Below are 227,052 nucleotides of genomic sequence, written 5' to 3' on the forward strand. Positions count from 1 at the left end.
AAGGTGTTGTGGGGGGCAAGCTGGGCGAAGCGGGCCTCTTTCAGGCTGGTGTCGTAGTAGGGGGTGAAGCTGTCGACGCCCACCACCGGGTGCCCATCGGCCAGAAGTCGCCGCACCACATGATAGCCGATGAACCCGGCCGCACCAGTGACAAGAATCGGAGACGACATGAAGGGGCCCGCCTGATGATGTGGCGGGCACCATAGTGGATTTTTCGGCAAAGGGGAGGGCATCCGTCGCGCGGCGGACGCCGCACGCTTTGGCCGGGCTCAGATCACGAAGAAGTCGTGGTAGGTGAGCTTGGTCTTGTTGGAGATGGTGGCGATCTTCACCTGGGCTTTCGAGCCGGTGCCGTCCTGGTCGTAGTAGAGGTTGCCGGTCTTCTTGTCGTAGACGATTCGGTCCTCCCGGTCCTGCGCCTTCTTGCCCTCGACGAACATGTCCGATTTGAACTTCTTCGGCTTGGAGAAGGAGCCCGAGCCCAGCTTGGTGAAGTACTTGTTGTCGAGATAGAAATTGTCGTTTTTGGACTTGAAGTCGTAAATTCGATCCACGTTCGTGCTCTTGTTCGGCCGCGTGTCGAACATGAACACGTCCTTGCCGGAGCCGCCATACAGCCGGTCGTTACCAAGTCCGCCATAGATCTTGTCGTTGCCGGAATCGCCGTAGAGTCTGTCGTTCCCGGCATCGCCATACAGCATGTCGTTGCCGCCCTGGCCCCGCAACGTGTCCGCGTAGCGCCCGCCCTTAAGGACGTTGTCGGCGGCATCGGCGGTGAGGTTCTCGTTGTTCACATCGGCAATGTTGACCGTGACCCACTGCTCATAGGTGACGTTAAAGGCATCAGTGACCCGCACCTTGATCATGTGCGACGGCGCCTGCTCGTAATCGAGCCTGACGCCGTCCACGACCGTGAGCGTGCCGTTCGCAGCGAGCGCGAAGCGCCCGCCCGCATTGTCGAGCAGCTCGTAGGTGTAGCTGCCGCTCGGATCGAGCGCCTGGACGGCAATCGGACCGACGGCGCTCGTCGCCTGGGCGCCCTCGCTCACCGCTGCCGAGAGGCTCAATCCCATCGGCGTATCGGGGCGTATCGGCTCGCCGGCAGCGCTGAAGATCTGCTGGTAAACATCATATTGACCATCACCCTCGGCCTGCCACGTGATAATCCAGCCGCCATTGGCCAACCCGGTGACGTGAGGTTCGAAATCATCGCTGTCGGTTGCGGTATTGGCGCGAATCTCGCCGCCGATTTTCTGCCCGGAGGCGCTGTAGCGCTGCATGAAAACGCCATTACCGCCCCAGATGACGACCCAGCCTCCATCCGCCAGAGTTGCGACCTGTGGCTGGCCCTGTTCGGTGGCGATCGTACTCACTCTGGTCTCGCCGTCTCGAGCTATACCGTTGGCATCGAAACGCTGCTGATAGATGTTGTTGGCAGAATGCCAAACGACGACCCATCCCCCATCGGACAAAGCGGTCACGGACGGCTCTATTTGCCCCCCAGCCGCGGTGCTATTGACCCTGACTTCGCCACCACGGGTGCTGCCATCGGCGTTGTAACGCTGCTGGTAGAGATCCACATCTCCAAAGAAATCTTGGGCGGATTGCCAAGTGACGACCCAGCCCCCGTCCTTTAGTGCCACTACCGAGACATTGGTTTGGCTATACTCCGTCGTTGTGTTGATCCTGACCTCACCGCCACGTGTCGTGCCGTTGGCATTGTAGCGCTGCTGATAAACATCGTAGATTCCCGTGCCGTGATCGGATTCCCAAGTGACGACCCAGCCTCCGTCTGACAGGCCTGTTACCTGCGATAGGGTCTGGTTGCCAGCAACTGTGCTGTTGACTGGGATCTCACCACCTTTCAGCGTGCCATTGGCGTCAAAGCGCTGCTGATAGAGGCCACTTCCATTGCCATCCTGACCGAAGGAATTCCAAGTGACCACCCATCCGCCATCTTCAAGCGCGCCCACTGATGGTCCGCTTTTATTGGTGATGTTGTTGGTGCTGACGAGGAACTCCTGGCCGATAGGGCGCCCATTGGCGCCGTAGCGTTGCTGGTAGATGCCCTCGTCCGCCTCGGATTCCCAAGTGACCACCCATCCGCCGTCCTTGAGGAATGTAATCGCAGGGCCTCTTTGATTATCAGGGGTCGTTGTGTTGACGCGCGTCTCGCCGCGCGTATTCAGGATCACGCTCATCGCTTCCATTCCCTTGAGACAGTTCCGTTTGTTCGAAACGGTATTATATAGCAATTACAGAAATCTCAAGGTTGCAGCGGCCGCCAAGGGTTGAGATTGCATCCAGTGCGACAATAGATCGGTCAGCTCCACCTTAGGAAGGAGCGCATCGTGCGAATCCGAAGCTCCGTCTGCGAGCGGCGGGCCCGGTTTTCACTGGCGTGGCCTACCGGCCCGCACGATGCGCTCTTTGGAGAGTTGAGCCCTGCCTGAGCAGGCAGGACGGCGTGATCTACCTTAAATGACGAAGAAGTCCTTGTGGGTCAGGGCGAGGTTCTTCGAGAGGCTGGCGATCTCGACCGCCTTGCCCTTGCCCGAGCCGTCGGCGTCGTAGAAGAGCTTGCCCTTCTTGTCATCGTAGATGACGTAGTCGTTCTTGTCCTTGGCCTTGGACCCGATGGTGAAGTAGCTGCTCTTCAATTGAGCCGGCTTCTTCTCCGTGCCGGACTTGCCGAGCTTGGTGAAGATCGCGTTGTCGAGCCAGATCGAATCGTCCACCACCTTGAAGTCGACGATCTTGTCCTTGTTGGTCTTGGTGTTCGGCTTGTAGTCGAACGCGAAGACGTCCTTGCCTGTGCCGCCGGTCAGCGTGTCGTTGCCCGAGCCGCCGAAGAGCTTGTCGTTGCCGCCGTTGCCGGAGAGCTTGTCCTTGCCGGCATAGCCGTAGAGCTTGTCGCTGCCGGACTTGCCCTTGAGCGTATGGGCACGGTTGGTCCAGAAATCCGTTTCGAGCGTCGCGACGGTGTTGCGATAGTAATCGCTGGCGATGATCTTGAAGGAGACGGGCGCAAGGGCCGCCGACTTGCCTTCAAGGTCCGGGGACTGGGTGAAGACCAGCTTCTTGACCGCCGCATTGACCTGCGCCGGAGAGCCGGTGATCGTGTAGACGCCGGTCACGGGATCGTAGGTGCCGCCGCCGAGGCTCGAGGCCAGGAAGCCTCCCCGCTTCGGATCGCTGACGACGATGGTGACCGAGACGTTGTTCCCGTTCGCGTCGCCGATATTGACCCCTGAGAACGGCATGGCCATGTCCGAGATGGTCTTGCGCTTCAGATCGCCGGTGATCTCGGGAGGAAGGTTCCAGCCTCCCGTCCCGCCGCCCGCGTTCCCGCCATAGCCACCCGGCTGATAGGGCATCCACTTGGTGAAGCTGATGTAGCTCTGATCATTGCCTTCATTGTTATTGCCGCCGCCCCAATTGTCGATCGCGACATAAACCTGCCGGTAAAAATCGTCTGGGAGCGTTTCCGAGGTATTCTTGTAGATGATCGACTGGATGAATTTCGCGGCAATGGTGCCCCGAGGAAACTCCACTTCCTCATCGTAAAATTCACTGAAGGAAAGGTGGATGTTGTATTTGGTGCTGCCCGCTCCGATGACGCCCTTGTAATTGCCGATGGTAATGACGCTCCCGACATTCAGGCCATTGCTGGCGGAGACGCCCATTGCCGTATCGATTTCGAGACGGTCATGAGCCTGGTCAGCCATGAACACGGCGATCTGGATATCGGTGATGCCCCAGCCGCTGTTGACGGTGGAATTGGACCCCCAATCGATATAGGTGCCCACATTCGGGCTGATGCGGTGATAATCGCCATCCAGGTTCGTCGAATAGATGGTTGTGCCCATTGAAACCCTCGCAATTCATTTATTCGGCGCCAACCGCTCGTTCCCGAAACATGAGGCGCTCGCATCAGAATCAGCCGAATGCGGCATGATATAACAAATGAAATATAATAATGCTCAGACGATGGATAGGACTATTCTTCCCTATAGGAAAGATCCCTCACGAAATAACGTGCTGGTTGCATCGCCAATAAAATCGATCAGGAGATCCAAACAAGGACGAGAGGCGATTTCGGAACGCCTGCTGCGAGCCGAGGGTGGGAAGATGGGCTCTGGTCCGACGCTCTAGGTGGCGAAGTCCTTGAGGGAGACGGGCTTCTCCCTTCCGACCTGGGTCTTGAGAGGGTCCGCGCAGCCCGTGTCGAAGTCGTCTTCCACCGGCTCGAACCTGAAGGATTGCCGCTCGCGGGCCATGAAGGCGGTGGGCATCACGGCCTGCATTTCGGCTTCGGCGGCCTTCAGGAAATCATCGTCGTGGCCGGGATAGAGGTGGAAGATCGCCAGTGCCTTCACGCCGGCGGCCTTCGAGAGCTCCACGCCCTTCTGCCAAGTGGAATGGCCCCAGCCGCGGCAATACGAGTATTCGGCATCCGAGAACATGCCGTCGAAGATCATGAGGTCGGTGTCGCGCACGAAGGCGGCGAGATCCGGATCGGGCCAGGGGTCGCTGTGCTCCACGTCGCTGATGTAGCAGACACTGCGGCCCCGGTGGCTGAGGCGGTAGCCGGTGGCGCCGCCCGGGTGGTTGAGAAGATGGGTGTCGATCCGGGTTCCGTCGTCGAAGGTGAGCGGCTCGCCGGCCTTGAAGCCGTGATATTCGAACTGGGCCGGAAGCTGGCCGAGGCGCACCGGAAACAGGGGCGGTGAGAAGAGCCTGCTCAGGGGCTCCATGGCGCTCTCGCCCTCCAGATGCCCGCAATAGGTGCGGATCACGCGCTCCTTGGCGAGAAGCGCCGGCTTGAAGAAGGGCATGCCGCTGATGTGGTCGAGGTGGAGATGGCTGAGGAGGATGTCGATCTTCTCGGGCGCGCTCGGGCCGAGCTCCATGCCCAGGGCCGAGAGGCCGGTGCCCGCATCGAGAATGAAGAGACGCTCGCCGCATCGGACTTCGACGCAGGGGGTGTGCGATCCGAACTCGACGAACTGAGGCCCGGATGCGCAGGTGGAGCCGCGAGTGCCCCAGAACCGGACCTGCAATGCGTCAGAGGATGCAACTCGCCTTACCATGGCAGGATCATGATGTAACGAAAACCCCTCTTATGTGCGCTGGCGCACATGAACCGCGATAAGCTGCCCCTGACATGCACAGTGGGTCAAGGCAGAATGTGTCACGCACTTAACGCCTCCAGACGCCGGGTGCGGCGCTCCATCACGGGCTCGCCCCGCTCGAAATGGATAACCGCATCGAAGGGCGGTTGATCCATGGCGGGCGAGATCGCGGGCGTCACGAGGATCAGGCCGCGCCCGACGAGCGCCCGGCGCAGGTTCATCACCAGCTTGTCGGCTGCCGGTCCCGGCAGGCCGTCGAGGGCCCGCTGGACCACCAGGATGCTCGGCCGGCGCACCAGGCCGCGCACGAGATCGATTGCGGCCAGCTCGGTGAGGGTCAGGTCATCCCCTTGCGGATCGACCGGCGTGTCGAGCCCGATGCGCGAGACCTCGCCGTCGAGGCCGCGCTGGGTGAGCACCCGGCGGGTCACCTCCAGCACCGCCTCGAGAGCGCCGGCCTGATCGGCCGCGATACGGCCGAAGAGCAGGTTGTCCTGAACGCTCGCCGCCGCGCAGAAGCGCGCCTCGTCGTAGAACTCGATCGAGGATTTCAGGCTCACCGGCAGCATGCGGGCGAAATCGGCGCGGGCCACCAGGATGCGCTCCTCCAGGCCCGGCTCGAGCAACCCCAGGCGATGCCGGCTCTCGTTGTAGCGCAGCGCCAGGCCGATCAGGCGCTCCTGATCGCGGGAGGTCTGGTCGCTCCGGCGCTGCTCGTTCCTTCGGTCGACGAGATCCTGGAAATAGGGCCGGTCCGCCGCCGAGAAGAAGGAGAAGCGGTCGAAGAGCGGGGAGCCGTCCGGGATCTCCGCGAAGATCTCGATCATGCTGGTGGCGATGGAGAGGCCCATGCGCGCGAGCGGCTTGGTCAGCTCGTTGGCCTCCAGGATGGCACGCACGAAGGGATGGCTCGCCAGCCGATCCTCCTCGAAGGCATCGCCGATGGGCTTCCCGAACAGGAGGTTCTCGCCGATCGTGGCGTAGCGGTTGTAGCGCGTGGCGCTGAAGGGATCGACGAAGCGGTCGAGATCCTCGGTGGCCAGCGCCGCCTCGACGGCACGGCGCGCCTCCACGATGGCGGCGGCGAGCTTCGGCTCCCTGGCCGGATCGATGGTGCCGGACAGGCCGCGGGCATGGGTCAGCCGGTCGAGCCCGGCGATGGCGATGGCCTCCGACAGGCGGTGGTTGAGTTCGCCCGCCGGTGCGGAGCAGCCATAGAGCAGGTTGTCCCGCAGGCTGCCCTCGATCAGAATCGTCGATCCCGTCAACGCGATGCGCTGGCTGCGCTCCACGGGGTTGGCGGCCGCGAGATCCACGCCGCCATAGGTCAGGCGGCCCATGGAGGGCGGCAGCTGGCCGCTCATGAGCGCCGCAAGCAGCCTCGGGCCCGCATCGCCGTCGCCGACCAGGGCCACATGGGACGGGAAGGCGAGCGTGAGATTGACCGATGCAACGCGCGCCCCGCTCGCAGGATCGTAGGCCGAGACGCCTTGGGCCACGAGCGCGCCGTTCTCCGGCAGGCTGGCTTTGCCTTTGAGGGCCGCACGCAGCTTCAGCGGCGCCAGACCCCTGCCGAGGTCGATGAGCAGCGCCCTGGCCCGCAGGATCAGCCGGTGCCACTGCACCACCTCGCGGGTGCCATAGGCGGCGAGCGCCGCCGCGAGCACGCTGGCCGCGACCGTTCCGGCCGTCAGGGGACGCGTTTGCGAGAACCAGGCGCCGAGCGCCAGAACCGCCAGAGGCGCGATCATGAGCACGGCCGCGGAGGCGGCTTCCATGATCGCCAGGCGGTATTCCTCCCGCATCACCGGGCGGTGGCCGCTCATGAGAGCCTGGCGCACCCGGTCGCGCTCGAAAGGCCCGGTGCCATGGGCACGCAGGGCCGGCAGGCGCTGCTCCAGGTCCGTGAACACGCCCTCGGCCGCATCGCCTTCCCGGCTCCGGGCGGCGGCGGCGTCGAAGCGCAGGAGCGCCCGGCGCGCGCTCACGATCATGCCGAGGGCCAGCACCACCGCCAGAACCGCGCCCAGGTGCCAGTCCATGACGAACACATAGGCGCAGGCCAGCCCGATCATGCCGCCCAGCTTCACCGGGATCAGGAGGCTCGCTCCCAGCACGCCGTTTTCGCGCGCCAGCCCCCGGGAGGCGAGCGCCGAGATCATGGTGATCTCGTCGTGCGAGGCGGAGGGCACTTTCAGAATGATGTCGAGGGCAGCCGACTGGGCCCGCATCAGCATCCGCCCGCCGATGCCGGCCGCCACCCATTCGAGCGCCACCAGGATCAGCCCGAGAGCCAGCGGAACGGCCAGCACGCCGATGACGGCCGCCAGCGCAAAGGTCTCGGGATCGAGGGCAAAGCCGGGAAACAGCACCAGCGATCGCGGCCACAGGTCGGCCGGCGGCGTGAGGGCGATCCGCAGGAAGGCAGCGGGCGCATTCCAGGCATCGGGGCCGCCGGTCGCCCGGTCGACCATCTGCCGGACCAGATCGAGGCCGATCAGGACCAGAAGGCCCGCCAGCATCAGGAGGCCGAAGCCGACCAGATGTCGGACGGGCGAGGTTTTCCAGGCCAGACGCAGCGGGTCGCGCTCGATGACGGCTCCCAAGGGCAGCTCCAATGATCGTTCAGGTTCAGTGACGTTAGCGGAACCTAGAGCATCGGCCCCGAAAGTGAAAACCATTTTGGAACTCACCCGATGCCCGCTTCTCGAAACAGCGCACCGTGTCGGGCGGACCCGAAGGGCCGCGCCAGCGACCCGAAGGGCCACGACAGGGAAAATCGGAACCACTTTTTCGCAGGATGCGCGAGCATTTTTCGACCCGACAGCGGGGAAGCGCGTTCAAGACGTGCGCCCAAACACAAACGAGCTTTCGCCAGGGTCCGGCATCGGGGCGATTTGCCCTCTCGCCATGCCGCGCCTCGACTCTATGTCACCTGCCTTGGCTGCCTGCCATGGAGGATCGGTGAGCCCGCCCATGACGTCCCCTTTGCCGTCCCCCCTGCCGATCGATCCGGTCTTTCAGCTCGTTCTTGAGGTCCCGGTGCGCACCCCATGCCCGGATCTGCCGCGCCGGCTGACGAATCTGTTTCAGGAACTCGCCCTGGAGGAGCCGCCCAGGCCCGTGGAGGAGATCGAAGACCAGATCTGGGCTCTGTGGAGCTCGCACGAGGACCGGATCGCCGAGGAGACCATGGCGGCGGCCGTCGAGTCCTTAAGCTCGGGATCGCTCAAGACGGCCCGGCCGCTGCTCGACCATCTGGTGGCCATGTATCCGGACTGGCCGGAGGCCTGGAACAAGCGGGCGATGCTGGCCTCCATCGAGAAGCGCGATGCGGACAGCCTGCTCGACATCGCCCAGACCCTGCGCCTGGAGCCGCGCCATTTCGGGGCCGTCGCAGGTTTCGGCAATCTCTGCCTGCGCCACGGCCACCTCAACGAGGCGCGTGCCGCCTTCCAGATCGCGCTCGGCATCAATCCCCACATGGAAGACCTGCGCGACATGCTGGAGAACCTGTCGCCGCATCACCTGATGCTGCATTAGAAAATCTTCATCCGCCTTTGCGATCATGCCGCAGGATCGCCGGTCGGGGCGAAACCCTCCCCACGATCATGCCAGCCCCCCGTTCCCGGCATTTGCAACATTCCCCACAGCCGAGCTATCCAGCACTATGGCCCTGCGCGATCTCTTCCTGATGTTTCTCGTCTGCTTCCTGTGGGCGGCCCATACCATCGTCAGCAAGATCGTCGTGTCGGGCATGGAGATCCCGCCCCTGTTCTATGCGGCCGTGCGCTTCGGCATCGTGGCCATGCTCGCTCTTCCCTGGCTGCTGCCGGCGCCGCGGCCGCGATGGCGCATTGTCCTGGTCGGGTTTCTGATGGGCGGCGGCGGCTTTGCCCTGTTCTTCCTCGGCATCAAGAGCGCGAGCCCGTCGAGCGCCGCCGTGGTGAGCCAGCTCGGAATTCCGATCACGGCGCTTCTGTCCATGCTGATGCTGGGCGAGCGGCTCGACGGCCGGCGGGCGCTCGGCATCGTGCTGACCTTCACCGGCGGCGTGCTCGTCATGTGGGACCCGGACGGCGGCTTTCCGCTCTCCGCAGGCCTCCTCCTGGTTCTGGCCTCCACCTGCATCGGATCGCTTGCCGCCGTGATGATGAAGCAGATCAAGGGCGTGAGGCCCCTGCAGTTCCAGGCATGGGTCGGGCTGGCCTCGGTGATGCCGATGGTGCTCCTGACGACGACATTCGAAACGGGCCAGATGACCAAGGCTTTTGAAGCGGGCTGGGGGTTCGTGGGCGCGCTCCTGTTCTCCGCCCTGATCGTGTCCCTGCTGGCGCACACGATCTATTACGGCCTGATCGGGAAATATCCCGCCAACCTGATTGCCCCGCTGCTGATCATGAATCCTCTGCTGACGGTCACCCTGGGCATTCTCGTGACGGGCGACCGCTTCGACGCGAAGATGGCGCTCGGTACGGGCCTTGCCCTCTGCGGGGTCCTGGTCATCGTGCTCAGGCGCAACGGCGCCATGCGGCTGGTTTCGGCGCGATGGAAGCGCTTTCGGTAGCGGGAATCTTTCTTCAGCAAGCGCGACAACGGAGCCGTTGCGGCACGGCCGCGAGGGGATGATACCTTAGGCGCCATGTCCGATTCGTCCGCAGCCCTTTCCCGTCCCATCATCCTGCCCGTCGACGGCCGACAATCGCCGGTCGCGGCCGGTGTTCAGCGCGGCGTGCGCCGCCTGTTCTCGCAGCTCGGCCATGTCACGCTGCCGGAATTCACCCTCGCCAACGGCCGGCGCGCCGATCTGATCGCGCTCGCGCCCGACGGGGCGCTCACCATCATCGAGATCAAATCGAGCGTGGCCGATTTCCGGGCCGACCGGAAATGGCCCGATTACGAGGATTTCTGCGACCGATTCTATTTCGCCGTGCCTGAGACCGTGCCCTTCGACATCCTGCCGGAGGATCGCGGCCTGATCATCGCCGACAGCTTCGGGGCGGCGATCCTGCGCGAGGCGTCCCACCACCCACTGGCGGGGGCGCGCCGCAAGGCCGTGACCCTGCGCTTCGCACACGCGGCCGCATCCCTGCTGCATACGCTCGCCGATCCCGACAGGATCGCCGACGGCAGGCTTTGAGGCCTTCACCTTCTCTCCCAATCCCATCGCCATTTGACGGTAATCTGAGCAGGACATAAAAAGAGCCGGGTTCACGGTCCCGCTATGGCTGAAACGGCAGATACCGCTCACGTCATGATCCGGCCGCCCCTCGCATGGGGGCTCGCCGTCGTTGCCGGATTCGGGCTCGATCGGCTCATGCCTTTGCCGTTCCTGCCGGTCGATTGGCCCGCAGGCTGGCTCGGCGCATTGGTGTTCGTCCCTGCGCTGGCGCTGGTCGCATGGGCCATCGCGGCGATGACCGGAGCTGGCTCGAACGTCCCCACGAACCTGCCGACCACCACCATTGTCGAGAGCGGGCCGTATCGCTTCACGCGCAACCCCATCTATCTCGGCATGTTTCTGGGCCTGATCGGCCTGGGCATCGCATTCAACACTCTCTGGCTGCCGCTGATGCTGGTGCCCTTCGCGCTCGTCATCCGCTACGGCGTCGTGGCCCGCGAAGAAACTTATCTCGACCGTAAGTTCGGGGATGTCTATCGCGTCTATCGCTCGCGCGTTCGGCGCTGGCTGTAGCGATTGTGGGGGCAATCATGGATCAGGTCATCAGGTTTCTGCTCAGCAATTTCACGCTGACGTTTTTCGTCCTCGGGCTGATCGCATCGCTCATTACGCTATTGCGGCAGCCCCGGCCCTGGAGCCGCCCTGTCGTGACGGAGGCCCTGCTGTCCTGGTTCCTGTTCTTCTCGCTCGGAGTCAGCTTTCTCTACAACTTCGTCATGCACGTCTTATTCTCCGAGGTGGCGGCCGCTTTCATCGGATGGCAGACCAGCCCGTTCCAGAAGGAGGTCGGCTTCGCCAGCCTCGGATTCTCCGTCGTGGGATTCATGGCCCTCAGGGGCAGTTTCGGCATGCGCCTCGCCGCGCTCGTGGCCCCCGCCTTCTTTCTCTGGGGCGCCGCCGCAGGCCATGTGGTCCAGATGGTAAAGGTGCACAATTACGCGCCCGGCAATGCTGGCGTGATCTTCTACACGGATATCCTGCTGCCGCTCTTCGGATTGATCGTGCTGTGGATGCAGAGAGGGGCCGGGACCACGCAGTCGCGCATTCAGAGAGCGGCGTTTCCTCGCTGAGGGATCAACGAGGCGCGCGCTTGGCGAGGATGCGCTGCAGGGTCCGGCGGTGCATGTTGAGGCGCCGGGCGGTTTCCGAGACGTTGCGGCCGCAGAGCTCGTAGACCCGCTGGATGTGCTCCCAGCGCACCCGGTCGGCCGACATGGGATTTTCCGGCGGCAGGGCCCGCTCGCCCGGCTGGGCCATGAGAGCGGCGTGGATCTCGTCCGCATCGGCGGGCTTTGCCAGGTAGTCGAAGGCTCCCATCTTCACCGCCGTCACGGCCGTGGCGATGTTGCCGTAGCCCGTGAGGATGACGCCGCGGGCGTCCGGGCGGCGGTTCTTCAGGCGCTCGATCACGTCGAGGCCGTTGCCGTCGCCGAGCCGCATGTCGATCACGGCGAAGGCCGGGGCCTCGCTTTCGATGGCCGCAAGGCCGTCCGCCACGCTTTCGGCCACGCGCACCTGATAGCCGCGGCCTTCCATGGCGCGGGCGAGACGGGTCGAGAACGGCCGGTCGTCATCGACGATCAAGAGACTCTTGTCGGCGCGATCCTCGAATGCGACAGGCGCATCGGCCATCAGACTATCTCCTTGCATCTTCAAGAATTTTCCTTGTTGAGGCGAGCCTTTCCGGCTCCTTCCTCATATGGGAATTCTTGCCCTAACCTTTGAGAGGCTCCAGCGAACCTCCCTGCGGCGAAATTGCCGCACCTCGTTCAAACGCGTGACGCGGCCAAACGATCCGCGCAATGGCGCCCGAGGCCGGCGGGGCAGCGTTCGTCAGGGTCAGTTCAGCCCCCGATCGCTCGATCAGGGTCTTGGCGATGAACAGGCCTAGGCCCAGTCCGCCGCCCTCCTCGCTGTCCTCCGAGCGCTCGGCGGCGCTGCGCGTGGTCACGTAGGGCTCGCCGACCCTGAGCAGAATATCGGGCGCGTAACCGGGGCCGTCATCCCGGATCTCGATGAAAACCTCGTGAGGAGACCAGCAGGCCTCGATCGTCACCTGGCTCTCGGCAAAGTCCGTGGCGTTGTCGAGGATGTTGGACAACCCGTAGACCACCCCGGGATTGCGGCGGCCCATGGGTTCTGGTCCGTCGCCCTTGGTGATCACCTTCACGTCGAAGCCGACCGCCCGCTGCGGCTCGACGATGTCCTCCACCAGATGGCTGAGGGAGATGGTCTCCAGGAATTCTCCCCCGTCGTCCTCGTCCATGGACGTGAGCTTCGTCAGGATCGTGCGGCAGCGCTCCACCTGCTCCTGCAGGAGGCGCAGATCCTCGCCCACCGGGCCTTCCTTGGGCATGGCATGGCCGAGCTCCTTGGTGACCAGCGCGATGGTGGCAAGGGGCGTGCCGAGCTCATGGGCCGCCGCCGCCGCGAGGCCGTCGAGCTGGGACAGGTGCTGCTCCCGGGCGAGCACCAGCTCGGTGGCCGAGAGCGCCTGGGCGAGCTGGCGGGCCTCCTCGGCCACCCGCCAGGCATAGATGCCGGTAAAGGCCGTGCCGAGCAGGATCGCGGTCCAGATCCCCGTCACATAGAGGAAAGGCAGGGAGAAGGTCTGCCCCGGAAACCAGGGCAGGGGCCGATGGATGAGCACGAGAACGGTCGCGCAGCCCACGGCGAGGAGCCCGAGGCCCAGAGTCCGCTCCGGCGTGAGCGCTGTGGCCGAGATCAGCACGGGCGCCAGAAACAGCATGGCGAAGGGGTTTTCGAGCCCGCCGGTCAGGTAGAGGAGGCCGGCCAGCTGCAGGATGTCGAAGGCGAGCAGGGCCGTGGCGACGTTGTCGCTGAGCCGGTGGCTCGCCGGATACTGGATGCGCAGCAGCAGGTTGACCCAGACCGAAGCGACGATCACCAGAAGGCACAGGGCGAAGGGCAGGGGGAACCCGAGGCCGAAGCGGACCCCGATCACCGCCGCCGACTGCCCCGCGACGGCCAGCCAGCGCAGGCGCACGAGGGTGTCCAGGCGCAGGTGCCGGGCGTGGTGCGTCAGGGTCTTCGGCTCGATTCTGGACATCATCGAACAGAATAGGGCTTCGCCCCTGTTCGCCAAGCAGCCTGGTTCAGCCTATTTTCCTACCCACGACTTGGCGCACGACTTGGAACAGGGCCAGAAAGCCCCGGGAAATGCTCTGAAACCAAAGTATGGTGCCCGTTTTTGCAGTGGACGGACAAGTTTGTTGCAATAGGCTGAAGGAACTTTAATCTTAAAATTACGGTTGAGGATAAAGCCTACCGCATTGTGCGAGAACCAGGCACCCGGCCCTTGGGGACACTTAGATGAACTTTTCTTATGTTTGGTACGATACCGCGCACTGGCTTTTGAGCCCCGCCCGTGCGGCCTCCGATTTGACGAAGCATTTCTTTGACAATCCTGGCAATCCGCTCAACAACACCCCCTACGGCCGGACCGTTTCCGCCGCCTGCGAATTGTTCGAACGCACCACCCGCCGCTACGGCAAGCCCGCCTTTAACCTGCCCACAACGGTGATCGACGGGGACGAGGCGGCGGTCATGGAGCGGATCGTGTGGGAGCGCCCGTTCTGCCGAATCATCTCCTTCGAGCGCGATCATCCCGCCGCCCGAAACCAGCCGAAGCTCCTCATCGTGGCGCCCATGTCGGGCCATTACGCCACGCTGCTGCGCGGCACGGTGGAGACCTTCCTGCCGACTCATCAGGTCATGATCACCGATTGGGCGGATGCCCGCATGGTGCCGCTCGCCGAGGGGCGCTTCGACCTCGACGACTATATCGACTACGTCAAGGAGATGTGCCGCGCCTTCGGCCCGGACCTGCACCTGATGGCCGTGTGCCAGCCGGCCGTTCCGGTGATCGCCGCGGTGGCCCGCCTCGAGGCCGAGAACGATCCCTGCATTCCGCGCTCCATGACCCTCATGGGCGGGCCCATCGACACCCGCCGCTCCCCCACGGCCGTGAACCGGCTCGCCGAGGAGCGCGGCATCGAGTGGTTCGAGCGCCACTGCATCACCAAGGTGCCGCCGTCCCATCCGGGCTTCTGGCGCGATGTCTATCCGGGCTTCCAGCAGCTCTCCGGCTTCATGGCCATGAACATCGACCGGCACCTCACCGCCCATTACGAGATGTTCAACCATCTGGTGGAGGGCGACGGCGATTCGGCCGAGAAGCACCGGGAGTTCTATGACGAGTATCTCGCCGTCATGGACCTGACCGCCGAGTTCTACCTCCAGACGGTCGAGAAGGTGTTCGTGAACCACGAGCTGCCCAAGGGCGAGATGATGCACCGGGACCAGCCGGTGGATCTCATGGCCATCCGGCGCTGCGCCATCATGGCCGTCGAAGGCGAGCGGGACGACATTTCAGGCGTGGGCCAGACCCTGGCGGCCCTCGACCTGACCCCCAACCTGCCCTCCGACAAGAAGCTCTATCATCTGCAGGCCAAGGTCGGTCACTATGGCGTCTTCAACGGTTCTCGGTTCCGGTCTCAGATCGCTCCTCGAATCGCTGAATTCATTGAGAATCACGATCGAGAACCAGCCCGGAAGAAGGCGTCAAGAGGCTGATCCTGTTCTTGATACGTTCCTAGGAGCGGCAAACGGCTGCGCTGACAGAATCAGCGTGACAGGGCAGATTGCGGGCATGAAATCCGCCCTGTTCCGCCGCGTTCCTGCGGACCCGCCTCATCTCAAAGTTCTCCATGAGGGGCAGACCTTCAAGGTCGCCCTCAAGCGCCGTCCCACGGCCAAACGGATCACGCTGCGCGTCTCCAACGCGACCGGCGAGGTCGTGCTGTCGATCCCCGAGCGCACCGATGTGGGCTTGGCCCAGAAATTCGCCGACAGCCACAGCCAGTGGATCGCCGCCCGCCTGGCCAAGGTGCCCGAGCGGGTGATCTTCGAGCCGGGCGCGCTGGTGCCCGTCCGCGGCGTCCTGCACCGGATCGTCCATTGGTCCTCGGTCCGGGGCGTGACCCAGGCGACGAAGGGCGGCACTGGGGAGCCGATCATCGCGGTCGCCGGCGACGCGGCCCATGTGGCCCGCCGGGTGCGGGACTTCCTCGAGGCGGAAGCCAAAAAGGATTTCGCCCTCGCGGTGAAGAAGCATACGGCCCAGCTCGGGGTCCCGGCCAAGCGCATCACCGTGCGCGACACCAAGAGCCGCTGGGGCTCCTGCTCGGCCAATGGGGCGCTCAACTTCTCCTGGCGCCTGATCATGGCCCCGCCCTTCGTGCTCGACTACCTGGCCGCCCACGAGGTGGCGCATCTGCGCGAGCTCAACCATTCCCACCGCTTCTGGAAGATCACCCACCAGCTCTGCCCGCGCACCGATGAGGCGGAGGCTTGGCTCAAGACCTACGGCAGCGCCCTGCACCGGATCGGGTGAAATCCCACATCATCCTCCTTTTTGAACCACCAACCTCATCCTGAGGAGCAGACGAAGTCTGCGTCTCGAAGGAGGGTCCAGTGCTCTCTGGACGCTCCTTCGAGACGGGCCTGCGGCCCACTCAGGATGAGGTCGGAGGGAGAGCGGACGGGATGAAGGGTCGATGCCGGTGATGCCATGGAAGGCCTCTTAGTGAGTGACACGCCCCTTGTTTCGGCTTAGTCGGAACCTCCCGTCATCGCTGCTGTCCCGAAGAAATGCTCAAGCCCGACACCCTGGCTCTCACCGTCGTTCTGGCGCTGCTCACTGCGCTCGGTCCCCTATCGACGGACATGTACCTGCCCTCGCTGCCGGCGATCGCCGCAGGGCTTCAGGCGACCACGGGCCAGACGCAGCTCACGCTCTCGGCCTTTCTCCTCGGCTTTGCGGCCGGACAGTTCTTCTACGGGCCGATCTCCGACCGGATCGGGCGCAAGCCCGTCCTGCTCTTCGGTCTCGGGCTCTTCACGCTGGCGAGCCTCATCTGCGCCCTCGCCCCCAATATCGAGACCCTGATCGGAGCGCGCTTTCTCCAGGCGCTCGGCGCGTCAGGCCCCATCGTGCTCGGGCGCGCCATCGTGCGGGATTTCTACGAAGGGCCGCGGGCGGGCCGCGAATTGTCGCGCATGGGCACGATCATGGGCGTCGTGCCCGCAGCCGCGCCGATCCTCGGCGGCGTGATCGAGCGCGTCTCGGGATGGCGGGTGACCTTCGGATTCATGATCCTGTTCGGCATCGCCATGGCGGCCGTCATCAGCCTGCGCATGCCCGAGAGCATCCGCAAGAAATCAGACGTGCCGATTTCCTTCGCGGCGATCCTGCGTGGCTTCAAGCTGCTGCTGGGACACGCGGGCTATCGCACCTATGTGGGCCTCTCCATGCTCACCTATGGCGGGCTCTTCGCCTTCATCTCCGGCTCGTCCTTCGTGCTGCAGCAAATCTACGGCCTGGATGAGCTGTCCTACGCGTTCTCGTTCACCTTCGTGGTGATCGGCTTCATGAGCGGAACGTCTCTCGCGCAGCATCTCGTCGGCCGGCGCGGGCTCGACGGCACGATCCAGCTCGGCGTCACCTGCCTCGCCGTCGGCGGCATCGCCATGCTGGGACTGGTCCTTGCAGGCGTGCCCTCGTCGCTCGGCATCAGCGCCCCGATGGCGATCTACGGCATCGGCGTCGGCCTCACCATGCCGCAATCCATGGCCTCGGCCCTGATGCCCTTTCCCGAGCGGGCCGGCGCGGCCTCATCGCTGCTCGGCATCTGCCAGATGACGTTTGCCGCCATCGTGGGCATCCTGCTCGGTCGCAACCTCGGCGCCTCGGCGATCCCGCTGCCCGCCACCATCGCCACCACGGGTGTGCTGGCGCTGGTGCTGTTCCTCATGACGGGTCGGGCGAGGGGACATCAACCCAAGGGCTGATCCGCCGGGAGGCCGGCGAGGACATCTGTGGCCTTGTGATCGGCATCGACGCCCTCGATGAGGAAGACGTCGCCGCGCGAATTCCTGGTGCGCAGGGGCAGGATCTGCCGATAGGCGGGAGATTCATACCACGCGCGGGCGCTGTCCCTGTCCGGAAACGCGATCATGATCAGGTCTCCCGACCACGAGCCTTCCAGGATTGTCGCCGGCCCGCCGTGAATGATGAACCGGCCGCCGAAGGGCTCCAGCGTGGCGTCGATGCGCCGGAGATAGTCGACGATGTCGGGACCGACATTGACATCGTGCAGATGACCGATGGCATAGGTGGACATGACAGGCTCCTTCCTGAGTGAAAGGAGCATGCCGTGTGGAGATCCTTCTGACGATTACGTCAGAGGTAACGGAAAGCATCAAAGCCCGAACAGCTTCTCGAAGAAGTTCTTCTCGCGGCTCGCGCGCCGTTGCGGCGCGGGCTGAACCCAGCTGCCTTCGCCGTCCGCATTGGCGTAGCGGGGTGCGCCGCCGGCGCCGGCGACGGGAATGTCCGACGGGGCGCGCATGCGCTCGAGGCCCGGCAGAGGAACGGGCTGCTGGTCCTTGAGGGCCGCCGTCATGAAGTTGTGCCAGACTTCCGTCGGCAGGTTGCCCCCGGTCACGCGCTTGGTGAGCGCGCCGTCATCGTTGCCGAGCCACACGCCGGCCACGAGACTGCCGGAGAAGCCCACGAACCAGGCATCCTTGTAGTCGTCGGTGGTGCCGGTCTTGCCCGCAAGGGTCCAGCCCGGGATCTGCGCCTTCTGGGCGGTGCCGATGACGAAGACGTTGTGCATCATCTCGTTCATCTGGGCCACGACGCCCGGGTCGATGACGCGTCCGAGGCCGCCGGCATTCGGCCGCTTGTAGATGAGCTTGCCGTCGGTGGTCTTCACCTGGGCGATCACGTAAGGCGTCACGCCGATGCCGCCATTGGCAAAGGCCGCGTAAGCCGAGACGAGTTCGAGCGGCGTCACCTCGGAGGTGCCGAGCGCGAGCGAGCCGTTGGCCTGGAGCGGCGACGAGATGCCGAGCCGCTGCGCGGTCTGCGCCACGGTCTTGGGCCCGACCTCCATGTTGAGCTTCACCGCAACGGTGTTGAGCGAGAGCGCCAGCGCATCGCGGATCGTGATCGGCCCGCGATACTTGCGGTCGTAATTCTTGGGCGCCCAGCCCTTGTAGGCCACGGGCGCGTCCTCCACCACCATGTCGGGCGTATAGCCCCGCTCCATGGCGGCGAGATAGACGAAGGGTTTGAAGGACGAGCCGGGCTGCCGCCGAGCCGCGATGGCGCGGTTGAACTGGCTCGTCTCGTAATTGCGGCCGCCGACCAGAGCCTTGACGGCTCCGTCCGGCTGCATGGCGACGACGGCGCCCTGGCTCACGTTGAACTTCTGGCCCTTGGCGTTGAGCTCGTCGACCAGCACGCGCTCGGCTGCCGATTGCAGCGCGGGCTCGACGGTGGTGGAGACCACGATGTCGGACTCGATTGTACCGACGAAATCGTCGAGCACGTCCATGACGTAATCGGCCGCGTAATTGGCGGAGCCGGCCCTGTTCGGACGCACGGCCTCGGCCGGGTCGCCCAAGGCCGTCTTGGTCATGCCCGGTGTGATGAAGCCGAGCTCGTTCATGGCCGCGATCACAAGCTGTGCACGGGCCTGCGCCCGCTCCGGATAGCGGTTGGGGGCAAGGCGCGACGGTGACTGGACAAGGCCCGCCAGCACGGCGGCCTCCGAGAGCGATACGCTGCGGGCCGACTTGCCGTAATAACGCTGGGCGGCTGCCTCGACGCCATAGGCACCAGCGCCGAAATAGACGCGGTTCAAGTAAAGCTCGAGGAGCTGGTCCTTCGAGTAGTTGCGCTCGAGCCAGAGCGCCAGGATCGCCTCCTGGATCTTGCGCGAGGCGGTGCGCTCCTGGGTCAGGAACAGGTTCTTGGCGAGCTGCTGCGTCAGGGTCGAGCCGCCCTGCAGGCCGCCGCTGTTGCTCAGGTTACGGTAGAGTGCGCGGCCAATGCCGATGGGGTCGATGCCGAAATGGTCATAGAAGCGCCGGTCCTCGATGGCGATGAAGGCCTTCGGCAGGTAGGGGGGCAGCTCCTTCAGGGTCATGGTGCGCCCGCCCGTCTCGCCACGATTGGCGAGAAGCGAGCCGTCGCTCGCCAGGATGGCGATGTTCGGCGGGCGCTTGGGCACCGCAAGCTGGTCGATGGGCGGAAGCTGGGAGGCGTAATAGGCCACGATGCCGCCGACGCCAATCACGCCCCACAGGCAGAGCACGAGCCCGGCATAGACCAGCTTGCTGAACAGGGAGCGGCCGCCGCGGCGCTTCACCTTCTTGGGGCGTGAAGGCCTGCCGCCTCCCTGTTGAGAAGCTCGCCTGCGCGCCATCGTTCCCCCTGCCCGATCCTCGGGCGAGAGGTGAAAGTCCAGCTCCCCCGCCTGCCCAGCGGGCGCATCGAACACCGGCTCGCGCCGGTCACGTCCGTTCGCCACGTCTTAAAACCCCGCATTGATTGAGCCGGTATAGGGTCCGGCCTTCATGCTCTGAGGCACCCTAATTGTGGCGGTTTAAGGGGCGGTTAACGGGAGTTAACGGCTTCCCGGCCGGAACTGCCGAGTCTGGCCGGCGTTCGCTGCCTTATGAGCGCTTACATTGTCGTGCTGGCAGCATTCGGGGTGGTGGTCCTCCTGACCGCCTGGCTTCCCATGGTCCTGAAGGAATTGCCCCTGTCCTTGCCGATCTTCTGCGTGGGCTTGGGCGCCCTCATCTTCGCCTTTCCCGATCTGCCGGGGGTCTTGCCCCATCCCAACGAGGAACTCGCCATCGTCGAGCGAATGAGCGAGTTCGTGGTCATCGTGTCGCTTATGGGCGCAGGCCTCAAAATCGACCGTCCCTTCGGCTGGAAACGCTGGCGACTGACCTGGCGGCTGCTCGGCATCGCCATGCCGCTCACGATCTTCGCGCTCGCCTGGCTTGGGCAGAGTCTGCTGGGCCTGAGCCTCGCCGCCGCCGTGCTTCTTGCAGCGGCCCTCGCTCCGACCGATCCGGTGCTCGCCAGCGACGTGCAGGTGGGGCCTCCCGGCGACAGCGAGGAGGATGAGGTGCGCTTCACGCTCACCTCGGAGGCAGGCCTCAACGACGGTCTCGCCTTTCCGTTCGTTCTCCTGGCCATCTCCTTCGCGCAGGAGGGGAGCCTCACTAAGGTGGCCGAGTGGTTCGGCTATGCGGTTGTCTGGAAAATCGCGGCCGGCATCGGCATGGGCTACTTGATCGGCCGCGCGCTCGGCTGGCTGACCTTTCACCTGCCGAACCGGGCGAAGCTCTCCCGCACGGGCGCCGGATTCGTGGCGCTCGGCATCACGTGCATTGCCTACGGCGTGACCGAGATGGTCAGGGGCTACGGCTTTCTCGCCGTCTTCGTGGCGGCGCTGGCGTTGCGCGCCACGGAGCCCGAGCACGAGTATCACCAGAAGCTGCACGACTTCGCAGAGGAGCTCGAGCGCCTCATGATGATGGTGCTGCTCGTCCTGCTCGGCGGTGCCATGACGGGCGGAGATCTGTTCAGCGCCCTCACATGGCAGGCTGCCGTGTTCGGCCTGCTGGCGCTGTTCGTCATCCGGCCGCTCGCCGGATGGATCGGGCTGATCGGCACCGACCCGCCGCCGGGCGAGAAGGCGGCCATCAGCTTCTTCGGCATCCGCGGGCTCGGCTCGATCTATTATCTCGCCTATGCGCTGCATCACGCGAAGTTCGACAATGTCCACCTTCTCTGGAGCACGGCCGGGTTCATCATCCTGGTGTCGATCGTGCTCCACGGCATCACGGTCACGCCGGCCATGCGCCGCCTCGATCTGCGACGAAAGCTGGAGGCGAGAGCCGTAGCCTCGCAGCATCCCGGCATCGGCCTGATGTCAGCAGGTCGGGTGCCTTCGGCTCCTACTCGGCGGTCATCGGATTGATGATGGTCCGCACACGTGCAATGGAATCGGCCGGAAATCCCGCCTTTTGAGCGTGCTGACGGATCAACTCCTCATCCGGCGCCCGATAGACGCAGTAGATCTTGTCGTCCGTGACGTAGCTGTGAACCCATTGAATGTCGGGTCCGAGCTCGCGCAGGACATTGCATGAGGTCTGTGAAGCCTGCTGCATGTCTGCAGCAGATGAATTGCCGACGCCCGGCATGTTTCGCTCGATCACGAATTGCGGCATGGCCTGTTCGCCGGTTGCCCGGCGCCTCCCTTGGCCGGGCCAGATTCGGCACCGGCTCCGGCCACACTCTGCTCATCCCTGCCGGGTGGCAATGCCTCAAACGAGGCAGAGCAGTCTTTTGGATCTCGCCTCATCCGCTCGTGTGTGACGGCACACCTATTCCGCAGCCAGCGGCAATTCACCGGTTTCCAGGTCAGCCTGCGCGAGGTCGTGAATACGGCGCAAATCGTTCAGGAACGCCTCGTAGGCCTCCCGCTTCGTCCCCTCGTCGGGCAGGCGCAGCAGGTAGCTCGGATGCACGGTGACGTAGCCCTGGTAGGGGCCGAAGGTCGCGCGTCCCCGCGAGCGGGTGATCGGCGTCGCCTTGCCGGAGAGCGCCAACACGGCGGTGGCACCCAGCGCCACCACGAGCTTCGGCCGCACCAGCTCCAGCTCCTTCATCAGCCAGGGCCGGTAATGCTTCACCTCGCCGGCCGTGGGCTTTGCGTGGATGCGCCGGTGGCCGCGCTGCTCGAACTTGAAATGCTTCACCGCATTGGTGAGGTAGGCTTGGCTCCGGTCGATCCCGGCCTCCTGCATGGCCTTGGTCAGAAGCTTGCCAGCGGGACCGACGAAAGGCCGTCCCTGCAGGTCCTCCTGGTCGCCCGGCTGCTCGCCGACGAAGACGATCTCCGCATGATGCGGGCCTTCGCCGAACACCGCCTGAGTGGCGCCGGGCACCAGCGGTCCCGCCTTGGCGATGATGGCATTGAGCTGCTCGAGGGTCTTCGGTTCCTGATCCCACATGGCTTGAATCGCGCGTTCGGGCGTGCGCTTGGCGGGCATGGTCGCCTCCTGTTCGATCATCCGTTCAACGCGCTTGGCGGCGGTTTGGATCAGACCGGGGATGACGGCCGTCTCGGGCATGTTGCGCCAGTACTTCTTCGGCATCTCGGCCCGCATGGCCGTAGGGTTCACCCGGGCCGGGTTGAACACGCTCTCGTAATAGCCGCGCCAGCCCTCCTCGAAGCTGTCCTCACCGGGCGCGTCCTCGCGTTGCGCGGGCGGGCCGAAGGTCAGGGCGGTGCGATCCCAGCGCGCGGTGCCGATGGGCGTGAGGATCGTCCAGTCCATGGAGCGGAAGCGGTCGACGAAGAAGGGGGCCGCCGCTTCGAGAATGAAATGCTCCGGCTCGAACCATGCGGCGAAGCGCTCGAGAGCTTCACCTCCCATCCGGCGGAACCGCACGAAGGCGTGCATCTTGTGCAGGTCGCGCCGAACGGAGCGTGCCATCAGGTCGATGCGGTGGACCAGCGGGTCGCTCGCAATCTCCAGCAGATCGCGCTCGCCGTTCAGCACCCGCCAGACAAGGCTGTAGAGCAGGGCGTAGCGCTCAGGATCGGTGTGGCAGACCACCTGCTCGATGAGCCGCGACACGCCCTTCGGGATCGAGACCGGCGGTGCGTCGGCGAGGGCCTCGTCGCCGAAGAGGCCCGGCGCGTCGTCGACGGCGAACATCACATGCTGCGGCGCCAACTCCTCGGCGATCAGCCAGCGCACCGCCTTGCGGAAGCCGTGGAGATCCGCGCCGTTCTTCAGAGTGATGCGGTGAAGACTCATACGAACAAGCTCAGCTGTTCCGGCTTCTCGATCAGCCGCTCGCGCAGGTCGAGCGTGTCGAGCTTGGCCTTTGGATGATGATCGGCCGTGATGAGGAAGGGCTTGGCGCGCTTGAGCCCCGAGGTGAGGCGGGCGACATCCTCCAGGCGCAGTGTCGTGTGTTTTCGCGCCACCACGATCTTGTCGACGGCACGCGCCCCGAGGCCCGGCACGCGCAGCAGCATTTCGCGCTCGGCCCGGTTCACGTCGACGGGGAAACGATGACGGTTCTTGAGCGCCCAGGCGAGCTTCGGATCGATGTCGAGATCGAGCATGCCCTTCTCGGCGGATGATGCGATCTCGTCCACGTCGAAGCCGTAATATCGCAGCAGCCAATCGGCCTGGTAGAGCCGGTTTTCCCGCATGAGCGGCGGTGATTTCAGGGGCAGGATCGCGCTCGAATCCGGGATCGGGCTGAAGGCGGAGTAATAGACGCGCTTCATGGCATAGTGGCCATAGAGCTTGGCCGATGTGCGCAGGACATCCGTATCCGTTGTTTCGTCCGCGCCGACGATCATCTGCGTGGTCTGGCCGGCGGGCGAGAAATGGCGACGCTCCTCGCGCGCCTCCTCGATACGCTCGAACATCTGCGCCATGGCGGTCTCGATCGAGGCGCCGTCCTTCTCGGGCGCCAGCTGTTCCAGGCTGCGCTCCGTGGGCAGTTCGAGGTTGATCGACAGGCGGTCGGCCCACAGGCCCGCCTCCTCGATGAGCCAGGGGCTCGCCTCGGGGATCGTCTTCAGATGGATGTAACCGCGAAAGCCGTGATCGCGCCGCAGCTTCTTCGCCACCAGGATCATCTGCTCCATGGTGTAGTCGGGCGAGCGGATGATGCCGGAGGACAGGAACAGGCCCTCGATGTAGTTGCGCTTGTAGAACTCGACCGTGAGCGTCACCACCTCGTCGACCGAAAACTTCGCCCGCTTCACGTTGGACGAGCGCCGGTTCACGCAATAGGCGCAGTCGAACAGGCAATAGTTGGTCAGCAGGATCTTGAGCAGCGACACGCAGCGCCCGTCCGGCGTGTAGGCGTGGCAGATGCCGGTCCCGACCGTCGAGCCGAGGCCATCGGGGTCCGATTTGCGCTTGGGCGCTCCTGAGGAGGAGCAGGAGGCGTCATACTTGGCCGCGTCCGCCAGGATGCGCAGCTTCTTCGAAAGCTTCTCGTCCATGGGCTTTTCGGGATCTTTCGCAGAATTGTTCGTGTTTTGTTCTAGCATGAAGATGGGGCCCTGGCGAGAGCCTCGGGAGAGGGCGGGAGGTCGCATCTCATCTCGCGCGGAAGTCGCCTCGTCCGGAGAGGAAAGCGAGCGGCGTCGATTGTGGGGAAGAAATGGGACCTGGAAGGCCGGAACGTGATCTTTCAGGTCTAACTGTACCCTAATTCTCCTCCTGCACGTTGATGCTGGGCCGGGGCGTCCAGAACAACTTGGCTATCAAAGGAGGTTAGAATGCGCTTATCCCATATTGGAGCTTTGATCGCTCTCAGCTCCCTGCTCGCCTCGCCGGTCCTCGCGCAGACGGCGGCTCCGGGGATCTCTTCTCCCGGTTCCACGGCGAGACCGCCAATGACCGGTTCGGCTCCGCAAACCGGTGCCGCCAGGCCGATGCCCAGCACGACGGCCTCGACAAGCGCTCTGATCGACATCAATACCGCGCCCAAGGATCAGCTCGACAAGCTGCCGCAGATCGGCTCGGCCCGGGCGGACGCCATCATCAAGGGCCGCCCTTACAAGGCCAAGAACGAGCTCGTGGACAAAAAGATCATTCCGCAGAACGCCTATGATGCGATCAAGGACCGGATCATCGCGCACCAGAAGTCATAAGCAGCAAAAAAGGGGCCCGTCGGGCCCCTTTCTCATGCCGGGAAGCGAATTCAGCGGCTGTACTTGAATTCCGGTGCAGCTTTCAGCTGATCCTTGGTCATGTTCAGGAGCGCATGATCCGGCGCGGCGCGGTTGGCATTCGCATTGGCCGATGCGGTCGAGCCTGTGGTTGCCGGAGCCGTCGCGGTGTTGGTCGCCGTCGTTCCGGCTGTGCCGGCCGTACCCATGCCCGCCGTACCTGTCGTGGTGGTCGAAGCAGTTGCGGCGCGGCGCGGCTCGTTCATCAGCTTGATCTGGTCGAAGGGCACGGCCACGTCGTGTTCGCCCATACCCAGGAAACCGCCGACCCCGATGACCACAGCCTGGATCTTGCCGCTCTGATCCACGAGCAGCTCGCTGATGTCCCCGATCTTCTCGTCATTGTTGTTATAGACATCCAATCCCTCGAGCTTGGACGCACGCCATTGCCCCGGCTGCTCCTGGGTCATCCAGTTGTTCGTGCCCATGGACGAGGAGCCGCCTGCAGGGCTGGAGGGTTGGGCCTGCTGGGCCAGAGCCGGCACCGAAATCAAGGCTGTACCAAGAAGGGCCACTGCAAGATGTTTGAACAGCATAGGTTCCTCCTACGATCGGGACGCATATTCACGTCTCCCATTTTCAACGGAGAGGCCATGAATTGGTTCTGATGCGACTGGCGGCATTTCCCAAGAGACCTGCACAAGAGCTGAGCAGCCCAGATTGAGGAATTGCTTGCGCCTGTCGTGAATGCACCTAGACTTGGCCAAGCTTCCTGCCGAATACCCAAAACGGACCGTATGATCAGAACCCTCCTCGACGGCCTCTACCTCTTCGCCGGATATCTGGCAGGCCTTTTCCTGATCGTGATCTTTCTCCTGATGATGATCCTCTCGCTCGGGCGCGAGTTTGGGGTCAACATCGCCGCCGGTGACGATTATGCAGCCTGGTCGATGGCCGCGATGGCCTTTCTTGGTCTGGCCCATACTTTCAGGTCCGGCGAGCTGATCCGCATCGGGCTGGTGCTCGAGCGACTGCCCACCGGTGCGCGGCGTGGCGTCGAGATCGTCTGTCTTCTCATTGGCACTGCGGTGACCGGGTTCTTCGCCTGGTATGCCGTGCACATGACCTATGACAGCTGGCGTTTCAACGACATGTCCCAGGGAGCCGTCGCGGTGCCGCTCTGGTTCCCCCAGCTCGGCTATTCGATCGGCCTGACGATCCTTGCCATCGCCTTCATCGACGAACTCGTGCACGTCCTCAGGGGCCATGGGCCGCGATATGAAAAGCCACCGGCTGAAACGCCGGAGGAGATCGTCAACCGTGCAGCCGAGAGCGGGCTTTAATCGATGTTTCCAGATCTCGGCCTCGTTACCACTGCCGTCATTCTCTTTGGTCTGCTCATCGGTCTCCTGGCCTTCGGCGTCTGGATCGGCATCGCGCTGCTCATCGTGGGATTCGCGGCCATCTTCATGGTCACGCCCGTGCCCATCGGACCGGTGCTCGCCACCACGGTCTGGTCGAGTTCCGCCTCCTGGTCGCTCGCTGCACTTCCGCTCTTCATCTGGATGGGCGAGATCCTCTTCCGCACGCGCCTGTCCGAGCAGATGTTCCTCGGCCTTGCGCCCTGGCTCAACTGGCTGCCCGGCCGCCTGCTGCATGTGAATGTGGTCGGCTGCGGCGTGTTTGCGGCTGTCTCGGGCTCGTCCGCCGCCACCTGCGCGACCATCGGCAAGATCGCTCTGCCGGAGCTCAAGAAACGCGGCTACGACGACATGATGAGCCTCGGCAGCCTCGCTGGCTCCGGCACCCTCGGACTTCTCATACCGCCTTCGATCCCCATGGTGGTCTATGCCATCGCGGCGAATGTCTCGGTAATCCAGGTTTTTCTCGCCGGCTTCCTGCCGGGCCTTCTCGTGATGGCGCTCTATTCCGGCTATATCGGCCTCTGGTCGCTTGCGAACCCGAAGAAGTCGCCGCCGCCGGAGCCGCGCACGAGTTTTGCCTACAAGCTGCGGAGCTCAGCGAAGCTCCTGCCGGTCCTGCTGCTGATCGCCTTCATCTTCTCCGCGCTCATCTTCGGTTGGGCGACGGCCACCGAATGTGCCGCCTGGGGCGTGACCGGCGCCCTCATCCTCGCCTGGTGGTCGGGCACGCTCACCTGGGCGACGTTCCGGGACAGCCTGTTGAGCGCCACGCGCCTGACGGTCACGATCATGCTGATCCTGGCAGGTGCCGCCTTCACCACGGCCGCCATGGCCTATACGGGTATTCCCGCGGCGCTTGCCGCCTGGGTCGAAGCGCTGCAGCTCTCGCCCTACGTGCTGATCGCGGCGCTTACGATCATGTACATCCTCTTAGGCTGCCTCATCGACGGCATCTCGATGATCGTGCTCACCACCGTGGTGGTGCTGCCCATGATCAAGCAGGCGGGTTTCGACCTGGTCTGGTTCGGCGTCTTCCTCATCATCCTGGTGGAGATGGCGCAGATCACGCCGCCGGTTGGCTTCAATCTCTTCGTTTTGCAGAACATGAGCGGGCGCGACAGTTTCACGATTGCACGGGCGGCCCTGCCGTTCTTCTTCCTGCTCGTAGCGGCGGTTGCCATCATCACGGCTTTTCCGAACATCGCGCTGTGGCTGCCGCGGCTCGCCTTTCCGGGATAGATTTCAACATCACCAGAGGAGAAAAATCGAATGAAGCCCATGACACGATTGACCTTGAGCCTTGCCGGCGCGCTGCTGCTCGCAAGCCCCGCCCTGGCGCAGACCAAGTGGAACCTGCCGGCCGCCTATCCGACCGACAACTTCCATACCGAGAACCTGAACGCCTTCTCGAAGGACGTGGCGGACGCGACCGGCGGCAAGCTGCAGATCACGGTTCATGCCAATGCCTCGCTCTTCAAGGCGCCGGAGATCAAGCGCGCGGTGCAGACCGGCCAGGCCCAGGCCGGCGAGGTGCTGATGTCCCTGCACGAGAACGAGGACCCGCTCTACGGCCTCGACGTGGTGCCTTTCCTCGCCACCTCGTTCGACCAGTCGAAGAAGCTGTGGGACGTGCAGCGCCCGGCTGTCGAGAAGAAGCTCGCAGGCCAGGGCCTGATGCTGCTCTTCGCCGTGCCCTGGCCGCCGCAGGGAATCTTCGCCAAGCAGGACATCAACAAAGTCGAAGACCTTAAGGGCGTGAAGTGGCGCGCCTACAACGTGGGCACCGCGCGCATCGCCGAGATCGTCGGCGCGCAGCCCGTGACCGTTCAGGCCGCCGAGCTGCCCCAGGCGCTCGCCACCGGCGTGGTCACCACCTTCATGACCTCTGGCGCGACAGGCTACGACGCGAAGGTGTGGGAGTCGCTCTCCCACTTCTACGACACGCAGGCCTGGATTCCGAAGAACATGACCTTCGTCAACAAGGCGGCTTTCGACGCCCTCGACAAGCCGACCCAGGAGGCCATCCTGAAGGCCGCCAAGACGGCGGAAGAGCGCGGCTGGCGGACGGCTCAGGAGAAGACCAAATGGTATCTCGAGCAGCTGGCCAAGAACGGCATGAAGGTGCAGTCCCCCGGGCCTGAGCTGAAGACAGGCCTGCAGAAGGTCGGCGAGCAGCTCACGGCCGATTGGCTGAAGAAGGCCGGCTCTGACGGTCAGGCCATCGTCGATGCCTACAAGAAGGCGGGGTCGTAGCAGGCTGAAGGGTCAAGCGTCATCCCGGACGGCGCGAGCCGATCCGGGATCGCAAGCAGCATAAGGCGCCATTCTCGTCCAGCCATCCCGGGTTCTGCTACGCAGCCCCGGGATGGCGCGTTTGGAAGAGCCTCAAGCCAGCGTGAAGTTCATCGTGATCTCGGCGTTGAGCACCTTCGACACCGGGCAGGTCTTCTCGGCCGCGCGGGCGAGCTCCTCGAACTTGGCCCGGTCGATGCCCGGCACGTTGGCATTCAGCGTCAGGGCCGATTTCTTGATCGCAAACCCGCTGCCTTCCTGCTCGAGGGAGATCACCGCTTCCGTGGCAAGCTCCGTCGGCGTGAAGCCCGCGCCCTGGAGCTGGAAGGCGAGCGCCATGGTGAAGCAGCCCGCATGAGCGGCGGCGATCAGCTCTTCCGGGTTCGTGCCCTTCTCGTTTTCAAAACGGGTCTTGAAGGAATAGGGCGTCGAGGACAGAACGCCGGAATCCGAGGTGAGGTGGCCGGTGCCTTCCTTGCCCGTGCCCTGCCAGACGGCTCTTGCCTTGCGGTTCATCCTGATCTCCTTTTGCGGTGAGGCTTGGTGATCTAGAACAGAGGATGCCAAGCTCCAGAGGCCGCCTGCCATTGGCGGGAAGTGTTGAGCCATGATGCATCTCAAGGCCCGCCTGCGTCCGCGGCTTCTCGGCTTGGCTGCCGTGGCCTGGGTGGTCTTTGCCGCTCTGCCCTCGTCCTGGACCGAGAACTCACGCCTGCTCGCGGCCTGGGACGTCGGGGTCGTGTTTTACCTCATCCTTGCCGGGATCATGGCCCTGCGCTCCTCCACGGCCAAGATGCAGGAACGGGCGGCGCAAGAGGACGAGGCCGCCGTCGTGGTCCTTGCCCTGACGCTGGCCGCCTCTGTGGCGAGCCTTGCCGCCATCGCCGTGGAGCTGACCGGCATTCAGAACGACCCGACCGGTCAGCAGGCCTTCCGCCTTGGGATCGCGGCCGTCACCATCCTGTGTTCCTGGTTCTTCGTGCACACGATCTACGCCATTCACTACGCGCACGAATATTACGGCGATGGAGGCGAACGCCGCGGTCTGTCCTTTCCGCACGAGAATCGGCCCGATTACTGGGATTTTCTCTATTTCTCGTTCAATCTGGGAGCCGCCGCGCAGACCTCGGACGTGGTGATCGTCTCCCGACGGATGCGCCGCTTGGTGCTCGCGCACACGATCCTGTCCTTCCTGTTCAACACCACGATCCTGGCGCTTGCAGTCAATGTCGGCGCTGGACTGCTCTAGAGCTTATCTCATCCTACGAGCCCTCTCATGACCGGGTTTCCTGATGTCCAATCTCCTTTCGCTTGACCTTCTTGCCCCTCGCATCGAAACCAACCGTCTCATCTTGCGCGGGCACCGGCTCGATGACTTTGCCGATTACATGGCTCTCTGGACCGATCCGGAGGTAACGCGGTTCATCGGCGGCAGGCCTTCGACCCGCGAAGAGGTGTGGGGACGGCTGCTGCGCAATGTCGGGCATTGGGCATCCCTCGGTTTCGGCTATTGGGTCATCGTGGACAAAGAGACCGGACGCTTTCTCGGCGAGACGGGATTTGCGAATTTCCGGCGCGAGATCGAGCCTTCCCTCGACGACATGCCGGAAATCGGCTGGGCGCTTGCTCCCCATGCGCATGGCAGGGGCTATGCGACGGAGGCCGTGGGTGCTGCCGTCGCATGGGGCGACGCGCATTTCGGCTCCCGGCGCACGGCCTGCATCATCGCGCCGGAGAACGCGCCATCCATCCGCGTGGCGGAGAAATGCGGCTACCGGGAGTTCTCCCGCACGACCTACAAGGACAAGCCGACGATCATGTTCGTGCGCTAGAGCATCGAACGCAAAAGCGGACACCGGTTCTGCGTAAAAAGATGCGTCAAGCCAAAAACCTAAAGCATCGGATCGCCTTTGCCTTATGGGTTCGGTGCATCGTCTGCAAAGGCGGCGCCGGCCAGCCGCTCGGCATGGTCACGCACATCCTTGGGCCAGAGCCTGATCAGAGCCTCGAACAGCTTGCGATCCCCGGCAAAGAGCGCGCGCGAGGCTTCCTCGAAACCTGCCTCGTTCCCGGCGAGCGTGGACATGAATCGATAGAGCGCCTCCTGGGCCTGGCGCATCCGGTCCTTGGCCTCGTTGCTGCGACGAGCCTCTTCGACCAGCTTGCGCAGGGCCACGGAGGCTCCCCCAGGCTGGGCGTTGAGCCATTCCCAATGCCGCGGGAGCAGCGTCACTTCACGGGCCACGACGCCGAGCTTGGGTCGGCCCGAGCCCCGGGGCTCTGCCTTGCCGGAAGTCTGCCCCAGCCGTTTCACCACATCGTCCGCTGTTCCGCGGAAATCGACTTCGACGACCCGGCAGGTCTCGTCGTCGAGGATCAGGATCGAGACCCCCTCGTCATGGTCAAGGGAGGCTTTGGCCTTTGCCGCGACAGTCGCGAGATCGCCCGACGCAATCCGGCGCATTCCCGCGAAGGCCGTGTAGGTTTGGTTTTCGGTCGCCATGATCATCCCCTGGCAGCAACAAGCACGACAGAGTTTTATCCGGATTAAATAATCATGTCAATAATACCCGGATAAAATAGGCAGGTGCTAGAGCGCTTCGTTCTCGTCCTTCTCGCCTTCGACGATGCGCCGTGCCACATCGAAGCGGAAACCCGCGCGGGCCATGGCGGCGAGATCCTTGTCGCGGTAAGGCGCGCGATCCCCGGGTCGGAAGGGTCCGAGCTTGCGGCGGCGGGCAAAGGCGCGGGCCGCCTGCTCCTCGTCGCCCTCTTCTCCGTCCAGGGCCGCCGCGATCGTGCCCCGGTCGACTCCCTTGGCGGAGAGCTTCGCCTGAATGGCCCGTGCCGACCCGCCCCGGCGCCGCAGGGTGGCGACGCGGGCCTCCGCATAGCGGGTATCGTCGATGAGGCCGCTGCGCAGGCTTTTCGCCACCACCTCGTCGATCATCTCCTGGAACTCGGCCGGGTCCTCGCCCCGCAGGCGGCAGCGTTTGTCGACCTTGCGGCGAAGGACGCGCCGCAGGTTTTCGGCCGAGGAGGCATAGCGTTCGAGGTAAGACATGGCCGCCCGCTGCAGGTAGGCAGGCGTCACCTTGCGCGGCGGCTTGCGGGTAGGTTTGCCGGTCTCGTCCGTCATTCCGGCTTGATGTCTGATGGGGGCGAGGTCTCGCCCGGTTTCTCCACTTGGCCACGGCGCTGCAGCTGCAGGGCCACGAACCAGCACAGGGCCGCCCAGGCAGCACCCACGGACCAGCCGGCGACCACGTCGCTCGGCCAGTGGACGCCCAGATAGACGCGGCTCACGCCGACCAGCACGGTCATGATGATGGCAAGCCCCATGATGAAGGCACTGACGCGACGGCTCTTCTCCACACGAGCCAGCAGGGCGCCGAGCGTCAGATAGGTGATCGCCGACATCATGGCATGGCCGCTGGGGAAGCTGGCGGTGTAGGTCCGGGTGGCATGAGGCACGAGGTCCGGTCGCGGCCGCTCGAAGCCGAGTTTGAGGCCGGTGGAGAGGAGAGTGCCGCCGACGATGGCGATCAGCACCAGAAGGGCTGCTCCCCGCTTGCCCACCATGAGCAGATAGGTCACCGCTGCCAGCGTGAGAAGCGTCAGGATCGCGTAGCCGCCAAGCCCAGTGAAGTCCCTGGCCGATTCCTCCAGCCAGGAGGGTCCAAGCGGATTGGCCGGGTTCTGCGGATCACGCAGGGCCAGCAGGAGTTGGCTGTCGAGCGCATGGGTCTCACCCTCCTGTACCTCATCGGCAAGGGTGATGAAGGCCCAGGCGAAGAAGCCGCAGGCGGACACGGACAGGAGCGGGCCGATCTCATTGAGCCGCAGGCGAAACCACAGGCGGGTGGCGGGGGCGAGAAGCGTCTTCATGGCCTCATGACATAGGAGGATTGCGACATCTGGCGAGAGGTGCCTGCTGGCGGCACCCGTGTCATCCCCGGCGCGCCGCAGGCGCGGGAAGGGGATCCATGACGCAGCGCTGGGATCACACCTCAAGCCCCTTGCGCCATGCCTTCGGCGCGGTGATGCTCCCGAGGTTGAGCCACTCGGCCATAAGGCGCAGCTCGTCCCCCAGGGCGGGGGCGATCTCCTCCGGCGGAACGGACGATTCCGGGTGTATGGAGTGGACGATGAGATTGCCCGAGGCCCGGTCGGCCTTGAGATCCACGCGGGCGACGATCCGTTCGCCCAGCACAAAGGGCAGGCAGTAATAGCCGAATTCCCGCTTCTCGGCCGGGGTGTAGATCTCGATCCGGTAGCGGAAATCGAACAGGCGCTCCGTACGCGTGCGCTCCCAGACGATGGGATCGAAGGGCGACACGAGCGCTCTTGCCTCGACCCGGCGGGGGATTTTCGCCTGCGGATCGAGGTAGACCGGACCCCAGCCCTCGACCGTGGCGGGCAAGAGGTCCCCCGCCTCGACCAATTCGGGAATGCGCGCCTTGGCGTCCTGCGCCTCCAGGCGGAAATAGTCGCGCAGGCAGCGTTCCGAGGCGATGCCGAGCGCCCGGATGGACAGCCGCAGCAATTCCCGCTGCGCCTCCTCGGTCGAGGGCGTCGGCATGGTGAGGATGTCGGAGGGCAGCACCCGTTCGGGCAGGTCGTAGAGGCGTTCGAAGCCGCGTCGTGTGGCGGTGGTGACATGGCCTGCCCAGAACAGCCATTCGAGTGCCCGCTTTCCGTCGCTCCAGCCCCACCAGGAACCCTGGCCCTTGCCGCCGATGGAGAGCTCGCCGGCGCCGATCGGCCCGCGCGCCTCGATTTCGCGGCGCACCTGCTCGATGAAGGCGCGCTTCTCGCGTCCGAACCGGGCGAGCCCGCCATAGGTGCCCTCGCCCCGCGCGGCGCGCTCCATCCGCCAGCGGAAGAGCGGGTGCAGATCGAGCCGGATCAACGAAGCCTCGTGGCCCCAATACTCGAAGGCTTCCCGCTTTTTGCGATGATAGGCCGTCGTCTCGAGCAGCCCCCGGTCATAGGCGCCAAGCCGCGAGAACAGCGGCATGTAATGGGCCCGCACCAGCACGTTGACCGAATCGATCTGGAGCAGGTGCGAGCGCTGCAGCACACGGCGCACATGGCGCCTGGTGGCACCGGCTGGACGGCCTTCGTGAAAACCCTGAGCGGCCAGGGCGATCCGCCGGGCCTGGGGAATCGTGATATGGGTGCGGGACGGCATGGCGCGAACAATAGAGGAACATGCTCGCTTGTTGCCAGAGGCAGGGCTCCGAAACCGTCAGCGAAGGGTCGGAACCTGTGGACTGAGCCGTCACTTAGCTCAATCTTGAGCCGGAACGCATACCAGCCCTGCAGGCATGGGTTCGACACAGTTTCAGTTTGTCCCTTAGATGAGCCTGCCGAACACGATGGACCCGATGGACCAATCACCCGCAGCCCAGCCTCACAGCGGTGGGCGCAAGACTTTGTCCCACGCCGAGATCCGCACGATCATTTCCGGCGTGATGCTGGCCATGTTCCTGGCGGCGCTCGACCAGACCATCATCGCGACGGCGTTGCCGACCATCGGCCATGAGCTGGGCGACCTGGAGCACCTGTCCTGGATCGTGACGGTCTACCTTTTGACCTCCACTGCCGTGACGCCACTCTACGGCAAGCTCAGCGATTCCTACGGCCGGCGCACCATCATGCTGGTCGGCATCGTGGTCTTCATCATCGGCTCCCTCGCCTGCGCGCTGGCACCCAACATGCTCTTCCTCATCCTGGCCCGCGGCCTCCAGGGCATCGGCGGCGGCGGATTGATCGCGGTGGCGCAGACCATCATCGCCGATATCGTGCCGCCCAGGGAGCGCGGGCGCTATCAGGTCTATTTCGCCAGCGTGTTCATGACCTCGAGCCTGCTCGGTCCGGTGCTCGGCGGGTTCTTCGCCGAGAAGCTGCACTGGTCGGTGATCTTCTGGATCAACATGCCGCTCGGGCTCATCGCCTTCGCCATCGCCCATCGCAGCCTGAAGCGCCTGCCCCGGTTCGAGCGTCCGCACCGGCTCGACTTTCTGGGGGCGGCGCTGCTCGTGACGGCCACCGTTGTCCTGCTCCTCGCCCTGAGCTGGGGCGGCATCCGCTATCCTTGGGGCTCGCTGCCGATTGTCGGGCTCATCGCAGGCTCCCTCGTGCTCTGGGTCCTGTTCGCCCTGCGCATGCGATTGGCTCCCGAGCCCCTGATCCCGCCGGGCGTGCTGCACAATCCCGTCGTGCGCATGGCAACCCTCTCGGCCTGCTTCGGCATGGGCACCTATATCGGGCTCACCATCTATCTGCCGGTCTATTTCGAGGCAGTGCGCGGCCTCTCGGCGAGCCTGTCGGGCCTCGCGCTCATTCCCCTCATGGCCGGGACCGTGGTCGGCGCGACGCTGTCGGGCCGCACCATGGCGAAGGTGAAGCACTACAAGCGCCTTCCCACGGCCGGCCTCCTGGTGGCCATGGCGGCCACCGGTGTGCTCGCCCTCTACGGGCAGGCCCTGTCCATCACCGCCGTCGAAATCGTTCTCGGCATCATCAGCATCGGCCTGGGAACGGTCTTGCCCGTCACCATGGTGACGACCCAGAACGCGGTGGCGCCGCACCAGATGGGAACCGCCACGGGCACGGCCAATTTCTTCCGCTCGCTGGGCGGCGCCTTCATCGTGGCAACCTTCGGTGCCATCGTGCTCAGCGGCTCGGGGGTGACGGGGGCTGCCAGCTTCGAGGCCCTGGGCGAGGCGGCGGCCAAGAGCGGCATCAACCTGGCCGATGTGTTCAGCCATGTGTTCCTGGCGGCCATCGTCGGCTTCGGCCTGTCGCTTGCTTTCCTGCTCGCCCTGGAGGAGCGCCCCCTGCGCGGCGCTGCCGTGAAGGCTGCCGAGGCCGTTGTTGCCGATTGATCAGGGGCGGTTCCGCGAGCGCCGGTAGAGCAGCACGATGGCAAAGACGATGATCAGACCTGAGATCATCATCCCGAAAATGCCGAATGCGCCCTCCGTCTCCGCTGCGCCGGGTGGCGTGGTCTGAGAGGCCGGCGTTTGAGTACCGGGGGTCGTGCTCTGGGTTCGGACAATCAGGGCGTCGTCGTCGATTCGGGAGGCGGGAAGCGGCATCGTCCATCCTGGGTGGCTGTGACCCGGATCAATGATCCTTGAGCCCCAGGGTTTCCTTCATCCTGCGGCGTCGTGGCTGGGGATAGGGCATCTCCCCTGTGGAGAGCTTGCCCGCGAGCGGCACTTCCTTAAGCCTTGCCGTGTTAGGACCGTGCCGGATCATTTTCGAGCATCGCACGAGGGAGGCTGATGAAGGCTGGCATCGACATGGGATTGGCGTCCTCCGCTCCCGGCGGACAATCGGCCTTGCTCGACCTCGAGGAGCTTCTGGCGACGCGCCTGCTCGTCCAGGGCAATTCCGGCTCCGGCAAGTCGCATCTCCTGCGCCGCCTTCTCGAGCAGAGCGCCAACCTCGTCCAGCAGGCCATCATTGACCCCGAGGGCGATTTCGTCACGCTCGCCGACAAGTTCGGCCATGTGGTGGTGGACGCCTCCCGGTCCGAGGGCGACCTGCAGCGCATCGCCGCCCGCGTGCGCCAGCACCGGGTCTCGGTGGTCTTGAGCCTCGAAGGTCTCGATGCCGAGGCGCAGATGCGCTGCGCGGCCGCCTTCCTGGGCGGCCTCTTCGATGCCGAGCGCGATTACTGGTACCCGATGCTCGTGGTGGTCGATGAGGCGCAGCTTTTCGCGCCCGCCGCCGCCGGCGAGGTCTCGGACGAGGCGAGAAAAGTCTCGCTCGGCGCCATGACCAACCTCATGTGCCGTGGCCGCAAGCGCGGATTGGCCGGCATCATCGCCACCCAGCGCCTCGCCAAGCTCGCCAAGAACGTGGCGGCGGAAGCCTCGAACTTCCTCATGGGCCGCACTTTCCTCGACATCGACATGGCCCGCGCCGCTGACTTGCTCGGCATGGAGCGCCGCCAGGCCGAGATGTTCCGCGACCTCGAGCGCGGGCATTTCGTGGCCCTGGGGCCCGCCCTTTCGCGTCGCCCGCTGCCGATCCGCATCGGCGCGGTGGAAACCTCCACCCGCACAGGCACCTTCAAGCTCATGCCGCTCCCCGAGCAGCCCAAGGAAGACGCCCGCGACCTCATCTTCAAGGCCGGCGAAGACGAGGTGGCTGCCCGCCCCGTGATGCCGCGCCGCGCGCCTCCACCGCCGCCGGCGCCCTCAACCAACGATCTCCTGGCGCAACTCGCCCGCACAAGGCCGGCCGCAGCACCCGAGCCGCAAGCGGAGGAGACCGAACAGTCCAAGGCCGAGCGCGACGCTACCCTCGACGCGATCCTGCGCGAGATTTTGGACGATCCGGAGGCGGCCTTCCGCTCCGTAGCCGTTCTGTATCAGGATTTTCTCGTCCGCTGCCGCATCCGCCGCGTCGCCGGCGAGCCGCTGAACCTCAACGCCTTCCGCCGCCGCCTCGCGGTCGCCCGCGCGGGCGTCGACACGGCCACCACTGATGGCACCGAATGGGACCGCGCCGTCGCCTTCGCGGCGGATCTCGCGGAGGATATCCAGGGCATCTACCTGCTCATCGCCCGCGCGGCCATGGAAGGCTCGCCCTGCCCGCCGGACGGCGAGATCGCGCGTGCCTGCGGCAGCCGCTCGCCGGGCCGGGCGCGACGCCTCATCGCCTATATGGAAACCCGCAATATCGTCGTGACCCGCAACGACCCGCGCGGCCTGCGCATCATCGCGCTCCCCGATCTCGGCTGGGAAACCGCCCCCGGCGACCCGAACGCCTTCGAGGAGCCGCAGGGGCCAGAGACGCGGGATCTGTTCGCGGTGGGGTAGGATTGCTGATCGCGTGAGAGGGTCTATGGCAGAGGGAACGTGCAAACTTACTGGAAAGAAGGGTAAGTTCGTTGCTTCGCATTTAATTCCTAAAGCTTTGACCCGTCCAGCTGTATCAGGCGCTCCCTTGATTCAATTTGGGTCTGGACGAAAGCCCACTCGACGCTGGGATAGTTGGTATGATCGAAATCTTGTGATCAGAGAAGGGGAAGACATCCTAACGGATTTAGACACTTGGGCGATTACTGAGCTGCGAAAACATAGACTTGTTTGGAGCGGTTGGGGCCCAATGACAATGTTGAAGGATGATCATGATACGCTCAATGGAACACCATGGGGTATACGCAGGATTAAAACCATTGATACTCAACGGCTGCGCTTATTCTTCTTGAGCCTGTTGTGGCGTGCTGCAGCGACAAGCCGACCTGAGTTCTCCGAGATTGTCATGCCGCCAGAAGATTTAGAGCGGCTGCGATTGATGATACTTCAGGGAACCTCTGAGCCGCTCTCATTCTATCCGATCGCGCTCATTCAACTCTCTACTGTGGGTGAGATTCATAATCAGACGCCGCTTGCAGATGCGAAGCGTGTTCCTGCTACTGGTGACGAACCAGAGAGACTGATCCCGATTTTCCGATTCTATCTCGATGGTCTGATAGCTCACATTCATCGTCAAACTACTGATGATGGCTATGCAGATAGGCTTGGCCCTCTGATTTTGGGGAGCAGCAACGAGGTAGTGATCTCTACTGTGACTTTTGAACGTTCATTTCAGCTTGAGAATTTCCTCACTGTACTATCCGAATCTCTCTGAGATTCGTTTAAGCGGACTTTTTAGAAGAAAGCTCAATGTCTGTGTCTATGCCGTCTTCACAATAGCGTTGAAGTACAGTTGATTCGGCGGAATTGTCACTATCGGGTTAAATGTTGTTGCATCATTGCGCCCCCTCGCCCGTTGATTCGGGTTGAAGGAGGTCAGAGGCCCTGATGTTCCGCTTTTTCGAGACCCGCATCGATTTCCGAAAGAAGCCGCCGGAGGAATCGCCGCCGGATACGCTCTGGGGCTTCTACTGGCACTTCATCCGGCAGGCGAAGGGCTTATTTCTCGCGCTCTTCGCGCTTGGCTTCGTGCTGGCGGTTTTCGAGGCGCTGATCCCCTGGCTCATTGGCCGCCTGGTGAACGCTCTGTCGCACACCTCGCCGGAAGGCATTTTTGACGAGGCCGGGCCGCTGCTGATCGCCATGGCGGCGATCATCCTGCTGGTGCGGCCGGTGGGGACGATCCTGTTCCGGCTGCTCGTCAACCACTCGCTCGCCGTCTCCTTCACCACCATGGTGCATTGGCAGAACTACTGGCATGTGGTGCGCCAGCCTCTCGGCTTCTTCCAGGAGGATTTTGCCGGGCGCATCGCCAACCGGGTGCTGCAGACCGGGCGCCCCTTGCGCGAGACGGTTCTGTCCGTCGCACGCGCGGTCTGGCAGATCCTGATCTTTGGGGCGGCCTCCATCGGTCTCCTCGGCACGCAGGACTGGCGTCTCGCCATCCCCATGGCCGGATGGTTCGTGCTCTATGCCACGCTGCTGGGCTTTTCCGTGCCGCGCATCCAGAAGCGCTCGCGCGTATCGAGCGAGGCGCGCTCCGCCGTCACCGGCAAGGTGGTGGACAGCTTCACCAACATCATGACGGTAAAACTGTTCGGGCGCCGCAAGGATGAGGACGAGTACATCAGCGAGGGCTACAGCCGGCTCAACGACGCCTTCATGAGCCAGCAGCGCATCAACACACTCTACGTGGCGGGCCTCACCTTTCTCAACGCCATCTTCCTGGTCGCCACAGGCGCGGTGGCCGTGTGGCTCTTCAGCGCGGGCCGGGTCGATGCCGGCACCATGACCACGGCGCTGCTGCTCTCGACGCAGATCGTCTCCATGTCCGGCTGGGTGGCCTTCGAGGTCATGGGCATCTTCGAGAACCTGGGCACGGTGCAGGAGGGCATGAAGACGATCTCGCGCCCGCTCACCATGCAGGACAAGCCGAATGCCAGGCCGCTGGCCGTGCCGCGCGGAGAAATACGCTTCGAGAATGTCAGCTTCTCCTATGGCGAGGGCGACACGGTGATCGACCGGCTCGATCTGACCTTGAGACCCGGCGAGAAGATCGGGCTCGTGGGCCGCTCCGGCGTCGGCAAGACCACGCTGGTCAACCTGCTCCTGCGCTTCTTCGAGCCTCAAGGCGGCCGCATTCTCATCGACGGGCACGACATCGCCGACGCCCAGGAGGAAAGCCTGCGCGGAAAAATCTCGGTGGTGACGCAGGACACCTCGCTGCTGCACCGCTCGATCCGCGAGAACATCCTCTACGGGCGGCCGGATGCCAGCGAGGAGGCGATGCGCGAGGCGGCGCGCCAGGCGCACGCCACCGATTTCATCGAACGCCTCGTGGACGGACGCGGGCGGCGCGGCTTCGACGCCCATGTGGGCGAGCGCGGCGTGAAACTCTCCGGCGGCCAGCGCCAGCGCATTGCCATCGCGCGCGTGATCCTGAAGGACGCGCCGATCCTGATCCTGGACGAGGCCACCTCGGCGCTCGATTCCGAGGTCGAGGCCGCGATCCAGGAATCGCTCGCCACGCTCATGGAGGGCAAGACCGTGATCGCCATCGCGCACCGCCTCTCGACCTTGCAGCTCATGGATCGCCTGATCGTCATGGACGAGGCGCGGATCGTCGAGGAAGGCACGCACGAGGAGCTGCTGGAGAACGGTGGCCTCTATGCCGGCCTCTGGTCGCGCCAGTCCGGCGGGTTCCTGCTCGCGCGCAAGGGTGTGCGGGACGAGAGGGTTTGAACAGTAGCCGCGCTATATCCCCCCCCTTGCGGGGAGGGGTGGTCGCGCAGCGACCGGGTGGGATGGTATGACGGGGTGAGGGATTGCTGATGCAGGCGCTGTAGCAGCCTCGCACATTCACTACGAAGTGCTGCGCCTCAACTTTATGACCCCACCCTTAATCCCTCCCCGCAAGCGGGAGGGAAGAGCAACTCTTCCTTTCACATCAGCGCGCTCATGGACTATGGTCGCGCCATTCCCACAACCCCGAGTTATCATCCCATCATGCACAATGACCGTCTGAGCCTTGATTCCGTCGCCCGTCATGTCGATGCCAAGGCCGAGGATTACTGCGCCTTGAGCGACCGCATCTGGGCCACGCCCGAACTCGCCTTCGAAGAGCACCGGTCGGTCGCCGAGCAGATCGCCATGTTGGAGCGCGAGGGCTTTCGCATCACGAAAAACGTCGGCGGCATGGCCACCGCCTTTATCGCAGAATTCGGCAAAGGCGGTCCCGTCGTCGGGATCCTCGGTGAATTCGACGCCCTACCGGATCTCGCGCAGATCTCCGGCGTCGCCGAGCACAAGCCGACCGTGACAGGCGCGCCGGGACATGGCTGCGGCCACAACCTGCTGGGTGCTGGCTCCGCCCTGGCGGCCGTGGCGCTGAAGGATGCGCTTGAGGCGGAGGGCATCGCCGGCACCGTTCGCTATTACGGCTGCCCGGCCGAGGAGAGCGGATCCGGCAAGACCTTCATGGCCCGCGCCGGCCTGTTCGACGATCTCGATGCAGCCTTCTGCTGGCATCCGAGCGTAGTCAACGAGGTGCAGACCACCTCGTCGCTGGCCTGCATCCAGGCCTATTTCCGCTTCAGAGGCCGGGCCGCGCACGCAGCCGCGTCGCCTCATGTGGGCCGCTCCGCGCTCGATGCGGTGGAGCTGATGAATGTGGGCGTGAACTACATGCGCGAGCACATGCCCTCGGATGCCCGCGTGCATTACGCGATCACCAACACCGGAGGCGATGCGCCCAACGTGGTGCAGGCTTATGCTGAATCGCTCTATCTCGTGCGCTCGCCGCACCTGCCCGATGCGGAGCGCCTGTTCGAGCGCGTGAAGAAGATTGCTGAAGGCGCGGCGCTGATGACGGAAACCTCCGTGTCCGTGCAGATCACCGACGCGACCTCGAACGTCGTGCCCAACAAGGCGCTGCAGGAGGCCATGTACGAGAACATGCGCCGCCTCGGACCGCCTGCTTTCGACAAGGCTGATCTCGCCTTTGCGGAAAAGCTTCAGAGGTCGGCTCTGACGGAGGAGGAAATTCTGGCGAGCGTGAAGCCGCATGACATGTCGCTGAAGACCAAGGTGCTGCACGACGGCGTACTCTCGATGCCGACCCGCGAGGAGGTGATGATGGGCACCACCGATGTGGGCGATGTCAGCTGGATCGTCCCGACCGTGCAGTGCCACACCGCCTGCTTTGCCATCGGCACGCCGTTCCACACCTGGCAGCTCGTCACGCAGGGAAATCTGCCCGCCGCGCACAAGGGGATGGTGCTGGCCGCCAAGGCCATGGCGGCCACCGCCGCCGATTGTCTGCGCAACCCCGATCTTGTCGCCCGCGCCAAGGCGGAGCTGCGGGAGCGCACCGGCGGCCGTGCCTATCGCTGCCCGATCCCGGATGACGTCACGCCGGACGATCTGCGGGCGAAAGCGGCCTGAGTTTCGGACATACTCGATCATGCAAACGCCTCGGTCTCTGGCCGGGGCGTTCTTGCATTCAAGCAAAGTCAGCTTGGCGGTCGATGGTCTCGCCGCGGCAGCAAAGCGGGCTTATCTACGCTTCTCAGAAATGGAGAGCGTCATGAAGCTGACCGGAATTCATCATCTCACAGCCGTCACGGCGGATGCGCGCGGCAATCACGCCTTCTACACGCGGACCCTGGGCCTGCGGCTCGTGAAGAAGACGGTCAACCAGGACGATGTGAGCGCCTACCATCTGTTCTACGCGGACGCGAAGGCATCCCCCGGCACGGACATCACGTTCTTCGACTGGCCGGTGGGCCGCGAGCGGCGCGGCACCCACAGCATTGCGCAGACGGCGTTGCGCGTGAACGGCGAGAAAGCCCTTGCCTGGTGGAAGGATCGCTTCGACACCCTTCACGTGCGCAGCGATGAGATCGTCGAGCGTGACGGCCGGCTCTCCCTCGACTTTGAGGATTTCGAAGGCCAGCGCCTGAGTCTCGTCGACGATGGCGGCCAGGGCGACTCCCATCCGTGGGAGCGCAGCCCCGTGCCGGCCGAGCACCAGATCCGGGGCCTGGGTCCGATCCGGATCAGCGTGCCGAAGCTGGAGCGCACGGCCCGTGTTCTGACCGAGGCCATGGATATGCGGGCGGCCCGGGAGTATCGCGTCGGCGACACGCCGGTTCACGTGTTCGAGATGGGTCAGGGCGGTCCTGCCGCGGAACTGCATGTGGCCGTTGAGCCAGGCCTTGCACCGGCCCATCCGGGTGCGGGCGGCGTGCACCATGTGGCCTTTCGCACGCCGGACGAGCGGACCTATCAGGAGTGCTGGGAGCGCCTACAATCCTTGAGGGCGCCATCGAGCGGCCCGGTCGATCGCTATTACTTCCAGAGCCTTTATTTCCGCGAGCCGAACGGCATCCTGTTCGAGATCGCCACAGACGGTCCGGGCTTTGCCACCGACGAGCCGATGGACAAGCTCGGCGAGCGCCTCGCCCTGCCGCCCTTCCTGGAGCCGCGCCGGGCTGAGATCGAAGCGGGACTCAAGCCGCTCTAAAGCATCGGACGTGAATTCGAACTCACGTTCGATGCTTCAAGTTTTTGTTTGACGCATCTTTTCACGCAAAACCGGTGTCCACTTTTGCGTTCGATGCTCTAGAGCCTGAATTCCAGACATTCCGCCGCTTCGTGCAAGCCGCCCTGCTTCCTCAGGGCGGCTCTTCTTTTGAGGAAGGCACCCTCCTTTTGCGGCATTGCGCCTCAAGCGGGCGGCTGCGGATCCATGTAGAAGGTAGACTCTCCCGGGAGTAAGAGTTTATCAATCGTAATATTGTTGTCCTTAGTTTTTTGCTTCCGTTGCAGAGTTGTGTAAGACTTTGCTTAAATTAATCGGTTTCATGTGTTCACATTACTTCTTGTGTAGGGGTTTCCCATGTTTCGCGCCAAGGTGAAGACCGGCTTGGTGGGAGCGCTGTTTGCGCTGACCGCCTTCGTGGGCGTCGCATACGCGGCTTCGCTGGCCGTGCCGACTGACAGGCCGATCCTGACGATCTCGGGCAAGATCGCCGTGACCAACAAGGACAACACGGCCCAGTTCGATCGGAAGATGCTGGAATCCATGGGCTTGGTGACGGTCGAGACCACGACGCCGTGGCATGAGGGCAAGGTGAAGTTCGAGGGCGTCCCGCTCGACAAGCTGATGAAGCAGGTCGGTGCGTCCGGACAGCGGGTCATCGTGGCTGCGCTGAACGACTATACCACCGAGATCCCAATCGATGATTTTGCGAAGTTCAACGTGATCCTCGCCATCAAACGCAATGGCGAATACATGTCCGTGCGCGACAAGGGACCCCTATTCGTCATCTATCCCTATGACAGCAATCCGGACCTGAAGAGCCAGACTTATTATGCACGTTCGGCTTGGCAGGTTGCCAAGATCGACGTCCGGTAGCCGAGGCCAGGCGGAGGCCTCCCATTGTCGCTGCGCGCATTCAAAACGGTGATCGCCCTCGTGATCGGTGGGTTCCTGATCGCCGCCGTCTACATCTCGGTGCTGGTCGTCCAGCGCCAGGGTGCGCTGCGTCAGATCGCCGTGTACAATCCGGCCTGGGAAGCAAGCCAGGCCTCCTCCGAATTCATCCGGCTGGAGCACCGCCTCGCTGAGTTCGCGAGACCTGCAAGCGGCGTCGACAAGGACGAGGTGGCGCTTCGCTACGATATCCTGGCCGGTCGGGTGAAACAGCTGAACGAGGGTGACTTCCAGGCTCTGCTCCAGCGGGATCCTGAGCATCAGGCCATGCTGCGGCGGCTCGAGCTGGCGTTGGAGGGCATGGATCCGCTCATCCAGAACCTGGACCAGCCGGGCAATCTCCAGAAGGTGATCGACGGTCTGAAACCATTCGACGGCGCTCTGGCCCAGATCGCATCGACCGTGCTCATCTATGGGTCCGAGACCGTTCAGAAGGATCAGCAGGAGCTGATCCGCCTGCATTGGCTCTTCTCCGGCATCGCGGCCAGCCTCGTTCTGATCGGGATCGCGTTGATCGTCCTTCTCGACAGGCACAACCGGCTGCTGGGGCGGGCACATCAAGAGCTGCATGTCCTGGCGCATCAGGATGCCCTCACCGGCCTGCCCAACCGCGTCGTGCTCCGCAACCAGCTCGAACATGCGCTGGCCGGGCTCAAGCCGAACGGCCGAACGATCGCCGTGTCCTATCTGGATCTCGACCACTTCAAGGACGTCAACGATTCCTTCGGCCACGAGACGGGCGACGAATTGCTCAAGGCCGTGGCCGAACGTCTCCGGAACTGCATTCCCGCGAGCGAAGGCCACGTCCGGAACCTTATCTCACGGTTCGGCGGCGATGAGTTCGCGATTCTTCAGACCGGAATTCGCAAACCCGGCGAAAGCGCTGCCCTGGCGTCGAAGATCGTCGAGGCCCTGCGGGCGCCGTTCACCGTGAACGGCCAGGAAATCTTCATCGGCACCAGCATCGGCATCGCGCTGCCTCAGGGACATGTCACCCCGAGCCAGATCCTGAAACACGCCGACATGGCCCTCTACCACGCCAAGGCCGATGGCCGGGGCACGTTCCGCTTCTTCGAACCGCACATGGACGTTCAGCTTCAGGCGCGGCGCGCCCTGGAGGTCGATCTGCGCAAGGCCGCGACCAACGGCGATTTCGAGCTGTTCTACCAGCCGCAGATCAACATCGACGACAACGAGATCGGCGGCTACGAGGCTCTCCTGCGCTGGCACCATCCCGAGCGCGGGCTTGTCCCACCCGCCGAGTTCATCCCGGTCATCGAGGATACGGGCCTCATCGTGCCCCTGGGCGACTGGATCCTCGAACAGGCTTGCAGGGAAGCGGCCAGATGGCCGCGCAACATCCATGTGGCCGTCAACCTGTCGCCTGTGCAGTTCCGGAACCGGGGTCTGGTGCAGAGCGTCAGCCGCGCCCTCGTAGCATCGGGTCTCTCCCCCAACCGGCTGGAGCTGGAGATCACCGAGTCGGTGCTGCTTCAGGACAACGAGGTGACCGTCTCGATGCTGCACCAGTTGCGCCAACTCGGCGTGCGCATCGCCATGGACGACTTCGGCACCGGCTATTCGTCTCTCAGCTATCTGCGCAGCTTCCCGTTCGACAAGATCAAGATCGATCAGTCTTTCGTGCGGGAAATGTCCCAGCGGGCCGACTGCCTTGCCATCGTGCAGTCCGTGGCCAATCTGGGCAGCAGCCTCGGCATGCCGACCGTGGCCGAGGGCATCGAGACGGAGGAGCAGCTGCGCCAGATTCAGGCGGCCGGATGCACCGATGCGCAAGGCTATTATTTCGGTCGTCCGCGGCCGGCGCGAGACCTGGTGCATACCCTGGCAGCCCTCAGGCAGGAGGCGCGCGTGGCCTGAGGGCCACCGCATTGATCGGTCCAAGCGTTGCCGGGCATCCTCCTGTTAAGAAGAGCCTCATGAGAAACATCTTCGAGAGCGCCCTGCAGGGCATTCCCCTGTCGGAGCAGGTCACCAACCCGCACATCATCGTCGGGCGGTACAGCTACTACTCCGGATATTATCATGGGCATTCCTTCGACGATTGCGCGCGCTACCTGCTGGCCGACGAGCCCGAGGCCGACAAGCTCATCATCGGCAGCTTCTGCTCCATCGCGACCGGCGCGACCTTCCTGATGCACGGGAACCAAGGCCATCGCCGGGATTGGATCTCGACCTTTCCGTTCTTCTACATGAACAAGGACGGCGCATTCGGCGAGCCGCAGGATCCGTTCCTGCCTGCAGGCGATACGGTGGTGGGCCACGATGTCTGGATCGGCACGGAAGCCATGATCATGCCGGGCGTCCGGATCGGCCATGGGGCCGTGGTCGGAAGCCGGGCCGTCGTGTCCCGCGACGTGGCGCCCTACACCATTGTGGTCGGCAATCCTGCCCGGCCGATCCGCAAGCGGTTCTCCGACGAGGAGATCGCCATGCTGCTGGAGATGGCCTGGTGGGACTGGCCGGTGGAGCGGATCAGGGATGCGATGCCGTTCATGTGCAGTTCGGATATCGCGGGGCTTCACCGCTTCTGGCGTGAAGGATGAAACTCCTGCGGCGGCCCAGAGTCAAATGCCGCATGACCACGCGGTCCTAAGAGAAAATACCTTTCCGCTCTTTCCCGATCCTGATCACCTATGTTACGCAGGATCACATGCCGGAGCGTCAGGCTGGCAGGAGAGTTTCAACAATTCAATTGGGAGCAGGGGGAATGAAGACGTATTGCGAATTCACGTTCGATGCCGCTCACTCGGTGGCTCCCTATTCCGGGCTGCATGGCCACACCTTCATCGTCAAGCTGACCTTCGGCGGTCCGGTGGACGAGGTCTATGGTTGGCCGGTCAACCTCTACGACGTTGAGAACTACATCAAGGAGATCAAGGGCGAGCACGGATCCGGCCTTGATCACGGCAATCTCGATCTCAACCCCGCCATTGGCGTCGCCTCGCTGGAGAACGTCACCAAATATGTCTGGAAGCTGGTCAAGGAACGCTTCCCCGGTCTTGAGGAAGTGGAGCTCAAGCGCGGCATGTCCGGCTCGCAGGAAGGCTGCATCTACCGCGGCGAGGGTGCTGCTGCGGGCAAGAGCTTAGCCGCCTGAGGGCACCACCGCTCAAACACGAGAGCCGCCCCATGGGGCGGCTCTTTTCGTTTCAGCATGAATTGCTGCGATCAGGGCGCATAGCCGAAGGAATAGGAGACCGTGAGGCCGAAGCCGAACTGGTTCTCCGAGCCGAAGCGCTTGACGATGGGGCTGTCGGCGGCATCGCTCACGAGACGCTTATAGGTCACGAAGGCGGTGGTCGACCATTGCTGAGACCAGTCGTAGCTGACGGCGCCGGTCGCGCCCACCGAGGTGATGCCGCCGGAGGGACGATAAGCCGTCACCTGTCCGTTGAGCGCCGCCTCCTCGGGCGTCACACCGAAATAGGTGCGGGTGAATTCGCTGTCACCAAGCGCAAGCCGAGGACCGAGGGACAGGGTGACGGCGCCGAAGCGCTGAACCGCGTCGAGGCCGAAATCGGCCACGAAGCCCTCATGCCCGCCGAAGCCGCGCCGGATCTCGGCACGGGCGCGCAGGAACTCCAGAGGCCAATATTCCACGAACACGCCGGGCTCCACCGCCCAGTCGACCTTGTCCAGGCCGACGAGTTCCCGGTTGTCCTGGTAGTAGCGTCCGCCCACGAAGCGGCCCACCACGCCGACGCGGAAAACCGAATCGTCGAGGAACGAGAAGCTCAGGCCGTCGTCGGGAGCGCTGAAGCGCTCGACCGTTCCCGCGCGGCGGAAGCTCAAGGATGGATAGCCGATGAAGCTGAAATCGTCCGAGCCGGGATAGGACGGTCCCACTCGCAGGTTGCCCTTTACGGTGACGATCCAACCCGAGGAACTCTGGATGGGTTCAGGCGAGAACACGAGGTCTGCGGCCTGAGCCAGGGTCGTTCCGCCGACGAGGAAGGCGAGAAAGGCGAGGGATCGGGCTGTGCGCATGATTCTTCCGGCTCGTTATTCCACCCAGCCGTCGTGACCGCAAAAGGACGTAAGGTCAAGCCAAAGGCTTGCCCTATGGTTTCGCGAGTCTGACCGGCCATGCGGATTTTGCGCAGCGTTGCGTGAGAACCTTTCCCGGAGCTGAGCGGTTGTCAGGGACAGAATACAAGGAGGGCGACTTGTCCCCGAACCGTGCCAGCAGCCGTCCGCAGCCGGACGAATTCTATCCCAAGCCGCCCCCGACGGAGCCCCTGCCCACCATGCCGATCCCGCCGGAGACGCCTGCACCATCCGTTCCGCCCAGCGTTCCATCGTCTCTGCCGGAACAGCCGCCGGAGCCGGACAGGCCGGTCCTTCATCCCATGCCCCCGCCCGAGGTGCCGTGAGACGGCGGATCGGTATTCCTTCAGCAGGGCTGCCCTGGAATTCACACGCCCTGCACGCGAAGATTGTTCTGAACGTGTGAGACGCCCGAAGCGAGTTCGGTCAGATCCTCGGCACGGCGCTTGAGGCCGCGGCTCGTGACGGTGCCGTTGAGGGTGACCTCGCCGTCCTTCACGAGGACTTCGACGTTCGAGGCATCGATGAAGGGGTCCTCGGTGAGGCGCTCGCACACATCCTCATGGATGCGCTCGTCGGACCGCCGGTATCCCTTGGGCCCGCGCCCGCGATGCTGGCCTGTCGCCGGACGCTCGTCATCCCGGCTGGTGCGAACATCGGCATCGTTCGGATCACGATCGCCGAAGGCGCCGTAGCCGGAGCGGGGCCGGCTGTAGCCGGGATCGAAGCCTTCGTCGTCGCGCGGACCGGCCCGCCCATCGTCGATCACGCCACCAGAGAATTCATTGGCGTCGCTGCCATAGCCGCCGGGATATTCCCGGCCTTCGCCGCGGAAGCCCACGGCGCCCTGGGGCACGTCACCGTAGCCGTTGTCATCGTCGAAGGGGTTCCGGTTCCTGCGGCGGGTGTCTACCATGGTGGTTGCTCCTGTGATTGCAGGAGCAACCACCCGGCTTGCCCGTAGTTCCACACGACAATTGTAACGAACGAAGAGCATCTCAGCCCCATGAAAGCTGCGCAGCGCATCAAGCTTTTTGAGGATGTCTATGCCCGCGACGGCGGGCGCTGCGTCTATTGCGGGATCCCCGCGCGACGTCCCGGTCCCGGTGCGAAACGTGGTCCCGATCTTGCGACCCTCGATCATGTGCACCCGAGATCCCTCGGCGGTCCGCTCACCCGCGACAACCTCGTCCTGGCCTGCTCCGCCTGCAACAATGAGCGCGGCACCATGGAAATTGAGGCGTTCCGGGCGCTCAAGGCAAGCAAGCCGACGGCCTGAGCACCCAAAGCCGACGTGGAACAGGGCTGTCCGCGTCGACGTTCGACAGCAAGAATTACCATTCGAACGGAGACAGCGATGAATATCGAAAATCAGGTGCGCGAGGCCATCATCGCAGAGCTGAAGCGCCAGTCGGAGGCTGGCCAGCAGGGCCTTCGCGTCAGGACCGGAGAGGCCGAGACGATCACCATCGAAGGTCAGGTCAATCTCGACGAACTCACCATGGCGGTGGTGGGGTCGCTCGCCGGCGGGCCTTGAGGGTCAGAGCGACGCTATATGTGAGTTGCGCCTGATCGTCTAAGCATGCTCGTAGGATACCAAACGGCGCAGGGAGACCGGCATGGCCAAGCAGGACATCGCGATCAAGACCCAGGATGGAATCGCCAGAGCCAGCCTGTTCCAGCCGAGCCGCCGGCCTTCCTCAGAGGTGCCCGGTGTGATCCTCTACATGGATGCCTTCGGACCGCGTCCCGCGCTTGACGCCATGGCCGAGCGCCTAGCGGATGAGGGCTATATGGTTCTGCTGCCCGATCTCTTCTATCGCCATGGCAATTACGCTCCCTTCGATGCCAGGACGGCCTTCAGCGAAGAGCCCACACGCACGACGTTGCGGGGTATGATCGACGATACCACTCAGGACATGACCCGGCGCGACAGCGCGGCCTTTCTGGAGGCGCTGTCACAAGCAGGAGCCACGGGCCGGATCGGCACCGTCGGCTATTGCATGGGCGGCAGCCGCGCCATCAATGCGGCGGCCGCCTACCCGGACCGCATCGCCGCTGCCGCGAGCTTCCACGGCGGGCGTCTCGCCAGCGACGCGCCCGACAGCCCGCACCTGAATGCGGCATCGATCAAGGGCCGCGTCTATGTGGGCAGTGCCGGGCTCGACGCGAGCTTTCCGCCCGAGCAATCGGCGCGCTTGGCGGAAGCCCTGCGCCGGGCCGAGATCGACCACATCATCGAGAACTATGTCGGCATGGCGCATGGCTGGGCGGTGTCCGACCACAGCGTCTACGACGAGCGCGGCGCCGAGCGGCACTGGAAGCGTCTGCTAGCCTTCTTTGATGAAGCGCTTCGCTAGCTTTGGACTGAGCATCGGATGCTCTAAGCCGGCTTTGAAACCTTCGGCGGCAGGGGGAACAGGCCGATGAAGCGCTGAGCGAGAGCGCGATCGCCCTCAATCTGGAGGGCGCCGGCCTGCTCCAGTGCCTCAAGCGGCTGACCGCCATAGATCGCACCTGCCAGCACAGGCGGTGTGCCTGTGAAGATCAGGTCGGCGTCATCGAGGCCATTCCGGGCGATCTCGATCCTCCCGCCTGCCAGTTGGGCCAGGAAGGTTTCCTCGCCGAGGCGGAAGCCCACCCGCGCGTCCAGTCCCTTCGCCCGCTCCGGGCTGAACATCGTCCTCAAGGACAGCACCAAGGACGCCGTGCTGAAGGGCAGGGTTGGGTCATGCAGGGGCGAGCGTGCCGCCCAGCGGCCGAGCGCCTGGAAGATCGGCTCGCTCTCGTAGCCCCATTCCGTCAGTTCGTAGACCTGGGCGGCAGCCGGCGGCGGCAGCTTGCGCCGTACGAGAATGCCCGCCGCTTCCAAGCCTTCCAGGCGCTGGGTCAGAACATTCGCGCTGATGCCGGGGAGGCTTTCGCGCAGGTCGCTGAAGCGCTTCGGACCCAGCATGAGCTCGCGGATCACCAGAAGCGCCCAGCGCTCGCCAACGAGGTCCATGGCGTGGGCCGTAGCGCAGGCGTCTTCGTAATGGCGCCTGGAGCGGGCAGATGAGTTTCCAGTTATTTTTTCTAACTTCATAGTTGCTATTTATAACTCGCTATGGAATCACTGTCAAAACAAAGCCAGAGGGAGAGACCCGATGTCCAAGCTGATCTTCGTCAACCTACCCGTCAGCGACCTGCCCCGGTCGATGGCGTTCTATGCGGCCCTGGGCGCCACCAACAACGAGCAGTTCACCGACCACACCGCCGCCTGCATGGTCTTTTCCGAGACCATCCACGTGATGCTCCTGACCCATGACAAGTTCCGCCAGTTCACGCCCAAAGCGATTGCCGATGCGAAGAAGACCACGGAGGTGCTGATCTGCCTCTCCGCCGAAAGCCGCGAGGCTGTCGACGACATTCTCACCCGGGCTAACGGCGCCGGCGGCACGGTCGATGTCGGCCCCAAGCAGGACTACGGTTTCATGTACGGACGCAGCTTCGAGGATCTCGACGGTCATATCTGGGAAGTGATGTGGATGGACCTCGAGGCGGCCAAGGAGACCATGGGCGAGATGGCACCGGCCTGACGGTCAATCGACGAAGGTAAAACTGGCAGGCCGATGAGAGCGGCGCGGAACAGGGGAGAGAAGACGATGCGCGTGATGGTGCTGGTGAAGGCCACGAAGGACAGCGAGGCGGGCATCATGCCCACGACCGAGCTCCTCGAGTCCATGGGCAAGTTCAACGAGCAGCTGGTCAATGCCGGCATCATGCAGGCCGGCGAGGGGCTGAAGCCTTCGTCCCAAGGCAAGCGCGTGGCCTTCGACGGCCCGAACCGCGCCGTCATCGATGGGCCTTTTGCCCAGACCCATGAGCTGGTTGCCGGCTATTGGCTCTGGGAGGTCAAGGACATGGCCGAGGCGGTCGAGTGGGTGAAGCGCTGCCCCAATCCCATGCCCGGCCCGAGCGAGATCGAAATCCGCCCAATCTATGAAATGGCGGATTTTGCAGAGGTCATGACGCCTGAGGTTTCCGAACTGCACGATCGGACAAGCGAGAAGCTGGCAAGCCGCTGAAACACCTGTCGGCTGCTGCCGGGTAAAGAGGGAGGGAAACGAATGACCACGATGCCACATACAGCCACGGCAGAGGCCGCTTTCACGAGAAGCGGACTTGTCTGGACAGGACGCGTTCTGAGCGGTCTCGTCGTTCTCTTCCTCCTGTTCGACGGCGCCATCAAGCTGGTGCCGCTTCAAGTGGTGATCGACACGGTGGCGCCACTCGGCTGGCCGACGGATCCCGTGACTTGGCGGGCTCTCGGAATGGTGCTCATCGCCTCCGCCCTTCTCTACGCCTATCCGCGAACGGCATTCCTGGGAGCGGTCCTGATCACCGCCTATCTCGGCGGCGCGGTTGCCACCCATGTGCGGATTGGCAGCCCGCTCTTCAGCCACAGCCTGTTCGGCGTCTATGTGGGCATCGCCCTGTGGGCCGGGCTCTGGTTGCGCGATCCGCGCATCCGGGCGTTGCTGCGCTGACAACCCAACATCTCCCAGGGATCACGTAGAAGGATCATCCGATGTCGAAGATCACCCCTTGCCTGTGGTTCGACGGGAAGGCCGAGGAAGCAGCGCGGTTCTATGTCTCGCTGCTGCCGGATTCCCGCATCGATGCCGTGCTGCCCTACACGGTCGAAACCCCTGGCGGAAAACCGGGGAACATGATGCTGGTGGAGTTCACGCTCGCAGGCGAGAGCTACATGGCCCTGAACGGCGGTCCCTATTTCCAGTTCACGCCGGCGATCTCGCTGTTCGTGAGCTGCGCCGATCAGGCCGAAGTCGACCGGCTCTGGAACGTGCTCCTGGACGGTGGCACGCCTCTGGAATGCGGCTGGGTTACGGACCGCTACGGCGTGTCCTGGCAGATCGTGCCGGCGGTGCTCAGCGCCATGATGAAGGATAAGGACGCCGCAAAGGTCCGCCGCGTCACGGAAGCGATGCTGCAGATGGTCAAGCTCGATGTCGACCAGCTTGAGAAAGCCTTCAACGGGGCCTGAAAGCAGCGTCCGATCAGGCGACAGCACTGGCGAGCTGAATCTGCATCCCGTCGATGACCACGCGGTTGCGGCCTGCCGCCTTGGCCCGGTAGAGGGCCGAGTCCGCCCTCTCGATCACCTCCTGAACGTCCTCGTCGCTGCGGCGGGCCATGGCGCCTCCGACGCTGACCGTGACCGCAATCCGGTGGTCCTGATGCTCGATGGTGAGCGCCTCAATGGCCCGGCGCAGGTTCTGGGCGACGGTGATGATTCCGCCCGCATCCACCTCGTGCACGAGAACCACGAATTCCTCGCCGCCGAACCGCGCCACCTTGTCGGAGGTGCGAAGGGCTTTGGTCAAAGCCGCTCCCACCGACCGGATCACCGCATCGCCGGCAGCATGGCCATAGGTGTCGTTGACGGTCTTGAAGAAGTCGATGTCGAGGATCAGCACGGCGAGAGGACGCTCATAGCGTCGGTAGAGGCTGAACGCGTCATCGGCGAGAAGACTGAAGCCCCGGCGGTTGAGCAGTCCTGAAAGGGCATCCGTTTCGGCCAGGTGGCGAAGGGTGGAGACGTCCTTCGCATGCCGGGAAGAGGTTTCGATCACCTGCTGCTCGGCAGCGCCGGCTCTGCGCAGGAGAGAGCGCAGGGCCGAGGAGAGCTGCACGATCTCCAGCGATCCCGTCACGCGCGGCAGCTGCGTGATGGCCGGGTCGCGGCCGATCCTGTTGGCGGCTTCGATGATGGTCTGCAGGGGGCGAACCACGCTCTTGCCGATGAACAGAGCGCAGACGAGCCCGATGGCCGCGATGGCACAGCCGAGCCCCATGATCATCCAGACGATACCTCGTGTTGCCGCATAGGCGATGCTGTCCGGCTGCCGCGAGATGACGATCCAGCCGAGGCCCGGATAATCCCTGTAGCCCTCGGCGGCGGCAAAGCCCGTCAGCATGGACCCCGCGCCTGATCCGTCTTCGAAGGCACCAGCCTTCGCCTGGCGCATGGACAGCACCTGCTCCTCCGAGAAGGGCTTGCTGCCGATCTGTGGTCCCAGGAGCATCGTTCCATCAGTGGACAGGATCCAGATGGAGCGCCCCTCTCCATAAAACTGGCTGCCCAGGATGGACTGGCGTGTCTCGTCGGCCCATGTCCAGCTCAGATGGACACCGATGACGCCGATGACAAGGCCCGCATCGTCGTGAACCGGAGTGGCCACATCGACGAACCGGAAGGGTTCGTTGTTCGGCGCCGGGCCGAGCAGCTTTGCCAGGAGCTTCGCCTCGTGCACATCGCCTACAGCAGGCCCTTTCAGCCCGTCCTGAAACCAGGGCCGGGCTTGCACAGATTGACCCTCCAGCATGCCCTGCGTGGCTGCCTGCACCGTTCCGTCGGGCGTGGCATATCCGATCCAGGCATAATCCGGGTAGGAGGCCTGGATCCGCTCAAGCGTCTGGCGGATGCCCGCGGGATCTCCGGTCCAGATCGTCTTCAAAGCCGGCATCGCGGCGAGATTGCGGGCCTCCCGGTACCGCTCGAACATGCCACGGTTCAGGATGTTTGCGATCATGGCAGCTTGCTGCGCCTCGTTGGCCATGACGATGCCGCGAACGCGGCTCTGGGCAATATAGGCGGCGCCAGCCGCAACGATGCAGACGAGCCCGAAGCACAAAAAGCCGACCAGCAGGGTTACCTGCTGCCGGAGCGATCGATGGCGCATGGCCAGCATCGCGGCTGTCCGCCGAAGATGGATCATGGGCGTCGAGCCTTACCCTGTCCTGCCTTATCCCAGGACATCTTTCCGGCAGATCGGTTAAGAGAGTCCTTCCGCAGCGTCAATGTGCCTTGAAAATCAAAGCTGAATCTGTGTCGTGGCACTTGGCACGAAATGAAAAAAGGCGGAGCGGTGTTCGACCGCTCCGCCTTTCATAGGATTGGTGGGTTGGTGTTGGATCAGACGTCCAGGTTCGCCACCGAGAGCGCGTTCTCCTGGATGAACTCGCGGCGCGGCTCCACCACGTCGCCCATGAGTTTGACGAAGAGATCGTCGGCGTCGGTGGTGTCCTTCACCTTCACCTGCAGCAGCGAGCGCACGTCGGCATCGAGCGTGGTTTCCCAGAGCTGCTGCGCGGTCATCTCGCCGAGGCCCTTGTAGCGCTGGAGCTGCAGGCCCTTGCGGCCGGCGGCGATCACCGCATTGAAGAGCGAGAGCGGACCGTCGATCTGCATCTCGTCGTTCTTGCGCACCAGCTTGGCCGGTTTCGCATAAACGTCCTGCAGATTGGCGGCGCGCTCGTCGAGCTTCTTCGCCTCCTGGCTGGCGATGAGGGCCTGATCAAGAACGGCCGTCTGCGTCACGCCGCGCACGGTGCGCGAGAAGACATAGCCGCCCTCGCGAACCTCGCCGGTCCAGCCGCGCTCCAGCTCTTCCGAGATCGCATCGAGACGCTGCGCGATATAGGCCGCAGCCGCTGGACCGCGATCCGGGTCTTCGACCACGTCGGGACGCAACGCGCCGGCGGTTGCCGCCTGCTCCACAGCCTTGCGGTTGTAGCGCGTGTGAAGGCTGTTCAGAACCTGCCGCACGAGGCGTGCTTCGTCGATGAGGCCCTTGAGCTGGTCACCCTGGAATTCGACACCGGTTTCGAGACGCAGCGAGGCGTTCTCGATTCCCTCGCCGATGAGATAATCTTCGAGCGCGCGCTCATCCTTGAGGTAGATCGAGGACTTTCCGCGGGTCGCCTTGTAGAGCGGCGGCTGCGCGATATAGAGATACCCGCGATCGATCAGTTCCGGCATCTGCCGGAAGAAGAAGGTGAGCAGCAGGGTGCGGATGTGCGAGCCGTCCACGTCCGCGTCCGTCATGATGATGATGCGATGGTAGCGCAGCTTGTCGAGATTGAACTCCTCGCGGCCGATGCCGGTGCCGAGCGCCGTGATCAGCGTGCCGATCTCCTGGCTTGAGAGCATCTTGTCGAAGCGCGCACGTTCCACGTTGAGGATTTTTCCGCGCAAGGGAAGAACCGCCTGGAAGGCGCGATTGCGGCCCTGCTTGGCGGAGCCGCCGGCGGAGTCGCCCTCGACGAGCAGGAGTTCGCACTTCGATGGATCGCGCTCCTGGCAGTCGGCGAGCTTTCCGGGCAGGGACGCGATGTCGAGTGCGCCCTTGCGGCGGGTGAGCTCGCGCGCCTTGCGGGCGGCCTCGCGGGCGGCAGCGGCTTCCACCACCTTGCCGATCAGCGTGCGCGCTTCCTGCGGATGCTCCTCAAGCCAATTGTTGAGTGCCTCGTTGACCACGTTCTCCACGGCGGGACGCACCTCGGAGGAGACGAGTTTGTCCTTCGTCTGCGACGAGAATTTCGGATCCGGCACCTTCACGGACACGACGGCGGTCAGGCCCTCGCGGCAATCGTCGCCGGTGAGGGAAACCTTTTCCTTCTTCGTCAGGCCGGAGGATTCTGCATAGCCGTTCACCTGGCGGGTGAGCGCCGCGCGGAAGCCCGCGAGGTGCGTGCCGCCATCCCGCTGCGGGATGTTGTTGGTGAAGCAGAGCACGTTCTCGTGGTAGGAATCATTCCACCACAGGGCCACTTCCACGCCGATGCCGTCCTTCTCGGAGCGAATCATCACCGGCTGCTGGATCAGCGGGGTCTTGGCGCGGTCGAGATAGCGCACGAAAGCCTCGACACCGCCTTCGTACATCAGCTCCTCGCGCTTGTGCTCCGCATGGCGCTTGTCGGTGAGGATGATGCGCACGCCGGAGTTCAGGAAGGCGAGCTCGCGCAGGCGGTGCTCCAGGGTGTTGTAATCGTACTCCACCATGGTGAAGGTCTCGGTGGAGGCCAGGAAGGTCACTTCCGTGCCGCGCTTGCCATCGGCGTCACCGACGACGGCCAAGGGCGCGACCGAGTTGCCGTTCCGGAATTCGATTTCGTGGGCCTTGCCGTTGCGGTAGATGCGCAGCTTGAGCCAGCTCGAGAGGGCGTTCACCACGGAGACGCCCACGCCGTGCAGGCCGCCGGAGACCTTGTAGGAATTCTGGTCGAACTTACCGCCCGCATGCAGCTGGGTCATGATGACCTCGGCCGCCGAGATGCCTTCGCCCTTGTGGATGTCGGTGGGAATGCCGCGGCCGTTGTCGGTGACGGTCACCGAGCCGTCCGCATTGAGCGTGACCGTGACTTCCGTCGCGTGACCGGCGAGTGCCTCGTCGATGGCGTTATCCACCACCTCGTAGACCATGTGGTGGAGGCCCGAGCCGTCATCGGTATCGCCGATATACATGCCCGGCCGCTTGCGCACCGCATCAAGGCCTTTGAGCACCTTGATCGATTCCGCGCCATAGGCGTCGGCATTCACGTTGATAGCAGGTTCGGCCATTTGGGATCCTTCAAGGCGCGACGGAACGGAAGGAGCGCGCCAGGGTTTTGATTCGTCAGATCAGTTATTTAGGTGCGAATGGTTGAAATTTCACCCCCACGCGCATACGCGCGCGTGAAAACGGGCGGAAAAATCCACCAAAAACTGCCGAATCAGGGCCCTGAAGGGGTGGCTTGTTGCCTCAGGCTCAGGAGGGGCTCACCGTGACGCAACGGCCGCCGCAGCACCGGCCAGCATGGCGCCAGTGGTCCGGTTCAGGATGCGGATGGCCTTGGGTGTCGTGAAGAGCCGTCGGGCACGGGTAGCGAGCACGATATAGCCGGCAAAAACCATGCCCAGAACCGTCAGGGTCGCGGCAACAAGTTCCGCATAACCCAGCGCCGTGATCCGGGTGAGATCCAGAATGGTCGGCAGGAGCGCGAGATAGAACACGATGGTCTTCGGATTGCCCAGGGTCAGGGCAAGCCCGCCGAGCACGAGCTTGGCCGGGTGTTCCCCCCTGGTCTCCGCCGCCACGTCCCGGGCCACAGCCGGCGCCGACCAGATCTTGTAAGCGACATAGAGCAGATAGGCCGCGCCGACGTACTTAACGACCAGGAACACCCCATGGAAGGCTTGGGCGAGAGCCGCAAGGCCGAGGATCGCGAAAGTCAGCCAGACCACGTCGCCCAAAGCGACCCCGATGCTGAAGGCTACTCCCTCCTTCGGCCCGCGCCCCAGCACCCGCGCCACGATGGCGGCGATACCCGGCCCCGGCGAGGCCGCGGCGATGAAGAGGGCGGAGGAGAAGAGCAGAAGGCCTGCGAGGTCCATGGGTCTCACCCGAAGACGGAAGCGTCGGTGCCGTCCAGCATAGAGCAATCGGGCCGGCGGTACTATTCAGCTCTTGTGATGGGTTCGATCACGCCGGGAGAGACCTGCAGCACGTCGGCGCGGCCCTGGAGTTCGGCGAAGAGGCTCGGATCCGCTCCCGTCATCCAGACCTGTCCGCCGAGGGATTCGAGGGCCGCGAAAAGGCCGGCCCGGCGGCGCGGGTCGAGATGGGCCGCAACCTCGTCGAGGAGCACGAAGGGCGCGATTCCGCTCATGCTGGCCACCAGCCGCGCATGGGCGAGCACGAGGCCGATGAGGAGCGCCTTCTGCTCGCCGGTGGAGGCCGTGTTGGCCGGGATGTCCTTGGGGCCGTGCCGCACGAGCAGGTCGGAGGCCTGCGGCCCCACAAGGGTGCGTCCGGCGGCCCGATCGCGCGGCCGGTAATCCCGCAGGATCGCTCGGTAGCGGTCCTCGGCATCGACGGCGGGGAGCGTGGCCACCAGGGTGTCGAGATCGCCCTCCAGGCCCATCGTGGCGAAGGGAAAAGGGGAGTCCTCCTCACGGGTTTCCAGGATGAGGCTTGCCAGGCGCTCGACCGTCTCGCGGCGGGCGGCCGCGACCGCGATGGCGAGCTCCGCCACCTCGCGCTCCAATGCATCGAGCCAGAGGCGGTCGTCGGGGTTCTCCTCCAGCACGCGGTTGCGCGAGCGCAAGGCCCGCTCCAGCGCATTCACCCGCGTGCCATGCTCGGCATCGACGGCCAACACGAGCCGGTCGAGAAAGCGGCGCCGGTCGCCGGCCGGGCCGCGAAACAGGGCGTCGAGATCGGGGGTGAGCCAGACGATGCGCAGGTACTCGGCAAAGGCCGTCGGCGAGGAGGCCGCCATGCCGTCGATGCGGCAGACCCGTGAGGCACGCGCGGCCTCGCCGGGCGGCTCCAAACCCGTGCCGAGCCGGTGCTCGCCGTAAGGCGCATCGAGGGTGACGGACACGGCGAAGGAGCCCGGCCCCTCCTTGCGCGCCATCTCGGCGAGTTCAGCGCGCCTCAGGCCCCGTCCGGGCATGAAGAGCGAGATCGCCTCCAGCACATTGGTCTTGCCCGCCCCGTTCTCGCCCACCAGCGCCACCAGCGGACGCGAGACGGAAAGATCCAGGCTCGCATAGGTGCGAAAATCCTGAAGGATCAGACGGGCGATTCGGGAAGCGGCGACAGGGGCGGAGGACATGCGCCCCCTTCATTCAGGAGAGGGGGCGAAAGATCAAGCCTCAGAACATGGCGACGCCATAGTAACGCTTGATGATCGTTGCCACCGTGGCCAAGCCGCCGACAAGTCCGCAAGTGGTGAAGACCGATACCTTAAGACCTTCCGAAATGGGGAGCTTCGGTTTTGGGATCAGGAACACGAGGAACGGCAGAATAGGCAGGAAATAGCGTCCTTGAACTCCTTCGATGGGGCCGCGTGAGCCCAGCGGATTCCAGATGAGGTAGAGACTCAAGAAGATCAGTGCGACCGACGAGGTGAAGCCGGCAAAAGTAATCCAGCGCAAAAGCGGTTGGAGAGAGATTCCGTCCATAAGCAGAATGGCAACGAATCCAAGCCCCAGGATGATGTAGGCGGCGCTGGGAAGAGGAGCATCCAACCACCCGAGGACCCCAATAATCTGGGCCAGGTAGGAATCCAATAGCTCATAGAGTGTAGAAAAGGCGAGGTTTGGAATTTCGAGCGGATGGGTCAGAAGAAATGCAAGCTGATCGGCAGGATTGGTGTGGATCAGAAGGCTGTGCTTCACGGCGCCGGCATTGCTGATCTTTGTCCAGATCAGTGGAACGCTAACCATCGCCATGCAAGCGATAACGTACTTCAGAATGAACCGACCACGCTGCGGCTCAATCCACCAGAGCATAGTGAGTGCAGCCAAAGCGACCATGAGATAAGGCAGCTTGGTTGCGGCAGTGAGCGCACCAAGAACCACAACACCAAGAAGGGTCGAGGGGCGGACTTTCGACTTCATGAGTGCTGTTAGGGTCAACGAGAACATCAGCAAGGATCCGGCAATGAGGATCCCGTCCGGCGAAACTGACGCAATCTGATGAAGGGTCATCGGCAGAGCGCCGATCAGAGCTAAAAAGTATTTTCCCGCTGCGGCAAGATGGATCGCCAAAGCGATGGCGATAAGGCAGATCGCTGCATTCAGCAGGCTTGCAAGCTGAAGCGACTGAACCAGGTTGAGATTCAATGCTCTGGCAACCTTGAGGCCGACGGCTTGTGGGAAGAAGACCGCGGGGAAATAGACGGAGGAGTTGAACCGCCTGAGCTTGTCCTTGCCTGTCCAGGCAAAGCCCTGAAAGACTGGCAGTGCTGTGTCCAAAGTTTCGAAGCGCCGCTTGTTGACCTGCGATCCAAGGAGGAACCAGGCCTCATCGACCATGCCTTTGGGATGAAGGCCTGGGACAGCTTCCTCGGTCAGAAAAACCCCCTTCGAGACCTGATAGGCCCGTGCCACGTGCGAGGTCTCATCTGGGTTGCCTAGAGGCTGCCGAAAGAAAATGAGGAACAGAACTGTCGGGACGCAGATCGCCAGATACAGCAGGGGCAGGAAACGAGGAAAGTAAGTGCTGCCTCTCACCATTCTGTTCAAGATCCAATGGACCTGAAAGCCAAAGTTCCCGTTCCTGGGCAGGGGCGAGACAAATGCGGTGCTTTGGTCGCCTGACTTCACATTCGTCATTCTGGGCTACTTAATCGTGATGAGATAAATTCCGAGCGCAATCGATGCCAAGCCCGGGAGAAGAAGGCGCGGTAATTGCTCACCGAAGAACATGGCGCTGACGATCGGGATGAAGGCGAAGGCCAACGCGTTGAACATGAAGGCGACGGAGAGCGGGATGGTTCTCAATGCCGTGATCCACGCTACCGTCGAGACCATATAGAGCGAGAGCGCGCCCGCCACGGCGGCTAGCGGCACGACATTCTGTTGAACCCATTCAACGATCGTCTGACCGGCAGTGAAGGTGAAGCGTAGCGCGGAGTACTTGAAGATCGATTGCCCGATGGCAATCACGATCACGGAAAACAGGGCTAGAGCATAAGCCGTGACGTTCATGCCGCGGCGCCTTCGCGATGTCTCAATGCTTTCGTGGGCCGTTTGGATTTCTCGAGCCGAGGATGAAGAGCGGTGCTTGGGGCCGATTGGATGTCATAGTTGAGAAAAGCCAGCAAAAGCTGCGTACCGATGATGATCGGCATGGCTGCCAGCATCACGGTTCCGGCGCTTGCAAACGTCTCGCTCCGCCAGTTCGCCAGCCCGAAGATCGTCCCGAACGCAAGCAGGGTGAGGCCCAGGAGGAGTTCGATGGACGCGACGCTGAAATCACGCAGGAAATACCTGTAGAAGATTCTCTTGATGAGGTTCTTCGCATGGCCCTTTGTGAAGCGCCAAATCTCCTTGTGCGGCTGCATGCTGCTCTGCTCGTCGGCATAGTGCGCGTGCATGGGGATGTCTACGACCCTGGCCTCGATCACATTCAGACGGAACAGAAGGTCCGATTCGAAAAAATAGCGCTTGCTGATCTTCTCGACAGGCAGGAGGCTCATGAGGCTTGCGTGAATGGCGAAGAAGCCGTTCGTCGGGTCGAAGCTGTGCCAATAGCCGGTCGAGAACTTTGCCATGAAGGAGAGGCCGGCATTACCGATCAGTCGAGCTCGCGGCATGGTCATCACGCCTTCCGGTTCGAAGAACCTGTTGCCCTTGGCGAAATCGGCCTCGGACGACATGATGACGGCGGTAAAAGCAGGGATGAGATGCGGATCCATCTGCCCATCCCCGTCGATCTTGACGATGATGTCCGCCCCATCCTCGGCCGCTTGGACCATGCCAGCGAGCGTCGCTCCACCCACGCCGAGGTTCGTTTCGTTGAAGATCACCTTGATCCGTGGGTCCTTGATCGTCTCACTCACGAATTGGCCCGTCTTCTCAGGGCAGCAATCATCAACGACATAGATGGAATCGATCTCCGGACCGATTTCATCGATCACGGATGCGATGTGCTTCTGGACGCGGAAGCAGGGAATGACCACCGCAATCTTCGTGTTACCGTGAAGCTTGCCTGAATACATCAACGATACTCTGTGAGAAGTATCATCCGTGTAGCCAAAAATCAGACGGGCTACAACAAGATCCGAGCCCATGGGCTCCGAGCTGCGCCAAGGGAAAACGGGCATCCATGCCGACGAATCTTCCCGGAAGATGCCCCCTCAGAGGCCATGTCCATCCAGCCTTGAAACTTGGAGGAATGCCGGCCGCGATGCCGGGACAGATGCTTCCTTCTTGGATGAGAGCATTGTTGGGTGTGGCCCGCTGGGTCCGCACGATGGTCTGGAGAGATGAATAAGGCCAGAAAAACGCCAGGATCAGAGACCCGGCGTCCTCTGGCCTGTTTCCTGCCTGTCAGGGGAGTGGCGTCAGATGGCGGCCTGATGATCCCGGAGGGACGCCAAGCTTCGTCCGGGATCAGGCGGCATCACACCCGCATCGGCATCAGGACGTAGAGCGCGGCAGCGCCGTCGCGGTCCTGGATGATCGTCGGGGAACCGGGATCGGCGAGCTTGAACAGGGCGGTGTCGCCGTCGAGCTGGGCCGCGATGTCGAGGAGATAGCGGGCGTTGAAGCCAATATCGATCGACGCCGCGTCGTAATCGACCTCGAGCTCTTCCGTGGCGCTGCCCGAATCCGGGTTGTTGACGGTGAGCGTCAGGCGACCGTCGCCGAGGGCCAGCTTCACGGCGCGGCCGCGCTCCGACGAGATCGTCGAGACACGGTCCACGGCCTTGGAGAAATCGGCGCGCTCGACCACGAGAACCTTGTCGTTCCCCGCCGGGATGACCCGCTGATAGTCGGGGAAAGTGCCGTCGATGAGCTTGGAGGTCAGCACCACGCCATCGAAGGTCAGCCGCACCTTGGCGGAGGACAGTTCGATGGTGATGTTTTCGGAGCCATCCTCCACGAGCTTGACGATCTCGGCCACGGCCTTGCGCGGGATGATGACGCCGGGCATGCCCTCGGATCCGGTGGGAGCCGGGATCTCGACGCGGGCGAGGCGGTGGCCATCGGTGGCGACGGCCCGCATGACAATGGTGCCGCCCGCATCCAGTGTGTGGAGATAGATGCCGTTGAGGTAGTAGCGCGTCTCTTCTGTCGAGATCGCGAACTGCGTCTTCTCGATCAGGCGCTTGAGGTCGGAGGCGGGAAGGGTGAAGCGATGCGGCAGATCGCCGGCAGCCAGATCTGGGAAGTCGCTCTCGGGCAGGGCCTGCAGCATGAAGCGCGAGCGGCCGGAGCGGATCTGCATCTGGCCCATGTCCGGGCTCATTTCGAGGGAGACCTGCGCGCCGTCCGGCAGTTTGCGCACGATGTCGTAGATCATGTAGGCCGGCACGGTGGTGGACCCTGCCTCCGTGATGTCGGCCGGGATCGTCTCGGTCACCTCGATATCGAGATCCGTGGCCTTCAGGCGCAGGGAGCCCTCTCCGGCCCGCAGCAGCACGTTGGAGAGGATCGGAATGGTATTGCGACGCTCGACGACGCGGTGCACGTGCCCCAGCGCCTTCAGCAGAGCGGCGCGCTCAACGGTAACTCTCATAATCCAGCACCTGATTTCGGTGAATTTCTTGGCCGTTCCCGCGAAGGACGAACTTCCGGCGGGACAAGCAGGGCAGCAAGATTGGCTTTTGTCGGCCGAGAAAGCAAGGCCGGGGCCTTTTCGGCCCCGACGCCAGGGCACTTCCCAGCCCCGTCCGCTTACTCCTGCAGCATCCGCTTGAGGAGTTCGACCTCGTCGGAGAGCGCGTGATCCTCGCCCAGAGCCTTCTCGATCTTGCGCACGGCGTGGAGCACCGTGGTGTGATCGCGCCCGCCGAAGCGGCGGCCGATCTCGGGCAGGGAGCGCAGGGTGAGCACCTTGGACAGGTACATGGCGATCTGGCGCGGTTTCACCACGGCGGCGGTGCGGCGCTCCGAGAGGATGTCGGACCGGGAGACGTTGTAGCGCGAGGCCACCAGCTTCTGGATGTCCTCGATCTTGACCCGCTTGGGCTCCCGATTGCGCACGAGATCGCGGATCGCGGTCTCGGCCGTCTCCAGGGTGATGGCGGAGTTCGTGAGCGTCGCATGGGCCAGCAGGCGGTTCACGGCGCCTTCGAGGTCGCGGCCATTGGCCGTGATGGAGCGGGCCACATAGGCGATCACGCTCGGGCCCACCTCGAAGGTGGGATGGATGGTCTTCAGGGCTTCGATGCGGGTGGTGAGGATCGAGGTGCGGAGCGCCTCGTCGAGGGCGCTGACCTCGACCACGAGGCCGCCGGCGAGGCGCGAACGTACCCGCTCGTCGAGATTTTCCAGATCCGCCGGCGGACGGTCGGCAGCGATGACGATCTGGCGGCCCGCATCGATGAGAGCGTTCAGGGTGTGGCCGAATTCCTGCTGGATCTGCTTGCCCTGGATGAACTGCACATCGTCGATGATGAGCAGGTCGATGCCGCGCAGACGCTCCTTGAAGGCGAGCGACGTCTGCGCCTTCAGAGAGGCGACGAAGCCGTACATGAAGCGGTCGGCCGTCAGATAGATGACCCGGCGTCCTTCAGCGCGCACCGCATGACCGATGGCATGCAGAAGATGCGTCTTGCCGAGGCCGACGCCTGCATGAAGGTAGAGCGGATTGTAGATGGCCTGCCCGTTCTGCGCATGGGCGACGCGGTCGGCTGCCGCATGGGCAAGCGCATTGGAGCGGCCGACGATGAAGCTCTCGAACGTCAGACGGGGATCGAGAGGCGCCCCGCCAAGATCGCCGGCCTCGCCCCGCTCGTCCTGAGAAGAGGGTGCGGAGGGAGCCTTGATGTCATGATTCATGCTCGGCACCGCCATGGAAGGCGCGGGAGCCGGACGCGGAGCTTCGCTCGCCCGGCGCTGAGCCGCAGGATCGCGCCCGAGGGTGCTGCGCACGCCGATGGACACGCGCTCCACGTCACCAGCCTCGGAGCGGTAAACCGCCAGCACCCGGTCGGCATAGTGGGATTCGATCCAGCTCTTCAGGAAGCGCGTGGGGACGGTCAGGTAAGCGCAGCCCTCGATCACCGAATCCAGTTCCAGGCGGCCAAACCAGCTGGCGAAGATATCCTCGCCCAGCTCTGCCCGGAGGCGGCGCTTGACCCGCGTCCAGACCTCAGACGCCGATTGCTCGCCCGGAACATCCATGCCGTTCTCGCTTGGAGCGGCAAAGGTGCGGTGGTCTTCGCTGCGATACATCAATGTCCCTCCACGAGGCTTCCCCTTGTTAAGGTCGGAAACCCCCACGCATGTCCCGTTCTGAACACCAAGGCACAGATGCCTCACAGGTTATTCAGAACGTGGCGCCCCCAATTGTACTAAAGATTATTCGTTCGCTTTTAAGTGGAGATGATCGTCAACTGTCATCCCCTTGGTCTTCACCCAAGAACCTTCAAGTCTTCCCTTGGTAAAGGATGAGCCTTCGCTTGCTTCTTGTGAGAACGAAACAACGACTGATCCCCGCACATGTTGTCTTTGATTCAGGCTTTGAGTGAATGACTTCACGGCGAGCCGTTGAAGCAGGTTGACCTTACACAGGGTGCGGGAGCGCGTGCAATATACCTGAACCGACTCGCCATCTCTCGGATGCACTCGGCTGCGTTCACAGGCTCGTCCACAGGTTTTGAATCTGGGCTGTAAATCGCTGACTCTTCAACTGATTCACTGTGTCATCACAGCCTGTGCGCAGGCACAAAAAAAGAGTTTTTGCGCAACCTTGATTCAGAACCGATTCGCCTCGAATCGAGGGTGATTCTGATGCTTCGCGATGCTTTGCCTGCTAAGATGTTGAACGTGCTGGATCTTTTATGTGCGCTTTGAATCTGGGCTGTGGAGCCTTCACCCTGTCTTGCGGGGATAAAGTCAAGCTCCCGTGTGGATAAAATTTGGGCGTGGATTCCAGCCTCAGAGCACGAAAAAACCCGGCCTCTCGGCCGGGTCCAATCAGTCGTCAAAAGACAGCTTCAAGGAGCTGTTGTTTAGGCGCTCAGCGTCTTGATGCGGCTCGCGAGGCGCGAGACCTTCCGGGACGCGGTGTTCTTGTGCACGATGCCCTTCTGGGCCGCGCGCATCATCTCCGGCTCGGCGGCGCGCAGGGCGGCTGCGGCCTCAGTCTGGTTGCCGGCGGCGATGGCCTCTTCAACCTTGCGGACGAAGGTCCGCATGCGGCTGCGGCGCGACTTGTTGATCGCGGTGCGCTTCGCGATCTTGCGGGTCATCTTCTTGGCGGACACGGTGTTGGCCATGGCCCATCCTCGTTCTTTTTAAAATCCCGATGGCCAAGCTCAAGCCCATTGGAGAGCTCCGGCAGCGATCGGTTGATTGCATGGAAACCGAAGAGCCCGCGGGACGCGCGGGCTCATGTGAGGCGGCTTATAGACGTGATGCTCGCGAACGTCAACGACCATAGGCCTTTGCGCGTCAAAAAAGCGCCAGGGAGGCCTTCTGTAGGGCCTGTCGCCAGGGATTGGCCGGGTCGAGCAGGAGCCTGAGCGCCATCAGGCCCGACACCAGAACGAGGAGTGGCCGGATGAGCCGGGAGCCCAGCCGCATGGCCAGTCGCGATCCCAGCTGGGCCCCGAGCAGGGAAGCCACGGACATGGCAAGACCTATGGGCCAGACCACCGCGCCCGTCGCCGCATAGAGAAGGAGGCTGCCGAAATTGCTCGCAAAATTGACAAGCTTGGTATGGGCGGTGGCCTTGACCACCCCGTAGCCCAGCAGCGTCACGAAGGCGAGCATATAGAAGGAGCCGGCACCCGGCCCGAAGATGCCGTCGTAAAAGCCGATAGCAACAGGAGCGGTGAGTCCGAAAGCGAGAGCCGTCATGCGGGCATGGGCGTCCTCGTCCCTCATCTTGCGCGACAAGGCGAAGTAGACCGCCATGGCGATGAGCATGACCGGGATCAGCACCTCGAGCACGGAACGTGGCAGGAACTGGACGCAGAGCGCGCCGGCGACGCTGCTGAAGAACGCCACCAGGGTGAAACCCCAGGCCTTCCGCCACTCGATCAGGCCTTTACGCCCGAAAGTGTAAGTGGCCGAGGCCGCCGCCACCGAGCCCTGCACCTTGTTGGTGGCGATCGCCTGCGCCGGATCGAGGCCAGCGAGCATGAGAGCCGGTACGGTGAGAAGCCCGCCGCCGCCGGCGATGGAATCCACGAAGCCCGCGAAAAAAGAGATCGCGGCGAGCGCCGCGATCATATCGAAGCCGATGTCGAACACGGATTATCCGTTCTTGAACTCAGGGGCGCGCTTTCCGACGAAGGCCGCCATGCCTTCCTTCTGGTCGGCGGTGGCGAACATGGCGTGGAACAGGCGCCGCTCGAAGCGGATGCCCTCGGAGAGCGACACCTCGTCGGCCCGGTTGATGGTTTCCTTGGTCATCATGACGATGGGCAGTGACATGGACGCGATGGTCTCTGCCGTCTTCAGGGCGTCGTTGAGGAGATCGGCCAGCGGCACCACGCGGGCGACGAGCCCGGAGCGCTCCGCTTCATCGGCGCCCATCATGCGGCCCGTCAGGCACATCTCCATGGCCTTGGCCCGGCCGATGAGCCGGGTGAGGCGCTGGGTGCCGCCCATGCCGGGCATCACGCCGAGCTTGATCTCCGGCTGGCCGAACTTGGCGTTGTCGGCCGCGATGATGAAGTCGCACATCATGGCGAACTCGCAGCCGCCGCCGAGCGCAAAGCCCGCCACCGCGGCGATCATGGGCTTGCGCCGTCCCGACACCTTCTCCCAGCCGGAGAAGAAGTCGGCCATATAGGTGTGCGGATAATTGAGCTCCGCCATCTCCTTGATGTCGGCGCCGGCGGCAAAAGCCTTCTCCGAGCCGGTGATAACGATGCAGCCGATGTTCGGGTCCGCCTCGAAGGCGTCGAGCGCCTGGTTCACTTCCCCTAAGAGCGTGGAGTTGAGGGCGTTCAGGGCCTGGGGCCGGTTGAGGGTAATCAGGGCTACCTTGCCGCGCGTCTCCGTGAGAATCGTCTCAAAAGCCATGGGACATCTCCTGCTCGATGATGGGACACCGGTAGGCGAGGGCGCATGACCCGGCAAGTGAAAATCCGAAATGTACTGCCTTGGGATCAGGAGCGCTTCTGGCATTCCGGGCAGTAGAAGGTGGAGCGGCCGGACTGCACGAGGCGGGTGATCGTCCCTGTGCAATCGGGCGTCAGGCAGGGCTCGTTCTCCCGGTCGTAGACCCGGAAGGAGTGCTGGAAATAGCCCAGCGATCCATCCACCTGCGCATGGTCGCGTAAGGTGGAGCCGCCAGCCTCCACCGCCTCGGCCAGCACATCGCGGATGATGTCGGCGAGCTGATGGGCCTTGTCGGTCGGCTCGCCTGTCTTGTTCACAAGCGACCCCGCCGGGGCCTCCGGGTGGAGCCCGGTGCGGAACAGGGCCTCGCACACATAGATGTTGCCCAAGCCCGCTATCAGGCGCTGGTCCAGGAGGGCGGCCTTCAAGGGCGTGCGCTTGCCCGCGAACAACCGGGCGATGGTCTCGCCCGAGAGCTCGTTGCCGAGGGGCTCGATCCCCATGCTGGCGAAATGCTTCGAGGTCTCGATCTCCGACCGGGGCACCAGATCCATGAAGCCGAAGCGGCGGGCGTCATTATAAGTAACGGTGGCGCCGTTGGAGAGTTGGAAGATCACATGATCATGGGCGCCTAGGCCGCCGTGCTCGTGGTGGAACTCGCCCGGCACCCGGGTCGCTCCGTCCCTCGTCACGAGAAACCGGCCGGACATGCCCAGATGCATCACCAGCACCTCGCCGGAGGAGAGGTCGGCCAGGAGATACTTGGCCCGGCGTCCGAGCGCCTTGACCTCCTGCCCCTCGATGCGTTCGGAAAACCGCTCCGGGAAGGGAAAGCGCAGGTCGGGACGGCGCTGAGTCACTTTCGTGAAGCGGGCTCCCACCATGGCGGGCTCCAGGCCGCGGCGCACGGTTTCGACTTCAGGCAGTTCAGGCATCAACCATCTCTCGGCTTCTTGAGGGCTCTTACATAGCCTTTGGGCCCCGCTTCCGCTATGGATCGCGACACTAGCGCATCGTGCGGAAAAGTGGTTTCCGGTTTTCCGCGCCCAACGATGCGCATTTCAAAGGGTGGAGCATCGGATGGATCCCAAAAGTGCAGGTCCACTTTTGGGTCCGATGCTCTAGGTACGGGAGGTTTGACCATCATGACCGACGAGAACACCCATTTCGGGTTCCAGTCTGTGCCCCTGGGCGAGAAGCAGGGCAAGGTCAACGAGGTCTTCCGCTCGGTGGCCGGCCGCTACGACCTGATGAACGACCTCATGTCCGCAGGCCTCCACCGCCTGTGGAAGGATGCGCTCATATCGACCCTGCGCCCGCCCCGCGACCGTCCTTTCCGCCATCTGGACGTGGCCGGCGGCACCGGCGATGTTGCTTTCCGGATCCTGGATGCGGGTGGGCCGCAGACCCGCGTGACCGTGCTCGACATCAACGGCGAGATGCTCAAAGTCGGCGCCGAGCGGGCCGGTCACCGCTATGAGGGCCGCATCGACTTCGTCGAGGCCAATGCGGAGGAGCTGCCGCTCGAATCCAAGACCTATGATGCCTACACCATCGCGTTCGGCATCCGGAACGTGCCGCGCATCGATGCGGCCTTGCGCGAGGCACACCGGGTGCTGAAACCCGGCGGCCGCTTCCTGTGCCTGGAATTCTCCAAGGTGGACGTTCCGGTGCTCGACAGGATCTATGATGCCTATTCCTTCAATGTCATCCCACGGCTGGGAGGGATGGTGACGGGGGATGCGGAATCCTACCAATATCTTGTCGAGTCCATCCGCCGCTTCCCGCCGCCAGCGGCTTTCGCGCGGATGATCGAGGAGGCTGGCTTCAAGCGCGTCACCCATCGCACGCTCACCGCAGGAGTGGTCGCCATTCACTCCGGCTGGAAGATTTAAAGCGTGATCGGCAGCCTCTTTCATCTTGCCCGCAACCTGCGCGCCGGCTTCGTCCTGGCGCGCGAAGGCGCGTTGGCGCTTGTCGATCCAAGCGCGCTGCCGCCCGCGGCCCGCTTCGGCCTGAAAATAGCCCGTCTTGTCGAACGGCCACAGGCCGGCGACGGCGCGGCTCGGCTGTCCAAGGCGCTGACGCGGCTCGGGCCGTCTTACGTGAAGTTCGGCCAGTTTCTGGCCACCCGCCCGGATATCGTCGGTGTGGCGGCTGCTCGCGACCTGGAGCGCCTTCAGGACCGCATGCCGCCCTTCCCTCGGGCGGAAGCCGTGCGCATGGTCGAGATCGCGCTCGGCCGTTCTATTGACGAACTCTTTCTCGAATTCAGCGAGCCGATTGCGGCTGCTTCCATCGCGCAGGTTCATAAAGCGCGCATCCGCACTGCAGAGGGCCAAGAGACCGTTGCCGTGAAGGTGGTGCGGCCCGGCGTGCGCGAGGGTTTCGCCCGCGACCTGCAGGCCATGCGCGCCGCCGCCCGTCTGTTCGAGCGCGTGGTGCCCGATGCCAAGCGCCTCAAGCCTCTTGAGATCGTCGAGGCCCTGGCCCGTTCCGTCGCCGTCGAGATGGACCTGCGCCTGGAAGCCGCCGCCGTCTCGGAACTGGCGGAGAACACCAAGGACGACCCCGATTTCCGTGTGCCCAAGCCCGAATGGGACCTCACCGCCCGCGATGTGCTCACCACCACCTGGATCGAGGGCATCCGCCTCAACGATCTTGCAGCGATTGAAGCAGCTGGCTTTGACCGGGTGGCGCTCGGGCGCGCGGTGATCCAATCCTTCCTGCGCCATGCCATCCGCGACGGCTACTTCCATGCCGACATGCATCCCGGCAACCTGTTCGTGGACCCGGAAGGCCGCCTCGTCGCCGTCGATTTCGGCATCATGGGCCGGCTCGGCATGAAAGAGCGGCGCTTCCTGGCCGAGATCCTTCTCGGCTTCATCCGCCGCGATTACCTGCGCGTGGCGCAGGTGCATTTCGAGGCCGGCTACGTGCCGCCGCACCACTCGGTGGAGGACTTCGCCCAGGCCATCCGGGCCATCGGCGAGCCGATCCACGATCGCCGCGCGGACGAGATCTCGATGGCGAAGCTGCTCACGCTGCTCTTCGAGATCACGGCTCTGTTCGACATGGCGACGCGCATCGAGCTCGTCATGCTGCAGAAGACCATGGTGGTGGTGGAGGGCGTCGCCCGCAACCTCGATCCGAAGCTCGACATGTGGACCACCTCGGAGCCCGTGGTGCGCGACTGGATCGAACGAAATCTCGGCCCTCTCGGCCGTGCCGAGCAGGCTGGCCGTGGCTTGTGGACGCTGGCCGGCGTGATCGGCGACCTGCCGGAACTGGCGCTGCGTGCCGAGCGTGTGCTCAACCAGCTTGAGGACGTGACGGCCCGCGGCGTGGCCCTGAACCAGGACAGCGTCGCGGCCATCGGCCGGGCGGAGGCCCGCGGCAATCGCTGGGGTGTGGCGGCCTTGTGGATCATCGCCGCCTCGCTGATGATTATGCTGTTCAGAGGCTTCGCATGACGGCGCTTACAGGCAAACGCATCCTCCTCGTCATCGGCGGCGGCATCGCGGCTTACAAGTCCCTCGACCTCATCCGCCGCCTGCGCGAACGCGGCGGCTCCGTGCGCTGCATCCTGACCAACGGTGCACAGCAGTTCATCACGCCGCTGGCGGCTTCCGCCCTGACCGGGCAGCGCTCGCACACGGATCTCTTCGACCGGGAGGACGAGGCTGATATCGGGCATATCAAGCTCGCCCGCGATGCGGACCTCGTCGTGGTCGCACCGGCCACCGCCAATCTCATGGCCAAGATGGCAGGCGGCCACGCGGACGATCTTGCCTCCACGGTGCTGCTCGCCACCACCCTGCCGATCCTGATCGCGCCGGCCATGAACGTGCGCATGTGGCTGCACCCGGCCACGCAGCGCAACCTGAAGGCGCTTCAGGCCGATGGCGTTCACGTGGTCGGGCCGAATGAAGGCGCCATGGCGGAGGCCGAATTCGGCCCTGGCCGCATGGCAGAGCCGCTCGAAATTGCGGCAGCCGTCGAGAGGCTGCTGGCTCCTTCCGGGCCGCTGGCCGGCAGGCATGTGATCGTCACCTCCGGCCCGACGCACGAGCCCATCGACCCGGTGCGCTACATCGCCAACCGCTCCTCCGGGAAGCAGGGCCACGCGATTGCGAAGGCCGCTGCCGAGGCCGGTGCGCATGTCACCCTGATTTCCGGTCCCGTGACCTTGCCCGATCCGACGGGCGTGACGGTCGTGCATGTGGAAAGCGCCCGCGCCATGCTCGAGGCCGTGGAGAAGGCGCTGCCTGCCGATATCGGCATCTTCGCCGCGGCAGTTGCCGACTGGCGGGTGGCGAATGCCGGCGAGCAGAAGATCAAGAAAAAGGACGGTGCCCTGCCTAACCTGTCGCTCACCGAAAACCCGGACATCCTCGCGACGGTCTCGCACCGCACGGACAACCGCCCACCGCTCATGGTGGGCTTTGCTGCCGAAACCGAGCAGGTGGTCGAGCACGCCAAGCAGAAGCTTGCCAGGAAAGGCTGCGACCTCATCGTCGCCAACGATGTTTCGGCGGAAACAGGCGTGATGGGTGGCGACAGCAATACCGTGCATCTCGTCACAGCCTCGGACGTGGAGACCTGGCCGACTCTGTCGAAAACCGATGTGGCGAAGAAGCTCGTCGAGCGCCTGGGCGCGATGGTGGGGAGCGGCAAGTCATGAGCCGCTCCTTACGCATCCAGCGCCTTGCCCATGCGGACGGTCTGCCGTTGCCGCGCTATGAAACCGCCGGCGCGGCAGGCATGGATCTCATCGCGGCCAATCCGTCCAATGCGCCGATTGTCCTGCAGCCGATGCAGCGCGTGCTCGTTCCCACCGGCCTTGTGATGCAGCTCGATCCGGGTTTCGAGGCGCAGGTGCGGCCTCGTTCCGGGCTCGCCTTCAAGCACGGCGTCACGGTGCTCAATGCGCCGGGCACCATCGATGCGGATTATCGCGGCGAGGTGCAGGTGCTACTCGTCAATCTGGGGTCCGAGCCCTTCACCGTCGCGCGTGGCATGCGGATCGCTCAAGTCATCGTTTCGCCCGTCATCCAGGTGGAGCTACTGGAGGTGACGCAGGTTGACGAGACACCCCGCGCCGCCGGCGGTTTCGGCTCCACGGGACTGGGGTAGAGCATCGTGCGGAAAAGTGGACCCGGTTTTCGCTTGCGCGGCCCGCTGGGTCCGCCCGAACGATGCTCTCATTCAAGAAGAAAGCATCGGATGGATACCAAAAGTGCAAGTCCACTTTTGGGTCCGATGGTTTGGGGAGCATCGCCATGAACTTTCTCTCACGCCGTTCGCTTCTCGCCATCGCGGCCGTCACCGATATTGCGCTCCACGCCCGGCCCATGCCGGTTTCCGCCAAGGCACTGGCGGCCCGGCACAACCTGCCGCCACGCTATCTCGAACCGGTTCTCCAGGCTCTCGTGCGCCAGGGCATTCTCAAAGGGGTGCGTGGGCCGCGGGGCGGGTACGAGCTGGCCCGCGAACGGCGGCGGATCACGGCGGGCGACATCGTGCGCATCGCCATGGCGGCCCTGGAGGAGGACGGCTCGTCGCCGATCCCCGAATCGCGTCTGGCCGAGGCCGTCGTCAGCCCCCTGGTCCAGCGCGGCACGGAGGCTTTCCTGAGCGAACTCGACAAGGTCACCGTCGAGGACCTCTGCCAGAAGGCGCAGGCGGAATCGGCTGTCGAGGCGGTCACGACGGTTGATTTCACGATTTGATATGTGAATTATTCCAAATATCGACACTTGCTGCAGAAAAAGATAAGCTTCCTCCGATCTGAAGGAGGATCTCATGGCTGACACCCTCAATGCATCCAGCGCCGGCACGAAGCCCGGACGCGGACGCATCTACGGCTCGATTACGGAAACCATCGGCAACACTCCGCTCGTGCGTCTCAACCGCCTGCCGCAGGAGCACGGTGTCGACGCGGAGATCCTTCTCAAGCTCGAGTTCTTTAATCCGCTTTCGAGCGTGAAGGACCGCATCGGCGTCAACATGATCGAGTCCATGGAGGCGGCCGGTCACATCAAGCCCGGCGCGACCCTGATCGAGCCCACCTCCGGCAACACGGGCATTGCGCTCGCCTTTGTGGCGGCAGCGCGGGGCTATCGCCTGATCCTGGTCATGCCCGAGACCATGTCGCTCGAGCGGCGCAAGATGCTGGCCTTCCTCGGGGCGGAACTCGAACTCACCCCCGGTCCTCAGGGTATGAAGGGCGCAATCGCCCGCGCCGAGGAACTGCTCCGCGAGATCCCCGGTTCGGTCATCCCCCAGCAGTTCAAGAACCCGGCCAACCCTGAGATCCACCGCAAGACGACCGCGGAGGAGATCTGGAACGACACAGAAGGCCAGCTCGACGCCTTCGTGGCGGCGGTGGGCACTGGCGGCACGATCACCGGCGTCGGACAGGTGATCAAGCCCCGCCTGCCGAACCTGAGGGTCATCGCCGTAGAGCCGGAGGATTCGCCGGTGCTGTCCGGCGGCCAGCCGGGCCCGCACAAGATCCAGGGCATCGGCGCAGGCTTCGTGCCGGACGTGCTCGACCGCTCCGTGATCGACGAGGTGGTCACGGTGGGCAACCAGACTGCTTTCGACATGGCGCGCAAACTCTCCAAGCTGGAAGGCATTCCGGGCGGCATCTCGACGGGTGCCAACGTAGCGGCCGCCCTCGAAGTGGCCTCGCGGCCTGAGTTCAAGAGCAAGCGCATCGTGACGGTCGCGTGCTCCTTCGCCGAGCGCTACATCTCGAGCGCACTCTTCGAAGGGCTCTGAGCTGTTCATCCAGCGGAACGATTCAAGGGCGGCCTCCGGGCCGCCCTTTTTGTTGGCGCAGGCTCCAAGCTTGGCCAGAACTTCCCCTGATTCCTCGGGTTCTCCTTGCGACATACGCATTCAAACGATGTTTCCAAGAATATCTGATGGAGTTCATCATGGCGGACCGCAAAGCTCCCCATTCGTTAAAGGACCAAGACGCGGACCAGATCCGCAACGAGCAGCGCGGTGGGAGGGACAGCCCGGTCGATCCCAACCGGGACGGCGGCATCGAAGGCAACGCCACCTTACGACGTGTGTGGAGCCAGCCGGGCGGTGAGGCCGAGGCCTATCGCCAGGGCCAGGCAGGCCAGACCAGCAAGGCCGGGCATGACGGCCATGACGAACTCACGGCCGCCGAAACACCCGAGGCCACCAAGCACCTGAGCGACGCCACCCTGTCGCCGGACGACAAGGACGCCACCGCCGAAGCCATCGAGCGGGCAACCGCCGTCAACGGCAAAGAACAGGGCTGACAGGAGAGTGCCATGGGCAATGCAGGTTACGGCAATCACACCGAAGACACGCAGCAGGATGTCGATTCCAAGCGGCGCGATCCGCAGGGTGATCGCAAGGCTTCCTCCGACAAGCAGTCTGGCGGCAACCAGCCGGCGGCAGGACCTCACAGCAAGCCGTCGCTGACGAATCCGGACTCGACCCCGGGCACGGGCGCTCTGCCTGATGCGGGCGACCGGGATGCGACCGATTCCACGAGTTCATGAGGGACAAGCAGCGATGGCGACACCGGACAAGAAGTCGAACAAGGCAACCGACGAGGATATCAGCGCACCGCGCCTGACACCGCAGGGCCGCGAGAACCCAGAAGCCTCGGGCGAGGATTCGACGAACCCGATGGGCGAGGGGGCTAAGAAAGGGCAGAGCGACAAAGCCGAGGGCTAAAGCACAGGCTCGCCAGCACAGACATCGAGATGGAGCCGCACGGCTCCTCTCTACAATCCTCCGTCTCTCCCATAGACCCGAAAACCTTCACGCTCGCAAAGACGATTGTAGTAGCACTCGATCTCCTGCAGGTTCGGGCGTTCGAGCGGAATGCTCTTCCAGCGGTGGATCGACAGGCCGATGACGATGTCGGCACAGGTGAAGGTTGGTCCGGCGATATAGGCGCCGGTGCGGGCGAGTTCCCGGTCCAGCACCTGAACGGCGGAGCAGAATGCGTTCCAGGATGAGACAATCTGCTTTTCGTCCTGGAAGTGCGGGTTCTTGCGCACGGTTGCCTGGAAGACGTAGCGCCAGGTGTTGTTGAAGTCGGAAACCTGCCAGTCCATCCACTTCTCGACCTGCGCCCGCTTGGCGGGATCGGCGGGAAGCAGGTCGTCACGGCCCTCTCGCGCCGCCAGATAGCGGACGATGCTGTTCGATTCCCAGAAGAGCTGGCCAGCATCCTCAAGCACCGGAATCATGCCGACAGGATTGAGCTTGAGAAAGTCAGGGTCGGTGACGGGCCGCGTTCCGCCACCCCAGTCGATGCGCTCGAACGGCAGACCAAGCTCCATGCAGGTCCAGAGCACCTTCCGCACATTGATGGACCCGGCGTATCCGTGAATCTTCAGCATGCTCCCTCCCGATCTCCGTTCATGAAAAAGGCCGCTCCGGAGAGCGGCCCTTCGAGTGTTGCCAAGGCGCTGTTTTTAAGCGCTGAGCGCTTCCTTCTGCTTCTCGGCGCGCTTGCGATCGTTCGGATCGAGGATCGCCTTGCGGATGCGGATCGACTTCGGCGTCACCTCGACGAGCTCGTCGTCTTCGATCCAGGCGAGCGAACGCTCGAGGGTCATGCGGATCGGAGGCGTCAGGCGCACCGCTTCGTCCTTCGAGGTCGTGCGGATGTTGGTAAGCTTCTTGCCCTTCAGCACGTTCACCTCGAGGTCGTTTTCGCGGTTGTGCTCGCCGATGATCATGCCCTGATAGACCTTCCAGCCGGGCTCGATCATCATCGGGCCGCGATCCTCAAGGTTCCACAGGGCATAGGCCACGGCCTCGCCTGCGTCGTTGGAGATCAGCACGCCGTTGCGCCGTCCCGCAATCTCGCCCTTGTAGGGCTCGTAGGCGTGGAACAGACGGTTCATGATCGCGGTGCCGCGGGTGTCGGTGAGAAGCTCGCTCTGGTAGCCGATCAGGCCGCGGGTCGGAGCGTAGAACACGAGACGCTGGCGGTTGCCGCCGGACGGCTTCATCTCGACCATGTCGGCGCGGCGCTCGGACATCTTCTGCACGACGACGCCGGAATGCTCCTCGTCCACGTCGATGACGACCTCTTCGATGGGCTCGAGGAGCTGGCCGTTCTCGTCCTTCTCGAACACCACGCGGGGACGCGACACGGCGAGCTCGAAGCCCTCGCGGCGCATGGTCTCGATCAGGATCGCGAGCTGCAACTCGCCGCGGCCCGACACGTAGAAGCTATCCTTGTCGGCGGCTTCCTCGATCTTGAGGGTCACGTTGCCTTCCGCTTCCTTGAACAGGCGGTCGCGGATCATGCGGCTTGTGACCTTGTCGCCCTCGGTGCCGGCGAGCGGCGAGTCGTTGACGATGAACGACATGGTTACGGTCGGCGGATCGATCGGCTGCGCCTGGATCGGAATGTCGTTCTCGGGCGCGCAGAAGGTGTCGGCCACCGAGCCCTTCACGAGGCCCGCGATGGACACGATGTCGCCGGCCTCGCCGACCTCGATGGGCTGGCGCTCCAGGCCGCGGAAGGCCAGGATCTTGGACACGCGGCCGTTCTCGACCAGGTTGCCGTTGCGGTCGATCACCTTGATCGTCTGGTTCGGCTTCACCGTGCCGGAGGCGATGCGGCCGGTGACGATGCGGCCCAGGAAGGGGTTCGCCTCGAGCAGGGTGCCAAGCATGCGGAACGGGCCTTCCTCGGTCTTGGCCGGGGGCACGTGCTCCAGCACGAGGTCGAAGAGCGGGGCCAGGCCCTCGTCGCTCGGGCCTTCCGGGGACTTCGCCATCCAGCCGTTGCGGCCGGATCCGTAGAGGATCGGGAAGTCGAGCTGCTCGTCGGTGGCGTCGAGCGCCGCGAACAGGTCGAACACCTCGTTGATGACCTCCGTGTGGCGGGCATCGGGGCGGTCGATCTTGTTGATGGCGACAATCGGCTTGAGGCCGATCTTGAGGGCCTTGGAGACCACGAACTTGGTCTGCGGCATCGGGCCTTCGGCCGCGTCCACCAGCACGATGGCGCCGTCCACCATGCTGAGGATTCGCTCCACCTCGCCGCCGAAATCGGCGTGGCCGGGGGTGTCGACGATGTTGATGCGGGTGTCCTTCCAGACGACCGAGGTCGCCTTGGCCAGGATGGTGATGCCGCGCTCCTTCTCCAGATCGTTCGAGTCCATGGCGCGCTCTTCCACGCGCTGGTTCTCGCGGAAGCTGCCCGATTGCTGGAGGAGCTTGTCGACCAGGGTCGTCTTGCCATGGTCGACGTGGGCGATGATGGCGATATTGCGTAGTTTCATAAGGGGTCTCTCAAAGCAAAGCGGCCCGGCACGCGGCAAGCGTGGCCGCGCCCCTGGCTCGTACCGGGCGGAAATCTGATGCGCTGCAATATAATGATAACAGAGCGGCCGCAATAGGGCAGCTTGGCTCATGTCATTCAAAGAACCAGCACCTTCGGGCCCGCAGCGGGTGGGCTGCGAGCCGTCAGGTGAGATCGAGGGAGGCGTGCTGGGCAGCCCGGCTCGATGGGTGTGGTGAGAAGTGAAGAGCCGGACCTGCTCGTCACGCGCGGTTTGTTTCAGCGGACCTGGATCTGCGCCAGGATCGGCCACCCGCGATCACAGGCGTGCGAGACCTGCGGCGGGACCGCGCCTCGTCCCGCATCTGCGACGCCTCGCGAGCGCGCCCCTCTGTGGACGAGGATGAACCATGATATAGCCCAGCTTAGGACCAAAGTCAAGAACAAAATGAGAACAAGACGTAGCCTCACACCCGCAGCCCTCATCCTGAGGAGGTTGCCTAGGCGACCGTCTCGAAGGAGGCACCAGTGCTCTCTGGACGCTCCTTCGAGACGGTTGCTGCGCGACCTCCTCAGGATGAGGGCAGAGAAACACGAGTCGTGAATCCCCGGCACAAGCTCGGTCATGACAAGCGGGGCGTTATCGCCGTCGCGCTTTCCCTCCAGCGACAGAAGGCCATCGCTTGCCGCCTCGATATGCTCTACACAATGATTGAAGTCATTGGGCGAACGCCTAAATGGCTGAAAGCCCCTGCCATTTCCAAAGCTCAGCATGTCTTCAACAATATCATCGAACGCTCCTCGCATGCTCGGGCCTGAAGCTCTCGCGGCAGCCATAGGGCCATCCAGTCACCGCCAAAGCGCGGGCGGCATCGGATATGCTGCGCGCAAGCCTCCCGTCGGGAGGCGCAGGCTCCATGCACGATAGGCTCGTCCCCGGCCCGGATTTTCTCACCGGCGGCGGTGAAATGGGTGCGCTCATGCGTGCCCATGACTGGTCGTCCTCGCCTCTCGGCCCGCCGGAACATTGGCCGCAGAGCCTCCGGGCCGTGGTGAGCCTGATGCTCACGTCGAAATTTCCCATGTTCGTCGCCTGGGGGCCAAAGCTCGCGTTTCTGTACAACGACGGCTATGTGCCGATCTTCGGTGCCAAGCACCCGCATGCCCTTGGGCTGCCGTTCCGCGATGTCTGGTCGGAGATCTGGCCCGATATCGAGCCGCTGGTGACCAAAGCGCTCGCCGGCGAGGCGACCTTCCACGAGGACCTGCACCTCGTGATGGAGCGCCACGGCTACCCGGAAGACACGTGGTACACGTTTTCCTATTCGCCCGTCCGCGATGAGACCGGCGGGATCGCCGGTATGTTCTGCGCCTGCACGGAGACCACCCAGGAGGTGAAGCTGCGTGCCGCCCTGCGCGCGGAGCAGGACCGGCTTCGCGAGCTCTTCCAGCAGGCTCCGGGCTTCATGGCGATGCTGGGCGGACGGGAGCACGTCTTCGAGCTGGTGAACGATGCCTATCTTCAGCTCGTGGGCCATCGCCGCGACATCATCGGCAAGACAGTCCGCGAGGCCCTGCCCGAGATCGAGGGCCAGGGCTTCCTTGACCTGCTCGACAAAGTCTACGCCGAGGGCAAGCCTTTCACGGGCCGAAGCCTGCGGGTCGGGTTGCAGCGGGAACCAGGGATCGAGGCCGAGGAACGTTTCGTCGATCTGGTCTATCAACCGATTACCGACCGCGAAGGCAGAGTGACAGGCATTTTTGCGGAGGGCTATGACGTCACCGAGCGCGTTCAGGCCGAGGAAAGCCTGCGCGAGAGCGAGGCGCGGTTCCGCAATCTCGCCGACAACGCCCCGGTCATGGTCTGGGTGACGGAAGCCGACGGCACCTGCACCTACCTGTCCCGGAGCTGGTATGAGTTCACCGGCCAGACGCCCGAGACCGGCCTGGGCTTCGGCTGGCTCGATGCGGTGCATCCGGACGACAGCGGCTGGTCGGGCGAGACATTCCGGGCCTCCAATGCCAGGCAGGAACCGTTCCGCGTCGAGTACCGGCTGCGTCGGGCCGACGGCACCTATCGCTGGGCCATCGATGCGGCCGCGCCGCGCTTTTCCGAGGACGGCACCTTCCTGGGCTATGTGGGCTCCGTGCTCGACATCACCGACCGCAAGCAGGTGGAGGAGCATCGCGAGCTTCTCATCAACGAGCTGAACCACCGGGTGAAGAACACGCTCACCATCGTCCAGTCCATGGCGTCGCAGAGCCTGAAGCAGATGAGCGAGGAGAACCGTCCCAAGGTCCAGGCCTTCGAGGACCGCCTCTTCGCCCTGGCCCGCGCCCATGACGTGCTCACCCGTGAGAACTGGGAGGGCGCGGAGCTGCGCGAGATCATCGACGAGGTGGTCGAGCCCTATCTGCGGCAGAAGACGAAGCATTTCGAGATCGAGGGACCACGTGTTCGCATGATCCCGAGAACCGCTCTCGCCATCGCCATGGCGATCCACGAGCTGGCGACGAATGCCGCCAAATATGGCGCGCTCTCCGTCTCGTCGGGATGCGTGTTCATCACCTGGACGGTCACGTCGGACGAGAGCCCGCACCTGGAACTGCGCTGGCAGGAGCGGGACGGCCCGCCGGTTTCACCGCCGACGCGAAGAGGTTTCGGCACCCGCCTGATCGAGCGCAGCCTCGCCACCGACGTGGGCGGCGACGTCCGCCTGACCTACGAGCCTGCCGGTGTGGTGTGTGTGATGAACGTGCCGCTGAATGATGAATCCGGGATGCTGGAGCACCATCCGCGCCATTGAGCGGAATGCTCCCCGTGCGCTGGCAAAGAACATGCAACGCAAACGAAAACGGCCGGGGCTAGCCCCGGCCGTAATGCATTCAGGGTTTTCTCTTACAGCCCCAGCTTCTTCTTGCGCTGAGCCAGGGTCCGCAGCCGCAGAGCGTTGAGCTTGATGAAGCCGGCGGCGTCGCGGTGGTCGTAGGCGACGGCGCCTTCCTCGAAGGTGACGAGATCCTGATCGTAGAGGGTGTAGGGGCTCTGGCGGCCGATGAGATGGACGCCGCCCTTGTAGAGTTTCAGCGTCACTTCGCCGGTGACAAATTCCTGGCTCTTGTCGATCATGGCCTGGAGCATTTCGCGCTCCGGCGAGAACCAGAAGCCGTTATAGATGAGCTCGGCATATTTCGGCATGAGCTCGTCCTTCAGGTGAGCCGCGCCGCGATCGAGGGTAATCGACTCGATGCCGCGATGGGCGAGATGCAGGATCGTGCCGCCGGGAGTCTCGTACATGCCGCGGCTCTTCATGCCCACGAAGCGGTTCTCGACGAGGTCGAGACGGCCGATGCCGTTGATCCGGCCCAGCTCGTTGAGCTTCGCCAGCAGGTCGGCCGGGCCCATCTTCTTGCCATCGATGGCGACCGGGTCGCCTTTGAGGAACTCGATCTTGATGACCGTCGGCGTGTCGGGCGCGGTCTCGGGATCGTTGGTGCGCGAATAAACGTAATCCGGCACGTCCATGGCCGGATCCTCCAGCACCTTGCCCTCGGAGGAGGCGTGCAGAAGGTTGGCGTCGACCGAGAAGGGTGCCTCGCCGCGCTTGTCCTTGGCGATCGGGATCTGGTGGGCTTCAGCGAACGCAATGAGCTGCTCGCGGGAGCGCAGGTCCCATTCGCGCCAGGGGGCGATGACGGTCACGTCGGGCTTCAGGGCATAATAGCCGAGCTCGAAGCGCACCTGATCGTTGCCCTTGCCGGTCGCCCCGTGGGACACCGCATCGGCCCCGACCTTCTCGGCGATCTCGATCTGCTTCTTGGCGATGAGCGGACGGGCGATGGAGGTGCCGAGCAGGTACAGGCCCTCGTATTGCGCGTTGGCGCGGAACATCGGGAACACGTAGTCGCGCACGAACTCGTCGCGCAGGTCCTCGATGAAGATGTTTTCCGGCTTGATGCCCAGAAGCTCGGCCTTCTTGCGGGCGGGCTCCAGCTCCTCGCCCTGGCCGAGATCGGCGGTGAACGTCACCACCTCGCAGCCATAGGTGGTCTGCAGCCACTTGAGGATGATGGAGGTGTCGAGGCCGCCCGAATAGGCGAGCACGACCTTGTTCACGCGCTTGTCGGCCATGGCAAAGGTTCCAGAGAGAAAGGGTACTGGCGGCTTAGCGGGGAAGCCCTTTTTGCGCAACGGGCAATTAGCACGCCGCCATGATCGTGCTGCATTCCTGCCCGGAAAGCCAAAGGCTGCCGTAACCCAGGGGAATGCATTAGGCCTTCATGCGGAGCGAAGAGCCGGCTTCGGAAGTTGGCCTCGCTCTTCCAGGTTTTGTGGTTGCGAGGAACGCTCATGCATCGTCGGCCGGTTCTCGAATTCTGGTACGAGTTCGCCTCGACCTATTCCTATCTCGCGGCCATGCGCATCGAGGCGGCGGCGGAAGCCGCCGGGGTGGAACTCGTGTGGCGGCCGTTCCTGCTGGGGCCGATCTTCAAGGCGCAAGGGTGGGAGACCACGCCTTTCAGCCTCTACCCGGCCAAGGGCCGCTACATGTGGCGCGACATGGAGCGGGAAGCGGCCCGCCTCGGGCTGCCCTTCTACCGGCCCGCGACCTTCCCGCAGAACGGGCTCCTGGCCGCCCGGGTCGCCCTTCTCGGCGCCGACCGGGGCTGGACGCCCTCCTTCACCCGGGCCGTCTACACGGCGCAGTTCGGGGAATGCCGCGACATCGCCGACGCGCAGGTGGTCACGGACATCCTCACCGGCCTCGGCCTGAACCCCGAGGCTATCATCGCCGAAGCCCAAGGGGAGACCAACAAGCTGCGCCTGCGCCGGATGGGCGAGGAGGTGCAGTCGCGGGGCCTCTTCGGCGCCCCGACCTTCTTCGCCGAGGACGGGGAAATGTTCTGGGGCAACGACCGTCTGGAACAGGCCCTCGATTGGGCGGTAACTCAAGGCCGGCGCGGGGAATGGCCGGACTGAGAGCCAGGACAGGCCCCAAATCCTTGAAACCCTTGTGATGCGGGGCCAATTGGGTTAAGACAACCCCTATCCGACAGGTCAGTAACGGTTTCGATTGTCAGGGTGCGTGTTCCGCGCCCTCGCGGTGTTCCGAAAAAACCTGCCGGATCAAGCGTTTCCATCCGTCGATGATACGCCGGCCCGCTCGAAGAGCGGCATGCCTCGGACATGGCCCTAGAAGGGGCGTCCTCAGGCAGCGGCGGCTGGAAACGGCCCGTTAACACGAGCCGCCGGCGTTGCCCCTTTAAACGAGGGCCATTCAGGAGAACCTATGTCTGCAGCTTTGCAACAGCCGAGCCGTGAAGATTTCGCGGCCCTGCTCGAAGAATCCTTCCGCACCTCCGAGATCAGCGAAGGCTCGGTCGTGAAGGGCAAGGTGGTCGCGATCGAGAAAGACGTCGCGGTCATCGATATCGGCGCCAAGACCGAAGGTCGCGTCGCCCTGAAAGAATTTGCCGGCCCGAACCGCGACCAGACCGTGGTTGTCGGCGACGAGGTCGAGGTCTATGTCGAGCGCATCGAGAATGCGCTGGGCGAGGCCGTCATCTCCCGTGACAAGGCCCGCCGCGAGGAGTCGTGGGTGAAGCTCGAGAAGGCCTTCGAGGCCGGCGAGCGCGTCAACGGCACGATCTTCAACCAGGTGAAGGGCGGCTACACGGTCGACCTCGACGGCGCCGTGGCGTTCCTGCCGCGCTCGCAGGTCGACATCCGCCCGGTGCGCGACGTCACCCCGCTCATGGGCGTGGCTCAGCCGTTCCAGATCCTCAAGATGGACCGCCGCCGCGGCAACATCGTCGTGTCGCGCCGTACGGTTCTCGAAGAGAGCCGCGCCGAGCAGCGCTCCGAGCTCGTGGCCAACCTCGAAGAGGGTCAGGTCATCGACGGCGTGGTCAAGAACATCACCGAATACGGTGCGTTCGTTGATCTCGGCGGCATCGACGGCCTGCTGCACGTCACCGACATGGCATGGCGCCGCGTCAATCATCCGTCCGAGGTCGTAACCATCGGCCAGACGGTGAAGGTGAAGATCATCAAGATCAACCACGAGACGCACCGCATCTCGCTGGGCATCAAGCAGCTGCTGGCCGATCCGTGGGAGGGCATCGCCGCCCGCTACCCGGTCCAGGCGAAGCTGAAGGGCCGCGTCACGAACATCACCGATTACGGTGCGTTCGTCGAGCTCGAGCCCGGCATCGAAGGCCTGATCCACGTCTCCGAGATGTCCTGGACGAAGAAGAACGTCCACCCGGGCAAGATCATCTCCACCTCGCAGGAGGTTGAGGTCGTGATCCTCGAGGTCGATCAGGTGAAGCGCCGCATCTCGCTGGGCCTGAAGCAGACGCTCCAGAACCCGTGGGAGGCCTTCGCCGAGAAGCACCCTGTCGGCACCGAGGTCGAGGGCGAGGTGAAGAACAAGACCGAGTTCGGTCTGTTCATCGGCCTCGAGAACGACGTCGACGGCATGGTCCACCTCTCGGATCTCGACTGGAACCGTCCGGGCGAGCAGGTCATCGACGACTTCAAGAAGGGCGATGTCGTGCGCGCCCAGGTTCTCGACGTGGACGTCGAGAAGGAGCGCATCTCGCTCGGCATCAAGCAGCTGGCCGGCGACCCCTTCGCCGAGGCCGGCGAGCTGAAGAAGGGCCAGATCGTCACCTGCGAGGTTCTCGAGGTGAAGGACGGCGGCCTGGAAGTGAAGATCGTCGACACCGACCTCTCCACCTTCATCAAGCGCAACGAGCTTGCTCGTGACCGCGCCGACCAGCGCCCCGAGCGCTTCGCCGCCGGCGAGAAGCTCGATGCCCGCGTCACGCAGTTCGACCGCAAGGCCCGCCGCGTGACCGTCTCCATCAAGGCCCTCGAGGTCGCTGAGGAGAAGGAAGCCATGGCTCAGTACGGCTCGGCCGATTCGGGTGCGTCGCTCGGCGACATCCTCGGCGCCGCCCTGAACAAGGCCGGCAAGAAGTAATCGGTTCTCGATTTTTTCGAGAATCCTACGGATCCCCGGGCCAAAAGCCCGGGGATTTTTTGTTGGGGTATCCAACAGGTGGATGAAGGTGTCATCCCCGGCGGTCCGTCAGGACCGGGAAGGGGATCCACTCACACGCGTGGCGCTATGGATTCCCTTCCCTTCCGCTGCGCTTCGGCCGGGAATGACACTGAGCCTGACGAGATCCCCGTACAAGGCCGGTGGCGCGGTAGAGGCGGCTTGCGTCTCGAAGCCGATGCAGCAATCCGGCCTTCGCGGATCGCGCCGATTATGCCGGAACATATGTCAGCCTGATCACGTCCTCGCCGATTCGGTCGCTCGCCACGAGGCGCAGCGGCGGCCGCGGGCCGGCGAAGAACGGCTTGCCGCCGCCGAGCACAACGGGGTGAAGGTACAATCGATACTCGTCGACAAGGCCTAGATTGGTCAGGCTTCCTGCCAATGTCGGGCCTGAAACTTCGATGACTCCATCGAGCCGGCATTTCAGCTCGCGGATCGCTGCCTCGACCTCATCCGCAACAAGAGTGGCGTTCGGACCGACCGACGTCATCGAGCGCGACACGACCCACTTCGGTTGGGCCCGCCAAGCCGCCGCATACTCGCGCTCGGCCTCGGTCCACTCGGGGCGATTCTCGTCCCAGTATCGCATCGTTTCGTACATGCGGCGGCCGTAGACAGTTCCGGTCAGGCTTCGCACGTCATCGATGAAGTGACGAAAGATCGCCGGTTCAGGGGCAAAAGCCATGTGGTCGACATAGCCGTCCAGCGACTGGTTCAATGCATAGACGAGCCTCGCCATACAGGATCTTCTCCTCGCTCTCTCAAGAAACCGCCGAGGTTACGCGGTGCCGGGGCGGGCTACAATCCGGCTACCCGCCTGCCGCCGTGACCGAGGACCGGAAGTCCTCTTTCCGGCCGTTCCCTGTACGAGAAGGGAAGGGTGCGCAGTCATCGCAGGGTTTTTTGTTGGTCCCCTGTCTTGCCGCCCTATCTGGCTTCGAACTAGGTTGCTCCCCCGCATCCAACGCGAGACGAGTTCGAGAGACCAGACGATGTCCATCGATGCCGAAGCCATTGCCGACCGCCGCCGCCTGCGCCGCAAGCTCTCCTTCTGGCGGGTGGCGGGATTCTCCGGGCTGATCGCCGCCGTCGCGGCCCTCGGCTATGCGGCCGCCGACCGGGCCGGATACGGCGCGATCCAGAGCCAGATTGCCCGCATCTCCATCGACGGCGTGATCACCGGCAACCAGCGCCTGGCCGACCTGATGCGGCGGGTGGGCGATTCGAGCGCGGTCTCCGGCGTGGTGATCTCCATCAACAGCCCCGGCGGCACCACCACGGGCTCGGAGGAGCTCTTCCGCAACATCCGCCGGCTTTCCGAGAAGAAGCCGGTCGTCACCTTCGTGGACGGCACCGCGGCTTCCGGCGGCTACATCACGGCCATGGCGACGGACTACATCGTGGCCCGCGAGACCTCCATCGTGGGCTCCATCGGCGTGCTCTTCCAGTATCCCGATCTCTCCGGCCTCATGGGCCAGGTCGGCGTGAAGCTGGAAGAGGTGAAGTCGACGCCCCTCAAGGCGGAGCCGAGCCCCTTCAAACCCACCTCGCCGGAAGCGCGCGCGGCCATGCAGGCGGTGGTCAACGACACCTATGACTGGTTCAAGACCCTGGTGCGCGAGCGCCGCCGCCTGAACGAGGGCGAACTCTCCACCGCCTCCACCGGTCAGGTTTTCAGCGGCCGTCAGGCCGTGCCCCTCAAGCTCGTGGACAAGATCGGCAGCGAGCGCGACGCGGTGGCTTGGCTCGAGCAGACGAAGGGCGTGACCAAGGACCTGCCGATTCGCGACTGGAAGCCGAGTTCGGATCGGGATCTTTCGGTCTTTGCCATGAGCGCCACAATGGCGGATCTCTTCGGCTTCGAGCGTGTGGCCGAGACCTTGCGCCGGGCATCGGCCCAAGCCGAGATCGCGCGGCTTGACGGCCTCCTGGCTGTCTGGCAACCTTTGGAAAAATAAAGCAACGTCAAAGATATAGCTCATCCATGATAAAATCCGAACTCGTGCTCAAGATCGCTGAGCAGAACCCGCATCTTTACCAGCGCGACGTGGAGAAGATCGTGAACGCGATCCTCGACACCATTGCGGATGCGCTGGCCCGGGGCGACCGGGTCGAGCTGCGCGGTTTCGGGGCCTTTTCGGTCAAGAAGCGCGACGCCCGCACGGGCCGCAACCCGCGCACCGGCGAATCCGTTTCCATCTCGGAAAAGGTCGTTCCGGTCTTCAAGACGGGCAAGGAAATGCGTCAGCGTCTCAATGCTCCGGCCCCGAAGGTGATGAAGGCGGCGGCTGCCCAATAACTCTTGAGAGGTGTTCGTGATTCGCTTTCTGAAGGCGCTCATTCTCCTGCCGGTCGCCATCCTGATTGTCCTGCTCGCCGTGGCGAACCGGGCTCCGGTGACCCTGTCCCTCGACCCGTTCTCGCAGGAAGCACCGGAATTTGCGTTCCAGCTGCCCCTGTTCGCTGTCATCTTCGCGGCCGTGATGCTGGGCGTCCTGATCGGCGGCACGGCCACCTGGCTCGCGCAGGGCAAGAACCGCAAGTCGCGCCGGCAGCTGCGGCGCGAGACCAGGCAGCTGCGCTACGAGACCGAGCGCCTGAAGGCGCAGACGCCCTCCACCACCACCACCCTGCCGGCAACGGTTTCGTCCGCGCCCGCCCGCAGCTTCTGAGACCACCTGAACCATGCGCGTCGTCACCTCCGCCGAGATCGATCGGGTTCTCACCTTTCCTGTCCTGATCGACACCCTGGCCGAGGCCTTTCGTGGCGACATGGTCACGCCCGTCCGCCACCATCACGAGGTCGAGCGTCCGGGTTCCCACGGCACGCTCCTGCTGATGCCGTCCTGGACCGGGCCTGCGATACAGGACGGCTTTCTCGGCGTGAAGGTCGTCACCGTGTTTCCCGAGAACGGCGCCAGGAGCCTGCCCAGCGTGATGGGCTCCTATCTGCTCATGGACGGCACCACCGGTGAGCCGGTCTCCGTCCTCGATGGGACGCGCCTCACCGTCTGGCGCACCGCCGCGGCTTCGGCGCTGGCGGCCCGCTTCCTCGCCCGTGAGGATGCCAGCCGCATGGTGATGGTGGGAGCAGGGGCGCTGGCGCCCTTTCTCATCCGCGCCCATATGAGCCAGCGGCCGATCCGCGAGGTGGCGCTGTGGAACCATCGACCCGAGAGGGCCGAGACTGTCGCGGCCGAGCTTCGCGCTGAGGGCTTGCCGGTTACAGCCGCGACCGATCTGGAAGCTGCGGTGCGCGAGGCCGATCTCGTCTCCTGCGCGACCCTGTCGACTGCGCCCATCGTCAAGGGCGTCTGGCTGAAGGAAGGGGCGCATCTCGACCTCGTGGGCGCCTTCAATCTCAAGATGCGCGAGGCCGATGACGAGGCCCTGCGCCGGGCTCAGGTCTATATCGACACCCCGGCCGCCAAGGTCGAAGGCGGCGACGTGGCCGTGGCCCTGCACCGGGGCGCCATCACCGAGGATCACATCCGCGGCACCCTGACGGATCTGTGCCGCAGCGCCGCGCATCGCGGGCCTGCCGTGATCACGGCCTTCAAATCCGTGGGTGCGGCCCTGGAGGATCTGGCTGCGGCGATGCTGGTGTGGCGCTCGCTGGCAAAACCGTTGTAAACTACCCCCTATGGATAACCTGGTGAAAATCTGCGGGCTCTCTACGCCCGAGACCCTCGATGCCGCCCTGAGCGCAGGCGCGGACATGGTCGGTTTCGTGCGCTTCCCCAAGAGCCCCCGTCATGTGAGCCTCAACCTCGGCCACCGTCTCTCCCTGCAGGCCAAGGGTCGGGCCCAGCGCGTCGTCCTTCTGGTCAATCCGGGCGACGAGGACATCGCCCAGGCTGTCGAGGCCATCAATCCCGACCTGATTCAGCTGCATGGAAGCGAGACGCCTGAACGCGTGGCCGAGATCCGCTCCATGGTCAAACGGCCGGTCATGAAGGCGCTGGGCGTGGCGGAACCTTCCGATCTCCAGGCTCTCACCCCCTATGCCGGCGGCGCCGATCACCTTCTGCTCGATGCCAAGCCGCCCCGCACGGCGGCGGCTCTGCCCGGCGGCAACGGGATTTCCTTCGACTGGGGGCTCCTGAAGGGGCTTGACCCTAAGGTTTCCTTCATGTTGTCAGGAGGCCTCAATCCCGAGAACGTGGCGGAGGCGATCCGGCTGACGAAGACGCAGGCCGTTGACGTCTCGTCCGGGGTGGAAAGCAGACCGGGTCTCAAGGATCCGGCCAGGATCGAGGCCTTCATCAGGGCCGCCCGGTCAGCCTTCGCGGCTGCCCATCACTAGTTAGATCTGCACGTCCTTTTCCAGGCGTGCTCTCATCCTGAAGGCAGGACAGGCCGTGTCAGCTCAAGCTCAACCCAATTCCTATCGCACCGGTCCCGACGAGCGCGGGCATTTCGGCCAGTTCGGCGGCCGCTTCGTCGCCGAGACCCTGATGCCGAACATCCTCGAGCTGGAAAAAGCCTATGAGGAGGCGCGGAACGACCCGTCCTTCCATGCCGACATGGCGTATTTCTCGACGCATTATATCGGCCGTCCGAGCCCGCTCTATTTCGCCGAGCGCATGACCGAGCATCTCGGTGGCGCCAAGATCTACTTCAAGCGCGAAGAGCTGAACCATACCGGCGCCCACAAGGTGAACAACGTGCTGGGCCAGATCCTTCTCGCCCGCCGCATGGGCAAGAAGCGCATTATCGCCGAGACCGGCGCCGGCCAGCATGGCGTTGCCACGGCCACCCTCTGCGCCCGCTTCGGACTTGAGTGCATCGTCTATATGGGCGCGGTCGACGTGGAGCGGCAGAAGCCCAACGTGTTCCGCATGAACATGCTCGGCGCCAAGGTGGTGCCGGTGCAGTCGGGCACCCGCACGCTCAAGGACGCCATGAACGAGGCCCTGCGCGACTGGGTCACCAACGTGGCCGATACCTTCTACTGCATCGGCACGGTGGCGGGTCCGCATCCCTATCCGGCCATGGTGCGCGACTTCCAGTGCGTGATCGGCACCGAGACCCGCGAGCAGATGATGCAGGCGGAAGGCCGCCTGCCGGACTCGCTCGTCGCCTGCATCGGCGGCGGCTCCAATGCGATCGGCCTGTTCCACCCGTTCCTCGACGACAAGGACGTGGAGATCTACGGCGTCGAGGCAGCTGGCCACGGCCTCTCCGGTCTCCATGCCGCATCCCTGACAGGCGGCCGTCCCGGCGTGCTTCACGGTAATCGTACCTACCTGCTCATGGATCGCGACGGTCAGATCGCCGACGCGCATTCCATCTCGGCTGGGCTCGACTACCCGGGCATTGGCCCGGAGCATGCCTGGCTGCACGAGATGGGCCGGGTCAAGTACATCTCCGCCACCGACGAGGAGGCGTTGGACGCCTTCCAGCTCTGCTCGCGCCTCGAGGGCATCCTGCCGGCGCTCGAGCCCGCCCATGCGCTCGCCAAGGTGATCGAACTCGCGCCTAAAAAGCCCAAGGATCACCTGATGGTGGTCAACATCTCAGGCCGCGGCGACAAGGACCTGTTCCAGATCGCCGAGCACCTGGGCAACCAGATTGTGTAAACCCTTGGCATCATGGCCGGGCTCGTCCCGGCCATCCACGTCCTCAACCAGTGAAAAGACGTGGATGCCCGCAACAAGTGCGGGCATGACGACGGAGATTCCGCCCCGCTCCGGCCGGGAATGACACGCGTGTCATTCCCATAGTCCCATGCTAAAGACGCAGCCCATGACCCAACGCATCGAAGCCCGTTTCCAGAAGTGCCGCCAGGAAGGCCGCGCCGCTCTCGTCACTTATGTCATGGCAGGCGACCCGGATCCCGAGACCTCGCTCGCCATCCTCAAGAGCCTGCCCAAGGCGGGAGCCGACATCGTCGAATTCGGGCTTCCCTTCACCGATCCAATGGCCGACGGCCCGGCGATCCAGGCGGCGGGTTTAAGGGCGCTGAAGGTCGGCCAGGACACGGTCAAGACCCTCGACCTCATCCGCCGCTTCCGGGCTGAGGATGCGGAGACGCCCGTGATCCTCATGGGCTATTTCAACCCGATCTATGTCTACGGCGTCGACCGCTTTCTGGCGGATGCCAAGGAGGCCGGCGTCGACGGCCTCATCGTCGTCGACCTGCCGCCCGAGGAGGACGACGAGCTCTGCCTGCCGGCCCTCAAGGCCGGCCTCGCCTTCATTCGCCTCGCCACCCCGACGACCGATGACAAGCGCCTGCCGGCGGTTCTCACGAATACGGCGGGCTTCGTCTATTACGTGTCGATCACTGGCATCACCGGTGCCGCGACGCCTGATTTCGGCAAGGTCGCCACCGCCGTGGAGCGGATCAAGCGCCACACGTCCCTTCCCGTCGTGGTGGGCTTCGGCGTGAAGAGCGGCGCGCATGCGGCCGCGGTGGCGCAAGGCGCCGACGGCGTCGTGGTGGGCTCGGCCCTGATCGATGCCCTGAAGGGCACCCTCGATGCGGAAGATCGCGCAACGGCAGGGTCCGTCGAGGCGGTCACGAAGCTGGTGAAGGAATTGAGCGAGGGCGTGCGCTCGGTGGCAAAACGCGCGGCGGCCTAATACATAAGGCACGTCAGGCCGGCTCAGACCGGCCATGACGAGAGGATTGAAGCGATGAACTGGATTTCCGAAGTCGTCCGTCCGAAGATCAAGACGCTCTTCAATAAGCGCGAGACGCCGGACAATCTCTGGATCAAGTGCCCGGAGACGGGACAGGTGGTGTTCCACAAGGACGTGGAAGCGAACCAGTGGGTGATCCCCGGTTCCAACCACCACATGCGCATCTCCGCCACCCAGCGCCTGCAGCTCATGTTCGACAACGGAACATGGCTCGACGTGGCGCTGCCCGAAGTGGCCGTCGATCCGCTCAAGTTCCGCGACGAGAAGCGCTATGTCGACCGCCTGAAGGACGCTAAGGCCAAGACCGGCCAGCAGGACGCGTTCAAGGTTGGCTTCGGCCGGGTCGAGGACCTGCCGATGACCATCGCGGTGCAGGATTTCGGCTTCATGGGCGGCTCCCTCGGCATGGCGGCGGGCGAGGCCTTCATCAAGGGCGCCGAGACGGCGCTCGAAAAGAAGACCCCTTACGTGCTCTTCGCCGGCTCCGGCGGCGCCCGCATGCAGGAGGGCATTCTCTCGCTCATGCAGATGCCCCGCACCACGGTGGCGATCCGCCGCCTGCGCGATGCGCGCCTGCCTTATATCGTCGTGCTCACCAACCCGACCACTGGCGGCGTGACGGCGTCCTACGCCATGCTGGGCGATGTGCATCTGGCCGAGCCGGGCGCACTCATCGGCTTTGCCGGCCCGCGCGTGATCGAGCAGACCATCCGCGAGAAGCTGCCCGACGGCTTCCAGCGGGCCGAATACCTGAAGGAGCACGGCATGGTCGACGCGGTCGTGCACCGTCACGATCTGAAGCCCACCGTTGCCCGCCTGTCGCGCCTCTTCACCAAGGCGCCGGCTGCTAGCGCGACCGCCATTCCCGCTCCGGCCACCACCGAAATCACGGCTGCGGCTGCCGAGTAAGCGAGAACAGGGCGATGGATTCCTCCGATGCGCTGATCGCGCGCTTTCTCGCCCTGCATCCGAAGACCATCGATCTGTCGCTCGGGCGCATCCAGCGCCTGCTCGCGCAGCTCGGCCATCCGGAGCGCCGCCTGCCTCCGGTGATCCATGTGGCGGGCACCAACGGCAAGGGCTCGACCATCGCGTTCATGCGGGCGATCCTGGAAAGCGCGGGGCTCGCCGTCCACGTCTATACCTCGCCCCATCTGGTGCGCTTCCATGAGCGCATCCGGCTGGGCCAGTTCGGCGGGGGGCGGTACGTCACGGAGGACCGCCTCGTGGAGGCCTTCCGCCGCTGTGAGGCGGTGAATGCCGGAGAGCCCATTACAGTGTTCGAGATCACGACCGCGGCGGCCCTGCTGATCTTCTCCGAAGAGCCTGCCGACGTTCTGCTGCTGGAGGTGGGCCTCGGCGGCCGGTTCGATGCCACCAACGTCATTGACCGTCCGGCTGCGGCCGTGGTCACACCCATCGGCCACGACCATGCTGAATATCTCGGCACGACGCTGAAGGCGATCGCCGGCGAGAAGGCCGGCATCTTCAAGCGTGGCTGCCCGGCGGTGATCGCCCCGCAGGATTATCTGGAAGCAGACCAGACCCTGCGCGACGAAGCCGGGCGCATCGGCGCCTCGCCGCTCCTCGTGGGCCAGCAGGATTTCTCCATCCATGAGGAGGGCGGTCGCCTCGTCTACCAGGACGAGAACGGCCTCCTGGACCTGCCGCGGCCCAAACTTATAGGCCGCCATCAATTCGTGAATGCCGGCACGGCCATCGCAGCCCTTCGCGCCGCCGGCTTCGAGCAATTCGAGGCGCAGGCTTTCGAGGCGGGACTGACCCGCGCCGAATGGCCCGGGCGCCTGCAGCGCCTCAACCGGGGCCGCCTACCGGAGATCGCGCCGCCAGGCTGCGAGATCTGGCTCGATGGCGGCCACAACCCCGACGGCGGCCGGGTGCTCGCCGCCGCCATGGCCGACCAGAGCGAGCGCTCGGATGCGCCCCTCGTGCTGATCGCCGGCATGCTCGGCACCAAGGATTCCGGGGCCTTCTTCAAGAACTTCTCCGGCCTCGCCCGGGAGGTGGTCGCCGTGCCGATTGCCGGCCAGATCGCCGCCCGCCCGGCCGAGGAAGTCGCGGCGATCGCAGGCAGCGTCGGACTCACCACATCGATCGCCTCAAGCGTCGAATCCGCCCTCGCGTCGCTTCACAACTACGTCTGGGATCGCCCGCCCCGGGTGCTGATCTGCGGCTCGCTCTATCTGGCCGGCGAGGTGCTGGCGGCCAACGGGACGCTGCCCGAGTAGCTCACCGTCATCCCTGGACTTGTTCCGGGGATCCACATCTTTGAGGGCATAAAACGTAGATGGCCGGGACAAGCCCGGCCATGACGTCGAATTTGATTGTAGCGACAGCCTCAAGCCGAAGCCTGGATCCAGCGGGAGAGTTCGCCCTTGGGGGCGGCGCCGACCTTCTGGGCGACGACCTTGCCGTCCTTGAACATCATGAGCGCCGGAATCGACCGGATGCCGAGCTGGGAGGAGATCTGCGGATTCTCGTCCACATTGAGCTTGGCGATCTTCACCTTGCCGGCCATCTCGTCCGAGATCTCTTCGAGAGCCGGACCGATCATGCGGCAGGGACCGCACCACTCGGCCCAGAAATCGACCACGACGGGCTCGGAGGATTGCAGGACATCCTGCGCGAAGCTTGAGTCGGTCACCTTTACGGTCGCCATACCATCACCTTTGACGTTGAATGCGACTCATCCGAGCCGCTCGGCTATAGGGCCAAGGTAAGAACCGGCCTGCAGGGAATCAAGCAAGCGCACCGGCCCTCACGCCGCTTTGATGAGGGTAAGTGCCGATTCCAGCTCCGGTTCCATCAGCTCGTGGATGACCGGACCTGCTGTCCAGACCAGAAAGGTGCGGATTTGCCTTCCCGGATAGATCTCGGCGAGCAGCCTCCGGTAGAGGGCGAGCTGCGCCACATAGGATCGCGGCAGCGGCTGGCCTGCCTTAGGCGGTCGGGCCGTGGTCTTGAAGTCGGCCACTAGGATTTCGCTGTCCAGCACGGCGAGGCGGTCGATCTGGCCCGAGACCATGAGGTCGCCCCCGGCCGTCAGCACGCGTCCAGCAATGGGCGCCTCCGCCCGCGAAGCGTTGCCGAACAGAGGCTTCAGGTCTGGATGACCGAGGACATCCAGGGCATTGGTCAGGATCGATTCCCTTAACTCCGCGGCGAGCCGCGGGGCCCGAGCTGTCACGTAGGATCGTGCCATGCTCTCCCGGTGCTCCGGCGCCAGGGCCGGCAGGCGCTCCAGCAGGGCATGGACCAAGGTGCCGCGTAAGCGAGCCTCGGGCGCATAGGGCCCATCGCCCGGCCGTGTCATGCGATCGGCGGCGCCCAGCGCGCTGGACGGGCGGATCGGCGGCAGGGGCTCAGGCTCGGAGGCTGCAGTTTTAGTCAGCCAGTCCGGCACGGCGATGGGATCGAGCGGCGCAACATCCGCCTCAGTCGCCAGCGTGCGCGCCAGGGGCGAGCCGTCGCGCCACACGGAGATCGGGCCATAGGGAGCCTTGTCGAGCTCCAGGCCGCCGGCCTTGGCGACGAGACCGTGGCGGATCATCTCGCACCAGGCCTCCTGCGGCGATTCCTTCTTGCCCGTGAGGTAAGGCGCGATCACCAGCCGGTCCTTGGCGCGGGTCATGGCCACGTAGAGCAGGCGGTTGTGCTCCTCATGGCCCTTGGCGTGCAGGATCTCGCGGGCCTGGGTCATAGCGCTGGAGTCGGACGTCTTGCCCGGCGCCCAGACGGGGATTTTGTCGCCGGTTTTCGTCTGCAGCTGCAGCAGCGGCGGATCTCGGCCCAAGACCTCGCAGCCGTCGATGAGCACCACGACGGAGGCTTCCAGACCCTTGGCGCCGTGCACGGTCATCACGCGCACCTCGTCGTTCACGGAATCGAGGTCGCGCTTGATGGTGTGATCGGCGGATTCGAACCGGCTCAAGAAGTAGGTGAGCGACGGCGTCTCCGTCATCTCGAACTGATGCGCGAAGCACAGGAAAGCGTCGATGGCATCGCCCGCCTCGCTCCCCAGCCGCGCCACGAGCAGCGAGCGCCCACCGCGCGGGCCGAGCAGGGTGGCGAAGAAGCCGAAGGGGCCATGGACTTTGGCGAGTTCGCGCCAAGCGCTGAGTGCCTCGCATCCGCGCATTGCCTTCGCGTCGCCGGCTTCTGCATGACGCGTCAATGCCGCGTGGAGCGATTCCTCTTCCGCGCGATCGGTGGCGATGCGGATGAGATCGTCGTCGTTCAGCCCCACGAGCGGCGATTTCAGCGCGGTTGCAAGGGTGAGATCATCGTCCGGCAGCAGCGCCGCGCAGCCCGCAGCCACGAGATCGAGCACGGCGATATGCTCGCCGATGTTGAGCCGGTCGGCGCCCGCCACCGGCACGCCTGCCTCCTTCAGCGCGCGGATCACCGCTTCAAACGCCGCGCCCCGTTTTCGCACCAGCACGAGGATGTCGCCAGCCTTCCACAGGCGGCCCATTTCGTCGCCCCTGGTGGTCCAGCATTTGACGGCTTGCGCGATGCGCCGCGCCACCACCACGGGGGGCGATTGCTGCTCGGGCTCGTCGACCGGCAGCACCCAGGCCTCGGGTTCTTCTTCATCCGCGGGAGTCTCGACGGGCCACAGCTCCACGAGGCCGGGCGCATGCGGGCGCGCACTCTCGTGTACGGTGCCGATCGCCTTGTCCTCGAAGGACAGGCCCTTGAAGTGACGGTCGACCGCAAATGTCGCGTCCACGGCCGAGAGCACCGCTCGGCCTGAGCGGAACGACATGGTGAGCGACACGTCCTCGAAGGCGAGTTCGGCTTCGCGCACCTTCTGCGACCAGCTGCGGCGGGTCGTCTCGAATTCCTGCGGGGCCGCTCCTTGAAAGCCGTAGATCGACTGTTTGGGATCGCCCACAGCAAACAGCGTACGCACGCGTGTAGCCGCAGCACCGGCGCCGGAAGTGAAATCTTCCGTGATCTTGCGCAGGATCTCCCACTGTTCCGGATTCGTGTCCTGCGCCTCGTCGATCAGCACGTGATCGATGCCGCGATCGAGCTTGTAGAGCACCCAGGCCGTGTCGCCGCGCGAGAGCAGCGCCAGCGTCTTGTCGATGAGGTCCTGGAAGTCGAGAGCGCCAAGACGCATCTTCGCCTGCTCGACGCGCGCGTGGATCTCAGCCGCCAGCGTGAACAGCGCCGTCGTGCGCTCGGCGGCGCGCGCCGCCTTGCGCTTGTCGATGAGCGAGCACACGCGGTCCTGCTCGCGCAGCAGCTCGTCCTTTAGGCTCTCGCTCACATCCTTGGTGAGGAAGGCGGAGCCCTTGCGGGGCGTGCCGCCATCCGTGAGGAAAACCGAGAGATAGTTTTCGAGTTTCTCAGGCAGGTCCTTGGCCTCGGCGGCTGCGATGAGGGATGCGGCGCGCTTCTGATCGGTCGATTTTCCGCCAAGCAGCTCCTGGGCGATGGCCGGCCATGTCTCCGGCTTGAGACCGCCTTCCAGCATGGTGCGCTCGATGGCTTCGAGCGTTTCATCCGAACCCAATCCCAGTTCCTTGCGCAGCCGCGCCGAACCTTTCGGATCGTGCAGGAACGCCTTGCATTTCAGGGCCGCATTGATGGCTGAGGCGAGGGCATCACCCACTGCGTCGACGCTGATGATGTCGAGGGCCTCGGCCAGCGCTGGAAAGTTGCCGCTCGCGGCATCGGCCATCACGTTGGCGGTGGCCTGGGCCAGCATCTCGTCGGTCTGGCTCTCGTCGAGCACGGCAAAGCGCGCCGGCACGTTGGCCTCGAAGGGCACGAGGTGCAGAAGCCGTTCGCAGAAGGCGTGGATGGTGTCGATCTTCAATCCGCCAGGCGTTTCCACCGCGCGGGCGAAGAGCGTACGCGCGAGCTTCACCTGTTTGCGGGTCGGCCTTTCGCCTTCGAGTTCCGTGAGCTCCGCGACGAGGCTCTCCTCGTCGAGCGTCACCCAGCGGCCCAAACGCTCGAAGACGCGGATCGCCATATTGGCGGCGGCCGCCTTGGTGAAGGTGAGGCACAGGATGCGGCCCGGCAGCGAACCGCTCAGCAGCAGGCGCACCACACGATCGGTCAGCACCTTGGTCTTGCCGGCACCCGCATTCGCCGACACCCAGGCGGAGGCGCGTGGGTTCGCGGCGCGGCGCTGCGCGTCCTTGGTGTATTGCGGGATGACGAGATCGGTGCTCATTCGAAGCCCTCAGCCCCGCCGGCACTGGCGAGCGACCATTCCTTCACGCGCGCCAAGTGATCGTATTCCGAGAAGCGCCGCGCATATTTCGGGAAAGGCCGCGAGAGATAAGCGGCTTCACCCTTGGCGTAGCGTACAATCATCCCCTCAAAGCGGCGGCGATGCTCTTCCACGATCTCCGCAACGGGACGCGTTTCCTTGCCCGACGGCCCGATCTCGCGGGGCTTGATCGGTTCGCGTCCGCCGGTGGTGTGGACGTAGATCAGATCCGGCGTCTCCTTCGCCTTGGGCAGGCCTTTGAAGGCGCCTTTCATCAGCATCATGGCCTCCAGCGTGAGCTGCGGCGAGAAGCCGGCATAGACTTCCCGAATGCCGGGCGGCTGGCCGGTCTTGAAATCGATGATGGCGAAGCCGCCGTCGCGGCGGTGCTCGATCCGGTCGGCGCGGGCGCGCAGATGGAAGATGGAGCCATCCGGCAGCGGTACCGACAGCGATCCCGAGCGCTCCGCATACACATCCACAAGCGTGGGACGGCGGGCCTGCTCCCACACCACGAACTCGGTGGCAAGCCGCGTGAAGCGCGGCCACCATTCGGCATAGAGTTCGGGATAGGCTTCGGCGATGTCCGCGAAGGCGTCGGCGCCGAGCGCGAGCAGGATCTCCTGCGCATGTGCGGGCAGGGCCTTCGGATATTGCTCGGCGAATTGGCCCAGCACCTCGTGAATGATCGTGCCGCGATCCGCAGCGCTCGGCGTGACGGCAATCGCGTCGAGGGCGTCGAGCTTGAGGATGTGGCGCGCGAAGATGGAATAGGGATCGCGCACCAGCGTCTCGATTTCCGTGACGCTTAAACTGCGCGGGAACAGCGCCGGATCGGGCTTCGGCCGTGGGCGCGGTAGGGGCGGCGCGGGCTCGGGCGTGTCGAGGGTACGGGCGAGGCGGCGGTAAACCTCGCCGGCCTTCGTCATCTGCTCCCACGTCTCCTTGCCGGTGAAGGCCTTGAGCCGCTGCAGGAAGCGCGAGGGCACCATGGGCGATCCATCGCGCTTGTGGGCGCGCGTGATCACGACGTCGTGGGTGCCGAGCGCCTGCACGAAATCGTGCGCGGTCTGGCCGATGCGCCGCTCCGGCGGCATCAGCCCGACGCGCGAGCGCATGGGCCGGTTGAGGAACGCATCCGTCACCGTGCGCGGCGGCCAGGTGCCTTCGTCCAATCCGCCGAGCACGACGCGATCAACGGAGAGCAGGCGTGCTTCGAGCAGGCCGAGAATCTTCAGGCGGCGATGGGTCGAGCGCGGCGAGGGGCTTAGACTGCGCTGCTTGGCCAGCGCGTTGAAGAAGGTCGGGTAATCGACGAAGCGACCGCTAAGCGGATGGCCTTCCTCCGCGCGGATATCCGAGTGCTCCAGGTCGTCGAAGAGCGCCGCGAGCGCTTCCTTGGAGGCGTCGTCGGCGGATTCCTCCGCGTCGTCTTCAGGGCCAGCCCAGAGCTGCTCGACAGCCCGGCGATGGTGCTCCACCAGGCCCATGAGATCGAGCTTGCCCTCGCCGTGCACGGCAGGTGTGAACGTCTCGAAAGCAACGCCGAGGCGCTGAAGCAGGTCGTCGGCGAGGTCCCAGTCGGTCTCGGTGAGGCGCTTCACCGGACGTGGTGCACGACGATCATTCTCAGAGCGTCGGCTCGCGAGCGCCGCGCGGATGCCATTAATGCCGAGAGCGGGCGCGGGCCCGCGCAGTACGCCGATCTCGAGCACGCTGGCTGCATGTTCAACGGTTTCACGCGACAAGCCCAGACGCACCATCGGATGAGCGAGCAAAGCGAGCAGCCGCACGGGCCGCAAGTCATCGGCCGCCGCTTCGGCGGCCAGTCGCGCAAGACGTCCGGCCGGGGTGTCGGAGAGCGGGATACCGGCGGAATCCTCCACGCTCAGGCCCCAGCGGGCGAGTTCCGCTGTCACGCGCGCGGCAAGAGCGCGATCAGGCGTGACGAGAGCTGCGGTCTTGCGGGGATGAGCGATGGTTTCGCGCAACGCGATGGCGATGGACAGCGCCTCTTCGCGCTCGTCCATGGCCTCGATGATGGCGAGGCCCTCGCAGCCGTTGCGGCTCAAGGAGACACGATCCTCCGTCGAGACCAGCGACCAGCGGTCCGTGGTGTCTGCCGGGCGGAGCGCTTCCGAGAGCAGATGATTGCGCGCTCTCGCCGCCTCCGGCAGCTCACCTATCACGGTGACTGCGGAGCGCAGGATGCGCAGGTGCTTGTCGAGAAGGCGTCGGAGCGAGGCCTGCGGATGACTGTGCACGGGATCCGTCTCGTCGTCGCCGTGGCCGCCGATGGTGGACCAGCTCTCCTCGTCGAGATCGGTGTCGAGGCCGGGCAGCACGATGGCGCCTTTGGGAAGCCGCGCGATCACGCCCATGAGGTTTGCGGTGGCCGGCATGGAGCCGGTGGAACCTGCAACGATGATCGGATGCTCCGGCCGCTCGCGGGTGAGGCGCCGCGCTTCCGCCTCCAGCAGGGCGTTGCGACGCTGCGCCGGATCGCTCGCCTGCCGCTCGGCCAGAATGTTCGGCCAATTCTCGCTGGCGATCTGCACGAAGTGGCGGGTGATCTCGAAATACTTGGAGTAGTCGGCATCCACGGCCAGCTCGAGGGCATGCCAGTCGATGCCTTCCGTGGTGAAGGCATCCATTAGGGTTTCGAGATCGCCCGCGAGGTTCACCGCATCGGCCGGCGAGGCCGGCACCATGAAGGGCACGTCGGGGCCGAGTTGCAGCAGCGCGCGGTCAACTTGAGCCGACCAGCGCTGCACGAGCCGTGTGAGGATGAGACGGCGCTCCAGGGGCGGAATCGGGGGTTTGAGGCTTGCGGCTTCCTGCAGCGGCGTGCCTTCCAGGCCCGTCAGTTCGAACTCGGCCTCGTCGGTTTCCCCCAAGGGCACGATGCGCGGCAGGAGCTGGGCCCGGCCGTCACCGCGCTCGGCAAGGAGCGCGATCAGCGCCCGGGTGGCGCGCCGGTTGGGAACATAGATCGTGATGTCGGCGAGAGCCGCTGGATCGTCGCTTAAGGGACCGACAAGACGGCCGTCGAACAGCGCGTCCACCAGGGTCGGCAGGAATGCGCAACCCGGAGGAATGGAAAAAACGCGCGGATCGGCTGGCACCTCACACTCTCACTGCTTGCTGGCGGCAAGGCATCGTTCGGCCTCGGCAATCGCCTGAGGCTCTCCAACATGCAGCCACTGCCCCTCCAGGCACAAGCCGTAGAGACGGCCGTTGGCGATGGCGCGGTCGTAGAAGGCATTGGCCGAGAACGGTCCGTCCGGCGTGCCGTGCACCAGTTCCGGCTTCACGATGGCGACCCCCGCGTAGGCGAAAGGAGCGCTATCGTCGGACCCGCGACGGCGCAGACGGCCGTCCGGATCCTGGTGAAAATCGCCCCGGCCCTCGAATCCGATGCTTGTGGATAACGGGGCCACGAGCATCAGGATGTCCATCCTGTCCGGATCCCAGGCCTGCACCAAGCGTAGCAGATTCGGCTCTTTGCCTTCGATCCAGAGGGAGTCGGAGTTGAAGGTTATGAAGGGCTCATTGCCCAACAGGGGCAGGGCCTTCTTCACGCCGCCACCGGTTTCCAGCAGCTCGCCGCGCTCGTCCGAGATGACGATGCGGGGCGTCTCGCGGGTGCGCAGGTGCTCTTCGAGCATGTCGGCGAAGTGGTGGACGTTCACCACCGCCGTCTCGACGCCCGCCTCGTGCAGCTTGTCGAGGGCGAAGTCGATGAGGCTCCGGCCCGCCACCTTCACCAGGGGTTTCGGCATGGTGGCCGTGATCGGCAGCATGCGCTTGCCCAAACCTGCGGCGAGGACGATGGCTTTGCGGGGCACGCGCGGAGGGGTCTGGGACAAAGGATTGGCTCAGGATTCGGGAGGGGCTTCATCCGCGGGCGGGATGAGCCGCGGCAGATGGGTCTCATACCAGCCCTTGAGCTTCCCCAGGGCCGGATGGGCGAGGTTGCGGATGAGGTAGGATTCGATCCGCGGCAGGTGTTTGAGGTAATGCGGCTTGCCGTCCCGCCGGTCGAGGCGGGCGAAGATGCCGAGGATCTTGGTGGCGCGCTGGCCCGCCATGATGGCGTAGGCGCGGGCGAAGGCCGACACGTCGAAACCCGGATCGGCCGCCTTCCGGTCGCGGGCATAAAGCCCGATGAGCTTCAGTTCGAGTTCCGGCGGCACCGTCACGCGCGCATCCTGCAGCAGCGAGGCGACGTCATAGGCGGGCGAGCCCAACACCGCGTCCTGGAAGTCGATCATGCCCACACGCTGCAGGCCTTCGCGCCCCGGCAGCCAGATCAGGTTGGGCGAGTGGTAGTCGCGCAGGGTCCAGGTGACAGGCGCGGAGAGAACCTCGCCCAGGGTCTCGGTCCAGAGATTGACGAACTCCGCCCGCACCGAGCCCGAGAGCTGCGTGCCGATGATGTGCGGCACGTACCAGTCGAGCAGCAGTTCCACCTCGATCAGAAGCGCCTCGAGATCATAAGCCGGGATCGTGTGGTCGATGCCATCACTGACGGGCAGCACCTGCGGCAGGGTCTGGCCATGGAGCTGGGCGAGGAGGCGCGTGGCCTCCGCATAGCGGTCCGGGATCGGTCCGCTCTCGTCGGCGACGGGCTCGGCGCCGAGATCCTCGATGAGGAGCAGGCCCGCCTCCAGATCCTCGCCGTAGATATAGGGTGCGCTGAAGCCCAGCGCCCGCAGGCCCTTGTCCATGGCCACGAAGGCGTGAACCGTTTCGGCAAGCTTGGCGATGGTCGTGTAGGGCTTGCCGCGCCGCACGGCGGGCCCGATTGGGCGCGGCGGCGAGATCATCAGGAGCGCGGTCGAGCCGTCGGGCTTCACGAGACGCTCGTAGGAGCGGATCACCGAGGCGTCGCTCATCATGGGCTGGCGCTTGGCATCACCCCAGCCGCAGCGCTCCACCAGGTTGCGATAGGCTTTCATGCGCTGGAGCCGGGACGCGAAGGCGCCCGTGCCGGTCAGCATGACGAGCCGGCCCTTGCCCTGGCCGCCAGGGGCGAAATCGAGGCGGATGTCGAGATGCTCCGGCTTCAGCGCGTCCTCGGCTCGCTCCGGCCATTCGACGAGGGAGATGGCGTTCTCCGTCATCTCGTCCCAGCCCAGCTCCACCAGCTCGTAGCCGCCGGACAGGCGGTAGAAATCCGCATGCACGATGGGGCTGCGCGGGCCGTCATAGACCTGCATCAGGGTAAAGGTGGGGCTCGGGACCTCAAGCTCCGGATCGCCCGCGAGAATGCGCACGAGGGCGCGGGCAAGCGTCGTCTTGCCGGCTCCCAGGCCGCCCGACAGGGTCACGAGATCGCCGGGTTTCAGCTCCTCGGCCAGGATGCCGGCGAAGCGCTCCGTCGCCTCGTGATCGGGAAGCGTCACGATCCATGCGGCCTGCATAAGTTCCTGATCGGGCATGAGGGCCAATCCATTCACCATCGCTGTTCCTACTCGGCTGCGATGGGAGTTAGCGCAGATTGCGCGGATCGGCCATCGGACGGGGTCTCATACCTCTCGTTCGGGAAGATGCAGGTGACCGTGGTGCCCTGGCCTGGCGCGGACGCGATGTCGATGCGCCCGCCATGCAGCTCCACGAAGGAACGCACGATCGATAGGCCGAGGCCCACCCCGCGATGACGGGTGCCGAGCGTATGGGTCTCGAACCGCTCGAAGATTTTCGCCTTGATCTCCGGTGGAATGCCGCGGCCCTGGTCCTTCACCTCGAAGATCACCTCAGCCCCGCGCTTGCGGGCCGAGACGCGGATCGTCTGGCCTGGCGAGGAGAAGCCAACCGCGTTGGAGAGCAGGTTGAACAGGATCTGGCGCACGCGCTTGCCGTCGGCGACAAACGTGCCGATGTCGTCCGGCGTGTCGATGACCAGGTGCAGCGAGGACTCGGCGAGACGATCCTCCAGCCCGCGCATCGCCGCCTCGATGGTGGAGCGGATATCGACGATTTCGGGGCTGAGTTCGAGCGAACCCGTATCGATGGAGGCGAGATCGAGAATGTCGTTGAGGATCGCGAGCAAAGCTGCCGAGGAGCGCATGATGTGGTCGGCGTAATCGCGCTGGCGCGGATTGAGCGCGCCCACGGTCTCGTCGCCGAGAAGCTGCGTGAACCCGATGATGTTGGTGAGCGGCGAGCGCAGCTCGTAGGACACGTGATGCACGAACTCGTCGCGCAGGCGCGAGGCGCGCTCCAGCGCCTCGTTGCGCTCGGTGAGCGCGCGCTCCACGTTCACGCTCGCGGTCACGTCGGTGAAGCTCAAAAGCGTCGCGCCGTCGGGCAGGGGTTGCGCCGTGCAGTCGAGCGCCGAGCCGTCATGCCGCTCGATGCGGCAGGAAAGCCCCATGCGCATGTCGGCGAGACCCGCCACCGCGCCGCGGATGTCGATCCAGGGCTCGTCGCGGGTCGCCAGCGGACGGCAGGCCTTGATCACCGTGTCGATATGCGGATTTGCCGCCGTCATCTCGGCCGCGAGACCCCACATGTCGGCGAAGGCGCGGTTGTGCAGCTTGAGGCGTCCGTCCGAGCCGAACACCGCAACGCCTTCCTTCAGGGTGTCGAGCGTCTCGCTCTGCACGCGGGTGAGCGAGTGAACCTGCGAGGCCAGCTCGAAACGCTCGCTCACATCGTCGAAGAGATAGGTCACGCCGCCCTGAGGATTGGGATTGACGACTACGCGCAGGGTTCGCCGGTCGGGCAGGTGCCACCAGGTCTCCTGCTGCTCGACGGAACGGTAGCCTTGCAGGAAGTCGGTCTTCCAGGCGCGGAAATCTGCCTGTTCGGGGAGTTTCCTGGCCGCGCGAAGGCGGTCGAGAACCTCGCTGTCCGATGGACGCGACGCGAGGAACGCGGCATCGAGGCCCCAGAGACTCTGATAGGCGGAATTGCTGAAGATGAGGTTCTGCGCGCCGTCGAAGATTGCAACCGCCGTGGGCAGCTGATCGAGGGTGCGCACGTGGGCGTCCATCTGGCGCTGTAGATCGGTGCGCACAGCCTCCAGCTCCGACACATCGACCGCGATGCCCGCGCTGCCGCCGGCCGTCGGGCGCTCGATGACGTCGAGCACGGCCCGGTGGCCAGCGACCACAGCCGTCACACGACCGGAATAGGTGGTGCCGGAGAGGCGTTGGCGCCGCGCCTCGTCACGGGTCGGCGCGCTGAGGAGCTCGAGGGAGCGGCCGATGGCATCGTCGAGGTCGCGCGCCTCGACCGAGCGCAGATAGGCCTGGTTCGCCCAGAGGAGCCGGTCGTCCGCATCGCGGATCCAGAGGGGATAGGCGACGTCGTCGAGCAGCATCGTCATGGAGCGCAGATCGCTGCGCGCCGTCGCCAGCTGTCCTTGCACCTTCAGGAGTTCGGCCCGATCCCCGGTCACGTCGCGCAGGCGCAGGATCGCCCGGCCGCCGATGGTGCGGCCTTCCACGTCGATGAAGCGTGTGCCGGTGCAGCGCGCCGTGAGGCGGAAGGCTTGGCCGCGGAGCTTGAGCTGCTCGAGAGCGCCTTCCACGGCGGCCGCATCGGCGGGGCTGAGCCAGGTGCCGAAGGCAAGCGCCCGCTGGGCCGGCGCATTCTCGCCGATGATGGACGGATCGCCCTGGAAGCGCGGTTCGCCGTCGCGACCATGCCAGCTGATCAGGAGCTGGCGCTCCGAGCCCATGAGGAGGGCCGCCAAGTCATCTGCGCCGCGCAAAGCGCTGAGCTCATTGCGCAGGGCCCATTCCACCCGGGCAGCGCGCTTGCGCTCCTGCCACAACAGGAGGGCCACGACGGTCGTCGTCGCGACAAGCCCCATGGACAGGCTGAGATAAACGGTGTTGTGCAGGTTGAAGCCGTGCAGAAAGCCGAGGAGATCGGAGGCTTTTTCGGACAGCGGCTGCAGGAGGTCGTTGGCGAGTGCCGCCTGGGACGTGCCAGTGAGCAACATCAGGGATAGGGACGCACGGGCAGACCCGACGAGGAGGCTTCCCCCGTCTCCGCTGCCATCGTGACGCTCCCCAAGCCCGGCCATGCCGTTGCTGCCCTTCCCGTGTTGGCGGCCTGACAACCAGGCCAAGTTGGATCAATCCCCGGCCGCGCCTTTCGACGCCTCCGAGGTCAACCGTCTACGCATGAACGGAACTGCCGGCGCAGGTTCGATGCCGAAGCACAGCCGGTCGATTCGTGTTCACCTTAGACCACCCCTGACTCCGCCAGGAAGAGGGTTAACACCGGCTTAAACTTCCTTTGGAGAACCTGTGCGCAATTCGTCGAACCATATTGCAATCGGGTCACACACATGCCGGTGCGACACTCTGTCGATTCGTTCGAGCATTGGACCTAAAAGTGGACTTGCACTTTTAGGATCCATCCGATGCGCCAGAGCCGACAGACAAAGAAAAAGCCCGGCGGAGAGCCGGGCTTTCGCAGCTCGTAAAGGTGAGGCCGATCAGTAGCGATAATGATCCGGCTTGAACGGGCCCTTCTCGGAGACGCCGATATAGGACGCTTGGTCGGGGCGCAGCTTGGTGAGCTTCACGCCGATCTTCTCGAGGTGCAGCGAGGCCACCTTCTCGTCCAGGTGCTTGGGCAGGGTGTAGACCTTGCGCTCGTACTTGCCCTGGTTGGTGAAGAGCTCGATCTGGGCCAGCGTCTGGTTCGTGAACGAGGCCGACATCACGAAGGACGGATGTCCCATGGCGTTGCCGAGGTTCACGAGGCGGCCTTCCGAGAGCAGGATGATGCGATGCCCGTCGGGGAACTCGATCTCATCCACCTGCGGCTTCACGTTGTTCCACTTCAGGTTCTTGAGGCCCGCGACCTGGATCTCGTTGTCGAAGTGGCCGATGTTGCAGACGATCGCCCGGTCCTTCATCGCCCGCATGTGGTCGAGAGTGATGACGTCCTTGTTGCCGGTGGCGGTGACGAAGATGTCGGCGCGGGGAGCCGCGTCCTCCATGGTCGTGACCTCATAGCCTTCCATGGCGGCTTGGAGCGCGCAGATCGGGTCGACTTCCGACACGAGCACGCGGCAGCCGGCCTGGCGCAATGAGGCGGCCGAGCCCTTGCCCACGTCGCCGAAGCCGGCGACCATGGCGACCTTGCCGGCCATCATCACGTCCGTGCCGCGGCGGATGCCGTCGACGAGCGATTCACGGCAGCCATAAAGGTTGTCGAACTTCGACTTGGTGACCGAGTCGTTGACGTTGATCGCCGGGAAGAGGAGCTTGCCCTCCTTCTCCATGATGTAGAGACGGTGCACGCCCGTGGTGGTCTCTTCCGACACGCCCTTGATCGACTCGGCGAGACCGGCGAACCAGCCCTTCGGCTTCTCGGAGAGCAGGCGCTTGATCAGCGCGAAGAACACCTCCTCTTCCTCGGAGCCCGGCTTGTCGAGGAAGGCGGTGTCGCCCTGCTCGGCGCGCAGGCCCAGATGAACCAGCATGGTGGCGTCGCCGCCGTCGTCGAGGATCATGTTGGGCATGCCGCCATCGTGCCAGTCGAACAGCTTGGCGGTGTAGTCCCAGTACTCCTTCAGGGTCTCGCCCTTGTAGGCGAAGACCGGAATGCCGGCGGCCGCGATGGCGGCGGCGGCGTGGTCCTGGGTGGAGTAGATGTTGCAGGACACCCAGCGGATGTCGGCGCCGAGAGCCTTCAGCGTCTCGATCAGCACCGCGGTCTGGATGGTCATGTGGAGCGAGCCGGCGATGCGGGCGCCCTTGAGGGGCTGCTTCGGGCCGTATTCCTCGCGAACGGCCATCAGGCCCGGCATCTCGGTCTCGGCGATCGAGATCTCCTTGCGGCCGAACTCAGCCAAGCCGATGTCTTTGACGATGTAATCCTGTGCCATGATGGCCTCTCTTTGCACCAATCCTGAGTGAATTGGCGCCGTCTCTACCAGAGAGCCGGGGCAGAGGCAATCAAGATATAAAGATGTCTTTATATGTTTTCCGAGGTCACTCGTTCTCGCCGAATTTATTGGCGAGGAGATCGTCGATGGCCTGCAGGCAGGCCGGTGCATCCGTCCCCTTGGCCGTAACCGTGATCGTGGTGCCCTGAGCGGCCGCAAGCGTGAGAAGGCCCATGATGGAGCGTCCGCCGACGGTCTCGCCGCAGCGGGTGACGGTCACATCGGCATCGAAGCGCTCGACGGTCTGGACGAACTTGGCCGAGGCGCGGGCGTGCAGGCCGCGGCGGTTGATGATGGGCAGTTCCCGCACCATGGCGCCTTCGGGCACGACAACCGGCGGGCAGTCCTGATCGAGGGGCCTGTCCATGCTGGTTACTTTCCCGAGAGGACGCGCGAAGCGATGTTGATGTATTTGCGCCCGGCTTCCTGGGCATGGGACACCGCATCGGTCAGGGGCTCCTCGTCGCGCACGCTGGCGAGCTTGATGAGCATGGGCAGGTTGATGCCGGCTACCACCTCGACGGAGCCACCATTCATGCACGACAGGGCCAAGTTCGAGGGAGTGCCCCCGAACATGTCCGTCAGAACCACAACCCCCTGGCCTGAATTGACCCGGCACACGGCGTCCATGATGTCCTTGCGCCGTGTCTCCATGTCGTCATCGGGGCCGATCGTGATCGTTTCAAGCTGCTCTTGAGGTCCCACCACATGCTCGAGCGCCGCTTTGAATTCCGTCGCGAGCTGCCCGTGGGTGACGAGCACCATTCCAATCATATTGTTACAGGTCCGAACGCTCCGAGAGCGGAGCCGCTATTTTGTGCACCGCGAAGCCAAGCGCAAGAGCAATAAGAGCAAAAGTTCATCACAGTGTCACGACCGTGTCGCAAACACCACTCAGGCAGGCCAAGGCGATGTCCGCAGAGACTGCTCCGGCCTGCATGCGAATGCGAGGGACCATGACGCCGCAGAGGACAACATGTCCATCCTGCTCTTCCGGATAGCGCGGCAGGTCCTCGGAAAGATCGATCACGAGGCGAATGACGGCGGCCGGCTCATGGGGCTGCCGGATGATCCCAAGGCCGAACACCTCGATGCACCCGCCGAGCGGCTCGACCGGCTGGGCGACGAGACGACCGTGCCGGGCCGCGATCCGGGTCCTGTCATCGCTGACGAGGCGCCCGAAACGTCTTGCCTGAAGGGCGCGGGACACCACCTCCCGGGCGAGAGTCGATTTGCCGGAGCCTGATGCGCCCCGGATCAGGAGGCCGGCTTCCCCAATCAGCACGCAGCCGGCATGGATGGTTTGCGGGTCGCTCACGACCCGGTCTTTCCTGCCTCGCGTCTGTCGCGATCCTTGCTCCTTCTTCCCTGCTCCTTCCGGGCCCTGGCACCCTCGACGGGAAGCCGGATGACGAAGCGGGCGCCCAGACGCCTGGGCTCGCCGCTCTCATCGGGCGCTCCAAGCCGGTTCTCGGCCCGGATCGTGCCCCGATGAGCCTCGATGATCTGGCGGGAGATGGACAGCCCAAGACCTGAGTTCTGGCCGAAGCCCTGCTCGGGCCGGTCGGTGTAGAAGCGCTCGAAGATGCGATCGAGAGCATCGGGCTCGATCCCGGGTCCGCTGTCCTCGACCAGGATTTCCACATCGTTCCGGCGGCGGCGCATGGAGACCCTCACCGTCTCGTCGGGTGGCGAGAATGAGCGGGCGTTGTCGAGGAGGTTGTTGAACACCTGGCCCAGGCGGCTGTCGTGGCCGAGCGCCAGGAAGGCATCCCGATTCTTGGCCGCGTTCTCGATGTTCAGCGTAATCAGAGGGTCGTGTTCCTGGCGGCGCTCATTGGCCACCGACACCACGGCCTCGAGCAGGCGCACCATATCTACGGGCTCGGCATCGGCGCGGGCAAGCTCCGCGTCGAGGCGTGAGGCATCCGAGATGTCGCTGATCAAGCGGTCAAGGCGCTTCACGTCGTGCTGAATGATCGAGAGGAGCCGCCCACGGGATTCGTCGCTGCGGGCGAGCGGCAGGGTTTCCACCGCGCTGCGCAGGGAGGTCAATGGGTTCTTCAGCTCGTGCGCCACATCGGCCGCGAAGCTCTCGATGGCGTCGATGCGGTTGTAGAGGGCCTTGGTCATGTCGCGAAGCGCCCCCGACAGATGGCCGATCTCGTCGGCGCGATTGGTGAAGTCGGGAATCTCCTGGCGCGATTTCGTGCCCCATCGCACCCGCTCGGCCGCCTCTGCCAGGCGCCGCACCGGGCCGGCGATGGCGCCTGCGAGGAACAGCGACAGCACGATCATCACCACGGCGGCCACCAGGAAAACCTGAAGCAGGGCGAAGCGCTCGGACGCGATGATCGCGTCGATGTCGCCTTCCTGGGTCGAGAGCAGGAGCGCACCCTGCACGGTGCGGAAGCGCTGGATCGGCACGGCTACCGACACGATGGTCTCGCCGCGGGCGTTGACGCGCACTTCGCTCGCCTGCTGGCCCGTATACGCCTGCTGCACTTCGGCCAAGGACTTGCCGTTGACCGGTCCGGCCTCCTCCTGCACCGGTCGCTTGGTGCGCCGGAACATCTTGCGGATGCTGTTCCAGGTGCGCTCCATGACGGTCGTCGTGTCTTCCACGGTGGCGACCGGAGGAAGCTCCATGCGCAGGATGTCGCCGCGGGAGTAGAACGACCGGGAATCGAGGAGGAGCATGCCCTCACGGTCGAAGATGCGGGCACGGGTCTTGGTCGGCGTTACCAGGCGCCTCAGGAGAGGCGCGACGCGTTCCGGGTTGATGGAGAATTCGAGGGAGGAGAGGGACTCGTCGTTGAACCGCTCCGTTTCACCGGCCTGCATCTGCAGCAGCTGGTCCGGATCGATGGTGATGGTGTTGGTCTCCACCGTGGCAGAGCTGGCGATGGCGCCGGCGATGATCTCGCCCTGTGTGAGCAGGCTCTGCACCCGGGCCTCGATGAGGCCTTCGCGGAACTGGTTGAGGTAGAGGAAGCCCACGAGCAGGGCCACGAGCCCGGCCAGATTGAGCACCACGATCCGGCGCGTCAGGCTGGACGAGGCACGCTGCACGAGCATGCGGCCGAAGAGCTTCAGCCGCTCCAGGGTGCTTTGGGGAGCAGGCGGATCGTCGAAACCCGCTTCGGCGTGGATGGGATCAGCCTTCATGCCACTCGCTTGACCCGTGACCCGATGAACGCACCGGGCCAAGGTCCTTCCAGGTTGCTCGCGCTTTCAGCGTCAGGCTTCCTTGAAGCGGTAGCCCACGCCGTAGAGGGTCTCGATCATTTCGAAACTCTGGTCAACCGACTTGAACTTCTTGCGCAGGCGCTTGATGTGGCTGTCGATGGTCCGGTCGTCCACATAGACCTGATCGTCATAGGCCGCATCCATGAGCGCATTGCGGCTTTTCACCACCCCAGGGCGCGTGGCGAGGGCCTGCAGGATCAGGAACTCCGTGACCGTCAGGGTCACCGGCTCGCCCTTCCAGGTGCAGGCATGTCGCTCGGGATCCATCTTGAGCTGGCCGCGCTCCAGGGCTTTCGGATCGGCCTCCTTGGGGGCGCTCTGGTCCTTGGGGGCGAAGCGGCGCAGAACCGCCTTCACGCGCTCGACCAGGAGACGCTGGGAGAAAGGTTTGCGGATGAAGTCGTCGGCGCCCATCTTGAGGCCGAACAATTCGTCGATCTCCTCGTCCTTCGAGGTCAGGAAGATCACGGGAAGGTCCGATTTCTGCCGCAGACGGCGCAGCAGCTCCATGCCGTCCATGCGGGGCATCTTGATGTCGAAAATGGCCAGATCCGGCGGGGCGTGCTTGAGCCCGTCCAGGGCCGAAGCCCCATCCGTATAGGTCTGGATGCGGTAGCCCTCCGCCTCGAGGGCGATGGAAACAGAGGTCAGGATATTGCGATCGTCATCGACAAGGGCGATCGTTGGCATGAACTCTTCCTTAGTTTGGCACAGACGAATGTCGTCTTTTTGCCCCGTCTGACAACGCAGAAGGCCCTAAAACGTCCCCAACTGCGCCTTTCTCGTGGCATAAATATGGTTTTCCCCGGGGCTATGACCAGGGAGGACCTGATAGTGGGGTTTAGGAACAGCCGCTTCAACCGGAGATGAACGGCGCATTACGGATCGGACAGATTTCCTTTGTGGCCCAGCACGAAGCGTGGCCTGGGGCAAGGGAAGGCCGGGGTTTCCCCAAAGGCAATCTGTCAATCATACGAAAGAACTCCCCTGAACCTCGTGAATCCTTGAAGTTGGGGCTGTCAGGCGGCTAGTTTTGACGAAAATAGAATGCAATGAAACGGCTTGAGTTGACGGCCTCGTCAGCTGACCTAAAGAAGGTTCTATGTTCAAGCGAGACGGCAAAGTTTTAGCCGCGTTGTTTGACCTATCCCATGTGACGGCCATCGGACGGCGGCACATTCGGCTGCACGGCGACTGGCGATCAGGAGACATCTTCCGTGGAAAATATCGGCGTCTTCAACAGCGCGCAGGGCGCTGAGGCCTTTGGCCTTCGCAATCTCAAACGGGTTTACTGGAATCTTGAGGCGCCCGCACTCTACGAGCAGTCCCTGACCCGGGGCGAAACCAAGCTCGTCAAAGGCGGCGCCCTCCTGGCCGAGACCGGCATCCATACGGGCCGCTCGCCCAAGGACAAATTCGTGGTGCGCGACGAGACCACGGAAAGCACCGTCTGGTGGGACAACAACGGTTCCATCACCCCGGGCCATTTCGACACCCTGCTGGCCGACTTCCTCGCCCATGCCGAGGGCAAGGAGCTGTTCGCCCAGGATCTCTACGGCGGTGCCGACCCAAGCTACCGGGTCAAGGCACGGGTCTTCACGGAATTCGCCTGGCATTCGCTTTTCATCCGCAATCTCCTGATCCGCCCCGAGCAGGGCGAACTCGCCGATTACGTGCCAGGGCTGACCATCATCGACCTGCCGTCCTTCAAGGCGGATCCGGCCCGCCACGGCTGCCGCACGGAGACGGTCATCGCCTGCGATTTCAAGCGCAAGATCGTCCTCATCGGTGGCACGTCTTATGCGGGCGAGATGAAGAAGTCGGTCTTCACCTATCTCAACTACGTGCTGCCCTCGCAGAACGTCATGCCCATGCACTGCTCGGCCAATGTGGGCAAGGAGGGTGACGTGGCCGTGTTCTTCGGGCTCTCCGGCACCGGCAAGACCACGCTCTCCAACGATCCGAACCGCATCCTGCTCGGCGACGACGAGCATGGCTGGGCCCCGAACGGGGTGTTCAACTTCGAGGGCGGCTGCTACGCCAAGACCATCCGTCTCTCCCGCGAGGCGGAGCCCGAGATCTTCTCGACCACCGAGCGCTTCGGCACGGTGCTGGAAAACGTGATCGTCGACCCGACCACGCGCATCCCCGATTTCGACGATGCGTCGCGCACGGAAAACACACGCTGCGCCTATCCGCTCGACTTCATCCCCAATGCGAGCGCCACGGGCCGGGCGGGCATTCCGAAGAACATCGTGATGCTCACCTGCGACGCCTTCGGCGTGCTGCCGCCCATCGCGAAGCTGACGCCCGCCGAGGCCATGTATCACTTCCTGTCGGGCTACACCGCCAAGGTGGCCGGCACGGAAAAAGGCGTGAAGGATCCTGAGGCCACCTTCTCGACCTGCTTCGGCGCGCCGTTCATGCCGCGCCATCCGTCGGTCTACGGCAACCTGCTGCGCGATCTCATCGCCAAGCACCATGTGGATTGCTGGCTCGTGAACACAGGCTGGACCGGCGGCAAGTACGGCGTCGGCCGGCGCATGCCGATCCGCGTCACCCGCCGCCTGCTCACCGCAGCGCTCGACGGCTCGCTCTCCCGCGCCGATTTCCGCCGCGATCCTTATTTCGGATTCGCGGTGCCGACCTCGGTGCCGGGCGTCGAGCCGCACATCCTCTATCCGGTCAAGACCTGGCAGAACAAGGCGGAGTTCGCCGAGACGGCCAAGCGCCTGATCGACATGTTCAACGAGAACTTCAAGCGCTTCGAGGGACACGTGGATTCCGACGTGCGCTCCGCAGGGCCCCAGACCTCGATCGCCGCCTGAGAAAAGTTATCTCTCCCCTGAAATCGTGTAGAAGGCGGCCAACGGCCGCCTTTTCGTTTGGTGCTTCCGATGACCGACACCCGATCCGATCTTCTGGATATCCTGACTGCAAGCCTTGGAGCCCAGCAGGTCATTCGCGACCCGGACGCCATGGAAAGCTATCTCGTCGAGGAGCGCAGGCTTTACCGCGGCGCCGCCCTGGCGGTCGTCCGCCCCGGCAGTACAGAGGAGGTTGCTCTCGTGGTTCGCGAATGCGCGAAGGCGGGTGTCGCCATCGTGCCGCAGGGCGGCAATACGGGTCTGGTCGGCGGAGGCGTGCCGTACGATGGCATCGTCCTGTCGCTCGCGCGCCTCGACCGCATTCGCGAGGTCGATGCCTTCAACGCCACCATCACGGTGGAAGCCGGCTGCATCCTGAAGGCGGTGCAGGACGAAGCCGAGAAGGTGGATTGCCTGTTTCCCCTGTCGCTCGCCTCCGAGGGCTCCTGCCGGATCGGCGGCAACATCGCCACCAATGCGGGCGGCGTGAACGTGCTGCGATATGGCAATACCCGCGACCTCGTTCTTGGGCTCGAGGTCGTGCTCGCCGACGGGCGGATCTGGAACGGGCTGAAGGGCCTGCGCAAGGACAACATGGGCTACGACCTGAAGAACCTCTTCGTCGGATCGGAGGGAACGCTCGGCATCGTCACGGCGGCGGTGCTGACGCTTTTTCCGCGGCCGAAGAGCAGGACTGTCGCCTTCATCGGCTGCGCCTCGCCCCACGCGACGCTCGACCTCTTCGACCGCCTGCGACGGCGCACGGGCGACCAGCTGACGGCCTTCGAGTTCATGCCCCGCTTCGCGCTGGAGATCGTGCTCAAGCATGCCGCAGGCGCCGTTCCTCCGCTTGGCGGTTGGCACGAAGCCTATGCCCTGATCGAGCTGTCGTCGCCGGATCCCGCAATCGATCTGCGCGAGCGTATCGAGGCTGTTCTGAGCGAGGCGCTGGAGGCCGGCATCGTCGAGGATGCGGTCATTGCTGCGAGCGAGGCCCAGGGCGAGGCACTCTGGCACCTGCGCGAAAGCCTGTCTCACGTGCAAAGGCTCGAAGGCGGGTCGATCAAGCACGATGTCGCCGTGCCCGTCTCGAAGGTGGCGGACTTCATCGTCACGGCCACCCGGGCCTGCGAGGAGGCCCTGCCCGGCGTGCGCGTCTGCGCCTTCGGGCATTTCGGCGACGGCAACATCCACTTCAACCTGAGCCAGCCCGTCGCCATGGAGAAGGCTGCGTTCCTCGCTCAGTGGGAGCGTTTCAACCGGATCGTCCACGACATCGTGCATGATATGAACGGCTCGATCTCCGCCGAGCACGGGGTGGGCCTCATCAAGCGCGATGAGTTGGTGCTCTACAAGGATCCGGTGGCCCTCGATCTGATGCGGACGCTGAAAAGCGCGCTCGATCCGCAGAACATCCTGAATCCCGGCAAGGTCCTGACTCTCGAAGCTGAATTGCCGCCGGCTCTGCCTTGACCGGCCCATGCGCATGCCTAGGATGGCGCGGCCGGTCCTGAGGGCCCGGCCAACGACGATTTGGAAGGAAGATCCGTGGCCTCGGTCGAGATTCGCAACATCCAGAAGAGCTTTGGACCGGTTTCGGTCATCCAGGGCGTGTCCTTCGATATCGAGGATGGCGAATTCGTCACCCTGGTGGGACCGTCCGGCTGCGGCAAGTCCACTCTGCTTCGTATGATCGCGGGACTTGAGAACATCTCCGGCGGCGAGCTGCGCATTGGCCCGCGGGTGGTCAACGACGTGCCGCCGAAAGAGCGCGACATCGCCATGGTGTTCCAGAACTACGCGCTCTATCCTCACATGACGGTCGCGGACAACATGGGCTTCTCCCTCAAGCTCAAGCGGGCGTCGAAGGCTGAGATCAAACAGCGGGTCGACCGCGCCGCCGAGATCCTTGGGCTCGCCAAGCTCCTCGATCGCTATCCGCGCCAGCTCTCCGGCGGCCAGCGCCAGCGTGTCGCCATGGGCCGGGCCATTGTGCGCGATCCCCAGGTGTTCCTCTTCGACGAGCCGCTGTCCAACCTCGACGCCAAGCTGCGCGTGGCCATGCGTACAGAGATCAAGGCCCTGCACCAGCGGCTCAAGACCACCACGATCTACGTGACCCACGACCAGATCGAGGCCATGACCATGGCCGACAAGATCGTGGTGATGCATGACGGCGTCGTCGAGCAGATCGGCGCACCGCTCGAGCTCTACGACCGGCCGGCGAATCTTTTCGTCGCGGGCTTCATCGGCTCGCCCGCCATGAACTTCCTGAAGGGGCATCTGCAGGGCGGCCGTTTCATCGCGCAGGACGGCACCGCCCTGCCGATTGACCATATGCCTGCGGCCTCCGATGGAAAGCCCGTGGTCTACGGCATCCGGCCGGAGCATTTCATTCTCGACGATGCCAATGGCCTGCCGGCGGAGGTCGCGGTGGTCGAGCCGACCGGCTCCGAGACCCAGGTCTTCGCGAAGCTCGCTGGTGCCGACGTTGTGGGCGTGTTCCGCGAGCGCATCGATGCCAAGCCCGGTCAGCAGATCCGCATCACGCCGGACCTGAGGCTCGTGCATCTCTTCGACGAGCAGACCGGCCAGCGCCTCTGACCGGCATCGCGGCGCATTGCAAAGCGACGGGAGGCTGTCATCGACGTTCTGGTGATCGGAGCCGGGGTTGTTGGCCTCGCCGTCGCGCGCGCGCTGGCCCTTTGCGGTCACAGTGTGATCGTGGCGGAATCCACCGGCGGTATCGGCAACGGCGTGTCCTCGCGCAACAGCGAGGTCATCCACGCCGGGATGTACTACCCGTCCGGCTCGCTGCGCGCCCGCCACTGCGTCGAGGGGCGACGCAGGCTCTACGCCTTCTGCGAGAGCCACGGCGTGCCGCACGCCAAATGCGGCAAGCTCATCGTGGCCACCAACGATCTCGAACAGGCCAAGATCGAGGGCATCTACGAGCAGGGGCTGGCGAACGGCGTCGAGGGCCTCTCATTCCTGACGGGCGAGGAGGCGCGGCGGCTTGAGCCGAACCTCTCCTGCACCGGCGCGGTGCTATCAGGTGAGACCGGGATCATCGACAGCCACGCATTGATGCTGGCGCTGCAGGGTGATCTGGAGGATGCGGGTGGCGTCATCGCCTTCCATGCCCCGGTCGAGCGCATCATGCGAAGCGGCGCGGGCTGGAATGTGCAGGTCGGCGGCGCGGAAGCGACAGAGATGACGGTTGATGCTGTCGTCAACGCAGCCGGTCTCGGTTCGCAGGCGCTCGCCCGCGCGACGGAGGGCTATCCAGCGGAGCGCGTGCCGCCGCTCGTGCTGGCCAAGGGCAATTATTTCGGCTGCCTCGGCAGGCCCGCCTTCTCGCGCCTGATCTATCCAGCCCCCGTCGACGGGGGGCTGGGCACCCATGTGACGCTGGACCTTGCCGGCCGAATGCGTTTCGGCCCGGATGTGGAATGGATCGACAGGGAGGTTTACGAGGTCGATCCCCAGCGGGCCGAGAGCTTCTACGCCTCGATCCGCCGCTACTGGCCGGGGCTGCCTGACGGAGCGCTCGTTCCCGATTACGCCGGCATCCGCCCGAAGCTCACCGGGCCGGGCGAGAAGGCCGCCGACTTCATGATCGACGGCCCGGCGGAGCATGGACTGTCCGGGCTCGTCCATCTCTTCGGCATCGAGAGCCCGGGGCTGACGTCGTGTCTGTCGCTGGCCGAGGATGTGGCGGGGAGGTTGAGCCCTTAGGATTTCCGCTGTCATTCCGGGACAAGCGAAGCGAGAGCCCGGAATCCATAACCACTACGCTTCAAGAAAGAGCGATGAGCGATACGCTTCTTCCTGCACCGTTAGCGTTTACGGATTCCGGGCTCGGCTCTTTCGAGCCGCCCTGGAATGACAGTGGTGCGCTTCACCCCCTGAAGAACAGCAGCGTGATCAGCAGGAAGGTCGGGATCAGGATCGCGCCCGACCAGAGCAGATAGCCGAAGAAGCTCGGCATCTTCACGCCGCCCTCGCGGGCAATGGCATAGACCATGAAGTTGGGCGCGTTGCCGATATAGGAGTTGGCGCCCATGAACACCGCGCCGGCCGAGATGGCCGCCAGCGTCATGGCGCCGGCTGTCATCAGCTGCTGCGGGTTGCCGCCGGCAAGTTCGAAGAAGACGAGATAAGTCGGCGCGTTGTCGAGGAACGACGAGAGGCCGCCGGTCAGCCAGAAATAAGCTGCGTTGTTGGCGCTGCCGTCGGGGTTGGACACGAGGGCAACCAGCGGTGCGAAGGCACCGTTGGCGCCGGCCTTGAGCATGGCGAGCACGGGGATGATCGCGATGAAGATGCCGGCAAAGAGCTTCGCCACCTCCTTGATCGGCCCCCAGGAGAAGCCGTTCTCGGCGCGGTTGGCCTTGGGTGTCACTTTCAGCGAAATGATCGTCACGGCGATCATGATGAGATCGCGCAACGCATTCGCCAGCTCGATCTCCGTGCCGAGCACCGTCATGCGCCCAAGATCCGTGGTAGCGCTCATGAGGATGGCCGCGATGATGATGAAGATCAGCAGGAAGTTGAAGCCGCCGATGACGCGCACCGGGTTGTCCGGTGTCGGATCGGGGCGCATGCGGCCTTCCCGGCGGTAGATCACCAGATCGATGACGAAGAACAGGGCGAGCAGGAGGGCGCTGGCGAACAGGGTTTCCGGGAACAGGTGGGTGGTGGTCCAGAAGAAGTCGACGCCGCGCAGGAAGCCGAGGAAGAGCGGCGGGTCGCCGAGCGGCGTGAGCGAGCCGCCGATATTCGACACCAGGAAGATGAAGAACACGATCACATGCACGTTGTGCTGGCGGTCGTCATTGGCGCGCATCACCGGCCGGATCATCACCATGGAGGCGCCGGTGGTGCCGATGAAGCTCGCCAGCACCGTGCCGATGCCGAGAAGGATCGTGTTGGTGCCCGGTGCGCCGTGAATGTTGCCGCGCACGAGAATCCCGCCTGCCACCGTGAACAGGGCGAGCAGGAGCAGGATGAACGGGATGTATTCGAGCAAGGCCGTGTGGGCCAACGCATGGACCGCCGTCATTGGCCCGAAGGCAAGCGCCATGGGGACCAGCACCAGCAGGCCCCAGAGGCCTGCGATCTTGCCCTGGTGATGCTCCCAGAAATGCGGCGCCAGCAGCGGGAAGAGGGCGATGGACAGCAGGATGCCCACAAAGGGCAGGGCCCAGACGAAGCCGAGGCTCGCCCCATCGAACTCGGCCGCAAAGGCTGCCTGCGGCAGGAGGGTCAGGGCGGCGGCGAGCGTCAGGCTCAGAGGGCGAAGCATGTTTTAAGGTCCCCAGCAGCCGGCGACCGGCTCGTTCTTCAAGATTTAAGAACAGCTTTTAGGGGAACGGATTCGCGCCTGCAACGGCGTGGCCGTTAACCGGCTATTCACCATAAGTCAAAGATAGTACAACATCGTTACAAAGCCTTGCTGTGCCGGGGGTGCTGAAACCGATGTGCCGCTTTCTCGCGTATCGGGGAGAACCGATCTTCCTCGACGAACTCGTTTGTGCCCCGGCCCACTCGCTGGTGCACCAGTCGCTGCACGCGGTCGAGGCCAAGACCGGCACGAACGGGGACGGATTCGGCATCGGCTGGTACGGGGAGCGCCCGGAGCCCGGCGTCTACCGGGAGGTCCGCCCGGCTTGGTCCGACGAGAACCTGCGCAGCCTGTGCGAACAAGTGCGCTCGAAGCTCTTCTTCGCCCATGTGCGCGCCTCGACCGGCACCTCGACCACGCGGGCGAACTGCCACCCCTTCACCCATGGCCGCTACCTGTTCATGCATAACGGCCAGATCGGCGGCTACGGGCGCATCAAGCGCCGCCTCGAAGCCCTGATCCCGGACGAACTCTACGACCGGCGCCTCGGCACCACGGACTCGGAGGCGATCTTCCTCACGGCCCTTGCCCGTGGCCTGGCCGAGGAGCCGGTGAAGGCCATGGCCCGGACGCTGAAGCTGGTGCGCGGCCTGATGGATGAAGCCGGCATACAGGAGGCCCTGCGCTTCACCGCGGCCTTCACGGACGGCGAGAACCTCTGGGCGTATCGCTGGGCCTGCGATGCCAAGCCGCCGACTCTCTATTTCCGCGAGGACAAGGGGAACCTGCTGATCGTCTCCGAGCCCATCGACGACAAGACCCGGGGCTGGCGCGAGGTGCCCAAGGGCTGCAGCCTCGTGGCCAAGGGTGATGGCGTCACGGTCGAATGCCTGAACGAGGCCATGGGCCGCCTGGCGGCCTGAGTTTACGTTCAAGATAAAAGGCCCCGACGGATCGGGGCCTTTCGGTGTGGCTGGGCTTGGCGTCAGCCGCTCAGATCACGAAGAAGTCGTCGAACGTGAGGGTGGTCTTGTTGACGATCGTGGCGATCTTCACCTGCGCCTTCGAGCCCGTTCCGTCCTGATCGTAGTAGAGCGAGCCGGTCTTCTTGTCATAGACGATCCGGTCCTCGCGATCCTGCGCCTTGGTGCCGGTCACGAACATGTCGCTCTTGAACTTTTTCGGCTTCGACAGGGAGCCGGATCCCAGCTTGGTGAACACCGCGTTGTCCAGGTAGAAGCTGTCGTCCTGACGGCGGAAGTCATAGATCCTATCGACATTCGTGCTCTTGTTCAGCCTTGTGTCGAATACGAATATGTCCCTGCCCGAACCGCCATACAGAAGGTCATTGCCCAGGCCGCCGTACAGTTGGTCGTTCCCAGAGGACGTCTCGATCATGTCGTTGCCGAGTCCGCCAAATGCCTTGTTGGCTCCTCCACTACCTGTGATCGTGTTGGCGAGGCTGTTGCCCGTCAGCGCCAGGGCTGCCGTGCCGTTGGCGATGAGGTTCTCAACATCTCCGCTTAGAGTGAAGCTGATCGAGGTTACCACGGTGTCGTTGCCGCTGCCTCCGATCACGCCATCGCCAGCATCGTCGACATAGAAGATGTCGTCGCCTGCGCCGCCGTCCATGGCATCTGCCCCAAGGCCGCCATCGATGACGTTCGCTCCAGCATTGCCGGTAAGCGCATCCGCAACGCGCGAACCCAGCAGGTTCTCGATGGAATTATAGGTGTCTCCTGCCGCCTCTCCGGTGTTGCCGCCCGGTGCTGCAAGGCTTGCCCGCACGCCCGTGATCGCTCCATCATAGGAAGCCCAGTCGATCCCCTGTCCGCCGAAGAGGCCGTCCGCCCCGAGCCCGCCTATGAGAACGTCATTGCCGGCGTCGCCTTGCAGATAATCGCGACCGGCACCGCCATTCATGACATTGTTGCCGCCGCTCCCGAGCAGCGCATTGCTGCCATCGGTGCCGAAAACTGCGGAATTGCCAGCGGCAGCACGCGTGATCTGGAAGGTCGAGCGGGCGACCAGGGCATCGTGGTCGCTCGCCCGCTGCTCCACGTCGAACTCGGAGTTGATGCGCAGGATGTCCAAAGCTTCCATGCGGTTCCGCATGGAAGCTGAGACATAGATGTGATCGAGCGACTGGGAGTTGCCCTCATAGATATAATCGGTACGGTCGCGCGGATCAGCGATGAACTCTTCCGCCATGTTCCAGAGAACCTGATTTCCGTCAGCCGTCCCATCGAGAGTCTTGAGCGGGTTGCTCCACGCGAAGTCGTTGAGGTCCCCGAGAACGACGATGTTCGCATTCGCGTTGATCCCTAAAAGGCGATCGACCTCAGCATTAAGAATTTTCGTCTGTTCAATGCGCTGTGCCTCCGTGTAGAGCACAGGCGGCTGAGTGGGGCCGAAGATGCCGTCGTCCTCGCCCTTCGAGTTCAGGTGGTTATTGATGAAGGTATACTCTTCCTCATTGAACCTGAAGGTGGCGACAAGAGGCTTGCGGCTATTCTCGAAAGCATCATTGCCGTCCTTATCTTCAATTCGCCTGAGAGAGCCTTGAACCAAGCTGACCCCTGCCTCGGCATTGTAGAGGAAGGCTTGGCGAATATTGCCTCCAGGCGCTCCGCCGTCCTTTCCGTCCTCCGGATTGAGGTAGGCGAATGAGTAGCGCGGGCCTCCTGCCTTGACGATTTCGTCAACGAGCTTCTGCAGGGTCTTCTTCGCGTCGACGACACCGTTGTTGGTGGTGCCGCTGTCGTCCTGAAGCTCCTGCAAAGCCAGAACATGCGGGGAGCCCATGTTCTTGACGATCTGGGCCGCGAGCTTGGCGAACTGGCCACCGTCCACGTCGGCATCGCCGTCATTGTCGTTGATGTCGAGGTTCTCGACATTGTAGTTGCCGAACGATAGGAAGAACTCGTTCCAAGCCGTGACCCCGGTTGTTTCCGCCTGAAGCGTCGATTGTGCCGTTACCGTAGGAGTCTCGCCGATCAGCACCTCATAGTTGTCGAAGCCATAGGACATGATGCCGGTGATGGCGGCAAGCCTCGCGCCGACATCAACCATCGGCATGTTGAGGGAGTCGCGGATGTTGTCGAACTGGATGCGCTCCGGATTGAAGTCCGATGAGGTCGCAGATAAGCCGCCACGGCCGTTGAGGCTCGCCGGGTCATAGGCGCCTTCGATGACCGTGTAGATTTCGCCGAAGTTGTTCGTCGCACCGACAACGCGAGTTGGCTCAACGGTGACGCGCATCCCTTCCAGGGCTTCATAGAACTTGATGGCATCCGCGACGGAACCTGTGGGCGGCTTGATCCCGTTCGGTCCGATGAGAATCGCCTCCGGGAGGGCATTGTCCTTGTCGATGACAGAAACCGACACAGGACTCGAACTGCTGACCTGGGTAATCTGCGTCAGCCCGAAATACTCGTCCACCTTTCCACTGACCACAACCTCATCGCCGACCTCGACATTGGGGGTCCAGTTCTGCCCCATATAGACGAAGATGCCGTCTGAAGTTCCAGCGTTGCCATCCCCCTGGGCATCCTGGATGAAGAAGCCGCGGGTGGTGCCGGTCATCTGGATTCCGGTGATGATACCCGTGGTGGTGACGGTCTGGCCTTTCAGCAGGGACTCGCCCTGGGCGTTCTGAGTCTGGATCTGGTAGATCCGGTCAAAATCATCGGCGATGATGCGCCCATTGGCGACTGCCGTACCGAGAACGCTGCCGCTGCTCGGGTTGGACAAGGTCACCGAGAAGCTCTCGTTGCGCTCCTTGAGCGTATCGCCCTTGACCCGGATCTCGATCGTCTTGGTGGTCTCTCCCGCGGCGAACGTAACCGTGCCCTCAATCGGGTCCACGAAGTCGTCGCTCGTCGCGCCGCCGCTGCCGCCAAGCCCCGTGAGATCGTAATCGATCGAGGCCGCTTCCCCTATCGAGTTGGTGCGGGTCACGGTGAAGGTGAACACCGTCTCGCCCGTATCGCCTTCGGTCTTGACGGTGTCCGTTGCGGCGATGGAGAAGCTCTGAGGGAGATCGTCGTTCTCGATGGTGCCGTTCGCAGTGGCATTCTGGATCTGCACTCCGGTCTTGTCGGTGCTGATGCGGACTCCAAACAGCTCGTCGGCCTCAAACCGCACATCGCCAGTAACCTGAATCTGGATCACGGCCTCGGTCTGGCCGTTAGCGAAGGTCACTGTGCCTGTGGTCGCGCCGAAGTCGTCGGGAGTCAGGCCGTTTTGGCCAAGACCCTCGATGGACCAAGCGACATCGGTCGTCCCGGCGCCATTCTGGCGGGTGACGGTGAAGGTGTAGATGGTGGAGCCCGGGCCATTGCCCTCTGCCTGGACGGCGTTGGTGGCGGCGATGGAAAGGATCTCGTCCGTGGTCGTGTCGTCGTTGTCGATCTGACCTTCCGCCGTGCCGGTGGCGATGGTCGCGCCGTTCGGATCTGACAGGGTGACCGAGAAGGTCTCGTCCGTTTCGAAATCCGTGTCCGCTTTCACACGAATCGTGATCGTCGCCGTTGTCTCATTCTCGGCGAAAGTGACCGTGCCGGTGAGGGGACCGTCGAAATCGTCAAGGGTCGCCTGGCCTGGAACCAACGTCCAGGTAGCGGTTGGTGAGCCCGTGGTCGATGAGCGCGTAACCGTAAACGTGAACTCGGTCGTCCCATCACTGCCTTCAGCCTTGTCGGCGCTTGTCGCAGCGATGGAGAGGGTCGGGAGAGGAGCGATGAACGTCTGACCTGCATTGAGGCTGTTGGACGTATTAGTCGACGCTACTGTCCAGGTGTTGAAGTCGCTCGAAGTTCTGCCCGTTCCAGCTCTCTGGATTGATCCACCGACTGCCCCGGTGCCGTCTTCGATCACATCAATTCTCGTGCTGGTATAGGCAACCTCGTTATAAATAACCGCCATGACCTGACCGGCAGCGCCTTCATAGCTGATGAACTCGACGATTTTCCCATCCTGATCCACGAGAGCGAAACCATCCGGCTCTGGCGTGCTCGCACTGCCTCCGTTCTGGAAGCTGACGGTGCTGCTACCTGTTACAGGAGTAAACTGCGATGCGGTGAAGCTGAAGAATCCGTGGCCAGTGCCGGTCGCATCGCTGATGGTGCCAGTCAGATCTAATGAAGCATATGGCGCATTGCCGTTCCCATTGAAGGCAATGATCTTCCAACCTGTGAGATTCGTGCCAGCGAGACCCGCAATCTCGATGAACTCTCCCGAATCCGTACCGACATTGTCATAGTGGAACTCGTTGATCCAGACATTCGCCATGATGGTCCCTCACGTTACGTCAGCACAAAGCAGCATTTGAAATGCTGTTATGCGAAACGATGTATTATCTAGGAGGGCCAGTGCTAACGCCCAGGCATGACAGGTATATGAAATGCCAAGCATGCTTTGTTTGGAGAGCCGGCAAAGGTCGGCTTTCCGCTCAGCTGGATGCAGAACGGTGAGGATCGGGCGATATGAGAGATTTCAGGCGTTCAGCCGTCCCATGGGTTGGGCAATGAGGGGCAGGAGCGCGCCTCTCAAAGCTTCCATCTGCAAGTCCGTCTCGGCCTGGGCGACGCTTTCGTCCGGGGCCTGAAGGGCCCGCAGGCGCGCATTCTCTGCCTCGAGCCGCTCGTTCTCCGCCATGAGGATCGCTACCTTCTCCTGAGCGATGCGGAGGCGGGCCTGCGCGTCGTTGCGCTCCTCCTCGCGCAGCTGCGCACGGTCGCGCCAGAGACGGACGGCAACGCTGCCTGCTTCATCACTCATGGCCGGCTCCTCACAGAATTGACGGTTCGTTGCGGAGGGCGATCCTAGCGGCCAGGTCTTAATCGATCGTTGGCAACCCGCCGGGCTATGGATCGAAGGCGGGCATGGCCGAGACGCTCTCGCTCGACAATGTCAGCCTCGCATGGCGCTTATAGGCCCTCTCGATCCAGTTCGCCGCGACGGATTGGTTGAGAAAGAACGGGGTCAGGCGGCCCTCCTCATGCGCCTTGAGAAAGTCGGCCAGGGCCGCATGCTCGATCCGCCTGTCTTGCGCGGTCTGCAGGCTACCGACCCGATCCTCGGAATGCTCCTCGGCCAGGAGGAAATAGGCGGGTGCATAATCGGGGTGCTTCTCGATCAGGGCATGGAGCCTCGTCTTCCGCTCCCCGCCGTCGAACTGCAGGGCATGGACGAGGGCCGTGGCGCGGGTCGGAACATCCTCGTTCAGCTCGGCATAGACCTGCCGCGCGATGAAACGTCCCTCGTGGGCCCGTACCAGCGCTGCGTAGCGCAGATGCGGGTCGACGAACTCCAGGCCCATTCGGGCCAGGGCGTAATAGGCCCGGTGGGCCGCGATGGACTCGCCTTTCGCCTCGAAGAGCAGGGCGTTGTGATAGAGTCCCGGCGCAGAATGCGGATCGTCGATCTGTCCTCCACGCTGCGCGTGTCCCGAGAACGCCTCGACCGGATCGGCGGGCAGTAGGGGCGTCTGAGTTCTTGGTGGGGCCGGAGACAGAACGCTGGCCTCTTCCGTCAGCTGCTCCATCGGTCTTGAAGGCTCGTCACGAGAGACAAGCCCTCCAGCAGCGATGAGAGCGACCAGGCAGATGCCTGCCACCGGCAAGGGGGACATCACGAGGGTCCGCAAGGAGAAACGCCGCGGCCGGGTCGGCAGGCTGGCCTCCGGACTGCCGATCGTGAAGGCATGGACCGGGAAGGGGATGTTCTTCACCTGCCGCTCGCCGATATCGATGAAGGGAACGGCGATCTGACCAGAGACAGCCTCATGCACGGCGCGCGACAGGCAGACGCCTCCCGGCGCGGCCAGCGTCTCCAGCCGGGCCGCGATGTTGACGGCCATTCCCAAAAGATCGCTCTGGCGCTCGACCACCTCGCCCACCGAGATGCCGATGCGGAACTGCACCCGCCTGTCCTGGGCGCAGGCGAGGTTCTGCGCCCGGATGTAGTCCTGAATGTCGATGGCCGCACGCGTGGCCTCAACGGCGCTGTCGAACTCGCACATGATCGAGTCGCCGGCCGTGTTGAAGACGCGCCCGCCATGATGGGCTACGAAATCGTCCAGAACGTTGCGGTAGGCTGCGAGCTGCCGCAGCGTTCCGTCCTCATCCTCCGCGATAAGCCGGGAGAAACCCACGATGTCCGCAGCCAGGATGGCAGCTACCTTCCGCCTCATGAGCAGACCTCGCGGCGCTTGAAGGCTTCAGAGAGAAGTTGCGATGCCACCTCACATCCCGGCAAGATGAGGCCCTGTTGTTTACATGTTACAATATAGCGATTGCCGAAGAGGAAGGAAAGAGGCTTCCCCAAAAATCTTGTTTCTGTGATTTTCGGCTTGCGGCTCAGCCGTCCAGCTCGGGATAGCGCCGAAATATGCCTTCCTCGTTGAAAGGAGTACGGCGTGGGCTCGCGAGGTAGGATTTGATCCGCGACCTTTCCGCTACGGCATCATGCAGAGCGGCGACACGGGGCGCCTTCTTCAGGGCGCGTCGCGTGGCTTTGGGGAAGGCGTATGACAGGCCCTCGACAACCTGAAAGAGCGACAGGTCGACATAGGTGAGCGATCGGCCGACGAGATAGCTGTCACCTGAGGGATTGCGGCCAAGGATGGTTTCGAACCAGTCGAGAAATTTCGGAACGCGGTCGTCCCGGAACTCCTGCGCGCGGCGGAACGCTTCCTGTTTCTGGTCTTCGTAATACAGGCCGATGCCCAAAGGATGGTGGGTGTCGTGGGCCTCCGCCACGAAGTCGCCGATGGTGAGCTGAATCTGGTGCGTCCACAGGCCTCCCGCCGGATCCTTCGGGGCGAGGCCGTGTCGGGCGCCGAGATAGAGCAGGATCGCCGCCGTCTGGCCGATGATCGTCTCACCGTGCTTGAGAAAGGGTGGCGCGAAGGGCGGGTGGTCCACATGCTCCATCATGCGCATCATGACGGCGATGCCCTCGGACTCCCTTGCCACGTCGATGTACTCGGCCCCAGCCTCCTCGAGCGCGAGCCGCACGAACTCGCCGCGTCCTTGGATGGTGGGCCAATAGTAGAGTTCGTAGGCCATGGGGTGCTCCCGGTCTTGTCGGCGACACTTGCGAGAAGGGTGGAGCACCCGACTGGGAAGTCAAAGGACAGAGGCTGCCAACTGGGCCAGTGCCTCGCCATCGAGCCGCATGTGCCGGTGATGAAGATCGTGCATGCCGATCGCCTCGTAGAAGCGGATGGCAGGCCGCTCGTCCTCGACGAAGAGTTCGACACGCACCCAACCTCGCTCCATGGCGATCTTCGCAACGGTCGCCATGAGGACTCGTGCCGCTCCTGTACGCCGCTCTTCCGGCACGACATAAAGCGCATGCACGATGCCCATGGGTTTGCCGCGCCAGCCGGCATAGCCGCGGAAGAACGAGACGAAACCGACAGGCTTGGCATCTCGCTCTGCGATAAGCGCTTCGAAGAGAGGATCCGGGCCAAAGCCATCAGCCTCGATCCGTGCTGCAGACGTCCAGGGTGCTTGGCCGGGCAGATGATCGTCGATCAGGCCGGACACGAATGTGAAGATCGTCTCCGCATCTTGAACGATGGCAGGTCGCACCGTCAGGCCGTGTGAGACGCTCTCGTACATGCTTTAGTGCGCCTCGTCCCAGTTCTGCGCGGCGCGCGCTTCCACAGCGAGTGGGACTTTCAGCGACACAGCCGGGAAGGGCGCTTCCGTCATGACGCGGGAGATCACCGGCAGGGTGGCTTCGACCTCGTCGTCCGGCACCTCGAACACCAGTTCGTCGTGTACCTGCAGCAGCATCTGGGCGGAGAGGCGCTCGGCTTTGAGCGCGTCCTCCATGCGCACCATGGCGCGGCGGATGATGTCGGCGGCGGTGCCCTGGATCGGCGCGTTGATCGCCTGACGCTCCACGCCCGCGCGCTCCGACGGATTCCCCGACCGGATCTGCGGGTAGTGGCAGATGCGCCCGAACAGCGTGGTCACATAGGTCTTCTCGCGCACGAACTTCTTCGTCTCGTCGATATAGGTGCGGATGCCGGGGAACCGCTCGAAATACTGCTTGATGAACGCGGAGGCTTCCGCATTGCCGATGCCGAGACGGACAGCCAGGCCGAAGGCCGAGATGCCGTAGATGATGCCGAAATTGATGGTCTTGGCCTGACGGCGCAGATCGCCCGTCATCTGGTCGAGCGGCACGCCGAACATGGCGGACGCGGTCGCCGCGTGAATGTCGACGCCATTGGCGAACGCCTCCTGCAATTGAGGAATGTCGGCGATGTGGGCGAGCAGCCGGAGCTCGATCTGGCTGTAATCGGCCGAGATGATCTTATGACCTTCCTGCGCCACGAAGGCCTTGCGGATCTTGCGGCCCGCTTCCGTGCGGATCGGGATGTTCTGCAGGTTGGGATCGGACGACGACAGGCGCCCCGTGGTGGTGGAGGCCAGCGAGAACGAGGTGTGCACCCGCTTGGTCTCAGGGTTCATGTGCTCCTGGAGCGTATCGGTATAGGTGGATTTCAGCTTGGAGAGCTGGCGCCATTCGAGGATTTTTGCCGGCAGCTCGTGGCCGGCCTGCGCCAGCTCGTCGAGGAGGGTTGCCGGCGTCGCCCATTGGCCGGAGGGTGTCTTCTTCGCGCCGGGCAGGCCCATGCGGCCGAACAGGATGTCGCCGATCTGCTTCGGGGAGCCGAGCGAGAATTTTTCACCCGCCATCTCATGGATCTCGTCTTCCAGGCGCGCCAGTGTCTGCGAGAAGTCGCCGGAGAGGCGGCTGAGGATCTGCCGGTCGACCATGATGCCGCGCATCTCCATGCGTGCGAGCACATCCACCATCGGGCGTTCCAGCGTCTCGTAGACGGTGGCGCGGCGCTCGGCGACGAGACGGGGTTTCAGCACGTGCCAGAGCCGCAGCGTCACATCCGCATCCTCGGCAGCATAAGCCGTAGCCTTGCCGATCTCCACCTTGTCGAAGGTCACCTTGTTCCGGCCCGTGCCGGCCACATCCGAGAAGGTGATTGGCGAGTGGCCGAGATGCCGGCGCGAGAGCTCGTCCATGCCGTGCGAGCCCTTGCCGGCATCGAGCACATAGGAGATCAGCATCGTGTCGTCGTAGGGCTGCACCTCGATGCCATGGCGCTTGAACACGATCCAGTCGTATTTCATGTTCTGGCCGATCTTGAGGACGGATGAATCCTCCAGTATCGGACGGATCGCGTCGAGCGCATCCGTGACGGGGATCTGCCCCTTCACGAGACCGCCGCCGAAGAGATCGGATTCGTCCCGGTGCTGCAGCGGCACATAGCAGGCTTTGCCCGGCGCCAGGGCCAGCGAGAAGCCGACGAGATCGGCGCGGTTGGCATCGAGATCGCTCGTCTCCGTATCGACCGCCACGTGGCCCTGCTCGCGGGCAAGTGCCACCCATTCCTGTAGCCGCTCCAAGCTCGTGACGGTCTCGTAGGACGTCACGTCGATGGGAACCGAAGAGGCTTCCGTCGCGCGCTTGCCGGCGAGCTGCGACGGCGTGCCGAGGCCCTCGACGGGCTTGCGCAGGGTTGCGGTCTCCGGCAGGTCGAGGCCTGCGAAGGGATCGACCTCGCCCGAGGCCGGGTCCCCTTTGCCGAAGAACGGCACCGCATCGTCGGTGGGGGCCGTGATGCCGGTGCCGTTGCCGGTCCAGCGGATCGCCTCGCCGCCCGGCATGAGGCGCGGGTCGGGCGGGATAGCGGACGGATCGGCCTCGTAGAGCTCCGCGACGCGGCGCGTGAGGGTGTTGAACTCCATGGCCTTGAGGAAGCCGACGAGCGTCTTCGGGTCGGGGTTCGGCACGCGCAGATCGTCGAGCGGCACCGGCACTGGCGCCTCGCAATCCAGCGTCACCAGCTTCTTCGACAGGCGCGCCGCCTCCATGTTGGCGATCAGCGTCTCGCGGCGCTTGGGCTGCTTGATCTCGCTGGCGCGCTCAAGCAGCGTTTCGAGATCGCCGTATTCCTTGATGAGCTGGGCTGCGGTCTTCAGCCCGATGCCGGGCACGCCCGGCACGTTGTCCGAGGTGTCGCCCATCAGGGCCAGCACGTCGCCGATCTTTTCCGGCGGGATGCCCTCCCATTTCTCGATGACGGCGGCCTCGTCGAGATTGCGCTCGGGCCGGTAGCCCGGCTTGCCCTTGGAGCCTGATTCGAAATCATAGAAGCACACCTTAGGGCCTACGAGCTGCATCAGGTCCTTGTCGGACGAGATGATGAGCACGTCGGCTCCGCGCGCCTTCGCCTGCTGGGTATAGGTGGCGATCAGATCATCGGCCTCATAGCGCTGCAACTCCACGGGCTCGAGCCCGAAGGCGCGGATCGCCTCGCGCATGATCGGCATCTGGACCTTCAGGTCGTCCGGCGCGTCCGGCCGGTGGCCCTTGTAATCCTCATAAAGCTCCTTGCGGAACGAGCCCTCGGATTTGTCGAGCACGATGGCCAGATGCGTGGGCTTCAGCCCCGCCGCCCCGTCGCGCATGAACTGCAGGAGCTTGGACACGAACAGCCGCACGGCCCCCGTGGGCATCCCGTCCGAGGACCGGGAATTGTACTTCTGGTCCTGGTTCATGGACTGGAAATAGGCCCGGAAGATGAAAGACGAGCCGTCGACGAGAAACACGTGATCGCCGGCTTGGACAGGACGGGAGGAGGGCATCGGGTCTCGGGGGCTTTGGGGCTGCTCTACAGGGGAAGAGATAGCGGGTCCGGGGGCGGATGGCTATGGCCTCTCCGGGTCGAGCGTCTCCATAGGCTGGCATGCCCGGTCCGGGTGATGGTGCCGCTGAGGCCAAGCGGCGCTCTTTCAAAAGTGACAGATTTCGAGAGGTCGCTAGAGAAGAGACCTTTTCCAGCAAAGTATTTGAAACTGAAGACTATTTTCCAGTGACGTAACGGATCCCGGCTCTCCGCGGCGGCTTCCAAGCTTTGCCGTGTGCGCCAACGCACCCGAGACCCCTTTACATGCAATAACCTTGCATTAAGTCTGCCTCCTGATATTACAACATCGCATAAGCAGTCCGTGATTCCGTTGCGGGGGCATGACATTGGCAGGTTTGGGAGAGACTGATGGCTATCGACGTTTGGAAAGCGGAATATTGGGTTCGTGACGGTCAGCTGGATGCCGGGCAAACGTCCGTAAATAGGGCGAACGTAGCGTCTCTCGCAAATGGCGGTTATGTCGTCGGCTGGCGTGAGGGCAACACCATCAAGCTCCAGATTCACGACGGAGCCGGCAACCGGAAGGGTAGTGTCTTCTCCATCGATGCAGGCTCCACGGCCAGCCAAAGCTACTTGAACATCCAATCTGCCGGAAGCGACGGGAGCTTCGTCGTAACCTGGACGGAAAGCGATCCCCTTCCTGGTGGCGTCACGAGTTTCGACGTAAAGGCACGCGTGTTCAAGCCGAACGTGGCTGGCGAGTTTACGCCGGGCGGCATCCATATTGTCTCAGATAATGGCACGGCAGAGCAGACAGACAACGCAGCCTTGGCCACGCGGGCCAATGGCGGCTTCGTCAGCGTTACTAAGCAAGGCAATAACCTTGTCTTCGCGATGCACGATGCGAACGGTCAGAAGGTGACGAATGGAAGTTTGACCGTTGATGCTGGCGTGCAGCCAGAGGTGGCGCGCATTGGAACGGACAGGTACGTCGTTTCATATCGGGAAGGCACTGGGATCAGTTTCCGTATCATCGATACATCCAGCGGCAGTCCCGTTTTCGACGGCGGAAAGGTGAATGCCGCGAGTGGGGGCATAAGCGGAGAGGTCGTTGCCCTCCTTGATGCCAATGGAATTCCCACCGGAGAATTCACGGTCGTTAGCTACAGAACTGTGTCGCAACCGACGGGGAACTGGGAAACGATCAGCTCGACCAAATATAATGCGAATGGGGTTGCTCAGGGTGCATCCACCGAGATTACGACGTGGGCTTATGGTAGTGAAGATATTCTGAATGTCACCGCGCTGCGTGGCGGTCGCGTCGCCGTGACATACACAGGCTCGAAGGCGGATAACGGCGGCGAAGATGAGTACGGCTTCGTCATGCTGAAGATCGTGGAGGCCAATGGATCCGTATCGGCTCCCTTTGTCCTCAGTGCCAAAGACGACCAGATTTTCCCCACGATCAGCGAAATGGCGGACGGTCGCCTCGTTGCGACATGGCAGGATCCGACACGGCCGCAGAGCGCTATCGTTTCCAAGATCGTCGATCCGCGCATCGTCGGCGTGACGGTCAATGGTACGGAAAGTGCCGATATCTATTATGGCACGAACATCGTTGATCAAGTGGATTTCCTGAACGGCAAAGGCGGCAATGATACTCTCTATGGCGGAGCCGGAGATGACTTCCTCAATGGCGGCGCCGGAGCGGATCGTCTCGAAGGCGGCGCTGGCTACAATTGGGCCTCCTACAGCACTGCTGCGGTGATCGGCGCCTCAACGGGCGTGACCGTCAACCTCAATAACAAAGCCGATAACACCGGCGAGGCCATTGGTGACGAGTACATCAACATCCATGCCCTTGAAGGATCGAATTTCGATGACAGGCTGATCGGCTACGCCACTATCGGCACAGCTCTCAATGGCGGAGGCGGTACTGACACGCTGATCGGAGGCACGGGGAATGACGACCTCCTCGGAAGTAACGGCGACGATATCCTGATCGGCGGTGGAGGAGACGATGGCTACTTCGGAGGCGAGGGCACCGACACCGTCAGCTATGAGAATGCCAGAGCTAGCATTGCTCTCTATCTCGCCGATTGGAGCAAGAACCAGGGCGACGCCGCGGGCGATCGCTTCGATTATGGTACGCTCGAAATCTATGTCGGCACTGCTTTCAACGACGTGATGTCTGCCTACAGCGACGCTAAGAATGATATTTTCTATGGAGGTAAAGGAGACGACATCCTCCTAGGACGCGTCGGCAATGATAAGCTCTATGGCGAGGAGGGGGACGACACTCTGGATGGCGGCGAAGGCGGTGACACCCTCGATGGTGGAGCCGGCTTCAACTATGCGACATACGAGACACACGGTAACGGCGTCAGGGCTGATCTTTCCGGCGGGGCTGGGACGGGTCAAGCTTCTGGCGACACTTACGTTAACATCCAAGGGCTGATCGGGTCCCGCTTCAACGACACGCTCATCGGCAGCGACGTTGAGGACGAGCTGAACATTCTGATCGGCGGCGGTGGGGCGGATCACCTCAGCGGCCTCGGTGGTTACGATATCGCCAGCTACATCACGTCGAAAGAGGGCCTGACCATCAATCTCGCGAACACAAGCGAGAGCACGGGCGACGCAAAAGGCGACACCTATGAGGGACTCTATGCTTTCCACGGCTCGAATTTCGGCGACGTGATCTCTGGTCTCGATGTTCGTGATGAGATCTCCGGCAAGGAAGGTGCAGACCGTATCTCCGGTCTTGGGGGCGATGACTACCTTGGGGGTGATGGCGGCAACGACACGCTGATCGGCGGAGCCGGCAATGACACGCTGGTGGGCGGCGATGGCATGAACACGGGCGTGTTCTCCGGTGCTCTTGCGGATTACACGATCACCCGTGCCGGCAATACCGTCACGGTTGCCCATAAGAACGGCACCGACACCGATACGCTGACGAATGTCCGCCTGCTTGAGTTTGCCGGCGGCGTGAAGCAGGTCATCAACGTTGCACCAACGGGGCTGTCGCTGTCGAACGCCATTATCGCCGAGAACGCACCGTTTCGAGCGGAGGTGGGCCGGCTGGCCGCGACCGATGCCGACGGTGATGCAATCCGCTATAGTCTGGCTCCTGGCTCGAGCAGCGCTTTCATCATCGAGGGCAACGTTCTTATGGCAACCGGGCCGCTCGACTTCGAGACGAAGCCAGTGCACGCGCTGACCATCGTGGCGAGCGATGGATACGGCGGCATGACGAGCATCAACGTCAACGTCACCGTGACCAACTACACGGGCGAGACGACACCGTTCACGATCCGGGGTTCGTCGCGGGCGGATCTGTTGCGCGGCGAATCCGGCAACGACACGCTCTACGGTAGCACCGGCAACGACACGCTCTATGGCGAGGCCGGCAACGACCGGATCTTCGGCGGGACTGGCAATGACAAGCTCTACGGCGGCTCGGGCAAGGATGTGTTCGTCTTCGACACCCGTCTCAACAAGAGCAGCAATGTTGATCGGATCTACGACTTCAGGTCTTCGGACGACAGCATCTGGCTCGACAATAAATACTTCACCAAGCTCGGCTCGGGCTCGCTGTCGAAGCCGAAGAAGTTCAAGTCGGACATGTTCACCGAGGGCAAGAAGGCGCAGGATCGGGAGGACCGGATCGTCTACGATAAGAAGACCGGTGCCTTGTACTACGACAAGGACGGCACCGGCGGCGCGGCCCAGGTGAAGATCGCCACCATCAGCAACAAGACCAAGCTGTACTGGCACGACTTCTACGTGATCTGATCGAACAAGCAGAAGCTTGAACCGGAAGGTGCCGCCCGGCGAAAGCCGTGGCGGCACTTTTCCTTGCGTGAAATCCCTAAGCCGCCTTCAATCGCGCGAGGTCGAGGTCGAGCTCGCGCAGGGCCTGCATCACCACGCCTTCCGTCAGCAGATCCATGGAGGATTCCACCACGTGGATGGTGGCAAGTGCGCGCAGTTCCGGAATGGTCTGGGATTCGAGCGCGGCCTCGAAGGAGGGGCGCAGCAGGTCCATGGCCCGGGTGCCCGGGCCGCAGAGCACGATGTGGTCGGGCTCCAGCGTCTGGATCAGGATGCCGACCGCATCGCCCAAAACCTCGCCGGCCGCGTGGAACAGGTTGAGCAGGGCGGGGTTGCCCGCTCTCGCCTGATCCACGATGGCTCCCATGGCTTCCTCGCCCGGCAGCAGCAGGGTCGGAGCGGGGCGGTGATCGATGAGCTGCGCGTCCCGGTGCAGGGCGTAATCGGCGAGATAGGCCTCGATGCAGCCGCGCCCGCCGCAGCGGCATTGCGGCCCGCTGCGGCGCAGGCGAACATGGCCGAACTCGGAGCCGCCGAAACGCGCCCCGCGGTACAGTTCGCCCTGGATGAGAAAGCCGAGGCCCACGCCATCGCCCACCATCAGGCAGGCGGTGCGGCCCGAGCGCAGATCGGCGTTGCGCTGCGCGATGGCGAAGGCCATGGCGCTGGCGTCGTTCTCCATGAGCACGGGTTTGCCGAGGCGCTGGCCGAGGCCCGAGGCCAGCGGCAGGTCGCGGGTGCCGAGCACCGGGCTCCAGGCCACGATGCCGTCGCGGGTGTCCACATAGCCCTGGCAGGCAAGACCCACCGCCTTCACGTCCCGTGCGCCGCTCTCCTCGGCGAAGGTCGCGACGGTCCGGGCCAGCACGTCCATCAGCTCCTCGGCCCCGAGATTGCGCAGGGGCCGCTCCACATGGCGGCTCGCCCGGGTGCGTCCGGCGCTGTCCACGAGCCGCAGTTCGATGCGGTTGAAGCCGGTCCAGACGCCGACGACGGAACCCAGGGTGTCGGCGAAATAGAGGCGGGTCTTGGGCCGGCCCCGGAGGAGGCCTGGGCTCTGGTCCGGGCTTTCTTCCGCCACCAGGACACCCTCGTCGAGCAGGCCTGCGGCAAGTTCGGAGACGCTGGCCGGGCTCATGCCGAGATGCTGGCCGATCTCCACCCTGGCCATGGGGCCTTCGCGGCGCAGAGCATCGAGCAGACGCCGACGGGCAGTTTCACGAGGAGAAAGGGGCAGCGGGGTCATGGCGCACTTTATTCACAGTTTGAATAAATCAAAACTGTGAGCTGCGGGTATCAGACAAAAATATTAGTGGGAAGGCGCTTGAAGGCAGCGAAGCCTCGTATAATTATTTCCGCGCTCGAACAATAACGCATGGCAGGTTGAGCCACGTCCGTCGGTCCCGTGGGGCCGACAGCTGCCATGAGCGCGGCGGTTTCCAGAGAAGCGCCGCCCAGGAGGAACACCGATGCTTTCGAAGAAACACGCTTTCATTTCGCTTGCCGCTCTGGCCCTGTCCGCTGGCGCCGCCTTCGCTCAGGGCAAGGGCCCGGTGGTCGGCGTCAGCTGGTCGAACTTCCAGGAAGAGCGCTGGAAGACCGATGAGGCCGCCATCAAGGCCGCGGTCGAGAAGGCTGGCGGCACCTATGTGTCGGCCGATGCCCAGTCGTCGCCCGCCAAGCAGCTCACCGACATCGAGAGCCTCATTTCCCGCGGGGCCAAGGCACTGATCGTGCTGGCGCAGGATGCGGACGCTGTCCGCCCCGCCGTCGAGAAGGCCGTGGCCGAAGGCATCGCGGTCGTGGGCTATGACCGTCTCATCGAGATCCCGCAGGCCTTCTATCTCACCTTCGACAACGTCGAGGTCGGCCGTCTGCAGGCCCGCGAGGTGCTGAAGGTGAAGCCCGAGGGCAACTACGCCTTCATCAAGGGCTCGGGCTCGGATCCGAACGCCAACTTCCTGTTCCAGGGCTCGATGGAAGTGCTGAAGGCCGGGATCGATTCCGGCAAGATCAAGAACGTGGGCGAGGCCTACACGGATGGCTGGCTCCCGGCCAATGCGCAGCGGAACATGGAGCAGTTTCTCACCAAGAACAACAACAAGATCGACGCCGTGATCGCCGCCAATGACGGCACCGCCGGCGGCGCCATCGCGGCCCTCGCTGCGCAAGGCTTGGCCGGCTCCGTGCCAGTCTCGGGGCAGGACGCCGACAAGGCGGCGCTCAACCGCGTGGCGCTCGGTACCCAGACCGTGACGGTGTTCAAGGATGCCCGTGAACTCGGCCGCAATGCGGCGGAGATCGCCCTGCAGCTCGCCGGCGGCAAGAAGCTCACCGAGATCCAGGGTGCGAAGTCCTGGAACCTCGGCCCGAAGAAGCAGAACATGACGGCCCTCTTCCTCACCCCGGTGGCGATCACGAAGGACAACCTCAACGTTGTCATCGATGCCGGCTGGGCCTCGAAGGACGTGGTCTGCCAGGGCGTGAAGGCCGGCACGGTGAAGGCCTGTAACTAACTCCAGCACTGTCATTCCGGGGCGCGCTACTGGCGCGAGCCCGGAATCCATAAACACGACGATCAAGAGGAGGCACTCAGCGTTGCGCCTCTTTCTGCAACGTCAGAGGCTATGGATTCCGGGCTCCGCTGCGCGGCCCCGGAATGACGCTTTTGCAAAACGAGCTATTCCGATGACCGCACCCGTTGCCAGTACCGCCCCGCCGCCGAGCGCAGCGTCCGGCTCATTCCTGTCGAAACTCGAGATCGATGCCCGCATGCTCGGCATGCTGGCGGCGCTCGCCGTCATCTGGATCGGGTTCGATCTTCTCTCGGGCGGTGTTTTCCTCACCCCGCGCAATCTCTGGAACCTGTCGGTGCAGACCGCCTCCGTGGCGATCATGGCCACCGGCATGGTGCTCGTGATCGTCACACGCAATATAGACCTGTCGGTGGGCGCAATCCTCGGCGTGACCGGCATGATCATCGGCGTCGCCCAGGTGCAGTGGCTGCCGGCCTATCTCGGGCTCGAGCATTGGCTGACGGCGCCGCTCGCGGTGGTGCTGGCCATGGTGATCGGAGGATCCATCGGTCTCTTCCAGGGCTGGCTCATCGCTTACCTGGGCATACCCTCGTTCATCGTCACGCTGGGCGGGCTGCTGGTGTGGCGCGGTGCGGCCTGGTGGGTCACAACCGGCCAGACCGTTGCGCCCATGGACACCCGCTTCAAGGCGTTCGGCGGCGGCGTGGAAGGGGCGCTCGGCGCCACCACCACCTGGGTCATCGCGGCCGTCGCCTGCGGGTTGATCATCATAGCGCTCGGCTTCTCGCGCCGCCGCCGCCTGCGCTTCGGCTTTCCCGTTCGTCCGGGCTGGGCCGACGCGGTGATCGCGGCGTTGGCCTGCGGCATCGTGCTTGCGGCGGCTACCATCGCCAATGCCTATCCGCTGCCCGCCGGCACCGCGCGCCGCTGGGCGGAGGCCAACGGACTCACTTGGCCCGAAGGCGGGTTGTTCATCCCGCATGGCGTCGCGCTGCCGGTGCTGATCGCCATCCTGGTCGGGTTGGTGATGACCTTCATCGCCACGCGCCGGCGCTTCGGCCGTTACGTCTTCGCCATCGGCGGCAATCCGGAGGCGGCGGAACTGTCGGGCATCAACACCCGCTGGACGCTCATGAAGGTGTTCGGCCTGATGGGCCTGCTCTGCGGCATCTCCGCCTGCATCTCGACCGCGCGTCTCAACGCCGCGACAAATGCGGCCGGCACCCTCGACGAGCTCTACGTCATCGCCTCGGCGGTCATCGGCGGCACGTCGCTGGCCGGTGGTGTCGGCACCATCGCGGGTGCGATGCTCGGCGCCCTTGTCATGCAGTCGCTGCAATCGGGCATGGTGCTGCTCGGCGTCGACACGCCGCTGCAGAATATCGTCGTCGGCGCGGTGCTCGTGCTGGCGGTGTGGGTCGACAGCCTCTATCGCCGCCGCATCAAGTAAGGAGAGGCAACATGCCAACGAACGGAACGACGCCTCTCGTCGAAATGCGCAACATCTCCATCGCCTTCGGCGGCATCAAGGCCGTGGACGGCGTATCGGTCGATCTCCGCCCCGGCGAGGTGGTGGGCCTGCTCGGCCATAACGGCGCCGGCAAGTCGACGCTGATCAAGATCCTGTCCGGCGCCTACAAGCCGGATGCGGGCGAGATCTACGTGAATGGCGAACACGCCGACATTGCAACGCCGCGCGATGCCAAGCGCTATGGCATCGAGACGATCTATCAGACGCTCGCGCTCGCCGACAACATCGATGCCGCCGGCAACATCTTCCTCGGCCGCGAGGTTCTCACCCCCTACGGCACCCTCGACGATGCGACCATGGAGGCCGAGACCCGCAAGGTCATGGCGCGGCTCAACCCTCATTTCCGCCGCTTCAAGGAGCCCGTGAAGGCGCTCTCCGGCGGTCAGCGGCAATCGGTGGCGATCGCGCGCGCCATCTACTTCAACGCCCGCGTGCTCATCATGGACGAGCCCACCGCAGCGCTTGGCCCCGCCGAGACGCAGCAGGTAGCCGATCTCGTGCTCCAGCTGAAGAAGGAGGGCATCGGCATCTTCCTCATCAGTCACGACATCCACGACGTGTTCGGCCTCGCCGACCGGGTGAGCGTGATGAAGAACGGCAAGCTTGTCGGATCGGCCAACGTGCAGGACGTGACGCAGGATGAAGTGCTCGGCATGATCATCTTGGGAAAATGCCCACCCGGAGCAATACCGGGGCCGGGCGCCAGCTAAAAGTGGTGTCATCCCGGGGCCGCGAAGCAGAACCCGGGATCGCATGACGAGTATGGCGCCTCATTCTGCTCGCGATCCCGGATCGTCGCTCCGCTCCGGCCGGGATGACGAATTTTTCTTTTGAAGCATGTGAGACAATTCATGACCCAGACGATTTACGGTTCCCTGAAAGGCAAGGCTGTTCTCATCACAGGCGGCGCGAGCGGCATCGGCGAGAGCATCGCGCGGTCCTTCCATGCTCAAGGGAGCAAGGTCGCCATCCTCGACTACAATGCCGAGGCGGGGCAGGCTCTGGCAAAGGAACTCGGTGATCGCGTGCATTTCGAGCACAGCGACGTGCGTGACATTCCAGCCTTCCAGGCGGCTATCCGGCGCGCGAGCGATGCCATCGGGCCGATCACGATCCTCGTCAATAACGCGGCCCGCGACGACCGCCACACCATCGATCAGGTGACGCCGGAATACTGGCGTGAGCGCTTCGCCACCAATCTCGACCACCAGTTCTTCGCGGCGCAGGCCGTGCTGCCGGACATGGAGAAGGCAGGCGGCGGCTCGATCATCAACATGGGCTCGACGAGCTACATGGTGAGTGACGACTCGTTTGCGGCCTACAAGACCGCAAAATCAGCAGCTGTCGGTTTGACCCGTGCACTGGCGCGGGAGCTTGGGCCGAAGAACATCCGCGTCAACTGCCTGGTCCCCGGCTGGATCATGACCCAGCGCCAGATCGATCTCTGGCTCACGCCTGAAGGCGAGCAGGAACTGCTCAAGCGCCAATGCGTGAAGCGCAAGCTCGTCCCCCAGGACATTGCCAACTTCACGCTGTTCCTCGGCTCCGACGATTCCAGTGCCATGTCGGCGCAGACCTATCTGGTGGACGGCGGCTGGGTTTAATCTCAGACCCATAATGCGTCATCCCGGACTGCGTAAGCCGATCTGGGGTCGCGATCAGATTAAGGCGCTAATCTTGTCAAATGATCCCGGGTTCTGCTGCGCAGCCCCGGGATGACTGCTTGACCTTATGCTCTTGAGCCAGCTCCAACGGCAGGCGCCACCTCCTCGATCACCTCGTCCTTCTCGGACACCGTCTTCATGGTATCCCGCCGCACCACGAAGCACAGGATCACCAAAGGAATTCCGATGCTGGCAGTGGCAGTGAAGAGGAGCGGATAGCCATAGGCATCCACCACCGCGCCGGACGCGCCGCCGATGAGTTTGCCGGGCAGAGCGTAGAGCGAACTCAACAGCGCGTATTGGGTGGCGGCAAAGCCCGGCGATGTCAGGCCTGACATGTAGGCGATGAGCGCTGAGCCCGCGAAACCTGCGGCGAAGTTGTCGAAGCTGATGGTCAGGGTCAGGTTGAACACCGTGGCGTTCCCTGACGCCAGCCAGGCGAACATCAGGTTGGAGCCGGCGGCGATGACGGCGCCGATCAGCAGCGTCCACCACAGGCCGAGGCGCGTGAGCGCCAATCCGCCGGCGAAGGCGCCGATGATGCCGACCCACACCCCATAGAGCTTCGACACGTTGGCGATGTCGGTCTTGGAGAAACCGAGATCGATATAGAGCGGGTTCGCCATGACGCCGGCGACGAAATCCGGCAGGCGGAAGCAGGCGATGAGTGCGAGAATCGGGATGAGGATCAGACCCTTGCGCCGGAAGAGATCGGCCAGCGGCTCGATGATCGCAGCTGTGAAGGGAAGGCGCTCACGCACGGCGCTCTCGTTGCCACGCGGGGCCAGGAGCGTGCCGACGAGACCGACGCCCATGAGAACGGCCATGGCGAGGTAAGCACTGCGCCAGTTCACGAACTCCGCGATGTAGAGCGCACCCGCGCCCGCGCAGATGAGCGCCAGCCGGTAGCCGAGCTGGTACGAGGCCGCCATCATGCCCTGCCGTTCGGTGGAGGCCACGTCGATGCGCCAGCCATCGACCACCACATCCTGCGTGGCGGAGGCGAAGGCGACGAGAAGCGCCGACGCGATGGTGAGGGGGAGGCTCGTCTGTGGATCGCTGGCGGCGATGCCGACGAGGCCAAGAGCCGTGATGATCTGGGCCAATGCCATCCAGCCGCGCCGCCGCCCGAGAAGGCTTGCAAGACCCGGCACATCGTAGCGGTCAACAATGGGCGCCCAGAGGAACTTAAAGGAATAGGCCAGAGCCACCCAACTCAGCATGCCGATCTCGGTGCGTGAGATCCCCGCTTCCCGCAGCCACGCCGACAACGTGCTGAAGACCAGCAGGAAAGGCAGGCCCGAGGAAAACCCCAAGGGCAGCATGAGCGCGATGCGCCCATCGGTCAGGATGTCGCGGAGCGAAAGACGGCGTTTGGTTTCGGCAGCCATGAAATCACTTTGTCACTCTGGAAAGGCCAGCACATTGGCACATGGCCGTGGCGGTGCCAATCAGACCCCCGTCTCGTCCTGCTCCACGGCCTTGCTGAGCTTGGCGAGAAATTTCTCAAGCGCCTTTTCCGGCGGGCAGTCCTTCTCCATCAGCACCTGAAGGCCCCATTGCTCCAGAACGGCCTGCTCGACCGGGTTGGCGCGCAGCATGAACACATAGGATTGCGGCCGGTCGCGCTCGTAGCCCGACCCGGCCCAGGTCTTCCAGAGCCGGTGCATCAGGAAGCGGATGTTGAGATCCGTCATGCTGTAGCCGATGAACAGGATGGTCTTGCCCAGCGCATCCGAGCGGAACTTGATGTCGAGGGGCGACTCGAAGGACAGCCGCTCCAGATAGTCGGTCTCTGCGATGACGATAGAGCCGTCATCGTCAAAATCGCCATGGTATTTCACGATCTGCGGCACGCCCTCGCGGACCCGGGCGATATCCTTGGCATTGACGATCTTCACGTAATCCTTTCCGTGAAGGTCATAGGAGGTTTCCAGGTTCCGGTCGAAATTCGTGGTGTAGAGAATGGGAAAGTCGAGCTTGCAGATCAGTTCGTGAACCCGGGACTTTTTCAGGGTATCCTCGGGAATGGTCCAGTTTCGATCCATCCAGCTGCGCAGGGGACCGATGCTGCCCTGCTTGAGCCGGTAATATTCCGCCAGCGTCAGGTGGTTGAGGTCCGTGCCCTTGAAGTCGGAGAGGTCGATCTTGAGCTCGTCCGCGATGTGCTCGATCAGGGTGCTCCAGGAGGGCAGGCCCACGGTCATGGAAACGCCGGCGCCAGCGAACAGGATCGCCTGCTTTGTCCTGATGGCGGAAACCAGATCCTCAAGCACCCCACTCTCCCTAGGTGTGTCCTGCCTTAACGCACGAAGCTGCTCTTAAGCTTCATCAGGAGATAAGGGACAACTTGAGCGTTTCGTGTGTTGTCATAGGTTGATTGGCATCGAGCACGAAAGAGCAGGACGTGGCAGGCTATAAGATCAAGCAGGTCGAAACTCTCTATGAGGGCTGGCGCAAGCTTCTCAAGCTGACGGTCGAGATGCCGGACGGCCGCACCATGGCACGGGAGATCCTGAACAGCGCCGATGCGGCGGCCGTGCTGCCCTATGATCCGGAGGCGCGAAACGTCATCCTGATCCGCCAGTTCCGCGCGCCTGTCATGCATGTGGAGGGGCATCACGATCTCCTGGAGACCGTGGCCGGGCTCCTCGATGAGGACGAGCCGGAGGCTTGCGCCAAGCGCGAGGCCATGGAGGAGGCAGGCCTTCGTCTCCGTGATCTGGAACGGGTCGTCACCGCATGGTCGACCCCCGGCATCACCACGGAACGCCTGCACCTGTTCCTAGCCCCCTACACGAGCGCTGACCGGGTGGGTGAGGGCGGCGGGCTTGCGGACGAGCACGAGGAGATCGAGGTGCTGGAGATCGGGATCGGCGAACTGATGGGTATGATCGAGCAGGGTGCCATCGCCGACATGAAAACCCTGGTCCTGATCCAAGCCCTCCAGCTCCGGCATCCGGAGCTGTTTGGGAAGACCTGAGAGCTCTACACACCGAGGCGCTGCGCGTGCCAGCGCAGATGGTCCTCGATAAAGGACGCGATGAAGAAATAGGAATGATCGTAGCTGTCCTGCATCCGCAGGGTCAGGGGCTGGCCAGCCTTGGCGCAGGCCTCCTCCAGCAGTTGCGGCTTGAGCTGGTGTTCGAGAAAGCTGTCGGCGGTGCCCTGGTCGACCAGGATGTCGGGCAGGCGGGCGCCGCTCTCGATCAGAGCGCAGGCATCGTAGTTGCGCCAGGCCGAGCGGTCGGGACCGATGTAATTCGACAGGGCCTTCTCGCCCCAGGGGCAGTTCATCGGCGACGCAATGGGTGCGAAGGCCGAGACCGCCTTGAAGCGCTCGGGGTTGCGCAACGCGATGGTCAGCGCCCCGTGTCCGCCCATGGAATGGCCGGTGATGCCCTGCCGGCTCATGTCGGCCGGCAGGTTCTCGCCGACGAGATCCGGCAGCTCCTTCTCGATGTAGGAGCGCATGCGGTAGTTTCGCGTCCAGGGCTCCTGCATGGCATCCACGTAGAACCCCGCGCCGAGGCCGAAATCGTAAGCGCCCTCTGGGTCGTCCGGCACAGCCTCGCCGCGCGGGCTGGTATCGGGCGCGATCAGCATCAGGCCGAGCTCCGAGGCGACCCGCTGCGCGCCCGCCTTCACGGTGAAGTTCTCCTCCGTGCAGGTGAGGCCGGAGAGGAACCACACAACCGGCACCTTCGCGTCCTTCGCCTGCGGCGGCACGAACACCGCCAGCCGCATGGGCGTGCCGGTTTCCCGCGAAGCATGGCGGTAGACGAATTGCGTGCCGCCAAAGCAGCGCGATTGCGAGACGGTCTCGAAGCTCAACATCCCTCTCCCGATCAGTACACGATCACCGAGCGGATCGACTTGCCCTCGTGCATGAGGTCGAAGGCGGTGTTGATCTCGTCCAACGGCATTTTGTGGGTGATCAGGTCGTCGATGTTGATCTTGCCCTCCATGTACCAGTCCACGATCTTGGGCACGTCCGTGCGCCCGCGCGCTCCGCCGAAGGCCGTGCCCTTCCAGACGCGCCCGGTGACGAGCTGGAATGGACGAGTGGCGATTTCTCGGCCGGCCTCCGCAACGCCGATGATGATGCTCTCGCCCCAGCCGCGGTGACAGCATTCGAGCGCCTGGCGCATTACATCCGTGTTGCCGGTGGCGTCGAACGAGAAGTCCGCGCCGCCGCCCGTGAGGTCGACGATGGCCTGCACCACCTTGTCGTTGCCGATCTCCTTCGGGTTGATGAAGTCGGTCATGCCGAACTTCTTCGCCATCTCGACTTTGGCCGGATTGATGTCGACGCCGATGATCTTGTCGGCGCCCACCATCCGCGCGCCCTGAATCACGTTGAGCCCGATGCCGCCGAGGCCGAACACCACCACGTTGGCGCCGGGCCACACCTTCGCCGTGTAGATTACCGCACCGATGCCCGTGGTGACGCCGCAGCCGATGTAGCAGATCTTGTCGAAAGGCGCGTCCTCGCGCACCTTGGCGAGCGCGATCTCCGGCAGCACGGTGAAGTTCGCAAATGTCGAGCAACCCATGTAGTGGAACACCGTCTCGCCGTCGCAGCGGAAGCGCGAGGTGCCGTCCGGCATCAGCCCTTGGCCTTGGGTCGAGCGGATCGCCGTGCAGAGATTGGTGCGGCGCGACAGGCAGGATTTGCAGTTGCGGCATTCCGGCGTGTAGAGCGGGATTACGTGATCGCCGGGCTTCAAGGTCGTGACGCCGGGGCCGACCTCGCGCACGATGCCTGCACCCTCGTGTCCCAGGATTGCCGGGAACTTGCCCTCGGAATCGAGGCCGGACAGCGTATAGGCATCCGTGTGGCACACGCCGGTGGCCATCACCTCCACGAGCACCTCGCCGGCCTTGGGCCCCTCGATGCGGATGGTCTCGATGGTGAGCGGCTTGCCAGCCTCCCACGCCACGGCGGCCCTGGTTTCCATGCTCGTGTCCTCGCTTGTGATTCGATGAGGGGACTATGTGAACCGTGGCAGCACAACGTCAAGCGAAGCGGCTTGGATGTCCGAGGCTTTCCAGATGCGCCAGCTGGTCATATGTGTCTCTTCGACAAATAAAGGATTAGCCCGTGCCAGACGTTCGCGCCGCCATTATCCCCGTGACGCCATTCCAGCAGAACTGCACGCTTTTGTGGTGCGAGAAGACCAAGAAGGCGGCCGTTGTCGATCCCGGCGGCGATCTCGACCGCATCCGCGAGGCAATCAGGCAAAGCGGCGTCACCGTCGAGAAGATCATCCTCACCCATGGCCATATCGATCACGCCGGTGGCGCCGCTGAGTTGCGGGAGGAGCTTGGCATTCCGGTGGAGGGGCCGCACGAGGCGGATCGTTTTCTGCTCGACAGGCTCGCGGAGCAGGGGCGGAACTATGGCTTTGAAGCTCGCCCCGTCACGCCGGACCGCTGGTTGAACGAGGGCGACACGGTCACGGTCGGGGATCTGACGCTAGACGTGCTCCATTGCCCTGGCCACTCGCCGGGCAGCGTCGTGCTCGTGTCGAAGGATCAGCGCTTTGCTCTTGTCGGTGACGTGCTGTTCCAGGGCTCCGTGGGCCGCGTCGACCTTCCCGGCGGTGACGGCAAGGCGCTGATCCGCTCGATCAAGGACAAGCTCCTCCCGCTCGGCGACGATATCGCCTTCATCTGCGGCCACGGTCCCATGAGCACCATCGGCCAGGAGCGGCAGAGCAATCCGTTCCTGCAGGGCGAGGGGTTGCTTTAACTTATAACACCCTCTGTCCTCATCCTGAGGAGCAGACGTAGTCTGCGTCTCGAAGGAGGATCCAGAGAGCACTGGAGACGCCTCGTCCTTCGAGACGCTACGCTCCTCAGGATGAGGCTGTGTTTTGTGCCTCTAAAGTGAAAAACGGCCCGGGATCGCTCCCGGGCCGCTCTCTTTTGCCCCTACGGCTTCTTGCTTATTCCGCAGCCTGGATCATCACGGCGCCCTTGAGGCCCATGCGGTCCGCCACGCCGAGGCCGTAGGCCTTGTCGGCGAGATAGAAGTGCACGATCTGGCGCTTCACGATCTCCTGCGGCACGCCCTGCATGGCTTCCGCGATGTTGTCCATGAGCCGGCTCTGCTCGTCCGGCGTCATGAGGCGGAACAGGTCGCCCGGCTGCTTGTAGTCGTCATTGCCGGCGCGGTGGTCGTAGCGGTCGGCGTCGCCCGAGATTTTAAGTGGCGGCTCGGCGGCGCGCTGCGTCTGAACCGGACCGTTGAAGGAGTTCGGCTCGTAATAGGCGGCGCCACGGTTGGGGATGTCGAACAGCATGCCGCCATCCGCATGGTAGTGATGGACCGGGCAGCGCGGACGGTTGACGGGCAGCGCCTCGTAATGGGTGCCGACGCGATAGCGGTGCGCATCCGCATAGGCGAAGATGCGGCCCTGCAGCATCTTGTCCGGCGAGAAGCCGATGCCGGGCACGATGTTGGAAGGCGAGAACGAGGACTGCTCCACTTCCGCGAAGTAGTGCTGCGCATTGCGGTTGAGCTCGAGGATGCCGACCTCGATCAGCGGGTATTCCGCATGCGGCCATACCTTGGTGACGTCGAACGGATTGTAGGAGGTTTTCTCCGCATCCGTCTCCGGCATGATCTGGACGCAGAACTTCCAGCGCGGGAACTCGCCGCCTTCGATGGCCTCGTAGAGGTCGCGCTGGGCGCTCTCGCGGTCCTTGGCCACCACGGCCTCGGCCTCGCGGTTCGTCCAGGTCTTGATGCCCTGCATGGACTTGAAGTGGAACTTCACCCAGAAGCGCTCACCCGCCTCGTTGATGAACGAGTAGGTGTGCGAGCCGAAGCCGTGCATGAAGCGATAGCCTTGCGGCAGGCCGCGATCCGAGAACAGGATCGTCACCTGGTGCAGGGTCTCGGGGCTCAGCGACCAGAAATCCCACATGGCGGTGGTGGAACGCAGGTTCGTGGCCGGATGGCGCTTCTGCGTGCGGATGAAGTCGGGGAATTTGACCGGGTCGCGGACGAAGAACACCGGCGTGTTGTTGCCGACGATGTCCCAGTTGCCTTCTTCCGTGTAGACCTTCAGGGCGAAACCGCGCACGTCGCGCTCGGCATCGGCCGCGCCCCGCTCGCCGGCGACGGTGGAGAAGCGCAAAAAGACTTCCGTCTGCTTGCCGATCTCAGAAAAGACTTTCGCCTTGGAATAGTGCGTAATGTCGTTGGTGATGGTCAGTGTGCCGTAGGCCGCCGAACCCTTGGCGTGCACCACGCGCTCCGGAATGCGCTCCCGGTTCTGGTGCGCGAGCTTCTCAATGAGCTGATAATCCTGCAGCAGCAGCGGGCCGCGCGAACCGGCCGACATGCTGTTCTGGTTGTCGGCAATCGGCGCCCCGGCCGTGGTGGTCATTGTGGTTGTTTTCGTCATGGTCGTCCCTTTAAGCGGCGCGACCATGCCGCGTTGGGGTGATCAGGTCCAATTGTATTGATTACAAAGGGCGATCAGATATTCTTATCACATGGTCACTCTCCGACAGCTCCGTTACTTTGAAACATTGGCTCGGACGAAGCATTTCGGCATGGCGGCCGATCAATGCGCCGTCACCCAGCCGGCCTTGTCCATGCAGATCAAGGAGCTGGAGCGGGAACTTGGCGTCGAGCTTGTCGAGCGCCGGGGCAATGCCATCGCGGTGACCCCGGCCGGGCAGGAGATCGCGGCGCGGGCCAAAGCCATTCTCAGCCAAGTGCGCGAGTTGTCCGATTATGCGCGCCAGCACCATGGGGTTCTCACCGGGTCCCTTCGTCTCGGGATCATTCCCTCGATTGCGCCTTACCTGCTGCCGGACATCCTGACCGCGGTCACACAGCATTATCCGCATCTCGACCTCCAGATCCGCGAGACGCAGACGAACGCCCTGGTGGAGGAGCTGATCCGAGGGGAGCTGGATGCCGTGATGGTCGCGCTGCCGGTGCAGCAGCCGCAGCTCGAAACCATGCCGCTCTTCGAAGACCGGTTCCTGATCGCCGTGCAGAGCCAAGCGGCTGCGGACTGGGTAGCGGGCGATCTGCGCACCCGCATCGGGCAGGAGCGGCTCCTGCTGCTGGAGGAGGGGCATTGCCTGCGCGATCAGGCGCTTCAGTTCTGCCAGATCGCCAACATGCAGGCCCGCCGGGCGCTCGGTGCCGCCTCGCTCACGACGATCATGCAGATGGTGGCGGCCGGCCACGGCATCACCTTGCTGCCCGAGCTCTGCGCCGAGACGGAAGTCGACCGCAAGCGGGTGGCGCTCATCGCGTTTCCCGAAGAGCCTCCCATGCGCATCGTCGGATTGGCCTGGCGCCGCAGCTCCTCGCGAAAGGGCGACTTCATGGCGCTTGGCGAACTGATCAAGTCTCTCAAGTATGATGAGGCAGACACGGCAAAACCTGCGAAATTCTGATGCGTTATCACGCAAGCTGATAACCGGTTAGGTCCAGGAAGGGAGCATGCCGATGCAAAATGACAATCCTGTCCGGATCCTGGTCTGGAGCGATTACGTCTGCCCCTTCTGTTATCTCGAACGGCCGGTTCTGGAGAGGATCAAGGCCGATCTCGGCGAGACGATCGAGATCGACTGGCGTTCCTTCGAGCTGCGCCCCGAGCCGGAGCCGACCCTCGATCCGAATGCGGAATATCTGCATCGGGTCTGGAAACAGTCGGTCTATCCGATGGCCGAGGAGCGCGGTCTCGACCTGATGAAGCTGCCGCCGGTTCAGCCCCGCAGTCGCAAGGCCCACGAGGCCGCCGAATACGCTCGCGAGGTGGGTTTGCTCGATGCGATGAACCATAGCCTGTTCAAGGCCTTCTTCGAGGAAGGACGCGACCTTGCCGATGTGGAGGTTCTGATCGATATCGGGCGCTCCGTCGGTCTCGACGAGGATGGATTACGCCAAGCCCTGGACAGCGGGCGTTATGCGGAGCGGGTGCTGGAGGATGAACAGCTGGCGCGGCAGGTCGGCATTTCCGGCGTTCCCGCCCTGATCGTCACTGCGGGTGCGCAGGCTTATCTCGTCTCTGGGGCTCAGCCTTATGAGACGGTGATGAGCGTCATCGCGCAAGCCAGAGGCGCGGCGGACGCTGCGAGCTGAAACCTGTCCGAAAACGAAGAGGCCTCCCAGGATGGACCGGAAGACCTCTTTCAATGCTGGTGAGTCGTTCAGCAGCCGGTGAGCTTCACGCGCTCCACCTCAAGGCCGAAGAGCGGACGTACGCGGGTGCCGAGGACATTTCCGGCGAAGGCCGCCACAAGCCAGACCCAGCCGTGCAGACTGCCGGAGGCGATGCCGGAGAAATAGGCCCCGATGTTGCAGCCATAGGCAAGGCGTGCGCCGTAGCCGAGGAGCAGGCCGCCAGCCACGGCCGCCACGGCCGAGCGCAGGGGAACCTTCCAGGCCGGTGCGAAGCGTCCGGCAAGCGATGCGGCCAGCAGGGCACCAAGGATGATGCCGAAATCCATCACTGTCGTGATGTCGTTGAAGATGCTGCCGGTGAGCTCTGCCTGACGGGCCGGCGACGACCAGTAGGGCCAGCTCGCCACATCGAAGCCGATGGCGGCGGCAATCTTCGAGCCCCACAGGGCGAAGGCCGATGTCACGCCCCAGGGACGGCCGGCGAGATAGAGCGTCACGAAATTCAGGAGAGCGAGCGCCACCGCGCCCGCCACGATGGGCCAGGGACCGCGCAGGAAGCGGGCGAGGCCCTGACGCGGCGATGGGTCGGCGGTGATGAGACGGCCGTGGCGGCGCTTCTCGAACACCACCGTGACGGCCGCGATGAGCGCGAAGACGGCGAGCTGGAAGGCAAGCGCCGTCCAGGGACCCCAGGTCTTGACGAGCGAGATGGCGGGCAGGCTCGGCAGCGCGACCCACCAGTGCAGGTGCGCGGCGCCGATGGCGGAACCCGCGATGAAGGCCGCAAGCGTGATCAGCATGCGGGTGGAGCCGCCGCCCACCGTATAGAGCGTGCCGGAGGCGCAGCCGCCGCCGAGCTGCATGCCGATGCCGAAGATGAAGGCGCCGAAGACCACGCCGATGCCGGCCGGCGACACGTTGCCGGCGACCGGCTGACCGAACAGGGTGCCCGCCGCGAGAGCGGGAAAGAACAGCACGGACGCGATGGCCAGCATCACCATCTGGGCGCGCAGGCCTTCGCCACGCCGGTCCGCGATGAAGACGCGCCAGGCCGAGGTGAAGCCGAAAGCGGCATGATAAAGCACGAGGCCGAGCGCCGCGCCGAGCACATAAAGCGCCGCCTGTCGGGGATTGATCACGGCGCCGAGCAGGGCTGCGCCGCCGATGATTCCGGCTGCAGCCGCAAAGGTCGCCGGAGCGTTGATGGTCAGGCTCGCGCGGTTTCCTGCGGAAAGAGGCGATGCCACTGCAGAGCTGGACATGATGGTTCCTAAAGCTGCGTGGGGTGGGGGTGCAGGTGCCTCATGCGCCTTGCGCAATCAACATGGCGTTCGGTATAAAGAACGTCAAGAGGTGTAATTTGATCAGTAATCACATAATTAAGTTGTCATTATAGGGCTGGGCTTTTATCGCGCAGTCTTTCACGAAGGGCTAAGAGCCTTCCTGTCCTGTTACGAGGTATGACCTGATGACGATCCAGCCCGACGTTCCCGCCGCCATCGGCAACACGCCTCTCATCAAGCTCCGTCGCGCTTCGGAACTCACCGGCTGCACGATCCTCGGCAAGGCCGAGTTCATGAACCCCGGTCAGTCGGTGAAGGACCGGGCGGCCCTCTTCATCATCCAGGATGCGGTCCGGCGCGGCGCGCTCCGCCCCGGTGGAGTCATTGTCGAGGGCACTGCGGGCAATACCGGCATCGGCCTGGCCCTCGTCGCCAATGCGATGGGCTTCAGGACCGTGATCGTGATTCCGGAAACCCAGAGCCAGGAGAAGAAGGACATGCTGCGGCTTGCCGGCGCCGAGCTGATCGAGGTGCCGGCGGTGCCGTACGCCAATCCCAACAACTACGTGAAGGTTTCAGGACGCCTGGCGGAGCGCCTAGCGAAAGAAGAGCCTAACGGCGCGATCTGGGCCAATCAGTTCGACAACGTGGCGAACCGGCAGGCGCATATCGAAACGACAGGACCGGAGATCTGGGCGCAGACCGACGGCAGAGTCGATGGCTTCGTCAGCGCGGTCGGCACCGGCGGTACGCTCGCCGGCGTCGGCATGGCGCTGAAGGAGCGCAACTCGAAGATCACGATTGCGCTCGCGGACCCCATGGGTTCCGCTATCGCCAGCTTGGTTCAGACGGGCGAACTCAAGGCGACCGGCACGTCGATTACGGAAGGGATTGGCCAGGGCCGCATCACCGCCAATCTCGAAGGCGCCCCCATCGATGTCGCGTTCCAGATCCCAGACGAGGAGGCGCTGCCGATCATCTTCGATCTCTTGGAGCACGAGGGGCTCTGCCTCGGCGGATCGTCAGGCATCAATGTTGCGGGTGCGATCCGACTCGCGAAGCAGCTTGGACCCGGGCATACCATCGTCACCGTGCTCTGCGACTATGGCACGCGCTACCAATCGAAGCTCTTCAATCCGGAATTTCTGCGCGCGAAAAATCTGCCCGTTCCCGCATGGCTCGAGACGAAGAGCACGATCGATCCTGGGCTGGTGTAGCGCAGCAACGTTGCGTGCCCGAATTCATGCGCCGCGCCTGAGGGTCAGGCGCGGCGTGTCTTCATCAGGCTGCGGACGACGTCGCCGTCTCAGGAGTCGAAGATACGTTGGCCGTCTCGTCGGAGCGCTGCTGCTGAGGGCGGCTCAGATTGGCGGGGGAGCGGCTCGTCGAAGGGGTTGCCGCTGTTGGCGCCTTGGCATGAAGCGAATGCAGATCGGCCTGGATGCTGTCGATCAGATCGACCAGCCAGGTTTCTCCATTCTGGATGCGCTCGCGCAGAGCCGACTTCGCGATATCGAGCTTCGCCGAGACCTCCATCGTGTTGCGCGACGGCAGATCGCTGAAATCCTGCTCGATGGTGGACAATTCGCGCAGCAGCTCATCCCGCAACGGCCGCTGTTCCTCGACCATGATCAGCGGCGAGTTCAGCATGCCGCGCAAGGCAGCCCACCGCAGGCCGAGGGCGCTCACCGATTGCGTTCCGTCGAGTCCTGACATGTTTGGGGATTCGGCCACGGTCATTTCCTTTTTGCGACAACTCAGAATCGAGACGTGCAGGAAGGAGCATGGTTGTGGCGTGAATCGGGCAGCAGCCGGCAAAAAGCCGCTTGAGATCGCACTCTTTCGAATATGGTTATCGAATTCAGCGGATAAAGAAATACAGTGTCAGTGCGGCACCGACCGCAATCACGAGCCAGCGGATGATGCTCGCCGGCAGACGGCGGCCGAAGACCACGCCGAGATAGCCGCCGATCACGGAGGCTGCGCCCACGATGATCGTCTCCGGCCAGCTCACGAGACCCGCAACGACGAACAGCACGACGGCGACGAGCTGGATCAGCGTGGAACAGAGATGCTTGGCCGAATTGATCAGATGGAAGTCGTCGCCCTCGGTGATGGCGAGCGCGGCCAGCATGACGATGCCCATGCCTGCGCCGAAGAAGCCGCCATAAATGGCGACGCCCGTCTGGAACGCGAGACCGGCAGCCCAGGCCCTGGTGGAGGGATGATGGCCTTCATGCTTGCCGATGGCACGCGCCAACGCGACGATCTTCGGGCTCGCGGCAAAGAGCAGGGTCGCGAACAGCAGCAGCCACGGCACGAGCTGCCGGAAGGCATCGTTGTTGGTGACGGTGAGGATATAGGCGCCGCCCAGGCCGCCGATGAGGCTGACGATCCCGAGCGCCGCGAAGCGCCGGGCATTGGCCGCGAGTTCCCGGCGGTAGGCCCATGCGCTCGCCAGGTTCGCCGGCGTGACGGCCACGGCGCTGGTGGCATTGGCCACGACCGGCGGAAGACCGGCGGCAACGAGGGCCGAGAAGGTGAAGAAGGTGCCGCCGCCCGCAATGGCGTTGACGAGGCCGGCCGCAAGGCCCGAGGCGGCCAAGAGCGCCGCAGTGGACAATTCCATGATGATCAGTCTGGTGGTGAATTCGGCAGGGTAGGATGGTTCGAGATGTCAGCCATAGGCCGGACGCCCGGCGAGCGCAATCATGGCCGTCGCCGAACCTTGGTCAGACGGCCGAAATCTGCTTGTAGAACACGGTCGTGTCGCAGAACCCGCCCTTGGGCCAGAGGGCATAGTTCGGGATGATTCCCGACTTCACCCAGCCGACCCGCTCATACAGGCGCTCCGCATCCCCACCGGTCACCGTGTCGAGCACGAGCACGGTCTTGCCCGCCTTCGCGGCTGCCTCTTCGGCCGCCCGCATAAGCGCCGCGCCGACACCCTGCCGCCGGGCCCGGCTGTGAACGAGCATCTTGGCGATGTCGGCCCGGTGAGGCTGGTTCTCAGGCTGCTTGAGGATCACCTGAACAGTGCCGACGATCATGCCGCTGGACGGATCCTGGGCGACGAGCAGGATCCGCTCCCCGGCCGCGACAGCCTCAGCCACACCCTGCCAGAAGGCATCGGCTCTCTCCTGCGTCAGAGGTGACATGAAGCTGACGGAGGCGCCGCCTTCGACGCAGTCGATCAGCACGGCCGACAGGGCGCCGATCTGCTCGCGGGCTTCCTGCGGGCTGAGTGGGCGGGTGGTAACGGATTCTATCATTGGGAGGCTCTCATGGGTTCAGCTGAGACCGGCGCGCGGATCGGTGGCCAACGCCACGACGTAGCGGGCAGGATTTTCGGTCGGATTGCTAAAAACAGTTGGCCGGTCGAGGCGCATGGAGAGGCAGTCGCCGGTGCCGAGACGGAAGGTATCCTCGCCCAGCGCGAGCATGATAGAGCCCTCGATGATCCAGATCTGCTGATGAACGGTCGCTGCCCGGGATCCCGTATCGTAGGCCACCCGTGCACCGGCCGGGAGCACCACTTCCACCAGTTCGACGAGAGAGGGGAAGCCCGGAGCGGACAGGTTGCGCCGGGTGTAGCCGCTCTCCGGGTCGCGCCACACGCGCTGATCCTCGCGTCGCGACAGGGGAGAGGCGGCTGCGCTTTCCTGCGCGGCGAACAGGGAGGCCAGGGTTACGCCGAGCCCTGCCGCGAGCTTGTCGAGAACGGCCGCCGTCGGGCTGCTTTCGCCGCGCTCAATCAGGGAAATCATCGAGCGGCTGACGCCGGTGCGCTCGGCCAAGCCGTCCAGCGTCAACCCCGCTCGAACCCGAAGGTCGCGAAGACGAGCGGCAAGGTGGGTGCCGATATCTAGGGGGCTATCCATTAAACTAGAATGCATTTCCAAAATAATGGAGTCAAGGCGAAGGTCAGAAGCTTCCGGAAGATCGACGGTTCAGGAAAAAAGGGCTCGCCAGCCAGCTTGGCTGGCCGTATGGCTGCGGTTTGCTGTGGATCACGCAGGGGCAGTCCATTGCCCTGGGCAGAACAAAAGAAGATTTTCAACCCATGTCGAACGTGATCCCTCTCGCCCCCCGTCTGAAGCCGGGCCGGTCCGCTGCCGCGGAGGCAGAGGAGAGGGCTGCGCTCGCGGCCGAGCTCATCGACCTGATCGAGCGGGTCAGGGACCTGACGGAGCATGTGGCCGGCCTGCCGGGCCCGCCCTTGCAGATCCAGCAGACGGCGCAGCAACTGCTTGATGCCGGCACCGCCCTTGAGCGAGCCGTGGATTCGCTCACCGAGGGCGGCGAGTGGGTGCCGTTCTAAAGCCCCTCACTTTCTCAGCTATCGCAAAGCTTCCAACCGTTCCCGAGCCTGAGCCATGCCTAAGGTCTTCGCCTGCGTGTAGAACTCCCGTGCTTTGGCTGCGTCACCCTTCATACCCAATGCCCCGATCTTTGAGAGCATGTTGGGATCGAAGCTTTCTGCCAGCAGGAAGGCCGCTCGGGCATGGCCGCTCGCGAGCGCGCGCTCAAGAAGGAGACGCGCGCCGCTCACATCGCCCTTGCGCAACAGTTCCTCAGCGCGGGCGACGAGACGATCGTCGGGTTTCGCAGCTTCAGGGGCTGCCGGGGTTTCGCTTCTGAGCGACGGCCCATTCATGAGAGGCAGCGGCTGGATGCTGTCCGGCAAGGCCGCGACGACCACCGGAGCGTAAGCTTTGACGGGCAGGGCGGGCGTGACGTCCTGCTCGGCCGGCGCAGTTTGGGGTGGCTGTGGACCCGCTTGGGCCGCGGGAGCCGGAACGGCCTCGGGCTGAGGCGAGCCCAGTGGGGGCTCCGCACCGGTTGCGGCGAGCCGGAACATCACAGGAGCCGGACCCGGCTGCCGGGGCTCTTTGAAAGCTTGCAGTTCATCGCTGGCTGCAGCCAGTTCCTGCGTCAGCACATCGCCTCGAGTTTGAGCACGCGCCAGAGCCTGCTCCAGCTCGGCCGTCCTGGAGGCCGCCGACGCCAAGATCTCTTCCTTGAGAACCTGCAACTCGCGCAGATCCTTCTGAGCGCCGGCGAGCTGGCGCTCGGTCCGATCGATCCGCTCGCGTTCCTGCCGGAGGCGCTCCTCCGATGCGGCGATGTCCGCCGGGGTGGGCGCTTGCTCCTTCGCAGCCTGAAGGGTGCGATACTCCTCCTGGAGCCTTTGCAGCTCCTGCTTCAGCGTTTCGCTACGCTCCTGCTCCTGTTGCAGGGCCTGCTGCATTTCGACCGACCTGACGTTCTGAGAGGCGGTATCCGACTCCACGCGAGCCACAAGGGCTTTGTGCTCCTGCATCAGGGCTGCCAAAGTCTGTGAGGTCATGCCGCCGTAAGATCGCTCCCGCTCGAGAGCGTCTTGGAGTTCGGCCAGATTGGCGGCGCTGGTGTCTGCGATTGCGGTGCAGGCTCCCGGCTGGTCCGCCGCAGGGGATCGCGTCAGGAATGACGGCTGGGCCGGGGCTTGAACGTTGAGATCCTGCAACGCCTTGAGCAGGTCCGGATTGTTCAGGTGGTCGGAGAGCACGATGGCAAGAGTGCCGACCTCGATCGCTTTGTTGAGGCTTGTCTCCGCCGCTTTCACATCACCCTTGCGAATTGAGGCTTCGAGATCGGCCGCAAGCTGACGCCGATCCGCCGAGGTCAGCAGCAGCGGAAGCAGATTCTGAAGATCCTTCTGGGTGAGGGCGCTGCCGAGGGGACTGCCCACCGCCCCCGCAGCGGGGTCGATGCGGGGAGAACCCTGAGCGAATGCAGGACCGAGAAGCGTGAGGCCAAGGAATGTCGTGGTCAGCAATTCAGCGATGAAATGTCTTGATCCAGATGCGGTGTACCCAATCATGTCGGACCTCCTGTTGTTATCGCCGAAGGCTTGAGGAGCAGCCTTCGGCTTTGGGTCCTGCGTGGCGCGTCAGTCCTGCCGGTTCACCTTCCGGAGAGCCTTCTCCCGGTCGCCCTGCCAGGCCAAGAACTCCCGGAACAGAGCTTCACGTTCCTGGGGCGAGACGTTGAGCCCCCGGTTGTTCATGAAGAACTCGAAGCTCTGAACCTGGGGTGAGGACGTGCGAGCGGCGGTCGCGCGATCCAGCCAATCCTGCGCCGGCTTGACGCGCTCCCAACCGGGCACGTCGGCCGCAAGATTGACCTCCTTCCATTTCGGATGCCGGCCGGGCTGCAGGAACTCGTCGAACCGGGAGAAGAACGCGTCCACGAAGCGCTTTACGCGGTTGTAGCGGTCGGAATTCTCAGGCCAGTTGAACACGGCGAGCAGGCTGCCGACGGCCAGGGTCTCAACAGGCTTCTCCGCATCGACAAGCTGGGGATAGTCGGCATTTGCAAACCGCGCCGGGAAGTAGCTCTCGGCAATCTCGCCCTCGAACGGTATCGGCAGAAGATGGAAGCGTCCCTCGGTCTGGAACTCCGCAATGGCGCGCACCGGCCGTCCGGCCACATAGACGGCGGCCTGGATCTCGCCGGACTTGAGCTTCGCATAGGAGGATGCCTGATCAAACGTCGTGACCTCGGGCTTGATCCCAAGCTTCTCGAAGATCAGGCGCGAGGTCAGGTTGGTGCCGCTGCCGGCCTTGTCGATATTGACCTTCTGGCCATCGAGCTGCCGGATATCCGTGATCTGCCGGCTGGCGATGATATGGACCTCCTCATTGTAGAGGCGGGTGATGAACCGCAGGCGCCGGACTGCGCTGTCCTGAAGCTTCTCGGCTTTGAGCTGTTCGCGGGCATCCATCTGCACGATGCCGATGTCGACACCGCGCAGGAACATGATGTCGCGAAGGTTCTGCAGCGAGCCGCGGCCGATCATCGGCAGCACGCGCAGATCCTCGCCATCAAGCACATTGGCGAGATCCGCCGCGATGCGGATGTAGGTGCCGTCCGCACCGCCGGAGATGACACCGAGCGTGCCTGCATTCGCACGGGACGGGTTGAAGGCCGGCGCAGTCTGAGCCGATGCGACGGTCAGACCGGACACGAGAAAGGCCGCGACGGCGGCCGTTTGAGCAATGGATGATCCGAAACAACGGGATATGGAAGTGAAAACCGAAACCCGACCCGACATTCTTGTCCTCCCCGGAGGAGCCTTATGGCTGCTTGTCGATCCGATCGTGTCGTTCTTCAGCGTTTATGAGTAAGATGAAATTGCAACAGTGAAAAAACGAAACGAAAGAACGGCCATCGTATGCTTGTGAAACGCATGGTCAATCGTGCTTTGCGTCCAGATCAGTACTCATGAAGGGATAGAGAATAATCAGAAAGTGATAGGTTTTATCTTTATATTCCTTGTGAAAGCTGAATTTCTTATCGCTCACCCTCGTTCGGGCAACAGGGCCTTCTCACCGGATCGGCCGCGACATTAAGAATTTTATGAGCGCCCGGTGCCTCCTTTAACCGTCCGTTAACCATAAACGGTCGAAATCATAGGGCATTAAAGGAATCTGAACTCCCGTGACCATTGCCGTTCGAAATCGTCCGTCTCTTCGCTTCCGCGGCAGGTCCTTCATGGCCCTGGTCCTCGCGCCGGAAGTGCCGCTGAGGGACTGGCTCGAGGATCTCGATGCCGTCTCCGAGCGCTCCCCCGGATTTTTCACCGGGCGTCCCATCATTGCCGACGTATCGTCCCTGAAGCCGTCGAAGTCCGAGCTGAAGTTTCTGCTGGCGGCCTTCAAGATGCGCAACATCCGCGTCATCGGGCTCGAGGGCGCCGCGCCCGAGAACGTCGATGCCGACATGCCGCCGCAGATCAGCGGCGGTAAGCCCGCAGGCGACATCGACGTGCCGGATGCGGCGAACGCCGCCGTCGCCGCAGCAGGCTCGCCCTTCGCCGATGCGCCCGTGCCGGAAAAGTCGCTTCTCATCGAGGGCTCGGTGCGCTCGGGCCAGTCGATCCTGCATCCCGAGGGCGACGTGACGGTTCTGGGCTCCGTCGCCTCGGGTTCCGAGATCGTCGCGGGCGGTTCGATCCATGTTTACGGCTCCCTGCGCGGCCGGGCGATTGCCGGATGCACCGGCAATGCTAAGGCCCGCATCTTCTGCCGCAAGTTCGAAGCCGAACTGATTGCGATCGATGGGCTCTACAAGACCGCTGACGATCTGGGGGGCAAATTCCTCGGTCAGCCCGTGCAAGTGAACCTGGATGGCGATTCCATCATCCTGAAAACAATGGATTGAGAGAAAGAGAGACGACAATGGCCAAAGTCTTGGTCGTAACTTCCGGCAAGGGTGGCGTTGGCAAGACAACGTCTTCGGCAGCTCTGGGCGCGGCGCTGGCGCATGGCGGCGACAAGGTCGTCGTCATCGACTTCGACGTCGGCCTGCGCAATCTGGATCTCGTGATGGGCGCCGAGCGCCGCGTGGTGTTCGATCTCATCAACGTGGTGCAGGGCGATGCGAAGCTCAATCAGGCGCTCATCCGCGACAAGCGGCTGGAGAACCTGTCGCTGCTTCCCGCTTCTCAGACGCGCGACAAGGACGCGCTGACGGAAGAGGGCGTGGCCAAGGTGCTCAACGAGCTGCGCGAAAAGTTCGACTGGATCATCTGCGACAGCCCGGCGGGAATCGAGCGCGGCGCCACGATGGCCATGCGCCACGCGGATGTTGCCGTGGTCGTGACGAACCCGGAAGTGTCCTCGGTTCGCGACTCCGACCGCATCATCGGCCTCCTCGATTCCAAGACCGAGAAGGCCGAGAAGGGCGACCGCATCGAGAAGCACCTGCTGCTCACCCGCTACGACCCCGCGCGCGCCGAGCGCGGCGAGATGCTGAAAGTGGACGACGTGCTGGAGATCCTCTCCATCCCGCTGATCGGCATCATCCCCGAGAGCGAAGAGGTGCTGAAGGCTTCGAACATGGGCTCGCCTGTCACCCTCAACAATCCTGCGAGCGCGCCGGGTCGTGCCTATTTCGATGCCGCGCGCCGGCTCAAGGGCGAAACCGTCGAACTCACGATCCCGACCGATAAGAAGGGGCTGTTCGGCAAATTGTTCGGACGGAGGGCTGCATGAGCCTTTTGAGTTTCTTCAACCGGCGCACATCCGCGCCCGTCGCGCGCGAGCGCCTGCAGATCCTGCTGGCGCATGAGCGCGGCATCGTCGGGGGCAAGCCCGACCTCGTCGCCCAACTGCGGGAGGAGATCCTGGCCGTCGTCCGCCGCCACGTGATGGTGGAGCAGGACAACGTTCAGGTGAAGATGAACCGCGACTCCGACATCTCGACCCTTGAGATCGAGATCGAGATCCCTGCTCCGGTTCCAGCGCGCGCCTGAGATGCCGTGCCATGAAGGATAAGCGGCCCCGCATGACCGGGGCCGCTTTTTCATGGCTGCTGCTTGCCCCAGACGCCGATCTTGGCCTCGCGGGCCTTGTCGGCCGCGGCCTTGAGTTCCGGTGTCGCATCGTCGGTAGGCCGTCCGCCGCCATTGAACAGCACGACGCGCGACAGATCCTGATTGCCGACCTGGCACCGGTAGACATCGTTTGAACCGGCCGGCTCGCAGGCGACCTCGCGGCCGTTGAGATAGCGGGTCAGGTCCTCCGGCTTGCCGCCGCCCGGAGCCCATTCGACGCCGAACAGACGCACCACTTCGCCCTGCAGGGACAGGGTGGCCGTGTCGATCACGTCCGGAACGCCGCGAAGCGATGCGGACGACGCTGTCGAACCCGTCGTCGACGGTTCAGGATCCTGGAGAGTACTGGCTGTTTCAGTGCTGGCCGCAGCCGGCGCTGCCGCGCTGGCTTGAGGAGCGGGTGCATCGTCGCCCTGAAACAGGAAGGCGCCGACACCGAGGAGTGCCAGGAGCGCAACGACCCCCACGGCGACGCCTGGGCGAGCCCAGGAGCCTGTCCGTATTCCACCGAACACGGCCCGCTCATGTTCGGCTGCTACAGGAGCAGCTTGGTCTGCAGGTTCATTTTTCGAGCCGAGCGTTGGCGCCAGAGAGCTCCTCAGGCTGCTGAACCGGTCGCGGGACCATTCGTGAATGCGCGGCGTCCCAACCGGAGGGTTTTGAAGGGGAGCAGGTTCCGCCGATGACGGCGACGCTTCAACCTCGGGCGGCTGCGCTTCAGCTTCCAGCTTGAGCCAGTCCCGCTGCGGCTTCTCACGCTTTTCGGGATGTTGACCCGACGGCAGGCCGGGGGTTGCGTCCGACTTTACCGACCTGAACAGCACTCCATACCGGCCGCGCAATTCTTCCAGGAGATCCTGAAGCGTGAACTCCCTCTGCTGCTCATTCCGGTCGACCGTGCGGGGCTTGCCGTCCTGGTCGATGATGGTGAGCTTCAGTTCGCCATCAACCTCCGAGGGACGCACAGAGGATTCGATGATCAGTTCGAGTGCACGTCTTGCATCGTCGGTCGGATTGATCTTGTCGAGTTCCGCGCGGATGGTATCGCGCATTTCTTCTCGCATCCGGTTCCAGTTGCGGCGGGGATCCGTAGACGGACCGAGAGTGGTGGTTTCGTCATTCATGTGATGCACCCTCCAGGGCAAGATTTCGCTTGCGCTCCTGACCGAGCAGCGTGCTGTGTTCTGCGACGATGACGGGCCTGTCGCCGATGAAGTGGACAACGAGCTGCAGGGCGCCCGTACCCTGCGAAACCCGCCGGCGCCGGGGATGAGACGCCGTGTAGTCGAACACCGCATGGACCGTGCAGATCTCGCCTGCCGGATTGCACACGGTGCCAATCCCATCCTCGCGCGGACGGTAATCCCGTTCCGGCCAGCGCTTCACGAAGCGGCGCTTCTCATCGAAAAGCCGCTTCATCGACACCTCGCGCCCGTGAAAGAGCACACGCGGCGCATAGAAGGCCGCAGTCGATTCGAGAGCGGCGTCGTTAGGAGCCGACCATGAACTCAGATAATCGACCGTGAAGCGTTTGGCGGTGGCAGCCCGCGCCTCCCGCTTCTCGCCGGCGGGATCCTGCTTCGGCTGAGCGGTTGCCGCAGGCGGCGGGGTCGCGGCCGGTGGAGCGGCTTCGGGCTGCTGCGCCTGGCGGGTCGCCGGCGCTTCTGGTCGGACGATGGGCGTCTGCGGCTGAGCCGATTGGGCCGGCGGTGTTGCGGGCGCTGGCGGTGGCGAAGCGGCCTGTGGCGGCGGAGACGCGGGAGGAGCCGGCCTGACAGCATCAGGCGCCTGGGACGGCGTCGTCGCGCCCTCGGCGGGAGGGTCGACCCAGGAGCGTCCCGTCTGCGCAACGGCCATGGGGCCCGCGATCATCAGCAGGGTCAGGAGAGCGGATTTCGTTGCGAGCGGCCAGCCGATCTGCATGCGTTTCCAAAGGCCTCTTCTCAGAAAAGGTGACTGGGGAAAAGCGGGTGAAAGGCATCCCGGTTCCATGAATATCCTGGCCGGAAGCTCCGGCCAGGATGGACGGCAATCAATAGGTGATGAAATGAACTTGGCTGAAAAACGCTCGGTCAGAGCTGAGCGAGGGTGACGGACCCCACGCCTGAGATCCCGATCGCCTGCGCGGAGGCTTTCGAGAGATCGATGACGCGGCCATGGGCATAAGGACCACGATCATTGATACGTACCACCACTGACTTGCCAGTCTTCTTATTCACCACCTTCACCTTCGTGCCGAAGGGCAGGGTCCGGTGGGCGGCGGTCAATTCGTTGGTGTTGAAGGTTTCGCCGCTCGCCGTCTTGCGTCCGTGAAAGCCGGGGCCATACCAGGAGGCGGGGCCGCTCTGAATGATCTTCTCGGAGGTATTTGCGGGTTCAGCCTGTGCCACGGAGGCAGAGATGAAAGCCGACCCGGCAATGAACAAACTAGCGAGTGTGAGCGTTGCCTTGCGTTGATCCACGATGCATTCCCTTGTTCGTTGTGTTGGGCGTGCAAAATGGAGGCTAATGGGGCAACAATAAGACGTTCTACATGGTAGAGGATCGATTGATATAGCCTCAGGCCATGCAGGCTCATATCATATCTTATATATGTATGTTGTAACAAATTGTAGATATAGCCTTAAAAACATTCGAAAATCATGAGAAAGTATGATCTGGACCCAATGCTAGGAAGCAGCTGAGTCTTGGTCCGTGTGGGTGGACGGCAGAGTCGTCAGCCATAGGGCGAGGGAAAGAGCTGCGAGGAGCAGGATGGCGACGAGACCGGCAACGCCTGGCCATCCCGCACGAGCCCAGAACAAGCCTCCGATGGTGCCGATGGAGCTGGAGCCGAGATAGTAGCAGAACAGATAAAGGGCCGAAGCCTGCGCCTTTGCACTCACGGCCCTGCTGCCGACCCAGCTGCTGGCAATCGAATGACCGCCGAAGAAGCCGAAAGTCACGGCCACGATCCCTGCGGTGATGAGCACGAGATGGTCGAAGAGCGTCAGCGCTACGCCAGCCAGCATGATCACGATCATGACCCAGAGCACCCGCTTGCGACCGAGACGGTCGGCCAAGCCTCCAATCCAGGCGGAGCTCCAGGTGCCGATGAGATAGGCCGCAAAGATGGCTCCGATGGCGCTCTGGCTCAGGGAATAGGGCGGTTCCGTCAGGCGGTATCCCAGATAATTGTAGAGCGTCACGAAGCCGCCCATGAGCAGGAATGCCTCGGCGAACAGAGCGCGCAGGCCCGGATCCCGCAGGTGCTCGCCCATGGAGCGCAGCAGGTCCAGTGGACGGGCTTGGCGCGGCTGGAAATGGGCGGAAGCGGGCAGGCTTCGCCAGGCGGCGAAGGCCGAAGCCAAGCCGATGACACCGATGAGACCGATGGCCAGCCGCCAGGAACCGAGATCGGTGAGTACGCCGCCGATGATCCGCCCGGACATGCCGCCCACCGCATTGCCGCCGATGAACAGACCCATGGCGAGGCCGATGGATTTCGGATCGACCTCTTCGCTCACATAGGCCATCGCCACGGCCGGCAGGCCGCTCAAGGTGATGCCGATCAGCATGCGGGCCACCAGCAGGCTGGTCCAGTTGGGCGCGAGGGCGGACAGGATGGCCAGGAGGGCCGAGAGCAGGAGCGAGGCCACCATGATCGGCTTGCGTCCCCACACCTCCGACAGGGAGCCGGCCACCAGCATGGCCACGGCGAGAAAACCGGTGGAGAGCGACAGCGACAGGCTGCTTGCGGCTGCGCTCACATGGAACTCGCGCGAAAATTCCGGCAGCAGAGGCTGGACGCAGTAGAGAATGGCAAAGGTCGAGAAGCCGGACGCGAACAGCGCGAGATTCAGCCGGCGAAACGCGGGAGTTCCGCTCATCAGGCGGCTCGGGGTTTTCAGCGGATGATCGATCATCTGGTCTTCCCGCGCTTTCTGCACTGGCGAGGCATCTTTGATGAGGCTCAGGAGCCCTGAACTTCAGCGGTCCTATGCTCTTGGCGCAAGTGCATGTGTGTCTACCACATCATCCATTCGCTGAAAGCATGCTGTCTGTGTCGAGTTTGCACTTCTCCGCCGCCGAAAACCGTAGTTGATACAGATCGATTATCCTCCAAACTTGAGATCCTCAGGCTCGTCGCGATCCCGCGCGAGCCTCTTTTTTGAGCGCTTCATGAATTCCGATCCCGTTGCCCGGACGAATGCGGCTCCCTCTCCTTTGCGGGGCATCCTGTTCCTGATCGCATCCACCGTCGTGTTCTCCATTGCGGACGTGATCACCAAGCAACTGACCTCCACCCTGCCGCCGCCGGAGGTGGCGTGGATGCGCTATGCGACCTTCGCGCTCGTGATCATTCCGGTCATGCTCCTGAAGGGAGGACCCGCGCTCCTGCGCTCCCGGCGTCCGAAGCTGCAGGTGCTCAGGGGGCTGGGCATGGTGGGATCATCGCTCCTGTTCATCGAAAGCCTGCCCTATTTGCCCGTGGCCGATGCCACGGCGATCTTCTTCGTCTCGCCGATCCTGATCATGGCCCTGTCGGTTCTCTTCCTCGGCGAGACAGTGGGCTGGCGGCGCTGGAGCGCGGCGGCAGTCGGCTTCATCGGAGTCATGATCGTCGTCCGGCCTGGAACGGGAGCCTTCCAGTTCGCGGCTCTCCTGCCGATGATGGCCGCGTCGAGCTGGGCGGTGGGGGCTGTCGTGACCCGCAAGATCGTCGGCGATCATGCCTTCACGACGCTGGCCTACTCAGCCCTGGTCGGCACCGTGGTGCTGAGTGCGCTTCTGCCGTTCAACTGGGTGACGCCGGATGCGACGGAGATCGGTCTCGGCCTGAGCATGGGCGTGCTGTTCGCCATCGGGCACTGGTTCATCGTGCTTGCCTACAGGCACGGCAATGCATCGATGATTGCGCCGTTCTCCTATGTCCAGCTCATCTGGGCCGGCAGCCTGGGCTATCTGGTCTTCGGGTCGGTTCCCGATGCCTGGACGATCACCGGGGCCGGAATCATTGCGCTCAGCGGCCTCTATACAGCCTATCGCGAGCGCGTGCGTGCCCTGGAGAAGAAGTTCCCGGCCTGACCGGGGACGGGACGATTCCTCAGGCTCCAGAATGGACGACCCGCAGGCGCGGGCGCGCTGTCCGGCTGAGGAAGTTGATCTCGACGAAATCCCCATCCTCGGAACCCTCGACGAGCCGGTAGCCGAACTGTTCCACCAGAGCACGCACCTGTCCCAGATTCTCACGGGAGATCTTGCGGGTGAACTCCGTCAGATCCTGGCTCATCAGCGCCGCCACGATGCCGATCTCGACCCCCTGGTCGAAATCGGCGCTGCGCGCCGGAAAACGAAGCCGCATACCCTCAGCAAGATGGATGTGGTGCATGGGATCCTGGTCAGTTCACGTCGTGTCGGGCGGTGTTTATCGGGCCAAAAATCCTACCGGTTACTTAAAACCGCAGGGGAGGCCCCAGGTCGCTCAAGGCGTGGTTAATCCTTTGTGCAGCGTGGATCCCGAAGCTGAGCTTTGCATTTATCCTGCACGAACCCTCCTCTGCCGGCATGAGCAGGACGGCAGGGCGGCAAGGCAGTGAGGCACAGCATGAAGCAGCTTTTGGTGGGAACGGTAGTCGCCACAGGTCTCTTGGGATCGGCGGCCTTGGCGGCGGACGTGACGACGATTGTCGGGGTCAGATCAAGCCAGGTCCCGACCACGCGCGCCATCGCTCGGCTCGCCGACCAGGGGCTCGGCTATTCGGTGCTCCATGACGTGCCGGGTGTTCCGCTGCGCGGCTATCGTGTGCATGTCACCTGCGCCATCGACGAGAGCTTCATGCAGACCTACTGCCCGACCCCAGTCTACGTCTCCTCTTGCCCCAGGGCTCGCATCACATGCGCGGGCGGCACGCAGGAGGTTCGGGCGCTGCGTCTGAAATACTGATGGCCTCAGAGTTTGCCCCGTGGGCTGGGGTGGACTAGAAGCCCTCGTTCAGCGATGGGCCAACAGATTGCACGACACGACACGAAGCGGCGTCTACGGGATGCCACCGGCCGAACTGGCTGAGACGCCGGACGGGGCCATTCAGTTCTCGCCCTTGCTTGCAGGCTCTGCGAAGCTCGAAGAGCAGCCGGAGGGCTCGCTCAGCGAGATGCTCGTGCTGGCGCCGCCCGGCACCGTGGAGCGGCGCTACACCACCGCGCTGGCCCTGCGGGCGCTTGCTCCCGGCAGCGTCCTGACCATCCTCGCGCCCAAGGACAAGGGCGGCTCGCGGATTGCCAAAGAACTCAAAGGCTTCGGCTGTGCGGTCTCGGAGACCTCCCGGCGGCATTACCGCATCTGCATCTGTGAGCGGCCCTCGCTACCGACGGGAATCGACGAGGCGCTGGCCGAGGGCGGGCCGCGTCTGGATGAGGGGTTTGGATTCTGGACCTGGCCCGGCGTGTTCAGCTGGAACCGCCTCGACCCCGGCAGCGTGCTGCTGGAGCAGAACCTGCCCGTGTTCAGCGGCCGGGGCGCGGATTTCGGCTGCGGCATCGGCGTTCTCGCCCGCGCGATCCTGGCCTCTCCCACGGTGGAGCATCTGGCGATGCTCGATATCGACCGCCGCGCCATCGAGATGGCCGCCCGCAACATCACCGATCCACGCGGTGACCCGCGCTGGGCCGATGTCAGAAACGGCACCGGGCTCAAAGGGCTCGACTTCGTGGTCATGAACCCGCCGTTTCACGACGGCGGCGCCGAGGACCAGAGCCTGGGCCAGAGTTTCATCCGCCAGGCAGCCGAGGCTCTGCGGGCTGGAGGCGTTCTGTGGCTCGTCGCCAACCGGCATCTGCCCTACGAAGGGGTTCTGAAACCGCTGTTCCGGCGCGTAACCCTGAAGGTGGAGGCCGGCGGATACAAGATCTACGAGGCGCTGAAATGAGCAAGACACCGACCCTGCGTCTCGACCGGCTTCTGGCCAATCTCGGCTACGGCTCGCGCCGCGAGGTGCAGCAGCTTGTCTGGGCCGGGCTTGTGACCCTGGACGGGGAGGTAATCGAGGATTCCGATCAGCGCATTGCCGTCACCCGCGACCTCTCGGAGAGGATGAAGGTTCAGGGCAAGCCTCTCGATCCGCCTCCGGGTCTGATCCTGATGCTGCACAAGCCGCTAGGGGTTACCTGCTCGCACAAGGAGGCGGGTCTCCTGGTCTATGGCCTTCTGCCCGAGCGCTGGCGCCGGCGCGACCCGGCCCTCTCGACGGTCGGGCGTCTCGACAAGGAGTCATCGGGGCTGCTGCTGATGACCGATGACGGCAATCTCCTGCACCGCATCATCTCGCCCCGCGCCAACATCTCCAAGCGCTACCACGTGACCCTCGACCGGATGCTGAAAGGGGATGAGGCCGAGATCTTCGCCTCGGGAACCCTGATGCTGGAGGGGGAGGACAAGCCGCTCCTGCCCGCGCAACTGGACGTGCTTTCCCCGACGAGCGCCCATGTCACGGTGACTGAGGGGCGCTACCATCAGGTCCGACGCATGTTCGCCGCCCTGGGCAACCACGTCACGGCCTTGCACCGCAACCGGATCGGCGCTTTGGAACTCCCGGCGGATCTGGAACCGGGACAGTTCCGGCTCATGAGCGAGGCTGACCTCGGCATGATCCTGCCGCCGGTCAACAAGGCTTCACATTGATATCCCATGATCCGGCCCTTCAAGCTGCAGGGATTTGTTCAGTTGCTCCTCAGATTCGGGTCCTATAGGAAGAACAACAGGTGGGATGCCGTTCAAGACATCACCTGGATCAGACGGATACCGCATTGGCCCGTTCGCGCCTCAACCGTTTTCTCGTTCAGGCCCTACTCGGCCTGCTTCTCTTCACATGGCTTCCAGCCATGGGGGCAGCCGATTTCACACTTCTGGATGATCTCGCGCATGTTCTCTCACTATCTGAGGGAGCTGAGGCAGACGATGCAGCATGCCCTGACACCTCCGAAGATGGGAGTGGGGTTGATGATGCCATTCCCTCGGGCTTGTTCTGCCGATCAATGGACGGCGGACTCGGGCAAGATTGGCGTCACAGGGTCTTAAGGGTTGCTGATATTTCCGGCCATCCCGGAGCCCCGCAGGCAACGGGTCCGCCAAGCTTGTCAAACTGAGCAGATCCGGGGGCTGTATCCCTCGGGCGTTTTCACCCGCTCCGCATCTTTCAAGTTTGCGCCCTTATTCCTTCCGAGACTGTCGCTAAGCCGCAACTGGCTTGAGCGCCTGTTCGCCTCGGCAGCTTTTGACAAGTTCATCATCATGGAAGCCCTTCTCCCACACGTTCTGAAACTCCTCGGTATCATCTGGATCAATATCATCCTGTCCGGCGACAATGCGGTGGTCATCGCATTGGCCTGCCGCGGCCTTCCGGAAGACAAACGCCGCATCGGCATGATTCTTGGGGCCGGCGTTGCCGTTGGCCTGCGCATCATCTTCACGATCCTCGTCGCAGCGCTCCTGGCAACACCCTTCCTGAAGATCATCGGCGGCTTGCTCCTGCTCTGGATAGCCGTGAAGCTTCTGAGCGGCGATGACGACGAAGGATCAGTGAAGGAAACCGATCGTCTCTGGCATGCGGTCTGGACCGTCGTGGTCGCCGATGCGGTCATGAGCCTCGACAACGTTCTCGCGATTGCCGCGGTCGCTCAGGACTCAACAGTTCTGCTTGCCGTTGGGCTGGCCATCTCGATCCCCCTCATCGTCGCGGGCGCCGCCCTGATCATGGCGCTCCTGGACCGCCTGCCCCTCCTGGTCTGGGCCGGTGCGGCCCTTCTGGGCTGGGTCGCGGGTGAGATGCTGATCTCCGATCCCTGGCTGCTTGAGCACCTCGGCCAGGAGTTGAGCCATAAGGCGGAAATTCCGAGCGCTGTCCTCGGGGCCGTCCTGGTGCTGGCCATCGGCTATATTGCCCGTCACCGAGCCGCAGGCGGCGAGGCTTAGACCTCTGAGGTGGCTCACTGGAGGTTCGGTCCTGCCACCATCTTGTCCTTTAGCTGAGCGGCAGGACCGAATCCGACATCAAGACCCAGATGAACTCCGCCAGAGGTTGCCCTCAAGCCCGTAATCGGGTAGGGAAAGTTCAGGCCCATCGCCTCAAGCACCCGTAGCTCAGCTGGATAGAGCGTTGCCCTCCGAAGGCAAAGGTCACACGTTCGAATCGTGTCGGGTGCGCCATTTCTCAACTCCTTCGGAGCAAGAGGTCGGGCGCATGGGTCAATCTCTCTTAAACTGATGGTCAGCACTCCCGGACACCGTGGTCAGCGGCCAGGAAATTGCGAGCCCGTTATTGTCCAGGCAATTCATGTCTGGTTGAAGAGACTACTTCCCGATGAAGGCGTTTGCGAGAATCGTCGTGGCGTAGGCTGACATGACGAAGAACGGGCCAAGCACGGACGCCGACACAAGCAGGACAAGCGAGTTCTTGAGGATACGCATCGTGAGGCTCCTTCACTGTGGGGCCTCGACCTTAAGGGCGATAGGGTTAACCTTAACCTAACCTTGGCGCATAGGTTGGCCGGGTATGGAGGAGCCCTCGCGCGTGCCTACGACAAGCCTCCATGCGAGGGCTCGGATGCTGTCAGTCGCAGCGACGAACACGCCGGGTGACGGAACCGCCCCAGCGATCCTCTTCCACGATCGTGACATTCCGGCACCGCTCTTCATAGGCACCATAGCGTCGCTCATCATGTCGGGCATCGCGCCGGCCCTGCTCATAGGCGCGCTCGGCTTCCCGGCGCTCGCGCCACCGTTCACGCCGTTCCCGCTCCTCCTGCTGAGGATCACGAACACCAATCTGCGGACGGCCATCGGGACCAATGCCGAACTGAATGCTCGGCTGAGCTATTGAAGGCGTGCCGGCAAGAAGACCAGAACCGATGGTGATGACAGCCAGAAGAGCAAATTTTCTCATGGGTTCAATTCCTTAGGTGATCGCGACGTAACGTCCGTTCACCAAGGCAGTTCCAATCCACGGCCGCGCCGCGGTGCCTTGCCTCACACTTCAATCAGGATTCTTACGTTCAGGCCGTCAGCGGTCTTTCTGAAAAGCTTATGCTCTGAGGGGCTTACGGGGAGGGTGATGAGTCGGCAGGTCAGAAGCTTTCGATTCTTCTCCTGCGCGCGATGTTTGGCCTGTATGAGCTTTTTGCTCTCCTTCGGTGAGGCATTCCCGCCTGGTAACCTGCTGATATCTCTTTCCTGAAAGATCAATCGTGATCTGACGGCCGGAGATGGGATCGAAAATCGTCATCGAGGTCTGCTCTCGTCGAGGCGGGAGGATCTCGCCGCCTGCACGAGAGGAACGGCCGAATCCGAACTCCGTTCGGACGACAGCTTCTGCAATGTGCGCTTGAGCACCAGGACCGGTGAAGTCTTCACCGATAGGGCTGAGGGTTCCGCCGCGCTATGATCCAGACTGCGTGGACGATGCCAGGGATGTAGCCCAGGATCGTCAGCAGAATGTTGAGCCAGAACTGACCGCCCAAACCCACGGTGAAGAACACGCCGACAGGCGGCAGGAGGATGGCAAGAAGAATGCGAAGCAGGTTTCCCATAAGCTCAGATCGCTGGTGAAGTCAGGAGTGGAACGGGAAGGCGCCCCTCCTGTTCCAACCCCATCATGCAATCGTGACCCCGCCATCCACGACCACGGTCTGGCCTGTCATGAAGCTCGAGGCCGGGGAGGCCAGGAAGGCAGCCACGGGGCCGATCTCGTCCGGCGTGCCGATCCGGCGCAGGGGCGTCTGGCTGTTGCGCTGCTCCAAGGCCTGCTCGTCCTCCCACAGCGCCCGCGCGAAATCGGTTTTGACCAGGCCCGGCGCGATGCAGTTGATGCGCACGTTCTTCGGGCCCCACTCCACCGCGAGATTGCGGGCCAGCGCAAAGTCCGCCGCTTTGGATATACCGTAGCCGCCGATCACGCCTGTCCCGCGCAGACCCGCGATGGACGAGACGATGACGACAGCGCCGCCGCCCCGCTCGGCCATCTCCGGAATGACGAGGTTGCAGAGCCAGAGATTGCTCTTCACGTTTGCGCCCATGATCTTGTCGAAGACCTCATCGCTGAGGCTGCTCATGGGGCCGTAGACCGGATTGACGGCGGCGTTGCAGACCAGGATGTCAATCGGCCCGAGACGCTCCCGTGTGCCGGCGACGAGCGCTTCGACTTCCGCTTTGCGTGAGATGTTACAGGGAATGGCGATGGCTTCGCCGCCTTTTGCCCGGATGCCGTTCACCACCGGCTCGCAGGCTTCGATCTTGCGGCTCGATACCACGACCCTGGCGCCGAGCGAGGCCATGGTTTCCGCGATGGAGCGCCCGATGCCGCGGCTCGAGCCGGTGACGATGGCCACCTTTCCGGAAAGGTCGAAGGGGTTGGTCATGCGGCGGGCCCTGCATTGTGCGGCCGGTCAGTCGGCCTGTATTTCGCAAGTTCGATCTTGGCGACAGTCTCGCGATGGACTTCATCCGGGCCATCGACGAGCCTGAGCACGCGGGCACGGGCATAGGCATAGGCCAGGTGGAAATCCTGGCTGACGCCGCCGCCGCCATGAAGCTGGATGGCCCGGTCCACGACCTTCAAGGCCGCCGCCGGAGCCGCAACCTTGATCATGGCGATCTCGGCGCGGGCCGCCTTGTTGCCGACCTCGTCCATCATGCGTGCGGCCTGGAGCGTCAGCAGGCGCGCCTGGTCGATCTCCATGCGCGACTCGGCGATCCAGTGGCGCGTCACGCCATGGTCGGCAACGGCCCTGCCGAACGTGTTGCGCGACAAGGCCCGCTTGCACATGGTCTCCAGCGCACGCTCGGCCAAGCCGATGGAGCGCATGCAGTGATGGATGCGGCCAGGTCCCAGTCGCCCTTGAGCGATCTCGAAGCCACGACCTTCGCCGAGCAGGATGTTCGATGCTGGAACGCGCACGTTGTCGAAGACCACCTCCGCGTGGCCGTGCGGCGCGTCGTCATAGCCGAAGACCGTGAGCGGCCGGACCACTGTCACGCCGGGCGTGTCCATCGGCACCAGAACCATCGATTGCTGCTGGTGCTTGGGCGCGTTCGGGTCGGTCTTGCCCATGACGATGGCGATCTTGCAGCGCGGGTCCATGGCCCCGGAGGTCCACCATTTGCGACCGTTGATCACGTATTCATCGCCCTCGCGGCGGATCTCGGTGCGGATGTTGGTGGCGTCCGACGAGGCCACCTCCGGCTCGGTCATGGCAAAGCACGAGCGGATCTCGCCCTCCATCAGGGGCTTGAGCCAGCGCTCCTTGTGTTCCTCCGATCCATAGAGAATCAGTGTCTCCATGTTGCCCGTATCGGGCGCCGAGCAGTTGAACGGCTCAGCCCCGATGGGCGAGCGCCCCATGACCTCGCAGACCATGGCGTATTCCAGGTTGGACAAGGAATCCGGGTAGTGGCGCTTGGGCAGGAACAGGTTCCACAGACCCTGAGCTTTGGCGCGCTCCTTCAGATCCTCCATGACTGCGGGAATGCCCCAGCGGTTGGGCATGGCGTTGAGCTGCTGCTCGAAGATTTCTTCCGCCGGATAAACATGGGCTTCCATGAATTCCGTGACGCGGTGGCGCAGGTCTTCTGCCCGTGGGCTTATGGGAAACAGCATCGACGTCTCCTGTCAGGCCGCCATCAGGCCGCCGGTTTCAGCAAGCTTCGACAGATGGTGATCGGCATCGCCGAACAGCGTGTCGATCATCGTTACGCGCTTGAAGAGGTGTCCGACCTTGTACTCCATGGTCATGCCGACGCCGCCGTGCAGTTGGATCGCCTGCTGGCCGACAAAGCGGCCCGAGCGGCCGATCTGTACCTTCGCGGCCGAGATGGCCTTGCGGCGCTCCTCCGCATTCTGTTCCTGCGCCATCATGGCGGCGAACATCGCCATGCTGCGCCCCTGTTCGAGCGCGATGAACATCTCGGACGAGCGATGCTGCAGCACCTGGAACGACCCGATGGTGGTGTTGAACTGCTTTCGGGTCTTCAGGTAGTCGACCGTGAGTTTGAGCATCTCGTCCATGGCGCCGATGGCCTCGGCGGTAAGCGCCGCGATGGCGATGTCGGTCACCTTTTCCACGACCGGCAGGGCGCCTTCCGGATTGCCGATGACGTTCTCGGCATCCACACGCACGGATTCCAGCGTCACTTCGGCGGCGCGCTGCCCGTCCTGCGTCGGGTAGCCGCGTCGTGAGACGCCCGGCGCATTCGCATCCAGGAGAAACAGGCCGATGCCGTCCCGGTCGCGGCGGGAGCCGGCGACGCGGGCCGTCACCAGGATCTTGTCGGCGCTGTCGCCGTGAAGCACGACGCTTTTCTGCCCGTTGAGAACGAAGCTGCCGCCGTCGCGCTGCGCGGCTGTTCCGACATCGAAGAGGTCGTAGCGCGACTGCCGCTCCGTGTGGGCGAAGGCGAGGCGAAGATCGCCGGATGCGATCTGGGGCAGATAAGCGGATTTCTGCTCCTCGCTGCCGCCATGCTGCAGCAGGCCGCCGCCGAGGATCACGGTCGCGAGATAGGGCTCGAGTGCCAGCGAACGCCCGAACGCCTCCATGATCGCCATGGTCTCCACAGGCCCGCCGCCGAAGCCGCCATGCGCCTCGTCGAAGGGGAGCGCGAGAAGGCCCAGCTCCGCATAGGCGCTCCACAGTTCCTTGCTCCAGCCCTCCGGCTCCTTGGCATAACGCTGGCGGCTTTCGAAGTCGTAGCGGTCCGCCATCAGGCGATCGACGCTGTCCTTCAGGAGGCGCTGTTCTTCGCTGAGATCAAAGTCCATGTCTTGTCTCCTTGTCATTCCCGGCCGGAGTGCAACGGAGGGGAAGGGAACACACCCGTATGCACACCGCTATGGATCCCCTTTCCGGTCCTTTCGGACCGCCGGGGATGACATTCATTTCAGAACCCCAAGATGGCCTTAGCGATGATGTTCTTCTGGATTTCGTTCGAGCCGCCGTAGATCGAGATCTTGCGCCAGTTGAAATAGGTCGGCGCCGCGGTGCTCGCCCAGTCCGGTCCGTCGATGGGCTCGTTGCGGCCTTCCTCCTCCGGGTGGTAGGGCATGGCGAAGGGACCGACGACTTCCATCAGCAGTTCGGTGGTCGCCTGCTGAATCTCGGAGCCCTTGATCTTGAGGATCGAGGAGGCCGGATCGGGTTTGCCCTTCTCGCGCCGGCTCTCAGCCGCCACCACGCGCAGCTGCGTCATCTCGAGCGCCTTCAGCTCCACCTCGACGGCCGCGAGCTTCTCGCGGAAGCGCGGGATCTCGATCAGCGGAACGTCTCCGATGCGCTCCAGGCTTGCGAGCTCGCGCACGCGCTTCAGGCGCGCCTTCGAGATGCCGATGCGCGCGATGCCGACACGCTCGTTGCCCAGCAGGAACTTGGCATAGTCCCAGCCCTTGTTCTCCTGGCCGACGAGGTTCTCGGCCGGCACGCGCACGTCGTCGAAGAACACCTCGTTGACCTCATGCCCGCCGTCGATGGTCTGAATCGGACGCACGGTAATCCCCGGCGTCTTCATGTCGATGAGCAGGAAGGAGATGCCCTCCTGCTTCTTCACGGCGGAATCCGTGCGGGCTAGACAGAAGATCCAATCCGCATGCTGGGCCAGCGTGGTCCAGGTCTTCTGGCCGTTGACGATATAGAAGTCACCCTCGCGCTTGGCCGTGGTCTTGAGCGATGCGAGGTCGGAGCCGGCACCCGGCTCGGAGAAGCCCTGGCACCACCAGTCGTCGAGATTGGCGATGCGCGGCAGGAAGCGGCGCTTCTGCTCGTCGTTGCCGAAGGTATAGATGACCGGACCGACCATGCTGACGCCGAAGGCCAGCGGCTCGGGGGCCGGCGCCTGCTGCAGCTCGTCACGGAAGATGTACTGCTTCACCGGGCTCCAGCCGGTGCCGCCCCATTCCACCGGCCAATGCGGTACGGCCCAGCCTTTGGCGTTGAGAATGCGGCTCCAGGTGACGAGGTCGTCTTTGCTCGGATGATGGCCCTCGATCATCTTGCGGCGGATCGAGTCGGGCAGGGCGGTGCGGAAGAATTCGCGAACCTCGTCGCGGAAGGCGAGCTCCTCATCGGTGAAGCGCAGATCCATGGGCGATATCCTCTAGGCAGAGAAATGAAGGAATTGGCGGTATCCGGTCATGACGTGACGTTCTCCGCCTTGCGTCGTTCGTCCTCGCGCAGCTCGATCTTCGACAGCTTGCCGACGGAGGTTCGCGGAAGCGCCTCGCGAATTTCGAGAGCCGCCGGCATTTCATGCTTGCCGATCTTGTCGGCCAGAAACGTCTGCAATTCATCCAGGGTGAAACCGGGAGCGCCATTCTTCAGTTTGACAAACACCTTGGCGGCCTCGCCGCGATAGGTGTCAGGAATGCCGATCACCAAGGCTTCCTCGACCTGCGGGTGCTCATAGACCGCCTGCTCGATCACCTGCGGATAAACATTGAAACCGCCGGAGATGATCATGTCCTTGCGGCGGTCGACGATGAAGAAGTAGCCGTCCTCATCCCGATAGCCGATGTCGCCGGTGAGAAAGCCGTCCGGGGTGAAGACCTCGGCCGTCTCCTTCGGCTTGTTCCAGTAGCCGCGGCTGACGTTGAGACCCCGGACGCGAAGCTCGCCGGTCTCGCGCACACCGAGCAGGCGGCGCGGCTCGTCGAGAGATACGATGTCGAGCTCAACCCCAGGCATGGGAATGCCGATGGAGCCCGGCTTCGGCGGTCCCTTGATCGGCAGGTTCGTGCCGGCGGGAGAGGTTTCCGTCATGCCCCAACCGCCGAGAAGCCGCTGCCCCGTCAGACGATGGAAACGCTCTCCGACCTCGACCGGCAGGGGCGCTCCTCCAGAGCTGCAATGGATCATGGAGGAGAAATCCCGGTTCTCGATCCCAGGATAATTGGCGAGTGCAATCCACATGGTGGGGACGCCGGGAAAGGCCGTTGCTCGCTTCACCTCGATGTCGCGCAGCGTCGTCTCGGGATCGAAGCGCAGGCGCAGCAGGATCTGGTTTCCGTTCCGGATCTGTCGCAGCAGGATCGTGGTCAGCGCGAAGATATGGAACAGCGGCAGGACGCAGATCACCCTCTGCTCGCCGGGTCGCGTGTTGAGCTGTGGGCCGAACCACGCCTCGTACATGGCAACCGCCGCCGTGAGATTGCTATGGGTGAGAATGGCACCTTTCGGCGTTCCCGTGGTGCCGCCGGTATATTGCAGCAGAGCGATGTGGTCCGGCGTGATCGCGGGCCATTGCGCAGGCGGCGCCGCATCGCGCGTGAAATCTTCGAAGGTGATCACGTCAGGCCGTTCGGGGATCGGCATCGTGGGCGCCGGGCATGGCCCCCACGCTGCATCCTCGCCGACGATCAGGCGATCCACATGGCCGGCATCAAGGAGCTTGAGCGCCATGGACAACATGCTGGCGAGGTTGGTCGTCACGAGAACGCGCGCGCCGCTGTCATGCAGCTTGTGCGCCAGTTCCCGTTCGGCATCGAGAGGGCTCAGGTGAGCGAGCCGGATTCCGGCCTTGGCCGCGCCGAAGAAAGCATAAGGATGATAAGGTGTGTTGGGCAGATAGAGTGCGACTGCTCCCGTGATATCGATTGAAGAGCGCAGGAGGGCGGCGGCGAAGGCATCGGCCTGACGGCCGATTTCCGTGTAGCTGATGGGCTGGTCGCGGTATTCGATGGCCGGTCTGTCACCATAGGCTGCCACCGCGTCATCGAGGAGTCTCGGCAGCGTGCTCGGCACGATGGGAGCATCCCAGCGGACGCCGGGTGGATAGGAGCGCTCCCAGGGAAAGGCCGTCCGGTTCATGCAGCGCCTGCTCCGTCCATGGTGACGACGATCTTGCCGAGAGCCTTGCGCGCGCTCAAGGCCGCGATGGCTTCGCCGGCGCGGGCCAGGGGTACGCGCTCGGAAATCACCGGCCTGATTTTCCCGTTCGCGTAGAGATCGAGAAGTTCTCTCAGATTGGCGGCGTTGGCCTTTGGATCACGTCTTGCGAAGGCGCCCCAGAATACGCCGACGATCTGGCAGGATTTCAGAAGCGGCAGGTTGAGCGGAAGCTTCGGGATGCCGGCCGGAAACCCCACCACGAGAAAGCGACCTTCCCAGGCGATGGTGCGAAGGGCGGCTTCCGAGTAATCGCCGCCCACGGGATCGTAGATCACGTCCGCGCCGTTCGGACCACAGGCCACCTTGAACTGCTCGGCCAGAGCCTTGACGCCATCCCGGTCGAAGGGACCGGGCGCATAGACGACGCTCTCGTCGGCACCATGCTGTTTCGCAAGAGCGGCCTTTTCATCCGAGGAAGCTGCGGCGATCACCTTCGCACCCATCGCCTTGCCGAGTTCCACGGCAGCAAGCCCCACGCCTCCGGCCGCGCCCAGCACCAGCAGGGTCTCGCCTGCCTTCAGCCCGGCCCGGTCCTTGAGGGCATGATAGGAGGTGCCATAAGTCATGACGAAGGCGGCCGCCTCGTCGAAGGGCATGGCGTCCGGCATCGGGATGCAGCGGTCGGCCGAGAGGGCCAGTTTCTCGGCCATGCCGCCCCAGCCGCAGGAGCCGATCACCCGGTCGCCGACTTTCAGGAAGGACACGCCCTCGCCCACCACCTCGACGATGCCGGAGACCTCGCTGCCCGGCGCGAAGGGGCGCTCGGGTTTGAACTGATAGCGATCCTCGATAATCAGTCCGTCAGGGTAGTTCACCCCACAGGCCTGGACGGCCAGCAGGACTTCGCCTGGACCCACGTTGGGCTCGGCCACGGATTCCAGCACGAGCGTCTCGGGGCCGCCCGATTGTTTGCTGAGTAAGGCCAGCATCCTTCGCTTCCTCCCCAGAAAGCGCGTGGTTGTTATGGAAAGTAGGGTATAGCCAGCTTTGTCAGATGCAAGCCGATTTTTCGAAAAAATTCACGTATGAGAATTTTGCGTATATTTTCAAAGGAATTTGGTCTGGACAAAAACATACCGGTTTTGTCATTAATAGCTTACGCTAAGATCAGAAGCCCTCGGCGCCGCCGGTGCCGGGTGGCTTGGAATGAAGGGGCTGCAATCGCCCCGGCGATCCAGGGAGGATCCCATAATGCGTGAAGCTGTCATCGTTTCCACGGCCCGCACCCCCATCGGCAAGGCTTATCGCGGCGCCTTCAACGACACCCAGGCGCAGGCCCTCGGCGGCCATGCCATTGCCGAAGCCGTGAAGCGCGCCGGGATCGATCCGGGCGAGATCGGCGACGTGGTGATGGGCGCGGCGCTTCAGCAGGGATCGACCGGATCGAACATCGCCCGGCAGGCGGCTCTGCGCGCGGGCCTGCCGACGAGCGTCGCCGGCATGAGCATGGACCGGCAATGCGCCTCGGGCCTCATGGCCATCGCGACGGCCGCCAAGGAAATCGTCGTCGACGGGATCGGCATCGCGGTGGGTGGCGGCCTCGAATCGATCTCCCTCGTTCAGAACGAGCACGCGAATCGCTACCGTGCCAAGGATCCCGCGCTCGTGGAGCAGATCCCAGCGCTTTACATGACCATGCTGGAAACCGCCGAAATCGTGGCCGACCGCTACGGAATCTCCCGTGAGGCGCAGGACGAATATGCTCTGCAGTCGCAGCAGCGCACGGCACAGGCTCAAGCTGAAGGGCGTTTTGCGGCCGAGATCGTTCCCATGACGACCCGCATGGTCGTGGTTGACAAGACCACCGGTGCCACCTCTCAGCGGGAGGTCACGCTTTCGCAGGACGAGGGCAACCGGCCGCAGACGCGGCTCGAAGACCTGCAGGCCCTGAACCCGGTCTTCAAGGATGGCCAGCGCGTGAAGGAGGGCCGCTTCATCACGGCGGGCAACGCCTCGCAATTGTCGGATGGCGCCTCGGCGGCCGTTCTGATGGAAGCGAAAGAGGCGGAGCGGCGCGGCCTGCAACCGCTCGGCGCCTATCGCGGCATGGCAGTGGCCGGATGCGATCCGGACGAGATGGGAATCGGGCCGGTTTTCGCCGTGCCGAAGCTGCTCAAGCAGCATGGGCTCACCATGGACGACATCGACATCTGGGAACTCAACGAGGCCTTCGCCTGCCAGGTGCTCTACTGCCGCGACCGGCTTGGCATTCCCAACGACAAGCTCAATGTGAGCGGCGGCGCCATCTCCATCGGCCATCCCTATGGCATGTCGGGCGCGCGCATGACCGGGCACATTCTCATCGAGGGCAAGCGCCGCGGTGCGAAATACGGTGTCGTCACCATGTGCGTGGGCGGTGGCATGGGGGCTGCCGGTCTCTTCGAGATCTACTAAGACACAGTTCAGACAAGCGCACCGAATCAGGGGAGGAAAGCAGCATGAGCAGCGCGGCCGAGACGAGTTCCGCAACCCGCATCAATCCGGTCGTCGAGTTGAGGCGCGACGGCGAGATCGCCGTGCTCGCCGTCAACTCCCCTCCCGTGAACGCGCTGTCCGCGCAGGTACGTGAAGGGATCGTGGAGGGCATCCGGCAAGCCGGCACTGACGCGAGCGTCAAGGCCGTGGTGCTTCATTGCGACGGCCGCACCTTCTTCGCCGGCGCCGACATCAGCGAGTTCGGCAAGCCGCCAAAGCAGCCGATGCTGCCCGAGGTCGTGGACTTCATCGAGGCCTCGTCGAAGCCGGTGGTCGCAGCCCTTCACGGCACGGCGCTCGGCGGAGGCCTGGAGACGGCGCTCGCCTGCCATTATCGCGTGGCCGTGCCCTCGGCGAAGTGCGGCTTTCCGGAAGTGAAGCTCGGGCTGCTGCCGGGCGCCGGCGGCACGCAGCGCTTGCCGCGTCTTGTGGGACCGGAGCGCGCGCTTGAGATGATCACCTCCGGCAGCCCGATCTCCGCGAAGGCCGCGAAGGAGATGGGCATTGTCGACGAAATCGTCGACGAGGGTAATCTTCTGGCGAGCGCCATCGCCTTCGCGCGCAAGGTAGTTGCTGAGAACCGGCCGCTGAAAAAGGTACGCGATCTCGACGATAAGATTGCTGCGGCGCGCGGCAAGCCGGAAATCTTTCAGGAATTCCGCAAGGCCAATGCCCGCAAGTTCCGCGGCTTCCAAGCGCCGGAATATAACATCCGCTGCATCGAGGCGGCCGTGAACCAGCCCTTCGATGAGGGCATCAAATTGGAACGCAAGTTGTTCCAAGAACTCGTGAGCGGCGAGCAATCGGCGGCCCAGCGCCATGTGTTCTTCGCCGAACGCCAGGTCTGGAAGATTCCGGATATCTCCGACGACACGCCCACCCTTCCCGTGAAGAAGGTCGGCGTCATCGGCGCCGGCACCATGGGCGGCGGCATCTCGATGAACTTCGCCAATGCAGGCCTGCCCGTCACCATCGTCGAGGCAAAGCCCGAGGCGTTGGAGCGGGGCCTCGGCGTCATCCGCCGCAATTACGAGAGCACGGCCAAGAAGGGCCGCATGAGCATGGAGGACGTGGAGCGCCGCATGGGCCTCCTCACCGGCAGCCTTAACATGGAGGATCTCGCCGATTGCGACCTCATCATCGAGGCCGTGTTCGAGAACATGGCGATCAAGAAGGAGATCTTCTCCAAGCTCGATGCCATCGCCAAGCCCGGCGCGATTCTCGCCAGCAACACGTCCTATCTCAACGTGAACGAGATCGCCGCGATGACGAAGCGGCCGGAACACGTGCTCGGCATGCACTTCTTCTCGCCGGCCAATGTCATGCGGCTGCTCGAGGTCGTGCGCGGCGAGAAAACTGACAAGCGGGTGATTGCCACCGCCATGCAGCTCGGCCGCCAGATCGGCAAGATCGCCGTGCTGGTGGGCGTCTGCCACGGCTTCGTCGGCAACCGCATGCTCGAGCCGCGCCAGCGCGAGGCCAACCGCCTGATCCTCGAGGGCGCGATGCCGTGGGATGTGGACCGTGTGCTCTACGAGTTCGGCTTCCCCATGGGCCCCTTCGCCATGGCGGATCTCGCCGGTCTCGACATCGGCTGGTCGCGCGAGACTTCGAAGGGCGAGACCGTACGCGAGATCCTGTGCGAGCAGGATCGCCGCGGTCAGAAGACCGGCGCCGGCTTCTACGATTACGACGAGAGCCGCAACGCCAAGCCGTCCAAGCTCGTGGAACAGATCATTCTCGATCTCTCGGCCAAGAAGGGCATCGCGCGGCGCACGATTTCCGATCAGGAGATCCTGGAGCGCTGCGTTTATACGATGATCAACGAGGGCGCGAAGATCCTGGAGGAGGGCATCGCCATCCGCTCCTCCGACATCGATATCGTGTGGATCAACGGCTATGGCTGGCCGATCTATCGCGGCGGTCCGATGTTCTATGGCGAGCAGGTGGGTTTGGGCAAAGTGCTCGACCGTCTGCGTGTGTATGAGGCGAAGCTCGGGCCCGAGTTCAAGCCCTCCGCTCTGCTGGAACGTCTCGTGGCTGAAGGCAAAGGTTTTCGCGATCTCTGATCAGGAGTTGCGCTAGCCATGAACGATACAGCTCCCAGCCCGCGGCGTCAGGCGCTGCTTGCATCGCTGGCCGGGGGGCGCCCAAGCGCACCGGATTGGTTCAGGCAGGCTCTGGCGGCTGCGCCGGAACGGAGCTTCACCGAGGTGGCAGGCGCCCGCATCGAGACGCTCACCTGGGGTGAGCGCGGTAAGCCCGGGCTCCTGTTCCTTCATGGGAACGGAGCCCATGCCGATTGGTGGAGCTTCATCGCCCCGTTCTTCTCGAACGAGTATCGCTGCACCGCCCTCTCCTGGTCGGGCATGGGCGGATCCGACCGGCGCGAGCGCTATTCCTTCGACATCTTCGTCGAGGAGGCGATGACGGTCGCTAAGGCGACGGGCTTGTTCGACGGCAGCGCCAAGCCAGTCTTCATCGGCCATTCCTTCGGGGGCTTTCCCATCATCCAGGCCGCCGCACGGCACGGGGAGCGCCTGGGCGGCGGGATCATCATCGACACGCCGATCTTCTCCCCCGAGCGGCGGCGCGAGCGCAAGGAGAAGGGGGCCGCCTGGGTGATGCGCCCCCATAAGATCTATCCGACGCTGGAGGATGCCTTGCAGCGCTTCCGGCTCGTGCCTGCCCAGCCCTGCGAGAACCTCTTCATCGCAGATTTCATTGCCCGAACCTCTCTGACGCAGGTCGAGACGCCCGAAGAATCCGGCTGGACCTGGCGCTTCGATCCGTATCTGTGGCGCGACTACGAATGGGAAGATCCGGCGCCGGCCCTGTCAGCTCCGCAATGCCCGCTCGCGGTTCTGCTGGGCGCCCGCTCCACGCTGATGCAGGCAGGAGACATCGCGCGGATGCGCAGCATCCTGCCGACTGGTACGCCGGTGATCGACATCCCGGAGGCCTACCACCACGTGCCGATTGATCAACCCCTCGCGCTGGTCGCAGCGCTTCGCGCCGTGCTGGCCGGCTGGGCCTCGGCCTCCGCCTCCGGCGAGAACACGCCGATGAACAACGGTCTGGCGTAGATATCTGCCGCCGATTCCCGCGTGACACCTGAAATCCAGCGCTCAAGCTCCACCGCCGCGTTGACGGCGCTGTCGACCACATGGGCGGCGACGAAAGGATCGAGCGGGCGGATCGAGCCATCCACCATGCCGTCGACTACGAAGCTGCCGAAGCGCTGGGCCAAGCGGTCCATGGTGCGCTTCGTCGGTCCCCTCAGGCCTTCAGGAAGGGCGCTGAAGGCAGAGATGCGCAGCAGCGGTCCCTGGTCGGAGAGCTGATAGCGGATCAGCTCGCTTGTTGCGGCGCAGAGACGATCCCAACCTGTCTCGCCATCCGCTTCTGCGGCCTGCTGTACCTGCCGCACCACCGCGAAAGTGCGCTCGAAGCAGGCGGTCACGAGATCGTCCTTGTTGTCGTTGTGGTGGTAGAACGACCCCTTGGTGACGTTCAGCCGGGCCGAGATCTTCTCCACGGAGGCGCCCCGATAACCCTGTTCGTTGATCAGGATGGTGGCCGAACGCAGGAATGCCTCGGGCGACACCTCCTCGACCGAGGGCCATGTCATCTGAGGCAGGACCGCGGGGCGCCACGCCGATTGCGGCGCGGCGAGCCCGTGAATGAGGATGTCGCCGATCCTGTCGGCCACGCGCCGGTAATCCTGAGGCTCGTAATGGTCGATCCAGTGACGGACACCGTGCATGACGGAGATCAGCAGATGGGCCCTGGCATTTTTCTGGGCGCGGCTTAAGGGCGGCGCGCCGTCGAGATCGTACAGGCTGCGCAGGTGTCGGAACATCTGGTTGTAGGTGTCGAACACCAGCTCCACATGCGGGCTGGTCAGCGACCGCATGTCGCTGAAGCTCATGAGCGGCGGCCGGTCTCCCGAGGCGCTCTCGGCCAGCCTCTCGCAATAAAGCCGCAGGATCGCCCGCAGGCGCTCCTGCGGTGTCTCCCGCTGCAGGGCGGTTGCGATGAGTTCGTCCAGCGCTTCGATGGAGCGCAGGAGGCAGGCCGTCGCCAGCTCCTCCTTCTTGCGGTAATAATAGGTGACGCTGTTGGTGATCAGCCCGACGCTCTGGGCCACATCGGCCAGGGTCGTCCCCTTCAATCCCTTTTGATTGAAGAGCTGCACGGCCCCATCGAGGATGGCCTGTCGCTTCTGCTCGTAGCGCTTGGTCTGGCGCGGAAGAGCGTTGGAGGTCGGCGTCATGGCAGTTTCGTGGCTCCTGGCCCGAGGGCAGGCCCAAGGCTGCCCATGGTTGAGCTCCTAGCACGAATCCGTGATCGGAGCGATGCCGCGCATGCAACAATTCGACTGTACCGGTTATTCTAAGAGGGAGTCGAGGGTGAATCCCAGGTCGCCGGAAATCGATGCAATTCTGCTTCCATGATCCGTTGACGAGGCCATGGTCTCGTGTCAGTCTCCTCCCACACACAGGACAGGGCCAATGAAGCCCAGCCGGCGGTGCGCCCCTGAAAAGGACCGTACCGTTCATTCGAGAGGAAACGATCCGAGGAGCCCGGTTCGTCCGGTTTGAGGGTCCGGTGGCGCAAGTCACAGGCTCTCAGTTCCTGCCCCAGCCAGGCAGGAAATCGCGGTCGAGCACGGGAGCCCGGAGCCCAGGAGGAGGACGCGGCTCCTTGAACATCTTTTTTCAGCAGGTTCTGAACGGGCTGACGCTCGGGAGCGTCTACGCGCTCGTGGCCCTCGGTCTCACGCTCGTCTACGGGATTCTTCACATCCCCAACTTCGCCCATGGCGCCCTGTACATGGTAGGGGCCTATGCGGCCTTCTATCTCGTGGGCTCGCTCGGTGCGAATTACTGGGTGGCCATGGCCGGAGCGGCGCTCATCGTGGCCCTTCTCGCGGTCCTGTCTGACCGCCTCATTTTCCACCGCCTGAGAAATGCGCCACCGCTGCATGACATGATCGCGGCAATCGGCCTTCTTCTGTTTCTGGAAGCCGGCATCCAGGCGATCTGGGGTGCGGAATTCCATCGCCTCGCGCCGCCTTATCCGCAGATCGTGCGCCTCTTCGATCTCGTGGCGCCCGCGCAGCGCCTGATCATCATCGCGGCGGCGTTCGGCCTGATGTTCGTGCTCCATCTCTTCCTCACGCGCACGCTCACCGGCTCCACGATCATCGCCATGGCGCAGAACCGGGAGGGAGCCTCCCTGGTCGGCATCGATGCCACGAAGGTTTCGGTTCTCACCTTCGCAATCTCCGGCGCCTTGGCGGCGGTGGCCGCGACGCTCTTTGCGCCGATCAACCTGATTTATCCGTCGATGGGCCATCTCGTGATCATGAAGGCCTTCGTGATCATCATCCTGGGCGGCATGGGCAGCATTCCGGGCGCTATCGTCGGCGGATTGGTGATCGGCTTCGCCGAGAGCTTCGGGGCCTTCTACGTCTCCACGAACTACAAAGACATCATCGCCTTCGCGCTGCTCGTCCTGATCCTGTCGTTCCGGCCTCAGGGCCTCTTTCCCAGCGGAGCCCGAGCATGACGTCGAAGACCTTGCAGAAGCCGCTTCTCGCCGTGCTGCTGGTGCTCGCCATCGTCTTTCCAATGGTTGCGGCAAACGACTACTACATCTACGTGATGTCGCTTGCCTACATCATGGCGATCGCCGCGGTGGGCCTGAACCTCATCCTGGGCTATACGGGCCAGCTCAACCTGGCACATGCGGGCTTCATGGCGATCGGCGCCTATACGGTGGGCATCCTGACCGTCGATTACGGGGTGCCCTACTGGATCGCCTTCGTTGTCGCCGGAGTCATAAGCGCGATTGTCGGTTTCTTCGCCGGCCTTCTCTCGCTGCGGCTGAAGGGGCACTTCTTCTCGATCTTCACCCTCTGCGTCGGCTTCATGATCTATCTCGTCATCGAGAAATGGGATGCGCTAACGCATGGAACGGTGGGCATCATCGACATTCCGGCGCCGACCGGGTTGGGCCCGATCCGGTTCGACAACACCTGGTCCCAGTACTACCTCGTGCTGTTCTTCCTCGTGGTGAGCCTGTGGCTGATGAGCCGGATCGTGCATTCGCTGCTCGGCCGCGCCTTTATTGCCATCCGCAACGGTGAGGACTTGGCCGAGACGCTTGGCATCAACCTGATGCGCACCAAGGTTCTCGCCTTCGTGCTCTCCACCTTTTACGCCGGCATGGCCGGTGCGCTCTATGCGGGCTTCGTACGCTTCATCGGCCCGGCCATGGCGCTGGAGAGCCACACCTTCGATATGATCGCCTTCATCCTCGTGGGTGGCATCGGCACCCTGTTCGGGCCGCTGCTCGGGGCGATCCTTCTCACATGGCTGACGCAGTCCCTGCAGTTCCTGCAGGATTTCCGGATGATCGTATTCGGCCCACTCCTGATCCTGCTGGTCATGTTCTTCCCGCAAGGGCTCATCGGCTATTGGCGCGAGAGGCAGGCACGGCGCGCCGCAGCCTCCATGCAGGACCGGCGCCTCCAGCGATCCGTGATCGGTCAGCAGCAGGAGGTCGGCACCAATGCTTGAGATCCAGGGGCTGACCAAGCGCTTCGGCGGCCTGACCGCCGTGCGTGACGTGACCACCACCTTTGAGAAGAACCGCATCAACGCGATCATCGGTCCGAACGGCGCCGGCAAGACCACGTTCTTCAATCTGGTGAGCGGCTACCACAAGCCGACCTCCGGGCGCATCATCTTCGGCGGGCAGGATGTGACGGGCCTCAGGCCCGATCAGGTCGCGAAGCTCGGCGTCGCGCGCACCTTCCAGTCGACCACCCTGTTCGACAAGGCGACGGTGCTCGACAACCTCATCGTCGGGCACCGGCTTCGCACCACATCCACCTTCTGGGACGTGGTGTTCAACACGAGCCGCCTGAAAGAGGACGAGCATCGCTGCCGCGCGAAGGCCGAGGAAGTGCTCGACTTTGTCGGCCTCTCGTCGGTAGCCCACCATTTAGCGGCGGACATCTCGCAGGAGGAGCGCAAGCGCGTCGCCTTTGCCCTGGCGCTCGCCACCGATCCGAAGATCGTGCTGCTCGACGAGCCCGCCGGTGGCGTCAACCCGGAGGAAACACTGGGGCTTGCCGAACTCATAAGGAAGATGATCCGCAAGGGCCTGACCGTGTGCCTGATCGAGCACAAGATGGACATGATCATGAGCCTTGCCGACAAGATCGTGGTGCTGGACCACGGCGAGATGATCGCCGAAGGGACGCCGGCGCAGATCCGGTCCGACCAGCGCGTCATTGAAGCCTATCTGGGAGCCGATTATGCTGCGGCTTGAGGGAGCACAGCTCAATTATGGCAGCTTCCGCGCGCTCGACGGAATCTCGATCCATGCGGAGCCCGGCGAACTCGTGGTGATGCTCGGCGCCAACGGCGCCGGCAAGAGCTCGCTGTTCCTGGCCATCAGCGGATTACGCAAGCTCAGCCGCGGCAATATCTGGTTCAAAGACCAGAACATCGCCGGGCGGAAACCCTCTCAGATCGTTCAATCGGGCGTGGTGCACTGCCCGGAGGGGCGCAAGCTCTTCCCCGAGATGTCGGTGCGCAAGAACCTGCTGCTCGGTGCCTATGTCCATCGTGGGGACAAGAAAGAATCCGAGAAGATCCTCGACCAAGTCTTCGAGATGTTCCCGATCCTGTACGAGAAGCGCCACGACATGGCGGGCTCCCTGAGCGGCGGCCAGCAGCAGATGGTGGCCATCGGCCGTGCCCTCATGGGGCGGCCGCAGGTCCTGCTTCTGGACGAACCGTCACTGGGCCTTGCGCCGCTGGTGGTCAAGCAGGTGCTCGGCGTCATCAAGGCGATCAACGACAAAGGCACCACAGTGCTGCTCGCGGAGCAGAACGCTTATGCGGCCCTGCAGATCGCCCACCGCGCCTACGTCATCGAGAGCGGCCGGATCGTTATGGAAGGCGACCGGGACACCCTGCTCAACGATGAGCGTGTTCGAAAAGCCTATATCGGCGCCTGATCCGGCGCCGGTTGTAGAAGCCTGCGAGCCCAAAAGGTTCGCCAACTAGAGAGACGGGAGCCGATCACGGTCGAACTCCCGCCCCATGAAGAAAGAACAAGAGGAGAGGAAAGCAAATGGCTCTTTGGAAACACCTGGTTCACACCGCAGGCGCAGTGACGCTTGCGGCGGGCTTCGCGTCCGTCGCCTCGGCTCAGGAGACGGTGAATATCGGCTATACCGGACCGCTCAGCGGTGGTGCTGCGCTCTACGGCAAGAACACCCTGGTCGGCCTCGAGATGGCCGCGAAGGAGATCAACGATGCCGGCGGCTTCGATGTCGGCGGCAAGAAGTACAAGTTCAACATCGTGGCGCTCGACGACAAGTACTCGCCCAGCGAAGCGGCCGTCAACGCCAAGCGCCTGAAGGCGCAGAACAATACCCCGATGGTCTTCACGCCGCATTCCGGCGGTGCCTTCGCCATTCAGGCCTTCAACGAGCAGGACAACTTCATCCTCGGCGCCTATACCAGCGTGCCGAACATGACGGAGCGCGGCAACAAGCTCACCTTGCGTATTCCGCCGTCCTTCGCAGGTTATGTACAGCCCTTCATTAGCGTTGAGATGAAGACCTTCGGCAAGAAGCTTGCCATGGCCGGCGGCGATCATGATTACGCCAAGGCCTGGGCCCAGCTCTTCGGTCCCGCCTGGACGAAGGCCGGCGGTCAGATCGTGGCCGAGAACCCGATGTCCTACAACAAGGACACGGACTTCTACAGCGGCGTGAGCCGTGTGCTGGCGGCAAGTCCCGACGTGCTGTTCATCGGCGGTGCTTCCGAGCCGACGGCTCTCGTTGCCAAGCAGGCGCGTGAGCTCGGCTTCAAGGGCGGCTTCGTCGTCATGGATCAGGCCAAGCTCGACGAGATGGCGGCCGTCACCGGCGGCATGGACATGCTCGAAGGTTCGGTCGGCGTTCTGCCGCTGATCTTTGACAAGCGTCCGGGCACGGAAGCCTTCATCGCGAAGTTCAAGAAGCTCTACGACCGCAACCCGGGCACGGAAGCCTCCTACCACTACTCGACCCTCAACGCCGTGGCAGAGGCCATGAAGCTCGCCGGATCCGTCTCCGACCCGAAGGCGATCCATGCCAAGCTCAGCGAAGCCTATGGCAAGCTGCCGCCGGAGAAGAATCCTGCGCGCATCACCAGCGTCGATGATCGCGGCGGCACCAACGCCAACATCGTTGTCGGCGTGGTCAAGAATGGCAAGGTCGAGACTGTCGAGGCGGCAAGCCTCGGCCAGTAAAAACCCTCGATGAACAGGGCCGGCCACAGAGCCGGCCCTGTTCCTTCCGCAAAGGGGCAGGCGTTCCACATGGATGCAATCCCATTCGAAAGCCGCGCCGCCGGCATCCGCGAGCGGGTAGCCCTGCAGGGCTTCATGCATCTTGTCGGAGCGCAGATCGACGAGCTGACCCCTGGTTTCGCGACAATCTCCGTGGCCCGTCGGGATGATTTGCTTCAGCAGCACGGCCTGTTTCATGGCGGCGTCACGGCTTTCCTGATCGATAACGGTACGACGATTGCGGCTGCGACCGCTCTGAAGCCCGGTCAGGGTGTCCTAACGGCCGAGTACAAGCTCAACCTGTTCTCGCCAGCCGATGGGGATCGGCTCATCTGCCGCTCGCGGGTGGTGAAGCCAGGCAGCCGCATGATCATTGTGGCGGCGGATGTGTTCACTGAAAAGGACGGGCGCGAGAAGCAGACGGCGGTGGCACTCGCCACCATCGCCGTCCTGGATCAGACCTCGATGCCGCCCCTGCGGCAGGCTGGACAAGTCGCAAGCGGCCGATAAATTCCTGACAATAAGCAAAAAACGGAGGGAAGAAACGATGCTGAAGGGAATGATGATGGATCGGCAGCTGTCGATCCCGGCAATCATCGATCTGGCGGCTGAGGTGCACGCCAATACCGAGATCGTCTCGGTCGCGACCGAAGGTGGCATCCATCGCACCACCTACAAGGATATTCATAGGCGCATCGCCCAACTGGCGCATGGCCTGCGCGCACTGGGGGTCAAGCCCGGCGACCGGGTCGCGACGCTCGCCTGGAATGGCTACCGGCATTTCGAGCTCTACTATGCCATCTCCGGCATCGGTGCAGTCTGCCACACCATCAATCCGCGCCTGTTTCCCGAGCAGCTCGTCTACATCATCAATCACGCGCAGGACACGGCTCTCTTCTTCGACATCACCTTCGCGCCTCTCGTCGCCGCCCTGCGGCCGAAGCTGCCCCAGAACATCACCTATGTGGCGATGACTGGACGCGAGACCATGCCGGCGCAGGATGGGCTCGACGGTCTCCAGTGCTATGAGGACCTGCTCACCGGGCAGCCCGATACCATCACTTGGCCAGACCTCGACGAGAACACCGCAGCGGCACTGAGCTACACCTCCGGCACCACCGGTGAGCCCAAGGGCGTGCTCTACTCGCACCGCTCGCAGGTGATCCACGCCATGACGTCGGTGATCGGCGCCTCGCGCTATTTTGGCATGGGGAAGAAAATCCTTCCCGTGGTGCCGCTCTTCCACGTCAATGCCTGGGCGCTGCCCTATTCTGCGCCTCTCTCCGGCACCGCGCTTATCTTTCCGGGCGCGAAGCTCGACGGCGCGAGTCTGTTCAACCTCATGGAGGCCGAGAAGGTCGACAGCAGCTGGGGCGTGCCGACTGTATGGCTCGGGCTTCTGCACGAGATGAAGCAGCGGGGGCGTAAGCCGGAGGGACTCGACTACGTGATCATCGGCGGATCGGCGGCGCCTCAGCCGATGATTGAGGCCTTCGAGCGCGATTACGGCATCTCTGTCTGCCACGGCTGGGGCATGACCGAGATGAGCCCCATCGGCACCTTCGGCATGCTGAGCCCGGAAATGGAGGAATTGCCCTTCGACGAGAAGATCGCCCTGAAGGTTCGCCAGGGGCGGCGTCTGTTCATGGTCGACATGAAGATCGTCGACGAGAATGGCAAGGAGCTGCCCAAGGATGGCATGGCTTTCGGCGAGCTCTGCGTGCGGGGCCCTTCGATTGCATCGGGTTATTACAACAACGAGGCCGCGACCGCTCAGGCGCTCGATGCGGAAGGCTGGTTCAAGACAGGCGATGTGGCCAAGATCACGCCGGATGGCTTCCTCCAGATCGTGGACCGCACCAAGGATCTGGTGAAGTCCGGCGGCGAGTGGATTTCCTCCATCGATCTCGAGAACGCGGCCCTGGGTGCGCCGGGGGTCGCCAACTGTGCCGTGCTCGCCATGCCGCATCCGCGCTGGGGCGAGCGGCCGTTGCTCGTCGTGGTGCCCAAATCGGATGCGAAGCCCGCGAAGGAGGACATTCTGGCCTATCTCGCCACCAAGGTGGCGACTTGGCAGGTGCCGGACGACGTGCTCTTCGTCGAAAGCATTCCGCTCACAGCCACAGGCAAGATTTCCAAGCTTGAGCTGCGCAAGCTCCTGAAGGACTACGTCCTTCCCACGGCCGCGTGAGCACCCGATGACTCAGGATTATCTCAGCTCCTTGTTCTCGGTCGCGGGCAAGACGGCGCTCGTGACCGGGGGCGCCACCGGAATCGGCCGCATGATCGCCGAAGCCCTCGTGCGGGCCGGCGCGCGGGTGCTGATCGCCTCGCGCAAGGGTGATGCCTGCGAGGCCGTGGCGCGGGAGCTGAATGCGCTCGATGCGCCCGGCACGGCGGAAGGCTTCGCTGGTGATGTGGGGTCTGAGGCCGGCGTGATGGCGCTGGTCTCCGAGGTGAAGGCGCGAACCTCGCACCTTAACATCCTCGTCAACAATGCGGGCAAGACCTGGGGCGAGCCGCTGGAGCACTTTCCGCACAAGGCCTGGGACGGCGTGTTCTCGGTCAATGTGGCGGGCCTCTTCACACTGACCCAGCAGCTGCTGCCCCTGATCGAGGCCGCAGCCAGCGACGACGATCCCGCCCGCATCGTTAATCTCGGCTCCGTGATGGGCGCCGCACCCATCGGCGACAATGCCTATTCCTATGCGGCGTCCAAGGCTGCCGTGCACCATCTCACGCGCATCCTGGCGAAGGAGTTCGCCCCGCGCCGGATCACCGTGAATGCCTTTGCGCCGGGGCCTTTCCAGAGCCGCATGACGGCCTTCGCCACAGGCGACGAGCACAAGCGCGCGTTGGTTGCCGCCAGCATCCCCTCCGGCCGCATCGGCCGGCCGGACGATATTGCGGGAGCGCTCCTGTTTCTCTGCGGCCGTGGCGGCGCCTACACGACCGGAGCGATCATCCCCCTCGACGGCGGCATCGGTGTGGAGACCGGGCACAGGATCTTCGGAGAGGCAGCTTTATGAACGTGCATGCGCCGCTGTCCGTTTCCATTGACGACCTGAAGAGCCGGATCGGTCAGGAACTCGGCGTCTCGTCCTGGAAGGTGATCGATCAGGACAGGATCGACCGCTTCGCAACTGTCACGGAAGATCTGCAGTTCATTCACGTGGACCCTGAGCGCGCCCTCGCGGAGACGCCCTTCGGCGGCACTATCGCGCACGGTTTTCTCACCCTGTCGCTCCTGTCCGCCATGGGGCAGGAGGCACTGCCGACGATCAGGAACCGGACCATGGGCATCAATTACGGCCTGGAGCGTGTCCGCTTTCTCTCGCCGGTGCCGGTGGGAGCCCGGGTGAGGGGGCGCTTCATCCTCTCCGAAGTGTCCATGCGCTCCGCCACGCAGGCTATGCTGCGCTATCAGGTGACCGTCGAAATCGAGGGTGCGGAGAAGCCGGCGCTTGCAGCCGAGTGGCTCACCCTCGCGGTGCTCGGGTGAGCGCCCATGACAGCGCAAGCGGCAGCCCATCTCGACACGGAGCGTCTCGGTCCCTATCTCGCAGCGCAGGTTCCGGGGTTCGGCCGGCTGGTCAGTGCGGAAAAATTCGCCGGCGGGCAGTCGAACCCGACCTTCCTGATCACGTCAACTGAAGGCCGGTTCGTGCTGCGGCGGAAGCCGTCCGGAGCGCTGCTGAAATCGGCCCATGCGGTCGATCGCGAATACCGGGTCATGGCGGCGCTTGCCCAAACCGATGTTCCGGTGCCGCGCGTCCTGCATCTGTGTGTGGATGAGACGATCATCGGCTCCATGTTCTTCGTGATGGATTACGTGGAGGGGCGCATCTTCTGGGACGGGAGGCTGCCGGAGCTCCAGCCTGCGGAACGCAGCGGGATCTACGATTCCATGAACGCGGCGCTGGCCGCCCTTCACCAAGTCGATCCCGCAGTCGTCGGTCTCGCCGATTACGGCAAGCCGGGGAGCTATTTCGAACGCCAGATCGCCCGATGGACAGGTCAGTACCGGGCATCGGAGACGCATCCGATCCCGGCCATGGACGAACTCATCGCATGGCTGGACGGCAACATGCCGGTGGATGACGGGCGGGTCAGTCTCGTCCACGGCGATTATCGCCTCGACAACATGATCTTCGAGTCGGCGGGAACGCGCATCCTGGCAGTGCTGGACTGGGAATTATCCACCCTGGGCCATCCTCTGGCCGATCTCGCCTACCAGTGCATGCAGTGGCGGCTGCCCTCGGAGGGCGCCTTCAGGGGGCTCGGCGGCATCGACCGGAAGGCCCATGGGATTCCGACGGAGGACGAGTACGTCGATCTCTATTGCCGGAGAACCGGCTTCGAGGTGGTCGGTCACTGGCCCTTCTACCTCGCCTTCAGCTTCTTTCGCCTCGCCGCGATCCTCCAGGGGGTGTACAAGCGCTCCCTCGATGGCAATGCCTCCAACCCGGAGCGCGCCCGGCGTATGGGTGAGGCCGTGCCCATGATGGCTGGAATGGCCCTGGAGGTCGTCGGCGCCCGCTGAGCGCGCAAATGCGCAGCAATATGATCTGGATCAAAGTACGGCCAGCCTGCCTGCGGGAGAATGGCTCCTCTGAAAAGGAGCAACACCGTGAATAAAGATCTCAAGCTTCCCCACGACGGACTGGTTATTGTCAGCGATGGTCGGAAGGCCCTCTTCATCAAGAACAAGGGTGATGATCTCTATCCGAACCTCCAGGTGGAGCGTGTTCTCGATGCGCCCGACAATCTGTCCACCCGCCATCAGGGTACGGACAAGCAGGGGCAGGCCGGATCGGCAGGCCATCGCAGCGCCATCGAGCAGACCGACTGGCACGATCTGGCCGAGCGCAAATTCGCCGGAGAGGTTGCTGATGCGGTCAATGCGGCCTGCTTGAATGGAACGGTGAAGCACATCGTCGTGGCTGCACCGCCTCGCACCTTGGCCGAATTGCGCCATCGCTTCTCGGATGTCGTGAAGCAGCGGATCCTGGCCGAGGTGAATAAGGATCTCACCAAGCACCCGGTCTATGAGATCGAGCGGCACTTGATGGCGAATGCCTAAGACCGATCCGATGCGGCGCTAAGCCGGCACATTGTATGCAGGAGAGGCGGTGTTCCAGCCTCTCCTCAGCGATCCCACTTGATGTTGAGCGCACTCGTCACGAGACGGTCGACAAGGACCGGCGCGTCGGCGGCCATGCGCTCGATGCCCGCCACGGCTTGGCGCGTCATGCGCCCGTTCAGGAACGCATAATCCATCACGATCGTGCTGATGAGCGCAATCGCGGTCTTGAAGGCGCGGGAGGCGAGATTCGACCAGAACATGAGGCCTCTCAAGGAAACTTTGTTCGCCTCATGCCCGAAACACGGGTGAGGATCAAGCTTTCGCCAGCATCCATTCGTGATCGGGATCGTTGTGGAACTTCCAGATCCGCTTCGGACCCGCCATTACGTTCAGATAGTAAAGCTCGTAGCCGTGCGGCGCGCCGACCGGATGGTAGCCCTTCGGCACCAGCACCACGTCTCCGTTAGCCGCCGCCAGGGTCTCGTCGAGGGAGCGGTTGTCCGTGTAGACCCGCTGCAGGGCAAAGCCCGAGGGAGGGTTCAGGCGATGGTAGTAGGTTTCCTCGAGCAGTGATTCGTGCGGCAGCATGTCCCGGTCGTGCTTGTGCGGCGGATAGCTCGACCAGTGGCCCGACGGCGTGATGACCTCGACGACCAGCAGGCTTTCCGCCGGTTCCGTTTCCGGCAGGATGTTGCGCACGTGGCGGGTGTTGGTGCCCTTGCCACGCGTTTCCTGACCGACCTGATCGGGACTGATGACGCGGGCCGGCAGCTTGCCTTCGGCAGGAGCCGTGCAGACGGCGATCTCGCAATCCGTCTCGGCCGTCAGCGACCACTCGGAGCGGGCCGGAGCATAGAGCGACCAAGGATCCGGCTCGAACGGCGAGGCGCGCCCGCCGATGGTGCCGAAATCCTGTCCCGCCGCGCTCACCCGTGCCTTGCCGGAGAGCAGCACGATGCAAGCCTCGCGGTCACCCGTCGCTTGCATCAGGCTCTGCCCGCCTTTCAGCCTGTAGACCTCGAACCCCACATAGGTCCAGCCGGCGGATTCGGGCGTGATGGCGTGGATGCGCCCGTTGCCATCGGGCTTCGACGGTTTGACGAGAAGCTTCGACATGACACCTCTTCCTTATCGCAGGCCGGCTTCCTTGAGGTACCGGGTGAGATTGGCATAGCCCATCTTGGCATAGGTGAGCGGATGCGCCTTCTTCGGATCCTGCTCCGCTTCGATCACCACCCAGCCGTTATAGCCCGGCAGCTCCCGGAACACGGAGACGAAGTCCACCATACCGTCACCAGGAACGGTGTAGACGCCTTCGATGACGGAATCGAGGAAGCTCCACCCTTCGGCGCGCGACTTCTCCATCACGGCTTTGCGCACGTCCTTGGTATGTACGTGGCTGATTCGGCTGCGATAGCGGTGGGCGAGCGCCGCCGGATCCGCGCCGCCCCAGGTGGCGTGTCCGGTATCGAGGAGGAGATGCACCGCCTCGCTCGTGGCATTCATGAAGGCATCGATATCGGCTTCCGATTCCACGATGGTGCCCATGTGGTGATGATAGACCACACGCACCCCTTCCTGCAGCGTACGCTCGGCAACTTCAGTGATGCGGCGGCCGAACTCGGCCCAGTCGCCGTCCTTCATCACTGGGCGCTGCGACAGGGGTTTGGAGCGGTCGCCATGGATGGCATTCGAGGTCTCGGCGAAGACGAGCACGTTCGAGCCCATGGCTTTCAGGAGGTCGAGATGCGGGCGCAGCGCCTCCATCTCCGCATCGGCATCGCGCTTCAACAGCTCGGCGGAGTACCAGCCCGACACGCAAGCCATGTTGAAGGGTGCAAGGGCCTTCTTCAAAGCCTCCGGCTGGCGCGGAAATTTGTTACCGAGCTCCATGCCCTCGAAGCCTGCTTCCTTGGCCTCGGCCAGGCAGACCTCCAGTGGGGTCTCGCCGCCGAGCTCGGGCATGTCGTCGTTGGACCAGCCGATAGGATTGGCCCCGATGCGGATCGTCATGTTCTTGTCCTTCTGTTGTGTCAGTCGCCCACCCGCTGTGCGGCGAGAGCTGTCTCATAGTCCTTGCGGGCGCTCTTTACCTGCTCGCGCACGGAAACCTCCGGCACCGCCACGTCCCACCAATGGCCGCCGGCATCGGTCGATGCGAGCGGATCGGTATCGATGACGATGACGGTGCTGTGCTCGGCGCTCCGGGCCTTCTTCAGCGCATCCTCCAGCTCGCCGATGCCCTTCACCTTCATGGCCTGTGCGCCAAGACTCGCGGCGTGGGCGGAAAAGTCGATGTCGGGCAGCGTCACGTGATTTGTATGCTGCAGGAGATTGTTGAAGCTCTCGCCGCCGGTGGCGCGCTGCAGGCGGTTGATGCAGCCATACCCGCGGTTGTCGAGCAGCACGATTGTGAGCTTTTGGCCCAACATGATGGAGGTGGCGAGTTCCGAATTCATCATCAGGTAGGAGCCGTCGCCCACCATCACGATCACCTCGCGGGAGGGATCGGCCATCTTCACGCCGAGCCCGCCGGCAATCTCGTAGCCCATACAGGAATAGCCGTATTCCATGTGGTAGCCCAGTGCGGTGCTCGCCTTCCAGAGCTTGTGCAACTCGCCCGGCAGACCGCCGGCTGCGCAGACCACCACGTCCGTCGCTTGCGAGGTGCGCTGCACGGCGCCGATCACCTGTGAGTCGGACGGCAGTTCCGCATTGGTCGGATTCGTGTAGCGGGCTGCAGTGTCGAACCAGCGTGCCTTCTCCTCGCGTGCTTTTGCCGTCCAAGCCTCCGGCGCCTTCCAATTGTCGAGCGCACGGCTTAGCTCCTCAAGGCCGACACGCGCGTCAGCGATGAGTGGGAGTGCGTTGTGCTTGGTCGCGTCAAAGGTTTGAACGTTGAGACCGACGATCCGGCGATGAGGGTTCTTGAACAGGGCCCAGGAGCCGGTGGTGAAGTCCTGCAGGCGCGTGCCGACCGCAATCACCACATCGGAATCTTCGGCCAGCGTATTGGCAGCCCCTGTGCCCGTGACGCCCACCGCCCCGAGATTGGCCTGATGGTCATGGGCTAAGCTCGACTTGCCGGCCTGCGTTTCGCCGACGGAGAGACCATGCTTCTCGGCGAAATCCGCCAGCGCCTTCTCTGCACCGGAATAGAGCACTCCGCCGCCAGCCACGATGAAGGGCTTCTTGGCGCTGCGGATGAGTTCAGCGGCCTTGGCAAGCTCTGCCTCGTCGGGACGGATGCGGCGTGGCGTCCAGATCTTTTTTGCGAAGAAGCTCTCAGGATAATCGTAAGCTTCGGCCTGCGTATCCTGGCAGAGCGCCAGGGTTACTGGACCGCACTCGGCTGGGTCCGTGAGCACGGTCATGGCGCGCTGGAGCGCGGGGATGATCTGTTCAGGGCGTGTGATGCGGTCGAAATAGCGCGAGACCGGCTTGAAGCAGTCATTGGCCGAGATCGTGCCGTCGGAGAAGCTCTCGATCTGCTGCAGCACCGGATCGGGCCTGCGGTTGGCGAAGACGTCGCCGGGGAGGAGGAGCACCGGCAGGCGGTTTACATGCGCGACAGCGGCGGCCGTCACCATGTTGGTGGCACCAGGGCCGATGGAGGTGGTGCAGGCCATCATGCGGCGGCGGCGCGACGCCTTGGCGAAGGCAATCGCCGCGTGAGCCATGCCCTGCTCGTTGTGGGCGCGGAAGGTGGGAAGCGTCTCACGAGCCCCATGCAGCGCCTCGCCCATGCCAGCCACGTTGCCGTGGCCGAAGATGGCCCAGACTCCGCCGAAAAGCGGCATCACCTGTCCGTCGATCTCCGTCTTCTGTGCCGTCAGGAAGCGGGCGATGGCTTGCGCCATGGTCAGGCGGATCGTGCTCATGGGTTTTCCTCTCGAATGGCGCCGACCTTGGACGAGGGGCGCAGCCTTCTCAAGCTGATCTTCAGGCTAACAACTCTGTCGAACTCATGCCGCCTTCGCGCGGCCGGATGCCCGCTGCCACGCATCGACGAGACGCTGGAACCGTGCGGCCATGTCGCTGACAGCGACCTCGTCCGTGATCTCGCCCTTCAGCCAGCGCCGCGCAGCATCATTGAAGATCGTGCGGCCTACCGCAAAGCCCTTCACCTGCGGCTCCCGGGCAGCAGCCGTGAAGGCCGCCTCCAGCTCGTTCTCCGGCGCTTCGAGGCCGAGCAGCACGATCCCGCGGCAATAGAGATCATTCTGGGTGATCACGTGACCGATGGCATGCCAAGCGGCCTCGTCTCGCTGCGGTTCGAGCTTCCACCAATCGGGCTTGATGCCGAGATCGTAGAGGCGCTGCAGAATGCCGGCGACTGTGTCGGTCTTCAGCTCCCCATGCTTGCCGGCGATGATCTCGACCAGCAACTCGCGGCCGATGCGGCGCGCGGCGTCATGGAGGCGCAGCAGATCGCGCTCCTGCCGCTCTTTCATCTCTGGCGGATCGTCCGGATGGTAGAAGCACAGGCACTTGATGGTGTGCCCGACCGGCCATTCCACGAGCTTGGCGCCGAGCGAGCCGCCGCCCTCGAAATCGAGCGGGCGTGAGCCGGGCAGCTCGACCGGACGACCGATCCAGAATGGATGATCGGCGGCGCGGAACAGGGCTTCGCGACCATAGATGCCGTCGATCAGCATGCCGAAGCCTTCACGGCCATTCGCCACCCGTGCCGCAGCCTCGACGGCGAGCACCTTGAAGTCCGGGATGCGCTCCACCGGCGCGCCGATCTCCTTCGCCATCGCTTCCAGCTGCATGCGGTGGTCGATGGCGAGCGCCATGAGGGTGTCGGACTGAGGTCGGCGCGTGGTCGCCCAGTGAATGTGGTTGATGTCTTCGTCGAAGCGCAGGGCCTTGTGCCGGCTGCCGGCTTTCAGGAAGTGCTGCAGCTCGGCGAAGGTCGGAATCTCGGGCGAACAGAGCAGACGCGAGACAGCGAAGGCGCCGCTCGCGTTAGCATAGGCGCAGCAGGTCTCGATCGGCTCGGCCTTGAGCCACCCGCGCAGGAAGCCGGACAGGAAAGCATCGCCGGCGCCGAGCACGTTGTAGACCTCGACCGGGAAGCCGGGGCCCTTCACGCCAGCGTCCAGCGAGTCCGGAATGGCGTCGGGAAATACCACGCAGCCCATCGGCCCGCGCTTGCACACGATGGTGGCTGTCGAGATCGCCCGGATGGCGCGGATCGCCTCCAGCGTATCCTCAGATCCGCCGGCGATGTGCAGTTCCTCCTCCGTGCCGACGATGAGGTCGCAATCGGCCAGGATCGGCTTCAGATGCTCCGTCACCGCGTCGGAGCGCACGTAGCGCGACTCACCCGCGCCATGGCCGAGAAGGCCCCAGAGATTGGGGCGGTAATCCACGTCGAACACAACCTTGCGGCCATGGGCTTTGGCGATGCGAATGGCCTTCTTCTGCGCGGCGGCGGTGGTCTCGCGTGAAAAATGCGTGCCCGTGACCACGATGGAAGCGGCGGAGGCGATGAAGCCCTCGTCGATATCGTCCTCGGTCAGCGCCATGTCGGCGCAGTTGTCGCGGTAGAAGATCAGCGGAAAGGAGTCTTCGTCCCGCACGCCGAGGATCACCAGGGCTGTCAGACGCTGCTTGTCGGTGATGATGCCTTGCGTGGAAACGCCCTCGCGCTCCATCTGCTCGCGGATGAAGCGGCCCATGGCTTCGTCACCGACGCGGGTGACGAGACCTGATTTGAGTCCGAGCCGCGCCGTTCCGATGGCAATGTTCGCAGGACATCCGCCGACCGCCTTGGAGAAGGAGGCCATGTCCTCCAGCCGTCCACCCACCTGCTGGCCATAAAGATCGACAGAGGAGCGGCCGATGGTGATGACATCGAGGGCTGGCTTCATGCTATTTTTCCCGCTCCCGGTTTTCACGAACCGTGTGAGAGCCGCGTGCGGCCCTTGCAGTTATAGAACGTTTATTCTATTAGCAACTTATACTGGAATATCAATTCCAAATTTTGCCGTAGCCGGCAAAGGATCAGAGGGGAAACATGATCAGGATCGCCGTTCTGGGCGCAGGTCGAATCGGCCGCATTCACGGGCGTAATGCCGCCAGCCATCCCGATGCCCGCCTCGTGGCGGTCGCCGATCCGCATGCTCCTGCGGCGCAGGAATTGGCGGCGGCCACAGGCGCCGAGGTCGCGTCCCTGGACGAGATCGTCGAGCGCTCGGATGTGGATGCCATCCTCGTCTGCACGCCCACCACAACCCATGCCGATCTCATCGAGCGCGGTGCCCGCGCCGGCAAGGCAGTCTTCTGCGAGAAGCCGGTCGATCTCTCGAGTGCCCGCATCGAAGCCTGTCTCGCCACGGTGGAGAAGGCCGGCACCCCGCTGATGATCGGCTTCAACCGCCGCTTCGACCCGAACTTCGCCTCTTTGCGCCGCCGTCTCGCCGACGGTGAAGTGGGCGAGGTGGAACTCGTGACCATCCTCTCTCGCGATCCCGGCCCGCCGCCGGTGAGCTACATCGCCACCTCGGGCGGCCTGTTCCGGGACATGATGATCCACGACCTCGACATGGCCCGCTTCCTGCTGCTGGGCGACGAGCCCGTGGAGGTGCACGCGGTGGGCTCCTCCCTGGTGGACCCGGCCATCGGCCAGGCCGGCGACGTGGACACGGCCGCCGTGATGCTCAAGACCGCCAAGGGCAGGATCGTGCAGATCTCCAATTCCCGCCGCGCCACCTACGGCTATGACCAGCGCATCGAGGTGCATGGCTCTAAGGGCATGATCCGCGCCGGCAACATCCACCGCACCACGGTGGAGGTGGCCAATGCGTCGGGCGTCACCGCCGATCCGGTGCAGGATTTCTTCCTGGAGCGCTACGCGGATGCCTATCGCGACGAGCTCACCACGTTCCTCAACGCCATCCGCGACGGCAAGCCGTGCAACCCCACCGGCCGCGACGGCCTCATGGCCCAGCGGCTTGCGGATGCGGCGACCGAATCGGCGCAGAGCGGAAAGCCGGTGAGACTGTAAGCAACACGCGTCATCCCGGACGGAGCGCAGCGAAGATCCGGGATCGCAAGATGAGCATGGCTCAGCCAGCCCTCCTCCACCTTGTGGGGAGGAGTTGGAGGTGGGGGGTGTCGGCACCAGACCTGCATAGGCTATCGCTCACACCCCAGCCTTAATCCCTCCCCACAAGGGGGAAACACGCGCCACATTCTGCACCCGATCCCGGATCGGCTTTGCCGTCCCGGATGACACCTGCCTTTATCCCTCCGCGCGCTTCTCTGCCGTGCCCACGGCTAACGCCATCGCCAGGGCAAACGACGCAGACAGCGACCGGAAGGCGCCGAAATCGGCCTCTGCCACCTCCAGCCACACATCGGCGCTCGTCACCAGCGGGCTGAAGGCTGAATCGGTGATGGCCACCACCGGCATGTTGCGCTGCGCGGCGGCCGCCGCGAGGTCGGCGGTGACCGGCGCATAGGGCGTGAAGCTGATGGCGAGCACCGCGTCGCGCCCTGTGGCGGTGGCGAGCTGCTCGGGGCCGAGCTGGCCTACATGGTCGATGAGGATCGCCCGTATCCCGAGCTTGCCGAAGGCATAGGCGCAATAGGCGATGACGGGAAACACCCGGCGTGCGCCGAGCAGATAGATCGTGTCGGCCTTCGCCAGCGTCTCGATGGCACGGGACAGCTCCTCCGGCCGCACGGAGCCGCGCATGCGTTCGAGGGAGACCGCAGCGGCATCGGTGAAGCCCTCGAGCAGGGAGGCCGCGTGAACGTGATGCCCCTCGGCGTCTCGCAAGCCCTTCAGGCGCTCGCGATAATCCGGAAAACGCTCCCGCAACCGGTCGCGAAAGATCTGCTGCAGATGGGAGAAGCCGTCATAGCCGAGGCTCTTGGCAAACCGCACCAGGGTGGAGGGCTGCACGCCGGCGTGCTCGGCGATTCCCGCCACCGTACCAAAAGCCATGTCCTCGGGATGCGCCAGGGCGAAGGCTGCGAGCTGCTTCAGCCGTTTGGGCATGGCATCATGGCGGCTGAGCAGAAGGGTCCGAAGTCCGTCGAAATCTTCCGGAACCTCTGTGGTGACCTCTGCCTCGTCCATGCTCTTGCCCGCTCTCATGCCTCGACCTGCGGCTCCAGATCGGGCCTTGACACCTATCGTACAAAAATGGAATAAAAATTCCAATATATAAACAAAAAGGTTCCGGCGTTCCGTTTAAGGGAACGACCGAATTGGTAGAGGGAACGCCAGGAAACGGACGATTCGCTCTGAATCATCTGGTGTTTCTCTGACAATTCATACCAGCGGCCCTGGAAGCCGCACCGCTCAGCCGAGCCAAATCTCTGGCAGATCGAGCGCATGAGATACCAGTTGGGAGGAAACAGATGAAATCACTCGTTACAGGTCTTGCCGCAGCCGCCGCTCTGACCCTTGCCGCGATCACCCCGGCTGCCGCGCAGCAGAATTCCCGCATCATCGTCGTCAGCCATGGACAGGCCAACGATCCGTTCTGGTCCGTGGTCAAGAACGGCGTGGCGGCGGCCGGCCAGGACATGAAGGTCCAGGTCGATTACCGCGCACCCGAGACCTTCGATATGGTCGCCATGGCCCAGCTCATCGATGCGGCCGTGAACCAGAAGCCCGCCGGTCTCATCGTCTCCATTCCGGATTCCTCGGCGCTCGGCCCGGCCATCCAGAAGGCCGTGGCCGCCGGCATTCCGGTGATCTCCATGAACTCCGGCTCCGACGTGTCGAAGAAGCTCGGCGCTCTGCTCCATGTGGGCCAGGATGAGGTTCAGGCCGGGCGCATCGCCGGAGCGAAACTCAAGGAGATGGGCGGCAAGGTCGGCCTGTGCGTGAACCAGGAGGTGGGTAACGTGTCGCTCGACCTGCGCTGCAAGGGCTTCACGGAGGGCTTCGGCGGCAAGGTGACGGTACTGCCGGTCACCAACGATCCGGCGGATATCCGCGCCAAGGTGAAGGCGGCGGTTGCGGCGGACAGCTCCGTCGACACGATCCTGGCGCTCGGCGCAGGCACGGCCGGCGAGCCGTCGGTGGCGGCCGTCAAGGAAGCCGGCAAGACCGGCGCCATCCGCGTGGCGACCTTCGACATGTCGGCGGGCTTCCTCAAGTCGGTGGCTGCGGGCGAAGCGGTTTTCGCCATCGATCAGCAGCAATACCTGCAGGGTTATCTGCCGGTGGTGTTCCTGGCCAACTACGCCAAGTACGGCCTCATGCCGGGCGGTGACGTGGCTTCGGGCCCGAACCTGATCACCAAGGACAAGGCCGCTCAGGTGGTCGAGCTGTCCGCCAAAGGCATCCGCTAAACCAACATTGAAAGCCCGCAGTCACACGGATTGCGGGCTTGTCATTTACATGCATTCGTTGGGGAGGCGCCCATGGTGAACACCACTCAGCCGACCGCAGATCTGTCTCCGGCGCCAACCGTCAAGAAGATCCAGGACGAGCGGCTGCGGGAGGTCTCCCTCGTGACCAGGATCATGCGGCGCCCCGAACTCGGGGCGCTGGCCGGTCTCATCCTGGTCGCGATCTTCTTCGCCTCCACGGCCGATCCGTCGATGTTCACGCTCGCCGGCATCATGAACATCCTGTCGCCGGCGGCGCAGCTCGGCATTCTCGCCATCGCGGCGGCGCTCCTGATGATCGGCGGCGAGTTCGATCTCTCCATCGGCTCCATGGTGGCCTTCACGGGCCTCGTCTTCGGCGCGTTCATCACGCTGAGCGGCTGGTCCCTGCTGCTCGCCATCGCGGCGACCCTCGTGGTGGCGGCGGTTCTCGGCGGCCTCAACGGACAGCTGGTGATCCGCACACGGCTGCCCTCCTTCATCGTCACGCTCGCCTTCCTGTTCATCCTGCGCGGCCTGTCGCTTGTGGGCTTGAAATGGGCCACCGGCGGCTCGACCCAGATGCGCGGCATCGGCGATCAGGCGGGCGAGGGAATTATCCGCGAACTTTTTTCCGGCGTCGCCTTCGAGGGCGCGTTCTCGTGGCTTGCCGCCAATGACATCATCGCCAAATTCCCGAACGGCACTCCGACCGTGACGGGCGTGCCGGTCTCCATCGTCTGGTTCGTGGGCTTCGCGCTTCTCGCCACCTGGGTGCTCCTGCGCACGCGGGCCGGAAACTGGATTTTTGCTGCGGGCGGCGATCCCAACGCGGCACGCAATTCCGGTGTGCCGGTCGACCGGGTCAAGACGGCGCTCTTCATGCTCACCGCCGCCGCGGCGGCGCTCGTGGCCATCCTGACCGTGCTCGATGCCGGCTCGACCGATGCGCGGCGCGGGTTCCAGAAGGAGTTCGAGGCCATCATCGCGGCGGTGATCGGCGGCTGCCTGCTCACCGGCGGCTACGGCTCGGCCATCGGGGCCTTCTTCGGCGCCATCATCTTCGGCATGGTGTCCATCGGGCTGACCTACACGCGCTTCGATTCCGACTGGTTCCAGGTGTTCCTCGGCGCCATGCTGCTGCTCGCGGTTTTGTTCAACAACTTCATCCGCCGCAAGGTGACGGGAGAGCGCTGATGGAGAACCAGGTTCCGCTCATCGAGATCCGCAACCTCGTCAAACATTTCGGCTCGGTGATCGCCCTGTCAGGCGTATCACTCAGCGTCCATCGCGGCGAGGTCATGTGCCTGCTCGGCGACAACGGTGCGGGAAAATCGACGCTCATCAAGACGCTCGCCGGCGTTCACAAGCCCACCTCCGGCGACTTCCTGGTCGAAGGAAGACCTGTGAGCTTCACCAGCCCGCGCGACGCGCTCGATGCGGGCATCGCCACGGTCTACCAGGATCTCGCGATGATCCCGCTCATGTCGGTGACACGCAACTTCTTCATGGGCCGCGAGCCGGTGAAGGGCATCTGGCCTTTCCGCCGCGTCGACTTCGATCATTGCGACGAGGTCACCCGTGAGGAGATGCACAAGATCGGCATCGACGTGCGCGATCCGCATCAGGCGGTGGGCACGCTCTCCGGTGGCGAGCGGCAATGCGTGGCCATCGCCCGGGCGGTCTATTTCGGCGCCAAGGTGCTGATCCTCGACGAGCCGACCTCGGCGCTCGGCGTGGCGCAGACCTCCATGGTGCTGAAATACATCCATCAGGTGCGCCAGAAGGGGCTGGGCGTCATCTTCATCACCCACAACGTGCGCCACGCCTATGCGGTGGGCGACCGCTTCACCGTGCTCAATCGGGGCAAGACGCTCGGTACCTACGCCAAATCCGAGATCGCCATCGACGAGCTGCAGAACCTGATGGCCGGCGGCAAGGAATTGCAGGCGGTGTCGGCGGAGTTGGGCGGGATGGTTTAGCGTGCCACTCCTGCTCGGGTCATGAAAGCGTGAGCGGAAAGAATGCATGATCAGGGGCATGCTTCTTCGCATCGCTGAGATACTCGCTTTCGCATGGTGGCTGTTCGCCTTCGGAGCAACCTTCCTGTTCACGGTCCATCTGCCGTATCACGAGACAGTGCCGCAGCAGGATGGTTGTTACCTGACGTCTGACTGGTTCATGAATGTCGATTGTGGATCGAGTGAGGGCACAGATCTGCTTGGAGGCTTGCTGACCTGGGCTATGCTGTGGACGAAGGATGTCGATGTCCTGATCAGCCTCTCGACGATCCCGGTTCTCGCGCCTCTCGTGCTTCTCTGGCTTGGTTCGGTCTTCCTCGCGGCCAGTTTCCTGCTTCGAGTGCTGCTCAAAATTCAACATCGGAGGTCAGCATGACTTCACTCGGCATCGGCCTCATCGGCACCGGCTATATGGGCAAGTGCCACGCGCTGGCCTGGAACGCCGTTGCGGCGGTGTTTGGAGATGTGGCGCGGCCGCGCCTTGCGGTGTTGGCCGAGCATTCGCAGGAGCTGGCTGACAGAAAGGCTCAGGAGCTTGGCTTTGCCCGCGCCACCGGCGACTGGCGCACGGTCGTCACTGATCCCGCCGTCGACGTGGTGTCGATCACCACGCCCAATGCCTTTCACCCCGAGATGGCGATTGCGGCCCTGGAGGCGGGCAAGCATGTGTGGTGCGAGAAGCCCATGGCGACGCGGCTTCCCGATGCGGAGCGGATGCTGGCTGCGGCATGCGCTTCGGGCAAGGTCGCGGCGCTCGGCTACAACTACATCCAGAACCCGATCATCCGCCTGATCCGGCATCTCCTCGACGACGGCGAGATCGGCGAGGTCAACCATGTGCGCCTCGAGATGGACGAGGATTTCATGGCGGATCCCGAGGCGCTCTTCTATTGGAAGAGCGAGGCGAGCTCGGGCCATGGGGCGCTCGACGATTTCGGTGTCCATGCGCTCAGCCTGATCCGAGTGCTGTTCGGCGGCGTGCGGCGCGTGTGCGGGCAGATGGCGAAGCCCTATGCGGACCGTCCGGTGCAGGGCGGGGGACGACGCGCTGTTGAGACTTACGACATCGCGACAACCTTGATCGAGTTGGAGACCGGCGCCTCCGGGGTGATCGCGCTCAACCGCTCCGCCTGGGGCCGCAAGGGGCGCATCTTTATGCAGCTCTTCGGGTCGAAGGGTACCATCGTATACGACCAGGAGCGCATGAACGAGGTGCAGCTCTACACGGTTGACGGGCTGACGGATCGCCAGGGCTTCCGCACCATCCTCACCGGGCCGCAGCATCCGCCCTATGACAGGTTCATCCCCGCTCCCGGCCATGGCTTGGGCTTCAACGATCTGAAGGTCATCGAGTGCCGCGAGCTGATCCGGCGCCTCGACGGCGAGCGCGCGCATTTGATCGAGTTCGAGGACGGCATTTGCATCGAACGGACAGTGGATGCGATCGCGCGCAGCGCGCATGAGGGGCGGTGGGTGGAGGTGGAAGGCAGATAGAAGAAAAGCGCGACATTGATCCACCTTGTCATCCCCGGCGGTCCGCAGGACCGGGAAGGGGATCCACTCACATACTCGATGTTATGGATTCCCTTCCCCTCCGCTGCGCTCCGGCCGGGAATGACACCCTTGTGGTTCTGACGCTCCTTGCGTTCTGACACCCTCTCCGTCATCCCCGGGCTTGTCCCGGGGATCCACGTCTTTCCCCCGCAAGTCACCCTCCGCCCTCCTCCTGAGGAGCAGCCGTTAGGCTGCGTATCGAAGGAGGATCCAGTGCTCTCTAGACCCTCCTTCGATACGCCGCTGCGCGGCTCCTCAGGATGAGGTTGAGGATGCGGTGAAGGGTCTTGAAGACGTGGATGGCCGGAACAAGTCCGGCCATGACGAGGAAGGTTGGCTCAACCCGCGTGCGCTTTCACCACGTCGAGGAACGCATCCGCATAGCGGTCGAGCTTGGCTTGGCCGACGCCATGAACTTCCCCGAAGGCGCGCACCGTCACCGGGCGCTTGGCCGCCATGTCGATGAGGCTCCGGTCGGAGAAGATGACGTAGGCCGGCACGCCCTCTTCCTTGGCGAGCCGCGTGCGCAGGGCTTTCAGATCGAGGAGCAGCGGATCGTCGGACGGCACCACGGAATCCGCCTCCATCCGGCCGCGCCGACGGCGTCGCTCGGCCGGTTTCATGAGCACGTCGGAGCGCAGCTCGATCTTCTCCTGGCCTTTGAGCACGGCGACACCCCGGTCGGTGAGGGTCCAGCGGCCGTATTCGGCGAGTTCCAGGCCGATCAGGCCCGCAGCATAGATCTGCCGTAGCAGCGAGCGCCATTCGTTCTTCGAGCGGTCGCCCCCGACGCCGAAGGTCTTCAGCTTGTCGTGACCGAAGCGGCGGATCGAATCCGTGGCCTCTCCCGTCAGGATGCTGATGAGATGCTCGGTGCCGAAGCGCTCGCCGGTGCGCACGATGGCGGAGAGAATTTTCTGGGCCTCGATGGTGCCGTCGAAGGACATCACGCCGTCGATGCACAAATCGCAGTTGCCGCAAGGCTCGGCGCTCTCGCCGAAATAGGCGAGCAGCGTCTGGCGGCGGCAGCGCGGCGCTTCGCACAGGGCGACGAGCGCGTTGAGGCGCTGGCGCTCGACGCGCTTCTGCTCGTCGGCCGCATCGCTCTCCTCGATCTGCAGGCGGCGCAGGCGCATGTCGTCGAGGCCGTAGAGGGTGAGCGTGTCGGCGGGTGCGCCGTCGCGGCCCGCGCGGCCGATCTCCTGGTAATAGGCCTCGATGGATTTCGGCAGGGCCGCATGCGCCACGAATCGCACGTCCGGCTTGTCGATGCCCATGCCGAAGGCGACGGTCGCCACCATCACGACGCCGTCCTCCTGCAGGAAGATGTCCTGGTTCTTGGCGCGATCCTGCTGGTGCATGCCCGCATGATAGGGCAGGGCGCGATAACCCGCCTGACTTAAGGAATCGGCGAGCCTCTCCGTGGCGTCGCGCGACGAGCAATAGACGATGCCGCTCTCGTGCCGGTGCTTGTCGAGGAAGCCGAAGAGTTGGCGCTTGGAATTCTCCTTCGCCTGCATGGCGAGCCGTAAGTTAGGCCGGTCGAAGCCGTGGATGAAGAGGCGCGGCTCCTCCTCGAACAGCCGGTGCATGATGTCGCCGCGCGTCGCCACGTCGGCCGTGGCGGTGAGCGCGATGGTCTGCACATTGCCGAGCCGCTGGCGCACCTCGCCGAGCATGGCGTATTCGGGCCGGAAATCGTGGCCCCATTGCGAGACGCAATGCGCCTCGTCGATGGCGAGCAGATTGACGCCCGAACGGGCGAGCCACTCGGTGGTGCCGGTATTGGCGAGCCGCTCAGGCGAAGCGTAGAGGATACGCATGCGCCGGTCGCGCACCGCGTCCACCACGCGGCGATTCTCGTCCTGGTCGTTGGCCGAGTTGAGGCTGCCCGCCTCGATGCCGAAATGGCGCAAAGCCGCCACCTGGTCGCGCATGAGGGCGATGAGCGGCGAGACCACGAGGGTCAGTCCCTCCCGGGCGAGCGTCGGCAGCTGGAAGCAGAGCGACTTGCCGGCGCCGGTCGGCATGACGGCCAGAACGTCCTCGCCAGCCAGCACCGCGCGCACGATCTCTTCCTGTCCTTCGCGGAAGGAGGGGAAGCCGAACACGTCGTGGAGGATTTTAACCGGATCGATCACGTGTGCCGTGTGGCCGATGAGGGCCTTGAGGTCAATGCGGCATCGGGAATCTGGAGCTGCGCCAGCACTCCCTTGGCGGCCGCGATGCCCGTGGCGAAGGTGGCCTGGAGCAGGTAGCCGCCGGTGGGCGCCTCCCAGTCCAGCATCTCGCCGGCCACGAATACGCCGGGCATCCGGCGCAGCATCAGGTGTTCGTCGAGTTCGCTGAACGGCACGCCGCCGGCGCTGGAGATCGCCCGGTCGAGGGATTTCGTGCCGGTCAGCCGCAACGGCACGGCCTTGATCAGGCGGGCGAGAGCCCCAGGATCGGTTGGCAGGGCCGGAGACGCCTCCCGCAAAAGCGCGATGCCGACCGGGCTTAAAGACGCTGCTTTGCGCAGGAAAGTCGAGGTGGACTGGCCTTTCCGGGGAGCATCGAGCTTCTTCAGCAGGGCCTCGGGGGAGAGGTCGGGCCGCAGGTCGATGTGCAGGAGGGCGCTGCCCTCCCGCTCGATGGCGTCGCGTAAGCGGGCCGACAGGGCGTAGACCGCCCCGCCCTCGATGCCGTCCTGCGTGACGATGGCCTCGCCCTTAACGGTGGCGCCCTCGAAGGACAGAGCGATTCGCTTCAAGGGCTCGCCCGCGAAACGGCTTCGCATGATCTCGGACCAGGGGCAGAGGAAGCCCATATTGGCCGGACGAAGCGTCGAGACCGCGATGCCGCGCCGGGTGAGAAGTTCCACCCAGCTGCCGTCAGAGCCGAGCCGGGGCCAGCTTGCGCCGCCGAGGGCCAGGATCGTGGCATCGGGCCTGGTCCGCACCGGCTCGCCGGCCGCATCGGTGAAGACGAGGGCGCCCTCATCGTCCCAGCCCTGCCAGCGGTGGCGCAGGGCAAAGCGCACGCCGAGCTCGTCCAACCGCCGCAGCCAGACGCGCAGCAGGGGGGAGGCCTTGAACGCCCGGGGGAACACCCGCCCGCTGGAGCCCACGAAGGTCTCTTGCCCCAAGCCCTCGCACCAGGCGCGCAGGTCGGCCGGGGCGAAGGCCTCGATCAGGGGGGCAAGATGTGGCCGGGCCTCGGCATAGCGGGCGGCGAATCGCTCGAACTCTTCCGAATGGGTCAGGTTCAGGCCGCCCCGGCCCGCCATGAGCAGCTTGCGGCCGACCGAAGGCATCTGGTCGTAGACCCTCAAGGACAGGCCCGCACGCGCCAGAACCTCCGCGGCGATCAGGCCGGCGGGGCCGCCGCCGATGATGGCGACTTCGGGATCTGTGGGGAGTGGGGACATGCGGTCAGCTGACGCGGGATGACGAGGAATCTGGACCCTCACGCTGCACCATGGCATTGAGCGGCATCGGGTTCATGGTTCGAAGCACATGAACGCCACAGGGTCTTTTTTCAAGGGGAGCGGCGCCTGAACGCCGCCCGAAGGGGAATGCGATGCGTGCTCTTACCGTCTGCGCACTGGTGGCGCTGGGTCTGGCCGGCTGCGCTGGCGATTTGGCCTTGACCCCCAAGGATGCCGTTCTGGCGAGTTCGACCAATGACGCGGCCGCGGCCGCGCGGCTGATCTCGGCCTATCGCGTGTCGAAGGGCCTGAGCCCGGTGACGGTGGATTCGTCCCTCAACAAGGCAGCCGAGCACCAGGCCCGCGCCGTGGCGGCGGCCGGCCGCCTCAGCCACGGCAGCTTCGCCAAGCGCATGGACGATTACGGCATCGTCGGCTACTCGGCCGAGAACCTCTCGGCCGGCCAGGACTCCATCGACGGCGCCATCGGCCGCTGGAAGGCCTCGCCCGGCCATAACAGCAACCTCCTGATGCCCGAGGCCCGTAAGATCGGCCTCGCCCGGGCGGATGCCAACAACCGCTATGGCCGTTACTGGGCGCTCGTGCTCGGACAATAGCGAAGGCACTAATGAGGGCGTGACGCGTTAGGACTCCGGTTCCTCTCGCTTCACGCTCCCCATGACCCATCAACAAATGCTTTCCTTCGCCATCGTCGCCGGGATGATGGCGCTCTTCGTCTGGGGGCGCTTTCGCTACGACCTCGTGGCGGTCCTCTCGCTCCTCGTGGCCGTGCTGGTCGGTATCGTGCCGGCCGACAAGGCCTTCGAGGGTTTCAGCGACGACATCGTCATCATCGTGGCAAGCGCGCTCCTGGTCAGCGCCGCCGTGGCGAAATCCGGGGTTCTCGAGGCGGGACTCAACCGCGTCGGGCCATACCTGCGCACCACGCAGATTCAGATCGTGGTGCTGGTGGGCGTGGTGACGGTGCTGTCCGCCTTCGTGAAGAATATCGGGGCGCTCGCCATGATGATCCCCGTGGCGTTCCAGATCGCCCGTCGCACCAACACGCCGCCATCGAGCTTCCTCATGCCGATGGCGTTCGGCTCCCTTCTCGGCGGCATCGTCACGCTGGTCGGAACCTCGCCCAACATCATCGTGTCGCGGGTGAGGGAGGAACTGCTCGGCCAGCCTTTCGGCATGTTCGATTTCACGCCGGTGGGCCTCGGCATCGCGCTGGCGGGCGTGGTCTTCCTGGCCTTCGGCTACCGCCTGCTGCCGCAGGGCCGGAAAGGGGCCGCTTCGCTCGATGCCGCCCTCGACATCAAGGACTACGTGACCGAAGCCCGCGTCACGCCCGAATCCGACGTGATCGGCCAGACGGTGGCGGATCTGCACCGGCTCGCCAATGGCGAGGTGAAGGTGGCTGCGATCATCCGCAACGAGACCCGCAGTTCGAGCCCGCTTCCGGACGCGACCATCCGCGAGAACGATGTGCTCATGCTGGAGGGGGAATCGGATGCGCTTGAGAGCGCCGTCGCTCGAGCGGGCTTAAGGCTCAGTCGCGAACACCGCCAGCCGGAAACGGACGAGGCCACGGATGAGGTCGGCGTCATCGAGGCGATCGTCGGGCCGAACTCGGTTCTGGCCGGCCTGTCGGCGGAACGCATCGGCCTTTACGAGCGCTTCGGCGTCAACCTCATTGCGGTGAGCCGCAGCGGCGAGCGGTTCAAGGAGCGCCTGCGCACCATCAGGTTGCGGGCCGGCGACGTGATCGTGCTCCAGGGCAACCTCAAGCGACTGCCCGATACCCTGCGCGATCTCGGCTGCCTGCCGCTTGCGGAGCGCGAGATCCGCCTGGGGAGCGCGCGCCGGAGCCTGATACCCGCCGGCATTCTGGCCGTCACCATGGTACTCGTCGCCTTCAACATCCTGCCCGTGGCCATTGCGTTCTTCGGCGCCGGCGTCCTGCTTGTCCTGTTCGGCTCGCTGACCCTGCGCGAGGCCTATGAGACCATCGAGTGGCCGATCATCGTGATGCTCGGCGCGCTGATCCCGGTCAGCGAATCGATCCGCACCACGGGCGGAACGGATCTGATCGCAGGCTGGCTCTCGTCGGCCGCCAACATGCTGCCGCCGACGGGCGCTCTCGTGCTCATCATGGTGGCGGCCATGGCCGTGACGCCGTTCCTCAACAATGCCGCGACCGTGCTGGTGATGGCGCCCATCGCGGCGAGCTTCGCCACGCAGCTCGGCTTCAAGCCCGATGCGTTTCTCATGGCGGTGGCAATCGGGGCAGCCTGCGACTTCCTCACGCCCATCGGCCACCAATGCAACACCCTGGTCATGGGACCAGGCGGCTACCGGTTCGGAGATTACTGGCGGCTCGGGCTGCCGCTTTCGATCCTGGTGGTGGTGATCGGCATCCCGCTGATCATGCTGGTCTGGCCGCTGACATAGAGCATCGGATCAACCCCAAGAGTGCAGATCCACTTTGGGTCCGACGCTGTCGCTTAGTTCAGGAAGGCGGTCAGCAGCAGGGTGGTGCCCGCCGCCGAGGTCGAAAGCGCTACGATCATGGCCCAGATGTGCAGCCGATTCCGCTCCTCCTGGTTGAGCAGCGGACGGTAGCGCGAATCCGAGCGGCCGAAGATGAAGGTGGTGGTCCGCGCCGGCCGCGGATCGTGCGGTATCACGCAGAAGCTCGATCTCGAGACGGCTCGCACCGGCTGGTGGTGCGGGCTGTAGGATGGTTCACGGGAGATCGGCAGATTCATGGCGCAACGCTACAAGGAACGAACTCGTGAGCCAGAGCCTCGCCCTGGAGGCATAAACGAAGGGTAAAGTCGCGGATCTTGTTCACAACGTCGTAAACCGAACCTTTCCGGGAGGAGCGACGGCGGCCTTGACCGTGCCAGGGTGGGGTACGCCATCTTGGCTTTTCAGACCATGCCTCTTGCGATACCAAGTATCGTAAAGGGTGGAGGGAGCCATGAAGGCATCAGCACTGGCGAGTCTTGGAATCTTGGTTCTGGTGCTGGCGGCCTGCAATCAGACAGGAGCCGGCTCCGTGGCCTCCGGCGTCGCATCGGCTCTGGATCCGACCGGCTTGTCGGGCGCGGCCGTGGACATGGCTCGCAATGCCGAGGCCGAGGCGGACGCCTCAAGGGTTGACTTCACCAATATTGCTCCGCGGCTGGCGGATATCGCGGCAGGAGACGTGTCGCAGCCGAACTTCATGGCCGCTTTCGATCAGGAGGCCGTGCGCATCATGGCCGAACAATCGGCCAAGATGGCCCAGTCAGCGGCTTACAATGCGGCCGATGCCGCCCTGACGGGCGGTCTCAGCCTTCCGGGTTCGGCATACAACCTCGCCATGCAGGGCGCTGGAAATGCCATGCTGGCGGGCCAACTGGCCAGCGTGCGGGCGCAGATGAGCGCCAGCATCGCCGCGGGAGAGGCTCAGCAGAGGGCCGAGCAACTCGTTCCCGATGCCGATCGTCCGTCGGAGGCCCGTGCGGTTCTGGCCATCCTGAACGGATCGGCCGGAAGCAGTGCCGCCTGGCAGAACCCGGCAACGGGAGCCTCCGGAAAGGTCACCCTCCAGAAAACCGACAGGAGTTCGTTCGGGGGGCTCGACTGCCGCTCCTTCGCGCGGGAGTGGCGCAGCGGAGAAACTGTGCGCAGAGGCGACATGCTGGCCTGCCGTGACAAGGGCGTGTGGTACGCTTTGTCCTGACCGCAGAAAACGGGTCGTCACATCGCACGGTGTATGCCATGTCCGTCAGGGCCTGTTGAGAGTGCGGATATGACACAAGCTTCCGTCCAGAAGACCATGACGGCGTCCGATTGGGCGCTGCTCGCCATCCTGTCCATCGTCTGGGGAGGATCCTTTCTTTTCAATGGTGTTGCGGTTCGCGAATTGCCGCCGCTGACCATCGTGGCGATCCGCGTGGCGACCGCCGCTCTTGCCCTGCTTCTCGTTCTCAAGCTGATGCGGGTGGACCTGCCGCGCACCCGTCAGGCCTGGACCGCCTTTCTCGGCATGTCGATCCTCAACAACGTCATTCCCTTCACGCTCATCGTCTGGGGGCAAAGCCATATCGCGAGCGGGCTTGCTTCCATCCTCAATGCCACCACGCCGCTCTTCACCGTGATCGTGGCGCAGTACTTCACCGATGACGAACGGCTGACGGGCCAGAAACTGGCCGGCGTCATCGTGGGCTTCCTCGGCGTCGCCGTGATGATCGGTGCCGCGGCCATGACCGCGTGGGATTCAAGCATCCTGGCGCAACTCGCCGTGCTGGGCGCAGCCTTGTCCTATGGCTTCTCGGGAGTGTTCGGGCGGCGCTTCAAGACCATGGGCATCCCGCCTCTGGCGACGGCGGCCGGACAGGTAACGGCCTCGAGCGCGCTTCTGCTGCCGGTGGCGCTGATCGTCGATCAGCCCTGGACCCTCAGCCTGCCGAGCGCGCAGACCATCCTGTCGCTGCTGGCTCTTGGTCTGGTTTCGACGGCCTTTGCCTATCTGATCTTCTTCCGCCTGCTCGCACGCGCCGGTGCCACCAATGTGGGTCTCGTCACGTTCCTGATTCCGGTGAGCGCCATTCTGCTCGGCGTGCTGATCCTCGGCGAAACGCTCGCGGCGCGGCACGTCGCCGGCATGGCGCTGATCGGCGCGGGCCTCATCCTCATCGACGGCCGCGCGATCTCGGCTTTGATGAGGCGGTTCAGCGCGAAGGACTTGGTGACGCGCGGAAACGGTTGAACATCATGTCCGGCGCGCTGGTGTTGTGGCGCGACGGCACGAGCCGGCCCATCCAGGCATCGGTGGCCTTGCCGCCCTGGAAATTCATGATCATGTCCTCGCGCCAGGAGCGGGCGCCTTCCTCCCGCACGGCCACGCGGGCCACGTCCGCATTGAACTCGGTCACGTACATGGACCGCAGGCCTGCGAAGGGCAGGCCGGAGACCGCCTGATCGAACGTGACGTCGAGGGTCATGCGCTCCTCGTTGAGCGCCTTCATGACAACGCTCGCCTTGCCGCCCTTGGCCAGGGTGAGCGTGAAGGTCATGGTTGCAGGGTCGAAAGCCACGTCCTTCAGGTTCACCACGGGTCTTTGATCGAACTCCACCGGACCGACCAGGAATGACGAGCCGTAGGAGGTCCAGTCGAGATGCTCCGGGGGAAGCGGCTTGATGCGCCAATAGCCGTCGCCCGGATAGATCACGAGCACCTCGACGGCCTTGTCGCCGCGCTTCTTCAGCAGCTGAAGCAGGTGGATCTTCGGCGTGACCTTGTCGCCGATGGTCACCGTCACGTCGCTCGGGCGCCAGAACTCGGTGAAGGACAGGCCCATGATCCGCACGTTCCCATCCTCGTAGAGGGTGGACATGGTCGGGTGCGGCTTGGTGGAGGTCGCCTCGGAGATATCCTCGCAGGCGGTCCAGTCCGGCTCCCAGCGATCCTGCTTGAGGGCGCCCATATAGGCCGGATGCACGGCCTCGATCTGGAAGTGCCGCACCTCCGGCGAAGCGAAGTTGATCGCCACGTTGTCCTTCTCGGCGCAGAGCACCGGCTCGCTGGTATTCGTCACCTCGACCGCCAGTCCGTCGAGTGTGGCGGCGCTGGCCGTGGTGGCAAGACCAAGGAAGCCAAGGGCGAGGAGCCTGGGAAGGAGCATGGAGATCGTCCGATGTTTGGCGGAAGCGGGGCTGGTAGATAGCGCGGACCCACTTTGCCGTCGAGCCAAGAAGGCTTTGCAGTGGGGACTGTTGATCCGGCATGGCAGACATCACATCTCTGGCATTAGGGATCGGATCAGGCCTGTGCTAGGGTGCGAACGAGCCTGAAGCTTGGCTTCAGATGCCGTCAGCCCGATAGACCTGATGTTCCACCGGATGTGAGGCTGTTTGCCCGAGTTTTCGATGATGCGCCTGACCTTGAGCCTGTCCGACAATCCCGCCACGACCCTGGTCGAGCGGGCGATCATGGAGTTCCGCAGCGCCCGGCCGGTCGTCATCGACGGTCTTGAGGGCAGCGCGCTCGTGATCGGCGTCGAGGACTTGGACGAGGCCAGGGCCGCCGAGATCGGAGCCGTTGCAGGCCCCCGGGGCCATCTGGTGCTTCCGGCCGCAAGGCTTCGCCGCCTCGGCCTCGAGCGGGATGTTCCCGGGCGTGTGGCCCTGCCGGTGATCGACCGCGCCCGCGTCGAATCCCTGGCCCTGAAGATCGACAGCCGCATCGATGCGCCGGTCCGTCCCGCCGACGCCCTCGACGAGGAGGCGCTGGAACTCGCCCGCCTGTCCCTTGTCCTGCCGGCCGTGATCGTGGTGCCGCTGGCCGCAGGGATCGACATCGACGCGTCCCTGATCCGTGTCTCGGGCGAAGCGATCCGCGGCTATCGGCGCGCCAAGGCGGCCGGTCTCACCGTCGTCAGCCGCGCCCCCGTGCCTCTGGAAGGCGCGCCCACCAGCGAGTTCGTGGTGTTTCGCGGCGGCGAGGGCCTGCGCGATCAGGTGGCGATCATCGTCGGCAAGCCGGACCTCTCGAAGCCCGTTTCCGTGCGGCTGCATTCGGCCTGCCTCACGGGCGATCTTTTCGGCAGCCTCAAATGCGATTGCGGCGACCAGCTGCGCGATACCGTGCGGTTCATGGCCCAGAATGAGGGCGGCATCCTGCTCTATCTCGACCAGGAGGGGCGCGGGAACGGGATCGCCAACAAGATCAGGGCCTACAAGCTGCAATCGCAGGGCTACGACACCTACGACGCCGACGAGGTGCTGGGCTTCGAGGCGGATCAGCGCCGCTTCGATTTCGCCGCCGTCATGCTGAAGGCGCTCGGCGTCGGCAAGGTCCGGCTGATGACCAACAACCCTGAGAAGATCGCAGCCCTCAGCCAAGCCGGGCTCGAGGTGATCTCCGACCACCGCGTGCTCGGCCGCCCCACGGCGGAAAACGTCAGTTATCTTGCCGCCAAGCGCGACCGGGCCGGGCACTATATCGATCTCGAGGGCATGCTGGCCTGCTCGAGCAAGGATTGAGGCCTCTCCCGGCCTGAGAGCCCATCTGATCGCTCCTCCAGGTCTGAAAGGTTTCTGTGGATTGGCCGCGCAATCCCTCACGGCGCCTATTGCATAAATCATTGTAAATCCTTGGTTTTGTGCCGCAAAACCTCCCGTTCTTGATGCTCGGATTGTCTGCGTATAGTATACTATACGTAGCTCATGAATGTGAGGAGACATCAACGAATGCTGCGTCAACTATCCATTGCCCTAGCCGTCGCCGGGGCCTTGACGAGTGCCGCCCAGGCTCACGGAATCTGGACGGCCCAACGCCACGGCGATCTCGCCATCATCTATGGCCACGGCGCCGGGGACGATGCCTATAAGCCGGAAAAGGTGAAAAGCGCCGTCTCGTATCTCGCCTCGGGCGAGAAGCGGGACAGCAAGGTCCTGCATCAGGCCAAGAACGCCCTGGTCGAGCCCGCAACGGACGCGGTCGCCCTGACGGTGATTCTCGACAACGGCATCTGGACGAAGGGCCCCGACGGCAAGTCAGTGAACAAGCCGAAGAGCCAGGTGACCGGCGCACAATCGGCGAGTCACTCGATCAAGATCAACACGACGATCCTGAAGAGTGGGGCCGCGCCGAAGCCGACCGGGCAGGGCCTCGAGATCGTGGCGCTGGCCGATCCCATGACATTGAAGATGGGTGACGATCTTCCCGTTCAGGTCTTTGCGGATGGCAAGCCGCTCGCGGGAGTTGCGCTCTATGTCGATTACGTCAATGACGGGCACGCCCAGAGCAACAGGACGGATCAGGATGGGAAGGTGACGCTGTTCGTCCGCAACGACGGGCTCAACGTGATCGGCGTGTCACACGCAAAGAAGACGCCGGACAATGCGGAGATCGATCAGGTGAGCTATTTCGCGACCCTGTCCTTCACCCTGCCGCACGAGGAGGATTGATTGCTCCTGACACGGTGAGAGGAGCCGGGAGGCTGATCTCGTGAGGGGTCAGCCTTTCCCGAGCGCGCTGTCTCCGCCCAGTATTGCCACCGTGTATCCCGGCCTTAGCTTTCCTTATGGCGGCCTGACCGGTCCGGCCTGACCGCTTTGCCATGTGCGCCGGCCGAGCCGGCGGATCCAGGGGAAAGCCATGTGGAACCAGGTCTATAATCCTTTCAGCAATACGGTGTTGTCGACCATCGCGGCCGCCATCCCCGTCGTCCTGCTCCTGGTGATGATCGCCTCCGGCAAGGTGAAGGCTCACATTGCCGCAATCATCGCCCTTCTTGCGGCCATTGCCGTCTCCGTCTTCCTGTTCACCATGCCGGCCGGACTTGCGACACGCGCGGCCCTGTTCGGCGTCGCCACTGGCATGTTTCCCATCGGATGGATCATCCTGAACGTCATCTTTCTTTATCGGCTGACGGTGGAAAGGGGATGGTTCGCCACCCTCCAGCAATCCGTCGGCGACCTCACGACGGACCGCCGTCTCCAACTGCTCCTCGTCGCCTTCTCCTTCGGGGCGTTCTTCGAGGGTGCAGGCGGCTTCGGCACTCCAGTCGCCGTGACGGGTGCTATCCTCATCGGGCTCGGATTCTCGCCCCTGGCAGCGTCCGGTCTCTCGCTCATCGCCAACACGGCGCCAGTGGCCTATGGCGCCCTCGGCGCTCCGATCCAAGGCCTTGCCTCGGTCACCGGGTTCGACCCTTACGTTCTCGGCGCCATGGTCGGACGTCAGCTGCCCTTTTTCTCGATCATCGTGCCCTTCTGGCTGATTTGGGTCTTCGCGGGCTTCCGCGGCATGCTGCAGATCTGGCCGGCCATTCTCGTCTGCGCCGTGTCCTTCGCGGTTCCGCAGTTCCTGATCTCCAACTACATCAACCCCTGGATCGTCGATATCGGGGCGTCCCTGATCTCCATGGCCTGCCTCGTCGGCTTCATGCGGATCTGGCGCCCGAGGGAGATCTGGACCTCTCCGGCCCTGCGCACACATGACATCTCCGCGACAACCCTGACACAGCCCGCACCGCTCGGCGCCGGCACGGCCAACGTGACGCCTCAGGCGAGCCGCAATGAGGTGATCTGGGCCTGGGTGCCGTGGATCATCCTGTCGGTGATCGTCGCGATCTGGGGCACCGGCTGGTTCAAGGCACTGGTCAATCCGATCTTCACCTGGAGCTATCCGATTCCGGGTCTGCACAACATGGTGCAGAAGGTGGCGCCCATCGTGGCCAATCCAACGCCGGAGCCGGCCGTTTTCGCGTTCACCTACATGTCCTATACGGGCACGGGCGTTCTGATCGCGGCGATCATCGCGGGCTTCGTCATGGGCTTCTCCCCTTTGAGGCTCATCACGGCTTGGTTCGAAACCATCTGGGTGCTGCGCTACTCGCTCATCACTATCGCGGCCATGCTGGCGATTGGCACGCTGACGCGCTTCTCGGGCCTCGATGCGACGCTGGGACTGGCCTTCGCCGGAACGGGGATTCTCTACCCGTTCTTCGGCACCTTGCTCGGCTGGCTCGGCGTGGCGCTGACGGGATCGGACACCGCATCGAACGTGCTGTTCGGCGGCTTGCAGAAGATCACCTCCGAGCAACTCGGATTGTCACCCATTCTCATGGCTGCGGCGAACTCGTCCGGCGGCGTGATGGGCAAGATGATCGATGCGCAATCCATCGTCGTGGCGTCCACGGCGACGAACTGGTTCGGCCATGAGGGAAGCATCCTGCGCTTCGTGTTCTGGCATTCCATCGTGCTCGCCTGCCTCGTCGGCGGCCTCGTGATGCTGCAGGCCTATGTCCATCCGTTCACGCAGATGGTCCTGCACTGACGGATGATCCACGACAAAGGAAAACGCCGCCGGAGCGATCCGGCGGCGTTTGTGTGACGACTAAAGCATCGGACGTAAAAGTGGGCTTGCACTCTTGGGATCGAGTCCGATGCTCTGGTCTCAGCGCGCCGGCATGCCGGTCTCGACGATCTTCGCCCACAGCGAGACGCCGTAGGGGCTCGCCTCGTCGTTGAAGTCATAGGCCGGGTGATGGACGCCGGCCGTGTCGCCGTTGCCGATGAAGATATAGGCGCCGGGCCGCTGCTCCAGCATGTAGGAGAAGTCCTCCGCGCCCATGAGCGGCGGGACGGTGGTGTCCACCGCGTTCTCTCCGGCGACCGCACGGGCGACGCGGGCCATGAACTCGGTCTTGTCGGGATCGTTCATGGTGACCGGGTAGCCGCGGTCGTAATCGACCTCGGCCTTGGCGCCGAAGGCGGCACAGACGTTCTCCACGATGGCGCGGATGCGGGTCTCGGCGAGGTCGCGCACCTCCGGCGAGAGGGTGCGCACGGTGCCGAGCAGCATCGCGGTCTGCGGGATCACGTTGAAGGCTTCGCCCGCCTTCACGGTGCAGACGGACACCACAACCGATTCGAGCGGATCGGTGTTGCGGGAGGCAATCGTCTGCAGGGCCGTGATCACGTGGGCGGAGATCACCACCGGGTCGACGCACTCATGCGGACGCGCCGCGTGGCCGCCCTTGCCTTCGATGGTGATGGTGAACCGGTCGGCGGCCGCCATCATGGCGCCGGGCCGGATGGCGAACTGGCCCACGGGAATGCCCGGCATGTTGTGCATGCCATAGACCTCCTGCACGCCGAAGCGCTCCATGAGGCCGTCCTTCACCATCTCGTTGCCGCCGCCGCCGCCTTCCTCGGCCGGCTGGAAGATCACCACGGCGGTGCCATCGAAATTGCGCGTCTCGGCCAGGTATTTCGCGGCGCCCAGCAGCATGGCGGTGTGCCCGTCATGGCCGCAGGCATGCATCTTGCCCGGCACCTTGGACGCATGGGGGGCGTTCGTCGCCTCCTCGATGGGCAGCGCATCCATGTCGGCGCGAAGGCCGATCACCCGTCCGGAATTGTTCGTGCGGCCCTTGATGACGCCCACGACACCCGTCCGGCCGAGGCCGGTCACGACCTCGTCGCAACCGAAGCTCTTCAGCTTCTCGGCAACGATCCCGGCGGTGCGGTGGACGTCGAACAGGAGTTCCGGATTTTCGTGGAAGTCGCGGCGCCAAGCGGTGATTTCATCGGCGAGGTCGGCGACGCGGTTGATGACAGGCATGAAGGATCCTCGAGCTGGGAAGCAGGAACCCTCAGCCAAGCAGAGGCGGGGGCCTCCCGTCAACCGTTACAGAATGGCACTAAGCATCGTGCGGACCCAGCGGGCCTCGCCAGCGACCCGAAAGGCCACGTTAGTGAAAAGCGGATTCGGGTTGTCGGCCCAGACGATGCGCTCATTCAAGAAGGAGCATCGGATGGATCCCAGAAGTGTGAGTCCACTTTTTACGTCCGATGCTCTCGACCTTAGAACTTCTTGCGCAGGATCGCCTTGGGCCGGGTGGTGCGGAACTGGCCCCGTTCGATGGCCACGAAGATCAGCACGAGCACCACGAGCGCGGTGAACCACCAGACCTGCGTGGTGCCGATGCCGAGGCAGCCCAGGGCATAGGCGCAGGCAAAGGCCGCCATGATGCCGGGCGCCACGGTGGCGCGGTGGCTCTGGATTCCGACGACGGCCCGGTAGAGCAGCAGGCTTGTCGCCACTGCCCCCACGACGCCGAGCTCGTACCAGATCTCGAACAGCAGGGTGGAGGGAGCGTTCCGGGGCACCAGGCCGAAATAGCGGCCGCGCAGGGCGGTTTCCAGCCCATGCCCCGTGAGCAGCCGCAGCGGCTCGTTGAGGACGATCTGGCGCCAGACCTCGAGGCTGGCCGTGACCGGCGCCTTCACGCCGAAAAGGCCTGCCACGACGGGCTTGAGGAGAAAGGGCAGGAGCGGCGCGAACAGCAGGAGACCCGCCATGGCCATGCCGGTCAGGCGCGGGCCGAGCCTGGGGCTTGCTGCCGTGAGGACGAACACGATCGCGCCGGCGGCAAGCCCATAGAGGGGCAGCCCCTCCCGGGTGAGAAGGGCCGCGACCGCAACTGCAAGCGCCAGGGCGACGGCTTCCAGATTTCTGCCGCGGGAATGGAGCCAGGCGAGCGCCGGCCAGACCAGCAGGGCCAGCATGAGCATGCCGCGCTCGAGGCTCAGGCCCTCAGGGTCGAAGCGGCTGCCGCCCTGGATCGCCAGGAGAATGCCGATGACCGCCGCCAGTCCCACGCCGACCGGCAGGAGATACAGATTGGCCGCACGCATCCGCTCCGGAACGGCCAGATAGCCGCCGAGCCCCATGAGAATCATGCCTGCGATGTTGAAGAGGCGCTCGGAGGCCTCGGGCAGGAACGGGGTCCAGACCAGGGACAGCCCGGCCCATAACAGCAGAACGAGCCCGGCGATTCCCCCCCTGGAGGTCGCAAGCGCCAGCATCTTCTCGCGGGCATGCTTGGCGCTGCCGTCCAGCACCGAGGCGAGGACCAGGAGAATGACCGCGAGCGGCGCCATCACCACGAGGGCGCGGCGCGTGAACAGGGCCGCCAGGGGAACGGCGAAAAACAGGATCGCGAAGCCGAGGCGCCGCAGCATGGCGGCGGCATCGGCGGAGGGGTTGGCCGTCTGGGACACGGGGCGGACCATGCGGGCGGGCTATCGACCTTGAGCGTTCAGGGATCGGGAGCCTAATGGACGAAACCGGCAAAAGCTGTAGGTGTCATGCAACACATCCCGTTCCTCTTCGTCCGGAGAGTACCGCCTCCATGGCACCGAGCGCCGCAACCGCCCGCAAGCGCCTCCTCCTGGTCGGCGGCGGGCACGCTCATGTTCTGGTTCTGGAAGCCTTTGCCCGCCATCCCGAGCCGGGTCTCACCATCACGCTGGTCAGCAGGGACCGCCTGACGCCCTATTCGGGCATGCTGCCGGGGCACCTCGCCGGCACCTACACGCGGGACGCGATCCACATCGATCTGGAGCGCCTCGCCCGGGCCGCCGGTGCCAGGCTGGTGCTGGATGAAGCGGTCGGGTTCGACAGGGTTGCCCAGCGTGTGCATCTGAAGGGTGGCGAGGAATTGTCCTACGACATCCTCTCCATCGACATCGGCATCGCCCCGGACCTGTCGGGGATCGCCGGGGCCGCCGAGCATGCACTCGCGGTCAAGCCCATCGGCAGCCTGCTCGAGAAGTGGGACCGGCTCTTCGAGAGCGCTCTCGCGCCCAACGGTCCGCGCCGGTTTGCCATCGTCGGGGGAGGGGCTGCCGGGATCTGCCTCGCCTTCGCGGTTGCGGCCTTTGTCGGGGATCGTGTGAGCGGTGCCATCCGTGTGTCGCTGATCGGTGCATCCGAGGCGCCGGGCATCAATAGCGGCATGCGCCGACGCATCGCGCGGGCGCTCAAGGACCGCGGGATCGCGGTTCATGCCGAGGATGCGGCCGTTCGCATTGATCAGGATGCCGTGACTCTCGCGAGCGGCAGGCGCGTGCCGGCCGATGCGGTGCTGGTCTCGACCCATGCGGCGCCGCCGCCCGTGCTCGCCACGACGGACTGGGCCAAGGACGAGGGCGGCTTTCTTGCCGTCGGTCCCACGCTGCAGATCCTGAACGACGAGGCCGTGTTCGCCGCCGGCGACTGCGCCACGATGAACGCGCATCCGCACCCCAAGGCCGGCGTCTTCGCCGTGCGGCAGGGGCCGGTGCTGGCCCGCAACCTGCGGCGGGCTGTGCGGGGCGAGGCTCTCGAAAGCTACATCCCACAACGCGATCACCTGCTGCTGATCGCCACCGGCGACGGACGCGCCATCGGCGGGCGCGGCCGCTTCCTCGCCTTCGAGGGCCGTCTCGCTTGGCGGCTGAAGGATTTCATCGACCGGCGCTTCATGCGCCGGTTCGCCTGAGTCCCTCGGACCTCATCCTGAGGAGCAGCGCAGCTGCGTCTCGAAGGAGCTTCCAGAGAGTACTGGATCCTCCTTCGAGACGGATTGCTCACGCAATCCTCCTCAGGATGAGGAAAGTGAGTTGTGAAAAGTGTGATCCGCCGATTCGCCGACGATCAACCCTTCTGCCCGCGTAGGAAGTTGACGATGCCGGAGAAGTCATCGCCGTCATGGCCGGCATTGGCGAACAGCGCGTAAAGCTGCGCGGCCTCGGCGCCAAGCGGCGTCGAGGCGCCGGAGGCTAGCGCCGCTTCCTGGGCGAGCTTCAGATCCTTCAGCATCAGGGCCGCGGCAAAGCCCGGCTTGTAATCGTTGTTCGCCGGCGAGGTCGGCACCGGGCCGGGCACGGGGCAATAGGTGGTGAGCGACCAGCACTGGCCCGAGGAGGTGGAGGCGACATCGAAGAGCGCCTGATGCGACAGCCCGAGCTTTTCCGCCAGCACGAAGGCTTCCGACACGCCGATCATCGAGATGCCGAGGATCATGTTGTTGCAGATCTTCGCCGCCTGACCGGCGCCGGCCTCGCCGCAATGCACCACCTTCTTGCCCATCTTCGACAGGATCGGCTCGGCGCGATCAAACGCTTGCTTGGCGCCGCCTGCCATGAAGGTGAGCGTCGCGCCCTTCGCACCGCCGACGCCGCCGGAGACCGGAGCGTCAAGGCTCGTGAGATTACGCTCCTGCTCCCGCGCCATGGTGTGCACCTTGCGGGCGCTCTCCACATCGATGGTCGAGCAGTCGATCAGGAGCGCGCCCTCCTTCACGGCCGGCAGAATGTCGGCCCAGACCGAGAGCACATGCTTGCCGGCGGGCAGCATGGTGACGACGATTTCCGCGTCCCGCACCGCGTCGAGCGTCGAGCCGGCGATGCTCACGCCGTCGTTCTTCGCCTGATCGCAGGAGGCGGGCGACAGGTCGAAGCCGGTGACTGTGTGCCCGGCCTTGACGAGATTGGCGGCCATCGGCCCGCCCATGTTGCCGAGGCCGATGAAGGCGATGCTGGTCATGTGAATCCTCCCTTGTTGTCGTGTGATGATTGCTTGAACAGCCAGAGCGCGGCTCCCGCCATGACGGCGGCGCTCGCGCCATGAAGCAGCAGATGGGCCGGTGCGCTCAAACCCCGGCTGATGAGAACGATCAGCACGTCACCGACGGGAATCACCAATGTGGCGGCGAAGATCCACGCCAGAATGCGCCTATTCGCCGTGAAGGACAGGATCAGCAGATAAAGCCCGAAGGCGAGATCGCGCAGCCCGATGGCGATGAGATAGCCCACATGGGTCCATTCAGGCGCCGGCAGGCCGAAAACCAGAGAGCCGATGCCCGGTGCGCCGAGAAAGAGTACTCCCAGGCCGATGAAGACGAGACTCAAGAGCCACACGAGCCAGGTGCTCGGCTCGTTTCCCGGCAACCCTCGCGGCCTGTCCAATGCCATCATCGGCCCCGTGCCCTCCAGAGCGCACCCGCCAGCGCAAAGCCGTAGAACCACAGCATCAGCGAGCCGAACACTTTGTCGAGGGCGGGATCGAGCCGCGGGAAGAACACGGCGAAATGCGAGCCGATTGCTGCCATGATCAGCATGCCGGGAACGGCAACGAACGCCATGGCTTGGGTTGCGGCTTTACGCGACACGCGCAGGACGCGGTCGAGAAGCAAACCGAACACCAGGCCGAGTGCCGCTCCCGCCGTGAAGTTGAGCTGAAACGGCCGCCGTCCATCGAGGAAGAACCATGTGCCGGCGAAGTGGAACAGCGCGAAGATCGCGGCCGCGAGACCGAAGCCCAGGCCG

The 227,052-nt window shown here is 64.0% G+C and carries 207 protein-coding genes and 1 tRNA gene (1 of these 208 only partly in view); 109 read left to right on the forward strand and 99 right to left on the reverse strand.

Going from position 1 to position 227,052, the window contains the following annotated elements:
• From FHR70_RS15400 to FHR70_RS15420, 5 genes are all read right to left on the reverse strand, one after another.
• Positions 1-170 (reverse strand): NAD-dependent epimerase/dehydratase family protein (locus tag FHR70_RS15400; protein WP_183451714.1); only part of this gene is annotated, 170 nt, incomplete at its 3' end.
• Positions 171-269: 99 nt separating this feature from the next.
• Positions 270-2,201, reverse strand: a complete 1,932-nt coding sequence (locus FHR70_RS24370; protein WP_281381356.1) for a hypothetical protein — start codon at positions 2,199-2,201, stop codon at positions 270-272.
• A 276-nt stretch (positions 2,202-2,477) separates the two neighbouring features.
• Positions 2,478-3,869, reverse strand: a complete 1,392-nt coding sequence (locus FHR70_RS15410; RefSeq protein ID WP_183451718.1) for a calcium-binding protein — start codon at positions 3,867-3,869, stop codon at positions 2,478-2,480.
• A gap of 282 nt (positions 3,870-4,151) precedes the next feature.
• Entirely contained in the window at positions 4,152-5,093 is a 942-nt protein-coding gene (locus FHR70_RS15415; protein ID WP_183451720.1) for an MBL fold metallo-hydrolase, read from the reverse strand.
• Positions 5,094-5,194: 101 nt separating this feature from the next.
• On the reverse strand, positions 5,195-7,741 hold the full coding sequence (locus FHR70_RS15420; RefSeq protein WP_183451722.1) for an ABC transporter ATP-binding protein: 2,547 nt from the start codon (positions 7,739-7,741) through the stop codon (positions 5,195-5,197).
• A gap of 370 nt (positions 7,742-8,111) precedes the next feature.
• Here FHR70_RS15420 and FHR70_RS15425 point away from each other — a divergent pair, with 370 nt between their 5' ends.
• From FHR70_RS15425 to FHR70_RS15445, 5 genes are all read left to right on the forward strand, one after another.
• Positions 8,112-8,678, forward strand: a complete 567-nt coding sequence (locus tag FHR70_RS15425; protein WP_183451724.1) for a tetratricopeptide repeat protein — start codon at positions 8,112-8,114, stop codon at positions 8,676-8,678.
• A gap of 127 nt (positions 8,679-8,805) precedes the next feature.
• Entirely contained in the window at positions 8,806-9,702 is an 897-nt protein-coding gene (locus tag FHR70_RS15430; protein WP_183451727.1) for a DMT family transporter, read from the forward strand.
• Between the two features lie 75 nt (positions 9,703-9,777).
• Positions 9,778-10,275, forward strand: coding sequence for an MmcB family DNA repair protein (locus tag FHR70_RS15435; RefSeq protein WP_183451729.1), 498 nt, complete (start codon positions 9,778-9,780; stop codon positions 10,273-10,275).
• A gap of 84 nt (positions 10,276-10,359) precedes the next feature.
• Complete coding sequence (locus FHR70_RS15440) at positions 10,360-10,830, forward strand: methyltransferase family protein (protein WP_183451731.1); 471 nt, start codon at positions 10,360-10,362, stop codon at positions 10,828-10,830.
• Between the two features lie 17 nt (positions 10,831-10,847).
• Positions 10,848-11,387, forward strand: a complete 540-nt coding sequence (locus tag FHR70_RS15445) for a DUF6790 family protein (RefSeq protein ID WP_183451733.1) — start codon at positions 10,848-10,850, stop codon at positions 11,385-11,387.
• Between the two features lie 4 nt (positions 11,388-11,391).
• Here the strand turns inward: FHR70_RS15445 and FHR70_RS15450 are convergent, their stop codons facing one another.
• Complete coding sequence (locus FHR70_RS15450; protein ID WP_183451735.1) at positions 11,392-11,949, reverse strand: ActR/PrrA/RegA family redox response regulator transcription factor; 558 nt, start codon at positions 11,947-11,949, stop codon at positions 11,392-11,394.
• Between the two features lie 82 nt (positions 11,950-12,031).
• Complete coding sequence (locus FHR70_RS15455) at positions 12,032-13,387, reverse strand: ActS/PrrB/RegB family redox-sensitive histidine kinase (protein WP_183452480.1); 1,356 nt, start codon at positions 13,385-13,387, stop codon at positions 12,032-12,034.
• Positions 13,388-13,650: 263 nt separating this feature from the next.
• Here FHR70_RS15455 and FHR70_RS15460 point away from each other — a divergent pair, with 263 nt between their 5' ends.
• The 3 genes from FHR70_RS15460 to FHR70_RS15470 all read left to right on the forward strand — a co-directional run bounded on the left by FHR70_RS15460 (position 13,651) and on the right by FHR70_RS15470 (position 17,190).
• Entirely contained in the window at positions 13,651-14,913 is a 1,263-nt protein-coding gene (locus tag FHR70_RS15460) for a polyhydroxyalkanoate depolymerase (RefSeq protein WP_183451737.1), read from the forward strand.
• Positions 14,914-14,989: 76 nt separating this feature from the next.
• Positions 14,990-15,733 (forward strand): M48 family metallopeptidase, encoded by a 744-nt coding sequence (locus FHR70_RS15465; RefSeq protein ID WP_183451739.1) that lies wholly within the window; start codon positions 14,990-14,992, stop codon positions 15,731-15,733.
• A gap of 257 nt (positions 15,734-15,990) precedes the next feature.
• On the forward strand, positions 15,991-17,190 hold the full coding sequence (locus FHR70_RS15470) for a multidrug effflux MFS transporter (protein ID WP_183451741.1): 1,200 nt from the start codon (positions 15,991-15,993) through the stop codon (positions 17,188-17,190).
• On the opposite strand, the gene FHR70_RS15475 is transcribed toward FHR70_RS15470, so the two are convergent.
• Positions 17,175-17,522: a DUF1330 domain-containing protein gene (locus FHR70_RS15475; protein ID WP_183451743.1), complete on the reverse strand. Its 348-nt coding sequence runs from the start codon at positions 17,520-17,522 to the stop codon at positions 17,175-17,177. The genes FHR70_RS15470 and FHR70_RS15475 overlap by 16 nt on opposite strands.
• A 78-nt stretch (positions 17,523-17,600) precedes the next feature.
• Positions 17,601-19,721 carry a PBP1A family penicillin-binding protein gene (locus FHR70_RS15480; protein WP_183451745.1) on the reverse strand — a complete coding sequence of 707 codons (2,121 nt, stop codon included), beginning with the start codon at positions 19,719-19,721 and terminating at the stop codon, positions 17,601-17,603.
• 147 nt (positions 19,722-19,868) lie between these two features.
• Here FHR70_RS15480 and FHR70_RS15485 point away from each other — a divergent pair, with 147 nt between their 5' ends.
• Complete coding sequence (locus tag FHR70_RS15485) at positions 19,869-21,188, forward strand: cation:proton antiporter (RefSeq protein ID WP_183451747.1); 1,320 nt, start codon at positions 19,869-19,871, stop codon at positions 21,186-21,188.
• Here FHR70_RS15485 and FHR70_RS15490 read toward each other — a convergent pair.
• From FHR70_RS15490 to FHR70_RS15500, 3 genes are all read right to left on the reverse strand, one after another.
• Positions 21,166-21,438: a DUF4242 domain-containing protein gene (locus FHR70_RS15490; protein ID WP_183451749.1), complete on the reverse strand. Its 273-nt coding sequence runs from the start codon at positions 21,436-21,438 to the stop codon at positions 21,166-21,168. The two genes, FHR70_RS15485 and FHR70_RS15490, sit on opposite strands and share 23 nt — an antisense overlap.
• Before the next feature lie 156 nt (positions 21,439-21,594).
• Positions 21,595-23,037 (reverse strand): UdgX family uracil-DNA binding protein, encoded by a 1,443-nt coding sequence (locus FHR70_RS15495; protein ID WP_183451751.1) that lies wholly within the window; start codon positions 23,035-23,037, stop codon positions 21,595-21,597.
• Positions 23,034-24,248, reverse strand: a complete 1,215-nt coding sequence (locus FHR70_RS15500; protein WP_183451753.1) for a putative DNA modification/repair radical SAM protein — start codon at positions 24,246-24,248, stop codon at positions 23,034-23,036. The genes FHR70_RS15495 and FHR70_RS15500 overlap by 4 nt, the downstream gene beginning before the upstream one ends.
• A gap of 279 nt (positions 24,249-24,527) precedes the next feature.
• Here FHR70_RS15500 and FHR70_RS15505 point away from each other — a divergent pair, with 279 nt between their 5' ends.
• On the forward strand, positions 24,528-24,902 hold the full coding sequence (locus tag FHR70_RS15505; RefSeq protein WP_183451755.1) for a ComEA family DNA-binding protein: 375 nt from the start codon (positions 24,528-24,530) through the stop codon (positions 24,900-24,902).
• Positions 24,903-24,952: 50 nt separating this feature from the next.
• On the opposite strand, the gene FHR70_RS15510 is transcribed toward FHR70_RS15505, so the two are convergent.
• Positions 24,953-25,516 (reverse strand): PRC-barrel domain-containing protein, encoded by a 564-nt coding sequence (locus FHR70_RS15510; RefSeq protein WP_183451757.1) that lies wholly within the window; start codon positions 25,514-25,516, stop codon positions 24,953-24,955.
• A gap of 201 nt (positions 25,517-25,717) precedes the next feature.
• On the opposite strand from FHR70_RS15510, the gene FHR70_RS15515 reads away from it, so the two are divergent.
• Genes FHR70_RS15515 through FHR70_RS15525 form a run of 3 tightly spaced genes read left to right on the forward strand, consistent with a single transcriptional unit; the run spans position 25,718 to position 28,597 of the window.
• A complete protein-coding gene (locus FHR70_RS15515; protein ID WP_183451759.1) occupies positions 25,718-26,263 on the forward strand; it encodes a TRAP transporter small permease in 546 nt (181 codons plus the stop codon).
• 3 nt (positions 26,264-26,266) lie between these two features.
• Positions 26,267-27,583, forward strand: a complete 1,317-nt coding sequence (locus FHR70_RS15520) for a TRAP transporter large permease (RefSeq protein ID WP_183451761.1) — start codon at positions 26,267-26,269, stop codon at positions 27,581-27,583.
• Positions 27,584-27,613: 30 nt separating this feature from the next.
• Positions 27,614-28,597: a TRAP transporter substrate-binding protein gene (locus FHR70_RS15525; RefSeq protein WP_183451763.1), complete on the forward strand. Its 984-nt coding sequence runs from the start codon at positions 27,614-27,616 to the stop codon at positions 28,595-28,597.
• Positions 28,598-28,729: 132 nt separating this feature from the next.
• Here FHR70_RS15525 and FHR70_RS15530 read toward each other — a convergent pair whose 3' ends face one another.
• Complete coding sequence (locus FHR70_RS15530) at positions 28,730-29,152, reverse strand: OsmC family protein (RefSeq protein ID WP_183451764.1); 423 nt, start codon at positions 29,150-29,152, stop codon at positions 28,730-28,732.
• Positions 29,153-29,243: 91 nt separating this feature from the next.
• On the opposite strand from FHR70_RS15530, the gene FHR70_RS15535 reads away from it, so the two are divergent.
• Positions 29,244-29,885, forward strand: coding sequence for a DUF1345 domain-containing protein (locus FHR70_RS15535; RefSeq protein ID WP_246408220.1), 642 nt, complete (start codon positions 29,244-29,246; stop codon positions 29,883-29,885).
• 43 nt (positions 29,886-29,928) lie between these two features.
• On the forward strand, positions 29,929-30,468 hold the full coding sequence (locus FHR70_RS15540) for a GNAT family N-acetyltransferase (RefSeq protein ID WP_183451766.1): 540 nt from the start codon (positions 29,929-29,931) through the stop codon (positions 30,466-30,468).
• Between the two features lie 83 nt (positions 30,469-30,551).
• Here FHR70_RS15540 and FHR70_RS15545 read toward each other — a convergent pair whose 3' ends face one another.
• From FHR70_RS15545 to FHR70_RS15560, 4 genes are all read right to left on the reverse strand, one after another.
• Positions 30,552-31,145 (reverse strand): DUF2239 family protein, encoded by a 594-nt coding sequence (locus FHR70_RS15545; protein ID WP_425487871.1) that lies wholly within the window; start codon positions 31,143-31,145, stop codon positions 30,552-30,554.
• Positions 31,146-31,226: 81 nt separating this feature from the next.
• Complete coding sequence (locus FHR70_RS15550) at positions 31,227-31,775, reverse strand: regulatory protein RecX (RefSeq protein ID WP_183451770.1); 549 nt, start codon at positions 31,773-31,775, stop codon at positions 31,227-31,229.
• Positions 31,772-32,524 carry a phosphatase PAP2 family protein gene (locus tag FHR70_RS15555; RefSeq protein WP_183451773.1) on the reverse strand — a complete coding sequence of 251 codons (753 nt, stop codon included), beginning with the start codon at positions 32,522-32,524 and terminating at the stop codon, positions 31,772-31,774. Before FHR70_RS15555 ends, FHR70_RS15550 begins: the two co-directional genes overlap by 4 nt.
• A 115-nt stretch (positions 32,525-32,639) precedes the next feature.
• Positions 32,640-33,830: a winged helix-turn-helix domain-containing protein gene (locus tag FHR70_RS15560; RefSeq protein WP_183451775.1), complete on the reverse strand. Its 1,191-nt coding sequence runs from the start codon at positions 33,828-33,830 to the stop codon at positions 32,640-32,642.
• Positions 33,831-34,026: 196 nt separating this feature from the next.
• Between FHR70_RS15560 and FHR70_RS15565 the strand changes: the two genes are divergently transcribed.
• Positions 34,027-35,529, forward strand: coding sequence for an MDR family MFS transporter (locus FHR70_RS15565; protein WP_183451777.1), 1,503 nt, complete (start codon positions 34,027-34,029; stop codon positions 35,527-35,529).
• Here the strand turns inward: FHR70_RS15565 and FHR70_RS15570 are convergent, their stop codons facing one another.
• Positions 35,530-35,742: a hypothetical protein gene (locus tag FHR70_RS15570; RefSeq protein ID WP_183451779.1), complete on the reverse strand. Its 213-nt coding sequence runs from the start codon at positions 35,740-35,742 to the stop codon at positions 35,530-35,532.
• Positions 35,743-35,931: 189 nt separating this feature from the next.
• On the opposite strand from FHR70_RS15570, the gene FHR70_RS15575 reads away from it, so the two are divergent.
• The 9 genes from FHR70_RS15575 (at position 35,932) to FHR70_RS15615 (ending at position 47,189) form a co-directional block, all read left to right on the forward strand.
• The gene (locus FHR70_RS15575; RefSeq protein WP_183451781.1) at positions 35,932-37,476 is read left to right on the forward strand and encodes a helicase HerA domain-containing protein; all 1,545 of its coding nucleotides are present in this window, start codon (positions 35,932-35,934) and stop codon (positions 37,474-37,476) included.
• A 25-nt stretch (positions 37,477-37,501) separates the two neighbouring features.
• The gene (locus FHR70_RS15580) at positions 37,502-38,290 is read left to right on the forward strand and encodes a hypothetical protein (RefSeq protein WP_183451783.1); all 789 of its coding nucleotides are present in this window, start codon (positions 37,502-37,504) and stop codon (positions 38,288-38,290) included.
• A 173-nt stretch (positions 38,291-38,463) separates the two neighbouring features.
• Positions 38,464-40,317, forward strand: coding sequence for an ABC transporter ATP-binding protein (locus FHR70_RS15585; RefSeq protein WP_183451785.1), 1,854 nt, complete (start codon positions 38,464-38,466; stop codon positions 40,315-40,317).
• Positions 40,318-40,581: 264 nt separating this feature from the next.
• Positions 40,582-42,018, forward strand: a complete 1,437-nt coding sequence (locus FHR70_RS15590; RefSeq protein ID WP_183452484.1) for a M20 family metallopeptidase — start codon at positions 40,582-40,584, stop codon at positions 42,016-42,018.
• Between the two features lie 142 nt (positions 42,019-42,160).
• Positions 42,161-43,099 carry a ring-cleaving dioxygenase gene (locus FHR70_RS15595; protein ID WP_183451787.1) on the forward strand — a complete coding sequence of 313 codons (939 nt, stop codon included), beginning with the start codon at positions 42,161-42,163 and terminating at the stop codon, positions 43,097-43,099.
• 375 nt (positions 43,100-43,474) lie between these two features.
• Entirely contained in the window at positions 43,475-43,993 is a 519-nt protein-coding gene (locus FHR70_RS15600; protein ID WP_183451789.1) for a putative pterin-binding protein, read from the forward strand.
• A gap of 24 nt (positions 43,994-44,017) precedes the next feature.
• The gene (locus tag FHR70_RS15605) at positions 44,018-45,949 is read left to right on the forward strand and encodes a putative bifunctional diguanylate cyclase/phosphodiesterase (protein ID WP_183451791.1); all 1,932 of its coding nucleotides are present in this window, start codon (positions 44,018-44,020) and stop codon (positions 45,947-45,949) included.
• A gap of 59 nt (positions 45,950-46,008) precedes the next feature.
• Complete coding sequence (catB, locus tag FHR70_RS15610) at positions 46,009-46,635, forward strand: type B chloramphenicol O-acetyltransferase (RefSeq protein WP_183451793.1); 627 nt, start codon at positions 46,009-46,011, stop codon at positions 46,633-46,635.
• Positions 46,636-46,799: 164 nt separating this feature from the next.
• The gene (locus tag FHR70_RS15615) at positions 46,800-47,189 is read left to right on the forward strand and encodes a 6-carboxytetrahydropterin synthase (protein WP_183451795.1); all 390 of its coding nucleotides are present in this window, start codon (positions 46,800-46,802) and stop codon (positions 47,187-47,189) included.
• A 71-nt stretch (positions 47,190-47,260) separates the two neighbouring features.
• Here FHR70_RS15615 and FHR70_RS15620 read toward each other — a convergent pair whose 3' ends face one another.
• On the reverse strand, positions 47,261-48,079 hold the full coding sequence (locus FHR70_RS15620; protein WP_183451797.1) for a MipA/OmpV family protein: 819 nt from the start codon (positions 48,077-48,079) through the stop codon (positions 47,261-47,263).
• Between the two features lie 179 nt (positions 48,080-48,258).
• Between FHR70_RS15620 and FHR70_RS15625 the strand changes: the two genes are divergently transcribed.
• Positions 48,259-48,465: a hypothetical protein gene (locus FHR70_RS15625; RefSeq protein ID WP_183451799.1), complete on the forward strand. Its 207-nt coding sequence runs from the start codon at positions 48,259-48,261 to the stop codon at positions 48,463-48,465.
• A gap of 41 nt (positions 48,466-48,506) precedes the next feature.
• Here FHR70_RS15625 and FHR70_RS15630 read toward each other — a convergent pair whose 3' ends face one another.
• Positions 48,507-49,055 carry a BON domain-containing protein gene (locus tag FHR70_RS15630; protein ID WP_210277658.1) on the reverse strand — a complete coding sequence of 183 codons (549 nt, stop codon included), beginning with the start codon at positions 49,053-49,055 and terminating at the stop codon, positions 48,507-48,509.
• 90 nt (positions 49,056-49,145) lie between these two features.
• On the opposite strand from FHR70_RS15630, the gene FHR70_RS15635 reads away from it, so the two are divergent.
• From FHR70_RS15635 to FHR70_RS15645, 3 genes are all read left to right on the forward strand, one after another.
• Positions 49,146-49,418: an HNH endonuclease gene (locus FHR70_RS15635; protein ID WP_183451803.1), complete on the forward strand. Its 273-nt coding sequence runs from the start codon at positions 49,146-49,148 to the stop codon at positions 49,416-49,418.
• Between the two features lie 78 nt (positions 49,419-49,496).
• A complete protein-coding gene (locus tag FHR70_RS15640) occupies positions 49,497-49,676 on the forward strand; it encodes a hypothetical protein (protein WP_183451806.1) in 180 nt (59 codons plus the stop codon).
• An 82-nt stretch (positions 49,677-49,758) separates the two neighbouring features.
• The gene (locus FHR70_RS15645; protein WP_183451808.1) at positions 49,759-50,499 is read left to right on the forward strand and encodes a dienelactone hydrolase family protein; all 741 of its coding nucleotides are present in this window, start codon (positions 49,759-49,761) and stop codon (positions 50,497-50,499) included.
• Positions 50,500-50,522: 23 nt separating this feature from the next.
• Here FHR70_RS15645 and FHR70_RS15650 read toward each other — a convergent pair whose 3' ends face one another.
• Positions 50,523-51,224, reverse strand: coding sequence for a winged helix-turn-helix transcriptional regulator (locus tag FHR70_RS15650; protein ID WP_183451810.1), 702 nt, complete (start codon positions 51,222-51,224; stop codon positions 50,523-50,525).
• Between the two features lie 61 nt (positions 51,225-51,285).
• Between FHR70_RS15650 and FHR70_RS15655 the strand changes: the two genes are divergently transcribed.
• The 4 genes from FHR70_RS15655 to FHR70_RS15670 all read left to right on the forward strand — a co-directional run bounded on the left by FHR70_RS15655 (position 51,286) and on the right by FHR70_RS15670 (position 53,186).
• Positions 51,286-51,717: a VOC family protein gene (locus FHR70_RS15655; protein WP_183451812.1), complete on the forward strand. Its 432-nt coding sequence runs from the start codon at positions 51,286-51,288 to the stop codon at positions 51,715-51,717.
• 66 nt (positions 51,718-51,783) lie between these two features.
• On the forward strand, positions 51,784-52,206 hold the full coding sequence (locus tag FHR70_RS15660) for a YciI family protein (protein ID WP_183451814.1): 423 nt from the start codon (positions 51,784-51,786) through the stop codon (positions 52,204-52,206).
• A gap of 42 nt (positions 52,207-52,248) precedes the next feature.
• Positions 52,249-52,668, forward strand: a complete 420-nt coding sequence (locus FHR70_RS15665; protein ID WP_246408222.1) for a DoxX family protein — start codon at positions 52,249-52,251, stop codon at positions 52,666-52,668.
• 41 nt (positions 52,669-52,709) lie between these two features.
• On the forward strand, positions 52,710-53,186 hold the full coding sequence (locus tag FHR70_RS15670) for a VOC family protein (protein WP_183451816.1): 477 nt from the start codon (positions 52,710-52,712) through the stop codon (positions 53,184-53,186).
• 13 nt (positions 53,187-53,199) lie between these two features.
• Here the strand turns inward: FHR70_RS15670 and FHR70_RS15675 are convergent, their stop codons facing one another.
• The 13 genes from FHR70_RS15675 to mutM all read right to left on the reverse strand — a co-directional run bounded on the left by FHR70_RS15675 (position 53,200) and on the right by mutM (position 69,436).
• The gene (locus tag FHR70_RS15675) at positions 53,200-54,885 is read right to left on the reverse strand and encodes a sensor domain-containing diguanylate cyclase (RefSeq protein ID WP_183451818.1); all 1,686 of its coding nucleotides are present in this window, start codon (positions 54,883-54,885) and stop codon (positions 53,200-53,202) included.
• A 233-nt stretch (positions 54,886-55,118) separates the two neighbouring features.
• Positions 55,119-57,545, reverse strand: coding sequence for a DNA topoisomerase (ATP-hydrolyzing) subunit B (gene gyrB, locus FHR70_RS15680; RefSeq protein ID WP_183451820.1), 2,427 nt, complete (start codon positions 57,543-57,545; stop codon positions 55,119-55,121).
• 198 nt (positions 57,546-57,743) lie between these two features.
• Complete coding sequence (locus FHR70_RS15685) at positions 57,744-58,358, reverse strand: LysE family translocator (protein WP_183451822.1); 615 nt, start codon at positions 58,356-58,358, stop codon at positions 57,744-57,746.
• 62 nt (positions 58,359-58,420) lie between these two features.
• On the reverse strand, positions 58,421-59,584 hold the full coding sequence (recF, locus tag FHR70_RS15690; RefSeq protein ID WP_183451824.1) for a DNA replication/repair protein RecF: 1,164 nt from the start codon (positions 59,582-59,584) through the stop codon (positions 58,421-58,423).
• A gap of 40 nt (positions 59,585-59,624) precedes the next feature.
• Positions 59,625-61,088, reverse strand: a complete 1,464-nt coding sequence (locus FHR70_RS15695) for a DUF2142 domain-containing protein (protein ID WP_183451826.1) — start codon at positions 61,086-61,088, stop codon at positions 59,625-59,627.
• Between the two features lie 6 nt (positions 61,089-61,094).
• The gene (locus tag FHR70_RS15700; protein ID WP_183451828.1) at positions 61,095-61,463 is read right to left on the reverse strand and encodes a DMT family transporter; all 369 of its coding nucleotides are present in this window, start codon (positions 61,461-61,463) and stop codon (positions 61,095-61,097) included.
• Positions 61,460-62,476, reverse strand: coding sequence for a glycosyltransferase family 2 protein (locus tag FHR70_RS15705; protein WP_183451830.1), 1,017 nt, complete (start codon positions 62,474-62,476; stop codon positions 61,460-61,462). The genes FHR70_RS15700 and FHR70_RS15705 overlap by 4 nt, the downstream gene beginning before the upstream one ends.
• A 404-nt stretch (positions 62,477-62,880) precedes the next feature.
• Positions 62,881-63,999 (reverse strand): DNA polymerase III subunit beta, encoded by a 1,119-nt coding sequence (gene dnaN, locus FHR70_RS15710; RefSeq protein WP_183451832.1) that lies wholly within the window; start codon positions 63,997-63,999, stop codon positions 62,881-62,883.
• Positions 64,000-64,157: 158 nt separating this feature from the next.
• Positions 64,158-65,609 (reverse strand): chromosomal replication initiator protein DnaA, encoded by a 1,452-nt coding sequence (gene dnaA / locus FHR70_RS15715; protein ID WP_246408245.1) that lies wholly within the window; start codon positions 65,607-65,609, stop codon positions 64,158-64,160.
• A gap of 830 nt (positions 65,610-66,439) precedes the next feature.
• Positions 66,440-66,706 carry a 30S ribosomal protein S20 gene (gene rpsT / locus FHR70_RS15720; protein WP_099509771.1) on the reverse strand — a complete coding sequence of 89 codons (267 nt, stop codon included), beginning with the start codon at positions 66,704-66,706 and terminating at the stop codon, positions 66,440-66,442.
• A 175-nt stretch (positions 66,707-66,881) separates the two neighbouring features.
• A complete protein-coding gene (locus FHR70_RS15725; protein WP_425487873.1) occupies positions 66,882-67,685 on the reverse strand; it encodes a TSUP family transporter in 804 nt (267 codons plus the stop codon).
• A 3-nt stretch (positions 67,686-67,688) separates the two neighbouring features.
• Complete coding sequence (locus tag FHR70_RS15730; RefSeq protein WP_183451836.1) at positions 67,689-68,462, reverse strand: enoyl-CoA hydratase; 774 nt, start codon at positions 68,460-68,462, stop codon at positions 67,689-67,691.
• Between the two features lie 86 nt (positions 68,463-68,548).
• On the reverse strand, positions 68,549-69,436 hold the full coding sequence (gene mutM, locus FHR70_RS15735; RefSeq protein WP_183451838.1) for a bifunctional DNA-formamidopyrimidine glycosylase/DNA-(apurinic or apyrimidinic site) lyase: 888 nt from the start codon (positions 69,434-69,436) through the stop codon (positions 68,549-68,551).
• A 210-nt stretch (positions 69,437-69,646) separates the two neighbouring features.
• Here mutM and ubiE point away from each other — a divergent pair, with 210 nt between their 5' ends.
• The 9 genes from ubiE (at position 69,647) to FHR70_RS15780 (ending at position 76,226) form a co-directional block, all read left to right on the forward strand.
• The gene (ubiE, locus tag FHR70_RS15740; RefSeq protein ID WP_183451840.1) at positions 69,647-70,396 is read left to right on the forward strand and encodes a bifunctional demethylmenaquinone methyltransferase/2-methoxy-6-polyprenyl-1,4-benzoquinol methylase UbiE; all 750 of its coding nucleotides are present in this window, start codon (positions 69,647-69,649) and stop codon (positions 70,394-70,396) included.
• 3 nt (positions 70,397-70,399) lie between these two features.
• Positions 70,400-71,974, forward strand: a complete 1,575-nt coding sequence (gene ubiB, locus FHR70_RS15745; protein ID WP_183451842.1) for a 2-polyprenylphenol 6-hydroxylase — start codon at positions 70,400-70,402, stop codon at positions 71,972-71,974.
• Positions 71,971-73,185, forward strand: a complete 1,215-nt coding sequence (coaBC, locus tag FHR70_RS15750; RefSeq protein ID WP_183451844.1) for a bifunctional phosphopantothenoylcysteine decarboxylase/phosphopantothenate--cysteine ligase CoaBC — start codon at positions 71,971-71,973, stop codon at positions 73,183-73,185. Before ubiB ends, coaBC begins: the two co-directional genes overlap by 4 nt.
• Positions 73,182-73,637 carry a dUTP diphosphatase gene (gene dut / locus FHR70_RS15755; protein ID WP_183451846.1) on the forward strand — a complete coding sequence of 152 codons (456 nt, stop codon included), beginning with the start codon at positions 73,182-73,184 and terminating at the stop codon, positions 73,635-73,637. Before coaBC ends, dut begins: the two co-directional genes overlap by 4 nt.
• A 146-nt stretch (positions 73,638-73,783) precedes the next feature.
• Positions 73,784-74,233, forward strand: coding sequence for an RrF2 family transcriptional regulator (locus FHR70_RS15760; protein WP_183451848.1), 450 nt, complete (start codon positions 73,784-73,786; stop codon positions 74,231-74,233).
• A gap of 73 nt (positions 74,234-74,306) precedes the next feature.
• Positions 74,307-75,287, forward strand: a complete 981-nt coding sequence (cysK, locus tag FHR70_RS15765; protein WP_183451850.1) for a cysteine synthase A — start codon at positions 74,307-74,309, stop codon at positions 75,285-75,287.
• 158 nt (positions 75,288-75,445) lie between these two features.
• A complete protein-coding gene (locus tag FHR70_RS15770) occupies positions 75,446-75,802 on the forward strand; it encodes a hypothetical protein (RefSeq protein WP_183451852.1) in 357 nt (118 codons plus the stop codon).
• A gap of 12 nt (positions 75,803-75,814) precedes the next feature.
• Entirely contained in the window at positions 75,815-76,048 is a 234-nt protein-coding gene (locus tag FHR70_RS15775; protein ID WP_183451854.1) for a hypothetical protein, read from the forward strand.
• A 13-nt stretch (positions 76,049-76,061) separates the two neighbouring features.
• A complete protein-coding gene (locus FHR70_RS15780) occupies positions 76,062-76,226 on the forward strand; it encodes a hypothetical protein (protein ID WP_183451856.1) in 165 nt (54 codons plus the stop codon).
• 50 nt (positions 76,227-76,276) lie between these two features.
• Here FHR70_RS15780 and FHR70_RS15785 read toward each other — a convergent pair whose 3' ends face one another.
• Together FHR70_RS15785 and typA are read right to left on the reverse strand one after the other, a co-directional pair.
• On the reverse strand, positions 76,277-76,900 hold the full coding sequence (locus FHR70_RS15785; protein ID WP_183451858.1) for a glutathione S-transferase family protein: 624 nt from the start codon (positions 76,898-76,900) through the stop codon (positions 76,277-76,279).
• Positions 76,901-76,975: 75 nt separating this feature from the next.
• Positions 76,976-78,802: a translational GTPase TypA gene (gene typA / locus FHR70_RS15790; RefSeq protein ID WP_183451860.1), complete on the reverse strand. Its 1,827-nt coding sequence runs from the start codon at positions 78,800-78,802 to the stop codon at positions 76,976-76,978.
• Positions 78,803-79,329: 527 nt separating this feature from the next.
• Here typA and FHR70_RS15795 point away from each other — a divergent pair.
• Positions 79,330-79,620 (forward strand): hypothetical protein, encoded by a 291-nt coding sequence (locus tag FHR70_RS15795; protein ID WP_183451862.1) that lies wholly within the window; start codon positions 79,330-79,332, stop codon positions 79,618-79,620.
• Positions 79,621-79,718: 98 nt separating this feature from the next.
• Entirely contained in the window at positions 79,719-81,608 is a 1,890-nt protein-coding gene (locus tag FHR70_RS15800) for a PAS domain-containing sensor histidine kinase (RefSeq protein ID WP_183451864.1), read from the forward strand.
• A 92-nt stretch (positions 81,609-81,700) separates the two neighbouring features.
• On the opposite strand, the gene FHR70_RS15805 is transcribed toward FHR70_RS15800, so the two are convergent.
• Complete coding sequence (locus FHR70_RS15805) at positions 81,701-82,933, reverse strand: argininosuccinate synthase (protein ID WP_183451866.1); 1,233 nt, start codon at positions 82,931-82,933, stop codon at positions 81,701-81,703.
• A 219-nt stretch (positions 82,934-83,152) separates the two neighbouring features.
• Here FHR70_RS15805 and FHR70_RS15810 point away from each other — a divergent pair, with 219 nt between their 5' ends.
• Together FHR70_RS15810 and rpsA are read left to right on the forward strand one after the other, a co-directional pair.
• Positions 83,153-83,782, forward strand: a complete 630-nt coding sequence (locus FHR70_RS15810; RefSeq protein ID WP_183451868.1) for a 2-hydroxychromene-2-carboxylate isomerase — start codon at positions 83,153-83,155, stop codon at positions 83,780-83,782.
• A gap of 310 nt (positions 83,783-84,092) precedes the next feature.
• Positions 84,093-85,790 carry a 30S ribosomal protein S1 gene (rpsA, locus tag FHR70_RS15815; RefSeq protein WP_183451870.1) on the forward strand — a complete coding sequence of 566 codons (1,698 nt, stop codon included), beginning with the start codon at positions 84,093-84,095 and terminating at the stop codon, positions 85,788-85,790.
• A 289-nt stretch (positions 85,791-86,079) separates the two neighbouring features.
• Here rpsA and FHR70_RS15820 read toward each other — a convergent pair whose 3' ends face one another.
• Positions 86,080-86,610, reverse strand: a complete 531-nt coding sequence (locus FHR70_RS15820) for a dihydrofolate reductase family protein (RefSeq protein WP_183451872.1) — start codon at positions 86,608-86,610, stop codon at positions 86,080-86,082.
• A 253-nt stretch (positions 86,611-86,863) separates the two neighbouring features.
• Here FHR70_RS15820 and sppA point away from each other — a divergent pair, with 253 nt between their 5' ends.
• The 9 genes from sppA to FHR70_RS15865 all read left to right on the forward strand — a co-directional run bounded on the left by sppA (position 86,864) and on the right by FHR70_RS15865 (position 94,768).
• Complete coding sequence (sppA, locus tag FHR70_RS15825) at positions 86,864-87,829, forward strand: signal peptide peptidase SppA (RefSeq protein WP_183451874.1); 966 nt, start codon at positions 86,864-86,866, stop codon at positions 87,827-87,829.
• Between the two features lie 26 nt (positions 87,830-87,855).
• Positions 87,856-88,170 (forward strand): integration host factor subunit beta, encoded by a 315-nt coding sequence (ihfB, locus tag FHR70_RS15830; protein ID WP_183451876.1) that lies wholly within the window; start codon positions 87,856-87,858, stop codon positions 88,168-88,170.
• Positions 88,171-88,186: 16 nt separating this feature from the next.
• Positions 88,187-88,543, forward strand: coding sequence for a lipopolysaccharide assembly protein LapA domain-containing protein (locus FHR70_RS15835; protein WP_183451878.1), 357 nt, complete (start codon positions 88,187-88,189; stop codon positions 88,541-88,543).
• 13 nt (positions 88,544-88,556) lie between these two features.
• Entirely contained in the window at positions 88,557-89,504 is a 948-nt protein-coding gene (lhpI, locus tag FHR70_RS15840; RefSeq protein ID WP_183451880.1) for a bifunctional Delta(1)-pyrroline-2-carboxylate/Delta(1)-piperideine-2-carboxylate reductase, read from the forward strand.
• A 10-nt stretch (positions 89,505-89,514) separates the two neighbouring features.
• Positions 89,515-90,177, forward strand: a complete 663-nt coding sequence (locus tag FHR70_RS15845; RefSeq protein ID WP_183451882.1) for a phosphoribosylanthranilate isomerase — start codon at positions 89,515-89,517, stop codon at positions 90,175-90,177.
• Positions 90,178-90,232: 55 nt separating this feature from the next.
• Entirely contained in the window at positions 90,233-91,453 is a 1,221-nt protein-coding gene (trpB, locus tag FHR70_RS15850; protein ID WP_183451884.1) for a tryptophan synthase subunit beta, read from the forward strand.
• A 166-nt stretch (positions 91,454-91,619) separates the two neighbouring features.
• A complete protein-coding gene (gene trpA / locus FHR70_RS15855) occupies positions 91,620-92,459 on the forward strand; it encodes a tryptophan synthase subunit alpha (RefSeq protein ID WP_183451886.1) in 840 nt (279 codons plus the stop codon).
• Positions 92,460-92,513: 54 nt separating this feature from the next.
• Positions 92,514-93,428, forward strand: a complete 915-nt coding sequence (gene accD / locus FHR70_RS15860; RefSeq protein WP_183451888.1) for an acetyl-CoA carboxylase, carboxyltransferase subunit beta — start codon at positions 92,514-92,516, stop codon at positions 93,426-93,428.
• A gap of 14 nt (positions 93,429-93,442) precedes the next feature.
• Entirely contained in the window at positions 93,443-94,768 is a 1,326-nt protein-coding gene (locus tag FHR70_RS15865; RefSeq protein ID WP_183451890.1) for a bifunctional folylpolyglutamate synthase/dihydrofolate synthase, read from the forward strand.
• Between the two features lie 110 nt (positions 94,769-94,878).
• On the opposite strand, the gene trxA is transcribed toward FHR70_RS15865, so the two are convergent.
• From trxA to FHR70_RS15925, 12 genes are all read right to left on the reverse strand, one after another.
• The gene (trxA, locus tag FHR70_RS15870) at positions 94,879-95,199 is read right to left on the reverse strand and encodes a thioredoxin (protein WP_036360939.1); all 321 of its coding nucleotides are present in this window, start codon (positions 95,197-95,199) and stop codon (positions 94,879-94,881) included.
• Positions 95,200-95,298: 99 nt separating this feature from the next.
• The gene (gene addA, locus FHR70_RS15875) at positions 95,299-98,733 is read right to left on the reverse strand and encodes a double-strand break repair helicase AddA (RefSeq protein WP_183451892.1); all 3,435 of its coding nucleotides are present in this window, start codon (positions 98,731-98,733) and stop codon (positions 95,299-95,301) included.
• Positions 98,730-101,897, reverse strand: coding sequence for a double-strand break repair protein AddB (gene addB / locus FHR70_RS15880; RefSeq protein ID WP_183451894.1), 3,168 nt, complete (start codon positions 101,895-101,897; stop codon positions 98,730-98,732). Before addB ends, addA begins: the two co-directional genes overlap by 4 nt.
• Before the next feature lie 9 nt (positions 101,898-101,906).
• The gene (locus tag FHR70_RS15885; protein WP_183451896.1) at positions 101,907-102,641 is read right to left on the reverse strand and encodes a nucleotidyltransferase family protein; all 735 of its coding nucleotides are present in this window, start codon (positions 102,639-102,641) and stop codon (positions 101,907-101,909) included.
• 9 nt (positions 102,642-102,650) lie between these two features.
• The gene (gene tsaE, locus FHR70_RS15890; RefSeq protein WP_183451898.1) at positions 102,651-104,237 is read right to left on the reverse strand and encodes a tRNA (adenosine(37)-N6)-threonylcarbamoyltransferase complex ATPase subunit type 1 TsaE; all 1,587 of its coding nucleotides are present in this window, start codon (positions 104,235-104,237) and stop codon (positions 102,651-102,653) included.
• Between the two features lie 8 nt (positions 104,238-104,245).
• A complete protein-coding gene (locus FHR70_RS15895; RefSeq protein ID WP_183451900.1) occupies positions 104,246-106,813 on the reverse strand; it encodes a sensor histidine kinase in 2,568 nt (855 codons plus the stop codon).
• Positions 106,814-107,230: 417 nt separating this feature from the next.
• Positions 107,231-108,631, reverse strand: coding sequence for an adenosylhomocysteinase (ahcY, locus tag FHR70_RS15900; protein WP_183451902.1), 1,401 nt, complete (start codon positions 108,629-108,631; stop codon positions 107,231-107,233).
• Between the two features lie 106 nt (positions 108,632-108,737).
• Positions 108,738-109,058, reverse strand: coding sequence for an HPr family phosphocarrier protein (locus FHR70_RS15905; protein ID WP_183451904.1), 321 nt, complete (start codon positions 109,056-109,058; stop codon positions 108,738-108,740).
• 5 nt (positions 109,059-109,063) lie between these two features.
• Positions 109,064-109,465: a PTS sugar transporter subunit IIA gene (locus FHR70_RS15910; protein ID WP_183451906.1), complete on the reverse strand. Its 402-nt coding sequence runs from the start codon at positions 109,463-109,465 to the stop codon at positions 109,064-109,066.
• A gap of 88 nt (positions 109,466-109,553) precedes the next feature.
• On the reverse strand, positions 109,554-110,009 hold the full coding sequence (locus FHR70_RS15915; RefSeq protein ID WP_183451908.1) for an HPr kinase/phosphatase C-terminal domain-containing protein: 456 nt from the start codon (positions 110,007-110,009) through the stop codon (positions 109,554-109,556).
• On the reverse strand, positions 110,006-111,859 hold the full coding sequence (locus FHR70_RS15920) for a sensor histidine kinase (RefSeq protein WP_183451910.1): 1,854 nt from the start codon (positions 111,857-111,859) through the stop codon (positions 110,006-110,008). Before FHR70_RS15920 ends, FHR70_RS15915 begins: the two co-directional genes overlap by 4 nt.
• A 72-nt stretch (positions 111,860-111,931) precedes the next feature.
• Positions 111,932-112,630: a response regulator transcription factor gene (locus tag FHR70_RS15925; RefSeq protein WP_036354150.1), complete on the reverse strand. Its 699-nt coding sequence runs from the start codon at positions 112,628-112,630 to the stop codon at positions 111,932-111,934.
• 527 nt (positions 112,631-113,157) lie between these two features.
• Between FHR70_RS15925 and FHR70_RS15930 the strand changes: the two genes are divergently transcribed.
• The 4 genes from FHR70_RS15930 (at position 113,158) to FHR70_RS15945 (ending at position 118,545) form a co-directional block, all read left to right on the forward strand.
• On the forward strand, positions 113,158-114,768 hold the full coding sequence (locus tag FHR70_RS15930; protein ID WP_183451912.1) for a phosphoenolpyruvate carboxykinase: 1,611 nt from the start codon (positions 113,158-113,160) through the stop codon (positions 114,766-114,768).
• Between the two features lie 69 nt (positions 114,769-114,837).
• Positions 114,838-116,280, forward strand: coding sequence for an FAD-binding oxidoreductase (locus FHR70_RS15935; RefSeq protein WP_183451914.1), 1,443 nt, complete (start codon positions 114,838-114,840; stop codon positions 116,278-116,280).
• Between the two features lie 75 nt (positions 116,281-116,355).
• On the forward strand, positions 116,356-117,411 hold the full coding sequence (locus FHR70_RS15940; protein ID WP_183451916.1) for a sn-glycerol-3-phosphate ABC transporter ATP-binding protein UgpC: 1,056 nt from the start codon (positions 116,356-116,358) through the stop codon (positions 117,409-117,411).
• A gap of 39 nt (positions 117,412-117,450) precedes the next feature.
• Positions 117,451-118,545 (forward strand): FAD-dependent oxidoreductase, encoded by a 1,095-nt coding sequence (locus FHR70_RS15945; protein WP_183452490.1) that lies wholly within the window; start codon positions 117,451-117,453, stop codon positions 118,543-118,545.
• Between the two features lie 163 nt (positions 118,546-118,708).
• On the opposite strand, the gene FHR70_RS15950 is transcribed toward FHR70_RS15945, so the two are convergent.
• Complete coding sequence (locus tag FHR70_RS15950; RefSeq protein ID WP_183451918.1) at positions 118,709-120,115, reverse strand: sodium:proton antiporter; 1,407 nt, start codon at positions 120,113-120,115, stop codon at positions 118,709-118,711.
• A 173-nt stretch (positions 120,116-120,288) separates the two neighbouring features.
• Between FHR70_RS15950 and FHR70_RS15955 the strand changes: the two genes are divergently transcribed.
• Positions 120,289-121,077, forward strand: coding sequence for a class II glutamine amidotransferase (locus FHR70_RS15955; protein ID WP_183451920.1), 789 nt, complete (start codon positions 120,289-120,291; stop codon positions 121,075-121,077).
• Positions 121,078-121,147: 70 nt separating this feature from the next.
• Here FHR70_RS15955 and FHR70_RS15960 read toward each other — a convergent pair whose 3' ends face one another.
• The 6 genes from FHR70_RS15960 to polA form a co-directional block, all read right to left on the reverse strand.
• A complete protein-coding gene (locus FHR70_RS15960; protein WP_183451923.1) occupies positions 121,148-125,446 on the reverse strand; it encodes a Calx-beta domain-containing protein in 4,299 nt (1,432 codons plus the stop codon).
• A gap of 204 nt (positions 125,447-125,650) precedes the next feature.
• The gene (locus FHR70_RS15965; RefSeq protein ID WP_183451924.1) at positions 125,651-125,935 is read right to left on the reverse strand and encodes a hypothetical protein; all 285 of its coding nucleotides are present in this window, start codon (positions 125,933-125,935) and stop codon (positions 125,651-125,653) included.
• Positions 125,936-126,020: 85 nt separating this feature from the next.
• Entirely contained in the window at positions 126,021-127,349 is a 1,329-nt protein-coding gene (locus tag FHR70_RS15970; RefSeq protein WP_183451926.1) for an adenylate/guanylate cyclase domain-containing protein, read from the reverse strand.
• A 166-nt stretch (positions 127,350-127,515) separates the two neighbouring features.
• Positions 127,516-128,226, reverse strand: a complete 711-nt coding sequence (locus FHR70_RS15975; protein WP_183451927.1) for a glutathione S-transferase — start codon at positions 128,224-128,226, stop codon at positions 127,516-127,518.
• 60 nt (positions 128,227-128,286) lie between these two features.
• Positions 128,287-128,784 (reverse strand): GNAT family N-acetyltransferase, encoded by a 498-nt coding sequence (locus FHR70_RS15980; protein WP_183451929.1) that lies wholly within the window; start codon positions 128,782-128,784, stop codon positions 128,287-128,289.
• A gap of 3 nt (positions 128,785-128,787) precedes the next feature.
• A complete protein-coding gene (polA, locus tag FHR70_RS15985) occupies positions 128,788-131,841 on the reverse strand; it encodes a DNA polymerase I (protein WP_183451931.1) in 3,054 nt (1,017 codons plus the stop codon).
• Positions 131,842-132,251: 410 nt separating this feature from the next.
• On the opposite strand from polA, the gene FHR70_RS15990 reads away from it, so the two are divergent.
• Entirely contained in the window at positions 132,252-135,641 is a 3,390-nt protein-coding gene (locus tag FHR70_RS15990) for a cadherin domain-containing protein (RefSeq protein WP_183451933.1), read from the forward strand.
• A 76-nt stretch (positions 135,642-135,717) separates the two neighbouring features.
• Here the strand turns inward: FHR70_RS15990 and FHR70_RS15995 are convergent, their stop codons facing one another.
• Positions 135,718-136,926 carry an ROK family protein gene (locus tag FHR70_RS15995; RefSeq protein WP_183451935.1) on the reverse strand — a complete coding sequence of 403 codons (1,209 nt, stop codon included), beginning with the start codon at positions 136,924-136,926 and terminating at the stop codon, positions 135,718-135,720.
• Between the two features lie 223 nt (positions 136,927-137,149).
• On the opposite strand from FHR70_RS15995, the gene xylF reads away from it, so the two are divergent.
• The 4 genes from xylF to FHR70_RS16015 all read left to right on the forward strand — a co-directional run bounded on the left by xylF (position 137,150) and on the right by FHR70_RS16015 (position 141,352).
• Positions 137,150-138,196, forward strand: coding sequence for a D-xylose ABC transporter substrate-binding protein (xylF, locus tag FHR70_RS16000; RefSeq protein WP_183451937.1), 1,047 nt, complete (start codon positions 137,150-137,152; stop codon positions 138,194-138,196).
• A 172-nt stretch (positions 138,197-138,368) separates the two neighbouring features.
• The gene (locus FHR70_RS16005; RefSeq protein ID WP_183451939.1) at positions 138,369-139,667 is read left to right on the forward strand and encodes a sugar ABC transporter permease; all 1,299 of its coding nucleotides are present in this window, start codon (positions 138,369-138,371) and stop codon (positions 139,665-139,667) included.
• An 11-nt stretch (positions 139,668-139,678) separates the two neighbouring features.
• Entirely contained in the window at positions 139,679-140,458 is a 780-nt protein-coding gene (locus FHR70_RS16010) for an ATP-binding cassette domain-containing protein (protein ID WP_183451941.1), read from the forward strand.
• Positions 140,459-140,599: 141 nt separating this feature from the next.
• Entirely contained in the window at positions 140,600-141,352 is a 753-nt protein-coding gene (locus FHR70_RS16015; protein ID WP_183451943.1) for an SDR family NAD(P)-dependent oxidoreductase, read from the forward strand.
• Between the two features lie 125 nt (positions 141,353-141,477).
• Here FHR70_RS16015 and FHR70_RS16020 read toward each other — a convergent pair whose 3' ends face one another.
• A complete protein-coding gene (locus FHR70_RS16020) occupies positions 141,478-142,803 on the reverse strand; it encodes an AmpG family muropeptide MFS transporter (RefSeq protein ID WP_246408224.1) in 1,326 nt (441 codons plus the stop codon).
• Positions 142,804-142,863: 60 nt separating this feature from the next.
• Positions 142,864-143,688 carry an SIR2 family protein gene (locus FHR70_RS16025; RefSeq protein ID WP_183451945.1) on the reverse strand — a complete coding sequence of 275 codons (825 nt, stop codon included), beginning with the start codon at positions 143,686-143,688 and terminating at the stop codon, positions 142,864-142,866.
• 131 nt (positions 143,689-143,819) lie between these two features.
• Between FHR70_RS16025 and FHR70_RS16030 the strand changes: the two genes are divergently transcribed.
• Positions 143,820-144,395 carry an NUDIX domain-containing protein gene (locus FHR70_RS16030; protein WP_183451947.1) on the forward strand — a complete coding sequence of 192 codons (576 nt, stop codon included), beginning with the start codon at positions 143,820-143,822 and terminating at the stop codon, positions 144,393-144,395.
• A gap of 5 nt (positions 144,396-144,400) precedes the next feature.
• Here FHR70_RS16030 and fghA read toward each other — a convergent pair whose 3' ends face one another.
• Both fghA and FHR70_RS16040 read right to left on the reverse strand, forming a co-directional pair.
• On the reverse strand, positions 144,401-145,246 hold the full coding sequence (fghA, locus tag FHR70_RS16035; protein ID WP_246408226.1) for an S-formylglutathione hydrolase: 846 nt from the start codon (positions 145,244-145,246) through the stop codon (positions 144,401-144,403).
• A gap of 14 nt (positions 145,247-145,260) precedes the next feature.
• Positions 145,261-146,373 (reverse strand): S-(hydroxymethyl)glutathione dehydrogenase/class III alcohol dehydrogenase, encoded by a 1,113-nt coding sequence (locus tag FHR70_RS16040; protein WP_183451951.1) that lies wholly within the window; start codon positions 146,371-146,373, stop codon positions 145,261-145,263.
• Positions 146,374-146,516: 143 nt separating this feature from the next.
• Between FHR70_RS16040 and FHR70_RS16045 the strand changes: the two genes are divergently transcribed.
• Entirely contained in the window at positions 146,517-147,167 is a 651-nt protein-coding gene (locus FHR70_RS16045) for an MBL fold metallo-hydrolase (RefSeq protein WP_183451953.1), read from the forward strand.
• 196 nt (positions 147,168-147,363) lie between these two features.
• Here FHR70_RS16045 and FHR70_RS16050 read toward each other — a convergent pair whose 3' ends face one another.
• The gene (locus tag FHR70_RS16050; RefSeq protein WP_183451955.1) at positions 147,364-148,830 is read right to left on the reverse strand and encodes a catalase; all 1,467 of its coding nucleotides are present in this window, start codon (positions 148,828-148,830) and stop codon (positions 147,364-147,366) included.
• A 91-nt stretch (positions 148,831-148,921) separates the two neighbouring features.
• Between FHR70_RS16050 and FHR70_RS16055 the strand changes: the two genes are divergently transcribed.
• A complete protein-coding gene (locus FHR70_RS16055) occupies positions 148,922-149,842 on the forward strand; it encodes a hydrogen peroxide-inducible genes activator (protein ID WP_183451958.1) in 921 nt (306 codons plus the stop codon).
• A 46-nt stretch (positions 149,843-149,888) separates the two neighbouring features.
• The gene (locus tag FHR70_RS16060; protein ID WP_210277661.1) at positions 149,889-150,530 is read left to right on the forward strand and encodes a DsbA family oxidoreductase; all 642 of its coding nucleotides are present in this window, start codon (positions 149,889-149,891) and stop codon (positions 150,528-150,530) included.
• A gap of 68 nt (positions 150,531-150,598) precedes the next feature.
• Here the strand turns inward: FHR70_RS16060 and FHR70_RS16065 are convergent, their stop codons facing one another.
• On the reverse strand, positions 150,599-151,834 hold the full coding sequence (locus FHR70_RS16065) for a YeeE/YedE family protein (protein WP_183451960.1): 1,236 nt from the start codon (positions 151,832-151,834) through the stop codon (positions 150,599-150,601).
• A gap of 206 nt (positions 151,835-152,040) precedes the next feature.
• Between FHR70_RS16065 and FHR70_RS16070 the strand changes: the two genes are divergently transcribed.
• Positions 152,041-153,072: a cysteine synthase A gene (locus tag FHR70_RS16070; RefSeq protein WP_183451962.1), complete on the forward strand. Its 1,032-nt coding sequence runs from the start codon at positions 152,041-152,043 to the stop codon at positions 153,070-153,072.
• 64 nt (positions 153,073-153,136) lie between these two features.
• Here the strand turns inward: FHR70_RS16070 and FHR70_RS16075 are convergent, their stop codons facing one another.
• The 4 genes from FHR70_RS16075 to FHR70_RS16090 all read right to left on the reverse strand — a co-directional run bounded on the left by FHR70_RS16075 (position 153,137) and on the right by FHR70_RS16090 (position 155,736).
• Positions 153,137-153,589, reverse strand: coding sequence for a hypothetical protein (locus FHR70_RS16075; RefSeq protein WP_183451964.1), 453 nt, complete (start codon positions 153,587-153,589; stop codon positions 153,137-153,139).
• A gap of 127 nt (positions 153,590-153,716) precedes the next feature.
• Entirely contained in the window at positions 153,717-154,484 is a 768-nt protein-coding gene (locus tag FHR70_RS16080; protein ID WP_183451966.1) for a sulfite exporter TauE/SafE family protein, read from the reverse strand.
• Positions 154,485-154,587: 103 nt separating this feature from the next.
• A complete protein-coding gene (locus tag FHR70_RS16085) occupies positions 154,588-155,127 on the reverse strand; it encodes a GNAT family N-acetyltransferase (protein ID WP_183451968.1) in 540 nt (179 codons plus the stop codon).
• 18 nt (positions 155,128-155,145) lie between these two features.
• A complete protein-coding gene (locus FHR70_RS16090) occupies positions 155,146-155,736 on the reverse strand; it encodes a helix-turn-helix domain-containing protein (protein WP_183451970.1) in 591 nt (196 codons plus the stop codon).
• A 182-nt stretch (positions 155,737-155,918) separates the two neighbouring features.
• On the opposite strand from FHR70_RS16090, the gene FHR70_RS16095 reads away from it, so the two are divergent.
• The gene (locus tag FHR70_RS16095; protein ID WP_183451972.1) at positions 155,919-156,176 is read left to right on the forward strand and encodes a hypothetical protein; all 258 of its coding nucleotides are present in this window, start codon (positions 155,919-155,921) and stop codon (positions 156,174-156,176) included.
• Positions 156,177-156,194: 18 nt separating this feature from the next.
• On the opposite strand, the gene FHR70_RS16100 is transcribed toward FHR70_RS16095, so the two are convergent.
• Positions 156,195-157,721, reverse strand: coding sequence for a coiled-coil domain-containing protein (locus FHR70_RS16100; RefSeq protein ID WP_183451974.1), 1,527 nt, complete (start codon positions 157,719-157,721; stop codon positions 156,195-156,197).
• A gap of 69 nt (positions 157,722-157,790) precedes the next feature.
• On the reverse strand, positions 157,791-158,867 hold the full coding sequence (locus FHR70_RS16105) for a TAXI family TRAP transporter solute-binding subunit (protein WP_183451976.1): 1,077 nt from the start codon (positions 158,865-158,867) through the stop codon (positions 157,791-157,793).
• Positions 158,868-159,394: 527 nt separating this feature from the next.
• Between FHR70_RS16105 and minC the strand changes: the two genes are divergently transcribed.
• The 3 genes from minC to minE are packed head-to-tail and all read left to right on the forward strand — an operon-like array spanning position 159,395 to position 161,156.
• The gene (gene minC / locus FHR70_RS16110; RefSeq protein WP_210277662.1) at positions 159,395-160,063 is read left to right on the forward strand and encodes a septum site-determining protein MinC; all 669 of its coding nucleotides are present in this window, start codon (positions 159,395-159,397) and stop codon (positions 160,061-160,063) included.
• 17 nt (positions 160,064-160,080) lie between these two features.
• Positions 160,081-160,896 carry a septum site-determining protein MinD gene (gene minD / locus FHR70_RS16115; RefSeq protein WP_183451980.1) on the forward strand — a complete coding sequence of 272 codons (816 nt, stop codon included), beginning with the start codon at positions 160,081-160,083 and terminating at the stop codon, positions 160,894-160,896.
• Positions 160,893-161,156, forward strand: a complete 264-nt coding sequence (gene minE / locus FHR70_RS16120) for a cell division topological specificity factor MinE (RefSeq protein WP_183451982.1) — start codon at positions 160,893-160,895, stop codon at positions 161,154-161,156. Before minD ends, minE begins: the two co-directional genes overlap by 4 nt.
• Before the next feature lie 50 nt (positions 161,157-161,206).
• Here the strand turns inward: minE and FHR70_RS16125 are convergent, their stop codons facing one another.
• From FHR70_RS16125 to FHR70_RS16140, 4 genes are all read right to left on the reverse strand, one after another.
• A complete protein-coding gene (locus FHR70_RS16125) occupies positions 161,207-162,361 on the reverse strand; it encodes a thermonuclease family protein (RefSeq protein WP_183451984.1) in 1,155 nt (384 codons plus the stop codon).
• Entirely contained in the window at positions 162,354-163,160 is an 807-nt protein-coding gene (locus FHR70_RS16130; protein WP_183451986.1) for a hypothetical protein, read from the reverse strand. Before FHR70_RS16130 ends, FHR70_RS16125 begins: the two co-directional genes overlap by 8 nt.
• 149 nt (positions 163,161-163,309) lie before the next feature.
• Positions 163,310-163,699, reverse strand: coding sequence for a septal ring lytic transglycosylase RlpA family protein (locus tag FHR70_RS16135; RefSeq protein ID WP_183451988.1), 390 nt, complete (start codon positions 163,697-163,699; stop codon positions 163,310-163,312).
• Positions 163,700-163,906: 207 nt separating this feature from the next.
• Positions 163,907-165,142 (reverse strand): MFS transporter, encoded by a 1,236-nt coding sequence (locus tag FHR70_RS16140; RefSeq protein ID WP_183451990.1) that lies wholly within the window; start codon positions 165,140-165,142, stop codon positions 163,907-163,909.
• A 256-nt stretch (positions 165,143-165,398) separates the two neighbouring features.
• On the opposite strand from FHR70_RS16140, the gene FHR70_RS16145 reads away from it, so the two are divergent.
• Positions 165,399-166,304, forward strand: coding sequence for a DMT family transporter (locus FHR70_RS16145; protein ID WP_210277663.1), 906 nt, complete (start codon positions 165,399-165,401; stop codon positions 166,302-166,304).
• A 19-nt stretch (positions 166,305-166,323) separates the two neighbouring features.
• Here the strand turns inward: FHR70_RS16145 and FHR70_RS16150 are convergent, their stop codons facing one another.
• Complete coding sequence (locus FHR70_RS16150) at positions 166,324-166,608, reverse strand: hypothetical protein (RefSeq protein ID WP_183451992.1); 285 nt, start codon at positions 166,606-166,608, stop codon at positions 166,324-166,326.
• Between the two features lie 216 nt (positions 166,609-166,824).
• On the opposite strand from FHR70_RS16150, the gene FHR70_RS16155 reads away from it, so the two are divergent.
• The 6 genes from FHR70_RS16155 to FHR70_RS16180 all read left to right on the forward strand — a co-directional run bounded on the left by FHR70_RS16155 (position 166,825) and on the right by FHR70_RS16180 (position 171,094).
• Positions 166,825-167,163, forward strand: coding sequence for a hypothetical protein (locus tag FHR70_RS16155; RefSeq protein WP_183451994.1), 339 nt, complete (start codon positions 166,825-166,827; stop codon positions 167,161-167,163).
• A 100-nt stretch (positions 167,164-167,263) separates the two neighbouring features.
• Positions 167,264-168,145, forward strand: coding sequence for a class I SAM-dependent methyltransferase (locus FHR70_RS16160; protein ID WP_183452498.1), 882 nt, complete (start codon positions 167,264-167,266; stop codon positions 168,143-168,145).
• A complete protein-coding gene (locus tag FHR70_RS16165; RefSeq protein ID WP_183451996.1) occupies positions 168,142-168,897 on the forward strand; it encodes a pseudouridine synthase in 756 nt (251 codons plus the stop codon). Before FHR70_RS16160 ends, FHR70_RS16165 begins: the two co-directional genes overlap by 4 nt.
• Positions 168,898-169,506: 609 nt before the next feature.
• Positions 169,507-170,187 (forward strand): TerC family protein, encoded by a 681-nt coding sequence (locus FHR70_RS16170; RefSeq protein WP_183451998.1) that lies wholly within the window; start codon positions 169,507-169,509, stop codon positions 170,185-170,187.
• A 157-nt stretch (positions 170,188-170,344) separates the two neighbouring features.
• Positions 170,345-170,421 (forward strand) — tRNA-Arg (locus FHR70_RS16175).
• Between the two features lie 397 nt (positions 170,422-170,818).
• Positions 170,819-171,094, forward strand: coding sequence for a hypothetical protein (locus FHR70_RS16180; protein WP_183452000.1), 276 nt, complete (start codon positions 170,819-170,821; stop codon positions 171,092-171,094).
• Between the two features lie 526 nt (positions 171,095-171,620).
• On the opposite strand, the gene FHR70_RS16185 is transcribed toward FHR70_RS16180, so the two are convergent.
• The 7 genes from FHR70_RS16185 to FHR70_RS16215 all read right to left on the reverse strand — a co-directional run bounded on the left by FHR70_RS16185 (position 171,621) and on the right by FHR70_RS16215 (position 179,074).
• Entirely contained in the window at positions 171,621-171,800 is a 180-nt protein-coding gene (locus FHR70_RS16185; protein WP_183452002.1) for a YqaE/Pmp3 family membrane protein, read from the reverse strand.
• A 63-nt stretch (positions 171,801-171,863) separates the two neighbouring features.
• Positions 171,864-172,628, reverse strand: coding sequence for an SDR family NAD(P)-dependent oxidoreductase (locus FHR70_RS16190; protein WP_183452004.1), 765 nt, complete (start codon positions 172,626-172,628; stop codon positions 171,864-171,866).
• Positions 172,625-173,866, reverse strand: a complete 1,242-nt coding sequence (locus FHR70_RS16195) for an acyl-CoA dehydrogenase family protein (protein WP_183452006.1) — start codon at positions 173,864-173,866, stop codon at positions 172,625-172,627. Before FHR70_RS16195 ends, FHR70_RS16190 begins: the two co-directional genes overlap by 4 nt.
• Positions 173,867-173,878: 12 nt before the next feature.
• A complete protein-coding gene (locus FHR70_RS16200; protein ID WP_183452008.1) occupies positions 173,879-175,027 on the reverse strand; it encodes an acyl-CoA dehydrogenase family protein in 1,149 nt (382 codons plus the stop codon).
• Between the two features lie 119 nt (positions 175,028-175,146).
• Entirely contained in the window at positions 175,147-176,343 is a 1,197-nt protein-coding gene (gene pimC / locus FHR70_RS16205) for a pimeloyl-CoA dehydrogenase large subunit (RefSeq protein WP_183452010.1), read from the reverse strand.
• A gap of 47 nt (positions 176,344-176,390) precedes the next feature.
• On the reverse strand, positions 176,391-178,064 hold the full coding sequence (gene pimA, locus FHR70_RS16210) for a dicarboxylate--CoA ligase PimA (RefSeq protein WP_183452012.1): 1,674 nt from the start codon (positions 178,062-178,064) through the stop codon (positions 176,391-176,393).
• On the reverse strand, positions 178,061-179,074 hold the full coding sequence (locus tag FHR70_RS16215; RefSeq protein WP_183452014.1) for an NADPH:quinone oxidoreductase family protein: 1,014 nt from the start codon (positions 179,072-179,074) through the stop codon (positions 178,061-178,063). Before FHR70_RS16215 ends, pimA begins: the two co-directional genes overlap by 4 nt.
• A 262-nt stretch (positions 179,075-179,336) precedes the next feature.
• Between FHR70_RS16215 and FHR70_RS16220 the strand changes: the two genes are divergently transcribed.
• From FHR70_RS16220 to FHR70_RS16230, 3 genes are all read left to right on the forward strand, one after another.
• Positions 179,337-180,539 carry an acetyl-CoA C-acyltransferase gene (locus FHR70_RS16220; RefSeq protein WP_183452016.1) on the forward strand — a complete coding sequence of 401 codons (1,203 nt, stop codon included), beginning with the start codon at positions 179,337-179,339 and terminating at the stop codon, positions 180,537-180,539.
• A gap of 80 nt (positions 180,540-180,619) precedes the next feature.
• Positions 180,620-182,689 carry a 3-hydroxyacyl-CoA dehydrogenase NAD-binding domain-containing protein gene (locus tag FHR70_RS16225; protein WP_343058840.1) on the forward strand — a complete coding sequence of 690 codons (2,070 nt, stop codon included), beginning with the start codon at positions 180,620-180,622 and terminating at the stop codon, positions 182,687-182,689.
• 18 nt (positions 182,690-182,707) lie between these two features.
• A complete protein-coding gene (locus FHR70_RS16230) occupies positions 182,708-183,706 on the forward strand; it encodes an alpha/beta fold hydrolase (RefSeq protein ID WP_183452020.1) in 999 nt (332 codons plus the stop codon).
• Here the strand turns inward: FHR70_RS16230 and FHR70_RS16235 are convergent.
• On the reverse strand, positions 183,604-184,896 hold the full coding sequence (locus FHR70_RS16235; protein WP_183452022.1) for a TetR/AcrR family transcriptional regulator: 1,293 nt from the start codon (positions 184,894-184,896) through the stop codon (positions 183,604-183,606). The genes FHR70_RS16230 and FHR70_RS16235 overlap by 103 nt on opposite strands.
• A 431-nt stretch (positions 184,897-185,327) precedes the next feature.
• Between FHR70_RS16235 and FHR70_RS16240 the strand changes: the two genes are divergently transcribed.
• The 11 genes from FHR70_RS16240 to FHR70_RS16290 all read left to right on the forward strand — a co-directional run bounded on the left by FHR70_RS16240 (position 185,328) and on the right by FHR70_RS16290 (position 195,063).
• Positions 185,328-186,194 carry a branched-chain amino acid ABC transporter permease gene (locus FHR70_RS16240; RefSeq protein WP_183452024.1) on the forward strand — a complete coding sequence of 289 codons (867 nt, stop codon included), beginning with the start codon at positions 185,328-185,330 and terminating at the stop codon, positions 186,192-186,194.
• Entirely contained in the window at positions 186,191-187,207 is a 1,017-nt protein-coding gene (locus FHR70_RS16245) for a branched-chain amino acid ABC transporter permease (protein WP_183452026.1), read from the forward strand. The genes FHR70_RS16240 and FHR70_RS16245 overlap by 4 nt, the downstream gene beginning before the upstream one ends.
• A complete protein-coding gene (locus FHR70_RS16250; RefSeq protein ID WP_183452028.1) occupies positions 187,200-187,964 on the forward strand; it encodes an ABC transporter ATP-binding protein in 765 nt (254 codons plus the stop codon). The genes FHR70_RS16245 and FHR70_RS16250 overlap by 8 nt, the downstream gene beginning before the upstream one ends.
• Complete coding sequence (locus FHR70_RS16255) at positions 187,951-188,658, forward strand: ABC transporter ATP-binding protein (RefSeq protein ID WP_183452030.1); 708 nt, start codon at positions 187,951-187,953, stop codon at positions 188,656-188,658. Before FHR70_RS16250 ends, FHR70_RS16255 begins: the two co-directional genes overlap by 14 nt.
• Before the next feature lie 116 nt (positions 188,659-188,774).
• On the forward strand, positions 188,775-189,941 hold the full coding sequence (locus FHR70_RS16260; RefSeq protein ID WP_183452032.1) for an ABC transporter substrate-binding protein: 1,167 nt from the start codon (positions 188,775-188,777) through the stop codon (positions 189,939-189,941).
• A gap of 69 nt (positions 189,942-190,010) precedes the next feature.
• Positions 190,011-190,490 (forward strand): PaaI family thioesterase, encoded by a 480-nt coding sequence (locus FHR70_RS16265; RefSeq protein ID WP_183452034.1) that lies wholly within the window; start codon positions 190,011-190,013, stop codon positions 190,488-190,490.
• 40 nt (positions 190,491-190,530) lie between these two features.
• Positions 190,531-192,171, forward strand: coding sequence for a long-chain-fatty-acid--CoA ligase (locus FHR70_RS16270; protein WP_183452500.1), 1,641 nt, complete (start codon positions 190,531-190,533; stop codon positions 192,169-192,171).
• Positions 192,172-192,178: 7 nt separating this feature from the next.
• The gene (locus FHR70_RS16275; protein ID WP_183452036.1) at positions 192,179-193,009 is read left to right on the forward strand and encodes an SDR family oxidoreductase; all 831 of its coding nucleotides are present in this window, start codon (positions 192,179-192,181) and stop codon (positions 193,007-193,009) included.
• Positions 193,006-193,482, forward strand: a complete 477-nt coding sequence (locus tag FHR70_RS16280; protein ID WP_183452038.1) for a MaoC family dehydratase — start codon at positions 193,006-193,008, stop codon at positions 193,480-193,482. Before FHR70_RS16275 ends, FHR70_RS16280 begins: the two co-directional genes overlap by 4 nt.
• A 6-nt stretch (positions 193,483-193,488) precedes the next feature.
• Positions 193,489-194,523, forward strand: a complete 1,035-nt coding sequence (locus FHR70_RS16285; protein WP_183452040.1) for a phosphotransferase family protein — start codon at positions 193,489-193,491, stop codon at positions 194,521-194,523.
• Between the two features lie 87 nt (positions 194,524-194,610).
• Positions 194,611-195,063, forward strand: a complete 453-nt coding sequence (locus tag FHR70_RS16290) for a host attachment protein (RefSeq protein ID WP_343058831.1) — start codon at positions 194,611-194,613, stop codon at positions 195,061-195,063.
• Between the two features lie 65 nt (positions 195,064-195,128).
• Here FHR70_RS16290 and FHR70_RS16295 read toward each other — a convergent pair whose 3' ends face one another.
• From FHR70_RS16295 to FHR70_RS16315, 5 genes are all read right to left on the reverse strand, one after another.
• Positions 195,129-195,326: a hypothetical protein gene (locus FHR70_RS16295; protein ID WP_183452044.1), complete on the reverse strand. Its 198-nt coding sequence runs from the start codon at positions 195,324-195,326 to the stop codon at positions 195,129-195,131.
• Positions 195,327-195,378: 52 nt separating this feature from the next.
• Positions 195,379-196,182, reverse strand: coding sequence for a 5-deoxy-glucuronate isomerase (iolB, locus tag FHR70_RS16300; RefSeq protein ID WP_183452046.1), 804 nt, complete (start codon positions 196,180-196,182; stop codon positions 195,379-195,381).
• A 12-nt stretch (positions 196,183-196,194) separates the two neighbouring features.
• Positions 196,195-197,079, reverse strand: a complete 885-nt coding sequence (gene iolE / locus FHR70_RS16305) for a myo-inosose-2 dehydratase (RefSeq protein WP_183452048.1) — start codon at positions 197,077-197,079, stop codon at positions 196,195-196,197.
• 20 nt (positions 197,080-197,099) lie between these two features.
• Positions 197,100-198,947, reverse strand: a complete 1,848-nt coding sequence (gene iolD / locus FHR70_RS16310; protein ID WP_183452050.1) for a 3D-(3,5/4)-trihydroxycyclohexane-1,2-dione acylhydrolase (decyclizing) — start codon at positions 198,945-198,947, stop codon at positions 197,100-197,102.
• Between the two features lie 84 nt (positions 198,948-199,031).
• Complete coding sequence (locus FHR70_RS16315) at positions 199,032-200,945, reverse strand: bifunctional 5-dehydro-2-deoxygluconokinase/5-dehydro-2-deoxyphosphogluconate aldolase (protein ID WP_183452052.1); 1,914 nt, start codon at positions 200,943-200,945, stop codon at positions 199,032-199,034.
• 146 nt (positions 200,946-201,091) lie between these two features.
• Here FHR70_RS16315 and iolG point away from each other — a divergent pair, with 146 nt between their 5' ends.
• A complete protein-coding gene (iolG, locus tag FHR70_RS16320; protein WP_183452054.1) occupies positions 201,092-202,081 on the forward strand; it encodes an inositol 2-dehydrogenase in 990 nt (329 codons plus the stop codon).
• Between the two features lie 237 nt (positions 202,082-202,318).
• Here the strand turns inward: iolG and FHR70_RS16325 are convergent, their stop codons facing one another.
• Positions 202,319-203,161: a MurR/RpiR family transcriptional regulator gene (locus tag FHR70_RS16325; RefSeq protein ID WP_183452056.1), complete on the reverse strand. Its 843-nt coding sequence runs from the start codon at positions 203,159-203,161 to the stop codon at positions 202,319-202,321.
• Positions 203,162-203,445: 284 nt separating this feature from the next.
• Here FHR70_RS16325 and FHR70_RS16330 point away from each other — a divergent pair, with 284 nt between their 5' ends.
• From FHR70_RS16330 to FHR70_RS16350, 5 genes are all read left to right on the forward strand, one after another.
• Positions 203,446-204,387 (forward strand): sugar ABC transporter substrate-binding protein, encoded by a 942-nt coding sequence (locus FHR70_RS16330; RefSeq protein ID WP_183452058.1) that lies wholly within the window; start codon positions 203,446-203,448, stop codon positions 204,385-204,387.
• 72 nt (positions 204,388-204,459) lie between these two features.
• Complete coding sequence (locus tag FHR70_RS16335; RefSeq protein ID WP_246408229.1) at positions 204,460-205,602, forward strand: ABC transporter permease; 1,143 nt, start codon at positions 204,460-204,462, stop codon at positions 205,600-205,602.
• Entirely contained in the window at positions 205,602-206,387 is a 786-nt protein-coding gene (locus FHR70_RS16340) for an ATP-binding cassette domain-containing protein (protein ID WP_183452061.1), read from the forward strand. The genes FHR70_RS16335 and FHR70_RS16340 overlap by 1 nt, the downstream gene beginning before the upstream one ends.
• A gap of 58 nt (positions 206,388-206,445) precedes the next feature.
• Entirely contained in the window at positions 206,446-206,802 is a 357-nt protein-coding gene (locus FHR70_RS16345) for a hypothetical protein (RefSeq protein ID WP_183452063.1), read from the forward strand.
• Positions 206,799-207,920, forward strand: coding sequence for a Gfo/Idh/MocA family protein (locus FHR70_RS16350; RefSeq protein ID WP_183452065.1), 1,122 nt, complete (start codon positions 206,799-206,801; stop codon positions 207,918-207,920). Before FHR70_RS16345 ends, FHR70_RS16350 begins: the two co-directional genes overlap by 4 nt.
• Positions 207,921-208,318: 398 nt before the next feature.
• On the opposite strand, the gene recQ is transcribed toward FHR70_RS16350, so the two are convergent.
• Positions 208,319-210,121, reverse strand: coding sequence for a DNA helicase RecQ (gene recQ / locus FHR70_RS16355; protein WP_183452067.1), 1,803 nt, complete (start codon positions 210,119-210,121; stop codon positions 208,319-208,321).
• Positions 210,118-211,389: a BaiN/RdsA family NAD(P)/FAD-dependent oxidoreductase gene (locus FHR70_RS16360; RefSeq protein ID WP_183452069.1), complete on the reverse strand. Its 1,272-nt coding sequence runs from the start codon at positions 211,387-211,389 to the stop codon at positions 210,118-210,120. The genes recQ and FHR70_RS16360 overlap by 4 nt, the downstream gene beginning before the upstream one ends.
• A 152-nt stretch (positions 211,390-211,541) precedes the next feature.
• Between FHR70_RS16360 and FHR70_RS16365 the strand changes: the two genes are divergently transcribed.
• A complete protein-coding gene (locus FHR70_RS16365; protein ID WP_183452071.1) occupies positions 211,542-212,006 on the forward strand; it encodes a CAP domain-containing protein in 465 nt (154 codons plus the stop codon).
• 61 nt (positions 212,007-212,067) lie between these two features.
• The gene (locus FHR70_RS16370; protein ID WP_183452073.1) at positions 212,068-213,846 is read left to right on the forward strand and encodes an SLC13 family permease; all 1,779 of its coding nucleotides are present in this window, start codon (positions 212,068-212,070) and stop codon (positions 213,844-213,846) included.
• A gap of 53 nt (positions 213,847-213,899) precedes the next feature.
• Here FHR70_RS16370 and FHR70_RS16375 read toward each other — a convergent pair whose 3' ends face one another.
• Complete coding sequence (locus FHR70_RS16375) at positions 213,900-214,163, reverse strand: hypothetical protein (RefSeq protein WP_183452075.1); 264 nt, start codon at positions 214,161-214,163, stop codon at positions 213,900-213,902.
• A gap of 215 nt (positions 214,164-214,378) precedes the next feature.
• Between FHR70_RS16375 and FHR70_RS16380 the strand changes: the two genes are divergently transcribed.
• A complete protein-coding gene (locus tag FHR70_RS16380; RefSeq protein ID WP_183452077.1) occupies positions 214,379-215,125 on the forward strand; it encodes an RT0821/Lpp0805 family surface protein in 747 nt (248 codons plus the stop codon).
• Between the two features lie 69 nt (positions 215,126-215,194).
• Positions 215,195-216,154: a DMT family transporter gene (locus tag FHR70_RS16385; RefSeq protein WP_183452079.1), complete on the forward strand. Its 960-nt coding sequence runs from the start codon at positions 215,195-215,197 to the stop codon at positions 216,152-216,154.
• On the opposite strand, the gene FHR70_RS16390 is transcribed toward FHR70_RS16385, so the two are convergent.
• Complete coding sequence (locus FHR70_RS16390; RefSeq protein WP_183452081.1) at positions 216,117-217,070, reverse strand: hypothetical protein; 954 nt, start codon at positions 217,068-217,070, stop codon at positions 216,117-216,119. The genes FHR70_RS16385 and FHR70_RS16390 overlap by 38 nt on opposite strands.
• Positions 217,071-217,317: 247 nt before the next feature.
• Here FHR70_RS16390 and ribA point away from each other — a divergent pair, with 247 nt between their 5' ends.
• The 3 genes from ribA (at position 217,318) to FHR70_RS16405 (ending at position 221,230) form a co-directional block, all read left to right on the forward strand.
• On the forward strand, positions 217,318-218,430 hold the full coding sequence (gene ribA, locus FHR70_RS16395; RefSeq protein WP_183452504.1) for a GTP cyclohydrolase II RibA: 1,113 nt from the start codon (positions 217,318-217,320) through the stop codon (positions 218,428-218,430).
• A 207-nt stretch (positions 218,431-218,637) separates the two neighbouring features.
• Positions 218,638-219,357, forward strand: a complete 720-nt coding sequence (locus tag FHR70_RS16400; RefSeq protein WP_183452083.1) for a DUF4198 domain-containing protein — start codon at positions 218,638-218,640, stop codon at positions 219,355-219,357.
• A gap of 190 nt (positions 219,358-219,547) precedes the next feature.
• Complete coding sequence (locus tag FHR70_RS16405; protein WP_183452085.1) at positions 219,548-221,230, forward strand: L-lactate permease; 1,683 nt, start codon at positions 219,548-219,550, stop codon at positions 221,228-221,230.
• A 120-nt stretch (positions 221,231-221,350) separates the two neighbouring features.
• Here the strand turns inward: FHR70_RS16405 and FHR70_RS16410 are convergent, their stop codons facing one another.
• Together FHR70_RS16410 and FHR70_RS16415 are read right to left on the reverse strand one after the other, a co-directional pair.
• Positions 221,351-222,520: a M20 aminoacylase family protein gene (locus FHR70_RS16410; RefSeq protein WP_183452087.1), complete on the reverse strand. Its 1,170-nt coding sequence runs from the start codon at positions 222,518-222,520 to the stop codon at positions 221,351-221,353.
• 242 nt (positions 222,521-222,762) lie between these two features.
• Positions 222,763-223,974 (reverse strand): peptide ABC transporter permease, encoded by a 1,212-nt coding sequence (locus tag FHR70_RS16415; RefSeq protein WP_183452089.1) that lies wholly within the window; start codon positions 223,972-223,974, stop codon positions 222,763-222,765.
• 119 nt (positions 223,975-224,093) lie between these two features.
• Between FHR70_RS16415 and FHR70_RS16420 the strand changes: the two genes are divergently transcribed.
• Positions 224,094-225,224, forward strand: a complete 1,131-nt coding sequence (locus tag FHR70_RS16420) for an FAD-dependent oxidoreductase (RefSeq protein ID WP_183452091.1) — start codon at positions 224,094-224,096, stop codon at positions 225,222-225,224.
• Between the two features lie 155 nt (positions 225,225-225,379).
• Here the strand turns inward: FHR70_RS16420 and mmsB are convergent, their stop codons facing one another.
• The 3 genes in view from mmsB to FHR70_RS16435 are tightly spaced (each overlapping or abutting the next) and all read right to left on the reverse strand, a layout consistent with a single transcriptional unit that may run on beyond the window.
• Positions 225,380-226,270 carry a 3-hydroxyisobutyrate dehydrogenase gene (mmsB, locus tag FHR70_RS16425; protein ID WP_183452093.1) on the reverse strand — a complete coding sequence of 297 codons (891 nt, stop codon included), beginning with the start codon at positions 226,268-226,270 and terminating at the stop codon, positions 225,380-225,382.
• Positions 226,267-226,701: a DUF4267 domain-containing protein gene (locus tag FHR70_RS16430; RefSeq protein ID WP_183452096.1), complete on the reverse strand. Its 435-nt coding sequence runs from the start codon at positions 226,699-226,701 to the stop codon at positions 226,267-226,269. Before FHR70_RS16430 ends, mmsB begins: the two co-directional genes overlap by 4 nt.
• A protein-coding gene (locus FHR70_RS16435; protein WP_183452098.1) for a DUF5367 family protein crosses the window boundary here: on the reverse strand, positions 226,698-227,052 show its 3' portion. The gene runs 23 nt beyond the window's last position; only the last 355 of its 378 coding nucleotides appear in the window; its start codon lies beyond the right edge, outside the window; the stop codon is at positions 226,698-226,700. The genes FHR70_RS16430 and FHR70_RS16435 overlap by 4 nt, the downstream gene beginning before the upstream one ends.

The organism is Microvirga lupini, from assembly GCF_014191055.1.
GTDB lineage: Bacteria > Pseudomonadota > Alphaproteobacteria > Rhizobiales > Beijerinckiaceae > Microvirga > Microvirga lupini_A.

What these genes read in the sequence shown, in the direction of transcription:
- FHR70_RS15665 (WP_246408222.1), top strand. Translation starts at nt 52,249, where the DNA reads ATGACCACGATGCCACATACAGCCACGGCAGAGGCCGCTTTCACGAGA.
- FHR70_RS16275 (WP_183452036.1), top strand. Translation starts at nt 192,179, where the DNA reads ATGACTCAGGATTATCTCAGCTCCTTGTTCTCGGTCGCGGGCAAGACG.
- FHR70_RS15555 (WP_183451773.1), bottom strand. Translation starts at nt 32,524, where the DNA reads ATGAAGACGCTTCTCGCCCCCGCCACCCGCCTGTGGTTTCGCCTGCGG.
- FHR70_RS15455 (WP_183452480.1), bottom strand. Translation starts at nt 13,387, where the DNA reads ATGTCCAGAATCGAGCCGAAGACCCTGACGCACCACGCCCGGCACCTG.
- FHR70_RS15980 (WP_183451929.1), bottom strand. Translation starts at nt 128,784, where the DNA reads ATGTACGAGAGCGTCTCACACGGCCTGACGGTGCGACCTGCCATCGTT.
- lhpI (WP_183451880.1), top strand. Translation starts at nt 88,557, where the DNA reads ATGCGCGTCGTCACCTCCGCCGAGATCGATCGGGTTCTCACCTTTCCT.
- FHR70_RS16170 (WP_183451998.1), top strand. Translation starts at nt 169,507, where the DNA reads ATGGAAGCCCTTCTCCCACACGTTCTGAAACTCCTCGGTATCATCTGG.
- FHR70_RS16230 (WP_183452020.1), top strand. Translation starts at nt 182,708, where the DNA reads ATGAACGATACAGCTCCCAGCCCGCGGCGTCAGGCGCTGCTTGCATCG.
- FHR70_RS15550 (WP_183451770.1), bottom strand. Translation starts at nt 31,775, where the DNA reads ATGACGGACGAGACCGGCAAACCTACCCGCAAGCCGCCGCGCAAGGTG.
- FHR70_RS15925 (WP_036354150.1), bottom strand. Translation starts at nt 112,630, where the DNA reads ATGCCAACGATCGCCCTTGTCGATGACGATCGCAATATCCTGACCTCT.
- FHR70_RS16315 (WP_183452052.1), bottom strand. Translation starts at nt 200,945, where the DNA reads ATGAAGCCAGCCCTCGATGTCATCACCATCGGCCGCTCCTCTGTCGAT.
- FHR70_RS15485 (WP_183451747.1), top strand. Translation starts at nt 19,869, where the DNA reads ATGAGCGCTTACATTGTCGTGCTGGCAGCATTCGGGGTGGTGGTCCTC.
- FHR70_RS16325 (WP_183452056.1), bottom strand. Translation starts at nt 203,161, where the DNA reads ATGGACGAGGCAGAGGTCACCACAGAGGTTCCGGAAGATTTCGACGGA.
- FHR70_RS15950 (WP_183451918.1), bottom strand. Translation starts at nt 120,115, where the DNA reads ATGCTTCGCCCTCTGAGCCTGACGCTCGCCGCCGCCCTGACCCTCCTG.
- pimC (WP_183452010.1), bottom strand. Translation starts at nt 176,343, where the DNA reads ATGGATCTGCGCTTCACCGATGAGGAGCTCGCCTTCCGCGACGAGGTT.
- FHR70_RS16080 (WP_183451966.1), bottom strand. Translation starts at nt 154,484, where the DNA reads ATGGAATTGTCCACTGCGGCGCTCTTGGCCGCCTCGGGCCTTGCGGCC.
- FHR70_RS15575 (WP_183451781.1), top strand. Translation starts at nt 35,932, where the DNA reads ATGAAGGCTGGCATCGACATGGGATTGGCGTCCTCCGCTCCCGGCGGA.
- FHR70_RS16295 (WP_183452044.1), bottom strand. Translation starts at nt 195,326, where the DNA reads ATGTTCTGGTCGAATCTCGCCTCCCGCGCCTTCAAGACCGCGATTGCG.
- FHR70_RS16220 (WP_183452016.1), top strand. Translation starts at nt 179,337, where the DNA reads ATGCGTGAAGCTGTCATCGTTTCCACGGCCCGCACCCCCATCGGCAAG.
- coaBC (WP_183451844.1), top strand. Translation starts at nt 71,971, where the DNA reads ATGACGGCGCTTACAGGCAAACGCATCCTCCTCGTCATCGGCGGCGGC.
- FHR70_RS24370 (WP_281381356.1), bottom strand. Translation starts at nt 2,201, where the DNA reads ATGAGCGTGATCCTGAATACGCGCGGCGAGACGCGCGTCAACACAACG.
- FHR70_RS16020 (WP_246408224.1), bottom strand. Translation starts at nt 142,803, where the DNA reads ATGGCTGCCGAAACCAAACGCCGTCTTTCGCTCCGCGACATCCTGACC.
- FHR70_RS16415 (WP_183452089.1), bottom strand. Translation starts at nt 223,974, where the DNA reads ATGGTCCGCCCCGTGTCCCAGACGGCCAACCCCTCCGCCGATGCCGCC.
- iolG (WP_183452054.1), top strand. Translation starts at nt 201,092, where the DNA reads ATGATCAGGATCGCCGTTCTGGGCGCAGGTCGAATCGGCCGCATTCAC.
- FHR70_RS16130 (WP_183451986.1), bottom strand. Translation starts at nt 163,160, where the DNA reads ATGCAGATCGGCTGGCCGCTCGCAACGAAATCCGCTCTCCTGACCCTG.
- gyrB (WP_183451820.1), bottom strand. Translation starts at nt 57,545, where the DNA reads ATGGCCGAACCTGCTATCAACGTGAATGCCGACGCCTATGGCGCGGAA.
- FHR70_RS15410 (WP_183451718.1), bottom strand. Translation starts at nt 3,869, where the DNA reads ATGGGCACAACCATCTATTCGACGAACCTGGATGGCGATTATCACCGC.
- FHR70_RS15470 (WP_183451741.1), top strand. Translation starts at nt 15,991, where the DNA reads ATGCTCAAGCCCGACACCCTGGCTCTCACCGTCGTTCTGGCGCTGCTC.
- FHR70_RS15805 (WP_183451866.1), bottom strand. Translation starts at nt 82,933, where the DNA reads ATGGCCGACAAGCGCGTGAACAAGGTCGTGCTCGCCTATTCGGGCGGC.
- FHR70_RS16280 (WP_183452038.1), top strand. Translation starts at nt 193,006, where the DNA reads ATGAACGTGCATGCGCCGCTGTCCGTTTCCATTGACGACCTGAAGAGC.
- FHR70_RS15675 (WP_183451818.1), bottom strand. Translation starts at nt 54,885, where the DNA reads ATGCGCCATCGATCGCTCCGGCAGCAGGTAACCCTGCTGGTCGGCTTT.
- minC (WP_210277662.1), top strand. Translation starts at nt 159,395, where the DNA reads ATGGCCCTGGTCCTCGCGCCGGAAGTGCCGCTGAGGGACTGGCTCGAG.
- recF (WP_183451824.1), bottom strand. Translation starts at nt 59,584, where the DNA reads ATGTCCTCCGCCCCTGTCGCCGCTTCCCGAATCGCCCGTCTGATCCTT.
- FHR70_RS16370 (WP_183452073.1), top strand. Translation starts at nt 212,068, where the DNA reads ATGACCCATCAACAAATGCTTTCCTTCGCCATCGTCGCCGGGATGATG.
- FHR70_RS15685 (WP_183451822.1), bottom strand. Translation starts at nt 58,358, where the DNA reads ATGGACCTCGCAGGCCTTCTGCTCTTCTCCTCCGCCCTCTTCATCGCC.
- FHR70_RS15905 (WP_183451904.1), bottom strand. Translation starts at nt 109,058, where the DNA reads ATGGACAGGCCCCTCGATCAGGACTGCCCGCCGGTTGTCGTGCCCGAA.
- FHR70_RS15935 (WP_183451914.1), top strand. Translation starts at nt 114,838, where the DNA reads ATGACCGACACCCGATCCGATCTTCTGGATATCCTGACTGCAAGCCTT.
- FHR70_RS16385 (WP_183452079.1), top strand. Translation starts at nt 215,195, where the DNA reads ATGACACAAGCTTCCGTCCAGAAGACCATGACGGCGTCCGATTGGGCG.
- FHR70_RS15510 (WP_183451757.1), bottom strand. Translation starts at nt 25,516, where the DNA reads ATGCTGTTCAAACATCTTGCAGTGGCCCTTCTTGGTACAGCCTTGATT.
- FHR70_RS15670 (WP_183451816.1), top strand. Translation starts at nt 52,710, where the DNA reads ATGTCGAAGATCACCCCTTGCCTGTGGTTCGACGGGAAGGCCGAGGAA.
- FHR70_RS15700 (WP_183451828.1), bottom strand. Translation starts at nt 61,463, where the DNA reads ATGAACGTCACGGCTTATGCTCTAGCCCTGTTTTCCGTGATCGTGATT.
- FHR70_RS16060 (WP_210277661.1), top strand. Translation starts at nt 149,889, where the DNA reads ATGCCGATGCAAAATGACAATCCTGTCCGGATCCTGGTCTGGAGCGAT.
- FHR70_RS16360 (WP_183452069.1), bottom strand. Translation starts at nt 211,389, where the DNA reads ATGTCCCCACTCCCCACAGATCCCGAAGTCGCCATCATCGGCGGCGGC.
- FHR70_RS16160 (WP_183452498.1), top strand. Translation starts at nt 167,264, where the DNA reads ATGCCACCGGCCGAACTGGCTGAGACGCCGGACGGGGCCATTCAGTTC.
- FHR70_RS15995 (WP_183451935.1), bottom strand. Translation starts at nt 136,926, where the DNA reads ATGACCCCGCTGCCCCTTTCTCCTCGTGAAACTGCCCGTCGGCGTCTG.
- FHR70_RS15810 (WP_183451868.1), top strand. Translation starts at nt 83,153, where the DNA reads ATGCATCGTCGGCCGGTTCTCGAATTCTGGTACGAGTTCGCCTCGACC.
- FHR70_RS16015 (WP_183451943.1), top strand. Translation starts at nt 140,600, where the DNA reads ATGACCCAGACGATTTACGGTTCCCTGAAAGGCAAGGCTGTTCTCATC.
- FHR70_RS15475 (WP_183451743.1), bottom strand. Translation starts at nt 17,522, where the DNA reads ATGTCCACCTATGCCATCGGTCATCTGCACGATGTCAATGTCGGTCCC.
- FHR70_RS15920 (WP_183451910.1), bottom strand. Translation starts at nt 111,859, where the DNA reads ATGAAGGCTGATCCCATCCACGCCGAAGCGGGTTTCGACGATCCGCCT.
- FHR70_RS15590 (WP_183452484.1), top strand. Translation starts at nt 40,582, where the DNA reads ATGCACAATGACCGTCTGAGCCTTGATTCCGTCGCCCGTCATGTCGAT.
- minD (WP_183451980.1), top strand. Translation starts at nt 160,081, where the DNA reads ATGGCCAAAGTCTTGGTCGTAACTTCCGGCAAGGGTGGCGTTGGCAAG.
- FHR70_RS16190 (WP_183452004.1), bottom strand. Translation starts at nt 172,628, where the DNA reads ATGACCAACCCCTTCGACCTTTCCGGAAAGGTGGCCATCGTCACCGGC.
- trxA (WP_036360939.1), bottom strand. Translation starts at nt 95,199, where the DNA reads ATGGCGACCGTAAAGGTGACCGACTCAAGCTTCGCGCAGGATGTCCTG.
- FHR70_RS15705 (WP_183451830.1), bottom strand. Translation starts at nt 62,476, where the DNA reads ATGTATTCAGGCAAGCTTCACGGTAACACGAAGATTGCGGTGGTCATT.
- FHR70_RS15955 (WP_183451920.1), top strand. Translation starts at nt 120,289, where the DNA reads ATGTGCCGCTTTCTCGCGTATCGGGGAGAACCGATCTTCCTCGACGAA.
- FHR70_RS15785 (WP_183451858.1), bottom strand. Translation starts at nt 76,900, where the DNA reads ATGCTGAAGATTCACGGATACGCCGGGTCCATCAATGTGCGGAAGGTG.
- FHR70_RS15775 (WP_183451854.1), top strand. Translation starts at nt 75,815, where the DNA reads ATGGGCAATGCAGGTTACGGCAATCACACCGAAGACACGCAGCAGGAT.
- FHR70_RS16250 (WP_183452028.1), top strand. Translation starts at nt 187,200, where the DNA reads ATGCTTGAGATCCAGGGGCTGACCAAGCGCTTCGGCGGCCTGACCGCC.
- FHR70_RS15500 (WP_183451753.1), bottom strand. Translation starts at nt 24,248, where the DNA reads ATGGACGAGAAGCTTTCGAAGAAGCTGCGCATCCTGGCGGACGCGGCC.
- typA (WP_183451860.1), bottom strand. Translation starts at nt 78,802, where the DNA reads ATGAAACTACGCAATATCGCCATCATCGCCCACGTCGACCATGGCAAG.
- minE (WP_183451982.1), top strand. Translation starts at nt 160,893, where the DNA reads ATGAGCCTTTTGAGTTTCTTCAACCGGCGCACATCCGCGCCCGTCGCG.
- FHR70_RS16350 (WP_183452065.1), top strand. Translation starts at nt 206,799, where the DNA reads ATGACTTCACTCGGCATCGGCCTCATCGGCACCGGCTATATGGGCAAG.
- ihfB (WP_183451876.1), top strand. Translation starts at nt 87,856, where the DNA reads ATGATAAAATCCGAACTCGTGCTCAAGATCGCTGAGCAGAACCCGCAT.
- FHR70_RS15975 (WP_183451927.1), bottom strand. Translation starts at nt 128,226, where the DNA reads ATGGCCTACGAACTCTACTATTGGCCCACCATCCAAGGACGCGGCGAG.
- FHR70_RS16375 (WP_183452075.1), bottom strand. Translation starts at nt 214,163, where the DNA reads ATGAATCTGCCGATCTCCCGTGAACCATCCTACAGCCCGCACCACCAG.
- FHR70_RS15545 (WP_425487871.1), bottom strand. Translation starts at nt 31,145, where the DNA reads ATGATCATGGCGACCGAAAACCAAACCTACACGGCCTTCGCGGGAATG.
- FHR70_RS15430 (WP_183451727.1), top strand. Translation starts at nt 8,806, where the DNA reads ATGGCCCTGCGCGATCTCTTCCTGATGTTTCTCGTCTGCTTCCTGTGG.
- FHR70_RS15490 (WP_183451749.1), bottom strand. Translation starts at nt 21,438, where the DNA reads ATGCCGCAATTCGTGATCGAGCGAAACATGCCGGGCGTCGGCAATTCA.
- polA (WP_183451931.1), bottom strand. Translation starts at nt 131,841, where the DNA reads ATGCCCTCCTCCCGTCCTGTCCAAGCCGGCGATCACGTGTTTCTCGTC.
- FHR70_RS15760 (WP_183451848.1), top strand. Translation starts at nt 73,784, where the DNA reads ATGAACTTTCTCTCACGCCGTTCGCTTCTCGCCATCGCGGCCGTCACC.
- rpsA (WP_183451870.1), top strand. Translation starts at nt 84,093, where the DNA reads ATGTCTGCAGCTTTGCAACAGCCGAGCCGTGAAGATTTCGCGGCCCTG.
- pimA (WP_183452012.1), bottom strand. Translation starts at nt 178,064, where the DNA reads ATGAACCGGACGGCCTTTCCCTGGGAGCGCTCCTATCCACCCGGCGTC.
- FHR70_RS16125 (WP_183451984.1), bottom strand. Translation starts at nt 162,361, where the DNA reads ATGAATGACGAAACCACCACTCTCGGTCCGTCTACGGATCCCCGCCGC.
- FHR70_RS16365 (WP_183452071.1), top strand. Translation starts at nt 211,542, where the DNA reads ATGCGTGCTCTTACCGTCTGCGCACTGGTGGCGCTGGGTCTGGCCGGC.
- FHR70_RS16330 (WP_183452058.1), top strand. Translation starts at nt 203,446, where the DNA reads ATGAAATCACTCGTTACAGGTCTTGCCGCAGCCGCCGCTCTGACCCTT.
- FHR70_RS15540 (WP_183451766.1), top strand. Translation starts at nt 29,929, where the DNA reads ATGTCCAATCTCCTTTCGCTTGACCTTCTTGCCCCTCGCATCGAAACC.
- FHR70_RS15800 (WP_183451864.1), top strand. Translation starts at nt 79,719, where the DNA reads ATGCACGATAGGCTCGTCCCCGGCCCGGATTTTCTCACCGGCGGCGGT.
- FHR70_RS16065 (WP_183451960.1), bottom strand. Translation starts at nt 151,834, where the DNA reads ATGTCCAGCTCTGCAGTGGCATCGCCTCTTTCCGCAGGAAACCGCGCG.
- FHR70_RS16070 (WP_183451962.1), top strand. Translation starts at nt 152,041, where the DNA reads ATGACGATCCAGCCCGACGTTCCCGCCGCCATCGGCAACACGCCTCTC.
- iolB (WP_183452046.1), bottom strand. Translation starts at nt 196,182, where the DNA reads ATGTCGAAGCTTCTCGTCAAACCGTCGAAGCCCGATGGCAACGGGCGC.
- FHR70_RS15450 (WP_183451735.1), bottom strand. Translation starts at nt 11,949, where the DNA reads ATGGCCGATGCGCCTGTCGCATTCGAGGATCGCGCCGACAAGAGTCTC.
- FHR70_RS15435 (WP_183451729.1), top strand. Translation starts at nt 9,778, where the DNA reads ATGTCCGATTCGTCCGCAGCCCTTTCCCGTCCCATCATCCTGCCCGTC.
- FHR70_RS15440 (WP_183451731.1), top strand. Translation starts at nt 10,360, where the DNA reads ATGGCTGAAACGGCAGATACCGCTCACGTCATGATCCGGCCGCCCCTC.
- FHR70_RS15970 (WP_183451926.1), bottom strand. Translation starts at nt 127,349, where the DNA reads ATGAGGCGGAAGGTAGCTGCCATCCTGGCTGCGGACATCGTGGGTTTC.
- FHR70_RS15730 (WP_183451836.1), bottom strand. Translation starts at nt 68,462, where the DNA reads ATGGCTTTTGAGACGATTCTCACGGAGACGCGCGGCAAGGTAGCCCTG.
- FHR70_RS15960 (WP_183451923.1), bottom strand. Translation starts at nt 125,446, where the DNA reads ATGGCGAATGTCTGGATCAACGAGTTCCACTATGACAATGTCGGTACG.
- dnaA (WP_246408245.1), bottom strand. Translation starts at nt 65,609, where the DNA reads ATGGATGTTCCGGGCGAGCAATCGGCGTCTGAGGTCTGGACGCGGGTC.
- FHR70_RS16005 (WP_183451939.1), top strand. Translation starts at nt 138,369, where the DNA reads ATGACCGCACCCGTTGCCAGTACCGCCCCGCCGCCGAGCGCAGCGTCC.
- FHR70_RS16215 (WP_183452014.1), bottom strand. Translation starts at nt 179,074, where the DNA reads ATGCTGGCCTTACTCAGCAAACAATCGGGCGGCCCCGAGACGCTCGTG.
- iolE (WP_183452048.1), bottom strand. Translation starts at nt 197,079, where the DNA reads ATGACGATCCGCATCGGGGCCAATCCTATCGGCTGGTCCAACGACGAC.
- mutM (WP_183451838.1), bottom strand. Translation starts at nt 69,436, where the DNA reads ATGCCTGAACTGCCTGAAGTCGAAACCGTGCGCCGCGGCCTGGAGCCC.
- FHR70_RS15415 (WP_183451720.1), bottom strand. Translation starts at nt 5,093, where the DNA reads ATGGTAAGGCGAGTTGCATCCTCTGACGCATTGCAGGTCCGGTTCTGG.
- FHR70_RS16010 (WP_183451941.1), top strand. Translation starts at nt 139,679, where the DNA reads ATGCCAACGAACGGAACGACGCCTCTCGTCGAAATGCGCAACATCTCC.
- FHR70_RS16420 (WP_183452091.1), top strand. Translation starts at nt 224,094, where the DNA reads ATGGCACCGAGCGCCGCAACCGCCCGCAAGCGCCTCCTCCTGGTCGGC.
- dnaN (WP_183451832.1), bottom strand. Translation starts at nt 63,999, where the DNA reads ATGAGAGTTACCGTTGAGCGCGCCGCTCTGCTGAAGGCGCTGGGGCAC.
- FHR70_RS16195 (WP_183452006.1), bottom strand. Translation starts at nt 173,866, where the DNA reads ATGCTGTTTCCCATAAGCCCACGGGCAGAAGACCTGCGCCACCGCGTC.
- FHR70_RS15780 (WP_183451856.1), top strand. Translation starts at nt 76,062, where the DNA reads ATGGCGACACCGGACAAGAAGTCGAACAAGGCAACCGACGAGGATATC.
- FHR70_RS15895 (WP_183451900.1), bottom strand. Translation starts at nt 106,813, where the DNA reads ATGGCCGGGCTTGGGGAGCGTCACGATGGCAGCGGAGACGGGGGAAGC.
- xylF (WP_183451937.1), top strand. Translation starts at nt 137,150, where the DNA reads ATGCTTTCGAAGAAACACGCTTTCATTTCGCTTGCCGCTCTGGCCCTG.
- FHR70_RS16055 (WP_183451958.1), top strand. Translation starts at nt 148,922, where the DNA reads ATGGTCACTCTCCGACAGCTCCGTTACTTTGAAACATTGGCTCGGACG.
- FHR70_RS16340 (WP_183452061.1), top strand. Translation starts at nt 205,602, where the DNA reads ATGGAGAACCAGGTTCCGCTCATCGAGATCCGCAACCTCGTCAAACAT.
- FHR70_RS16390 (WP_183452081.1), bottom strand. Translation starts at nt 217,070, where the DNA reads ATGCTCCTTCCCAGGCTCCTCGCCCTTGGCTTCCTTGGTCTTGCCACC.
- FHR70_RS15595 (WP_183451787.1), top strand. Translation starts at nt 42,161, where the DNA reads ATGAAGCTGACCGGAATTCATCATCTCACAGCCGTCACGGCGGATGCG.
- FHR70_RS16145 (WP_210277663.1), top strand. Translation starts at nt 165,399, where the DNA reads ATGAATTCCGATCCCGTTGCCCGGACGAATGCGGCTCCCTCTCCTTTG.
- FHR70_RS16165 (WP_183451996.1), top strand. Translation starts at nt 168,142, where the DNA reads ATGAGCAAGACACCGACCCTGCGTCTCGACCGGCTTCTGGCCAATCTC.
- FHR70_RS15495 (WP_183451751.1), bottom strand. Translation starts at nt 23,037, where the DNA reads ATGAGTCTTCACCGCATCACTCTGAAGAACGGCGCGGATCTCCACGGC.
- FHR70_RS15560 (WP_183451775.1), bottom strand. Translation starts at nt 33,830, where the DNA reads ATGCCGTCCCGCACCCATATCACGATTCCCCAGGCCCGGCGGATCGCC.
- FHR70_RS16335 (WP_246408229.1), top strand. Translation starts at nt 204,460, where the DNA reads ATGGTGAACACCACTCAGCCGACCGCAGATCTGTCTCCGGCGCCAACC.
- FHR70_RS15645 (WP_183451808.1), top strand. Translation starts at nt 49,759, where the DNA reads ATGGCCAAGCAGGACATCGCGATCAAGACCCAGGATGGAATCGCCAGA.
- FHR70_RS15460 (WP_183451737.1), top strand. Translation starts at nt 13,651, where the DNA reads ATGAACTTTTCTTATGTTTGGTACGATACCGCGCACTGGCTTTTGAGC.
- FHR70_RS15615 (WP_183451795.1), top strand. Translation starts at nt 46,800, where the DNA reads ATGAAGACGTATTGCGAATTCACGTTCGATGCCGCTCACTCGGTGGCT.
- FHR70_RS16260 (WP_183452032.1), top strand. Translation starts at nt 188,775, where the DNA reads ATGGCTCTTTGGAAACACCTGGTTCACACCGCAGGCGCAGTGACGCTT.
- FHR70_RS15565 (WP_183451777.1), top strand. Translation starts at nt 34,027, where the DNA reads ATGGACCAATCACCCGCAGCCCAGCCTCACAGCGGTGGGCGCAAGACT.
- FHR70_RS15640 (WP_183451806.1), top strand. Translation starts at nt 49,497, where the DNA reads ATGAATATCGAAAATCAGGTGCGCGAGGCCATCATCGCAGAGCTGAAG.
- dut (WP_183451846.1), top strand. Translation starts at nt 73,182, where the DNA reads ATGAGCCGCTCCTTACGCATCCAGCGCCTTGCCCATGCGGACGGTCTG.
- FHR70_RS16155 (WP_183451994.1), top strand. Translation starts at nt 166,825, where the DNA reads ATGAAGCAGCTTTTGGTGGGAACGGTAGTCGCCACAGGTCTCTTGGGA.
- trpA (WP_183451886.1), top strand. Translation starts at nt 91,620, where the DNA reads ATGACCCAACGCATCGAAGCCCGTTTCCAGAAGTGCCGCCAGGAAGGC.
- ubiE (WP_183451840.1), top strand. Translation starts at nt 69,647, where the DNA reads ATGACCGACGAGAACACCCATTTCGGGTTCCAGTCTGTGCCCCTGGGC.
- FHR70_RS15525 (WP_183451763.1), top strand. Translation starts at nt 27,614, where the DNA reads ATGAAGCCCATGACACGATTGACCTTGAGCCTTGCCGGCGCGCTGCTG.
- FHR70_RS15425 (WP_183451724.1), top strand. Translation starts at nt 8,112, where the DNA reads ATGACGTCCCCTTTGCCGTCCCCCCTGCCGATCGATCCGGTCTTTCAG.
- FHR70_RS15820 (WP_183451872.1), bottom strand. Translation starts at nt 86,610, where the DNA reads ATGGCGAGGCTCGTCTATGCATTGAACCAGTCGCTGGACGGCTATGTC.
- FHR70_RS15695 (WP_183451826.1), bottom strand. Translation starts at nt 61,088, where the DNA reads ATGACGAATGTGAAGTCAGGCGACCAAAGCACCGCATTTGTCTCGCCC.
- FHR70_RS16200 (WP_183452008.1), bottom strand. Translation starts at nt 175,027, where the DNA reads ATGGACTTTGATCTCAGCGAAGAACAGCGCCTCCTGAAGGACAGCGTC.
- FHR70_RS15910 (WP_183451906.1), bottom strand. Translation starts at nt 109,465, where the DNA reads ATGATTGGAATGGTGCTCGTCACCCACGGGCAGCTCGCGACGGAATTC.
- FHR70_RS15965 (WP_183451924.1), bottom strand. Translation starts at nt 125,935, where the DNA reads ATGAGTGATGAAGCAGGCAGCGTTGCCGTCCGTCTCTGGCGCGACCGT.
- FHR70_RS15580 (WP_183451783.1), top strand. Translation starts at nt 37,502, where the DNA reads ATGGCAGAGGGAACGTGCAAACTTACTGGAAAGAAGGGTAAGTTCGTT.
- FHR70_RS15660 (WP_183451814.1), top strand. Translation starts at nt 51,784, where the DNA reads ATGCGCGTGATGGTGCTGGTGAAGGCCACGAAGGACAGCGAGGCGGGC.
- FHR70_RS16150 (WP_183451992.1), bottom strand. Translation starts at nt 166,608, where the DNA reads ATGCACCACATCCATCTTGCTGAGGGTATGCGGCTTCGTTTTCCGGCG.
- FHR70_RS16095 (WP_183451972.1), top strand. Translation starts at nt 155,919, where the DNA reads ATGTCGAACGTGATCCCTCTCGCCCCCCGTCTGAAGCCGGGCCGGTCC.
- FHR70_RS15515 (WP_183451759.1), top strand. Translation starts at nt 25,718, where the DNA reads ATGATCAGAACCCTCCTCGACGGCCTCTACCTCTTCGCCGGATATCTG.
- FHR70_RS15635 (WP_183451803.1), top strand. Translation starts at nt 49,146, where the DNA reads ATGAAAGCTGCGCAGCGCATCAAGCTTTTTGAGGATGTCTATGCCCGC.
- FHR70_RS16235 (WP_183452022.1), bottom strand. Translation starts at nt 184,896, where the DNA reads ATGACGCCGACCTCCAACGCTCTTCCGCGCCAGACCAAGCGCTACGAG.
- iolD (WP_183452050.1), bottom strand. Translation starts at nt 198,947, where the DNA reads ATGAGCACGATCCGCCTGACCATGGCGCAAGCCATCGCCCGCTTCCTG.
- FHR70_RS16255 (WP_183452030.1), top strand. Translation starts at nt 187,951, where the DNA reads ATGCTGCGGCTTGAGGGAGCACAGCTCAATTATGGCAGCTTCCGCGCG.
- FHR70_RS15445 (WP_183451733.1), top strand. Translation starts at nt 10,848, where the DNA reads ATGGATCAGGTCATCAGGTTTCTGCTCAGCAATTTCACGCTGACGTTT.
- FHR70_RS16400 (WP_183452083.1), top strand. Translation starts at nt 218,638, where the DNA reads ATGCTGCGTCAACTATCCATTGCCCTAGCCGTCGCCGGGGCCTTGACG.
- accD (WP_183451888.1), top strand. Translation starts at nt 92,514, where the DNA reads ATGAACTGGATTTCCGAAGTCGTCCGTCCGAAGATCAAGACGCTCTTC.
- FHR70_RS15990 (WP_183451933.1), top strand. Translation starts at nt 132,252, where the DNA reads ATGGCTATCGACGTTTGGAAAGCGGAATATTGGGTTCGTGACGGTCAG.
- FHR70_RS16380 (WP_183452077.1), top strand. Translation starts at nt 214,379, where the DNA reads ATGAAGGCATCAGCACTGGCGAGTCTTGGAATCTTGGTTCTGGTGCTG.
- FHR70_RS15465 (WP_183451739.1), top strand. Translation starts at nt 14,990, where the DNA reads ATGAAATCCGCCCTGTTCCGCCGCGTTCCTGCGGACCCGCCTCATCTC.
- FHR70_RS15600 (WP_183451789.1), top strand. Translation starts at nt 43,475, where the DNA reads ATGTTTCGCGCCAAGGTGAAGACCGGCTTGGTGGGAGCGCTGTTTGCG.
- ahcY (WP_183451902.1), bottom strand. Translation starts at nt 108,631, where the DNA reads ATGGCACAGGATTACATCGTCAAAGACATCGGCTTGGCTGAGTTCGGC.
- FHR70_RS16100 (WP_183451974.1), bottom strand. Translation starts at nt 157,721, where the DNA reads ATGATTGGGTACACCGCATCTGGATCAAGACATTTCATCGCTGAATTG.
- FHR70_RS16345 (WP_183452063.1), top strand. Translation starts at nt 206,446, where the DNA reads ATGCTTCTTCGCATCGCTGAGATACTCGCTTTCGCATGGTGGCTGTTC.
- FHR70_RS16185 (WP_183452002.1), bottom strand. Translation starts at nt 171,800, where the DNA reads ATGGGAAACCTGCTTCGCATTCTTCTTGCCATCCTCCTGCCGCCTGTC.
- FHR70_RS15650 (WP_183451810.1), bottom strand. Translation starts at nt 51,224, where the DNA reads ATGAAGTTAGAAAAAATAACTGGAAACTCATCTGCCCGCTCCAGGCGC.
- cysK (WP_183451850.1), top strand. Translation starts at nt 74,307, where the DNA reads ATGGCTGACACCCTCAATGCATCCAGCGCCGGCACGAAGCCCGGACGC.
- FHR70_RS15520 (WP_183451761.1), top strand. Translation starts at nt 26,267, where the DNA reads ATGTTTCCAGATCTCGGCCTCGTTACCACTGCCGTCATTCTCTTTGGT.
- FHR70_RS16285 (WP_183452040.1), top strand. Translation starts at nt 193,489, where the DNA reads ATGACAGCGCAAGCGGCAGCCCATCTCGACACGGAGCGTCTCGGTCCC.
- FHR70_RS15845 (WP_183451882.1), top strand. Translation starts at nt 89,515, where the DNA reads ATGGATAACCTGGTGAAAATCTGCGGGCTCTCTACGCCCGAGACCCTC.
- rpsT (WP_099509771.1), bottom strand. Translation starts at nt 66,706, where the DNA reads ATGGCCAACACCGTGTCCGCCAAGAAGATGACCCGCAAGATCGCGAAG.
- FHR70_RS16265 (WP_183452034.1), top strand. Translation starts at nt 190,011, where the DNA reads ATGGATGCAATCCCATTCGAAAGCCGCGCCGCCGGCATCCGCGAGCGG.
- FHR70_RS15655 (WP_183451812.1), top strand. Translation starts at nt 51,286, where the DNA reads ATGTCCAAGCTGATCTTCGTCAACCTACCCGTCAGCGACCTGCCCCGG.
- FHR70_RS16410 (WP_183452087.1), bottom strand. Translation starts at nt 222,520, where the DNA reads ATGCCTGTCATCAACCGCGTCGCCGACCTCGCCGATGAAATCACCGCT.
- FHR70_RS16040 (WP_183451951.1), bottom strand. Translation starts at nt 146,373, where the DNA reads ATGGAAACCAGGGCCGCCGTGGCGTGGGAGGCTGGCAAGCCGCTCACC.
- tsaE (WP_183451898.1), bottom strand. Translation starts at nt 104,237, where the DNA reads ATGGTGAATGGATTGGCCCTCATGCCCGATCAGGAACTTATGCAGGCC.
- sppA (WP_183451874.1), top strand. Translation starts at nt 86,864, where the DNA reads ATGTCCATCGATGCCGAAGCCATTGCCGACCGCCGCCGCCTGCGCCGC.
- FHR70_RS15530 (WP_183451764.1), bottom strand. Translation starts at nt 29,152, where the DNA reads ATGAACCGCAAGGCAAGAGCCGTCTGGCAGGGCACGGGCAAGGAAGGC.
- FHR70_RS16085 (WP_183451968.1), bottom strand. Translation starts at nt 155,127, where the DNA reads ATGATAGAATCCGTTACCACCCGCCCACTCAGCCCGCAGGAAGCCCGC.
- FHR70_RS16180 (WP_183452000.1), top strand. Translation starts at nt 170,819, where the DNA reads ATGCTGTCAGTCGCAGCGACGAACACGCCGGGTGACGGAACCGCCCCA.
- FHR70_RS16405 (WP_183452085.1), top strand. Translation starts at nt 219,548, where the DNA reads ATGTGGAACCAGGTCTATAATCCTTTCAGCAATACGGTGTTGTCGACC.
- FHR70_RS15865 (WP_183451890.1), top strand. Translation starts at nt 93,443, where the DNA reads ATGGATTCCTCCGATGCGCTGATCGCGCGCTTTCTCGCCCTGCATCCG.
- mmsB (WP_183452093.1), bottom strand. Translation starts at nt 226,270, where the DNA reads ATGACCAGCATCGCCTTCATCGGCCTCGGCAACATGGGCGGGCCGATG.
- FHR70_RS16430 (WP_183452096.1), bottom strand. Translation starts at nt 226,701, where the DNA reads ATGATGGCATTGGACAGGCCGCGAGGGTTGCCGGGAAACGAGCCGAGC.
- FHR70_RS16090 (WP_183451970.1), bottom strand. Translation starts at nt 155,736, where the DNA reads ATGGATAGCCCCCTAGATATCGGCACCCACCTTGCCGCTCGTCTTCGC.
- FHR70_RS16245 (WP_183452026.1), top strand. Translation starts at nt 186,191, where the DNA reads ATGACGTCGAAGACCTTGCAGAAGCCGCTTCTCGCCGTGCTGCTGGTG.
- FHR70_RS15570 (WP_183451779.1), bottom strand. Translation starts at nt 35,742, where the DNA reads ATGCCGCTTCCCGCCTCCCGAATCGACGACGACGCCCTGATTGTCCGA.
- ribA (WP_183452504.1), top strand. Translation starts at nt 217,318, where the DNA reads ATGCGCCTGACCTTGAGCCTGTCCGACAATCCCGCCACGACCCTGGTC.
- addA (WP_183451892.1), bottom strand. Translation starts at nt 98,733, where the DNA reads ATGAGCACCGATCTCGTCATCCCGCAATACACCAAGGACGCGCAGCGC.
- FHR70_RS15770 (WP_183451852.1), top strand. Translation starts at nt 75,446, where the DNA reads ATGGCGGACCGCAAAGCTCCCCATTCGTTAAAGGACCAAGACGCGGAC.
- FHR70_RS16140 (WP_183451990.1), bottom strand. Translation starts at nt 165,142, where the DNA reads ATGATCGATCATCCGCTGAAAACCCCGAGCCGCCTGATGAGCGGAACT.
- FHR70_RS15505 (WP_183451755.1), top strand. Translation starts at nt 24,528, where the DNA reads ATGCGCTTATCCCATATTGGAGCTTTGATCGCTCTCAGCTCCCTGCTC.
- FHR70_RS15620 (WP_183451797.1), bottom strand. Translation starts at nt 48,079, where the DNA reads ATGCGCACAGCCCGATCCCTCGCCTTTCTCGCCTTCCTCGTCGGCGGA.
- catB (WP_183451793.1), top strand. Translation starts at nt 46,009, where the DNA reads ATGAGAAACATCTTCGAGAGCGCCCTGCAGGGCATTCCCCTGTCGGAG.
- FHR70_RS15585 (WP_183451785.1), top strand. Translation starts at nt 38,464, where the DNA reads ATGTTCCGCTTTTTCGAGACCCGCATCGATTTCCGAAAGAAGCCGCCG.
- FHR70_RS15630 (WP_210277658.1), bottom strand. Translation starts at nt 49,055, where the DNA reads ATGGTAGACACCCGCCGCAGGAACCGGAACCCCTTCGACGATGACAAC.
- FHR70_RS15535 (WP_246408220.1), top strand. Translation starts at nt 29,244, where the DNA reads ATGATGCATCTCAAGGCCCGCCTGCGTCCGCGGCTTCTCGGCTTGGCT.
- FHR70_RS16050 (WP_183451955.1), bottom strand. Translation starts at nt 148,830, where the DNA reads ATGACGAAAACAACCACAATGACCACCACGGCCGGGGCGCCGATTGCC.